Here is a 228,390-nt window from a genome sequence, read left to right on the forward strand (position 1 = left end):
AGCGGGTTCTTCGACATGTCCACCGAGTAGGGGTACCGGCGGATCGAGAAGTAGTAGTTGTCCTTGAACGTGGGCGTCAGATCCGTCCAGCCGCCGATCGGGAACGCGCCGGAGGTGAAGTCGTCACCGGACTGGGAGGTCATGGAGATCGCGAAGAAGTCGCCCCATCCCTCGCCCATCGCCCCGCCCTGGCGGTTGGCCAACCCAGCAGCGTTGCCGACGAGCCGGTTGGTGATGTAGTGCCCCATCTCGTGGAACGTGATCAGCGCTTCGAAGTTGCTGGTCCGGGACGGGAGCGGCGAGACGCTCGTGAACTCGAACATCTGCATCCGCGGGCTGGCGCCGTCCGCCGGTGTCTGCATGTTCGCGTTGTCGGTGCCGCTGAAGTCGTTGCCCTCGGCGACGATCGGATCCCCGTCAAGGCCGCCCCGCCCGAAGTTGTCCCGCTGGGCGTTGCCGGCCGCCTCGTCGAACCCCGCTTCGTACCAGCGATCGTGCAGCCAGTTCACGTGGAAGAACATCCCGGCCAGACTCGCCTGCAGGTTCTCCGGGTCGCTGGCCGGCTGCGCGTGGTCGTAGATGTGACCGAACGTGCTCGACCCGGTCACCGTCCCGCGGACGTCACCGAGGCCCAGGCCGTTGGGGGCAGACAGGTCCGCATACGCCACGCAGTTGTTGCCCTCGGTCGTCGTGGCCCCGGCGGGCAGCCACGGGTCGCTCGGGAGAAGGCTCTCGATCGTGATCGGCTGCTGCCGGATGACGGACGCCTGGAAGCCGTCCGGCGCGCCGGTCGGATGCGGGGAGCCGGGGGCGGGTCCGTCCTCGGGCCGGCACACGGCGTCGCCGGTGTTGTGCACCCAGTAGGTGAAGGCGGCGTCTGCACGGAGGTTCTTCCGGTACAGCACGTCCGGCTCCCCGACCGCATCAACCACGTAGGCGAAGGCCGGGAACCCCTTGACCCACAGCTCCAGGTAGTACGCGGGGTCGAACTGTCCCCCACCCAGCGGGAACATCACGTCCTTGAGTCGCACCGGTCGCTCGAACGGCGGCCGGGCGTCCGTGGCGGTCCCCTCGAACCGGTAGCTGCGATAGCCGGCTGTCTGGTTGCTACCTGCAGCTTCCTCCACCGGGAGGAACGATGAGGCCTCGTACGGGACGCCGGTGAGGTCGAGGGTCGCCCGGGCGATGGCCTCGTCGGCCGGGGTGTCGACCCCCCGTGCAGTACGGCTGGCAGCGGCCGCCGCTGCGGCACCGGGGAAGAACTGGCCCGCCACGGAGACGACCTCGTTGGACGGGGTGATCGCGGCCGTGACCTCGGAGTTGAAGACCTCCACGCCATCGACCCGTTGCACCAGGTGAGCGGTGCGCAACCGGGAACCGCTGACCGACGCGATCTCGATGCCCTCGACGTCCTGCGGCGACAGCCCCCACAGATCGGCGCGCTCGGCGACGAACCGTTCGACTGCGTCCTCCGCAGACCCCTCCGACGGGGTCGAGAGGCGTGCAGACGGTGACAGGCCCGCCACGCGATTAGGCAGACCGGTCGCCTCGTCGTAGTCGACTTGGAGGTCGCCGACGTCCGCGGCCAGCCGCCCGTGACCGACGGTCTCAGGCAGCTCGCTCATCGTCAGCGCAGTTCCCCGTGCGCGACGCGCGCCGGGGTCGTAGAGCGCGTGGAAGTCCTGCGGGAGGTCTCGAGTGGTCATGCGGCTCCTGTCCGTGCGCCGAAGCGCGGTGGGCGTCCCTCTGTCCCGCAGAGGACCAGCACCCGGTCGCTGATACAGGGAACGCGCCGCCCGACGCAGCCCGCCCGCATCCGCCCGTCCACAGGACCGATGCGACCGGTGCGGTCATGGCTCTCCCCCGCGCGTCCCGAGGATCCCGGACCGGCGTCACGACGCCGTCACAGCCCCTCGCGACAGGGGACGCCGACGTGCCCGCCGGAGCCGATCGGACGTCGATCGGACGTCGATCGTCGCGCGATGGGGATCGGCCCCCTCCACCGCGGTGACCGGCCCTCACCGCGGATGTATCTGCCAGGCGCGACCGCACTCCTCCAAGACGTACGGCAACGCGCCAGGGGTGGTGCAGGGCGGTCCGGCGCGCCAGCCAGCACATCCCGCCGAGGCCGCCGTGAACGACCAGCTCAGCGGGACCGGTGAGATCCGCAGCGCGCTCAGCTGCCAGGAGGAGCGCCGCCGCCTCGTGCTTGCACGGGATCGCGAACCGCACCTCCACCGCCGGGACCCCGAGCGCTCGCCCCACCGGCGGTGGCCGTCCCGACATGCCGTCCACGTCCGGTAGGAGCTGCCATGACCATCGTCCAGGACACCCTCGGGAGCGAGATCCTCCTGGACCTGTCCGGGGTCTGCGTCGAACTCGCCGATGCCCGACGCCACCTGGCGGAACGTGACTGCGGGGTGAACCGTGCTCTGGTCGCCCAGTGCCACGCGCGGATCGATGCGCTCCTCGACCTGTTCCTCGAGGCCTCGGCGAACTGCCCGGGACACGGCAGTCCCCTGGCAGCTGGTGTCCGCCCCGCCTGCCCGACCGCCTGAGACCGCGCATGGCCGCGATCGACGGCCCTAACCCGCGCCCAGGCAGATGAACGCGGCCGCGGCCGCCCACGACACGGTGTCCTCGGGGTCCAGGTCCGCCTGGGCGGCCGCCAGCGCCTCGCACGGCGCGCGTCCAGCCCGCAGGAACTCGTGGTAGGCCCGCATGAGGGGCACCGTGGCCGCGTCGGGAACGGGAACGACCGGTGCGACGAGTGTGGCCGTTCCTCCTCCGAGGAGCGCGGCCCCGAAACCGAGGACCTCCTCACCTGCGACCATGTGCGGCCGGCCGGTGTCGCACGCGGCGAGGACGACGTGGTGGGGCGCGCGGGTCAGCCGCTCGAGCTCGTAGACGGTCAACGGACCGTCCGCCAGCGTCACCGAGGAGAAGAGCGCGTTGTCCGACCGCACGTTCCCGTGAGCCGCCAGGTGCAGGAGGGCGGCGCCGTCCACGCAGGCTGTCACCGCCGAGGCGGTCGCCGCATGCCCCGACAGGAGCGTCGCGTGCGGATGGAGCTCTGCGACCGCGGCAGCCTCCGTCACCGCGCCGGGGAGGCCCGGACCGGCGACCACGACGACGGACGCCTGGGCAGAGGGCGGCGGGCGCGTGACGGCCTGATGCCAGATCGTGGCCGAAGGGCTGACCGTGGTGGGCCGTCCCCGGCATGACGGCAGCAGGGACCACGGGAGGGACTGGAGAGCTCCGGTCGGCACGACGATCAGCGGGCGGTCGCCCACCTCGCGCTGCAGCGGACGGAGGAGCAGGTCGTCGATGACGGTTGCCGCGCGGCGCAGCACGGCCGCGGCGGCCGCCTCCCGGCCGGCCCGAGCCACCCGGCGCTCGGCCAGCCGGTGCAGCGCGAACGGGACGTGCGCCAGTGTCTGCGGGACCGCATCCGCCGCTCCCAGTGCGTGGAGGCGGACTCGCCCATCGGCCACCGTCACGGCGTGGACGTGCCCGTCCACCTCGACGTACTCGACAAGTGCAGCGTCGCCCAGGGGCGCGATCAGATCGGCCACGGACTCGCCCAGCCGCCGCGGCTGGTCTCCGGCAGCCGCGTTCAACGTCCGGCAGCGGTCACGGACGCGCCGCTCCAGCAGCACCTGGCGCTGGACGAGCGCGTCAGCGGAACGGCCCTCGGAGCGGGTCTGCTCGATCTCGGCCACGGTGGAACGCAGATCCGCCAGGTCGCGCGCCAGTTCCGGGTTCTCCGGTGGCTGGGCGGGCCGGGTCTGCAGCGCGCTCGCCCGTCCCCGCTCGGCCCACCAGAGGGCACGCCGGGGATCGTGGTCCTCGAGCGCCATGCGCAGTCCCCACCGCGCCAGCGCACCGCGCAACACGCTCACGTGCGCTCTCAGTTCCGTGGCGCCGAGGGTCGCCTGGTGGTCCTGCACCACGCGCAGGCCGGCCCGCAGGGCCGAGAGGGCGGCGCTCCGTCGCCCGTCGGCCCGGCGGAGGAGCCCCTCAGCGAGCCATGCGCGAGCGCGGGCGTCGGCCGGGCCGGCGAACCGCGCTCGGCTGGCCATCGACAGGTGCTTCGCGGCCGTGGCGCGCCGGCCCTGGCCCAAGGCGATCCGTCCCGCCAGGACCCTGGCCTCCAACGCCGGGATCTTCCAGCCCACCGCCGCCAGTTCGTCGGAGACGCGCGCCGCCCGTGCCGGGTCCCCCGAGTCCGGATCGGCAGCCACCACGGCCTGGAGATGGGCATACCGGGCCAGGGCCAGCGAGTTGGTCCGGCCCAGCCGGCGGAAGCCACGAATGGCCGCAATGGCGCTGTCCCCGGCCACGACGGTGTCCCCCTGGACCAGGGCCACGGTCGACAACAGCAACTGCGCCTCGGGCAGGTGGACGTTCCGCTTCTGCCGCCGGTAGGCGTCCACGGCCGCCTCGGCGGTGGCCCGCGCCTCGTCCAGGAGACGCACCGACAGCAGCACCTCCGCGCGATCCACCAACAGCGACGCCTCGACCAGCCCGTGCCGGCGGTAGCGCTCGTCCGCCGCGTCGTAGTGCCGCAAGGAGGCCGGGACGTCTCCGCGACTGGCCTTGACCCAACCGAGGTTCTGCTCGGCGAAGGCGGCCAGCAGGTCCAGATCGTGGTCGAGGCAGAGCCGGCGGGCGTCCATGAGGTCGGCCTCGGCGGCGGCGAAGGCCCGGCGGCCGGCGTGGATCAGGCTACGGTTGGACAGCGCGCGGGCGGCCCACTCGACCTCCCCGGCCTGCCGGAGCACCGGCAGGCCGCGGCGCAGCTCGTCCAGGGCGGCGTCGTCCCGACCGAGTTCCTGCAGGATCGCAGCTCGCTGGACGCGGGCCCGGGCCGCTTGCACTCCCTCCAGGTCCGGGAGCGCCGCTTCCATCTCCCTCAATGCGTGGCCGGCCTGTCCGCGCAGGACCAGGGCCGAGGCCAGGCTCATCCGTGCCTCGCCGACCGCGTGGCGTGCGCCGGCCCGCCGGCCCGCCGCCACGGCGGCACGCAGATGGGTCAGGGCGGCCTCGATCTCGCTGAGGTTCATGGCGGCGATGCCCAGGGCACGCTCCACCATGCTGACGACCTCCCAGGCACCACTGCGCCGAGCCGGTTCCAGGACGGACTCGCCGATCGCTCGTGCGTCCGTGGGCCGTAGCCGGGCCAACTGCAGCGCCCTGACCGCCGAGGCCTGCAGGTCCGCCTCGGCAGCGGCCATGGTGCCCGTGGGGAGGTCACGCACGGAAGCCACACAGCGACGGTCCGCCCCCGGCCATCGCGAGTCAACGGGTTCCGACCCCGGCGGCTTCTCCCCACGCCCACGGACCGCGACACTTCCCGCACTCAACGAGAACCATCGGACGGGGAACCCATGGACTCGGTCGAACCAGACAGCACGCGCGACCACGAGGACGACGGGAACCTCGTCGTGGCCCTGGAGCACGTCGGCGAGGTGCGCCGGCTGCTGGACGAACTGCAGATCGGATTCGCCGATCGGGCTCACAGCGACGACCTGGGCCTCGCGCTCCTCCAAGTCCCCGATGTGAGCGGGGCCGCGAAGACGGTGGAGTCACAGCCCGGAGCAAGGGCGGACGCCGCGGGGGCCGATCCGTCGCACTCCGGGGACACCCCCGCCAGCGATCTGGACCGTTTCCTCCGGGGGCTGCGCGCCGTCTTCGCCGGGCGGTACGCGGGGTGGACGCCGACGCTTGGCAAGAACCGGCTGGTCGGGAACGTGGAGGGCGGCGGCGGACACATCTCGCACTCCGTCGACGACCCGGCGGCCGCGACGTGGCGACCGGAGCCGGAACGCCGGGGGCCGGAGCCCGGTGTGGGCGTGCGGGTCGGGGTGCTGGACACCTCGATCTCCCCCCATCCGTGGCTCGCCGGCGGCTGGGTGGGTCCGGGCACGGACCTCTTGCAGCTCCCCTCCCCGTATCCGGCTCTGGCCGGGCACGGGACCTTCGTGACGGGGCTGGTCCTGCGCCTGGCGCCCGGCTGCGTGGTGGAGTTCCGCCGGGTACTCAAGGACGACGGCACCGCGACGTCGTGGGCCGTCGCGACGAAGATCGTCGAACTCGGGCGGACCGGACTGGACGTCCTGAACCTGTCTCTGGGCTGCTTCACCGAGGACAACCAGCCGCCCTTGGCCCTGGCCACGGCGATCGACCGACTGGACCCGGACATCGTGGTCGTGGCCGCCGCCGGCAACCACGGCGACGCCGGGGAGACCCCTTCCCGAGAGGATGCGGTCCCTCCCGAGGAGAACGGGCGTCCCCGCCTGACGGCCGCCGACCGGCGCCGACCGTCCTGGCCGGCGGCACTCGACGACGTGATCGCAGTCGGCGCCGCCGACGACCAGGGAGTCCGTGCCTCCTTCACTCCGCAGGGGGTGCCGTGGATCGATGTCGTGACGCATGGAGTACGAGTGGCGAGCACCTACCTCGACGGCGAGGTGGACGTGGCCATCACCCCGGGAAGTGCGGATGTCCGGAGGTTCGAGGGCTGTGCCGAGTGGTCCGGCACCTCGTTCGCCGCTGCCCTCGTCAGCGGGGCCATCGCGGCCAGGACGAAGCCGGGGTCCGTGTCGGCGCGGCGCGCATGGCAGCAGATCCTGGAGGAGCGCGACGGGGCGACGGCTCAGCAGCTGGGGCCGGGCGCGGACCCACGGTTCATCCGGCTCCTCGACGGGCCCCGTGGAGCCGCCGCCGAGTAGACCGGGACGACCCGGGACCTGCGGTCAGAGACGCACCCAGTGGGTGACCACGACACCCGAGGAGGTCCGGCAGTGCAGCCGGACCGTGCCGTGCGGCGTCCGGTCGAAGCAGAAGCAGCCCAGCTCGTCCACGCTGGCATGCCCGAGTTCACCCTGCGGACCCTGGAGGGTCACCTCGCCGTCGGCCGGTGGGACGAGCTGACCGACCAGGCCCTCCTCCGTCTGCTCGAGTTCGACCGACATGCTGTCGCTCTCGAAGACCAGCGTCCGGGGTCCCGCCAGGCCGCCGCGGACGAGGGCCGACGTGTCGGTGAGCGAGTCGTGCGTCAAGGCGGCGAGCTCGGCGTCGACCGTGCGCCAGGAGTAGGCGGCCTGCGCAGCCGCCAACATCCCCGGTGTCGGTGCGCCGGCCGATCGGACTGCCGCACGCAGCTCCTGCAGGAGCCGCTCGTCCTCATCTGGCTCCGGGGTCGTCATCGGAGGTCCACTCCCCTGCCTCGGGTCTTGGTCTGCTGGTGCATCGTGCACCTGGGCCAGGTGAATGACCAGCAGACCCAGCGGCACTGGGGCACGCCGCAGTCCGTCGGCCGGCATCCCGATGACGACGAGCCCGGTCCCGCCTTCGCCCACCGTGCCTCGACAGGCACGGGTGGCCGCGACCTCGTGGCGCATCTCGAGAAGCCGGTGTGCGGTCGGCCCGGCCGGATGAGAACCGCCAGGAGCCGGTGCCGGCCCCCTGCACCGACGTTGCGTGGCGGCCGCGCGCGCAGACAGAGGCGTGTCGATCGATCCGGCCGCTCGCGGGAGTGCCGTCCTCATCATCCCGACGCCTCCTCCAGCCGTGAGCGAACGTGGTCGTGACGTCTGAACAGAAGAGGCCCCTGCGGGCCGTGAGATACGCGATTCCCCGACTTTCTGCGGCAGGCGCGGTGACGTGCGGACACCGGTCCCGATGACGGCGGTCGGGGCCACCCCGGTCGCGCCGGTTTGCCGGTGACCGGCCGCCGTAGGAGGCTCCGAGCAGACAGCTCAGGAACCTGCAGGGTGTGCGGCAGCGCACGGACGTGCGCGCAGGCGGGCGTGGACCTCCCGCCGGACCCGATGAACGCGCAGGAGCATCACCCCCAACGGAGAGGGACATCCATGTCGGTCGACGCACCACTCGAGCAGCTCGTGGTCGGCGACCCGCTGGACGAGGCGACCGACATGGGCGCGCTGATCAGCCAGGAGCAGTTCGACCGGGTCAGCTCCTACGTCGCCGACGGCAAGGAGCGCGCCGACGTGACCGTGGCGCTGGACGGCTCGGAGCAGGTCCCTGCCGGGTTGGACGGCCTCTACCTGGGCCCCACGGCGTTCTCGCGCGCCGACAACAGCTGGCGGCTGGCCCAGGAGGAGATCTTCGGCCCGGTCATGGTCGTCATCCCGTGGCGGGACGAGGACGAGGTGCTGGCGATGGCCAACGACAGCTCCTACGGCCTCGCCGCCTACGTCTGGTGCCACGACCTGGACCGGGCGCTCACCGCCGCCGCCCGGATCGAGTCCGGCTGGGTCCAGGTCAACCAGGGCGGCGGACAGGTGGTCGGCCAGTCCTACGGCGGGGTCAAGGGGTCGGGCATCGGTCGCGAGTTCTCCCTCGAGGGGATGCTCGAGGGCTTCACCCACATCAAGCAGATCAACGTCAAGCTCAGCCCCCGCCCGGCCAAGCCGCGGGAGGCCACCAGCGGCAAGGCCGACGTGGGCGCCCCCTGACGGTGGTCGAGCACACCGCCGACCGGTGTGCGATGGTGCAGCACCGGCGTGTCGACGCGAACTGCGTCACACCCCGGCGAGTCCCCGACGAAGCGGAGGAGTCCAGATGAACGTGGCGTGGATCGGACTGGGCAACATGGGCGGCCCGATGGCGGCCAACCTGGTCGACGCCGGAACACCGGTGCGCGGTTTCGACCTCAGCGAGCGAGCCGCCGCCGCGGCCGCCGAGCGGGGCGTCCAGGTCGTCGGCAGCGTGGCGGAGGCGGTACGGGACGCCGACGTCGTCTTCACGATGCTGCCGAAGGGCGAGCACGTCCGGGAGGTCCTCACCTCCCCGGACGGCGTCCTGGCGAACATCAAGGCGGGCGCCCTGATCGTCGACGAGTCGACGATCGACATCGACGTGGCCCGCGAGCTGCACGAGACGGTCCGCAAGGCCGGCGCCCGGTTCCTCGACGCACCCGTGTCCGGCGGGGTGTCCGGCGCGGCCGGCGGCACGCTGACGATCATGGTCGGTGGCCGGGCGGAGGACCTGGAGGAGGTCCGGACCCTGCTGGAGGTGCTGGGCGGCAAGGTGGTGCATGCCGGCGACGCCGGCAACGGCCAGGCCGCCAAGATCGTCAACAACATGATGTGCGGCGTCATCCTCGGCGTGACCTGCGAGGGCGCCGTCCTGTCGGAGCGGCTGGGCCTGGACCCCAAGGTCTTCCACTCGATCGCGTCCACGTCCTCCGGGGACTCCTGGGTGCTGCGCACCTGGTACCCGTCGCCAGGCGTCGTCGAGAGCGCCGCGGTCAATCGCGACTTCGAGGGCGGGTTCTCCGTGGCGCTGCTGCACAAGGACCTCGGGCTGGCGGTCAACGCCGGCGAGTCGACCGGGACCCCCCTGCCGTTCGTCACCCAGGCTCGCGACGCCATGGCCTCGCTGCTGGACGCCGGGCTGGCCGACAAGGACTGCAGCGTCCTGGTCACCAAGGTCGACGGCACGCTGGAGACGCCGTCGGACAGCTGACGTAACGCACGGACGCCTACCCCCCCATCACCGACGATTGGAAGAACACGATGGGCGCTGCTACCAACCACAAGGCCGACGAGGCCAGCAACAACACACAGCTCCGCAAGGTCGTCACCGCCTCCATGGCCGGCACCGTGGTCGAGTGGTACGAGTTCTTCATCTACGCCACGGCCGCGACGCTGGTCTTCCCGGCGGTCTTCTTCCCCGGCGAGACGGCCAGGACCGGCCTGATCTACGCCTTCTCCACCTACGCCGTCGGCTTTGCCGCCCGCCCGCTCGGCGGCCTGGTGTTCGGCCACTTCGGCGACAAGTTGGGCCGCAAGAAGCTGCTCCAGCTGTCGATCGTGCTGGTCGGCGTCGCGACCTTCCTCATGGGCTGCCTGCCCAGCTACGCGCAGATCGGCTTCCTGGCGCCGCTGCTGCTGGTCATCCTGCGGTTCATCCAGGGCTTCGCGGTCGGCGGTGAGTGGGGCGGCGCCGTCCTGCTGGTCGCCGAGCACTCCCCCAACAGCAAGCGCGCCTTCTGGTCGTCCTTCCCGCAGTCCGGCGTCCCGCTGGGCAACTTCATCGCCACCGTCGTCCTGCTGAGCCTGTACGCCCTGCTCGACGACGAGGCGTTCCTGTCCTGGGGCTGGCGGGTCGCCTTCTGGCTGTCCGCGGTGATCGTGTTCGTCGGCTGGTACATCCGGCGCAGCGTCGAGGACGCTCCGGTGTTCGTGCAGGCCCGGGAGCGGGCCGACACCGAGCCGCCGGAGAAGCTCGCCCTCGTCACCGTGTTCAAGGCCTACCCCCGGCAGGTGCTGACCGCGATGATGCTGCGGGCCGGCGAGAACGTCCTGTACTACATCGTGGTCACGTTCTCGATCACCTACCTGAGGCTCATCGGCGTGGACACCCTCCGGATCCTCGCCTACGTGCTCATCGGGCACTTCGTGCACATGTTCTGGATCCCGCTGGTCGGTGCCTGGGGCGACCGGTTCGGCCGCAAGCCGCTCTACCTGACCGGCGCCCTGCTCATGGTGGGGTACCCGTGGTTCGCCTTCTCGCTGTGGGACGAGAACATGGGTGGTCGCGTCAACGTCACGCTGACGGTGCTGGCGATCACCGCCGGGCTGATCGTGCACGGGCTGATGTACGCCCTGCAGCCGGCGATGTTCGCCGAGCTGTTCCCGACGTCCATCCGCTACACCGGGGTCTCCATCGGCGCCCAGCTGACCAGCATCGCCACCGGATCGGTGGCTCCGCTGATCGGTGTCGCGCTGCTGGGTACGGAGCCGGACTTCGACTGGACCAACGTCGCGATCTACATCTCTCTCATGGGTGTGATCAGCGTCATCGGTGCCCTGCTCTACCGGGAGACCAAGGGCGCGTCGCTGACCGACCTGGACACCGTGGAGCACGAGCGGGTGCTCGCCGCGCGGGGCTGAGCACCTCGCACCTCCGCACTCCCCGGGGCACCGGCAGCCGGCTCGTCCGGCCGCCGGTGCCCCGGCTCGTCTCACGGTCGCTGCCGGACCTCGATGAGTGCCTTTCCCGCGGAGCGCCGCTCGTCGACGTCCTGCAGGGCCTGACTGATGTCGGAGAGGGGGTAGCGGTTCCCCACGACCGGGGCCAACTCCCCGGCGCGCACGCGCGGCATGATCGCGTCCCACTGTGACCGGGCAAAGGCAGGTTCGACCCTCCAGAACTCCGCGACGGCGACGCCGATGACGCTGGTGTTGGTCAGCAGGAGTCGGTTGATCTTGACCGTCGGGATGCCGCCGCCCGCGAAGCCGATGACGAGCAGGCGACCTTCCGGCCTCATCGATCGGAGGGAGTCGAGGAAGCGATCCCCTCCGACCGGATCGACCACGAGGTCGACCCCACGTCCATCGGTCAGCTCCCGAACCCGTTCCAGGAAGCCGTCGGCCATGACCACGTCGTGGGCGCCCGCCTGCTCGGCCCGCTCGGCCTTCTCCGCAGTCGAGACGACCGCGATGACGCGGGCCCCCAGCGCGGCAGCCATCTGACAGCTGGCCGTGCCGACGCCGCCGCCTGCACCGTGGACGAGCACGCACTCCCCCGCCCGCAGCCCTCCGCGCCGGCGGAGCGCGAAGTCTGCGGTCAGGTAGTTCAGGGGCAGTGCGGCCGCGACGTCCAAGGAGACGTCGTCCGGGACGGGGAAGACCATGTCCGGGACGACGTTGACCGTTTCGGCGAAGCCGCCGACGACGGGCATCGCAGCGACGCGGTCACCCCGCCTGAAGGCTCCAGCGTCCTCTCGCACGACTCCAGCCACCTCCCATCCGGGTGTGAACGGGAGGTCGGGGCGCAGTTGGTACAGACCCCGTGTCTGCAGCACATCAGGAAAGGTGACGCCGGCGTACTGGACGTCGATGGTCACGGCGCCGGCAGCGGGCTCCGGGGTCGGGACGTCGTCCACCGTCACCGCTCGTGGTCCCTCGAATGCCGAGATCATGGCTGCACGCATCACTGTCATCCCATCCGTCGAGCTGGGCGGCTGGTGTCCGTCGTCGACCGGCGCCCTGGTGTCGCTCGCTCGCACTGGTCCACGCGGAGCACTCCGATCCGGAACCGCTACTGCTGGGGCGGTGGCACCCCGGATGAGTCGGGGCGGCACCGACCGGCTGCCGATCAGGGGACGAGCACGAGCTTTCCGGTGGTCCGGCGGGACTCCAGGGCGGTGAACGCCTGCACGACGTCGGACATCGGGTACCGCCCGCCGATGGTGACGGTGAGCTCGCCCTTGGCGATCCACGAGAAGACCTCGTCGGTGCGGCGCCGGAGTTCATCGGTGGAAGCGGCGTAGTGCGCGATCGACGGCCGCGTGACGTACAGGGAGCCACCCGTGTTGAGGCGGGGGATCTCCAACGGCGGGGTGGGGCCGCTGGCCGTTCCGTAGATGAGGAGGGTGCCGCGCGTGCGGAGAGCGGCAAGACTGCCGTCGAACGTCGTCGCGCCCACCCCGTCGTAGACGGCGGCGACCCCCAGTCCGTCGGTCAGCCGGCGGGCCTGCTCGGCGAAGTCGTCGTACGTGAGCACGTGCTCGGCTCCGGCAGCGCGCGCGGCTGCGGCCTTCTCCTCCGTGGACACCGTGCCGATGACCTTGCCTCCCCGGATCCGCACGATCTGGGTGAGCAACTGGCCCACGCCACCCGCGGCGGCGTGGACGAGGACGGTGTCACCCGGCTGGACCGCATAGGCGTCGGTGGCCAGGTAGTGGGCGGTGACGCCCTGCATCAGCGCCGTGACCGCGACCTCGTCACCGACGTCATCGGGGATGACCACTGCTCGGGCGGCCTCCACGACGACGGAGTCGGCGAAGGAGCCCTGCCCCCCGGAGAACCAACCGACCCGCTGACCCACGGTCAGGTCGCTCACGCCCGAGCCGACCTCGGCGACGACGCCGACGCCCTCCACGCCGGCCGCGAAGGGCGCCTTCACCGGCGTCGCGCCGTTGCGCTGGTAGACGTCCATGTAGTTGACGCCGGCGACCGACACGTCGACGAGGACCTGCCCCGGTCCAGCGGACGGGCGCTCCCGCTCGGTGACCTCGAAGACCTCAGGTCCGCCGAAGGAGCTCACAGTGATGGCACGCATGTCATTCCTTCTCTCACTTGATGGTCGGTTCGTTCTGCGAGACTGCTCCGTCGGCGGTCGGACGGCTCATCGGCTTGGTCTTCGTGGAGCCGGCGAGCATGCGTCGAGCAAGACCTCGGCCCAGCCGCTCTGCTCGTAGCCGCCGTAGGACCGGCCTACCACCGGCCCCACCCGGCGCCCTTCACGGAGGTGGCAGGTGGGCGACGTCTGACAGGGCCGGACCCCCCCTTGCGGGCTCGGCCGAGTCAGTGACTGCCCCTTCTCGGCCATGCCGCGGAACGGGCGGATCATGCCCCGAGGCAGGCGTGCCGGAACGGCACGGACGTGACCGGCCGCCGGCCCATGGCCGCTCATCGCTTTCTGCCGGAGGGATACGGCCCTCGGTCGCATCCACACGCCCAGTTAGCGGTGCAGGGTCGGAAGCGGTGGCCCGGCCGGCGTGCCAACTCCGGGACCGGCGAACGCGGTCACGGTGATGGCCTGCATGGTCAGGACCCTGTCTTGGTGGTGGCAGGCGGGGTCGTGGTTCCTCCATGTCCGAGCCGCACGTTGATCTGCTTGGTCTGGGTGAAGCCGGCGAGCATGCCCTCGAGGGACACCTCTCGGCCGATGCCACTCTGCTTGTAGCCGCCGTAGGACTGGCCGACGACCTGGCCTCCGCCCTGGTTGACCTGCACCCAGCCGGCCTCGAGGCGGTGGGCTGTGGTGATCGCCTGATCGATGTCCTGGCTCCAGACGTAGGCCGCCAGTCCGTAGGCGGAGTCGTTGGCCATGCGGACGACGTCGTCGACGTCGGTCCAGGGGATCGCGACGACCACGGGGCCGAAGATCTCCTCCCGGGCGAGGCGGAACTCGTTGTTCCCACCGGAGAAGAGCGTCGGGACGTGGAAGAAGCCCTCGGTGAGCGGGCCGTCGGAGGGCGGGAGACCGCCCTGCTCGACCTTGAGCGAGTCGTTGGCCAACCCCTCCTCCAGGTACTCCTGGATCGAGTTGAACTGGGTCTCGTTGATGACGGCGCCGATGTCGCTGGCCTCGTCCAGCGGGTCGCCGACCTTCAGCTCGCCGAGCCGGGTCGCGAGCCGGTCGAGCACCTCGTCGTGGACGTCGCGGTGGAGGAAGAGTCGAGTGCCGGCCGTGCAGCTCTGACCCTGACGGGTCACCCGCGACGACAGCAGGAGACCGTTGATCAGGTCGTCCGTCACCGCACCGGGGAAGACGATCGACGGGTTCTTGCCGCCCAGCTCCAGCGAGACGTGGACCAGCCGTTCCCCCGCCCGGCCGGCGATGCCACGCCCCACCTCGGTCGAGCCGGTGAAGGAGATCTTGTCGACCCCGGGATGCTCGACCAGCGCGTTGCCCGCGGTCCGGCCGGTACCGGTCACCACGTTCAGGACGCCGGGTGGCAGGAACTCCTCGCAGATCTCGGCCATCAGGAGGACGGACAGCGGAGCGTCCTCCGCGGCCTTCAGCACGATGGTGTTCCCCGCGGCGAGGGCGGCCGGGACCTTGAACCCGGCGATCATCAGGGGCGAGTTCCAGGGCAGGATCGCGCCGACGACGCCGAGCGGTTCCAGACGGGTGTACTGGAGCTGCGCGGCCCCGGCGGGCAGTGTGGTGCCCTTCACCTCCCCTGCGACGCCGCCGAAGTAGCGGAACAGATCGACGAGGGTGGCCACCTCCGGGCGCGCCTGGGTCCGCAGGGCGTTCCCGGTGTCCACGGCGGTCACCTCGGCGAGTTCTTCGGCGCGAGCCTCGATGGCGTCGGCGATCTTGAGCAGTACCCGCTGACGGGCCGTGAAGTGCTGGTCGCGCCAGGCGGGGAACGCCGCCCGCGCCGCGGAGACCGCCAGGTCGACGTCGGTGCCGGTGCCGCGGGGAACGCGGGCCAGGACCTTGCCCCGGTGCCCGGGGCTGACGATGTCCCGCCAGTCGCCGTCGACGGCTTCGACCCACGTGCCGCCGACGAGCATCAGCCGGGTCGGAGGGGAGGTGGTGTCGGCAGGCGGAGTCAGGGCAATCTGTTCAGTCATGATCTTCTCCTGTGAGAGCTGGGTGAGGCTGGTCAGCTGGCCGGGCGGGAGATGTCGGCCTGACCGGGAGTCGTCAGCGGGTCCCCGAGCCTGGCGTCGAGGGTGGCGTAGTCGAGCCCGCTTGTCTCCCGGGCCTTCACCAGCGCGATGCCACTGATGACGATCGCCACCAGCAGGTAGATCGTGATCGGGGTGGAGTTGCCGTAGGCCGCGAGGAGGCTGCCGGCGACGATGGGGGCGAGGGCGCCGGCGAAGACCGCGGTCACCTGGGCGCCGATCGAGATCCCGGTGTAGCGCATCCGGGTGGGGAACATCTCGGACATGAAAGCGGCCTGGGGGCCGTACATGAGGCCCTGGGCGATCAACCCCACGGTGAGGATCGCCACGATGGCGAATGTGCGGTCGGAGTCGAGCACCCGGAAGGCCACCACCGCCCACACCGCTGCCGTCGCCAGCCCGGCGGCGATCACCGGCTTGCGGCCGATGCGGTCGGAGAGGTAGCCGAAGAACGGCACGGCGAAGAGGTGGACGGCGTGCGCGATCAGCATGAGCCCGAGGATCCGGGAGGTGTCCGTCCCCACCACGACGCTGAGGTAGGTGATGGAGAAGGAGACCACCATGTAGTACTGGATGTTCTCGGCCACCCGCAGCCCCATGGCCACCAGGAGTTCGCGCTTGTGGTCACGGACGACCTCCCTGAACGGGGAGATCTCCTCGTGCCGGGCAGCGGCCTTGGCCATGGCCTCCTTGTAGATCGGTGCGTCCTCGATCTTCGTGCGGATGTAGTAGCCGAGCAGGACGAGGACAGCGGAGGCGATGAAGGCGACCCGCCAGCCCCAGGACAGGAACTGATCCTCGGTCAGGGTCACGGACAGAACAGCCAGCACCGCGGTTGCGAGGATGTTGCCGGCGGGCACCGCGGCTTGCGGGAAGCTGGACCACAGCCCCCGGCGGTCGGCACCACCGTGTTCGCTGACGAGGAGAACGGCGCCGCCCCACTCCCCGCCGAGGGCGAAACCCTGGGCGAAGCGCAGCGCCACGAGCATCGCGGGAGCCCAGATCCCGACCTGCTGGTAGGTGGGGAGCAGGCCGATGCCGACCGTCGCGAGGCCGATGATCAGGAGACTCAGCTGCAGGAGCTTCTTCCGGCCGAGCTTGTCACCGAAGTGGCCGAAGATCACCCCACCGATCGGCCGGGCAACGAAGCCGACGGCGTAGGTCCCCAGTGCGGCGATGATGCCGGTCAGTTCAGATCCGGTGTTGGGGAAGAACACAGTGCCGAAGACCAGCGCGGCGGCGGTCGCGTAGATGAAGAAGTCGTACCACTCGACCACCGTGCCGGCGGTGGAGGCCACGATGACCTTCGTCGAGGGCCGCGAGCGCTTGGTGTCGGTGGCGGTCATCAGCGGACACCTCCCACGAGCTGCGCGAACTCGACGTCCGAGGCGATCTCCATGCCGGGGGCCGTTCGGCCTGCGGCCCAGAGGTCGGTGACCGTCGGCCAGCCCAGCTGACCGAACCCGATCCAGGTGACTGGGGCCATGGCGTGCTCCTTGTGGGTCGTCCGTCGGGCCTTCGTGGTCCGACTGCTGCCTCGCAACAGTGAGCGAGGCCACGTAGGCGGACAAGCACCGAGTTGGAACAGTCCCTGTGCAGGAACGCACAGGAACTGAGCGTGGTCGCGCGTGTACGACCGGGTGTGCTGTACGGCTGTCCACGACCGCCAGGCGCCGGCCACGACACCAGCGTCCGAGTGTGCTCACCGACAGCGAGGTCCACGTCAGCCAGGTCTGCCGCGACGAACGCCGCGAAGGCCGTCACCCACTACGACCTCTTCCGCCTGGCCTTCAGCGTCCGGTCACCCGCCGGCGGGACGCCCAGGGAAGCGGTCGGCGCCGATCGACAGGGTCCACAGGTGGACCGTTCGTTCGGCGACCACGCCGTGGGCGTGGAAGGGGTCGTCGTCGGCGATCTGCTGCACCCGCTCAGCCGACTCCACGTCGAGCACGAGCAGGCCACCCGCCGGTCCGGGCTCCCCCAGGGGCCCCGCCAGGAGCAGTTGCCCGCCATCCGACAGTGACCTCAGATAGGCCCGGTGCTCGGGACGGTGCTGCGAGACGGCGTCGGGGTCGTCGATGTAGCGATAGATCAGGGCGAACAGCGCCATGGTGGGTCTCCTGAGGTGCGAACGACGAAGAGGACGCCTTTCCGTGCCGGACCGGCCGTCGCGAAGGGACACCTCCGCGACGACGGCGGTCGTGGCGGGCCGTCAGTGGGCGGCCGCCCGCCGGACGGACCGTTCAGCCGGCAGCGGGCGGGTCGACCTTCGCGCCGAGCTCGAGTGCGAGCGCGGTGAGGTCACGCGTGCCGGCGCCGGCCTCAGATGTCCGGCGGAAGAGCTCGAAGGCAGTCTGGGAGGTCGCCATCGTCACGTCGTGCTCGGTGCCGAGCTCGACGGCCAGCCGGAGGTCCTTCGCGACCAGGTCGACCATGAAGCCGGCCTCGTAGCCGTGGGAGGCCGGGGAGGTCGCGACGACGCCGGGCAGCGGAAACCAGTTGCGGAACGCCCAGTTGTCCCCCGACGAACGCAGGACCATGTCGTAGAAGACCTGCGGGTCCAGCCCGAGACGCTGTGCGAGCACCGAGGCCTCACAGGACACCGCCATCCCGACGCCCATCATCGCGTTGTTGACGACCTTCATGGCCTGCCCGCGCCCGCTCGGGCCGACATGGACGATGTACTCGCCGACCAACTTCGTGAAGCGCTCGACCGCCGTGACGTGCTCGCCATCGCCGCCGAGCATCAGTGCCAGGTCACCCTTCTCGGCTCCGATCACGCCGCCCGAGACCGGGGCGTCGACGAAACCGACGCCCTGCTCGCGTGCCTGCGCACCGAGCGCCTCGGCGGTCTCGATCCCGGTGGTGGAGAAGTCGACCGCGACCGCGCCTGCGGGCATGTGCGCGAACGCGCCGTCCGGACCGGTCAGCACCTCCGTCACCTGCTTCCCCGAGGGCAGCATCGTGCAGACGACGTCGACGTCGTGCACCGCCTCGCGGACGGAGTCCACGATCTCGACGCCGTTCTCGCGGGCTCGGGCCCGGGCGCTCTCCTCGATGTCGACGCCGCGCACCTCGTGCCCCGCGTCGACGAAGTGCTTCGACATGGGGATGCCCATGTGACCCAGCCCGATCCAGGCGACGTTGCTCATGACCCACTCCTTCGGCCGCCGGCGGTCGCCCACCGGCTGCTCCTCGATGTCAGATGCCTCATCGTGAGAGCCGCTGTTCGAGTGGCCAAGGACCAACAACACAGACCATGTGTGCAGAAGCGCAGGCCTCCGGAGCCCAGTGGCAGCAGCTGCGCAGGGATCAGTCCAGCTCGCGGCGCCGGAGCCGTACCTCCTCGTGGAGGGCCTGGCGCACCGCACGCACCGCCGGGCGCGACGTGCTGTCGCGCCGTGCTGCCAGCGTGAAGGCGAGCCGCAGGGGCGGGACTCCGACGTCGACGCGCTGCAGTTCCGGCGCACGCGAGGCGAGGAAGGTCGGCAGGATGCCGATCCCCGCTCCCACCCGCACCGCCTCGAGCTGAGCGAAGATGTTCGTCGAGGCGAACCGGGCCATGACCCCGGGCAGGTGCTGGGTGAGGTCGAGGTCGCCGACCTGGAGCAACGAGTCGACGTAGAAGACGACGGTGTGCCGACGGAGGTCCTCCACCGACGTCGGGACGTCGTGGCGCTCCAGGTACGCGGCGCTGGCAAAGAGGTGGAGCGAGTAGTCCGCCAGCTTCTCGGCGAACAGCCGACCGGTCGCGGGCTCGCCGACAGCAACCGCGAGGTCGAATCCGGATTGGTGGAGGATCAGGTTCCGGGTCGCGGTGATCAACTCGATGTTGAGGTTGGGGTGCCGCTCACGCAGTCGCTGGAGTGCCGGCACGACGAACAGGGTCCCGAACCCATCGGGCGCGGTGATCCGGAAGTTGCCGGCCACCGCGTCGTCGGAGGCGCCGGAAGCCGCGAGCGCAGCGCGCTCGACGGCCTCCTGGATCGGCCGCGCCGGCTCGGCCACGGCACGGCCGACCTCGGTCAGCTCCCAGCCGTCGGCGCCCCTCTCGAGCAGCCGCACCTTGAGCACCTTCTCGAGGACCTTGATCCGCCGCGAGACAGTGGTGTGGTCCACGCCCAGAGCGTCGGCAGCCGCCGTCAGGCGACCGGTGTTCGCAACCGCGAGCAGATAGCGCAAGTCGTCGGCCCGGAGCCGACGCATGTCCACCTCGGCACTCACCAGGCACCTCCCTGGCGCCCCCGCACACAGGAGGCCGCCGACGCCTGCAGCTTCGCACACGAGGCGAGCGATCGACGCCCATCTGCTTGTCGTGACCAGGCGGGTGCGTTCACCCAGCCGGCCGCGCCGATCAGCAAGCGGCGCGCCGTGCCCGCCGGACAATGTGTCGCCGACCGTGGCGTGGGGCTCCAAGCCGCACAGCGGTGGTGCGCATCTGCCAGCCCCGCCGCGTTGTCGACCCGGGCCATGTCCTGGACCCTGATGCGATCCTGACCGCTGCACGGAAAGCTGGCCTTCTCCGCGGTTCCCGCCAGGACCGTCGAGGTGAACCAGGTCCTACGGACCGGATCCGGCAAGATCTCACGGTTCCGGTTCCGGAAGGCCGACCACGTGCGGAGTGCGCCGCTCCCCCGTGATCCGCGCCGTGCAGCCCGCCCGCCCGATCCGGCGTCTGACCCGTTACGAGCTCGGCCGGCGGAACCGCGCTCCACAGCCACCCGCACTCTGCGTCAGCCGAACAGCCAAGGAGAGTCCGTGAAGATCCGTGGAGCAGTACTGGAGCGGATGGGTGACGACCGCCCGTTCGCCGTCAGCACCCCGCTCACCATCGATGAGCTCGACCTGGACGACCCGGGTCGCAACGAGGTGCTGGTCCGCATGGAGGCTGCGGGCATCTGTCACTCGGACCTGTCGGTGGTCGACGGGAACCGGCGCCGTCCCGTACCGATGCTGCTCGGTCACGAAGCCGCAGGCATCGTCGAGGCCGCGGGGTCGGACGTCGACGACGTGCCGGTCGGGACCAGGGTCGTCATGACCTTCCTCCCGCGCTGCGGCGTCTGCGCGGGCTGCCTCACCGATGGGATCCGGCCCTGCATAGCGGGAAGCGCGACCAACGAGAAGGGGACGCTGATGGACGGCGCCATCCGTCTGCACCGGGGCGGCGAGGCAGTTCATCACCATCTCGGCGTCTCAGGGTTCGCCACCCACGCGGTCGTCGACCGCCGTTCGGTGGTCCCTGTCGACCATGACATCCCGCCGGCCGTCGCCTCTCTGCTCGGCTGCGCCGTGCTCACCGGAGGGGGCGCGGTCATCAATGCCGGCCGACCGCAACCTGGCCAGCGTGTCGCCGTCGTGGGACTCGGCGGCGTCGGAATGGCTGCCCTCATCACCGCGCTCGCGTCAGACGACCTGCAGGTGATCGGCATCGACGGTGTCCAGGACAAGCTGGCCCAGGCCACCGGCTTGGGCGCCGCCGAGACCTATACGCCCGCCGACGCGCTCGAGGCCGGAGTGAGAGCGGACGTCGTCATCGAGGCCGCCGGGAACGCCCGCGCGTTCGAGACCGCCGTCCACATCACCGACGCCGGGGGACGGACCGTCACCGTCGGGCTCCCCCCTGCGGACGCCCGCTCGTCCATCTCCCCCCTCGCGCTGGTCGCCGGCGGGCGATCGATCATCGGCAGCTATCTCGGCTCCGCCGTTCCCAGGCGCGACATCCCCGTGTTCGCCGACCTGTGGCGCCAGGGACGTCTCCCGGTCGAGGCGCTGGTGTCCGCCACGATCCCCCTCGAGGACATCAACGTCGCCATGGACCACCTGGCAGACGGCAGCGCGCTGCGACAGATCATCGACTTCCAGAGGACCTGACACGACCACACCTTCGGCCGGCGAACCGGCGCCCTTCCTCGCAGGGTGAGCGCGGTCTCGGCTGCGATGCGGGTCAGCTTCACGGGGTTGCGGACGTGATAGAGGCCGCTGATGCGAGCGTCCCCGACCTGGTTCGCCAGGACGCCGTCGATCTCGCCGTCCACGCGGAGGACGAGCGCCGAGTTGCCGTTGACCACGGTGGGCTCCCCGGTGCGCGCGACCCGGGCCTTGCCGAGGCCGCCGATGATGAAGCGGGCCGCCTTGTCGGCGCCGGTGACCGGCCGGGGCTCGGCCTGCCTGACACCGCCGCCGTCGCTGATGAGAACGACCTCGGGCGCGAGCACGTCGAGCAGACTCTGCAGGGGTGCTCGAGCTGCTGGCCGCAGTCGGCCTGATCCTGCCGGCCGTCGTCGACATCGCACCGGTCATGGTGCCGGTGACGGCCGGCTGCTGGGTCCTGCTCATGGTCGGCGCGATGATCACTCATGCCCGCCTCGGCCAGTCCACGCTCGTGCTGCTGAACCTGGTCCATCTCGCGCTCGCGGCCTTCATCGCCCGGGCCGCTTCGGCCCTGAGTCCTTGGTGGGCTGACGAGGACCACGGGAGTGGACGGCGCCGGCCGTGGCCCGCTGGGGCTCACGCCGTCTTTTCCCGAGCTCGGTTGATCCGCGCGGGCGGCCGTGCTCACATGAGCCCGCCTGTACCAGTCCTCGAGCGACCGGAGGGTTCGTCGTCGTGACGCGTCCGAGCACCGCGGAACTGCCGTGACACGCATCCTGGTGACCGGAGTGCGGGGCAAGACGGGTGTCCCGCTGGCCGAGCTGCTCGCCGCCCGCCCCGGCGTCGAGGTGCTCGGCGGCAGCAGCCGTCCGGCCACGGTCGACGTCGCCGGCGTGCGGCCGACCGGCTTCTCGTGGGACCACCCGTCCAGCTGGTACGCGGCGGCCGACGGCATCGACGCGGTGTACGTCGTCCGGCCCGATCGCGCGGATGCGCCGGAGCTGATCAGCGGGTTCCTCGACGCGACGCCACCCCGGACCCACGTCGTCCTGCTGTCCGAGCGCGACGCCGACCAGATCGCCCCCGACGGGTGGGCGTTGCGGGTCGAGCGCGCGGTACGCGGCAGCGGCCGGACCTGGACGATCCTGCGGCCGAGCTGGTTCATGCAGGTCTTCACCGACCCGCGCTACTACCGCGACCAGCTCGTGGACACCGGCGAGCTGCCGTTCGCGAGCGGTGGCGCGAGCGTGGCCTGGATCGACGCCCGGGACATCGCCGCGGTGGCCGAGCGTGCCCTGCTCGGCGAGGGGCATCCCGGTCAGGTGTACGAGCTCTCCGGGCCGGAGAGCCTCTCGCTGCCGCGGACGGCGGAGCTGCTCTCCCGCGCCGCGGGGCGCCGTGTCGTCCACCGGGAGGTGACGATCGACGACACGGTGGCCGGTACCGAGGGCTTCGAGCGCGAGCTCTCCGCGCTCACGTTCGAGCGCGTGCAGGCCGGCGTCTTCGCGGGCGTGACTGACACGGTCGAACGGGCGACGGGACGGCCGGCCGGGACGCTGGAGGCCTTCCTCGCCGACTCCGGGCCGGCCCTCGGGGGCGCGGTCTGACCCTGGGCCCACCGCCGGTGCGCGGCTGGCTCCCGGCCGGACCGCGGCAGCTCTCGACCGGCGGCTGTGAGCCACCGATGAGTTCCGCGTCGTCGCCCGGTCCCTTGCTCATCCCGTTCCTGCGGAGAGGCAGCCGATGGTGGCCACTTCCCAGCCCGTGTACCCCACGGGGACGGCGCTGCGGCTCGGCGAGACACGATGAGCGCGCTGGTCGAGCGGCTCGGCACCGGCGACGTCCGGCGGCGGGCGGCGGCCGTGCGGCGTCGGCTGCGGCCGCTCTACGCCGCTGTCTTCCTGCAGAACCTCGCGCTGTGGGTCCCGATCGAGAAGCTGTTCATGACCAGCATCGGGTTCGACGCCGCCGGTGTGGGCCTGATGGCGGCGGTGTACGCGGCGGTGGTCCCCCTGTTCGAGCTGCCCTCCGGCCTGCTCGCCGACCGGTGGAGCCGCCGCGGGGTGCTCGTCCTGGCGTCCATCGCCGCAGCCGTGAGCGTCGCCATCGGCGGCGTGAGCCAGAACGTGCCGACGTACCTGGTCGCCGCGGTGTTCCTGGGGCTGTTCTTCGCGATGCAGTCGGGCACCGTCGACTCCGTCGTGTACGACACGGTCGTGGAGGAGACCGGCGACAGCGCGGCCTTCGAGGCGAGCATCGCACGCGTCCGGCTCATCGAGAGCGGGTCGCTCGTGGCGGGCGCGCTCGCCGGCGGCGCGATCGCCGAGGTGGCCTCGCTGCGCCTGACGTACTTCCTCACCGTGCCCCTGCTGCTCGGGGCGTGCCTGGCGCTGCTCGCGTTCCGGGAACCCCGGCTGCACGAGGCGGACGCGGCGGGCGGGTCCGGATCGCTGCGCGATCAGGTGCGCACCACCTACCGGGTGATCCTGCAGCCGGGCCGGCTGCGCCCGGTGATCGCGGCGACCGTCCTCGGTTCCCTGCTGGTACAGGGCCTGCTCGAATTCGGCCCGCTCTGGCTCGTCGCGCTCACGGTGCCCGCGATCCTCTACGGGCCGCACTGGGCCGGGCTGACCGCCGCGCTCGGTCTGGGCGCGCTGCTCGGGGCGCGCCCGTGGTGGCACCGGCGGGCGACAGTGGTGCTGCTCGCGGCGTTGATCGTGGCCAGCAGCGTGGTCCTCGCGACGAGTCGTTCCCCGTACCTGGTGATCGCCGCCCAGGTGGTGCTGACCATGCTCGTGGTCGCGGGCGGCATCCCCGTGCTGCGGCGCCTGCACGACGGTGTCCCGTCGGCCGTCCGAGCGGGGGTCGCCTCCGGTGTCAGCACCCTGACCTGGGTGGCGTTCGTGCCGTTCGCGATCGGGATGGGGTTCATCAGCGACAGGTCGGGGGTGGGCTCGGCCGGGTGGGTGCTCGTCGGCGTAGCGGGCGCTGCGGGGATCTTGCTCGTCGTCGTGCTCTCCGGCGCGCCGCCGCCCCCGGTGGCCGCGACCGGCGCGCCGACGTTCCCCGCGGAGCGCTTCCTGCCCGCCGACGACCCGGAATGGCCCGGCCACTGGGCGTCCCCGCCGCGCGAGTGGGCCGGCGATATCGTCGACGACGACGGGGCGCTCGCCGAGGTACGAGCCGCCGTCCTCGCCCTGCCGCCGGAGCTGCGGCAGGTGATCGTGCTGCGGGACGTCAGAGGCCGCTCCTCGGAGCAGGTGCGCGCCGAACTGGGCCTGGACGCGGCGGCCGAGATCGCGACCCTCCACCGGGCGCGCGGGCTCGTCCGCGAGCGGCTGGAGCGCTACGTCGACGGGAGGTCGTCATGAAGGGCGAGCAGCCGGCGGGCGCCGATCAACGCTGCATCGAGCTCGTCGAGCTCCTGACCGCGTACCTCGACGACGCCCTCGATGCGCAGAGGCGCAGGCGCGTCGACGACCACCTCCGAGGATGCGCGGGCTGCCGCGTGGCCCTCGCGCAGTGGCGGACTCTGGCCGGCCTCGCCGGCCGGCTCACCGCGGCGGACGTCGCCGACCTCGACTCCTACCTGCGGGAACGTCTGCTGGCCACGCTGACCGTCGCGCGCCGGCGGTAGCAGTCGCCTGAGTCCCGGTCCCCGTCGAGCACCGTCCGGTGCGCGGCCGGGACGTGGAGGCGAGCGGCTCGTCCGGCGCACGTCGGAGCGGTCAGGCGGCGCGTGCCTCCAGCGGGAGCTTGGTGACGGCCACCATCGTCCACGGGTTGCGGTGCTCCACCTGGTCGGTCCCGGCCACCTCGACGTCCCGGTAGCGGTCCAGCAGCAGCCGCAGCGCGACCCTGGCCTCCAGCCGGGCGAGCGGCGCGCCGAGGCAGAAGTGGATGCCGTGGCCGAAGGTCAGGTGTGGATTGGGCTTGCGGTGGATGTCGAACCGGTGGGGTTCGGCGAACACGCGCTCGTCCCGGTTGGCCGCGGTCAGCCAGGGGATCACGACCTGCCCGGCGGCGATGTGCCGGCCGTCCACCTCGGCGTCGACCGTGGCGATCCGAGCCAGCCGCGGGAACGGGGTGCGTACCCGGAGCACCTCCTCGATCGCGGCCGGGAGCAGCCCCGGGTCGCCCCGCACCTCGGCGACGGCGTCCGGGTTGTCCTGGAAGCTGACCACGCTGTTGCCCAGCGTCGCGGTGGTCGTGATGTGGCCCGCGATGAGCAGCAGCCCGACGAAACCGACGATCTCCTCGTCGGCCAGCCGCTCCCCGTCCACCTCGGCCCGGATCAGCTTGCTCGTCAGGTCGTCGCCCGGGCTGGCCCGCCGGGACCTGATGTGGTCCAGGAAGTAGGTGTTCATCTCCCGCATGGTCGGCGCGACGGCCGTCACCGCCTGCTCGCTGGCCTGGCGGAGCGCCTGGTCGGGATCGATCTCCTGGCCGAGCAGCACGTCGGCCCACGTGCGGAACAGGCTCCGGTCGGAGGTGGGGATGCCGAGCAGCTCAGCGATGACGATCACCGGCAGCGGGTAGGCCAGTGCGTCGATCAGGTCGAACCGGTCATCGACCTGGTCCAGCAACTCGGTCGTCAACTCGGCGATGCGGGGCTCGAGATCGGCCACCACCCGCGGGGTGAACGCCTGGCTGACCAGGGTCCGCAGCTTGCGGTGTTGTGGCGGGTCCATGTTGACGAAGTTGCCGCGCTGGAACAGCGCGAGATCGTCCTGGCGGGGCCGCAACGCGGAGAGGTCGGAGGAGAACACGGCCGGATCGGACAGGACCGCGGTCGCCTCCGGGTGGCCCAGCACGTGCCAGCACTGCTGCGTGTCGTCGAAGTGGACCTGCCCGTGCAGGCGGCTGTCCTCCAGCCAGGCGAGGAACTCCTCGAACGTCGGCCGGGTGGTCGTCATCTCAGCTCACTCCCCTCGGGGGATGCCTGCACCGCGTCCTCGACCACGACCGTAGGGACCCCGACCACCCTCCGGAACCCCACCGGATGCGGCCGACCGGTGGCCGTCGAGCCCTCGGCTCAGAGGCCGAGCCTGGCCGATGCCGGAGCCGCCCACCGACTGCTGGCGTCGTATCCCCGCAGGGTGGTCACCGACGCCCACCGGCCCGTCCGGGCCAGCTCGCGCTCGCTGACACCGGCCTTGTAGCCCTCGGTCGCGAACGACCGTCGCAGACTGTGCGGGCTCAGCCCCTCGAGCGGGACGCCGGCGTGCTCGGCGGCACGACGGAGGATCAGCCGGACCGACGACCTCGCCATCCGTGTCGAGCCGATCCGTGGCTGGAGGCCTCGCCCGACGCTGCGGAACAGCGGCCCGGAGACCCCCTGGAGACCGGCCGCGTCGACCCACGCCTGCAGGGCACGCACCGGGCAGGTCTGCGCCCGCGTCCCCGGTGCCAGTGCCAGCACCTCGCCGGCGCCCTCCTGGTCGGTCTTCGACCAGCGGACGGTGACGTCCAGGCCGCCGTGCCCGGCCGGGGCCAGGTCGGTCACGTCGAGCCCGCAGGCGTCCGAGGCCCGGAGCCCGAGCGCGAAGGACGTGAGGATCAGGGCCCGGTCGCGCAGGCCGGCCACCCCGACCGGGAGGTCCTCGACGAGCGCACGGATCGTCTGGGTGTCGATCGCCCGGGCCTTCTTCGGACGACGGCCGCCGCGGGCCGCCGCCCGACGGACGCCCCGGAGGACCTCACGGGTGCCGGGGTGCTCGGAGGGACTGGGGTGGCCGGCCTCCCGGTGCGCGTGCCCGATGCCGGACAGCCGCCGGGCGACGGTGCGGGGGCTCGCCCCCGCGTCGCTGAGCCCCGCGAGGTAGGCCGCCACCGCGGCGTCGGCTGCGGGCAGCGGGGTGAAGCCGCGCTGCCGGGCCCAGGCGGACCAGGCGCGGAAGTCCGCGTCGTAGGCCTTCCTCGTGGACTCGGCCTTGGCCGCGGTGAGGTAGCGCCCCACCGACTCGACGTCCCCGGGCAGCACCAGGCCACCGTCGGCGCCTCCCACCGCGGCGGACCCGGCTGAGACCACCTCCCCCGAAGGCATCGCGATCACTCCCGGCTCGGACTCCATAACAGTTGATTATGGAGTGCTCCGCCCGCCTGTGCCCGGTCACCGACTCGATCGATCGTCCGATCGTTCCACCCTTAGACGCACGAACGAGCGACACTGGCACGGTGACCGCTGACACGGCGACCTGCGCCTATCCGGACTGCGACCGCCCGGTTGCCCCTCCCCCACCTACCGGCGGCCGCTCGTCGTACTGCTCGCGCCCGGACCACAACCGCACGACCGCCTTCGCCGCCCGCCGGGCCGAGGCGGCCGGGCGCGCACCCGCGACACAGGAACCGCCCGCCGCCCCGCAGTCGGGACCGCGCACCGCGGAGACGCTGACCCAGATCGCCGACCGGCTCCGCCAGACCCTGGCCGCGATCGAGGAGCAGGTGGGCCGTGCCCGGCAGGTGCTGACCAGTGCCGCCGACGCCGAGTTGCTGGAGGTGGAGCGGGCGGCCATCCGCACCGACGCACGTCGCGAGATCGCCGAGGCCGAACAGCGGGCGTCCCTCGCCGACCGGGTGCGCGCGGTCGCCGAACGGTCGACGCGGGAGGCCCTCGGGGTGGCGACGAAGGCCGAGGCCGAGGCAGCCCGCGCCCGGGACGAGGCAGCCACGGCCCGGGAACAGGCGGCCACCGCCCGGGAACAGGCGGCCACCGCCCGGGAGGCCGCTGATGCCGCGCAGGCCGATGCGGGACGAGCGCGCGCCGACGCGGCCGCTGCCGCAGCAGCCACCGGCGAGGCCGAGGCGGCGCGACAGGACGCCGAAGGACGACGCGACGCGGCGGTGCGGAACGCCGAGTCCGCCCGGAGCGAGGCGGCCCGGGCGGCGGCGGAACGAGACCGCGCGCTCGCCGACGCCGCGTCAGCACAGGAGCGGGCGACGTCCGCGGAGGCGGCGCGGGACGGCGCACTGGAGGCCGAACGCGCAGCTCGCGCGGAGACCGACCGCGCGCGGGCCGACGAAGCGCGGGCGGTCAGCCGGGCCGAACAGGCGGAGGCGGCGGCCCGGCTCGAGACCACCGCCGCGGAGAGCCGTGTCCGGGCGGCCACGGCCCGAGCCGAGGCCGCGACGGACCAGGCGAAAGCGCAGCAGGCGCGCGCCGAGCGCGCTGAGCGCCACGCCGAGGAGAGTCGACGGGACCGCCTGCGGGCCGAGGAGGCGCGGGACCGAGCACTTGCCGACGCCGCCGCGGCACGGGCCCGGCTGGCAACGGCGCCGCACCAGCCACCAGACAGGAGCGGGGAGTCGGCACGAGCGCTGCCCCACGAAGGAGGGTCGGCCGGAGCCCCACCCGACACGTCGGGCACGGTCGGCTGAGTGCCAGGAGCGTCACCTGGGCGGGCCGGTCATCGGCGAGGTGGAACGACACAGCGGACCAGTGCTGGTCGACGGGCAGCGTGAGGGTGGAGTCCCACCAGCGCGAGGCGGGACTCCACCGGGACGGCGCCGCACGGCGGGTGGCGTCGGACGACGAGCTCAGCGCGGCGGCCCCGTCTGGGACAGCTCACCGACTCCGCCCCGTTGCTGCTCCTGCCGCTCGCGATGCAGGCGCAGCCGGTGGCGGCGGGCCTCGGTCGAGTGCACCACGGTGACGGGGCAGGTGGCGTGCAGCACGCACTGCATGCTCGTCGAGCCGAGCAGCATGGTGTGGAAGCCGCCGTGCCCGCGGCTGCCCATGACCAGCAGGTCCGCACCCTGCGACTCACGGATGAGCACGTCCGCCGGCGAGCCCTCCGCGGAGCGGACCTGCACGTCCGGCGGCGGGCCGGCCAACCCGCGGGCGACCTCGTCGGCCACGGCGCGGACCTTGTCCTCGTGCTGGCTCCGCAGCGTGCCGCGGAGACGGTCCAGCTCGTGCAGGCCGATCCCGTGGAAGTCCACCCACATCTCCGCCGGCACCCGGTAGGCGATGACCGCCTCGACCGGCACGCCCCGCCGTGCCGCGTCCTCGAGTGCGAACCTCAGCGCTGCTTTCGAGCCCGCCGAGCCGTCGACCGCCACCACGACCCGAGGCCCACGCACCACCGCCGGTTCGCTCTGAGGCACGCCGACGTCCAGGGCTTCCTCCTCGTCATGCATCACGCCACCTCCTCGGTCCAGCATCACCATGTCGGCACCTGTCGGCGGCTCCCCCGCGCGGGGCCTCCCGGGCCGGTCACCATCTCCGCGCGGGCGCGACCGTGGACGCCCGTCCTCTCGGAGATCAGCGCAGCGTCATGGTCCTCCGTCGGAGCGCGTCTCAACAGGGCCAACCGCCCTCGTTGAGGTGTCGGGTCAGCCGTGAACAGCGCGGTGCGACGGCGCCGGCTGCGCGGTCAGCAGTGCACCCGGTGCCGCGGCCGCCGGCGCCGGGCGAAGAACCGCTCGACCCGGCGCCACCGGTTCGGCGTCTTCTCCGGGTCCATCACCTCGGACTCGGCGAGCGCGCGGTCGGCCGGACCCAGCTCGGGCGGCTCGAACGGCTCGAGCGACCGGCCGGTCGGCCGGCGCAGCCGCTCGATGCCCTGCACGAGGGAGCCGGTGACGGCGATCGCTGCGGCGACGTCGTCCGGCGTGCAGCCCAGGTGCTCGGCGAGCAGGCGGTCCCGGACGCCGACGATGGTCGCGGCCAGCCGGTCCGCCCCCGGCCGCCCGTCGACCGTCTCGATCGCCAGGTCGCACTCGGTGTCCAGGCCCATCGAGCGGTTGTTCACGTTGCTCGACCCCAGGCGCAGGAGGCGGTCGTCGACCACGGTCACCTTGGCGTGCACGTAGATGTGGTCGCGCTGCTCGGTCACCGGCGTGTACAGCCGGAAGCGGTCGTGGACGTCGGCCTCGCGGACGATCTCCAGCACCCGGGCGCGCGCGGTGCCCATCGCCTTCTCCGACAGCCAGCCGTCGGCGGTCCACGGGTTGAGCACGACGACGTCGGGGCCGTCGGGCTCCCGCAGCCGCTCGGCGATCGCCTCGGCGATCCGGCGGCTGGCGAAGTACTGGCTCTCCACGTAGATCGAGCGGCGGGCCGCGGCGATCACGGCCAGCCACAGCAGCTCGATCTCGTGCACCAGCGTGGTGCCGCCGTGCTCGGGGCGGGTGCGGGCGATCGCGACGTCGACGTCGGTGAGCAGCGGCTCGACCTCCTCGGGCCAGCACTCCCGCTCCTCGGGGATCGGCTCGAGCCGCTCCCCGGTGCCGCTCTCCCACCGCTCGCGCGCGAGCTCGGCGACCGCGCGGGCGGCGGGCCCCGTCATGATGCTGGTCGCGTCGTGCCACGGCCCGGTCAGCCGGCCCTCGGCCCGTCCGGCCGCCGGACGACGTCGCAGCGGGTTGCCGTCGGCGTGCTCGGAGGTGTCCCAGCGGTCCGCGGTGATATCGATGCCACCGGTGAAGGCGAGGCAGTCGTCGATGACCACGATCTTCTGGTGGTGTGCACCGCCGACCGGGTGGTGGGTGTCGACGGCGAAGGTGAGCCGGTCGGGCGTGCGCCGGTCGAGCAGCACGATCGGTTTCAGACCCCGGCCGAGCGCGCGCACCATGCCGAGGTCCCACTGCAGGACGCCGATCTCCAGCCGCGGGTTCTCCTCCACGGCCTTCTCCAGCACGGCGCCGAGCCGGTCGTCCCTCGGCCGGCCGTCGCCGAGCGGATCGAGCCGGATGCGGGGGTCGAAGTCCCAGCCGATGAACAGCACCCGCCGCTCGGCACGCAGCACGGCACGCTTCAGGGTGGCGAAGTAGCCCGCCGCGTCCACGAAGATCGCGAAGCGGGTGGCCCGCTCGATCCGCCAGCAGGTCTCGCCGGGGATCAGCAGCGGCGCGCCCTGCTCCGGCCGGCCGTCGTTCCCGGCGTCGGGCAGCCCGCCACCGCGATCGGTGTCGGGCTCGGTCGTCGCCTCGCCGCCGTCCATCACACCGGCAGTGTGCCTGTCATCGCGGGGCGGAACCAACGCGCCACTCCCTCGGCCACCGCCGGGGCCGTGGGAGTGGAGGTCGTGCCGGTGCGGCAACGGTGCTGGACGCACACTCCTCAGGTACGCGGCTCGCGACCTGCCGGCTGCCTGGGCTCGTCGAGCAACGGGCTCGGGGCGCGGAGCGGCACATGGACGGGCGCGCCGGCCGTGACCTGCAGCGGCGCGCCGTCCACCACGACCGTCACCGGCCCCTCGCCACGGGTGAGCGTGACCGTGGTCCCCTCCCGCGTCGTCTCGACGCGCAGCACCCGGCCGCGCCAGGTGACGTGGTAGGCGGTGCGGGAGAGCGAGGACGGCAGCAGCGGGGCGATCTCCAGGTCCTCGTGGTCCTCCCGCAGCCCGCCGAGGCCGGCCACGAAGGCCAGCCAGGCCCCCGCCACCGCGGCCAGGTGCAATCCGTGGGCGGTGTCGCCCTGGACGTCGCGCAGGTCCACGAGGGCGCACTCCCGCAGGTAACGCAGGGCGAGGTCGGGGTGCTGCGCCTGTGCGCACACGACCGCCTGGACGGCCGCCGACAAGGAGGAGTCGCGGACGGTGCGCGCCTCGTAGTAGTCGAGGTCGCGCGCCACCTCCTCGTCCGTGAACTCGTCGCGGCACCACCACAGGGCCTGGACCAGGTCGGCCTGCTTGATCACCTGACGCCGGTAGAACGTCGCGTAGTGCTGGTGCTCCTGGACCGGATAGGAGTCGCGCTGGTCCTCGAACCGCCACTCCCGGTAGGTGGTGAAGTTCTCGTTCATCGGGTGGACCCGCAGGCCCTCGTCCCACGGCACGTGGCCCGCCTCCGCCGCGGACCGCCAGGCGGAGGTCTCGGCGTGGTCCACACCCAGCTCCGAGGCGCGCGCCGCCAGTCGCTGGCACTCGACGGCGGCACGCCGGAGGTTGGCCCTCGCCATAAGGTTGGTGAAGACGTTGTCGTCGACGACCCCGGTGTACTCGTCCGGCCCGGTCATACCGAAGAGGTGCCAGCCGCCGGCCGCGTCCTCGTGGCCGATGGACATCCACAGCCGCGCGGTCTCGACGAGCACCGCCAGGCCCCCGACCGAGTCGAGGTCCTTTCCCGTGACGTCCTGGTACAGCCAGAAGGCGCGGGAGACATCGGCGTTGACGTGCATCGCAGCCGTGCTCGCCGGCCAGTAGGCGGAGGTCTCGCGGCCGTTGATCGTGCGCCACGGGAAGGACGCCCCCGCCAGCCCCAGCGTCCGTGCCCGCTCCCGGGCCAGGTCGAGCGTGGCAGAGCGCCACCGCAGCAGACGTGCCGCCGCGTCCGGGCGCAGCAGCGTCAGGGCGGGGAGCACGAATCCCTCGACGTCCCAGAAGGTGTGGCCGCTGTACCCGATGCCGGTCAGTCCCTTGGCGCCGATGGGGGCATCCGAGATGCAGGCGGCGGAGCAGAACAGCTGGAACACCGTGTACCGCAGCGCCTGCTGCAGCTCGGGGTCACCGTCGACCTCGACGTCCGCCGTCGCCCACAGCTCGTCGAGCGCGGCACGCTGACGGGCGAGCAGTCCCTCCCATCCGAGGTCGAGGGCGGAGCTCACGGCGGCCGAGGCCTCGCCGACGACGGAGTCGGACCCGGCGTCGTAGGACCAGCTGTACCCCACGACCTTGATGACCGTGATGCTCTCCCCGGGCAGGAGGTCGGCGGCGACCGTGGTGACGATGTGCTGCTCGTCGACGTGTGTGCTCACCCGCCCGCCGTCGACCTCGTGGGCGACCGTGGCCGCGATCGTGATGCCTGACCGGCGCGTCCGTTCCACGAGAGCGCCACCGTTGGCGGTGCCGATCTGAGCGCGCGGATCGAAGGCGTGGTCCAGGTCTGCCGCGACGCGAGGGTCGTCGTTGTCGACGCCCGTCGGCGTCACCACACCGGCGGCCAACTCGGACCGGACCAGCACGTGCACGGGCCCGTCCAGGGCACGGACCTCGTACCGCACCGCGCAGACCGACCGCTCCGCCAGGGACACCAGCCGCCGCGAGGACACCTCCACCGACGTGCCCGACTGTGCCGTCCAGCGCACGCGGCGGTCCAGCGTGCCGGCGCGCAGGTCCAGCGTGCGCTCGTGGACCTCCGGCCGGACCTCGCGCACGTCGAGCGCGATCCCGTCGACCAGGAGGCGCAGCGGCGTGCCGTCGGCGACGGTGAGCATCGCCTGCCCCTCCTCGGGCTGCCCGTAGCCGCCCTCGGGATAGGACAACGGGTGCGTCTCGAACACCCCGGACAGGTAGGTGCCGCGCATGTCGGAGGGCTCCACCTCGTCGAGCGTCCCCCGGATGCCGAGGTAGCCGTTCGAGAGCGTGAAGACGGACTCGGTGACGGCGAGGGTCTGGAGGTCCACGTGCGGCTCGCGGACCGACCACGGGGCGGTGTCCAGTGTCGGTGCGGTCACCTGTGGCCTCGCGTCGTCGGGACAAGGGTCCGGGCGCCCGCGGCGTCCCACCGCCTGTCCTACCGGTCCGCACGCCGCGGCGCGATCTGGAGGACCGCCTCCCGCCGCAGGAGCGTGCGCGTCTCCGGTCCACCGCGCTGGCGCGGCGGCAGGTCCAGCGGTCCTCTACCCCGACCGCTGCTGAACCCGTCGCGCGCACGACGGTCGGCTGACACGCTGTACCTCTGGGAGGAGGAACCCGTGAGCAGCCTCGTCTACCTCGTGGCCACGTCGCTGGACGGCTTCATCGCCGCACCGGACGGCGACTTCACCCCGCTGGTGGTGGGTGACGAGCACCTCGCCGGACTGGCCGCGGACTACCCCGAGACCTTCCCGGCCCCGATGCGGGAGGCCCTCGGCATCGGCGCCCCGAACCGGGCCTTCGGCACCGTCCTCATGGGCGCCAGGACCTACCAGGTGCCCGGCGCCGTTCCCAGCCCCTACCCCCACCTCCGGCAGGTGGTCTTCTCCAGCCGCGCCCTCGACGTCCCCGACGAGGTGGAGGTCGTCGACGGGGACGCCGTGGCGCACGTCCGCCGGCTCAAGGCGGACGCCGACGGCGGGGACCTCTGGCTGTGCGGCGGCGCGCACCTCGCGGGGCAGCTGTGCGACGAGATCGACCGGCTGGTCCTCAAGATCAGCCCCGTCGTCCTCGGCAGCGGCCTGCCGCTCTTCGCCGGCGTCGACCCGCGGCCCCGCGGCTTCCGACCGCGGGGACAGGTCGATTACGACAACGGCGTCCGCGTCGTCACCTACGACCGGGTATGACGGCCGCCTCCAGGTGTGCCCGCCCGTCCGGCGCGGAACGTGACGGCGAGATGTCGAAGCGCGCGACGAAGGCCCGACCGAGCGACTCGGTGGGCGCCGTACGTCGACGTGGGACAGGAAGAGCCGACGCCTGCTGGCGCTCGCCCCGCGGTGACACCGCGCCGTCGGCTCCCACTCACGCCCTCCGCCGGATCCGCCGCCTGATCAGGGGGAACACCACGGCCAGGGTGATCATCGTCAGGCTCACCACCGACGCGTACTCGTCGACGATCAGCACGACGTCCACCGCCCGCTGACCCAGCCCGTAGCCGAGCCCCGCGACGAGGCCGGTCATCAGCAGGGCACCGGCGAGGTCGAGGAGGAGGAAGGTGGCCAGGCGCATCCCCGCCCAGCCGGCCACGGCGTACAGCACCGCGGTGGGAACGCCGGGCAGGACGGCGAGGACGACGGCGGCCCGGACGATCCAGGGGTCCAGCTCCCTGGCCCGGGCGGCGCAGCGCAGGGCGCGCTCACTGGCGGTGAACATCCTGATGATGCCCCCGCCCCACCGCCGTCCGGTCCACCACGTGAGCCAGTCGAGCTTCACCATGCCGGTCGCTCCGGCGACGACGACCAGCCAGAGCGGAGCCTCGCCGATCCGGGCGAACGCCGCGGCGGCGCCGATCGCCGTCAGGTCGCCGGTGAGGAACTCCAGGGCCACCGGGTGCCTGGCGAGCAGGAACGGCGTGAGCGGCCGCAACCCGAGCCCGAGCGCCACCACTGCCAGGATCGCGCCCATCAAGGCCATGTCGACCCGCGTGGCGGGTCCCTGCCAGGGAGTGAGCCGGCGCCACCGTGTGGAGGCGGGAGTCGTGGTCGGTGCGGCGCTCATGACCCGACGCTGCGCGTTCGACCGATCGAAGGGCACCCGCGATCGTCACGAGTCGGCCGTGCACTCTGCACGCCCCGGTCGACCGCGGCGGAGCCGACGATGTCCCGTATGCGGATGTCCTCGCCGCGTGGAGCAGCGGACCCGATGAGCCGGAGCCGTCCCCGCCGCTCCCCGATCAGCCCCCGGCTGGTCGTGCTCGGCACGCTGCTCCTCAGCTACGCGTGGGCACTCGTGGTCCCGTTGCGGCTCACCCGGCCGCCGTCGGCGCTGACGACGGCGGGATACGTCGTCGGGCTGGCGGTCTTCGGTGCGGCACTGGCCCTGGTCCTCCGCGCCGCGGTCAGCCCAGGTCAGTCCGAGCGCATCCGCATCCGACTGATCGGCCTGCTGGTGGTGGTGTCCCTCGCGTTGTGGCCGCCGTCGTTCGCGTGGGCCGAGCCCGGCCACGAGCCGTGGGCGTGGGTGGCGGGGTTCGTGATCGGTGCGAGTGCCCTCGCCGTCCCACGGGCAGGCGTCGTGGTGGCCGTCGGCCTCGGCGTCATGGCGGTGACCGGCGCCGTCGCGTTCGACGGTGCCGTCGCCGCGAGCCTGGGGACCGCGATCGGCTCCGGTGTGGTCGTGTGGCTGACCGGCCTCGTGCTCGTGTGGCTGCTCGGCCTGTTGTGGGCGGCGGAGAGGGGACGGGACGCCGAGGCAGGCCTCGTGATCGCCCAGGAGCGCCTGCGGGTGAGCCGCGAGCTGCACGACGTGCTCGGTTCCCGACTCGGGATCATCGCGCTCAAGGCCGAGCTGGCGGCGGATCTCGCCGCGACCGACCCCGCCCGGTCCGCGGCGGAGAGCGACGAGATCCGCGCCATCGCCGCGGCCACGCTCGCCGAGGCCCGGCGCGCGGTCCACGGCGAGACCGTCGCCGACCTGCCGACGCAGATCGCGTCCGCCGAGCTGGTCCTCCGCTCCGCCGGCATCGCGACCACCGTCGACGTCGACACCACTCGAGTGCCGGCGTCCGTCTCCCGGCTGCTGGCCGCCGTGGTCCGCGAGGCGGTCACCAACGTCCTGCGGCACAGCGACGCGCGCACGGTCTCGATCGCGTTCCCCGGGACCGGGCCGCGCCGCACACTGGTGATCGTGAACGACGGCGCGGGAGGCACGCGGTCCGGCATCGCGGCCGGCGCGCCCTCCGCGGGGACCGGACTCGCGTCCCTGGCCGCGCGCTGCGCGGCCAGCGGGGCCCGCCTGGTGGCCGGGCCGGTCGACGACGGCAGGTTCGAGGTGAGGGTGGAGCTGGCACCCCGGACCCCCGGGCCGCCGTGACGATCCGCGTGCTGCTCGCCGAGGACGAGGAGCTGATCCGCGAGGCGCTGGTCGGGCTGCTGGAGCGCGAGCCCGACATCGCGGTGGTGGCGACGGCGGCGGACGGCCGTCAGGCCATCGACCGCGCGCTGGCCCACCGCCCCGACGTCGCGGTCGTCGACCTGCAGATGCCGCTGGTGGACGGCATCGGCGTCGTCACCGAGCTCGGCCGGGCGCTCCCCACGTGTGCGGGCGTGATCCTCACCGGCCACGGTCGGCCGCACGTGCTGCGCCAGGCCCTGGCCTCCGGGGCCCGCGGCTTCCTCGCCAAGGGCGCCCCCGGCACGGCGCTGGCCGACGTCGTCCGCCGGGTCCACGCGGGTCAGCGCTACGTGGACCCGGTGCTCGCCGCCGACGCGCTCACCGCCCCGCCGTCCCCGCTGACCCCACGGGAGAGCGAGGTGCTGACCGTGGCCCGTGAGGACCGGCCGGTCCGCGAGGTCGCCCGCACGGTGTTCCTGTCGCCGGGCACGGTCCGCAACCACCTCGCGGCGATCACCGCCAAGCTGGGGGCCGGGTCCCGGGCGGAGGCCTACCGGATCGCCCGCGAGAACGGATGGATCCAGACACCGCTCTGACCAAGTGCACCAGGACCTCCCCCACCCGCGAGGCGGGGTGTTGTGCCACACCGCCGGGAGTCGGGACCCTCGGTGCCAGGACGTGAGTGCCGGGCGCGAGGAGGCATCGACATGACGATGGATGCCAGGCTGGCGAAGGCCTTCGGGCTCGAGGGCGACGGGTGGCAGCGCCACGCCAACCCGTGGAGCGTCTACACGCGCATCCCGATCCCGCCGATGCTGGCCGCGGCGATCTGGAGCCGAACCCGGTTCGGGTGGGGGTCACTGGTCCCGGTCGGACTGGTGTGCGCGTGGACGGCGATCAACCCCCGGGCGTTCCCGCCACCGCGCTCGCTGGACTCCTGGGCGTCCAAGGGGGTGCTGGGCGAGACCTACTGGGCGAAGCGGAACGAGGTCCCCCTTCCGGCGCCTCACCGGGTCGCCCCGCACGTGCTCGCCGCCGTCAGTGCACTGGGCGTGCCGTTCATCGCCAGGGGCCTGGTCGTGCGGAACGGGTGGATGGTCCTGTTCGGCCTCGCGGTCCAGATGGCCGGGAAGGTCTGGTTCATCGACCGGATGGCCATCCTCTACGACGACGTCGCGGCGGCCGGAGCGGCGGACCTCACCCCGGCGCCCCGGGAGTCGGACCCGCCGCCGCGGTGAGCGGCGGGCGCCGGCAGGGCCCTGCCACCTCCCTCTCGCGCGGGCGGCAACCGCCGGCGGGGGCGGATTACCACGGCCGTTGTCCGAGCCTCGGGGGAAGAGCAGAGTGGACCGCGCGGCGATGCCGCAGGGGTGTCGCCGTCACCAGGAAGGAGCGGTGGCATGTACGCCCGATCCACCACCATGCGGGGCCGCCCCGAGGTCGTCGACGACCTCACCGCCTTCATCCGCGACGACGTCATGCCGACGGTCACCCGACTGGACGGCTGCGTCGGTCTCTCGCTCCTGATCGACCGCGACGGTCGATGCATCGCCACGAGCGCCTGGGAGACCGAGGCGGCGATGCGCGCCAGCGCGGAGCGGGTTGCCGGGTTGCGAGAACGCGCGGCCGTGATGTTCGGCGTCACGCCCGAGGTGCAGGAGTGGGAGATCGCCGTCCTGCACCGGGCGCATCAAGACGGTGGATGTGCCCGGGTGACGTGGACCCGGACGGACCCCGCGAACATGAACCGGGTGATCGACGCCTACCGGGAGAGCCTGATGCCCTGGTGGGAGGAGACGCCGGGGTTCTGCAGCAACAGTCTCCTGGTGGACCGTACGGACGGGCGATGCGTCTCGACGGTCGTGTTCGAGAGCCACGAGGCGATGGCGCACACCCGTGACCAGTTCACGACCCTGCGCGAGGAGTTCGCCGCGAGGATGGGGATGGACCTCCTCGAGGTCGCGGAGTTCGACCTCGTCCTCGCCCATCTGCGGGTACCCGAGACCGTCTGACCAGCACGTCCCGGCCGGAGCGGGCGCCCCGTCGACCCGATGGACCCGGCTGCCGTCGGGTTCCATCGTGTCGGGCCGTCGGCGGGCAGCGGCGCTCAGCCACTCGCCGACCGACTGGACGCCCGGGCGCTGACCTCGCCAGCGCAACGGAGAGCGCCGCCAGGTCCGCCCGGTCGTCGGCGGCGATGTCACGGAGGTCCCCGAGACACCGGCCGACCACCGATTTGAGGTCGTCGCAGGGCACCTGCGGGTTGCGCTCGCGCAGCCAGTCGAGCTCCAGGTGCTGATCGAGGGCGACGTGGACCCCGGCCACCTCCGGCAGGTGGCGACGGGTCGCGGAGGTCACGTCGATGACGTCCAGCGCGGAGGAGCGCCGGCAGCGCGGCCACCCGGGGTCGTCGAGACCCTACGGTGCTCGCGGAGTCACCGTCGCGCGGTGGCGCTTCTCCTGTCGGCCGATCAGCAGGCACGCCCCGGTCGCGTTCCCGTCCCTGGGCATGGGGGGTCTGAGGTGAGGCTCCCGGCCGCAGCCGGGAAACGGCGGCACGACGACGGGTTCGCCATCCCTTCCCGCAGCAGAATGGATCTGCACAACCGACCGATGGGATCGCCATGGACTCCGTGAAGACGTGGACCGTTCACGTCGACATCGACGAGCACGAGGACCGCACCCGAGCGGTCGCCCGTCTGAGCAGGGGTGAAGACCAGTCCCTCGCCGGTACCGGGCTCGCCCGGCTCAATCCGGCAGACCGCAACGTGCCCCAGATCGGAGACGAACTGGCGGTGGCCCGGGCGCTGTCGGAGCTGAGTCATCTCCTGCTCGACGTTGCTGCCCGGGACATCGAGCAGATCAGCGGTGTGCCGGCCCATCCCGTGCTCTGACGTCGGGTCGGTCTCCGGCCGGCTGCGGCCCTGGACTCCTGGCCGGCTTCCCGCAGTTCCGGGCCCCACATCGGATCGTTCTCGTCGTCCCCACCGCATGGTGCTGGGGCGGCTCGCGGCAGCACGACGGGCGCGGCGACCGATCCCGCGATCGCCGCGCCGGCCGTGACCTGGCTCAGCTGCTCCGGCGTCCCGACCGCTCGGGGCGGTGCGCGGTGGGGGGACTCCGCCGTCGTCCCGACCACTCGTCGGCAGGTCACCCCGCTCTAACCTGGCAGCGTGCCCAGCCGGCCCCGGTCTCGCCGCAAGGCCCACGTGCGCTTCCCGGACCGGGCATGGCGCGCCATCGGTGGGAGCGCTCCGCCGACCGAGCCCATCGGGATACGCGCGCAGCCCAGCCCCATGGACGACCTCACCGCGCACGCCGCGCTGGGCCTGGCCCTGCGCATCGGGGAGTCGATGCTCGCCATCGGAGCCTCCGCGGCCGACGTGACCGCGACGGTGCTCCGAGTGGCCGCCGCGTACGGACTGACCACCTGCCAGGTCGACGTCACGTTCACGTCGCTGATGGTCAGCTACGACCGGGAGGACGCGGTCCCCCTCACGGCGATGCACACCGTGCGTACGCGCGGGATGGACTACACCCGCCTGCAGGGGGTCACGGACCTGGCACGCGTCGTCAGCGCCGGTGGCGTCGAGATCGAGGAGGCACACCACCGACTGGACCGAGTGGTCTCAGCGCCACGCACGTACCGCCGCTCCGTCCACGCGCTGGGCTGGTCCGGCGTGGCCGGGTCCACGGGGATCCTGCTCGGCGGTGGCTGGCTGGTGGCCCTCATCGCCGCACTGACCACGGCCGCGATCGAGCAGTCGATGCGGGTGCTCGATCGGAGGGGACTGCCCCTGTTCTTCCAGCAGGTGGTGGGTGCCGCGGTCGCGACAGGCGTCGCCGTCCTCCTCGTCGCCTGGCAGGTCGACGTGCGCAGTTCGCTGGTCGTCGCGGCCGGCATCGTCGTGCTGCTGGCCGGACTGTCGTTGGTCGGCGCCGCGGAGGATGCGATCAGCGGGTTCCCGGTCACCGCGGCCGCACGGGCCTTCGAGGTGGTGACGCTGACCGCCGGCATCGTCGTAGGCATCGCCGGCGTCCTGGACCTCGTCCAGCGGGCACAGGTGCCGCTGAGCGTCGTCCCCGGTTCGCCTTCGACTGCACCGTTCGTCGTGGGGCTCGCGGCGTCGGCCGGGATCGCCGGGTTCTGGGCACTGGCCTCCGAGGCGCGTCCACGCGCCACCGGCCTCGCCGCGGTGGCCGGAACACTGGCCTGGACGACGTTCTGGGCGGCCAGCGAGCTGGGCACCGGCCCCGCGGTCGCCAGCGGGATCGCGGCTGTCGCCATCGGGTTCAGCGGAGAGCTGCTGACCGAGCGGCTCCGGATCCCGCCGATGCTCGTCGCGGTCTGCGGCATCGTCCCGCTGTTGCCGGGGCTGACGATCTACCAAGGCCTCTTCGCGATCGTCGTGGACGCCGACATCGAAGGCGGACTCACCGCCCTCGTCGGAGCCGGCGCCATCGGGCTCGCGCTCGCCGCCGGCGTCACGCTGGGCGAGTACCTCGGCAGACCGATCAGGGGTGGACGCGACCGCTACGACCGGCGTGTGCGCCGTCGGGCCACGACCGCCGAGTGAGTTCCGCCGGGTGCACCGGCGAGCGCGGGCTCCGGATCGCGCAAGACCCGTGACCGCTCTCGTAGTGTGAGCCGCGCCACTCCTCAGTACAGTCGGCTTGCCGTAGCCATCTGAACGCCAGTCACCCGGAACGGGAGGCGTGATGGTCAACCGAGTACTGATGTGGGCTGCCGCGAGCCCCAAGCTGCAACGGCAGGTCACCCAGAATCCGATCGCCCGCAGGGCCGCACACCGCTTCGTCGCAGGGGCGCGGCTGGAGGAGGCGCTCGAGGCCGCAGCGGAACTCAACTCCCGTGGCATCGGCAGCATCCTCGATCTCCTCGGTGAGGGGGTCGAGGATCTGTCCGGCGTGGGCCACGCCATGGCCGAGTACGAGGAAGCGACTCAGGCGATCGCCGCCCAGGGTCTGGATTCCACGATCTCCATCAAACTGTCGCAGTTGGGGCAGACCGTGGACCGGGATGCGTGCGTGGCGAACCTGCGCCGGGTCCTCGACGGGGCCCAGGCGGTGGGTGTTCGGGTCGAGATCGACATGGAGGACAGCACCCTCGTCCCGGACACACTGGAACTGTTCCGGGGGGCGGCGACCGCGCATCCGCAGACGCGGCTCGCCATCCAGGCGATGCTGCGCCGCACGCCCGTGGACCTGGAGGCGTTGGCGCCGCTCAAGCCACGGGTCCGGTTGGTCAAGGGTGCCTACGCGGAACCCGTCCAGCTCGCACACCACGGCAAGAACGAGATCCGGGCCCAGTTCAAGTTCCTCACCGACTGGCTGTTCCGTCACGGCGCCGACCCCGCGTTCGGCACGCACGACGACGAGCTGATCGCCTATGCGCGCAAGGCTGCGGTCGAAGCCGGCAAGGGACCTCAGGAGTTCGAGTTCCAGTTCCTCTACGGCATTCGCCGCGACCTCCAGCGAGAGCTCGTGGACAACGGTCACCGCGTCCGCGTGTACGTCCCGTTCGGGTCCGCCTGGTACCCCTACCTGACGCGCCGGATGGCCGAGCGTCCCGCCAACCTGCTGTTCTTCCTGCGCGCCCTCGTGGGTCGATGAGGCACCCAACAACCGGAGCGTGATCCACCATGTTCGACGCCATCAGCCAGGTCCCTCCCCCCGTCAACGAGCCCATCCACGATTTCGCCCCCGGCAGCGCCGAGCGGACCGCACTCGAGGCGCGGTTGAAGCAGATCGCCGCGGAGAGGGTCGAGCTCACGATGACGATCGGCGGCGAGCAGCGACTCGGCGGCGGCGAACCCATCGACGTGGTGCAGCCCCACCGCAAGCGTGCCGTCCTCGGCACGCTGAACAACGCGACGTCGGACGACGTCCAGGCTGCCGTGGCGGCAGCTCGCGCAGCTGCTCCGGCGTGGCAGCGCATGTCGTACGACGATCGGGCCGCCATCTTCCTCAAGGCCGCCGAGCTGCTCGCCGGGCCGTGGCGGCACACGCTGGCCGCGGCCACGATGCTCGGCCAGAGCAAGACGTGCTACCAGGCGGAGATCGACACGCCGTGCGAGCTGGTCGACTTCTGGCGGTTCAACGTCCACTTCGGCCGCCAGATCCTCGAGGAGCAGCCGATCAGCTCGCCGGGTGTATGGAACCGCTTCGACCACAGACCCCTTGAGGGCTTCGTGCTCGCGATCACGCCGTTCAACTTCACGGCCATCGCCGGTAACCTGCCCACCGCGCCTGCCCTCATGGGGAACACGGTGCTGTGGAAGCCGTCACCGACGCAGCAGCTCGCCGCGCACTACACCATGCGGGTTCTGGAGGCAGCGGGACTTCCCCCCGGCGTCATCAACATGGTCACCGGCGACGGCCGCGCGGTCAGCGACGTCGCGCTGGTCCATCCCGACATGGCGGGCATCCACTTCACCGGCTCCAGTTCCACCTTCGGCCACCTGTGGCGGACGGTCACGGAGAACCTGACGACCTACCGCGCTTACCCACGACTGGTGGGCGAGACCGGCGGCAAGGACTTCGTCGTGGCGCACCCGTCGGCCGACGTCGACGTGCTGCGGACCGCGCTGGTGCGGGGGGCGTTCGAGTTCCAGGGGCAGAAGTGCTCAGCCGCCTCCCGGGCCTACATCCCGCGGTCGGTGTGGGATCGACTGCGCGACGGGTTCCTCGACGAGGTCGAGGGCATGTCGATGGGAGACATCACGGACTTCTCCATCTTCCTCGGCGCAGTCATCGACCAGCGGTCCTTCGACCGGCTGAGCGGTGTCCTGGAGCGGGTCAGGGGCGAGTCCGGCGTGGAGGTCCTCGCGGGCGGCACCGCCGACGACAGCGAGGGCTTCTTCATCCGTCCCACCGTGGTGCAGGCCGACAACCCGGCTCACGAGATCTTCAGCACCGAGTACTTCGGGCCGTTCCTCGGAGTGTTCGTCTACGACGACGCCGACTACGACCGCGTCATCCGGGAGGCCGCCGACATCGCACCGTACGGGCTCACCGGATCGATCATCGCGCAGGACCGCACCGCGATCGTCGAGGCCATGGAGGTGCTGCGGTTCTCGGCCGGCAACTTCTACATCAACGACAAGCCCACCGGGGCGGTCGTCGGCCAGCAGCCCTTCGGGGGTGCCCGGGCCAGCGGCACCAACGACAAGGCCGGGTCGGTCCTCAACCTGCTGCGCTGGGTCTCGCCACGGTCGATCAAGGAGAGCTTCGTGCCGCCCACCGACTACCGCTACGCGCACATGGGGATCTGATGCCGTGCCGCCTCGGAGGGCGCCGCTGAGAGCACCACCCGACCGTCTGGAGCCGGAGATGCCTCCGTCGCCCGAACCCACCGAACCCGTCCCGAGCACCGCAGACGCTGACGCCTGGTGGCGCTCCCTTCCCTCTGCGCTGCGCTCGTCGACCGCCGCCGAGCGCCTGCGCACGGACTACTTCGCCCCCCACGCGTCCGCTGACCTCGCCGACCGCTCGCTCGACGACCTGGCCGCGGCGGTGGCCTCGCACGTCACCGCCGGGATCCGACGGCCACCCGGCGAGGCCGTGGTCCGCGCCGTGGACGGCCCCGTCTCGGGCGCAGGAGAGCACGCGAGCACGGTGGAAGTGATCGCTGAGGACATGCCCTTCCTCGTCGAGAGCCTGACCGCGGCGCTGACCAGGCTGGGCCGGGGCATCCACACGGTCGTGCATCCGCGGTTCGCGGCACGTCGCGATGAGTCGGGTGGGCTGCTCGACCTGCACCCAGCCGACGACGCAACCCCCGGCGACGCGGTAGAGGCGTGGATCCGCCTCGAGGTCGACCGGGAGAGCGACCAGGCAGCGCGGGACGAGCTCGTCGGGGACCTCGTCTCAGTGCTCGCCGACGTCCGTGCCGCGGTCCGCGACTGGCAGCCGATGCGTGCCAAGGCGCTGGAGATCGCCGACGAACTGCGCACAGGCGCCTCCCGCGGAGTCCGCGACCAGGAGCTGCGCAGTGCCGCCCGATTCCTGTGCTGGCTCGCCGACGACCGCTTCACCTTCCTCGGCTACCGGGAGTACGACGAGGCTGCGGTCGACGGGGACGTCCGGTTGGTGACCAGGCCGGGAACCGGCCTGGGTGTCCTCGCCGGGGAGGGGACGCTCGGCGGCCCGGTGGCGCGACTGTGGCCCGAGCAGGTAAGGCAGCGGGTGCTCCGGATCACGAAGGCGGATGCGCGAGCGACCGTGCACCGGTCGTCGTACTACGACTCGGTGAGCGTCAGCAGACTGGACCCGGGAGGCCAGGTCACGGGCGAGCGCCGGTTCCTGGGGCTGTTCACCTCCAGCGCGTACACCGAGAGCGTCCGGCGGGTCCCCGTCGTCGACGAGAAGGTGGCGGAGGTGCTGCGCCAGGCAGGGTTCGCTCCCGGCAGCCACTCCGCGCGAGACCTGGTCAGCGTCCTGGAGTCCTTCCCCCGCGACGAGCTGATGCAGGCCGAGGTCGAGGAGATCCTGCCGACGGCGCTGGGCGTCCTCCAGCTGCAGGAACGCCGCCGCACCCGGATCTTCCTGCGCCACGACGCTGCCGGGGGGTTTCTGTCCTGCTTGGTGTTCCTGCCGCGGGACCGGTACACGACCGGAGTCGGCGCGAAGGTCCAGGACCTGCTCCGAGAGGCTTTCGACGGCGGAACGGCCGAGCTCACCGTACGGGTGTCAGAGTCGGCGCTCGCTCGGCTGCACGTGGTCGTCCGCCCCCGGTTCGGTGAGGAGCTCCGGCAGGCTGACGAGGCCGAGCTCGAAGCAGCGGTCGCACAGGCGCTCCGCTCCTGGGACGATGACGTGCTCGATGTCGCCCGGGAGCGGCTAGGCGAGGCCGAGGGCGCGTCCCTGATGCGGCGGTGGGCTCGCGGTCTACCCGAGGAGTACCGCGCGGCCGTCCCCCCGGGGCGCGCCGTCGAGGACCTTCAGTGGGTGGAGGCCCTCCTCGGCTCAGGCACTTCCGCCGCCGGAGAGCAGGCGCCAGCCGTCGAGTCCGCGCCCGTGCTCACGCTGCGCGAGGCCCTGGACGGTGAGCCTGGGACGTGGCGCCTCAACCTCTACCGACATGCGCCGGTCACACTGTCCGAGGTCCTGCCGCTCCTGGCCGATCTCGGCGTCGAGGTGACCGACGAGCGGCCGCACTTCCTGGAGCGTTTCGACGGCCGGCGGGCGTGGGTCTACGACGTCGGGCTACGGCTGCCCGCAGACCAGTGGCAGCGGGAGGCCGATGCCGGACCGGCTCGCGACCGGTTCTGCCTGGCGTTCGCGGCGGCGTGGTCCGGGCGCGCGGAGAGCGACCCCCTGAGCCGGCTGGTGCTCGCGGCGCAGTTGTCCTGGCGGCAGGTCGCCGTGGTGCGGGCACTGGTGCGCTACCTCCGCCAGACCGGCCTGCCCTACAGCCTGGACTACGTAGCTGGGATACTCCTCGGCGACGCCGCGGTCACGCGGCTCCTCGTCCGGCTGTTCGAGGCGCGCTTCGACCCGGTGCCCCATCGGGAGCCCGGGGACCGTGAACGCTCCGTGGACGCTGCGCTGCAGGAGACCCAGGACGCGCTCGACGCCGTGGAGGGCCTGGACGCCGACCGGATCCTCCGGGCGCTCCTGTCCGCCGTGCAGGCGGTGCTGCGCACCAACGCCTTCCGGCGCGACCCGGACGGGGAGGCTCCGCCATACGTCTCGTTCAAGTTCGACCCGGCCGCAGTGGCCGGGCTGCCCGAGCCGAAGCCGGCGTACGAGATCTGGGTCTACAGCCCACGAGTGGAGGGCGTACACCTGCGCTTCGGCCATGTCGCCCGCGGCGGCCTGCGTTGGTCGGACCGCCGGGAGGACTTCCGCACCGAGGTCCTCGGCCTGGTCAAGGCGCAGATCGTCAAGAACGCCGTCATCGTGCCGACAGGCGCCAAGGGCGGCTTCGTGGCCAAGCGGCTGCCCGACCCGGCGGTCGACCGGAACGCCTGGTGGGCGGAGGGGGTCGCCTGCTACCGGACCTTCATCAGCGCTCTCCTCGACGTGACGGACGACCTGCGCGCCGACGGGGAGCGCCAGATGGTGATCCCGCCCGCCGACGTGGTCCCCTACGACGGCGACGACCCCTACCTGGTCGTGGCCGCCGACAAGGGCACCGCGACTTTCTCTGACATCGCCAACGAGATCGCGCAGGAGCGCGGATTCTGGCTGGGCGACGCCTTTGCCTCCGGCGGCTCCAACGGCTACGACCACAAGGCGATGGGGATCACCGCCCGTGGTGCATGGGAGAGCGTGCGGCGGCACTTCCGGGAGCTGGGTCTCGACCCGCAGACGACCGACTTCACCGTGGTGGGCGTCGGGGACATGAGCGGGGACGTCTTCGGCAACGGCATGCTGCTCTCGGAGCACATCCGGCTGGTGGCCGCCTTCGACCATCGCCACGTCTTCCTCGACCCCGACCCGGACCCGGCGGGGTCCTTCCGCGAGCGGGCGCGCCTCTTCGCCCTCCCCCGCTCGTCCTGGGCCGACTACGACCCGACGCTCCTCAGTCCCGGCGGCGGGGTCCACTCCCGCACCGCGAAGTCGGTGCCCATCACCCCGCAGGTCGCGGCGCGGCTCGAGCTCCCGAGCGGGACCACGGCACTGAGCCCCAGCGAGCTCGTCCGCGCGATCCTGCAAGCGCCCGTCGACCTGTTCTGGAACGGCGGGATCGGCACCTACGTCAAGGCTTCGACTGAGGTACATGCTGAGGTCGGGGACAAGGGCAACGACCCCGTGCGGGTCGACGCCACCCACCTGCGCGTCCGCGTCGTCGGCGAGGGCGGCAACCTCGGCCTCACCCAGCGGGGTCGCGTCGAGGCGGCAGGGCGCGGAGTCAAGCTGAACACCGACGCGATCGACAACTCCGCCGGAGTCGACTGCAGCGACCACGAGGTCAACATAAAGATCATGCTCGACCGCCTCGTCGCCGACGGGATCCTCGGCGAGCAGGAGCGGAACAGCACCCTGCAACTGATGACGGAGGACGTCGCCCGGCTCGTCCTGCGCAACAACTATGAGCAGAACCGGGTGCTGTCGACGGAAGGGGCCTTCACAGCCGCCATGCTGCCGGCGCACCGGCGCTTCCTGGAGGCTTTGGAGAGCACCGGCGAGATCGACCGCGAACTCGAGGCCCTGCCGTCGTCTGCGGAACTCGACCGGCGTGCCCGGAACGGAGCAGGGCTGACCATGCCGGAGCTGTCGGTCCTCCTGTCCTACGCCAAGCTCTCGCTCAAGGGGGCCCTGCTCGACAGCGATCTGCCGGACGAGGCCTGGGTGCAGGACACCCTGCGGGCCTACTTCCCGGCGCGGCTCGGCGAGCGCTTCCCGGACCGGCTCGCCGAGCACCCGCTCCGGCGCGAGATCGCCACCACAGTTCTGGTCAACGACGTCGTCGGCGCGGGAGGGCTCACCTTCGCCTTCCGGGCCGCCGAGGAGACCGGCAGCGATGCTGCCGACGTCGTCCGCGCCCACGCCGTCGCCACCGGCGTCTTCGGGCTCAGGAGTCTCGTCGCAACAGTCGAGTCCCTCGACGCGCGGGTGCCCGCCCATGCGCAGGCACTCATGCTGCAGCAACACCAGCGTCTGCTCGACCGGGCCGTGCGGTGGTTCCTCCACGCCCGACCGGAGGGCATCGACGTCGGTCTCGAGATCGACCGCTTCGCGCCGACGATCCGCTCGTTGGCCGACCGCGTGCCCGACATGTTGCTCGGCCAGGACCTGGACTACGTCCGGGACCAGGCCAGCCTGCTCACCGGTGAAGGTGTCGGGGCGGCAGAGGCGCTGCAGGTGGCCAGCCTGCTCTACGTCTACCCGCTGCTCGACGTGGTGGAGATCACCGCGGACACCGGCCGTCCGGCAGCGGAGGTGGCGACGACCTGGTTCACCTTGTCCGAGCGGTACGGCTTCGACAGCCTCCTGACCGAGGTCTCGGCTCTGAGCCGAGAGGACCGCTGGGCGACCTTGGCCCGTGCGGCGCTACGGGACGACCTCTACGCCGTGCTGCGCGAGTTCACCACCGCGGTTCTGAGCCACGCCGGGACGCCGCAGCCCTCGCAACCCGATGGGGACGCCCGCTCGGCCGTGGCGGAGTGGGAGGGCAGTCATGCCCCCGCCGTTCGCCGCGCTCGCCAGACGCTCACGGACCTCCACACTGCCGGCCGCACTGACCTCGCCGCGCTGTCCGTGGCGCTGCGGACCCTGAGGACCGTCCTTCGCCGCCGTTGACGGCCGACCTGCACGTCACCGAGGTACCACCCGATGATGGGGAGAACACTCATGGGTACTCCGACAAGGCAGTCGGTGTTCCGGCGCATGCCGGTCGACCAGATGGACGAGATCGAGAAGGAGAGCGGGACCGGCGCGCTCGCCAAGACCCTCGGGCTCTGGCAGCTGACCGCGATCGGTGTCGGCGGCATCATCGGCGTCGGGATCTTCTCCCTTGCGGGGCTGGTGGCGCACGGCGACGCGGACAATCCCGGCGTCGGGCCGGCCGTGCTGTTCGCCTTCCTCATCGCCGGCCTGGCCTCCGCGGCCGCGGCGGTGTCCTACGCCGAGTTCGCCGGCATGATCCCGCGGGCCGGCTCTGCCTACACCTACGGGTACGTGGCTCTCGGCGAGATCATCGGGTGGTTCATCGGCTGGGACCTGCTCCTGGAGTACATCGCCATCGTCGCCGTCGTGGCGATCGGCATCTCCGGCTACCTCGCGGCGTTCCTCGAGGGTTTCGGTCTCGCTCTGCCGGTGTCGATCACCGCCTCCGCCGAGGAGGGCGGTGTCGTCAACGTCCCGGCCATCCTGATCTGCCTGCTGGTCACCTTCATCCTCAGCCGCGGCACGAAGGCGTTCGGCCGGTTTGAGCTCGTGGCGGTGGCGATCAAGATCGTGCTGATCCTCTTCATCATCGGGCTGGGCGTCTTCTACATCAACACCCAGAACTTCAACCCCTTCATGCCGGCCGGCTTCGGCCCGGTGCTCACCGGCGCGGCCACCGTGTTCTTCGCGGTCTTCGGCTACGACGCCATGAGCACCGCCGCGGAGGAGGCCGAGGACGGCAAGAAGCACATGCCGAAGGCGATCATCCTGTCGCTGATCATCGCGATGACCCTCTACGTGGCCGCCACGCTGGTGCTCACCGGGATGCAGAACTACCAGGAGATCGACCCGACGGCCGGCTTCGCCTCGGCCTTCAGCAGCGTGGGTCTGCCGGTGATCGCCTCGATCATCTCGGTCTTCGCCGTGCTGTCGATCCTGACCGTGATGCTGACCTTCCTCCTCGGCGTCACCAGGGTGTGGTTCTCCATGAGCCGCGATGGGCTGCTCCCGACGTGGTTCGCCAAGGTCGACCGCCACGGCACCCCGCAGCGCGTGACCTGGATCGCCGGCATCGGTTCCGCGCTGCTCGCGGGCGTCTTCCCCATCCGCGCGGTGGCGGATCTGACCAACATCGGCATCCTGTCCGCGTTCATCGTCGTGTGCGTCGCCGTCATCCTGTTCCGTTACACCCGGCCCGACACGCCCCGCAGCTTCCGCCTGCCCTTCATGCCCGTGGTTCCCGCGTTCGGGGTCCTGTCATCGCTGTTCCTGATCCTCCAGCTGCACTGGGAGACCTGGCTGCGGTTCGCCATCTGGCTGCTCATCGGGCTCGTCATCTACTTCGCCTACGGCCGGAAGCACTCGCTGCTGAACCCGGACAGCCCGCTCCACCGGCGGCAACCGACCTCGAGCCCCTGACGCACGCCCGGCGGCACCGCCCACACGGACGCTGGTGCGCGGCAGAGGTGGCGCCAGGCCCCAGCGAGCAGGTGCGGCTCGACGGCCTCCTCAGCGGAACGGACTCCGCCATGTCGGCGGACACGAGCACGCGCCCATCGTCGCCCGGAGGACACGCCACTCCCCACCGCGGCCACCCGGGCCGTCCGCGTCACCGGGGTGATCGACCCCGGGTGATCAGGCCCGGCTCGGTCCAGGTCCGCGTTCACCTGCTACCCGCGTCGGATCTCGATCAGCCCGGACGTGGCCGGCGGTCGTGACTGGCTCTGGGGCCTCGCGTAGCAGCCGCCGGTCGGAGTCGTGCAGAGCGCCGGCGGCGGCGGTCAGCGCGGCGATCACGGCTTCGATGGCCGGATGGCGGGCGGCAGGTCGGGCGAGCACCTCGACGTGTCGGTGCACGGTCACTCCGGCGAGCCGACGAGCGACCACTCCGGGATCTGGAACGTGGCCCATGGCCGGCACGAGCGCCACGCCCAGGCCGCTGCGGACGAAGCCGCGGATGACGTCGTAGTCGTTGCTCCGAAAGCTCACCCGCGGCTCGAAGCCTGCCTCGGCGCAGATCCGCTGGAGGCACGTGGCTCCCACGGAGCCCTGTCGGGTGGTGACCCACACCGCGTCCTCGAGCTGCGCGGGAGAGATGTCTGCCGCCTCGGCCAGCGGGTGTCCGGTGGGGAGGACCAGGATCAGGTCCTCGCGGAGCAGGGGGGTCACCGCCAGCGCTCGCGGACGCCGGACGGGCACCCGGGTGTAGCGGTACACCAGGGCGACGTCGAGGTCGCCGTCGTGGACCCGCGGGGTCAGCTCGTCGGGTTCGCCCTCGTCGAGCAGGATCTCCACCGACGGGTGGCTGACGGCCAGCGTGGCCAGCGCTGAGGGGAGGAGGTGCTCGCTGGCCGTCGGGAAGCTGCCGAGCCGCACCGTGCCGATCGCCCCGTCCGTGAGACCGCGGAGGTCGTCCTGCAGGGCTCCGAGCGTTGCGAGCACCTCCTGCCCGCGAGCGGAGAGGAACGCCGCCGCGGGAGTGGGACGAATGCCGCGGGCCTGCCGCTCGAACAGTGGCAGGCGGGCCGCCCGCTCCAGCGCCGCAACCTGCTGGGACACGGCAGAGGGCGTGTACCCGAGCCTTCGTGCGGCCGCCGCGAACGACCCCGTCTGCAGCACGGTGGTCAGCGTGTGCAGGTGCAGGGGGTCGAGCCTCATCGTGCCTCTCCTGAGCCGCACCGGCAGACATCCCGGCCGGACCGGCTCGGGGGCCTTCCGGCCCGAGCCGGTCCGCATGCCGCCGTCAGACCGTGAACTCCACGCCCTGGGCAAGGGGCAGCTCGCCGGAGTAGTTGATGGTGTTCGTGGCCCGGCGCATGTAGCTGCGCCACGCGTCGGAGCCCGACTCCCGTCCGCCTCCGGTCTCCTTCTCCCCGCCGAACGCGCCGCCGATCTCGGCTCCGGAGGTCCCGATGTTGACGTTGGCGATGCCGCAGTCGGAGCCGTCGGCGGCGAGGAACCGCTCGGCCTCGGCCTGGTCCGAGGTGAAGATGCTCGACGACAGGCCCTGGGGGACGTCGTTGTTCATCGCGATGGCCTCGTCGAGGGTGCGGTACGGCAGGACGTAGAGGATCGGCGCGAAGGTCTCCTGCCGCACGATCGCGCTCTGCTCGGGCATGCGGACGACGGCCGGTTCGACGTAGTAGGCGTCCGGCGCCTCCTCCTCCAGCCGGCGCCCCCCGCCCACGACGACCTCGCCGCCGTGCTGCCGCGCCTCCTGCAGGGCGTCCTGCATCGCCTTGAAGGCGGCGTCGTGGATGAGCGGACCGACCAGGGTCCCCGCCTCGATCGGCGAGCCGATGGGCAGCCGCCGGTACGCGGCGGCGACCCGGTCGGTGAGCTCGTCGATCACGTCCACGTGGGCGATGACCCGGCGCATGGTGGTGCAGCGCTGGCCGGCCGTGCCGGCCGCGGAGAAGACGATGCCGCGGGTGGTGAGGTCCAGGTCGGCCGAGGGCGTCACGATCGCGGCGTTGTTGCCGCCGAGCTCCAGCAGGGAGCGGCCGAAGCGGTCGGCCACGCGCGGTCCGACCGCCCGGCCCATGCGGGTCGACCCGGTGGCGCTCACCAGGGCGACGCCCGCGTGGTCCACCAGCGCCTCCCCGACGTCGGCACCACCGATGACCACCTGACTGAGTCCGTCGGGTGCACCCTCCTCCGCGATGGCCCGGTCGAGCAGGGCGGCGGCGGCCAGCGCGGACAACGGAGCCTGTTCCGACGGCTTCCACACCACGGGGTCGCCGCAGACGAGCGCGAGAGCGGTGTTCCACGACCAGACCGCCACCGGGAAGTTGAAGGCGCTGATCACGCCGACGACACCGAGGGGGTGCCAGGTCTCCATGAGCCGGTGGCCGGGACGCTCGGAGCTGATCGTCTTCCCGTAGAGCTGGCGGGACAGGCCGACGGCGAACTCGCAGATGTCGATCATCTCCTGGACCTCGCCGAGGGCCTCCGAGGTGATCTTGCCGACCTCCAGGCTGACCAGGGTGCCGAGATCCGCCTTGTGCTCCCGCAGCAGCTCCCCGAAGCGGCGGACCAGCCCTCCGCGGACCGGCGCCGGGACCGTCCGCCAGGTCTGGAACGCCTCCCCGGCACGGGCGACCGCACCGGCCACGTCGGCCGCGTCCTGCCACCGGACGGCGAACAGCGGCCGGCCGTTCACCGGCGACGTCACCGGCCGGCTCCCGGCGAGCGCGTCGAGGTCCACGCCGCATCGGGAGGCGGCGTCCCGGGCCTGACGGCTGAGGTCATCGGCGGTGGGCAGGGCGGTCACGTGCGGCTCCTCTGGGTCCGGTGTCGTGCTCAGACGATGTTGAGTTCGGGGCGGATGTCCCGGCCCGCGAATCGTGCGGCGCTCAGGCCGGTGATGTCGACGAAGGGCTCCTCGCCGAGGTAGAGGTCGCGCATGACCTCCCCCACGGCCGGCCCCATCAGGAAGCCGTGCCCGGAGAAGCCGGTGGCGTAGAGGAAGTTCTCCACCGTCTCGGCCCGGCCGATCAGGGCGTTGTGGTCCGGCGTCATCTCGTACAGCCCCGCCCACCCGCTCGCGATGCCGACGTCGGCCAGCGCGGGCGCACGGTGTTCGATCGCCGCCGCCAGACGCGGCAGCCAGCGGTCGGACCGGGTCAGTGTGAAGCCGGGGGTCTCGTCCGGGTCCGACATGCCGAGCAGCAGGCCGCGGCCCTCTCCGTGGAAGTAGAAGCTGGTGTCGAAGTCGATCGTGAAGGGCGTGCGGGGATCGAGGCCGGGGACCGGCTCGGTGACGAGGACCTGACGCCGCAGCGGACTGACGGGCAGGTCGACGCCGACCCACGAGCCGACTTCGGCCGACCAGGCACCGGCCGCACACACCACGGTGTCTGCACGGATCATCCCGGCCTCGGTCCGCACGCCCGCGATCCGCCCGTCGACGACGTCGATGCCCGTGGCGGCGCAGTGCGGCAGCAGCACCGCACCTGCCCGGCGGGCGGCCGAGGCATACCCCAGAACGACCGACTCGGGGGTGCAGTGGCCGTCGCTCGGCGAGTACGCCGCGGCGAGCAGCCCTCGGGTGTCGATGAGCGGCGACAGGTGACGGGCCTCATCGACGCCGATCATGCGGCTCGGGACCCCCAGGTCGTTCTGCAGGGCGACGTTGGTCTGGAAGGCCGCCACGGACTCCGGGGTGCCCAGGAGGAACAGGTACCCGACCTGGTGGAGGTCGATCTCCTGGCCGAACAGGGACGTGAAGTCGCGGAACGTCTCCAGGCTGCGCGCCCCGAGCGCGATGTTCACCGGGTCGGAGAACTGCGCCCGGACGCCGCCGGCCGCCTTCGACGTCGAGCCCGACCCGAACGCGCCCTTGTCCACCAGGACGACGTCGCGCACGCCCCGGCGGGCCAGGTGGAAGGCCGTGCTCAGTCCCATCACACCGCCACCGATGACGACGACGGAGGCGGAGGACGGGAGTTGGCGTCGGGCGGCGGTCATCACGGTCCTCAGGGAGCACGAACGCTGGGGCGTGCTGCCATCGTGCGACCCAACGGCCGTTCAGCACCATCGATGTTGTGTAGCTCGTTCCGTTTAGGTTTGCTGCATGGACGTCAACCTCGACCTGGTGAAGCTCAGGACCCTCGTCGGGGTCCGGGCGACGGGCAGCATGACCGCGGCGGCGGTGGCCCTGGGGTACACCACCGGAGCGGTCTCCCAGCAGATGGCTGCCCTCCAGCGCTCCGTGAAGGCTGAGCTGTTCATGCAGGTCGGGCGCCGCGTGCAGCTCACCGACGCCGGGCAGCTCCTCGCCGATCACGCGGTGGGCCTGCTCGCGCTGGCGCGGCAGACCGAGCAGGCCCTCGCAGCTCTGCCCGGGCGCCCGCAGGGGCGTGTCCTCGTCGGGGTCTTCGGTACCGCGACGGCGATGCTGCTGCCGCCGGCGCTGGCACGCGCGCGCGAGAGGTACCCCGGGATCCACCTGCAGTCGGTGGAGGTCGATGTGGACGACGCCACGTCCGCCGTCGCCGCCGGGCGGGTCGACCTCGCCTTCGGGGTGGACTACCCCCAGGCGCCCATCCCACGGGCGTCGGACGTCGCGCTGCTCGTGCTCGCCACAGAGCGCTTCTCGATCGCCACCCCCGCCGGGTCCGCGGCACCGCAGGGCCCGTGCTCACTCTCCGATCTCGTCGATCGATCGTGGATCCTGCCTCCGGAGCACACCTCCTACGGCCGCGCCATCCGCATGGCGTGCCGCAGGGCCGAATTCGAACCACGGGTGGACCACACCGTCACCGACACTGCCTCGACCCTGTCCCTGGTCGCGGCCGGCCTCGGCATCGCGCCGGTCACCGACCTGATGCTGGCGCTGCGGCGGGAGGACCTGGCCACGGTGCCCCTGACCGAGCGCCTCGAACGGACCCTGGTGCTGGCGCACCGCCGGGAGCCGGCGCCGCAGCCCGGAGTCCTCGCCGTCATCGACGCCATCCGGCACTCTCTGGCTGCCGGCCGCCCCGGCTGACGATCGGAGGAGTCCGTCCCCCACCCCAGCCGGTCAGGCATCAGGGTGACCCGCTGCCGGACACCGACGCCCCACCCGGCGGCTGACCGATGACGATCTCGCCGGCGGTGCCCAGCACGGTCGCGGCCCGGGCGAGCGACTCCGCCCGCTGCTCGGCGTAGACCTGCTCGGGGACGCGGATCGGACGGCCGATGGCCTCGGACAACCAGTCGGCGTCCCGGTGCGCCCCGCCCTGAGCAGCATCCATCTCCCCCCGGCCACTGAGGTTGGAGGCGAAGATGCCGGCCGCCGACCGCGGCAGGAAGTCCTCGTAGACGATCGGCTCGGCCACCAGCCAGCCCTCTGCGAGCAGGCCGGGCAGGTCGCGCGGCGGCGCGGTGCCGTCGGGCACTCGCTCCACCGGGCGGAAGGTGAAGAAGGCCAGGTCCTGGCGGGCCAGTTCGGCCTCCGAGTCAGGGAGTCCGGCGGCCCAGACGTCTGCGGCGACCTCCTGTCGCGTACGGGCGGATCCCTCGGCGAGAACCCGGTCGACCTCGCCGACGAGCTGGTCGTAGAGCTGCCGCCCGCGCGGGGTCAGGGCGATGCCGCGTGCCTCGACCTCGCCGAATCGCACCCGCAGCTCCCCGTGCCGGATGTCACCGCTGGGCTCACGGAACGTCCGGGGTTCGGCGAGGGCCCGGAAGGAGGTCTGACGCAGCAGCACGTCTGGCCCGTGCCACCGGGGTGGCCCCTGGATCTCGTCGATCATCTGGACCCCGCGGGCCTGCATGCTGGCGTAGAGGTCGTCGATGTCCAGGACTCGGGGCGTCAGGTGGTTGATGTGCGTGGTCGTCACACCGCCGATGTCCGCGGCCACGCCGGAGATCCGCTCCAACTCGGTGTACCACGTGCGGTCGACCGGGTCGGAGGACAGCGCGAACGAGGCAGCGGCGAGGTCCAGGAAGCGCGCCGCCTCCGCCTCGCTGAGCTCCCCCTCCTCCTCGGCCCGGTCCGCGAGGGCGAGCAGCTCGTCCGGGAAGAGCCGGCGCGCCGCCAGGAATCGGCTGAGCCGGTCCTCGAGCTCCTCGTCGAAGAACCGCCGGTCCTGCGGGACGAGCATCGAGGTGAAGACCCGGAAGGGGTTGCGGGCCAGTTCCTCGGTGTCGATCGGCCGGAACGCCGTCGAGACCACTGGGATGGGCTGCGGACGGGCGTCCCGGAGGTCGTAGAAACCCGTGGGGTGCATGCCGAGGGCGGCGAAGATGCGGGCCACCTGACTGAGCTCGTCGGGCGTCCCGACACGGATGGCGCCGTGCCGCTCGGCGGTCACCCGGTTGATGGAGCCGAGGCGTTCGGCCGCCTCGCCGTCCCGGTCCAGGACGCGGCGGTTCACCTCGTGCGACACCTCGGCCAGGGTGTTGTACGCCGGAACCTCCTGCCCGTAGAGCTCGGACAGCCGACGGGCGAAGCGGGCCCGCAGCTCGGCGGCGACCACGGTGGTCATGACATCAGCTCCGGGACGACGTCGATCGGCGCTTGCCCGCGCAGCCGCATCGCGGCGAGCACGCGTTCCTGGGCGAGGCGCTGGGCGGCGGTGTGCGGGGTCTGCCCGGTGCGCTTGGCCTCGCCCAGTACGGCGGTCGCGTTGGCCCGCAGCTTCGTCGAGACCATCGAGAAGACGTCATCGCGGTCCACGCGGAACGGCGAGTAGCGCATGTCCATGGAGTGTGCCGCGGCGACGATCCCACCGGCGTTCGCGATGAAGTCGGGCACGACCGGGATGCCGCGCTCGGCCAGGATCTCCCGGGCACGACCCGTGCTCGGCAGGTTGGCGCCCTCCACCACCAGCCGGGCGGTGGTGGCCAGGGCGACTCCCTCGTCGATGACGTCCTCCCGGGCCGCGGGCACCAGCACGTCGGCGGGCGCGCTGAGCGCGCGGTCCGCCGGCTGCACGTTGCCGTACTCGCGCACGCAGCCATCACCCGCCTCGGCCCGCAGACCGGACAGCCGGCTCACGTCCAGCCCGTCGGGATCGTGCACGGCCCCGACGGCGGTGGAGATGGCGACCACGGTCGCCCCCAGCTCGACGAACCGCCGCGCGGCCGCTTCGCCGACCGCACCGAACCCCTGGATCGCCACCCGTGAGCCGGCGAGCTGCCATCCTGATCCGATCGCCGCGGCGTCGGCGGCCTCCGCGACCCCGAAGCCGGTGACCCCGAGCTCGTCGTAGGGCAGGCCCCCCAGTTCCCGAGGCAGGCCGACAGCCGCGCCGCGGTCCCCGAGCTCGTACAGGAAGACGGCTGCGTCGCGCTCGGTCAGGCCCATGTCCAGTCCGAAGACGTACTCGGCCGGGACCTCGTTGCGGATGGTGCGGGCGAGCCGGGTGACCTCGCGCACGGTGAGCGTCGGGCTCATCCGGGTGCCGCCCTTGCCCATCCCCCGGGCCGTGTTGTCCAGCACGAGGACGCCACGCATGCCGGACCGACGGTCCGACACGCACACGACCTTCTCCGGACCCCACTCGTCCATCAGGGGGAAGACATCTTCCGTCACGGCGACCAGCCACCTCTCGCCTTCGATGTCGCTCAGCCGAGTCTTCGGTCCACGGCCCGTGGAGGGGAAGCCGCCGAGCACGCACATCGATCGCCCTGGCCCCAGCAACTCTTGCCCTGCCAGTGGCAGGCGGCCGGCGAACCGTTGGACTCCGGGGCGCTGCGCCTGCTGGCCGAGCGGTACGGGGGCCTGCCGGCGACCGGCGAGAACCTGCCGTCGTTCCACGAGGCCCGCAACCTCATCCGCTACGAAGGGCTGTGCTCGCGTAGCCCCCGGTCCCCTGTCGGGTCCCGCCGCGAGCCTGCGAGTGGTGAGGGCAGGGGGTCCTTCTACTCGTCCTCGAACACGACTTCGCGCTTGCGACGGACGGCCGGCAGCACGGCCAGGGCGAACGCGGCGGCCGCCAGGACGAGGAGGACCAGGGAGATCGGCCGGGTGAGGAAGACGGTCGGGTCGCCGCGGGAGATGATCAGGGCACGGCGGAGGTACTCCTCCAGCAGCGGGCCGAGGACGAACCCCAGGAGCAAGGGCGCCGGCTCGCAGCCCAGTTTGATCAGGAAATAGCCCAGGATGCCGAAGAACGCGACCGCGTAGACGTGGTAGGCGTTCAGTCCCAGCGAGTAGCAGCCGATCGAGGCGAACGCGATGATCGCGGGGAAGAGCACCCCGTAGGGAATGGTCAGCATCCTCACCCACAGGCCGATGAGCGGGAGGTTGAGCAGGACCAGGAAGAGGTTGCCGATCCACATCGACACGATGAGGCCCCAGACGAGCGCCGGTTCATCGGTGATGACGTTCGGGCCCGGGGTGATTCCCTGGATGATGAAGGCGCCGATGAGCAGCGCCATGATCGAGTTGGCCGGCAGTCCCAGCGTGAGCAGCGGGACGAAGGAGGTCTGCGCGGCGGCGTTGTTCGCTGATTCCGGTCCGGCCACACCCTCGATCGCGCCCCTGCCGAATTCCTGCGGGTGCTTCGAGACGCGCTTCTCCACCGAGTAGGACACGAACGACGCGAGCACGTGCCCCGCGCCCGGCAGCACACCCAGCACCGTGCCCAGGCCCGTGCCGCGCAGCACGGGCGCGGTGATCCTCCGGACGTCCTCCTTGGTGAGCCACAGGTTCCTGACCTTCTCGACCACCACGGTCCGCCTCGTCTCCCCCTCCAGATTGCGGAGGATCTCGGCGACGCCGAACATGCCGACGGCCAGGGACACGAAGTTCAGGCCGCCGTAGAGCTCGCGCTGACCGAAGGTGAACCGCGGCGTGCCGGAGTAGATGTCCTGGCCCACGGTCCCGAGCAGCAGCCCGAGGACGATCATCGCCAGCGCCTTCAGGGTCGAGCCGCTCGCCAGCGCGATGGAGGCGATCAGCCCCAGGACCACCAGCGAGAAGTACTCCGCCGGGCCGAACTCGAGCGCCGCCCGCGAGATCGGCGCGGCGAACAGGGCCAGGGCGATCGTCCCCACCGTGCCCGCGAAGAACGAGCCCAGCGCGGCGGTGGCGAGGGCCGGGCCGGCACGACCCCGTTTCGTCATCTCGTGACCGTCGATCGCCGTCACGGCCGCCGAGGACTCGCCGGGCAGGTTGATGAGGATGGCGGTGGTCGACCCGCCGTACTGAGCCCCGTAGTAGATGCCGGCCAGCATGATCAGCGAGGTGACCGGCTCGAGCCCGAAGGTGATCGGCAGCAGCATGGCGATCGTGGCGGTCGGCCCGATGCCGGGCAGGACGCCCACGGCGGTGCCCAGGGCGACGCCGATCAGGCAGAACAGCAGGTTCGCCGGCGTCAGTGCCGTCTCGAGGCCCAGCCCGAGACTCTCCAGCACTCCCATCGGCGCGCTACCCGAACCACGGGCCGAAGTACGGCAGCCGCAACTGCAGGGCGATCACGAAGATCAGGACGCTGAGGGCCGTGAGGGCCGCGGACGTCACGACGGCGGGGACCACGCGCGCGTGGCGGCCGGCCATCGCCGACAGGAAGACCGTCACCAGCAGCGACGGGACCAGACCCAGCCCCCGCACCGTGAAGCCGAAGAAGATCAGAGCGACGACCAGCAGTCCCGCCGCCTGCCACGGAACCGGGCCGATCTCACCCCCCTCGCCGGCGACGAACCCCGTGACGGCGATGAGGATCCCGAGGAGGACCAGCAGGGCCCCCAGCACGAGAGGGAAGTAGCCGGGACCCATGCGCAGCGCGCTACCGACCTCGTAGGTGCTCGCCGTGATGGCGAAGGCCAGCCCGAAGGCGACGAAGGTCGCACCCGCGAGCAGGTCCTTGCGTGCACCACGCCTGTCCACAGTCAGGTCCTCACGGATCGAGAAGAGAGGAGACGGTGGTGCGGCCGGCACCGCCCACCGTCGTCCGTGATCAGTCCGCCGAGACACCTGCCTGTTCGATGATCGGCCGCCAGAGCTCGATCTGCTCGCTGAGCCGTTCGGTGTGCGCTTCCGGCGTCGCTTCCTCCTCAGCGACAGGTGCGCTACCGAGATCGGCCAGCTGGTCGATCACGGCCTGGTCGGCGAGCGCGACCTTGAGGGCGTCGGAGAGCCTCTGGACGATCTCGTCCGGGGTCTCCGCCGGGACGTAGAGCCCGTGCCACACACCGACCTGGAGCTCCGGCAGGCCTGCCTCCGCGGTGGTCGGCAGATCGGGGAGACTCGCCACCCGCTCCGGCGTGGTGACGGCGTAGGCCTTGACCTCACCGCCCTGGATCTGCCCGGTGGTGTTGGTGGTCTGGTCGCACATCACGTCGACCTGGCCGGCGACGAGGTCGGTCAGGGCGGGCCCGGTGCCCTCGTAGGGCACCTCTGTCAGCGTCTGGCCGATGGCCTCCTGCAGGAGCAGCCCGCACAGGTGCGAGGCGGCGCCGATGCCTGCGTTGGCGAGCGTGACGGTGTCCGCGTTCTGCTGGAGGTAGACGACCAGCTCCTCCATGGTCTGGGGCTCGAGGTCCTTCCGCGCGACGATCGTCATGGGGACCTCGGTGACCAAACCGACCGTCTTGAAGTCCGCCAACGGGTCGTACGCGAGGTCCGGGTACAGCGACGGCGCGGTCGACATGCCGATGTGGTGCATCAGCACCGTGTAGCCGTCCGGGTTGGCCGCGGCGACCTCACCGGCCGCGACGGTGCCACCGGCGCCCTCGACGTTCTGGACGACGATGTTCCCGCCGAGCTCCTCGGCCATCGGCTCCGCGACGAGCCGGGTCACCGTGTCCGTGGGCCCGCCGGCCGAGAACGGCACGACGACGGTGATGTCGCCGTCCGGATATCCCTCGGCTGCCTCCTCCCCGCCGCCACCGCCGCCGCCCCCACCGCACGCGGCGAGCGCGAGCGTGGCAGCGGCCACTCCGATCCCCAGTCGAGATCGGCCGAGGTAGCGGGCTGCGGAGGGAGGGCGCGCACTGGCGTCGTCCACCTGGTGCTGTCGCATGAGGGACCCCTTGGAATCGCCAGCCTGCTCGGATCGAGAAAATATCAGGAAAGTGATCTTCGACACAGTGTGATCGACGCAGGCCGCAGCGCCGGTGGAGGCATCCGCGGCGCCGTCCCGGTGAGGAGTCCCGGGCGCGCTGAGCGGTACGGATCAGGCGCCGATCGGGGTCGCGGAGCGTCCGGACGGACGCCCTGTCCGCGCGTGCGCAGCAGGCCTATGTTGGCCCGGTCACAGCTCGCGCCGTACCGGGGCGATCCAGGCCGACGGAGCCATCGCGCCCGCCCCCTCGCCGGCTGGAGGTCCCGTCCCTCGGGAGGAGCCGGGTGCAGATCGAGCAGGTCGAGGCCATACCGTTCGCGATCCCCTACCGGAAGCCCCTGCGGTTCGCCAGCGGCGAGGTCCACGTCGCCGACCACGTGCTGGTCCGGGTGCGGACCGACGACGGTGTGGTGGGCGTGGCGGAGGCGCCACCGCGGCCGTACACGTACGGGGAGACGCAGCAGTCGATCGTGGCGGCCGTGGTCACGCTGTTCGCCCCGCAGCTGGTGGGGCTCACGCTGCTGGAACGCGAGGTCGCCCGCGCCCGGATGGAGCGGACCGTGGGCAACCCGGCCGCCAAGGCAGCCGTCGACATGGCGATCTGGGATGCCGTCGGCCGCACCCTGGGCCTGTCGGTCACGCAGCTGCTGGGCGGCTGGAGCGACCGGATGCGGGTGGCCCACATGGTCGGCTTCGCGCCCGACGCGGAGATGGTGGCCGAGGCCGAACGCGTCCTGCCGCTGTTCCCGTTCATGAGTATCTCGGTGACCCTATTGGCCCTGCACCCGTCGGCCCTGTCGGCGAACCCGTGACGGTGGCGGTGGCGCTCCGGAGCACTCCCCCGCTGCTCGCACCCCCGACAGACCCGGGTGGCAGCCCGCGGCGGCCCCAGTGGAACGCATGCACGACGACACCCCACCCACCGGCAGGTCCAGCGCGATACCGGCCTCGACCAGCGAGCGCGGCACCACCACGTCGCGCCGGTGGTGGACCACGTCCCAGACCGAGTGGGCGGCGAGTGCCGAGCCGGCCACCACCAGACCGACCCGACCGGATCCCGGCACCGCCACCACCGCGCACGCTCCCAAGCCGAGCACCGCCAGCGCCTCGGCCGTCAACCCGACCCAGCGGCGTCCGAGCGCCGCGGCACCCAGACACCAGAGCGCAGCCACGCTCACCGCGGTGGCGGCGGTCTCCTGGTCGACGCCGGTGGCCAGCGCGAGCACCGCGGCCCCGAGTCAGACGGCAGTGGGCCAGCGGCGCAGCACACGACGCCGGGTCGACGGTCTCGTGCCGGACCCGGGCGGTCGAGCCGGGTGCGGGGGCACCGGTCGCCCCTCGGACTCAGCCGTGTGCCGAGGACCCTGAGGTCCTGGCCGAGCGGGTCGCTGTCACCGGGGCACCGTGCGCCATGTCACGGACGGGCGGCACCGGGTCCACCCCAGCTCCGCCACACCGACCAGATCAGGGTGAGGGTGCTCCCGGTCAGCGCGACGGTGCGCAGCAGGTTCGCCCGGAGCAGGCTGTCGATGGTGGCCGGGGACCGACCGACGTCGTCCAGGCGGTTGTGCATCGGGATCGCCCGGAGCACCGTCGCCGCGAGCGAGGTCCCCCCGGCCGCGCTGACGACCACTGCCGCGGAGCGGGGCACCTCGGCCGGCCGCGTCCAGAAGAAGGCCATGCCGGCCAGGAACGACGCGAAGCCCGGCACGATCACCACGAGCGGTATCGCCTCGTTGTACTGCTGGTGGTACGCAGCGAACTCCTCGTCCCCGACGGCCCGGTAGAGCGGGTAGGAGACGACCTGCGCCTGCCAGCCCACCGCCGCCGAGTACGCCGTCAGCGCTGTGAGGCAGGCGAGGTTCAGGTGCCGCCACCCACGGCGCGGACCGGCGGAGTGCGCGAGCGCGGTGTCGGGCATGGCGACTCCTGAGGCGACGGCGCGGTCCGGAACCCTTCTGCATGTCCTCCGGCGACGGGGCCGGGCGGACGGTGCCTGATCAGCAGACCACCGCGACGCGGATGCGGTCCACCACATTCCCCACCGGGCGGAGCCGCCCCGACCCCGGTCCGCCGGCCGACGGAGGACCTGGACCCAGCGGCTTGTCCCGGTGGCCGGTGGGTAGACCACGGGTTGACCGGCACCACCAGCCCGTTCCGGCACCCGACCTCAGGTCGCCGACATCTCGGAGGACCCTGTGCGCGACCACCGCATCGGCATGATCGTGCCGAGCTCGAACCTGACCATGGAGACCGAGCTGCCGCGGATGCTCCGCGACCGCGAGCAGGTCCTGCCTGACGAGCGGTTCACCTTCCACTCGAGCCGCATGCGGATGAAGCACGTCACCCCCGAGGAGCTGGCGCGGATGAACGCGCAGACCGAGCGCGCCTCGCTGGAGCTGGCCGATGCCCGCCCCGACGTGGTCGCCTCCGCCTGCCTCGTCGCGATCATGGCCCAGGGACCGGGCCACCACTGCCACGCCGAGGGGCAGATCACCGGCGTGCTCCGAGGTGAGGGACTCGACATCCCCGTCATCTCCAGCGCCGGTGCCCTGCTCCGCGCGCTGGACGCGATGGGGGCGAAACGCATCGCGATGGTCACCCCGTACATGAAGCCGCTGACGAGGCTGGTCGCCGACTACATCGAGGACGCCGGGGTCGAGGTCTGCGACGCGTTGAGCCTGGAGGTCTCGGACAACCTCGCGGTCGCCCGGCTGGACCCAGCCGACCTGCACGAGCACTGGCGCCGGGTCGACGTGGGCTCGGCGGACGTACTGGTGCTGTCGGCGTGTGTGCAGATGCCGTCGCTGTCGGCCATCCAGCCCGTGGAGGACGCCGCCGGCCTGCCCGTCCTCTCCGCCGCGACCGCGACGGTGTTCACCATCCTCTCCGAGCTCGGCCTGGAGCCGCGCGTGCCCGACGCCGGTCGGCTGCTCAGCGGCGAGGTGCGGATGGCCCCGGCACCGCGGCCGACGCCCGAACCGGTCGACGCCGAGGGCCCCGGGACGACACCGCTCCCCGAGCCCTACCCCGCCGCCGCCCAGTAGGGGTCACCGAGAAGGCGCCGCCCGGGCGGTCCCGTCCAGGACGGCGCCGTTCGGCCACGACGTCGTCCCGGGAGGACAGGCTGCCATGACCGCGGACCGCGCGGCCCGCCTGCGCTCGCTCTACGACGCGTTCAACGCACGCGACATCGACACGGTCGTGGCGGCGATGTCGCCGGACGTCGACTGGCCCAACGGATGGCACGGCGGCCGGGTCGTCGGACACGACGCCGTCCACCGCTACTGGGACCGCCAGTGGGCAGCGATCCGCCCCACCGTCCGGCCCACGAGCATCACCGAGCGCAGCGACGGCACGGTCGAGGTCGCGGTCCACCTGGTGGTCCGTGACCCGACCGGCACCATCCTCGACGTCGCCGACGTCCGCCACGGCTACGCCTTCGACGGCGACCTGGTGCGCCGCATGGACGTCGAGAAGTGACGGCCGCTGCGACCTGAGAGGACCGTCCCGGCTCAGCGGCTGCGGTACAGCCTCGTGGTCAGCGGCAGGAACACCGCGGCCAGCGCCGTGGCCACGGCGAGGGAGACGCCGATCGCCATGCCGTCGGGCGCACCGGCCATGAGCGACCGCGACGCGGTGGCCAGGATCGAGATGGGGTTGACGTCGACGAACGCCTCGAGCGGGCCCGGCAGCGTGGCGGGGTCCACGAAGACGTTGGACAGGAACGTCAGCGGGAAGATCGCCATGAACCCGGCGTTCATCACCGCGTTCGGGGACCGCATCAGCATGCCGAGGACCGAGAAGACCCACGACAACCCGAACGAGAAGGCGACCACCAGGGCGAGCGCGGCGACCGCCCCGACGAAGCCGCCGTCGGGCCGGAATCCCAGCGCGACGCCGACGACGATGATCACGGTGCCGGCGATCACGTACCGGACGCTGTCGCCGAGCAGCGAGCCCAGCAGCGGCGCCGGCCGCCAGATCGGCAGCGAGCGGAAGCGGTCGACGACCCCCTTCGTCAGGTCGGTGTTCAGCGAGACCCCGGAGTAGACGGTCGTGAACAGCACCGACATGACCAGCAGTCCCGGGAGCGTGTAGTCCAGGTAGGCGCTGGTGGACCCGGCGATCGCACCGCCGAACAGGTACGTGAACATCAGCAGGAACATCACCGGGGTGACCGTGACGTCGAGCAGCTGCTCGGGCACGTGCTTGACCTTCAGCATGCCCCGCCAGCCGAAGGTCAGGGCGGCCGAGAGCGGCCCGGGCCGGGGAGGCCGGGGGGTGGAGGAGATGGCCCGCCGCACCGCCGCGGTGTCAGCGGAGTCGGGTGCCCGGGTCGTCGCGGTCATGACAGGTTCTCCTGGAGGGTGTCGGACGGCGCGGACGTCGCCTGGGCGGCATGGCCGGTGAGCGCGAGGAAGACCTCGTCGAGGCTGGGCTGCTGCAGCGAGAAGTGCGCCAGCGGGACGCCCGCGCGGGACAGCTCGGCGACGGCGAACGCCGCCCGGTCGGCGTCCGCCCCGGTGGCCGACAGCGCCGCCGGGTCCTGCTCGAGCACCACCGGACCCACCGTGCGTTCCAGCATCTGGGCGGCCTCGGCGCGCCGACCCGGGTCGAGCAGCCGGACGTGCAGAGCGCCCGTGCCGATCGAGGCCTTGAGGTCCCGGGGGGTGCCCTCGGCGATGACCCGGCCCCGGTCGATCACGGCGATGCCGTCCGCGAGCTGGTCGGCCTCCTCGAGGTACTGCGTGCAGAGCAGGATCGTCGTCCCCTCGGCGACCAGCGCCCGGGCGATCTCCCAGACCTGGTTGCGGGAGCGCGGGTCCAGCCCGGTCGTCGGCTCGTCGAGGAACATCAGCCGCGGGGTGACGACGATGCTCGCCGCGATGTCGAGCCGGCGGCGCATGCCGCCGGAGTAGTGCTTGACCAGCCGGCCGGCGGCGTCGGCGATGTCGAAGGCGTCGAGCAGCTCGTCCGCGCGGTCCCGGGCGCCGGCACGCGAGTAGCCGAGCAGGCGGCCGAGCAGCACGAGGTTCTCCCGGCCGGTGAGCTCCTCGTCGACCGAGGCGAGCTGGCCGGTCAGGCTGACCAGCTCCCGGACCGTGTCGGCCTCGGACACGATGTCGTGCCCCATGACCCGGGCGCTGCCCGCGTCCGGGGGGATCAACGTGGCCAGCATCCGGATGGTGGTGGTCTTGCCCGCGCCGTTGGGGCCGAGCACCCCGTAGATGGCGCCCTCCGGTACGGCGAGGTCCACCCCGGCGACGGCACGCGTCTCCCCGAAGGACTTGCCGAGCCCGCTCGCGTCGATCGCAAGTGGGATGTGTGTGGTCATCGGCTTCCTCACCTCGGGTGTGCACGAGCATCTCTTGAGGGTCTGACTGAATGTCGGCCATGGAGTCATCGCACGCCAGCGACTTTCCCGGCGCGGGACCCCCGAGGCCCGGCCGGACGCTCGCGAGCCGACCACCCCAGGCGCCGGACGTCCACCGGGCCAAGGGTCGCCCCTCGAGTGCACTTGAGGTCAAGGGCGCTCGGCGGCGCGTGCGAGTCACCTGCCCTCGGACCTGCAGCGCTGCCGTAGCTTCTCCGGTCGTGCCGAGACGGGACACCATCCAGCGGTCGCGCCGGGCCGGGCGGCAGCAGCCGACTCCTCCTCGCCACGGTCCTGGTGCCGTGGCGCCCCCGCTGCGCTGGGCCCGCCGGTTCACCCCGCTCGGCATCGGCCGCCGGGGCGTGCGGCTGGAGATGTCCGGCGGGATGCTGTCCATCGTCCGGGTCGGGCCGCTCGGGGGTGAGCGCCTCGTCGTCTCGGCGCCGGTGGCGCAGTTCCACAGCCCCGCGCCGTCCCGCAACGGCCGGGGGCTGCACCTGTGGCACGGCACGCGCGTATTCCGCTTCGTCGGGCACGCGGACTCCGACGACAGCGGCACCACCGACATTTCCGGCTCCTCCGCGGGGGACGACCCGGTCAGCGCCGTCCTCGCCGTTCTGGCGTTTCCCCTGCACCTGTTCGCCGCCCTCGCCGCCCACCGGGAGAAGGTGGCCGAGGAGCGCCGGCACGTGGCCGTCACGCTGCGCTGGCTCGAGCCGGTCGTCGGACCACCCTGGCCGGGGGTGGCCGTCCGCCCGCCGCTGCCCGGCGGCTGGCTCACCGCGGGACGGTGGACGGTGCGGCTGACCGTGCTGTCCGCCCTCGGAGTGGGCATCGCGCTCCTCTGAGCGCACTCCGCCCGGCGCGCCCACGGCCGACGGGCATCGGGCGACAGCACCGCCGGACAGGCCGGGGTCAGGGTCATCCCCCAGGACCGCGATGCCGGTTGGGGTGCCTCCCGATGGTCAGCGGGAGCGCACGTCGCGACGCTGACGAAGCCGGGCACCACGGACCCGCCGTGACCGCCTGGCCCGATCCGCTCGACTTCTGCCCGCCGGCCCTCGGCCACCACAGCGGCAGGCGACCCAGCCCCGGAAGGCAGGCAGGACGATGCCCGCACGATCACCAGGCCGCCGTGACGAACCCGCGTCCTTCGTCGCCGCCCGCCAGCTCGCCGAGGAGGCCAGGAGCCGCACCGCGCCGGCCACCTCGCACCGGCAGCTGCTGATGCTCGCCGCCCGACGTGCTCACCGGCGCCCCCACGACCGCTAGCCGTACCGGACCCGCGTAGTCCGGCAGGACCAGGGCGCCTGTCCCGTGGCCGCGCGCGGGCACGGGAGGATGCGCGCATGTGCACGGTGGTGGTGCGCCGGTCCGCCGACCGGCCGGTGGAGCTCCTCGCCGTCCGCGACGAGGTGACGACCCGCGGGTTCGACGTTCCCGACCGGTGGTGGCCGCAGTTTCCCGACGTCGTCGGCGGGCGCGACCGCGTGGCCGGGGGCACGTGGTGCGCGACCCAGGTCGGCACCGGAGTCACCGCGCTCGTGCTGAACCGCTACCACGAGCGGCCGGCCGCCCCAGGAGCCCCGAGCCGGGGAGTGCTCCCCCTGCTCGGCGCCGTCCACGGGGCCGACTGGGTCTCGCACGTCCGGCTCGCCGGGATGGCGGGGTTCCTCCTGGTCCTGGCGACCCCGGACCGGCTGACCACCTGGCTGTTCGACGGCGACCAGCTCACCGGGACCGAGCACCCCGAGGGCACGCACGTGATGACCTCCGGCGGGCCGGAGGACCGCAAGGCCGATCGCTGGCGGGGCGCGCTGGCGGAGGTGACCTTCCCCGACGGCTGGCGCGGTCTGGTCCAGGGGCGGCCACCGGCCGACGACCCCTCGGCCCTGGTCGTCCGGCACGAGCGGGACGGCCAGGTCTACGGCACGGTCTTCGCCGAACTCATCGACGCCCGGCCCGGACAGCTGAACCTCGAGTACAGCCGTCGCCCCTGGACCCGCGACCCCTGGGACACTGCCGCGTTCGGGACGGGAGGGCCTACTCCCTGACCCGGTAGCGCAGGTGCGTGACGCCCGTGCCTGCGACGACCGTGATGAGCCCCTCGAACTGCACCGGCGTGCTGCCCAGCTCGCCGACCTCGTCGAGCAGGCCGGCCTCCCGGCGGTGGGTAAGCACGACCGTGGTCACGTCCATCGGGTGCCGCCCACCCAGGCGTTCGTCATGCCGTAGGGGTACCGGCCGACGACCAGCGCGCCGGTGTCCTCCCTCTCCGGCTTGATCAGCTCGGCGCCGGCCGCGGAGATGCGGATCGGCGGCACGTCGGGGCTGGCCGACGGGATCTCGACGTCGCCGTTGCCGTACCACTCGAACAGCAGGTCGAAGCCGCTCTCCCCAGGGCCGGCGATGGAGCCGTCGAGCGACATCGTGGCGCCGGTGATGACCTTGCCCAGCTCGTTGCCTCCTTCGTTGACTGCGGCGGTCATCACCACGTGGTCCGGCGCACCGCCGTCTCGACGTCTGCCTCCCAGCAGACCACCGGGTCCACCGGCCTGGGAGATCCGCGAAGCCGCGCTCAGCGGACAGGCGTGTGCGGGCGCGGGTTGTGCTTCGATCGCGCAGCAACCATGCGACCGCCTGCCGGGCCTGACGTCGGCGCCGGTGCCGCCGGTCAGCACCGCCTCGGCCGCGGGAGGCAGCCATGTCGTTCCACCTGCTCGCCCTGGTCCACCGTTCACCGGCGATCCCGTGATGGAGCTCCACACGGTGCGCCCGATCGGCCTCTTCCACGGGAGCGACGACGACCTGCTGGCCACCCTGCTCGAGGTGGGCACCGAGGTGTCGTTCCGGTCCGGCGACGTGCTCTTCCAGGAGAACCACCCCGCCGAGCACTGGTGGGTGCTCCTCGACGGCAGCGTGGACCTCCTGCGGCACGTGGGACGCGACGAGACCCAGCTCGGCGTCATGGACGTCGCGGGTCGGTGGGCCGGTGGCTTCCGCGCCTGGGACGAGCACGGCGCCTACCTGGCCACCGGACGCGCCGCCACCGCCGGCCGCGTGCTCCGGATGGCCGCCGACGACCTCCGCCGGCTGTGGGCGGCCCGCTTCCCGCTGGGCCTGCACCTCATCGAGGGCGTCTCCCGGTCCGCGCGCAACTACGAGTCGATGGCGCGGCAGCGGGAGGCGCTCGCCGCGCTCGGCACCCTGGCGGCCGGGCTCGCGCACGAGCTCAACAACCCCGCCGCCGCGGCGACGCGGGCGGTCGACGCCCTCGGCGAGGCGTACGACGGGCTGCTGTCCTCGCTGCGGCGGCTCGTGGCGCTGCCGATCCGCGCCGAGCAGTTCGACCGCATCGACGCGCTGCGCCAGGAGCTCGGCCCCCGGCCGTCCGACCCGATCGACCTGGCGGATCGGGAGGACGCACTCGCGGACTGGCTGTCCGCCCGGTCGGTGCAGCAGGACTGGGTGCTGGCCCCGGTCCTCGCCGCAGCCGGCGCCGACGTCGACTGGTGCGAGCGGGTCGCCGAGGCCGGCGGCGGGGCCGCGCTCGAGGCGGCGCTCGACTGGGTCGCGAACACGCTGACCGCGACCGGCCTGCTGGACGAGGTGAAGGAGTCCACGCGGCGCATCTCCGACCTGGTGGCGGCCGTGAAGTCCTACTCCCAGCTCGACCGCGCCGCCATGCAGACCACCGACCTGGTCGAGGGACTGGAGAGCACCCTCGTGATGCTGGCGCACCGCATCCCGGACGACGTGGTCGTGGTGCGGGACTACGGCGCCGACGTCCCGCCCATCCACGCGCTCGCCGCCGAGCTCAACCAGGTCTGGACCAACCTCATCACCAACGCGCTGGACGCGATGGACGGCCGCGGGACGCTCCGCCTGTCCACCCGCCTCGGCCGGGGTGCGGTGATCGTGGACGTCGCCGACACCGGGCACGGGATGTCCGCGGAGACCAGGAAGCACGCCTTCGACCCCTTCTACACGACCAAGGGCGTGGGCGAGGGCACCGGCCTCGGGCTGGACATCTCCCGGCGGATCGTCGACCGGCACCGCGGCGACATCAGCATCGAGACCGAGCCGGGAGCGACCGTGCTCCGGGTACGGCTGCCCGCCACGGTCCCGGGCGCATCCGGGAAGCCGGCCGGCCCGGCCGGCTGATCCGTTCCGCGGGTCCAGGGCATCAACCCGCTCCGGGGCGACGCGGCCGCCCTCGACCGTGCGGTCCGGTCCGGGCCGGGTCCGCGGGCGACGTCGCGAGGGGGACGACGCGCTGGTTGACTCATCGCATGGTCACTCCGCTGCCCGAGCCGGGTCCCGAGATCGATCCCGACCAGCCGGTGCCCGACGATGCCGCGGAGCTGCTCCCCGACGCAGCCGAGCCGCTCCCGCCCCCGCCGATCGAGTCGACGCCGGACGACCCCGGTGGCGACCCCGGCGGCGTGCCCGAACCCGCCTGAGCAGCTCCTCGTCCGCGGCGGGCGAGGACGGCCATCGCCATCGCCCCGCTCCACCCGGCGGCGACGATCGGCGTCTCGAGCGGGTCGAACCCCCTGGGGCGCATCCGGACTCGGTTCCACCGCTCGTTCGGATACCCCAGCGTCAGCCCCGTCCCCAGCCGGTGGAGCACCCAGCACGCGCGGTCGTCCGGCCCGCGGAGCAGCCGGGCGATGGCCCAGACCTGGAGCCCGAGCAGGTAGGGAGGTGCGCTGTAGGCCGTGCCGAACCAGAGCCAGTCCCGGACGATGTGCTCCGGGCTGCCCGCCAGGAACGGGACGTCGAAGTGCCGCCGCCGTCGCAGGGCCACGGCGTGGCCGATGAACTGAGCGGCCAGCTGGATCGAGGAGACTGCCACGAGCGTCGCCCGGTGCGCCATGTCGCGCACCGTAGGCCTCCCGGACCCGCTGCGGGACCGACCGTCTACCGGGTCGGGAGCGCGCAGCTGAGCTGCCGGGCCACCGCGGGGTCGGTCAGTCGGCCCTGAGAGCGAGGTGCAGCGCCGCCAGGTCCGCCGCGGTGCCGGCCGTGGGGGTCCGCGGTCCACCGCGCCTGGACGTCGGGGGTGGGCAGCGGCAGACCTGCAACCACGCTCGTACACCCAGTGACCAGGACGGCCGCGGACGGACGACGGCGCACGAGGCCTCCAGGTGTCGGGACCTGACCCACCCTGGAACTCCGCCGTCGTGGCCTCGAAGGCGTTGCCCCGACCAGCACGGCTCGTTCCGGTGCTGCTGATCTGGTTCATCGGCCGGCCACCGTGGACGACGATCGCACCACCGCCCGTCCCCACGCGCGCACCTCGAGGAGAACGATGAGGGCCTTCGACGGCGACTGGTCGCCGGCACCGCGCGGGTCCCTCGCCGGCTCGCTCGTCGCGCTGCTGGTGGTCCTGGTCGTCGGCGCGGTGGCCCTCCTCTCGGTTCGTCCGCCCGCGCCCCTGGCGGCCGACGCGCCGACGACGGAGTTCAGCGCGGCCCGTGCCATGGAGACGGTCCTGGCGCTCGCCGGCGGGCCGCGTCCGCTCGGCAGTCCCGGCAGCGACCAGGCGCGGGACGTCCTGGTCGAACTGCTCCGTGCGCACGGGGCGACGGTGTCGGTCCAGCGCGCCGCCGCGGGCTGGACGGCCGGGGGCAGCGCGGCTGTCGCCCGGGTCGACAACGTCGTCGCGGTGCTCCCCGGGACCCGCCCGACGGGCGCGGTCGTCCTCGCCGCGCACTACGACTCGGTCGCGGCCGGCCCGGGGGCGGCCGACGACGCGGCCGGTGTCGCAGCCGTCGTGGAGACGCTGCGCGCGGTCGCCGCCGGCCCCCGGCCGCGCAACGACGTCGTCGCGCTGCTGACCGACGGCGAGGAGCCGGGCCTGCTGGGAGCAGGGGCGTTCGTCCGCGCGGACCCGCTGCGCGGCCGGCCCGCCGTCGTCCTCAACCTGGAGGCGCGCGGCGTGAGCGGCCCGTCGACGCTGGCCCGGACGTCGCCGGGCAACGAGCGGCTGATCCGGACGTTCGCCGCCGCGGCACCCCACGCGGTCGGCGACTCCGCCCTCAACGAGATCTTCCGGTTCGTCCCGAACGACACCGACGTCAGCCCGTTCCTGTCGGCCGGGCGCCCCGCGCTCGACTTCGCGCTGGTGGAGGGTGCGAGCCGCTACCACACGGCGCAGGACGACCCGGCGCACCTGAGCCGGGCGAGCCTGCAGCACCACGGTTCCAACCTGCTCGGCGTCACCCGCGCCCTCGACGACACCGACCTCGCTCCCTTCGACCCGGCGACGAGCGGGGCGCCGCCGTCCCGGGACGCCACCTACTTCCCGTTCCTCGGCCTGTTCGTCACGTACCCGGAGGGGCTGGCGCTGCCCCTCGCGGGCCTGGCCGCCCTCGCCCTGATCGCCGCCGCGGCGGTGGCGGTGCGGCGCGGGCTGGTCGCGGTCCGGCGGGTGTGGGGCGGCGTCGCCTCGGTGGCGGTGCTGGTGGTCGTCGCGGGCCTGGCGGGTCAGGCGGCCTGGGAGGTCCTGGTCCTGCTCCGGCCGGACTACGCCGAAGGAGTGCTCCCCGGGTTCCCGCTGCGCCCGCTCCCCGCGCGCCTGGCGGTCCTGCTGCTGGCCGGCACCGCGCTGGCCGCGTGGGCGGGACTGTTCCGCCGCCGGATCGGGGCGTGGGGTCTCGGGATCGGTGGGCTGGGCTGGCTGACCCTGCTCGGCGGGCTGACCGCCGTCGTCGCGCCCGGGATGTCGTTCGCGTTCGCCCTCCCGGCGCTGGGGGGTGCGCTGGGGGTGCTCGCCGCCGCGCTCCTGCCGAGCCGGGCCCGCCCGGTCGCCGTCGCGGTCGGGGCCGTGCCCTCGCTGGCACTGCTGTGGCCGTTCGTCGTCTCCACGTTCGACGCCGGGCTGTCGGCCGCGCCGATCGTGGCCGCCCTCGCCGTCCTCCTCGGGGCGACACTCGCGCCGCTGGTCGCGGGCCTGCGGGTCCCGCGCCGCGGTGCGCCCGTCCTGGTGGCCCTCCCCCTGGTCGCGGCCGTCGGCCTGGCCGGTACCGGCGTGCTGGTGCACCGGCCCGACGCGGAGCACCCCCGCCAGGCCGACCTCGCCTACGTGCTCGACGCCAGCGACGGGTCCGCCCGGTGGTTCAGCCGGGACCCGGACCCCGCCGCATGGGTGGCCGGGTACACCCCGGAGACCGTGGACGGCCCGGGCGCCGACCTGCCGCCGGCCGCCGACGGCGCCCTCCGGACCGGCCCCGCTCCCGCGGTGGACCTCGCCGCCCCGACCGTGCGGGCCGAGCGGGGCGCGGACGGCACCATCGTGCTGACCGTGCAGAGCGCCCGCGGGGCGCCCACCCTCGGCGTCAGCAGCTCCACGGGCATGACCCGCGTCGAGGCGACGTTCGACGGCCTCGACCCGGTCGACCTCGACCTGCAGGGTGCGCCGCTCGACCTGGCGGTCCACGACGTCCCGGCGAGCGGGGTCCGGCTGGTGCTGCACCCGGTCGACGCCGGACAGGCCCTGTTCGACGTCCACGACCGGTCCGTCGGCCTCGACGCGGTCCCCGGTTACACGCCACGACCTCCCGACCTCGCCCCGTCGTCCCGGCCGGCGAGCGACACCGTCTCCGTCGCCACGACGGTCGCGGTGTGACCCGGCTCCGGACCTCAGCCGCACACGAGGGCCCGCCTCACAGCTCGCTGAAGGGCTGGGCGTACTCGAAGCGTCCCCGCAGCTCCGGGCGATGGCTGGTGAGCGGCCGTGCCTGGAAGGCGGGAGCCCACTCGGGGTCCTGCGGTTCGATGCCGAGATCGGCGGCCGGCCGGAAACCGAAGCGCGGGTAGTACTCGGGATGGCCCAGCAGGACGACGAGCGGTTCGTCGAGCGCATCGGCGGCGCCGAGGACGGCGTGCATCAGGGCGCTGCCCACCCCCGAGCGCTTGTGCCGCTCCCGGACGCCGAGCGGCCCCAGGCCGAGGGCCGGGTACCCGCCCGGCAGGAGCGCACCGCGGGTGCAGCACACGTGCCCGACGACCGCGCCGTCGACGACGGCCACCAGCGACAGCCGTGGCAGCCAGGCGTCGCTGTTCCGCAGCCGGACCACGAGGCCCGGCTCCACCGGGTGCGACCCGGGGTAGAACGGCGCGAACGCCTCGGCGTGCACCTCGGTGATGCCCGCTTCGTCCTCCGGCAGTTCTCGTCGGATCAGCATGTCGTCACTGTTCCCCCCCCCGTCAGCTGCCCGGGGTGGGCATGGGGATGGCCCGTTCCGCGGCCCGGCTGACCGACTCCCAGCGCGTCCACGTCGCCACCCGCTGTTGGGCGAGGCCGACGACCAGGTCGTAGGCGACGCTGCCGAGCACCAGGCGCAGCGGCGGGTCGTCGCTGGCCACCAGCCGCAGCACCGCGTCGGCGGCCAGCCGTGGGTCGCTGTCGACCGACCCCTCGGCCCACTGCCGCTCCAGCTCGGCGCGCAGCTGCGCGTACGCAGGCAGCGGGGTCGCCGTGCGCATGCTGGTGTAGAGGTCGGTCCAGTAGCCACCCGGCTCGACGATGGTCACGCGCACGCCGAATGGCGCAGCCTCCTGGGCGAGCGCCTCGCTCATCCCCTCGAGCGCGAACTTGCTGGCGCTGTACAGGCCGGTGCTCGAATAGCCACCCAGCCCGCCCAGGCTCGACATCTGCAGCAGGTGCCCGTGCCGCTGGGCGCGCAGGTGGGGCAGCACGGCCTGGGACACCCACAGCGCGCCGAAGAAGTTGACCTCCAGCTGCGCCCGGGCCTCCGCCTCGGTCCACTCCTCGACCATCCCCAGGAAGAGCGAGCCGGCGTTGTTCACCACCACGTCGAGGCGGCCGAACGCCTCGACGGCCGCGCCGACCGCCGCGACGACGGCCGCCCGGTCGGTCACGTCCAGCGGCAGCGGCAGCACCCGGTCCCCGTGCCGCGCGGCGAGCTCGCGCAGGGGTGCCTCCGTTCGCGCGGCCACGGCCACCGAGTCACCGGCGTGGAGCGCGGCCGTGGCGATCGCGTGGCCGAGCCCCCGGCTGGCGCCGGTGATGAACCAGACCCGCGGGGACGGGCCCCGGTCGACGTGTGCGGACACGACCCACCTACCAGATCCGGACGAGACGCTGCGTCTCGCGCGAGGGCAACGGTCCTCGCGTGGTCGGGTGCCGTCAAGACGCGACGTCTCGTCTTGTCGGCCCGCGCAGGCGACGCCGACTCAGACCTCCGGCCGGTCGTCCAGGAGCCGGCGGATGGGCGCCAGCGCCCGGTCGAGGCTCAGGAACCGGGCGGCCAGGTCGCGGGCCACGGCGGCCGGCCGGGACGAGCGGAACACCATCCGGGCCAGCACGCGGGAGTTCTGCTGCGCGGCCTCCACCCGGGGTCGCTGCCGGGCCTCGTACCGGCGCAGCACCTCGGGCACGGACCCGGGGGTGGCCTGCAGCAGCAGCCGACCGAGGACCGCGGCGGACTCGATCGCCATCCCCGCGCCGATCCCAGCGGTCGGCAGGAACCCGGCCGCGGCGTCGCCCAGCAGGCCCACCCGCCCGCCGGACCAGGTCGCGGACCGGACGTCGGTCATCGGCCAGAAGCGCGTGCCGTCGCCGGCGGCGACCGCGGCCAGGGCGCGGTCCAGCCGAACGTCCTCGGCGCGGAGCTGCCCGCGCACCCGCGCGGCGAAGGCGGCCGGACCGGCCGCGGTGTCCCGCCGCGGGCCGCCCACGAAGACCCCGATCCGGTCCCGGACGGGGTAGGTGCGGAGCAGGAAGCCGGCGCCCCAGCACTCGTCGTAGCGGTCTGGGGCGTCGTCGGAGTCGGTCCAGGCGACCCAGCCACCCCAGCCGGTGTCGAGGCCGGTCACCTGTCCGTCGTCCAGGACGAGCGCGCGGGTGGCCGAGTGCATCCCGTCCGCGGCGATGGCCACGTCGAACTCGGCCGTCTCCTCGCCGATGCCGTCGGCCAGCACGGCCCGCACCCGTTCGCCGTCCTGCGCCAGTCCGGTGACCGTCGCGCCGTGGGTCACCGCTCCCCCGGCCGCGGCCAGCACGGCCAGGAGCTCGCCGCGCTCGATGCCGCGGTAGTCGCCGAAGGCCAGCAGACCGGCCAGCGGGTACTCCCGGACCGGGCGGCCGGCCCGGTCGCGCAGGGCGTAGCGGCGCACCGGCACGCTGCGCTCCCGGTAGGCGTCCTCGACCCCCAGGTGCCGCAGCGCCGGGTCGACCAGCGGCATCAACCCGAGCATGTAGCCGGGGTCCGCGCCCGCCGTCCGGCGGTCGACCAGGACCGGATGGAGGCCGGCCGTCCGCAAGAGCTGGGCGAGGGTCACGCCGGCCACCCCGGCGCCGACGACGAGGACGCGCAGCGGGTCACGGCCGACGGCGGCCAGCTGCTCCGGCAGCGGCACCGACTCGAGCACCCGCCCGCTCACCGCCGCCTCACGGGAACTGCGTGCACCTCGGCGAGGAAGGTCGCGACGCCGTCCACGACGGCCTCGAAGCGCAGCGAGCGAACCGGTCGCAGCCGGGCTGCCCGCCGGGGAGCTCGGCGTCCACGACGGGGCTCGAGGAGCAACGCCGCAGCCGCGCAGCGAACCCGCGGGCGCCCTCCACCGCGACGTCGGCGGATCCGATGGACACGACCACTCCTCTACAGCTGCAGTCCACACCCGGCTCGACCTGTTGCGCGCCATCGTGCACCGGTTGTCCGACCTCGACGTGGCGTGCCGCCCGGCGCTGTCGCACCTCAGCGGCACCGAGTTCCGCGGAGGCCTTCACCGCCGTCGTCCACGGCCTGCTGCCCGACGGTCGCGACCGGCAGCCGGCGCGGGACGAGCTGACTCTGGAGGGGAGCCGGCGGCGGAGCTGCGCCAGGCACTCCTCGCGAACACGGCACTCGTGCACGACCGCCTGACCGAGCAGCTCGCCGCCCTCGGCGTGCCCGATCCCGCGGGTCGCGCACATGATCTGCTCGTGCTCCGCGACGAACTGCTGTTCAGCCGGCCCACCGCCACGGACGGCGGATCGTCGCCGCCGTCGATGACCGCCGTGCGACGCCTGGTCGGCCGGGTGCTCGAGACGGTCGACGTCCCGCTGCGAGGCGGCGACGCCCTGACGCCGCCGCGGGGGCACGGGGGGTCGAGACTGTGCCCATGGGTGGTGCGGTCGATCGAGGCCGTGAGTCCTTCGGACGGCGGGCGTGGGCAGACGCGTGGTCGCAGCTGTCGGCCGCCGACGGCGAGGTACCGCTCGAGCCCCCGGACCTCGAGCGGCTCGCGGTCGCCGCCTTCCTGACCGGCAGGGAGGAGGAGAGCGTCGACGTCTGGGCACGCGCTCACCACACGGCCGTCGGGCGCGGTGACGTCGTCCACGCCGCCCGATGTGCGTTCTGGATGGCCTTCGTCCTGGCGAACGGGGGTCGACTCGCCCGCGCGGGCGGGTGGATCCACCGGGCGCAGCGGCTGCTCGACGCGAGCGGACTGGACTGCGTCGAGCAGGGCTACCTGCGCTACGCGGCCGGGCTCCGCCAGACGTTCGAGGGCGATCCGGCGGGCGGCAGTGCTGGACTCGCCGAGGGGGCCGCGGTCGGCGACCGCTTTCGCGATCCCCAGCTCGGGGCGCTGGCCCGGGTCGGGCGGGGCCGCTGCCTCATCCACCTCGGGGAGGTCGCGGAGGGCCTGGCCTGGATGGACGACGGCATGGTGGCGATCACGGCGCCCGAGGTGTCACCCGCCGTCGTCGGCGACCTGTACTGCACGGTGATCGAGGGGTGCCAGGAGGTCTGCGACGTGCGCCGGGCCCAGGAGTGGACCGAGGCACTCAGCCGCTGGTGCGAGAGCCAGCCGCAGCTGGTGCTCTACCGCGGTCAGTGCCTGGTGCACCGGGCCGAGCTCATGCTGCTGCACGGGGCGTGGCCGGATGCCGGGATCGAGGTGCAGCGCGCCTGCGACCGCCTCGCCCGACCGACCGGTCAGCCCGTGCTGGGTGCTGCCCACTACGTGCGGGCCGAGCTCCACCGGCTCCGGGGCGAGTTCCCCGAGGCCGAGGAGGCGTACCGGCAGGCCCATCGGTGGGGACGCCGGCCAGAACCCGGTCTCGCGCAGCTACGGTTGCGGCAGGGCCGCGTCGACGAGGCCGCCGCGGCCCTGCGCCGCGCCCTGGACGAGGCCGCGGAGCCGGTGCTGCGGGTGCGCCTGCTGGCCGGCTACGTCGAGGTCCTGCTCGCCCGTGGGAACGTCGCTGCCGCCCGCACCGCGGTCGATGAGCTGTCGACGCTCGCGTCCGGATGGAACGCACCCTGGCTGCGCGCAGGGGCGCTGCACGCGACCGGCGCGGTGCTGCTGGCCGAGGGCGACACCCGCGCCGCGCTGAGCTCCCTCCGCCGCGCGGTGGCGGCCTGGTGCGAGCTCGGGGCGCCGTACGACGCGGCGCGTGCGCGGGTGCTGATCGGCCTGGCCTGCCGGTCGCTGGGAGACGCGGACGGCGCACGGTTGGAGCTGGACGCGGCACGGTCGGTGTTCCAGGAGCTGGCGGCGGAGCCGGACCTGGCCTCGGTCGAGGCGCTGTCGCCGGGCAGGGCACCCCGCGCCGAGGGTGGGCTCACCGTCCGCGAGGCGGAGGTGCTGGCGCTGGTGGCGACGGGCAGGACCAACCAGGCGATCGCCTCCGAGCTCTTCATCAGCGAGAAGACGGTGGCAACCCACCTGAGCAGCGTCTTCTCGAAACTGGGACTGTCGTCCCGCTCGGCGGCCACGGCCTACGCCTACACGCACGACCTGGTCCAGGGGTCCTCCGCAGAACCACCGACCCCTGGTCCCCGACGATCTCCATGATCCGCCCGATGCGGGTGCCGTGCCCGGCTCCCTACCGTCGTCCCCAGCCGTCGCCCACGTCACCACGGCGGCGGTGGGCCCGACAGGGAGGACAGAGCCATGGGAACGGACGCAGGAACGGCGGCCACCCAGCACGAGGTGGCCCCACCGGAGGCCTGGGACGCGATCGCGGCGGGCTACGACGAGTTCGTCGCGCCCGGTGAGGCGCCGTTCGCGCACGCAGGTCTCGTCCTCGCGGGTCTGGAGGAGGGCGACCGGTTCCTGGACGTCGCGGCCGGAACGGGCGGCTTGAGCCTGCCCGCCGCCCGCCTCGGCGCCAGGGTGCTGGCCACGGACTGGTCCCCGGCGATGCTCGAGCGGTTCAGGGCGCGTGTCCGCGAGGAAGGGCTCGGCGACGCCGAGGCGCGCGTGATGGACGCCCACGCCCTCGACATCGAGGACGAGAGCTTCGACGTCACGGGCTCTCAGTTCGGCGTCATGCTCGTCCCGGACCAGCCAGTGGCGCTGCGCGAGATGGTCAGGGTGACCCGACCCGGAGGTCGGGTCCTGGTGATCGCGTACGGCTCCCCCGCGGAGTTCGAGGCCCTGCAGCTCTTCCTCGCGGCGCTGCGCGCCGTGCTGCCCGAGTTCGAGGGGTTGCCGGACGATCCCCCGCCGCTGGAGTTCCAGGTGGCGGATCCGGACGAGTTGCGCCAGCGCCTGGTCGACGCCGGTCTGAGCGACGTCACGGTGGACACGACCCATCGGGAGCGCATCGAGGTCCGGTCCGGACAAGCGCTGTGGGACTGGATGCTGGGCAGCAACCCGATCGCCGGAGCGATCGTCGGTGACCTCACGGCGGACCAGCAGGCAACGGTGCGCCAGATCCTCGACGGCATGGTCCGTGACCGTTCCGACGGCGAGCGGCCGGCCCTGCTGACCGCACCCCTCAACGTCGGCATCGGGACCAAGTGCGGTCGGTGACGTCCGGCAGGCGCGGCGCCGCGTCCAGCTCCCGCCTCGAGCGAGGCCGGCCACGAAGGCTGCAGCTCAGTCGCTGACGCCTGAGCGGTCATGGCCGGTCGTCGCCGGATGCCAGACGCGGCGGGAGAACCGTTCAGGACGTCGCCCCACTGCCCGCCGCCCCGGCACTAGGAAGCGGTGCGCATCGTCAGACCGGTGAGCGCGACGACGTAGTCCTTCGTCTGCTGGTCGACGTGGACGGCGTACGCGGTCGGGTAGTAACCGGTCTCCTGATAGGCGCCCGGCTGCTTGAGCGGCTGCTCGAGGCTGGGTCCGCTCAACAGCCAGTCACGCGTGATCATGGGCTCGATGAAGGTGTAGCGACCGTCCCAGACCCCGTTGATGATGATCTGCGTGAAGTCGTACTGACCCGGGACGAGGCTGGTGTCACTGGAGTCGATGAGGTGCACGCCCATGTTGGGCACCGCCTGTGCAGCGACGGGCGCACCTGGCGCCACCGCATAGTCCTGCGGCACGTAGCGCGTCTCAGGCAGGCGCTCCGCCTTGACCGCGAACTCGGGGTCGTCCGGGGTGATGGACTCGATCGTGGCCATGTCGACCATGTCGAAGTGGAAGTCGAAGTGCGGTCGGCCGAACAGCTCCGGGGGCTCATGCCCCTCGGGGTTCCAGTTCAGCATGACGTGGTCGAACGCGGTCGCCTCGGCCTGATCAGGCATGTCGATCATCAACGTGGTGCTCGACGGAGGCAGGCCCTCGAGGGCGGTCGGTGTCAACCGGATGCCCACTTCCGTCGGGTTCCCGCCTTCGTCCAGCGTGACGTAGGTCGAGACGCTCCCGTCTCCCAGCTCCTGGGAGGAACTGGAGAAGGTGCCGCTCTCGGCCGGCGTCGGGGTGCTGGACGGAGCGCTCTCGCCGCCGCAGCCGGGCAGGAGGACCGAACCTGAACAGACAGCCGCGAGGAGTACGGCGCCGCGACGGGTGCCACCAGCAGTCATCGCCCTCACCTTCCCGGAAGCCGTGCTCGGTCGGCGGGCGCCGGAGTCCCGGCCATGCCCGCAGCCATTCCGGTGGAGGCTGAAACCGTCCTGCGTTCGAGGGCGGAGGTCAATGACAGCTCGGACGGCGTCGGATCGGGCGAGCCGGCACGCTGTGCGTCGTCCGTCCCCGCTCAACGCTGATGACACTGGGTGCGCGGTCCTCGTCGCGGGTGCTGGCCGGTTCTGGCATGGACGGCGAGTCGACGAGCGCGATACCCGGGTACGGAGATCGTCCACCTCTGGGCGCAGCGTGGGAGCAGTCATCGAAGGCCCTCGTCCACTTCGGCCCCCGCGAGCCGCCATCCTTCGCCGGGGCGCGGCCGGTCAAGGCCTCGTGGTGGCGGGACGGTGCGGGGCACGCCTGCGACTCGTCGCGGCAACGCACGCGCTGCGGCCTGCTCCCAGCGGGGCCACCTGGTCCGCCGCCCTCATCTCCGGCACCGGGCCGTGGCCGCCAGTGCAGAGGCGCGGTGTCAGGGCTGTCGGTGGTGCCCCGACGCGGGCATGCTCCCGGCACATGAACGTCGACTCCGATCGCCGCTCACCGCCGTGCGTCCTCGTGATCTTCGGCGCCTCGGGTGATCTCACCGCTCGCAAGCTGCTACCCGCTCTCGCGCAGCTGGCCGGTTACGGAGCCCTCCCCGCGGAGGTCGCGCTGATCGGCGTGGCCCGCACGCCCATGACCGACGACGAGTTCGCCGAGCGCTGCCGGCGGAGCGTGGCTGGTGAGAGTTCCCCGCGGTGGAACGAACTGACGGCGGCAGCCCGCTACGTCGGTGGCGGCTACGACGACCCGGCGACGTACCAGCGGCTCGCGGAGGTCCTGGCCGACTGCGATCAACGGCACGGGACCGCCGGCAACCGGGTCTACTACCTCGCGACGCCGCCCCGCCTGTTCGGGCCGATCGCGGTGAGCCTCGGCAAGGCGGGGCTGTCCGTGCCGGCCGGCGACAGCTTCATCCGCGCGGTCGTCGAGAAGCCGTTCGGCTGGGACGAGATGAGCGCCCGGGACCTCTATGCGGAGCTCTCGTCGGCGTTCGTGGAGGAGCAGATATTCCGGATCGACCACTACCTGGCGAAGGAGACGGTGCAGAACCTCCTCGCGCTGCGGTTCGCCAACTCCATCTTCGAGCCGATCTGGAACCGGACCTGGGTCGACAACGTGCAGATCACCGTCGCGGAGACCCTGGGCGTCGGCGAGCGGGGCGGCTTCTACGAGACCACCGGGGCGATGCGCGACATCGTCCAAAACCACGTCCTGCAGGTGCTCTCGCTCTTCCTCATGGAACCGCCCACGTCCTTCCACGCGGAGGCGATCCGCGACGAGAAGGTGAAACTGCTGCGCGCGATCCAGCCGCTGGAGGAGGAAGCGGACATCGCGGCGAACGCGGTGCGCGGGCAGTACACCCGGGGCGGCACCCGCGACGACCTGATGCCCGGGTACCGCGACGAACCCGGTGTCGACCCGCTGAGCTCCACCGAGACCTTCGTGGCGATGCGGCTCGAGGTCCAGAACTGGCGCTGGACAGGCGTTCCGGTCTACGTGCGGACCGGCAAGCGCCTGCCCGCGCGGATCACCGAGGTGGCCATGGAGTTCCGCCGTCCCCCGCAGCTGCCGCTGTTCCCCGGGACGGCCGCGGGGCTGGAGCCGGACGCCCTGATCGTGCGTGTGCAACCCGACGAGGGGCTGAGCCTGCGGTTCGGCGCGAAGGTGCCCGGACACGCCTTCCGGGTCCAGAAGGCCTCCATGGACTTCTCGTACGAGAGCTTCGAGGAGCAGTCCCCCGACGCCTACGAGCGGGTCATCCTGGACGCGCTGATCGGCGACCCCACGCTGTTCATCCGCGCTGACGAGGTCGGCCGCTCCTGGCGCATCGTCGACCCCGTGATGCAGTACTGGGCCGGCGACGCGCACCCCATCCCGCTCTACCAGGCAGCCACCTGGGGGCCTCCCGAGGCGGGTTCGCTGATCGCCCGCGACGGCCGGAGCTGGCGTCACTCGACCTGAGAGCCGCGCACGCAGCAGCCGGACCACAGTGCCGGCCGGCCACTGCCCGGTGTCGCGGACCGATGGGGCTGAGCGCCTCGAGGGCAACGGTCACCTCCACCCCTCAGTCGGTGCAGGTCGCCGGCAGGATGCGCCCGCGGGCCTCGCCGAAGCCGAGCCGGGTGCCGTCGGGTCCCGGGGCCGACGCGGTGATCACGACCTCGTCGCCGTCCTCCAGGAAGGTGCGCTGCTCCCCGTTCACGGTGACCGGCTCCGCGCCGCCCCAGGTGAGCTCGATGAACGCCCCGCGGGACTCCTTCGCCGGACCGGAGATCGTCCCGGAGGCGAAGACGTCGCCGGTCCGGGACGGGGCTCCGTTGACCGTCAGGTGCGCCAGCATCTGCGCCGGCGACCAGTACATCTCCCGGTAGGGCGGGCGGCTGACCTCCTGCCCGTTCCACTGCACCGACAGGTCGACGTCCAGCCCCCAGGGGCGCTCCATCGACAGGTAGGGCAGCGGCTGCGGGTCCTGCACCGGGGTGGCCACCTTCGCCGCCTCCAGCGCGAGCAGCGGCACGACCCAGGGCGAGATGGTGGAGGCGAAGGACTTGCCGAGGTTGGGACCCAGCGGCACGTACTCCCACGCCTGGATGTCCCGCGCCGACCAGTCGTTGAAGACGACGACGCCGAAGACGTGCCGCTCGACGTCCTCGACCGGGATCCGCTCGCCCATCGCCGACCCCGCGCCGACGACGAAGCCGAGCTCCGCCTCGATGTCCAGCCGCACCGAGGGCCCGAACACCGGCGCCGGGTCGTCCGGGCCCTTGCGCTGCCCGCACGGCCGGACCACGTCGGTGCCCGAGACGACGATCGAGCTTGCCCGCCCGTGGTAGCCGACCGGCAGGTGCTTCCAGTTGGGCATCAGCGGATCGGGGTTGTCCGGCCGGAACAGCCGGCCGAGGTTGGCGGCGTGGTGCTCCGACGCGTAGAAGTCGACGTAGTCGGCCACGTCGATCGGCAGGTGCAGGGTGACGTCGGCCAGGTCGTGCAGCGCCTCGTCCGGGACGTCGCCGGTCACGCGCTCGGCGATCTCCCGGCGGACGGCGACCCACCGGTCGTGCCCCTGGGCCATGAACGGGTTCAGCGTCGGGGCGGCGAACACCTCGTCGCCCAGCAGGACGGCGAGGTCGACCACCGTGTCCCCGAGGCGGGTGGCGACCCGCGGCGCGGAGCCGGCGACGGAGTAGACGCCGTACGGCAGGTTGTGCGGGCCGAACAGGGAGCCCCCGGGAACGGTCACGGTGGTCATCGGTGATCTCCGATCGAGGCGGTGGTCGGGACGAGGGTGGGGTCGAGCAGCCCGAGCGCGACCAGCTCCTCGAGCGGTTCGGCGATGCTGCAGGTGCCGAAGGAGCGGAACTGCTCCCGCACCCGGTCGCTCCGGTCGCCCAGGGCGGAGGACCGGTCGGCCAGGACCGCGGGGTCCCGCTCGGCCAGCAGGCGCTCCACCTCGGCGGTGTCGGCGCCGGCGAGGGCGGCGTCCACCGCGGTGAGCACGTTGAGGAAGCCGTGCTGCTCGAAGCCGGTCGCCGGGTCGGTGTTGCGGATCGCGTGGTGCAGGCCCGCGGTGGCCTTGACCGGCAGACCCGCCCGCGCGGTGTCGACCAGGGCCCGGGCGAGCTCCTCCTCCCCGGGGTACAGCTCGGCCCGCACGCCGCCGGTGCGGAGCTTCGCCAGCAGTCCGGTGCCGGCGAGCGCCCGGACGAGGTCCGGGCGGCGCTCGTCGCGCGGCAGCTCGACGAAGACCGGGACGTCGGGACGCCCGGCGCGGGCCGCGTCGAGCACCGGCACCACCGCGGCGGCGCCGATGCCGGCCGGGACGGCGACCTCCACCGCGACCACCCGAACGGCCGCGATGCCGCCGGCCGCCGCCTGGGCTCCGGCCACGGCAGCGGGCTCGGGGACGGTGAGGGCGACGTCGAACGACCTCGCCGGCCGGCCGGACAGCAGCCCGGCCAGCTCGGGCAGCGCGGCGGCCGCGACCACGAACGGGCCGACCAGCCGGCGGTGCGGGCCGGCGTGGTGAGCCAGGTGGGCCGGCACGGCCTGCGCGAGCGGCAGGTTGCCGGGTGGGAACACCGCCGCGTCGTCGCACAGCCGCTCGAACAGCCGGGGCACCGTGCCGGTCATGCCGGCTGCTCCGCCCGGAGCCGCCGGCCGCCCGACCAGGAGTAGGCGTACCGGCCGTCGTCCGTGGCCCGGGCCGCCTCACCGAGCTCCAGCGGCCGGAAGGTGTCGACCATGACGGCGAGCTCGTCGAAGAACTCGGCGCCGATCGAGCGCTCCACCGCGCCCGGCTGGGGACCGTGCGGGTGCCCGCCCGGGTGCAGGCTGATCGAGCCCTGCCCGATGCCGGAGCCCTTGCGGGCCTCGTAGTCGCCGCCGCAGTAGAACATCACCTCGTCGGAGTCGACGTTCGAGTGGTAGTAGGGCACCGGGACGGCCAGCGGGTGGTAGTCGACCTTGCGGGGCACGAAGTTGCAGACCACGAAGTTGTTGCCCGCGAACACCTCGTGCGCCGGCGGGGGCTGGTGGATCCGGCCGGTGATCGGCTCGTAGTCGGCGACGTTGAAGGCGTACGGGTACAGGCAGCCGTCCCAGCCGACGACGTCGAAGGGGTGCTGGGGATAGGTGTGCACCGTGCCGGCGATGCCGCCCGGGCCGGGGCCGCGGTGCTTGATGTGCACGTCGACGTCGGTGCCCTCGACGACCCGCGGCTCGGCCGGCCCGCGCAGGTCCCGCTCGCAGTACGGCGCGTGCTCGAGGAGCTGGCCGTACCGCGACAGGTAGCGCTTGGGCGGGCCGATGTGCGAGTTGGCCTCGATCGCGTAGATCCGCACCGGCCCGCCGGTGGGCACCACGTCGTAGGTGGTGGCCCGCGGGACGATCACGTAGTCACCCTCGCCGACGGACAGGTCCCCGAACAGGGTCCGGACCTCGGCCCGGCCGGACTCGACGTAGAGGCACTCGTCGCCGATCGCGTTGCGGTACAGCGGGCTCGGGGTGTCGGCGACCACGTAGGACAGCCGCACGTCCCCGTTGCCCAGCAGCAGCCGCCGGCCGGTGACCGCGTCCACCCCGGTCGCGCCGCCGTCGAAGAGGGCGTGCGTGGCGAAGTGCCGCGGCGCCATCGGGTGGTTGGGGGTGAGCGTCTGGTCCGGCAGCTCCCAGGCGCGCACGTCCACCACCGCCGAGGGGACGTTGACGTGGTAGAGCAGCGAGGAGTCGGAGGAGAAGCCCTCCTCCCCCATCAGCTCCTCGGAGTACAGCCCCCCGTCGGGGGTGCGGTGCTGGGTGTGCCGCTTGCGGGGGACGGAACCGGCGGAACGGTAGTACGGCATGTCAGGTCTCCTCGGAGGTCAGCGGGTGGAGGCCGCGGTCGAGACGGCGGCCAGGAAGTCGTCGGCGCCGACCCGGTCGGCCAGCAGCAGGGCCAGCCGGGCCAGGACGCCCTCGCGGTCGCCGGCGGGCACGGCGTCCAGACCGGCGGACAGCGCGAGCCAGGCGGCCTCGCGCGCCGCCTCGGCGGGCGGCAGCGCGACCGCGTCCGCACCCTGCTGCGACGGGCCGGCCGCGGTGGGCCGGCCGGCGCGCAGGTGGGCCGGCAGCCCGGCGTGCCCAGCCACCGGTCCCCGCGCCAGCAGCAGCCCGTCGGGGCGGACGAGGAACACCTCACCCGGCCGGGCTCCCCACGCGGCGGCCAGCTCACCGAACGCGTCGTCCAGCTCGGCGACGAACGGCGGGGCGTCGGTCTCCGGGGCCACCAGCGCCAGGCCGACCTCCTCGGCGCCCAGCGACGCGGCCAGGTCGTCCTGCAGGCGGGCGGTGTCGGCCACCGCCGCCGGATCCAGGCCGAACCCGACCAGCAGGAAGCCGCGGCCGCGGACCTGGTCGAGGCTGGTCTCCTTGCCGTCGGCCAGCCGGACCCGGCGGTCGCCCACTGGGTCGCCGGGCAGCAGCCCCGGGGTGCCGGGAGCGGCGGCGACGGTCAGCGGTGAGCAGCGGGCGTGGGTGGCGCTGCTCTGCCGCGGGTTGATCAGGTGGCTGAACTCCGGCCGCACGGTGGCCAGGGCCAGCAGCGCGTCGCGGGTGACCCGGTGCCCGTGGCTGCCCGGGGTCATGATCAGCGTCGACTTGCCGGCGTTGGCCACGTTCTGCTCCCAGGCGTGGTGCCGCTCGGCCGAGTAGGTGTCCAGCAGCGCGGGGTCGGCGACCCCGCCGAGCACCGCGGCCAGCATCCAGGCCAGCGTCTCGGCGTCCTCCATGCCGGAGTTCAGCCCGCGGACGCCGAAGATGGGGACGAGGTGGGCCGCGTCGCCGGCGAACAGCACCCGGCCGTGGACGAAGCTGTCCAGCGCCAGGGCGTGCGCCTTGTAGAAGCCGAACCACTCCAGCGTCCACGGGCCCTCGCGCCCCAGCCAGGCCAGGTGGTCGGTGATCCGGGCGCGGATCCGCTCCTCCTGGGTCTCGGCCTCGGCGTCCTCGCCGGGGTCGAGCTGGTAGTCGATCCGCCAGATGTCGTGGGGCTGGCGGTGCATGATCACCGTCGAGCCGGGGTTGCTCGGCGGGTCGAACCAGACCGTCCGCTCGGCCGGCAGGTCCGCGGGCCAGTGGATGTCGGCGATGACGTAACGGCCCTCGTAGCTGGTGCCCTGCAGCCGGACGCCGGTGAGCTCGCGCATCCGGCTGCGCCCGCCGTCGGCGGCCACGACCCAGCGGGCCCGCAGGTGCCGGTGCCCGGCCGCGGTCTCCACCTCCAGGTCCACGCCGTCCTCGTCCTCGGTGAACCGGGCGACGGGGGCACCCCAGTGCAGGGTGACCAGCGGGTGCGCCGCGCAGGCGTCGGCCATGACCTGCTCGAGCTCGGACTGCGAGACGTTGACCATCGGCGGCCGCACGGCGTGCGGCTCGTTCGGCATGCGGAACCGCAGCACCTCGACGTCGCGGTAGAAGCTCCGGCCGCCCTCCCAGGGCATCGCCAGCCGGGTGAGCTCCTCGCCGAACCCCAGCCGGTCGGCGACCTCGAGGCTGTGCCGGGAGACGCAGATGGCCCGGCTGCCGAAGGAGACCCCGGTGGCGGCCTCCAGGACGGTGACGGGGATGCCGCGGTGGGCCAGGCCCAGCGCCACGCCCATCCCGACCGGGCCGGCGCCGACCACCACGACGGGCAGGGCCGGGCCGGTCGCCGTCATGGACGGGAAGGTCGCGGGCTCGTACTGGCGGGGGCGGTAGTAGGGGGAGGTCGTCATGTCAGGCCACCTTCTCGACGAGCGGCTGCAGCTCGGGCTGCGCCGGGGCGGGGACGAGCGCCGCAGTCGTGCGGCGGGGACGCAGGAGGACGATGGCGCAGGCCAGGCTGATCAGGCTGACGACCACGAAGTACGCGGAGATGGCCAGCGTGGTGCCGTACCGGGCGTACAGCCAGGTCGCCAGGAACGGGGCGAGACCGCCGCCGAGGATGGCGCCCACCTGGTAGGCCAGCGAGGCGCCGCTGTAGCGCAGGTGCGCGGGGAACAGCTCGGCGAACACCGCCGACTGGGGGCCGACCGTGCAGCCCAGGACGAAGGCCAGGGCCGGCATCGCCACGAGCATCACCGGCACCGCGGCCGTGTCGATCAGCGGGAAGAACACCGCCGACGTCGCGAGCAGGGCGATCGCCGAGCTCACGTAGACCCGGCGCCGGCCGAGCCGGTCGGAGAGGTGTGCGGACAGCGCCATGCCCAGCATCCAGACCGGGCAGGAGGCGATCAGCAGGGTGAGCATGGTGCCCCGGCTGAAGCCGAGCTCCGTCGTCCCGTAATTCAGGACGTAGACCATGAAGACGTAGGCGACGCCGTTGGTGGCGATGAACGTGCCGCCGGCGAGCAGCACGGTGCGCCAGCTGGTGGCGAGCACCTCCACGATCGGGATCCGGGCGATCCGGTCGTCGTCGGCGGCGGCCTGGAAGGCCGGGGTCTCCATCACGCCGAGGCGGATCCACATCGCGACGGCGATCAGCGCGACGCTGAACAGGAACGGCAGCCGCCAACCCCACGCCAGGAACTGCTGCTCGTTCATCGACTGGGTGCACACCAGGAAGACGACGTTGGCCAGGATCACGCCGGCGGGGACGCCCATCTGCGGCGCGGAGCCGTAGAGCCCGGCCTTGCCCGGCGGGGCGTGCTCGGTGGCCATCAGGACGGCGCCGCCCCACTCGCCGCCGACGCCGATGCCCTGGACGAAGCGCAGCGCGACCAGCAGGACCGGCGCCCACGCGCCGATGGAGTCGTAGGTGGGCAGCAGCCCGATGCCGACCGTCGCGGTGCCCATCAGCACCATCGAGATCACGAGCATCGACTTGCGGCCGGTCCGGTCGCCGAAGTGGCCCATCACGACCCCGCCGATGGGCCGGGCGATGAAGCCCACGGCCAGCGTGGCGAAGGCGGCGAGGGTGCCGGCGAGGTCCGAGGAGCCGGGGAAGAACTGCGGCCCGAGGACGAGCGCGGCCGCCGTCCCGTAGATGAAGAAGTCGTACCACTCGATCGCCGTGCCGACGAAGCTGCCCGCGACAGCCCGCCGCACGGTCTTCTGGTGCGGGCTCCGGTGGGGCGTGACCGTAGTCGCCATCAGCTGACCTTCCGCTCTGGGAGGACGGCCGCGTCGCCGTCTCGCACACCAGAGTGGGCGCGCTCACCTCTGCTGAAAAGCGGCCGTTTCGAACGAGCTACCTCAGCTTTTCCGGGGTAGGCCGAGGCTGCCGTCGGCGGCCATCCGGACGGCGTGGTTGATGAACGCCCGCGACGCGCGACTGAGCAGCGAGTCCGGCGGCCAGACCACCGCGACGGGGACGTGCGGCAGGGGCGGCCGGGCGACGTCCTTGACCACCACCGGCCGGCCCTCGTAGGTCACCGAGGCGCTCGGGCGCTGGAGCAGCAGCGTCCAGCCCAGTCCGCGGCCGACGAAGGCGCGCGCCGTCTCGTAGGTCCGGGCCCGGTAGACCACGTGCGGGCTGAAGCCGGCGCGGGCGCAGCACGCGAAGGCGTGCGCCGAGCTGGGTGGGGCGTCCAGCAGCACCATCGGGTCGTCCCGCAGGTCGGTGAGGTCGAGCGGGCCGGGGACCTCGGCCAGGCGGTGGTCCGCGGGCAGGACGACCCGGGGGGTCAGCTCGGCGAGGGCGGCCGACCGCCAGGTCGGGTCGAGGTCGATGTCGTAGACGATCGCGAGGTCGAGCTCCCCGCTGTCGAGGCCCTTGCTGAGCTGGTCCTGGGTGTTCTCGTGGACCTCCAGCCGCGCGTCCGGATGGGTGCGGGTGAAGTCGCTGATCAGGGCCGGCAGCACGGTGGGGGCCAGGGAGGGGTAGCAACCGAGCCGGACCAGCCCGCTGACCCCGCGCTCCTCCCCCCGGGCGTCGGCCTGGAGCTCGTCGGCCTGGTGCAGCAGTGCCCTCGCCCGGGCCAGCACCGCCTCCCCGGTGGGGGTCAGGCTCACGCCCTTGGCCTTCCGGCGGCGGAGGAGCTGGGTCTGCAGGGCGCGTTCCAGCTCGGTCACCGCCGCGGAGAGCGCGGACGGCGAGGCGTGCAGCTTCTCCGCGGCCGCCGAGATGGTCCCGGCCTCCGCCACGGCGACGAAGGCGGCGAGCTGGTTCATCGTGAACGCGGGAGCGCCCTCGGCCCTGGCCACCGCTCGACGCTACTGCCTGGACCGCCCGTTCCCGGCCGGCCAGCCACCGAGCAGCAGCCGCCGGACGGCGATCAGCGCGACGGTCGACCGATCCCGACGTGGTGACGACGTCCCCGCCGAGCCGGGCGTGCTGGCGCTCGACGCGCACGACGAGCTGGCGGAGTTCCTCGCCGGCGTCCTGGTGGCCGCCCGGTGGGTCCGCGCGCTGCATGCTGCGGGGGTGATCGGAGAGCAGCAGCTCGCCGACCTCGCCCTCCGGCTGACCGCCGTCGGCGGCGTGGTCGGCGTGGTCCTCGGCGGCAGCCGGGCCCGCGGCACCCACACGGCGACCTCCGACGTGGACCTGGGCATCTACTACCGGCTCCCGCTCGACGTCGCCGGCCTCGGCATCGTCGCCCGCGACGTCGCCGGGCCGGGAGCCGCCGTCACCGACCCGGGTGCGTGGGGGCCGTGGGTGGACGGCGGCGCCTGGCTGCACGTCGAGGACACCGCGGTCGACTGGATCTACCGGGACTTGGACCGCGTCCGCACCTGCTGGCGGGAGGCGCAGGCGGGACGCTTCGCCTTCCACGCCCAGGTGGGACACCCGCTGGGGTGGCCGGACTTCGCCTACGCCGGGGAGATCGCGCTGGGCCGCGTGCTGGCCGATCCCTCCGGCGCACTCGGGGAGCTGCACGAGGCCACCGGTCGCGTTCCGCCGGCGCTGCGGGAGACGGTGCGGACCCGGACCCTCTGGGAGGCGTCGTTCACCGTCGACATCGCCCGCAAGGCGCTCCCCCGGCGGGACACCGCCTACGTCGCCGGGTGCCTGTTCCGGGCCATCGGCCTGTGCTGCCACGCGCTGCACGCCCGGGCGGGACGGTGGCTGATCAACGAGAAGGGGGCCGTCGCCGCGGCGGGCCTGCTGGACGGCGCACCGCCGGCCTTCGCCGACCGGGCCCACGGCATCCTCGGCGAGCTGGGCACGACGGGCGAACGCCTGGCCCGGGCGGTCGACCTCGCCGCCGACCTCGTCGCGGAGACCGCGCGGAGCGGATGAGCCGCCCCCGTCAGTGCCGGCCGGGGTCGCCGTCCCGGGGGTGCCGCAGGCCGTGCAGGGCCGCCGCCACCACGCGGTCGGCGTACTCGGCGGTCAGCGGTCCGCTGTGCTGGAACCAGCGGCTGAGCAGCGGACCCCAGATCAGGTCGACGGCGAGGTCGAGGTCGAGGTCGGCGGGCAGCTGGCCGGCCCGCTGGGCGCTGCGCAGCCGGGTCTTCTTCAGGTCCGCCATCGGCCGGGCGAGCCGCTCCTCGTAGACCGCGGCGAGCCCGGGGTCGCGCAGGACCTCGGTGCTGAGCGCCCGCATCGGCTCGGCGTAGGCGGGGTCGTTGAGCTCGTCGACGGTGGCCCGCAGCACGACCTTGAGGTCGGCCTCCAGGTCGCCGGTGTCCGGGAGGGCGGACTCGCCGTCCTGCCCCTCGCTGAGCATCAGGAGGGCGTCGAAGAGGACGGCGGCCTTCGACGTCCACCAGCGGTAGATCGTCTGCTTGCCCACGCCGGCGGAGGCCGCGATGCCCTCCATGGTGAGGCGGGCGTAGCCGACCTCACCGACGAGCGCGAAGGCGGCGGTCAGGATCGCCCGCCGGGCGCTCTCGCTGCGCCGGCGCGGGTCCGGCGCCGTCCGCGGCGCGATGGTCATGGGCAGAGCGTAGCCGAACGAGACGGACCGTATCGTCTTGATGAGCTCGGGCCGCACCGCCGCTCCCCGGGCGCCCGTGCGGCCAGGACGTCGGCGGGCGACCGCGCCGTGATGGTGCCCGGCGCGGGGGCGGCGCAGGCGCTGCTCGCGGCCGACCAGCTCGACGAGCTGGAGCTGCACCTCGTCCCGGTCCGGCGCGAGCAGCGGCGGTCAGCTCCGGACCCGCAGGCCCTTGCCGATGACCACGATCCCGTTGTCGGAGACGGTGTAGAGCTCGCGGTCGCGGTCGAGGTCGACGCCGACCTTCGCGCCCTCGGGGACGACGACGTCCTTGTCGAGGATCGCGTTGCGAACCACGGCGTTCCGCCCGATCTGGACCCCCTGCATGAGCACCGAGGCGTCGACCTGGGCCCAGGAGTGCACGTGCGCTCCCGGCGAGAGGACCGACCGGCTCACGCTGGAACCGGACACCACGGACCCCGGCGAGAGCAGTGTCTCCACGGCCATCCCGACACGACCGGCCGAGCCGTGCACCGACCGGGCCGGTGGCCACGGGTCCTGACTGGTCAGGATCGGCCACTCCGGGTTGTACAGGCTGAACTGCGGGTCGACGGAGATCAGGTCCATGTGGGCGTCGTAGAAGCTGTCCAGGGTCCCGACGTCACGCCAGTACCCGCGCTCGCTGTCCCGCTGGCCGGGGACGTCGTTGTCCCGGAAGTCGTACACGCCGGCCTCACCGCGGTCGACGAGCATCGGCACGATGCTCCCACCCATGTCGTGCTTGCTGTCCGGGTCCGCTGCGTCCCGGTCCAGGACGTCGACGAGGACGCTGGTGGTGAACACGTAGTTGCCCATCGAGGCGAAGACCTCGTGGGGCGCATCCGGCAGGCCGCGGGCATCCGTGGGCTTCTCCCGGAACGCCGAGATCCGCCGGCCACCCTCGTCGACCTCGATCACCCCGAACTGGTCGGCCATGGCCAGGGGCTGGCGGATGGCGGCAACGGTGACCCCGGCGCCGGACTCGATGTGCTGGTCGACCATCTGCCGCGGGTCCATCCGGTAGATGTTGTCCGCACCGAAGACGACGACGTACTCGGGCGCCTCGTCATTGATCAGGTTCATGCTCTGGTGGATCGCGTCCGCGGACCCGGCGAACCAGCGTGGGCCCAACCGCTGTTGCGCCGGCACCGGGGTGACGTAGTTGCCCAGCAGCGTGGACAGCCGCCACGTCTTGCTGATGTGCCGGTCCAGGGAGTGGCTCTTGTACTGGGTGAGCACCACCAGCTTGAGGTAGCCGCCGTTGACCAGGTTGGACAGGACGAAGTCGATCATGCGGTACATGCCGCCGAACGGCACCGCCGGCTTCGCCCGGTCGGCGGTGAGGGGCATCAACCGCTTCCCCTCACCACCCGCGAGCACCATCGCGAGCACGTCAGTCGCCACGAACGCGGAACGTAGCCCTCGCACATGCCGTCGACCAGGGTCGTCGGCCCGGTGCGTTCACCGGGTCGGCGTGTGACGCAGGACACACCGGCCGACGTCGGTTCCCAGACCGTCGGCAACGGGCTGCGGGGCGACCTGCTGACCCGCGAGTACCCGCCGGACGTGCAGGGCCGGGGTGCACGTGGCGTAGTGATCGCCGCGGCGACGTGGGTGGCTCGTCGCGGTGATCAGCGCGGGCCGGTGCCGGTGGACTGCCGTGTCGGCGATCGAGGAACGCGGGCAGCCTCGACCTCCGGCCAGGTCGGCGGGTTGGCACCCGGACGGGAGCAGGTGATCGAGGCGATGAGGCTGGCCTCGTCCAGAACGCTGATCAGGCTCGACTCGTCGATCGCGGACAGGGCCTCGCGGCGGACACCGCCGATCAGGTCCGCACGGCGCAACCCGTCCAGCAACCCTGCGGTGAAGGAGTCACCCGCACCCACGGTGTCGACGAGGTCGATGGGGGTCGCCGGCCGGTTGAGCTCCAGGTGGGCCGTGACCGCGAAGACACCTTCACCGCCGCGGGTGACGACGACGAGGGGCGCACCCAACCCGAGCCAGTCCCTGGCCACCTCCTCGTCCCGGCGGTCGGGATAGAGCCAGTGCAGGTCCTCGTCGCTGACCTTGACCACGTCGGACAGGGCCACGAGGTGCTCGATCCCCGGCCTGGCCGCCTCCGGGGACCCAAGGAGGGCCGGGCGCACGTTGGGGTCGTAGGAGATGGTGACCCTCCCCCGCTCGCGCTCCCGTTCCAGGAGATCCGTCACCTGCGCCGCACCGGGCGCCAGGACGGTCGCCAGCGAGCCGGTGTGCAGGCACCGGGTCTCGATCGGCAGGGGCGCCAGGTCCCCGATGTCCCACTCGATGCGGAAGTCGTAGCTGGCGACCCCCGCGGCGAGGCTCGCCACGGCCAGGCTCGTCTTGGCGCCGGCATCGGACCCGCCGTCGACCCGGACGCCGCTCTCCTCCAGGTGCGCGGACACCATCTCGCCGAAGGCATCCCGTCCGAGGCGCGTCCACAGCGTCACCTCGTCCCCGAGCCGGGCAAGCCCGAGCGCGACGTTGGCCGGGCTGCCGCCCGGGTGCGCGACGAGCGTTCGGCTGCCCCGTTGCCCCACCAGGTCGACGAGTGCTTCCCCCACCACCACGAACATCCGCCTGCTCCTATCGACGAGAGCGTGTGCCGGTACCTCGGGGACCGGCGGGTGAGCACAGCCACCTGGTCAGTGCGCGGCACCCTCGGTCACGAGGGGGCCACCGTGCCGGGAGGACCGGAGGTCGAACAGCGCGTACGCCGCCACGAACGCGAGGCAGATCGCGGGGACCAGGAAGCCGATGTTCGTGTCGGCCGAGTCCATGATGAGGCCCTGGACGGGTGGCAGCAGCGCTCCCCCCAGGATGGCCATGACCAGACCTGCGGCGCCGAACTTGGTGTCCGGGCCCAGGCCCTGCAGCGCCACCCCGTAGATCGTCGGGAACATGAGCGACAGGCTCAGGGAGATGCCCACGACGGCGATCAGGCCCAGCATGTTGGGCGACACCACGGCCACCACGGAGAGCACGACGCCCAGCGCCGCCATGGCGAGGAGCAGCTTCGTCGGCCGGATGATCCCCAGCAGGTAGGTCATGACGAAGCGTGCGATGAGGAAGACGATCAGGCTGGCCTGCAGGTACCACCCCGCGGTGTCCTCGGAGACACCCACCACGTCCATGGCGTACTGGATGGTGAACGACCACGCGCAGACCTGCGCACCGACGTTGAGGAACTGGGCGGCCACCCCGAAGCGGTAGTGACGGTTGTGCCAGAGGCGGCCCGCTGCCCCGCCCGACGTCTCCTCCAGTCCGAAGTGGGCGTGTTCGTCGGGCGTGTCGATCTTCCGGAAGGCGATGAGCAGCCAGATGATCAGCAACGCGATGGCGATTCCGAGGTAGGGCCCGAGCACCAGGGACAGGTCCTGCTCCTGGGCACGTGCGAGCTCCGCCGGCGTCATGGACGCCTTCTCCTCGTCCTTCGTGATGCGGGGCAGGATGAGGACGGCCCCGAGCAGGACGCCGATGTTCGCGCCCACCGGGTTGAACGCCTGCGCGAGGTTCAACCGCTGGGTGGCGCTGATCTCGGGACCCATCGCGATCACGAACGGATTGGCCGAGGTCTCGAGGATGGAGAGCCCGGCCGCGAGCACGAACAGCGCGATGAGGAAGAACCCGTAGGCGAGCAGCTGGCTCGCCGGGATGAAGAGGAACCCACCCAGCGTGGCCAGCCCCAGACCGGCGAGCACACCGGTCTTGTACCCGAACCGCCTGTTGATCAGGGCCGCGGGGATGGCGAGCGCGAAGTAGGCCCCGTAGTACGCGAACTGCACCAGCGCGGACTGGAAGTTCGACATCGTGAAGATCTGCCGGAACACACCGACGAGGACGTCCGTGAGGTTGGCCGCCGACCCCCACGCGGCGAAGCAGGCGACCACCAGGACGAACGGGACGGTGAGCCCTGGATAGACCAACCCGGCCTTGGCTGGTCCCCCGACGTTCGGTTGTTGCTGGAGCGGGGACGGTCGGGCCATGGGATCCACCCCTCACCGACGCGGGAAGGCAAGCTGCCTGTGACTCACGTCACACCCGCGCAGCGAGAGTAGCGGGGACCCGGGGCACATTCCAGCCGGGCTGACTCGCTCCCTGCGGATCCGCAGCGGCGCTACTTCTCGTCCATCAGCCGCAGGTCCGACGGTTCACGGAGCAGGTCCTCCAGGATGCGGTTGCCCTCGGTGTTGTAGGGCTGCTGCATGTGCTCGTCCCAGGCGGCACGGGACCGGAACATCTCGAGCATCACCCAGTTGTCCGGGTCGTCCTGTGGCTGCACGAGGTGCATGAAGACGCACCCGGGCTCGGTGAGGGTCTGCCTGCGCATGGACTGCAGCTGCGCCTCGGCCTCTGCGAGCCGGTCCTTGCGCGGCTTGATGGTGACGACGAGGAACAGCGCGCGATCCGGTTCGGTCATGGGCGCGTTCCTACACCCGCGCCGGGCCCCGCAGTGGAGTGCCAGGCGTCCAGCTCGGCTCCGCATCCGTTTCCACGGGCCGGGATGAGCGGTACGGTTCCGCCGTCGATCTCCTGCTGCCGGACCCCCGGAGCACCAGGTGGGCGAAGCGCCCATCCGCCTCTCCCGCCGTGGCCCGACGTCGGTTCGAGACCGGTGGTGGGCCCGCGACGTCGCCGCGTCGCCTCGGTCCGCGCGCGTCCAACGGTTGGTCCGGAGGAAGTCATGCACCGTCACCTCGTCGTGGCGAACCAGTCGCTCGACAGCGACGAGCTCATGCAGCTCGTGCGTGAGCGCGTGGCCGCTGGTCCCGCCGAGTTCTGGTTCGTCGTGCCGGCGACGCCGGTGAAGGACCTCGCGACCAACGCCATGCCGGTCCCCATGCCCGTGATGGGCGGGACCCCGACGTTGCCGGCCCCGCCGGCGGAGGCGCGGAAGTTGGCGCAGGCCAAGCTCGACACCGTCCTGCAGAAGCTGACCACTGCGGGCGTGCGCGCGAACGGCACGGTGGGCGACCCGGACCCCGTGCGCGCGGTCGAGGAGGCCACGGCCACCGGCGAGTTCGACGAGATCATCGTGTCGACGCTCCCGGCGCGGGTGTCCCGCTGGCTGCACCAGGACCTGCCCGGTCGTCTGGAGCGCCGGTTCCACCTGCCCGTGACGCACGTGGCCGCCCGGGACGTGTGACCCTGACGGACCGGTCGGTGCCCTGCACCGGGGCCAACGGTCGTCGGCCAGGGCGGCAACGCCACGCCGTCGTGCGTGCGCGACCTCACCCTGACGACTGGAACAGTGCCCGAGCCCGCGTGGCTAGCCTTGGTGTCACTGTTCGATCACCGGAGAAAGAGGTGCCCGCATGTCTCGTTTGACCACTCAGCTCGTCGAGGTCGCCCGCCGGAACCTCGATGCGTTCCTGCCCTGGAGTCCCCTCACCGGGCTCGGCCGGGCCAGCGAACTGGCCGCGCAGCACTCGGCCTTCGCCACCGAGCGCGAGCCCGAGGGGCGTTCCGCGGTCTGATCCACCGGTCCGCCACTGGACCGGGAAGCCACACCTGCACTCGGCTCTCCGTCGGACGACGCCGTCGCGGAGAGCGGGTCGTGCACCGCCGCTCACTCACCCAGCACGTGCTGCATGAGCGCCTGGACGGCGGACTCCCGATCGCTGACGGTGGACGGCCCGATCCCCTCCGCCAGGCGCTGTGGACGTCCTCGCAGCCGGAGCGCATGGAGCGCCTCGCTGCCCGCAGAGCCCCCTGCGCCGGCCGGCGGCCTCCCCCACGCGGACAGGGGGCCCGGCGCGCAGGCCCGCGCCCGTGATCGAGGGGATCACTGCGCCCAGCCACGGCGTGTGAGAGCCTGGTGCACCAGCCCGGCAGCAGCGCGGCGTGAGCCGCCCAGGTCCTGCCGGCACCTCGGCCAGCAGCGACATGCGGAGGCGGCGTGCCGCACTCGACCTCCTCGCTGATGCGGGCGACCACCTGGGTCACGCTGGTGCTGGGGACGGTCTACGCGGTCACCCTCGTGCCGGGGGTCCGCCCCACGCCGGGCTATCACGCGGGCATCGACTGGTGGCTCAACATGACCGTCGACGGCCTGGTCATCCTCGTGCTCGTGCTCCGCTGCGCGTTCGACCGCAGGGATCGGCTGGCCTGGCTGTTCATGACCGCGGGGCTCGTCACGGCCTTCGCCGCGAGCACCGCGTACTTCGCGTACTACCGGGACCTCGACCCGATCCCGAGCCCCTCGTGGGCGGATGCGGGGTGGGTGCTGTTCTACGCACTGCTCGCCATCGGACTGGTGCTCAGGTTGCGCGCCCGAGCGCGCAGGATGCCGTTCAGCCTCTCGCTCGACGGGCTGATCGCCGGCCTGACCGCCGCGGCGCTGGCCGAGACCTTCGTCGACGGAGCGCAGGTCCCGCTCGGCGACGACGGCGTCGCAGGGGTGACGGCGGCCTACCCCATCGCCGACCTGCTCCTCCTGGCCCTGGCTGTCGCCGCGCTCGCGATCCTCGGCGTCGGCGTCGGCTGGTCCTGGTGGCTGCTGTGCGCGTCGTTCGTCACCTTCTTCGTGACGGACGCGACATACGCGGGCCTGGTGGCCAGAGACGCCTACGCGGGCGGCCAGCCGGTCGACCTGGGGTGGCTCCTGGCGCGCCTGCTGCTGGCCGGCGCGGCGCTGGCCTCCCTGCGCCGGACAGAGGCTCGGCCCGTGGACCTCGAGGGGGTCAGCGTCCTGGCCCTTCCCGGTGTCTGCGGGCTGGCCGTCCTGGGGCTGTTGTCCTACGGCATCCACGCAGAGGTCAGCCCCCTCGCCGCTCTCATGGCGCTGACTGCCGGGGTGCTCATGGTCGGGCGCACCGCGCTGACGTTCCAGGAGCTCCGCCGCCTCACCGAGGACCGCCAGCGCGCTCTCAGTGAGCGCCTCGTCGAGATCCAGGACGACGAGCGGGCCCGCATCGCCGCCGACGTCCACGACGACTCCATCCAGGCGCTCGCGGCCGTGGACCTGCGCCTGGGCGCCCTCCGGAACCGGTTGCGCCACCGTGCACCCGGGGAGGCCGCCGCCGTCGAGATCGTGATGGACGCCGTGCACGGCGCGAGCGTCCGGCTCCGCCACCTGCTCTTCGAGTTGGAGACGCCTGTTCTCGACGCGTCCTTGACCGACGGGCTGCGTGACGCGGCGGTCCAGGTCTTCGAGGACAGCGACGTGGCGTGGTCTGTCGAGGACCGGGGGGAGGCCCCGTTGCCGCAGCAGACGCGGGTGTCGGCGTACCGGATCGCCCGCGAAGCGATGGTCAACGCCCGCAAGCACGCAGAGGCGCGCCGCGTGACCGTCACCGTCGACGCGACCGAGCGTGGCGTGGAGGTGCACGTCGTGGACGACGGCCGGGGCGTGGGCCATGCGGCATCCGCGCGGTCCGGGGGCCGTCACTCCGGGGTGGTGGCGATGCGCGACCGTGCGCTGGCGTCGGGCGGCTGGTGGCGGTCGGAGCTCGGTCCGGACGGCGTCGGCACGGCGGTGTCGTTCTTCCTGCCGATGTCCAGTGCAGGAGCCGCCGACGCGTCGCGGACGGCTCCGCAGTCAGCGGGAGAGCAGGTGGCGGACGAGGTCCGGCGCGCCGGGCACGCCGATGACGAGATGGCCCTGCAGGCACGTGCGCAGCAGCGCGGGGAGGTCGCCGGCGACGGTCCCCTTGAGCAGGTAGGCAGACCCACCGGCAGCCAGCACGGCCGTCCACGTCGCAAGGTCCGCTTGCGCTGACAACCCGACGACGACCGGCCGATGCGGCAGCGCGACCAGCCGCCGGACGAGGTCCGGCCCACCTCCCGACATCCGCACGTCGGTCAGGACGAGTGCCGCACGGAGCTCGCGAGCGGCAGTCACCGCGTCGTCACCGTTGGCCGCCGTCCCGACGACTGTGAAGTCCAGCTCCTGGTCCAGCAGCGCTGCCAGGGCGGACCTGATGCGCTGGTCGTCATCCGCGATGACGATGGCGGTCTCACCGCACCCTGAGGACGCCACGGGACCACGCTCGCCCACGGCCGTCGGGGTTGTCGTGATGCGAGCGCACCGAGCGTCTAGTGCGCGCGCACCAGACACCCCCGGGCAGGTCGCATGTCAGACTCGGAACGTGAGCGGGTTCTGCACGCAGGGCGGCCCCTCGCGCGCCAGGGTCCGTGTCTTGATCGTGGACGACCACCAGATGTTCACGGCCAGCCTGGCGCAGGCCCTGCAGTCGGAGTCCGACCTCCAGGTCGTCGGGCAGGGCACGTCGATCGCCGAAGCTCGGGACTTGATGGCGTCGACGGCTCCGGACGTCGTCCTGCTGGACCACCGTCTGCCCGACGGCGACGGCGTGGGCGCCCTCGCCGACCTGCACCGCCTCCGACCCTCCGCGAACATCGTGGTGCTGACCGCCACGACCTCCGATCGCCTCCTCGTCACCGCCATGGAGGCCGGCGCTGCCGGGTTCATCGCCAAGACCCAGCAGCTGGACGACGTGCTCGACGGGGTGCGGGCTGCTGCCCAAGGCGAATCCGTGGTCAGTGCCAAGCTGCTCACCCGACTCCTCCCGCGCCTGCGCCGGCAGGGCGGCGGCGGCTCGGCCGAACTGACCGAGCGGGAGCGCGAGATACTCGACCTGCTGGCGAGGGGCCTCTCCAACGCCGACATCGCCCAGCAACTGACGATCAGCGTGCACACCGTGCGCAACCACGTGGCCAACCTGTCGGCCAAGCTCGGTGCGCATTCCAAGCTCGAGGTCCTGTCGATCGCCGTCCGGGAGGGCCTGGTCGACAGCGTCTGACCGTCGGTCGGCGCCCCGGCTCAGAGCGCCCGAGCGGGCCGGCGCCTAGTGCAAGCGCACCAGACGGTTGGCACGGGTGCATCTGGTCCGGCTCTGCCTCCTCGAACAGGCTGGAGGGCGGCCGGTGCGCAGCCGCGTGCCGACTCGCGCCAGCACAGGAGCAGCCAGGTGGCCAGGGCACAGGACGGAGCAGGTGCGCCGGTCGCGACCGGGGACCTGCACACCACGGCGTCCGCGTACGACGGGCCCACCGCTGCCTCCCCCGGTGCCGACCCGGCACCGACCGCGCTCTTCTCGTGCTCGCTGTCCGGCACGGTGCTGGCCGCGGGGGCAGCGCTCGCCCGGCTGTCCGGCCGACCCCTCGTCGACGTGGCCGGCGTCCCGGCGCACGAACTGCTGCACGCCTCCTCCCGAGAACGGCTGCAGGACATCCTGCGGGCGACCCGGGACGGCGCGCTGTCCGGGGCCACGACCCTCCGCTTTCGGCACGTCGCCGGCTCCGACCTCGAGGTGCCCACGTCCTGGGCGGTGCTGGCCGGCGGTAGCGCGGACGCCACCCAGCTCGTGTTCGTCCGCCTCGATGGCCGGCCGGCCCGGGAGCGACCGCACCAGGACGGTCCGGAGCCGCAGCCGGACCGCAGGCAGCTCCTCGCCCGACTGACCTGTGCGCTGGGCAGAGCCGACCACCCGACCGCCGTCCTGATGGTCGACCTGGACCACTTCAGGATGGTCAACGCCTCGCACGGGCACGACGTCGGCGACCGGCTGCTCGCCGGGATCGGCGCGCGTCTCAGAGCAGCGGTGTCCCGCCGGCAGATCGTCGCCCGCTGCGGTGACGACGAGTTCGCCGTGATCTGCGAGGACACGGACGAGCTCCAGGCGCACGCGCTGGCCCGCCGTCTGCTCGACGCGGTGGCCGAGCCCTTCCTCATCGGCGACGGCGCCGTGCACGTCACGGCGTCCATCGGCGTCGCGGTCGCGCCGGCGGAGCCGACGGTCTCGGCGATGGATCTGCTGCGCCGCGCCGACACGGCCGTGCATGCGGGCAAGAACGCCGGCCGCGGCCGGGTGCACGTCTTCGAGCAGGCGCTCGGCCAGGACGTGGCACACCGGTACGCGCTGGCGACCGACCTGCGTGCAGCGCTGGCGGACGCGGCGCTCCGCCTCGAGTACCAGCCCATCGTGGACCTGCCGTCAGGGGCCGTCATCGGCATGGAGGCACTGGCGCGATGGACGCACCCGGAACGCGGTCCGGTGTCGCCCAGCAGCTTCGTCACCGTCGCGGAGTTCAGCGGGCTGGCTCCCGAACTCGACCGGTGGGTCATCCAGCGAGCCGTCCAGGACATGGCCCGCCTGCGCCAGGCGGGCGTCGTGCCCGAGGACGCCTACGTCGCGGTGAACCTGTCGGCCGCCAGCCTGACCGACGCCTCGGTCCTGGACCACCTGGTCAGCTGTACCGACGACTTCGGCCTGCCGGCCACGCAACTGGTCATCGAGATCACCGAGACGGCGATCATGCGGAACACCGATCTCGCCGTCGCGCTGCCCCGACAGCTCCGCAAGCACGGCTTCCGGGTGGCGATGGACGACTTCGGCACGGGGTACAGCTCGTTGGCCTACCTCCGGGACCTCCCCATCTCGACCCTGAAGCTCGACCGCAGCTTCGTCGCCGACCTCACCGAGCAGCGGGATGCCCTGGCGATCGTCGCGTGGGTCGTCGACCTCGCCCGGACCGTGGGGGTCGCCGTCGTCGCCGAGGGCGTGGAGACCGCGGAGCACGCCGCACTCCTCCAGGAACTCGGCTGCGTCACCGCGCAGGGCTGGCTCTGGGGTCCGGCCCGCCCCATGACGGCGCTGCTGAGCGGACGCGAGTGGAGTACTCCGCTGGCCACGGGCAGCGGGCAGGGCCCGCGGGCCGGAGCGACGCGGCCCGTCGTCCGGGACGCCGGCATCGCGCACGGCCTGCAGCGACTGCTCCAGCTGCACCGGAACGGAGCGAACATCGCCACGATCACCGCCGCCTTGAACGCCGAGGGCTTCCGCACCCCCACCGGTCGGCGCTGGCGCCGATCCACCGTCGCACGGCTCATCTCCGAGCGGATCCGGCGCAGCGCCAGGCGGCCGGACGACTGCCCAAACGCGCGGCGGGTCGCCTGGCGCGTCGAGCCGGCAGCGCGTCCACCCGCGCGGTCCCCGTCGGGCACGGGCGGGTCCGACGTCCAGGCGCCGCCCGGGGCGGACGACGCCGGATGGCCATGACGGACCTCGGGTGCCGGGACGCTGGATCCCGCGCGGACCGTGCCGGTCGCGGAAGAGCCTGCGCTCCGGACAGCGGTTCCCTGGCGTCGGGTCCATCATGACGTTCCGCGTCCACCAGCTCGCAGGCCTCGACCCGGACGCCCCGCTGGACGACCTCGAGCCGTTGCGCGGGGTCATCGGCTCCGCCCGGGTGGTCGCCCTCGGCGAGAACGCGCACTTCATCAGCGAGTTCGCCCGGCTGCGGCACCGCATCCTGCGGTTCCTGGTGGAGCGGTGCGGGTTCACCGTGCTGTCCTACGAGTCCGGGTTCAGCGAGGGCCACGCCCTCGACGAGTGGCTGCAGGGCGACGGCCCGGACGACGAGCTGCCCCGGCTCGCCGAGGACTGCATCCCCGCGGGCCTGGCGCGGCCGGCCGAGGTGCGGGACATGTTCCGGTGGGTGCGTGCGCGCAACGCCGCGAGCACCCCGCCGGTCCGCTTCGCCGGCATCGACGTCCCCAGCGCGGCCGGCTCCCTGCTCCCCTCGCTGTCCCCCCTGGCCGGCTACCTGGCCGCGGTGGACCCCGCCGCCCGGCAGCTGCTGGACGCGGCCGTCGACATCGCGACCGGCATCGCCGGCACGACCCAGGCACAGGCGGCACCCGACTACCTGGCCCTGGACCCGGCCCTGGCGGACGCGCTGACCGCCGCCCTGAGCCGGCTCGCCGACCGCTTCGACGCGCTGGCACCCACCTACCTCGACGCCGCCGGCCAGGCGGCCTTCGACGTCGCCCGGTGGCGGCTGGAGGGCGCGCGGGCCGCCGACCATCAGCTCCGCGGCATCGCCGGGGCGACCGCCGGCACCGCCCTGCCCGCCGCCGCCACCTCGCGCGAGCGGTACATGGCCGCGACCGTCCGCTGGTGGCTCGACCGGCTCGACCCCGACGCCCGCCTGGTCCTCATGGCCCACAACGCCCACGTCCAGCGCACCCCGGTGGTCTACGAGGGCGAGGTGCAGGTGTTGCCGATGGGGCTGCACCTGGACCGGGCGCTCGGTGCCGACTACGCCGCCGTCGCGCTGACCAGCGGCGGCGGCCGGACGGCGGCGCTGTACCCCGACGCCGACGTGGGGCCGTACGGCTTCCGGGTCGAGGACGCGGTCCTGGAGCCCCCGGAGCCGGGCAGCGTCGAAGCGGCGCTGGCCGGGGTCGGTCTCGCCCTGGCGGACCTGCGTCCCGCGCGCGGCGACGGCACCGGCCCGGACCGCATCCGCCTGGACACCGCCTACCTCTCCGCGCCGGTGGCCGACGCCTTCGACGCCGTCGTGCACGTCCCCCGGTCCCGGATCGCGGTCGACCTCGGACTCTGAGGTCAGGCGGCGCCGGACGAGGCGATCACCAGGGCGCCGCGCTTGGTCACCCGCACCGGGGGCCGGAGTTCCTCGGCCGCCCGCGTGGCGGCGTCCGGCGGCGCCTGCCGGCCGAGGAGGTGGTCGCGAACCGCGGCCGCGTCGGGCAGCGTGACCAGCGGGGCGTCCCACCGTGCACCGCCACGTGCCCGAAGACCTCCCCCACCAGGGCTGACGCGTCCTCGGCTCGAACGACGTCCCTGGGCGCCGCCAGAACCGCGCGAGCTCCGGCGGGTCGTCCCTGCCGATCGCCGACGCCAGCAGCGTCCCGCCCGGCCGCAGCGCACCATCGCGGCCGCGGCGTCGAGCCCGACCAGCTCCGGCCCGGCCGGGAGCTCCGCCCGCAGCGGGCCGTCGCCGCCGCCGACGTCCAGGACCCGCTGGGCGCCCAGCGCGACCAGCCGGGACGCGACCTCGGCGTAGAGGCTGGCCGAGGAGTGGGCCCGCGTGACCGCCATGCCCAGCCGGTAGCGCTCCGGCGCCGAGTCGTAGTCGACGACCACGCCACCTCCGCGGTCAGCGTGGCACCGATCGGTGGACCCGGGACCGACGACTCCGCGCTCCCGAGGGAGTCATACCGGTGGGACCTCCCGACCGGCCCACCCGCAGGAGAGGAACGCGACCATGACGACCATCGACCGGATCACGCACACCCGGGACACCGCGCTCGTCAGGACCGCCCGCGACGTCGTGCTGCTCCTGGCACGGATCGGCCTCGGCGTGATCATGTTGGCGCACGCCAAGCTCGAGTACGACTTCGGTGGCAGCCTCGCCGGGGTCGGACGGATGTTCGCGGAGTCGGGCATCCCCCTGGGCACCCTCACCGGCCCGGCGAACGTCCTGTTCGAGGTCGTCGGCGGGATCGCGATGATCCTCGGCGCCGCGGTCCGGCTCGTCGGCGTCCTGATGGCGCTGAACATGGCCGGCGCCTGGATCTTCGTGCACACCAGCGGGCTGCTCGCCATGGACCACAACGGCCCCGAACTGGTCATCGCGCTCGGCCTGCTCAGCCTGGTGCTGGCGGTGACCGGGTCGGGCCGCTTCGGGCTGGACCACCTGATCGCCCGGCGCCGCGCGTCGCGGACGGCGACCTGACGACACCGCCGGTCGATGAGCACGGTCGCGGTACCGGACCGCACCCGCCGAGCCCGCCGGCTGGGCGTGAACACCCGTCGGGCGGTGCTGGTGACGCACATCACCAGCGCGGGGCCTGGCTGGGGGTCGACGTGGCGATGGCGGCGCTCATCGGCACCGCCATCGCCGCCGACGACCCCACGACCCGAACCTCTGCGCTGCTGGTGCTCCAGCGGGTCACGATCGGGCCGTTGCTGGCCTGCGGACTGATCTGCCTCGCCAGCGGCCTCGTGCTCGGCCTCGGCAGCCGCTGGGGCGTGCTCCGCCACTGGTGGGTGGCGACCAAGCTGGCGCTCAACCTCCTCCTCACGGCGCTGGTCCCGGTCGCACTGCTCCCCGAGGTGACCGCACAGGCAGCGCAGGCCCGCCGTTCCCTGGCCGGCGCGCCGGTGACCTTTGATCTCTCCGACCTCGGCTATCCGCCGATCGTCTCCCCGGTCCTGCTGCTGACCGCCATCACGCTCTCCGTGGTCAAGCCGTGGGGACGCGTCAGGAGGCGCCGGGCGACGACGGAGAGCGAGTGACCCTCCCCGGTCCACGGGTACTCGTCGGGTCGTCCTTGACCGAGCTCGCACCGGGTCAGTCAGCGAGGGAGATCCCGATGGCGTCCACCGCCGGCACCGCCCAGACCTCATCCGTCCGTCGCGTCATCGTGGCCAGTCTCGTCGGCACCTCACTCGAGTGGTACGACTTCTTCATCTACGGCACGGCCGCCGCCCTGGTGTTCAACCAGCTGTTCTTCCCCGACTTCGACCCGCTGGTCGGCACCCTGCTCGCGTTCACGACGTACGCGGTCGGCTTCGTGGCCCGGCCCCTGGGCGGGGTCGTGTTCGGCCACTACGGCGACAAGCTCGGCCGCAAGAACGTCCTCGTGGTCACGTTGCTGATCATGGGCATCGCCACCTTCCTGATCGGTCTGCTGCCCACCTACGGCTCGATCGGCGTGTGGGCTCCGGTCCTGCTCGTCGTGCTGCGCTTCCTGCAGGGCCTGGGGCTCGGCGGGGAGTGGGGCGGCGCGGTGCTGATGACGCTCGAGTCCGGCGCCGCGCACCGGCGCGGGCTGAACGCCAGCTGGCCACAGGTCGGTGTGCCGATCGGGCTGTTGCTGGCCAACGGGGTGCTGTCGCTGATGGGGGCGGTCACCTCGGAGTCCGCCTTCGTCGACTGGGGGTGGCGGGTCCCGTTCCTGCTCAGCGGTGTCCTGGTGATCGTCGGGCTGTGGATCCGGCTCACGATCACCGAGAGTCCACTGTTCCGCGAGGTCGAGGAGCACGACGCGAAGGTCAAGGCGCCGATCGTCGACGTGCTGCGCCGCTACCCGTCCCGGGTGCTGCTCGCGATCGGCGCCCGGGTCGGTGTCGACGTCGCGTTCTACACCTTCATCCTGTTCGTCACGACGTACGTCGCGACGTACCTGGGCCTGCCGAACACCTACGCGCTCAACGCGGTCCTGATCGCCGCCGCGGTGCAGGTGTTCCTGATCCCCTGGTTCGGCGTGCTGTCGGACAGGTTCGGACGCCGACCGGTCTACCTCTTCGGCGCCGTCGGCGCCGCGATCTGGGTCTTCGTGTTCTTCGCCCTGCTGGACACCGAACGCTTCGTCCTGATCGTTCTCGCGACGGTGGGCGCGCTCTTCTTCCACGCCGCGATGTACGGCCCGCAGGCCTCGTTCATCGCCGAGCTGTTCCCGACCAGGGTCCGCTACACCGGCGCTTCCATGGGCTATCAGCTGGCGGGGATCCTGGGCGGAGCCCTGGCGCCCATCATCTCGGTGGCGCTGCTCGACCGCTACGACACCTCCCTGGCCGTGTCCGCCTACGTGGTGGCGGTCCTCGTCGTCACCACGGTGTGCGTCCTCCTGGCGCCGGAGACCTCGCGGATCGACCTGCACGCCGACCCGGCCACCGAGGCCCCGACGGACCGCCGGGGCCGGTGACCCGACCGGCTCCGTCCCTGCCGTCCGGCCGCGGAGCCTGGGGAGGACCACGAAGGGACGAGGGAGCTCGCCCGGCGTCACACCTCCAGGTCGGCGAGCCGCGCCGTCCGTCCCGTCCGGCGCGTCAGGATCGTGGTCACCACGAGGGCCGAGCACGTCCCGGCGATGGTCACGATGACCCCGGCGAGCCCCACGAGTCCCGCCGCAAGCGGCAGGAGGACGACGGCGGTGGCGGCGCTCAGCATCAGGACCGGAGGGATGACCGGCCGACGCACGATCGGGGCGTGCACTCCCCAGAGGAGGACGAGGAACACGCTCACGGGGATCGCCACGGCGTAGCCGACGATGATCTCCGAGACGTCCAGGTGATGGCCGGTGTGTTCCACGGCGACCTCGAGCCCGGCACCGACGGCGGCCAGGGCGGCGAAGATGCCGTAGTGGCCGTACCCCCACACGAAGGACCGATGGCGCCGGCGGGCGAGGCCCTCCCCCGCCGGCTCCAGGAAGTACAGCCACCACAGGGCGAAGAGGAGGACCAGCCCCCCGAGGGCAACGGTCACCAACGACCGGCTCACCCCGGCCCCGGCCGCCGATGCCGCCTGCACTCCGGTCGACGCGGCCAGCACGCTCTCACCGAGCAGGATGATCGTGAACAGTCCATAGCGTTCGGCGATGTGGTGCGGATGCCAGCTGGTGCGCCGCGTCCGCTCCGCCCACCGCGGTACCGCCAGCTCGCAGGCGACCAGACCGATGAAGACGGGCAGCAGCGAGGCCTCCGGCAGCACACCGGTCTCCGCCAGCACGTGACGGGCGATCCAGCCGACCTGGACGATCGAGATCCCGAGCGCATAGCGGAAGGCGGTGCGCCGACCCGCGGGATCCTCCAGTCCCGCCCTCAGCCACTGTGCCACCAGCCCGCCTCGCATGATCAGGTAGCCGATGGTGATGGCGCCGTAGTCGGACTCCTCGAACGCGGCCGGCACTCCTGCCGCGAGCACGAGCACTCCGGCCATCTGGACCATCGTGAGGAGCCGGTAGAGGACGTCGTCCGTGTCGTAGGACGACGCGAACCAGGTGAAGTTCATCCACGCCCACCAGATCGCGAAGAAGACCTGGAGGAAGGGCGTCAGGTCGTCCAGGCCGTGGCCACCCGCGATGCCGTGGGCGAGCTGCGCCGTGATGCTCGCGACGGCCACGACGAACGTCAGATCGAACAGCAGCTCCAGCGGGCTGGCAGCGCGATGCGGTTCGTCGATCGACCGTTCCCGCATCCGGATGCGCACTCGTCTGCCCGAGGGATCAGCCTCACCGGTCACCCGGCCAGACTAGGGAGAGAACCGCCTCGAGCCGCTCCCCCGTGCTGCGCGGCGAGCTCGCGCAGGGGGTGCTGCCGTTCGCGCAGGAGATGATCGGCGGCCGCTGTCGCAGCGGACCTCAGCCGGTCCGCTGCAGCGCCTATTGGGCTGCCTCGGCCTGCGCCGCGGGCCCTGCCCCGGCCAACGACTCCTCCAGTTGCTCGTCCGCGGGCGGAGCGTGCTTCGGCATCATCGGGCCACCACCCGCCGGGTCCAGCACGTCGTGCTCGAACCACGCGTAGCGGCCGGAGAGCACCTGCTGCGCGACCGCGTACTGGGTCTCGTCGTCGTTGGCCCACAACTCGGTGAACAGCCGGTCGGCGCGCCGGCGGGCCTGACGGCAGAACAGGTCGGCCAGCTCGACGGCCTCCTGCTGCCGGCCGAGCTGCTGGCGGGCGAGGGTGTCCGCGTAGACGCACGCGCACGCCATGGCGTAGAGCTCGGCGCCGATGTCGACGATCCTGCCGAGCAGCTGACCCTTCCGCTCGAGGCGGGCCTGGTAACGGCCCATCGCGTAGAAGGTGGAACGCGCGAGCTTGCGCGCGGAGCGCTCGACGTAACGCAGGTGCCGGGCCAGGTCACCGAACTCCACGAAGGAGCCGGGACGCTGGCCGGCGCCGGTGGTCAGCGACGGGAACCACCGGGCGTAGAACGCGCCCGCCCGCGCGGCGGCCCTCGCCCGGTCGGCCAGGCCGAGGTCGTCGAGCAGCACGTCCCCCGCCACCTGCAGGTGCTGGTCGACGGCCTCACGGGCGATCAGCAGGTGCATGATCTCCGTCGAGCCCTCGAAGATGCGGTTGATGCGCATGTCGCGCAGCAGCTGCTCCGCCGGCACCGGCTTCTCCCCGCGCCGGGCGAGTGACTCGGCGGTCTCGAAGGCGCGGCCGCCGCGGATCTGGACCATGTCGTCGACGGCGGCCCAGCCGAGCTCCGACGCGTACAGCTTCGCGAGCGCCGCCTCGATGCGGATGTCGTTGCGCTTGTCGTCGGCCAGCCGACTGGACACGTCCAGCATCGCCTCGAGGCCGAAGGCCGTGCCCGCGAGCCCGGCGAGCTTCTGCGCGATCGGGTCGTGCCCGCCGATGGGCCGACCCCACTGCGTGCGCTCGGCCGACCACTCGCGGGCGATCTTGAGCGAGTACTTGGCCGTCGCCAGGCAGATCGCCGGCAGCGACAGCCGGCCGGTGTTGAGCGTGGTGAGCGCGATCCGCAGGCCCTTGCCCTCGGCGCCGATGACGTCGGTGGTGGGGACGAAGACGTCGTCGAAGCGCGTCACCGAGTTCTCGATGCCCCGGAGGCCCATGAAGGCGTTGCGGTGCACCACCGTGACGCCCTCGCGGTCGGCGGGGCAGATGAAGGCGGTGATGCCGCCCGGGTGGCCCGCGCACTCGGGCACGACCGCCATGACCACGACGACGTCGGCGATCACACCGTTGGTCGCCCACAGCTTCGTGCCGTTGATCCGGTACCCCGTGCCGTCCTCGGTCGGCACCGCGGTCGTGCTCATGCGCGCCGGGTCCGAGCCGACGTCCGGCTCGGTCAGCAGGAACGCCGAGACGTGGTCCCGGGCGAGCTTCGGGAGCCACGCCCGCTTCTGCTCCTCCGAGCCGAAGCCCCGCAACGGCTCGGGCAGGCCGATCGACTGGTGCGCGGACAGCAGCACCGAGATCGACGAGTGCCACGTGCCCGCCGTGGCGAGCGCCTTGTTGTAGTAGACCTGGCTGAGTCCGAGCCCCCCGTACTCCTCGGGGATCTTCATGCCGAGGGCGCCGAGCTCCTTGAGACCCGAGAGGACGTCGTCGGGGATCTTCGCCTCACGCTCGATCTGCTGCGAGTCGACGCGCTCGGTGAGGAAGCCGCGCAGGCGCTCGAGGAACGCCTCGCCCCTGCGCACCGCGTCGGGGTCGGGCTCGGGCTGCGGGTGGATCAGGTCGAGACGGAAGTTCCCGAGGAAGAGCTCTCGGCCGAACGACGGCCTGGTCCACTCGGTCTCGCGGCTGCCCTCGGCGACCTGCTTCGACTGCTCGTACGACGGGTTCGACGCCATGCACGAGGATCGACCCTGTCTCCGCCGTACCGCAACGGACATCGGCGCCGGTACGACCGGTCCGTCCCTCGGACCCAGGGCTCTGGCCGTGTCCCCCGGTTCACCGAGATCGCCGGCCAGGCCTACCGAGCGGCAAGCGTGTGAGTGCGGCTGCCGTCACCGGTTCCCTCCCCTGGTGGCGGCGAGCGGTGACGGCAGGCAGAACCGGGTGGCGGACGGCGGTGGGCGGTCGGCCCCTTGTCCGGCGGTCGGCGCAGGGTCACAGTGGAACGTCGGCCCTGCTGTTGGCGCGGGCCCGGCCCGGGACGCGCTGCTCGCGGCGGGGTGCCCGGTTGCCCGGAGACGACGCGTGGGCCGTGCTCGGAGTCCGGAGCAGTCGGCGAGCCGACGGACGACTGAGGAGGTCGTCATGGGACAGGCACGCGAGACCATGGACCGCATCACCGCTGCCGTCATGGCGGGCGACCGGGAAGCGCTGCGCCAGTCGTACGCGCCGGACGCCGTGGGTGAGACGCCCGATGCACCTCGACTCTCCGGCGCCGAGGCGGTGGTCGACTACCTGCTGGGGTTCACACGCGCGTTCCCCGACGCCTCCTTCGAGTCCACGGCGAAACACGAGTCCGGTGACACCGCGATCGACGAGGGCTACTTCGTCGGCACCCACACCGGGGTGCTGAGCACGCCCGAGGGGGACATCGAGCCGACCGGCCGGAACCTGCGACTTCGGCAGTGCGACGTCCTCACCGTGGCGAACGGCGTAGCAGTGGCGCACCACTTCTACTACGACCAACTCGAGTTCCTGACCCAACTGGGACTCACGGGGTCCGACGCCGCCGGCACGGTGCCTCAGCCGAGGGCCGGCGCTGATCGACCGTCGCAGGTCGGGGCCGCGGACCCACCACGGTGAACGCCACGGACGCTCCCGGAGAGGCGCGGGCAGCTGCTCCCCGGGAGCGTCCGTGCCTGCCCGGCGCTGCGGGCTCGGCCGTCGGCTGACCCGTGGGACGGCGTCGCGGTCGACGTCTGTCTGCGGGCGCCCGATGGGGCGGTGGGACACTGCAGGTCGGTCAGGCGAGCGCCTGCACGCCCTGCGCTCCGCGATGCCTGCCACGACGCCGACAGGTGGTGCTCGCCGGTCCGCCGTCCCCGCGGGGGCGGAGCCGGACCGCGATGGCACCGACCACCCAGGAGGAACCCGCACGATGGCACAGCACGAGGACATCCCGGCCGACCGGGTGCTCGAGGTCGCCGCCGACATCGCCGACCACCTGTTGGACGTGCAGCGGGAGGTGAACCGGCAGATCGACGCCACGCAGGCCGACCTGCTGCCCGGCGTCCAGCAGCGACTCGGTCTCCACGACGCGGGCGGCGCCGACCTGTCCGACCTGGTCAACGCCAGGATCGCCGCCCTCACCATCGTGGTGACCCCGGAGGCGGTGGCGAGTGTCCTGCCGCTGTCGGCGGCCTCCGTGGCCACCACCCGGGCCGGCCGCCGCGCCGTCACCGACATCGTCAGCGGCGCCGACGGCCGACTGGCCGTCATCGCCGGCCCGTGCTCGATCCACGATCCGGCCGCCACCGTCGAGTACGCCGACTTCCTCCGCCGGATGCGCGCCAGGCACAGCGCCGACCTGGAGATCGTGATGCGCACGTACACGGAGAAGCCGCGGACGGAGGTCGACTGGAAGGGCTTCGCCTACGACCCGTACCTCGACGGCTCCAACCGCATCAGCGTCGGCCTGATCGCCACCCGGATGCTCATGTGCCGGATCACCGCGATGGGCGTGCCGGTGGCCGCCGAACCGCTCAACGCGCTGACGCCGCAGTACGTGAACGGCCTGGTGACGTACAACGGCGTCGGCGCGCGCAACGTCACTGACCAGACCGCCCGCGAACGGGTGTCCGGGTTCTCCTCGGTCGTCGGCTTCAAGAACTCGCCGGAGGGCAGCATCGACGCCGCCGTCCAGGCCGTCATCGCGGCCAGGGCGCCGCACGAGTTCCTGGGCGTCGACAGCCACGGCATGACCGCGCAGCTGTCCACGACCGGCAACGAGACCGGCCACGTCATCCTGCGCGGTGACAAGCACGGCCCGAACTACTCCGCCGACCACATCGCCCGGACGACGGCCAAGCTCCGTGAGCGCGGGCTGCCGGAGGTGGTCGTGGTCGACGCCTCCCACGGCAACAGCCAGAAGGACCACCTGCGGCAGATCGACGTCGTGCGGGATCTGGCGGGCCAGATCGCGGCCGGCGAGCAGGCGATCCGCGGCGTGATGGTGGAGAGCAACCTCGTCGCCGGCCGGCAGGACCTCGACCAGCAGCGCCCCGACGCCCTGGCCTACGGGATCAGCGTGACCGACGCCTGCGTCGACCCGGACACCACCGCGGAGATGCTGGACGAGCTGGCGGGCGCCGTCCGGGCACGGCGGAGCCGCGCCGGGACGGACGGCGTCGACGTCCGGCAGGCGGGCTGACGTCGCCGCGCGGCAGCCCGGCCACGTGTCAGGCTGACCAGCCGGCCCTCCTCACGCGCGCTCCTGCGGCGGCGCGGACGTAGGGTCACCCGTGGACTTCGCCGACCTGAGCCGGCCGTTCGTCATCGCCCACCGCGGCGGGGCGCTGCAGGTGCCCGAGCACACGATGGAGGGCTACCGGGTCGCGGTGGGCCAAGGCCTGCCGGTCATCGAGCAGGACGTGTCCACGCTCGCCGACGGCGGCCTCGGCGTCATGCACGACGGCACCGTCGACCGCATGACCACCTCCAGCGGCAACGTCGCCGACCACACGTCGGTGTCCTGGAAGCAGTTGGACATCGACGCCTCCGCCACCCTCGGCGGCGGGTGGCCCGACGGGCTGCGCCCCCCGCTGTTCGACGAGGTGCTCACCGAGTTCGGCAACCGCGTCCTCCTGTGCGCGGAGGCCAAGAGCAGCGACGCGATGGGCCCGATGATCGACGCGCTCGACCGTCGCGGCGTCAGCCCGGCATCGGTCCTCCTCCAGTCCTTCGCGCTCGCCGACTGCCGACTGGCGCGCTCACGGGGATGGGACGTCATCTGGCTCGGGAGCACCGACGTCGACCGGGCCACTGTCGAAGGCATCCGCTGGATCGGCCCGATGGCGGACCGCGTCACCGCGACGGTGTGCGCACGGGCGCATGCAGTGGGAGTCGAGGTGGCGTGTCACACGGTCAACCGACGGCACCAGCGGGATGCCCTGGTCGCCGACGGCGTGGACGCGCTCTTCTCCGACGACCCGGTCTACGTCGCCGGGGACGCGGGACTCCGCACCTCGGACCTGTTCGCCCGTCAGGTGTGGCTGCCCGGGATGCTGCCGGACACCGGCCGCGGCCGGTTCCACCCGGAGGACTCCTCGTGGGGCTGCGACGCCTCCGACGCGGTCGGCTCCACCCTCATGGGCTTCCTGGCGCCGCCGGACCCGGCCGCCTTCACGCTGGACCTCGACCTACGAGTCGACGAGACCCGCGCGGAACCCGCCGGGTGCGGTGGGTCGGTGCTGCTGAGCACCGACGACCACCCGTACCGACCGCCCGGCACCTCACCCGGCGCCCACGGCTACCTCGTCCTCCTGCGAGGAGACGGCAACGTGCAGGTCCACCGGGTCACCGACGGGGTGGCCACCGTGCTGGCGTCCTCGACCGGGGGAACGACGCTGCCGAAGGGCACGTACGTGCCGCTCCGGATCACCGTGACCGGCTCGGGCCTCTCCGTCCGCGCGGGCACCGTCGGTGGGACCGTGACCGTGGCGGACGTCAGTCACCGGCCCGTGCCGGTCGTCCACCTCGGCAGCGTCCGCGCCGGGGTCCGGTTCAGGAACGTGGAGGTCGCATGACCGACCCGTACGAGTGCCCGGGGCACGGTCCAGCCGACCCGGACGGCTATCTCATCGAGCAGACCCCCGACGGCTACCGGTGGACGCGCCGCGCCGACGGCCGCGCCGCCGGGCCGTTCGACACCCGCGAGGAGGCCGTCGTCTCCGCCGAGGCGGACCGCACCGCCTGATCCACCGTGGCGTCGGAGGTCGGGAGCCCGTCCTCCCACTGTGCGTCCTGCATCGCAGCAGCCTCGAAGTCGGCGGCCGCGGCATCGGGGAGCCCGTCGGCGAGGAGCGCCGCTGCGAGGTCCGGATTGAGCGCGAAGTCGGACACCCCGCAGCCCGGCATCGGACCTCCAGATCCGCAACGACCCACCCGCGCCCTGCACTGCGCGGTGCTGGGCCGCACCGAGCTCCTGGTCAGCACGGGAGCGTTCGACGCCCAGCCCCTGCAGCAGGCCGAGCTGGCGCCGCCGACCCGGACCCGCGCACGGTGTCGAGGAGGTTCGAGCGCGGACCGGCCCCCCGCTCCCGGCTACAGCAGGGCCTCCACCAGTTCCGCCGTCTGCTCGTTCGTGGTGTGGCTCTGGTGCACCTCGTAGGCGGCCACCCCCGGCAGGTGCTCGTCGAGCAGCACGGCCAGGCGCTGCTCGAGCAGGGCGTCGTGGAGGTCGAAGAAGGTCAGCAGGAAGCCCTCGGCCTTGCTCAGCAGGCTGACGTAGCTCTTCCTGAGCACCGTGATCGCCTGGTCGGGTTCGACGCGGACCAGCCGGGACTCCTCCAGGTCCGGGTCGAAGACCGGGAGCAGGAGCAGTCCCAGCGGGGCGGTGGGCACGATGGACGTGCCGAACAGCCCGGCCAGTTCGGTGGGGAGCAGCGGGATCTTCTCCTTGCGCTCCCGCAGCTGTTCCGGCGTGTTGGTCTCGGCGATGCGCTGCACCTCGTCCAGGGAGATGTGCGGGAAGAACGGGGACTCCTCCCGGTCCAGCCAGTCCAGCAGCCGGGGCTGCACGACCACCGAGCCGACTCGGACACCGATCTTGCCGGGGACACCGCAGGCCTCGAGGCGCTGACCGTCCTCGCGCAGCAGGAACTTGTCGGGCGCGACGAGGTCGCAGCCGTTCCGGGCGAGCAGGTTGAGCATCGTGCTGGTCTTGCCCGACGCCTTCTCCCCGGCGACACAGACGGCCCGGCCGTTCTTGGCGACGCACGCGGAGTGCATGGGGATCCAGCCGCGCTCGAGCAGCAGCCACTTGCCGGCTGCCCGCAGGATCTGCATCCCCTCCTCCCGCTGGACCTCGACCTCGTCGGGGGTGACCAGCAGGATCCGGCGTTGCTCCCGGAACAGCAGGAGGTACACGCCGTCGCCCTGGGGGAACTTCCCGGCACTCTTCCCGACGAGGGTCACCGAGTCCGTGAATGGGATCTCCGCGTACTCGTACTTTCCCGCCGCGGGCCGGTTCGACGTCGAGGCGCACAGGACGGCGAGCAGCGCGGGATCCGCCGTGGCGTAGATCCCGACGTCCTCCGCCGCCGCGGCGGACGGCGTGAAGTAGCCCTCGCAGAACTGCCGGATCCACTCCGCGACCGCGGCGTCCTGGCAGCAGAAGGCGAGGACCACGCCGGCGTACGTCAGGCACATGGAGTGCCCGCGCGCCTCGAGGTCGGCGACCACCCGCTCGGCCCTGGACATGACGTCCTCGGGTTCCACAGCCCAACCTCCTCGGCGCGACCGCGTCCGGGCCAGGACGGTCGGCCTCGCCACGTTCCGGACGGCGCGAGGCGGCCTGCGAGTCAGGGGCGCGGCAGCAGTGTGGCAGGGCGCAGCGAATTACAAGCCACAGTGCCGAGCACGCTGCGTCAGGACACGCCGAGTGTGATGTTGCACCTGGTGCGCCGTGTGACACGCGCTGAACGGCGGGGCGCGCCGGGACCCCGGCACCGTCTCGGGAGGTCAGCGTCGGCGAGTCCGTTTCGCGGACGCTGTCAAGACCCGGTTCCGCTGCCGCACGAGGGCTGATCCCCGACGTTTGCAGCGCTTCAGGTCCGTCCCTACCGTCATCCCGGTCCGAGTGAGGCCGCACGTCGCCTACCCCTGGTGACACCTCCGTCGGACGCCGCCGAACCGGGTGCCGTCGCACGACGCGACCACCTGGACCGGGGACCCACCGCAGTACTGGGGTGAAGCGCGCCCTCGTCCGCATGAGGACGAGGGCGGCCGGGCGAGTTCCCCGCCCGAACCCGTCAGCTAACTCGGTAGGCGGCTGTGGAGAACAGGAGAACCCGCCGTCCATGGCGCGCACCATTCGCACGTCCACGTCCACGTCCACGTCCACGTCCGCCCGTCCCACCCGCCGACTGCAGCGCGGCGCGTTCGCCCTGCTGGCCGGCGCCGGCATCGTCCTGACCCCCGCCGTGGCCCAGGCCAGCCCCGCCGCGGCAGCCGCCCCGGCAGCCGAGGCCTCGGCGAGCTCCCCTGCCGCGCAGGCCGCCGTGAACACGGCGATGGCCCAGCTGGGCAAGCCCTACGGCACCGGCGGCGCCGGGCCGCACTCGTTCGACTGCTCGGGCCTGACCACCTTCTCCTACGGCGCGGCCGGGGTCGCCCTGCCGCGCACGACCGGCGGCCAGGCCCAGACCGGCGCGCCCGTGGCGCGGGCCCACCTGGTCCCCGGCGACCTGGTGTTCTTCTACCGGGGTGGCCACGTCGGCATCTACGTCGGCAACAACCAGGTGGTCCACTCGCCCACCTCGGGCGACGTCGTCAAGGTGACGAACATGAACTACATGCCCTACTCCTCGGCCCGCCGCGTCGGCTGACGCTCCTCGCCGGTGCCCCGGCCGCCGCGGCGGCCGGGGCACCGACGGGTGGTCGGATCGGCACGGGAGCTGCCAAGCTCCCGGAGGTGACCGGACAGCAGCCGGAGCGGCGATCGCACACGGTCCTGACCTCCGCCGACGACCAGGGGTACACCTCGCTGCGGCGCAGCGCCCCGACGCGCGCGGAGCGGTACGCGCTCGGCCGCCGGTTGCGCGAGCGGGCACCGCGCACGGTCCTCGGCAACTGGGCCCCTCTCCCGGACCGCGCCGACGCGGTCGCCACGGTGGTCCAGTCCCACGACGGGCGACTGGACTGGCTGGTCCCGGTGCGCATCGGGCGGATGATCGCCTCCCCGTACGCCTTCCTCCGCGGTGCGGCCAACGTGCACGCCGCGGACTTCGCCGACCTGCCGGCCACCGGGATCACGCCGGTCGTCTGCGGCGACGCCCATCTGGGCAACTTCGGGTTCTACGCCTCCCCGGAGCGCGAGCTGGTGTTCGACCTGAACGACTTCGACGAGGCCCACCCGGGGGCGTGGGAGTGGGACCTGCGGCGGCTCACCACCAGCGTCTGGGTGGCCGGACGGCAGAACGGGTCCCCGGAGTCCGCGTGCGCCGAGGCGGTGGAACGGTGCGTCGAGGAGTACCAGCTGCAGATCGCGGCGCTGGCCGAGCAGCCGCTGCTCGCCCGCTCCTACGACCGGCTGAACGTCGACCGGCTGCTGCGCGCCGGGCCCCGCACCGCGCTGCGGGCCGAGATCGAGGCGTCGTCCCGGCGGGCCCGCAGGCGCACCGGCGACCGGGCGCTGCCCCGGATCACCGAGCAGCAGACCGACGGGCTGCGGAAGATCGTGAACGAGCCGCCGCTGATCACCCGGCCGGAGCCGGCCGAAGCCGATCAGCTGGCCGCGTCGCTGGACGGCTACCTGGCCACGCTGCCGCCGCACTGGGCACGGGTGGTGGGCGGCTACCGCCTCGTCGACATCGCGCACAAGGTGGTCGGTGTCGGCTCCGTGGGGTTGCGCGCGTGGGTCGCCCTCTGCGAGGGGAGCAGCCCCGACGACGTGCTGTTCCTCCAGCTCAAGCAGGCCCGGCGGTCGGTGATCGCACCGTTCGTGCACGGGGACCGGGCCTGGCACGCCCACCAGGGGCAGCGGGTCGTGGAGTACCAGCAGGCGGTGCAGACGGTGAGCGATCCGCTGCTCGGCTGGACGAGCGTGGGCGACGTCCAGTACTACGTCCGCCAGTTCCGCGACATGAAGGGCGCGATCACCGTCGACGGGATCGACTCGGCCGCCCTGACCGACTACGCGGGGATCTGCGGCTACCTGCTCGCCAAGGGGCACGCCCGGACCAGCGGCGCGTCCATGATCGCCGGCTACCTGGGTGCCGGCCCCAAGGTGCGGCAGGCCTTCAGCCGGTTCGCCCGCGCCTACGCCGACCAGACCGAGCAGGACCACGCGGCCCTGGTTCGCGCCGTCCGGCGCGGCGACCTGCCGGCCGAGACCGGCATCTGACCAGGTCGGGCGGCTCCCGTCCTCGCCGGGCAAGGGACGTCGTCTCCGCGTAGCGTTGCCCGGAGCGGAGGACAGCTGTCGCTGCTCCGTCCCAGACCCGGTCGGCCCGCGCAGCGCAGCTCCCTGCGAGGAGGCGGCACCAGGTGACCGCGACAGCATGCACCCGACCCGAGTCGCCTACCTCGACTTCCACAGCCCGTCCTGCCGGGCCTTCGAGCTGTCCTCCGGCGACGCGCTGCGGACGATGGCCAGGGACGGGCTCCTGACCCTCGTCGTCCACCCGGTCGACCTCCTGGATCGGCCGGCGACGGACCACTACTCCTCGCGCGCGGCGTCGGCGTCCGGATGTGCCGCGGACGGCGGGCTGTTCATGGAGTACGCGCAGGTGCTGCTGGAGAACCAGCCTCCCGGAGGCGGGCCCGGACTGACCGACCGACAACTCGTCGAACTGGGCGCCGAGGTGGGCCTGTCCGACCGCGGCTTCGCCCAGTGCGTGGCGGACCACCGCTACCTCACCTGGGCCGGCCGGGTGACCCGGCGGGCGCTGGCCCGCGGGGTCAGCGCGACGCCCACCGTCCTGGTGCAGGGGCTGCCGGTGCCGGCCGACCGGGCGACGATCGCCGCGGCGGTGCAGGCGTCCGGCCGCTGACAGCTCGACGCGCTGCCTCTTCCCCCGGGCAGCGGAACGAGCCGGGCGGACAGGTCTGGTCGACCGGCCGGGCACCGTGTGCGATGACCCCATGCCTCCGCACCAGGTCGTCGTCGGGATCGGCCCGGTCGGGCCCGGCGACGTCGTGCGCGTCGCCCGCGAGGGGGCCGGCGTGCGGCTGGCGGACGAGGCGCTGGCCGAGATCGCGCGCGCCCGGGAGGTGGTCGACCGGCTAGCCGCGGACGACCGGCCGCACTACGGGGTGTCGACCGGCTTCGGCGCGCTGGCCACCCGGCACATCCCCGTCGAGCGGCGGGCGCAGCTGCAGCGCAGCCTGATCCGGTCCCATGCCGCCGGGGCCGGACCGGAGGTGGAGCGTGAGGTCGTGCGGGCGCTGATGCTGCTGCGGCTGTCCACGCTGGCCACCGGCCGCACCGGGGTGCGGGTGGAGACCGCGCGGACCTACGCCGAGCTGCTCGACGCCGGGCTGACGCCGGTCGTCCACGAGTACGGCTCGCTGGGCTGCTCGGGCGACCTCGCTCCGCTGTCCGCGGTGGCCCTGGCGCTCATGGGGGAAGGGCAGGTCCGCGACGGCACCGGCGCGCTCCGCCCGGCCGGGGACGCGCTGCGCGCGCACGGGATCCGGCCGGTCGTGCTGACCGAGAAGGAGGGCCTGGCCCTCGTCAACGGCACCGACGGCATGCTCGGCATGCTCGTGCTGGCGCTCGCCGACCTGGGCCGGCTGCTCACGACGGCCGACATCGCCGCGGCGATGAGCGTCGAGGCCCTGCTCGGCACGGACGCTGTCTTCGCCGCCGACCTCTCCGCGCTCCGCCCGCACCCGGGGCAGGCCGCGTCGGCCGCCAACCTGCGGAACCTGTTGAGCGGCAGCGGGATCATGGCCAGCCACCGGGGCCCGGAGTGCACCCGCGTGCAGGACGCGTACTCGTTGCGCTGCGCACCGCAGGTGCACGGCGCGGCCCGGGACACCGTCGCGCACGCCGCTGCGGTCGCCGGACGCGAGCTCGCCTCGGCCATCGACAACCCGGTGATCACCCCCGACGGGCGCGTGGAGTCCAACGGCAACTTCCACGGCGCCCCGGTCGGCTACGTGCTGGACTTCCTCGCGATCGCGGTGGCCGACGTGGCCGGCATGAGCGAACGCCGCACCGACCGGTTCCTCGACCCGGCCCGCAGCAACGGGCTGCCGCCGTTCCTGGCCGCCGACCCCGGCGTCGACTCCGGGCTGATGATCGCGCAGTACACCGCGGCCGGGATCGTCGCCGAGCTCAAGCGCCTGGCCGTGCCGGCGAGCGCCGACTCGATCCCCTCGTCAGCGATGCAGGAGGACCACGTGTCCATGGGCTGGGCGGCGGCCCGCAAGCTGCGCCGCGCCCTGAACGGCCTGACCCGCGTGCTGGCCATCGAGGTCCTCACCGCGGCACGCGCCCTGGACCTGCGCGCGCCGCTGCCACCCGCCGTCCCCACCGCGGCCGTACGGGACGCCGTCCGCGCGGCCGGGGTCGCCGGCCCCGGACCGGACCGCCACCTGGCCCCGGAGATCGAGACGGTCGTCGGCCTGGTCACCGCCGGCAGCCTGCTCACCGCGACCGGGATCGACCTGAGCTGACCCACTCCGCGAGAGGAGCCCCCCATGGACGGAGCACGACCGGTCCGGTCCCCGCGCGGCACGACGCTGACCGCCCGGAGCTGGCAGACCGAGGCGCCGCTGCGCATGCTGCAGAACAACCTCGACCCGGAGGTCGCCGAGCGTCCCGACGACCTGGTCGTCTACGGCGGGACCGGCCGTGCGGCCCGGGACTGGCGCAGCTTCGATGCGATGGTCCGCACGCTGACCACGCTGGCCGACGACGAGACGATGCTCGTGCAGTCCGGCCGGCCGGTCGGCGTGCTGCGCACCCACGAGTGGGCTCCCCGGGTGCTGATCGCCAACTCCAACCTGGTCGGCGACTGGGCCACCTGGCCGGAGTTCCGCCGCCTGGAGCACCTCGGCCTGACGATGTACGGCCAGATGACCGCGGGCTCGTGGATCTACATCGGTACCCAGGGGATCCTGCAGGGCACCTACGAGACCTTCGCCGCGGTGGCGGCGAAGCGGTTCGGCGGGTCGCTGGCCGGCACCCTGACGCTGACCGGCGGCTGCGGCGGCATGGGCGGGGCGCAGCCGCTCGCGGTGACGCTCAACGGCGGCGTCTGCCTCGTGGTCGACGTCGACGAGGCGCGGCTGCGCCGGCGCGTGGAGCACCGGTACCTCGACGAGGTGGCCGCCGACCTCGATGCGGCGGTGGAGCGGTGCACCAGCGCCCGGCGCGACCGCCGGCCGCTGAGCGTCGGGCTGGTCGGCAACGCCGCCACGGTGTTCCCCGAGCTGCTGCGCCGGGGCGTGGAGGTCGACGTCGTCACCGACCAGACCTCGGCGCACGACCCGCTGAGCTACCTGCCCGAGGGCGTGGACGTCGGCGACTGGCACGACTACGCGGCGGCCAAGCCCGAGGAGTTCACCGAGCGGGCCCGTGCCTCGATGGCCCGCCAGGTCGAGGCGATGGTCGGCTTCCTCGACGCCGGCGCCGAGGTCTTCGACTACGGCAACTCCATCCGCGACGAGGCGCGCCAGGGCGGCTTCGACCGGGCCTTCGCGTTCCCCGGCTTCGTGCCCGCCTACATCCGCCCGCTGTTCTGCGCGGGCAAGGGCCCGTTCCGCTGGGTCGCGCTCTCCGGTGACCCCGCCGACATCGCCGCCACCGACCGTGCCGTCCTGGACCTGTTCCCGGACGACCACCTGCAGCGGTGGATCCGGGCGGCGCAGGAGAAGGTCGCGTTCCAGGGGCTGCCGGCCCGGATCTGCTGGCTGGGCCACGGCGAGCGCGACGTGGCGGGCCTCCGCTTCAACGAGATGGTCGCCGCCGGGGAGCTCAGCGGGCCGGTGGTCATCGGCCGCGACCATCTCGACGCCGGCTCGGTCGCCTCGCCGTACCGGGAGACCGAGGCGATGGCCGACGGCTCCGACGCGATCGCGGACTGGCCGCTGCTCAACGCGCTGGTCAGCACCGCCTCCGGGGCCAGCTGGGTATCGATCCACCACGGCGGCGGCGTGGGCATCGGCCGCTCGCTGCACGCGGGCCAGGTGTGCGTCGCCGACGGCACGCCGCTGGCCGCGCAGAAGCTCGAGCGGGTGCTGCGCAACGACCCCGCGACCGGCGTGATCCGCCACGTGGACGCCGGCTACGACCTCGCCGCGCAGGTCGCCGAGGAGCACGGCCTGCGGATCCCGATGCAGGAGCTCCCGTGAGGGCAGAAGTGGCCACTTCTGCCCCCTGCCTGGTCCGGGAGCCGGCGTGACCGTGTACTGGTGCGAACGTGCGGACCTCGGGGCCGGACCGGTGACCGGCGTCCGGATCGCGGTGGACGGCGGGCGCATCGCCGCGGTGGCCCGCGCCCCCTCCCCCACCGCCGGCGACCACCGGCTGGACGGCGTCGTGCTCCCGGGTTTCGCGAACGCCCACTCGCACGCCTTCCACCGGGCCCTGCGGGGCCGCACCTCCGACGGCCGAGGCACCTTCTGGACTTGGCGTCAGCACATGTACCGGCTGGCCGACCGCCTCGATCCGGACACCCTCTTCGCCCTGGCCCGCGCGGTCTACGCCGAGATGGCGCTTTCGGGCACCACCTGCGTCGGCGAGTTCCACTACCTCCACCACCCGCCCGGCGGCGGACGGTACGCCGATCCCAACGCCATGGGGACGGCGCTCGCCGCCGCGGCGGCCGACGCCGGCGTACGGCTCACCCTGCTCGACGCCTGCTACCTGGCCGGGGGCCTGCAGGACGACGGGCACCTCCCGCTCGACCCGGTCCAGGTCCGCTTCTCCGACGGCGACGCCGACGCGTGGGCCGCCCGGGTCGCCGCGGTCCCCGAGCGGGCCGGGCTGCGGGTCGGCGGCGCGGTGCACTCGGTGCGGGCCGTGCCCGCCGACCAGCTGCCCGTGGTGGTGGCGGCGACCGCCGGCCGGCCGCTGCACGTGCACCTGTCCGAGCAGCCGGCCGAGAACGCGGCGTGCCGAGCCCACCACGGCGTCACCCCGGCCCGCCTGCTGCAGGACCACGGTGTCCTCGGGCCCGCCACCACCGCCGTCCACGCCACGCACCTCACCGACGCCGACGTCACCGCCCTCGGCGCGACGGGCACCACCGTCTGCGCGTGCCCGGGCACCGAGGCGGACCTGGGGGACGGGATCGGCCCCTTCCGCCGGCTGCGCGACGCCGGCTCGCCGCTGTGCCTGGGCACCGACCAGCACGCCACCACCGACCTGCTCGGCGAGGCGCGGCTGCTCGAGGCGCACGAGCGGCTGGCCAGCGGCGAGCGGGGCCGGTTCCGGCCGGCGGAGCTGCTCGACGCCCTCACCGTCGGCGGGCACCGGTCGCTGGGCTGGTCCGATGCCGGCCGGCTCGCGCCCGGGATGCGCGCCGACCTGGTCGCTGTCCGGCTGGACACCCCGGCCACCGCGGGCGTGGCGCCGGACCAGCTGGTGACGGCCGCGGGCCCGGCGGACGTGCACACCGTGGTGGTCGACGGCCGGGTGGTCGTCGACGGCGGGCGGCACGCGCTCGGCGACGTGGGCCGGCTGCTCACCGCGGCCATCGAGCCCCTCCGGGCCGGGGCATGAGCACCCTGGTCACCGGCATCGCCGAGCTGGTCACCAACGACCCCGACCGCGGCCCGGGGCCGCTGGGCGCGATCGCCGACGCCGCCCTGGTCGTGGACGGCGGCGTGGTCGCCTGGACCGGGGCGCGCACCGCGGCCCCGGACGCCGACGCCCGGATCGACGTGGGCGGCCGCGCCGTCGTCCCCGGCTTCGTGGACAGCCACGCCCACCTGGTGTTCGCCGGTGACCGGGCGGCCGAGTTCGAGGCGCGCATGTCCGGCTCGGCCTACGACGGCGGGGGCATCGCCGCGACCGTCCGGGCCACCCGGGCCGCGCCGGACGCCGCCCTCCGGGACCGGCTCGCCGCCCTGGTGGCCGAGATGCGGCGGCAGGGCACCACCACGGTGGAGGTGAAGACCGGCTACGGGCTCACCGTCGCCGACGAGGAGCGCTGCGCACGGCTCGCCGGCGAGGTCACCCCGGAGATCACCTTCCTGGGCGCGCACGTGGTGCCGGCCGAGTACGCCGGGCGCCGGGACGACTACCTCGCCCTGGTGACCGGGCCGATGCTGGCGGCCTGCGCGCCGCACGCCCGGTGGATCGACGTGTTCTGCGAGCCGGCGTCACCGCACGCCTTCGACCGGGACGAGGCTCGGGCCGTGCTGGAGGCCGGGCGTGCCGAGGGGCTGGGCATGCGCGTGCACGCCAACCAGCTCTCGGCCGGGCCGGGCGTGCGGCTGGCGGTGGAGCTGGGGGCGGCCAGCGCCGACCACTGCACCCTCCTGACCGGGGCCGACGTCGACGCGCTGGCCGGCGGCACGACGGTGGCGACCCTGCTGCCCGGGGTGGAGTTCTCCACCCGGTCCCCGTACCCCGACGCCCGCCGGTTGCTGGCGGCCGGGGTGACCGTCGCGCTGGCCACCGACTGCAACCCGGGCAGCTGCTTCACCTCGTCGATGGCGTTCTGCGTGGCCCTCGCCGTCCGCGAGATGCACATGACCCCGGCCGAGGCGTTGTGGGCCGCGACCGCCGGCGGTGCCGCGGCACTGCGGCGCACCGACGTCGGCCACCTGGGGCCGGGGGCGCGGGCGGACCTCGCCGTCCTGGACGCGCCGTCGTACCGGCACCTCGCCTACCGCCCAGGAGTGCCGCTCGCCCGCGCCCTGGAGGTGACGGCGAGCGGATGACACGCACTTTCCCGCCGGGCGGCGGCGACGGACCTGGACCGGGCACCGGCGCAGCCCCAGACTGGTCCGGCCCCCGCCGATCAGGAGGCCCACGGGTGGAACTCGGCATCGATCTGGGCACCGCGAACACCGTTCTCAGCGACGTCCGCCGCGGCATCGTCTTCGACGAACCGACCGTCATGCTGCTGCGCCGCGGAGGCGCCCGCCGGGAACGGGTCCTCGCCGTCGGGCAGGAGGCGGCCGACCTCCTCGGTCGCACCCCGTCCAGGTTCGTCGCGGTCCGGCCGCTGGAGGACGGCGTGGTCACCGATCTGGAGACGGCCCGGGTGTACCTGCGCTCGGTCCTGCAGAAGGCCGGACGCCGGGTGTGGGTCCCCGTCCGCGCCGTGATCGGCGTCCCGGTCGGCTCCACCGCGCTGGAGCACCGCGCGCTCCTCGAGGCCGCCGACGAGGCGGGTCTCCGCCCGGTGACGGCGCTGGACGAGGCGGTCGCGGGCGCGGTCGGCTGTGGCATCGACCCGCTCGAGCGGCGCGTGCACATGGTCGTCGACGTCGGGGGTGGCACGGCCGAGGCGGTGGCGTTCTGCTACGGCGGGGTCCTCGCCCACCGGACCAGCAAGCTGGGCGGTGAGGAGATGACCGTGGCCGTCGCCCGGTACCTCCGCGAGCAGCACCAGTTGTTCGTCGGCGAGCACGAGGCGGAGAGCCTCAAGATCCGCTCCGGGTCGGACGGCAACGTCCCGCTCGTCCTGCAGGGCCGCGACGCCGCCACCGGCCGGCCGCGGCTGGCGACGGTCCAGGCCGCCGAGGTGGCCGACGCCGTGCGGCCGATCGTCGAGGAGATCGTCCGGACGCTCTCCGCGTGCCTGGACGACCTCCCGCCGCAGGCCATCGCCGACGTCATGGCGGAGGGCGTGCTGGTGTTCGGCGGGGCCTCGCTGGTCAGCGGCTTCCCGCAGACGCTGGAACGGGTCCTCGGCCTGCCGGTCAAGCTCGCCGAGCAGCCCCTGACGTGCGTCGCCGAGGGCGCGGCCCGGGCGCTGCGCAACCGCCCGCTGCTCGCCGCCTACGGCCGCGGCTGAGGAGCCGACAGGGAGCGAGCGAGGAGCGGAACGACCGCGGAGGCGACCCGTGGGACCGTCAGGGCGCCTGCAGCGGGCCGGTGCCGACGACGTCCGGCTGGTGCTCGAGGTAGTGGCGCAGGCCGTCGGCCACCACGTTCCGCGCGCTGTTCCCGCCGGTACCCGGCCCCTGCACCATCGCGGTCATCACGATCTCCGGGGCGTCCATCGGGGCCACGGCCGACATCCAGTTGTCGTACTCCCCCTCGGGGAGGCCGCCGTCCTGCGCCGTGCCGGTCTTGCCGCCGACCGGCACGGGCAGGTCGGCGAACCGGACCGCCGTGCCTGCCGTCACGGCCGCGCGCATCCCCTCGCGGACCGGCCCCAGCTCGGCGGCGAACGGCAGCGGCGTCGCGGCAGGCGCGGGGAGCGCGGTGAACGCGTCCGGTCCCGTCCCGACCGCCAGGCCCAGCCGTGGGGTGACCAGGCTTCCGGTGGCGACGCCGGCCGTCCACCGGGCGTTCTGCAGCGGGGTGACCTGCAGGTCGCCCTGGCCGATGCCGAGGATGACGGTGGACCCGCCGTACCAGGCACCACCCTCCGCCCGGGCGGAGTCCGGTGTGCCGAGGTGGCCGGCGGACTCGGCGGGCAGGTCGATGCCGGTGGGCTGCCCGACCCCGAGCGTCCGGGCGGTGTCGATGATCGCGTCGGCCCCGAGCGCGACGGCGAGCTTGTAGAAGTAGACGTCGTTGGAGATGGCGATCGACTCGACCATGTCCATCGGCCCCATCGGCTTCCAGTTGCCGAACGTGTGCCCGCCGTAGGTGAAGTCCGCCCCGGTGGGGATCGCCCGGTGCGGCGCGAAGACCTGATGAGCCTGGTTGGCCGCCGCCACGACGAGCTTGAAGGTCGACCCGGGTGGCGCGACCGCCTGGGTGACGTGCTCGAGCATCGGCGAGCCCGGCGCCTCGGACCCGGCCTGCAGCGCGCCGACGTCGATCGGCGGTCCGTAGACGTTGTGGTCGAAGGACGGGGTGCTCGCGATGGCGAGGACCTGCCCCGATCTCGGGTCCATGGCGACGGCGGCGCCGATCCGGCCGGCCGGATGGGGCTGCGCGCGCACGGCCACGGCGAGGCTGGCGTCCAGCCGCTGCTGCAGCCCCAGGTCGATCGAGAGCCGCAGGTCGGCGCCGCGCACAGGGTCCACCCGCTCGCCGAGCGCGACAGGCACGCCGCGCGGGTCGACGTACAGGCACTGCCGCCCGTTGACCCCCCGCAGCGTCGCGTCGTACTGCCGTTCGAGACCGGCGCGGCCGACGACCTCGCCCGACGGCAGGCCGGGCCAGCGTTCCTCGTCCTCGGGCGTGGCCACGCCCACGAAGCCGAGCACCGGGCCGAGCAGCGCCCCGTGGGGATGGGAACGCCGCGGCTCCGGCACGACGAACACCCCGGCGATCCCGGCGGCGGTGACCGCGTCGCTGATGCTGCGGGGCACCTCGGCCACCGGCAGCGACAGCACCGGGCCCTCCGCCGCACCGATCTGGGCGTGCAGCTCCTCCCGCGGCCGACCGGTCAGCTCGGCGAGACGGTCGACGTCGGCGGGCCGGGCGCGCAGCAGGGAGGGCACCACGAGCACCCGGTCCACGCCGGTGCCGACGTCCGCGGCGTTCGCGGCGAGGGGCACGTCGTGCCGGTCGGTGATCGTGCCGCGGGGCGCGGGCAGCCGGAAACAGCGGGTCATCTGCTCCTGCCCCACCACCTGCAGCGCCTCGCCCTGGGTGCTCTGCAGCCGCCATCCGTACACCCCGAAGGAGACGAGCAGCACCGAGATCCCGAGCGCGGCCAACCGGACGAGCCGGGGCCGCGGGTTGCGCTGGCCCGGCAACGCCCACAACCGCCGCTTGGCGCCGTCCCGGCGGACGGCCAGCACGACCCCGATCGCGGCCAGGTGCACGACCAGCGCGGTGCCGCCGTAGCTGAGCAGGGGGAACGGGACCCCGGCCAGCGGAAGCAGCCCGAGGTTGGCCCCCACCGACACCACGGTCTCGGTCCCCAGGAGGATCGCCAGTCCCCCGCCGACGAGTGCGCCGTGCGGCGTGCGCGGTGCCCGGCTGGCGAGCGCGAGCCGCCACACGAGGACGATCGCGGCCAGCACCACCCCGGCGCCGGCGGCCAGGCCCCACTGCCCGACCAGGCTGGCCAGTGCCAGGTCCGTCTCCCGCTCGGGCAGGTACTGCGCGCGCAGGACCCGGAGCGGGTCGTCGGAACGCCCGAACAGCCCACCGGAGCCCACCGCGATGTGCGCCTGCCGCACGGCCCAGCCCGAGCCGGTCGGGGACTCGTGGGCACCCACCAGGAAGCTGCCCAGGCGGGTGAGCTGGTAGGGGCGCAGCAGGCCGATCAGCAGTGGCGCGATCACCGCCGCGGCGGCGGCCAGGGGCAGCAGGAACCGCGCGGGCACCCGTCCGATGACCAGCATGGTCCCGGCCAGGACGACCAGCAGCATGGCGGTGCTGAGGTCGGGCTGGAGCAGGGTGAGGCCGATGGGCACGGCCGCGAGCAGCACGGCGGTCGTGAAGCGCTGCCACGCCGGCCGGCCGGAGCCGAGGACGGCGGCGAGGGCCAGCAGCAGCCCCAGCTTGGCGAGCTCGGAGGGCTGGAAGGTGAGGGAGCCGATCGCGATCCACCGGGTGGCGCCGTTCGCGGACAGGCCGACGGTGAGGACGCCGACGAGCAGCAGGACGGCGGCTCCGTAGGCAGCCCAGCCGAGGACGCCGAGGTACCGGACCCGGACCCGCCAGAAGACCGCGAGGGCCAGCAGTCCGCCGGCGGCGATCGCGCCCTGCCGGGTGGCCAGCTCGACCTCGCCGACCAGGTACAGGTTGACCAGTCCGAGCCCGACCAGGGCCAGCGCGGCGACGACGGCGAGCAGGTCGAACGCGGCGCTGCGCCGGTCCCGGCGCTCCTGCCGGGTCCGGCGGTGCGTCCTGCGCGCATCCGTCGGCGACCCGGCCGGTCCTGCGATGGGCATGTCCACCTCGCCTCGGGTCGGTTCACCCCGCCTGTCGGTCGGACAGGCACGAGCCGATCAGCACCGGGGCGGAGGCCGCGGCCGCGGGCAGGTCGGTGACGGCGAGCACCGCCACGCCGGCCAGGGCCGGGAGCGGCACGGTGCCGACGGCCACGGCCCGCTCGCCCTGCGGTGGCACGGTGACCGTGCCACCCGGCACGGTCTCCGTAACGCCCGTGCAGCGGTCCACGATCCGGTAGGACCAGGTCACCACCTGCGGATCTGCTCCCGGCACGAGCCGCACCAGGAGGCGCACGGTGCACGGCGCGCCGGGCGCGCACGCCGCCAGCGGACGCAGGTCGACCGCGGCCACGCTCCCGGCCGCCGCGGGGGCGGGGGCAGGGACGGGCAGGCCGTCGGGCTCGGGCGCCGCGGACGGCGTCGTCCCCCCGCGCCCGGCGTCCAGGAGCAGGTCGATGTCGGTGGTGATGTCGTCCCGCAGCAGGGCCACCTCCAGCACGACGACCGTGGCGAGGACCAGCACCGACAGCAGCCAGGCGCCGGCACGCCGGCCCGCGCTCCTGGCCGCCCCGCCGCCGCGGGGCCCCGCCGGGGCGGCGCGGACCACGGGGCGCGGGCTCCCGGCCGGCCCGCTGCCGCTCGCCCGGGCCGCGACCGTGTCGACCGCTCTCACCAGGGCGGCGAGCTCGGCGCGGACGGCCTCGCGGTCGATCCCGGCGGCGGCGTCGCGCAGCATCCGCGCGGCCACGGGAACGCCGGCGACCGGCAGCGCCGTCCGGGCCCGGTCCAGCTCGTCGAGCAACCGGTCGGCGGCCGGATCCGGGCGGCGACCGCGGAGCCGGGCGGCACCTGCGACGTCGGCGAGGAGCGGTGCCAGCGCCAGTCGTGTGCCGCCGTGCCCGCCTCCCGCCGCAGGAACGAGCCCCACCTGCCCGTCGGCGCCGACGACGACCCGGTCGATCGTGACCGGATCGCTGCCGGGGGCACCGGTGTCCGGCTCTGCTCGGTCCGCCACGTCCGCCAGCAGGCTCGCGGCGATCTCCAGGGCCTGCTGCGGGGTGAGCCGGGCCAGGCCGATCAGCCGGGTCAGCTCCACGCCGGCCGCGGCGACCGACGGCGGACCGGCAGGCGGCCACTCGGCTCGGCCGGTCGGTTCGAGGAGGACGGGGAGATCGGGGCCGGGGCCGGGCTCGTCGCGGCCGGTCGCCCGTTCGGTCGTCAGGTCCGTCACCGGCCGCCACCCCCGCCCAACCGCCTCTGACTGGGCCGTGCCCTGCACGAAGCTGAGGCCGATGCTGGACCGAGCCGATCCGGATGTCACCAGGTTCGCGCACGGCTCGCAGGGACGACGGCGAGTCCACCGGCCAGGCGCCGTCCCGGGGGCCGTCGGGCGTGCTGCCCGCGGTACGGGGACCGGGTGGGGATAGCGTGCCGGAGAAACGGGAGGAGCCGCGTCATGGAGATCGAGGACGGCGTCCGTCCCCTCGAAGAGGGGGTGACCACCGACTTCAGCGCGCGGATGGACTACGCGGGCTACCTCGAGCTCGACACGCTGCTGTCGGCGCAGCGGCCGATCAGCGACCACCACGACGAGCCGCTGTTCATCATCCAGCACCAGACCACCGAGCTCTGGCTGAAGCTCGCACTGCACGAGCTGGTCGCCGTCCGGGCCTGCCTCGACGCCGACGACGTCGCCCGGGCGCGCAAGGGACTGGCCCGGGTCAAGCACGTGTTCCGCACGATCACCGACCAGTGGTCGGTCCTGGCCACCCTGACGCCGAGCGAGTACGCCGAGTTCCGCGGCGTCCTCGGCACCTCGTCGGGGTTCCAGTCCTACCAGTACCGGGCCGTCGAGTTCATCCTCGGCAACAAGGACGAGCGCATGCTCGAGGTGTTCGACTCCCGGCCCGAGGCGCACGACGTGCTGGCCGGGATGCTCGACTCACCGACGGTCTACGACGCGTTCCTGCACTTCCTCGCCCGCCGGGGGCACCCGGTCCCGCGGCACGTCCTGGACCGCGACGTGCGGAGGGCCTGGACGGAGGACGAGTCGCTGCTCCCCGTGTACAAGGCGATCTACGAGGACACCGCGGGCCACTGGGCGGAGTACGCCACCTGCGAGGACCTCGTCGACCTGGAGGACGCCGTCCAGCTCTGGCGGTTCCGGCACCTGCGCACTGTGCAGCGGACCATCGGCTTCAAGACCGGCACCGGCGGCAGCTCGGGGGTGGACTTCCTCAAGCGGGCGCTCGACCTGACCTTCTTCCCGGAGCTCTACTCCGTGCGGACGCTGGTCGGAACCTGACCCGGCCGGGTCAGCAGACCGGTCGGCCGACCGGCTGCTGACGTCCGGCGAGGGCCCGGTCCACGGCCTCGGCGGAGAGCACCTCCTCGAGGGCGAGCCGCGCCGCGCCCACCACCCCGGCCCGGTCACCGAGCCGGCTGGCCTCCACCCGCAGCCCACGCGCGGCCTGCGGCTGGGTCCGCTGGTACAGCCGCTCGCGGACGGCGCCGACGAACAGGTCCTGGACGAGCACCAGGTCGCCGCCCAACACCAGCATGCGCGGGTTGAGCAGGCTCACCGCGGTCGCCAGGACGTCCCCGATCATCAGCCCCGCCTCGCGCACCAGCCGGGTCGCCCCGGCGTGGCCGGTCAGCGCCAGCTCCACGACCGACCGGCTGTCCGGGACGTCCTCGCCCTGCTCGCGGAGCACCCGGGCCAGCGCCCGCCCGCTCGCCGACGCGGCCAGGCAGCCGCGCGCGCCGCAGACGCAGAGGGGGCCGTCGTCGGCGCTGCTGATCCGGACGTGCCCGATGTCCCCCTCGCCGCTGTCCGCACCCCGCAGCAGGCGGCCGTCGACCACCATGCCGGCGCCGATGCCGGTCGCGACCTTGACGAACAGCATCGGCGAGGAGGCCGGCCACTCGGTGTGGTACTCGCCGAAGGCCATCGCGTTGGCGTCGTTGTCGACCACGCACGCGACCCCGAACTGCCGCTCCAGGTGGTCCCGGAACGGGCAGTCCTGCCAGCCCGGCATCACCGGGGTGTGCTGCACGATCCGTCCGGTGGCCACGTCCACCGGTCCGGGCACGCACACCCCGAGACCGAGCACGTGGCCCGACGTCACGCCGGCCGCGCCGAGCATCTCCCGCCAGCGCTCCTCCACCCACCGGAGGACCGGCTGCGGGCCGTCGGCGAGCCGCAGCTCGTGGACCGCCTCCGCCAGCGGGCGCCCGAGCAGGTCGCACACCGCGATCTTCGCGTGCGCGGCGCCCAGGTCGGCCGCCAGCACGACCCCGCCCGAGCCGTCGACGCTGAGCACGTTCGACGGGCGGCCGCGGGCCGACGCCTCGCGCCCCGACTCGCAGAGGTACCCGGCGGCGACCAGGAGGTCGACGCGGGCCGCGACGGTCGAACGCGAGAGCCCGGTGAGCTCGATCAGGTCCCCGCGCGTGCGGGCCCGGCCCCGGCGGATGAGGTCGAGCAGTTGCCCGGCGCGCTCGCCCAGCACCTCACCCCTTCTCCGCTCCGGCGGTCAGGCCACCGGTGAGCAGTCGTTCGCTGGCGAAGAACAGTACGACGATCGGCAGGGTCAGGATGACCGATCCGGCCATCAACACGGTCGTCGGGATCTCGATGCTGCCGGCGAGCTGGGACAGGCCCAGCGAGACCGTCCAGCGAGGCCGGTTCTCCACCAGGAACAGCAGCGCGAACAGGAACTCGTTCCAGGCGATCATGAGGACGAACAGGCCGTTGGCCAGGATCGCCGGCATCGCCAGCGGCAGCGTGATCCGGCGCATGACCGTGAAGCGGTTCGCGCCGTCGACGGCGGCGGCCTCCTCGATGCTGGCCGGCACCGTCTGGAAGTAGTTGCGCAGCATGTAGATGGAGACGGCGACCGTCTGGGACACGTAGACCAGCAGCAGGGCGCCCAGCGAGCCGCGCAGCCCGATGCGGGTGAAGAACACGAACAGCGGCACGGCCAGCAGGATGCTCGGGAACAGGTAGACGGACAGGAACAGCACGCTGACCTTGCGCCGCCCCGGGAACTCCAGCCGGGCGACGGCGTACGCGCCCGGGATCGCGAAGGCCAGCGTGAGCGCGACCGTGCCGAGCGCGATCAGGCCGCTGTTGGCCATGAACCGCAGGAAGCCCTGACCGCCGGAGTCGGTGGAGGCGAGCACGTTGCGGTACGTGCTGGTCGTGAACTCGGCGACCACCGGCCAGAGCCGGCCCGGGTCCTGCACCAGCGAGCTGAGGTCGCGCAGGGACAGCAGGACCATGTAGTAGAACGGGAAGAGGGTGAAGAGCACCAGGCCGGCGATCACGACCCACCGCAGGACGCCGAGCACCCGGACCTCGACGGTGGTGCGCGACCAGCGCCGCTCCCCTCGCGCCCCGCGGGCCGGCGGGGGCGCGGCGGAGGAGTCGGTCGGCAGCGTCGCCACGCCGGCCATCAGGCCACCTCGTCCTTCGCCGCGAACCGGTAGTACACCGACACCAGGACCAGCAGCACCGAGGCCAGCACCAGGGCCTGCGCCGACGCCGCGCCGATGTCACCGCGGCTGACCAGGAAGTCGAACACCCGCACGCTGATCACCTCGGTGCCCGCCCCGCCGCCGGTGAGCAGGTAGATGTCGTCGAAGTTGTTGAACGTCCAGATGAAGCGCAGCAGCGCCAGCACCGCGATCGTCGGCATCAGCTGGGGCAGCGTGATGTGCCGGAACACCTGCGTGGGCGTCGCGCCGTCCACCCGGGCGGCCTCGTCCAGCGTGGCCGGCACCGCCTCCAGGCGCGCCGTGAGGAAGAGGAAGGCGAACGGGAACGACCGCCACATCTCGAAGACGATCACGGTGAGCAGCGCGGTGGGGACCGGCACGGTCAGCCCGAACAGCGACACCTCGGTGGTGCGCTGGGACAGGAAGGCGATCGGCTCTTCCCAGCCGAGCAGGCCGGTGCCCACCTCGTTGACGATGCCGAACTGCGGGTTGAGCATGACACCCCACACGAAGGTGGCCGCCACGACCGGTGCCACGTACGGGAGCAGCAGGGTCGCCCGGACGAACGTGCGGCCGCGGAAGCGGCGGCGCAGCGCGAGGGCCGCGACCAGCCCGAGGCCGATGGACGACGCCGTCCCCAGGACGGAGTAGATCAGCGTGGTGACCAGGGAGTCCCAGAAGCCGGGGGACGTGAAGACCTGCGTGAAGTTCTCGACCGTGTAGTCGCCGAGCAGCCCTGCGGTGCGCAGCCGGATGAGCCGGATGTCCTGGAACGCAAGCGCGACCGTCCAGACGATCGGCAGCACCACCAGGATCAGCACGATGACCAGGGTCGGGGAGATCAGCGCGAGGCCCGCGCGCGCCTCCCGCCACCGCAGCGTCCCGCGACCGCGGGGTCCCGGCCGGCGGCCGCCGTCCCGGCGGGGGGTGGGCAGTACCGGGGCTGCGGTCATTCCAGTGACTGGGCGATCTCCCGGAGCGCGTCGCCGGCCTGCTGCGCCGCCTCCGCCGGCTCGAGCTCACCCCCCGTCATCGCCGCGATCGCCTGCGGCACCGGGAGCTCCCCCAGCGAGGCGCCGACCAGGGCGCCCTGCCCCTGCGGGATGCCCCACGGGGAGATGGTGTCCGGGGCGCTGCGCAGGGTGTCGAGGACGTCGGTCGGATAGAAGTCGGCCAGCGGCGCCTTGGTGTCCACGCCCGCCGGGAGGGTGGACCAGGCGTCGATGAACCGCGTCGGCTCCTCCGCGGTGCCCTGCCGGGTCGGCACCTTCCCCTCGGGCGAGAAGCCGATCCACTCCTCGTACCCGTCCTCCATCATGTAGGTGACGAACTGGGTGGCGGCGTCGGTCTGCGCCTCGGCGGTCACGGCCCAGGAGACGACCTCGCCGAACTGCGCCCCCTCGTCACCGTCCGGCCCCGCGATCGCCGTCACCACGCCGCTGTTCCTGGCCAGGTACGCCGGGTCCTCCCCGCACTCCGGGCAGGTCGGCAGGGCGTCGGCCCGCAGGCCGGCCATCTCGTCCAGGATGAACGAGGACCACACGACCATGGCCGCCTGGCCCGCGAAGTAGGCGGCTCGCGTGGTGTCGACGTCCTGGGCACCGGACGTCGACCAGCCGGTGATCAGCTCGTTGTAGAACTCGAACGCGGCGACGCACTGGTCGCTGTCGAGGGTGATCTCTCCCCCGTCGTCCACCATCTCGCAGCCGTTGCCCAGCGCCAGGTGCTCGAAGGTCTGCTGCGTGAACGCGTCGTTGGGCACGGTGGCGCCGACGAAGCCCGCGACCTCGGGGCTGTCCAGGGCCTGCGCCGCCGCGAGGATGGCGTCGTAGGTCTCCGGCGCGGCCAGGCCCGCCGCGTCGAAGAGGTCCGTGCGGTACACGAGGAGCTGCGCCCACCCGTCGCTCGGGACGGCCAGTTGCGTGTCGCCGTCGCGGGTCAGCTCCAGCGCCTGCTGGGAGAACGTGTCGGCGCCCAGCTCCTCCACCACGGCTCCCGCCACCTCGGTGTCGACGAGCTCGTTGGCGGCCAGCGCCTGCACGCCGGCCAGCGACAGCGCGCCGACGACGTCGGGCAGCTCCCCCGCCGCGGCGGACGAGGTGAGCAGCTGGTTGAACTGGTCCTCGTCGATGGCGACGAGCTCGACCTCGATCCCGCTGGCCTCGGTGAACGCGGCCGCGATCTCCTCCTGGGCCGACACGCGGTCGGGCAGGTTCTCCAGGGTCCACACGACCAGCGGGCCGCCCGCCTCGCCACCGCCGTCCCCGCCACCGGACTCGTCCGAGCCGCAGGCGGCGACCAGGACCGCCACCACGCCCGTGGCCACCACTGCACGGGCTCGTCGCCTGTTGGCGCGCATCGACGTCTCCTCCGGGTCACCACCGATCGCCGGACGGTAGCCGCTCGGAGTGTGACGTGGGTCACTTGTCTTTATGTAGAATCTGGCTGCAGTAAAACCCGGTTCGTACGCATAAAGAGTGCACGGGGGAACGCCGATGACCTCCCTGGAGCAGCGGCTCGTGCGGCCGGTGGAGTCGTGCCGGACCCCCGTCCACGCGCCGTCCGGTACGCCATGGGACGACGGGCCGGGAGCCCGGTGATGAGACTCGCCGTCCAGGAGCACCTGCTCCCTGGGGACACGATGCAGGCCAAGTGGGAGACGGCGCTGGCCTGGGGTTTCGACGCCATCGAGCTGCGCGGCGGCGGCGGTCACGCGCTGCGCCGACGGCTGCCGGAGCTGCGGAGCGCGCGGCGTGACGGCGTCGAGATGCCGACGGTCTGCGTGGACATGGACCACTTCATCGGCGACTTCGACGCCGCCCGCCGGGCCGACGCGCTGGCCAACATGGCCAGCCAGCTGGCCGTCATCGGCGAGCTGGGTGGGGTGGGCGCGATGACCCCGGCGGCCTGGGGTCTGTTCTCCCGGCGGCTGCCCCCGTTCGCCCCGCCGCGCTCGGCCGAGGGCGACCGGGCGGTGCTGCTCGACGCCCTGGGACGGCTCGGTGAGATCGCACGCCGGGAGGGCGTCCTCCTCCTGCTGGAGCCGCTGAACCGCTACGAGGACCACATGGTCAACACCCTGGCGCAGGCCACCGAGCTGACGACCGCGACCGGCCTGGACAGCGTGCGGGTGGTGGCGGACACGTACCACATGAACATCGAGGAGGCGGACCCGCTGGCGGCGCTGCGCGACAACGCCGTCCGCCTCGCCCACGTGCAGCTCTCCGACAGCAACCGCCTCGAACCGGGCGCCGGCCACCTGGACTGGGGTGCTCTGCTGAGCTGCCTGGAGGCGATCGGTTACGACGGCCACCTCGCGTTCGAGTGCCGGCTGTCGGGTCCTGCCGCCCGGGTGCTGCCCCGTGCCGCGGCGATGCTGCGGTCCTCGCTGCGGGTCGCCGCGTGAGCGCCGCCAGCGACCTCCGTACCGGCCGGGCGACGGCGACAGCCTGGGCGGACGGCGTCCACGGCGCGGAGCTGGCCGCCCGCGCCGCCGACGCGCTGCGGGCGAACCGGGTCGGGTCGATGACCCGCGCGGCGCCCGACCTCTACCCCCACCAGTGGAGCTGGGACGCGGGGTTCGTCTCGGTCGGCATCGCCCACCTGGATCCCCGCCGCGCCTGCGCGGAGCTCGACCACCTGTTCAGCGGGCAGTGGCGCACGGGCATGCTGCCGCACATCGTCTTCGACCCCCACGAGCACAGCTACTTCCCCGGACCGGACCGGTGGGCATGCCGGGCGGTCACCGACGACGCACCCGCCGCCCCCCGCACCAGCGGGATCTGCCAGCCGCCCGTGCACGCGCTGGCGGTCGAGCGGATCGTCGCCCTCGCCGACTGCGCCGGACCTGCGACGTCCTCGGCCGTGCGGGCCTGGCTGCCGAGCGCCTACCGACGGCTGCTGGCCTGGCACCGGTACCTCACGCGCGAGCGCGATCCCCGGGGCACCGGCCTGATCACCGTCTACCACAGCTGGGAAGGCGGGATGGACAACTCCCCGCGCTGGGACGGGCCCTACTCCCGGGTCGCGGTCGCCCTCGACCTGCCCCCGTACCGGCGCCGGGACACCCGGCTGGTCACCGACCCCGGCCAGCGCCCGACCCGGCTGGAGTACGACCGGTACCTGACCGGGCTGGACCAGCTCCGGCGTGCCGGGTACGACGACGCCCGGCTCCGCACGACGGCCGGCTACCGCACCACCGACGTCCTGTTCTCGGCCGTGTTCGCGGCGGCCAGTGGGGCGCTGGCCCGGATCGCCCGCGACCTGGGCGCCGGCGAGGTCGCCGAGCTCGAGGAGCACGCCGCGCGGTTTCGCGCCGGCGTGGCGGCCAGCGTCGACGCCGGGCTCGGACTCGCCGTGGACACCGACCTGCGGACGTCCGCGCCGCTCCCCGCGCAGACGGTGGCCGGTTTCGCGCCGCTGCTCTGTGGCGGCCTGGACCCGGCGGCGGAGGAGGCGATGGTGGACCTGTTCCGATCCGAGCGCTGGACCGGGCATCCCGGGCTGCGCCACGCCGTCCTGCCCACCACCAGCCCCACGTCCCCCGACTTCCGTCCGCGGTCCTACTGGCGTGGCCCCAGCTGGCCGGTGGTCAACTGGCTCTTCGTCTGGTTGCTGGAGCAGCGCGGCCGCGCGGAGGTGGTCGAGCCGTTGCGCCGGGCGTCGCTGGACCAACTGGCCGAGGGCTCGCTCGCGGAGTACTACGAGCCGTTCACCGGGGAGCCGCTGGGGAGTGCACGGCAGTCGTGGACGGCGGCGGCGGCGCTGGACCTGCTGCCGGGCTGACCGCCGGGTCGACGGGTCGGACCGCCGCCCAGAACGCCTCCCGCACGCCGCCGGCTCCCCACGCGTTCGGCTCGATCAAGTTGCAGAACCACAGGTCCCGCTCGGCCGGACGAGCCTCGCGCCGGCCCGGGTCCCCGGCGAGGAGCCCGTGACCGTGGAAGTGCCGGGCGATCTCGGCTACGCCCGCGCCGTGGCCGAGAGCGACCTCCCGGAGCCGGTCGTTGAGTTCGCCGAGCACCGCGACGGCGTCCGGCCACGCGGGCAGCCCCAGCCGGACGGCGTCGCCGGTGCCGTCGCTCGGGTCGTAGACGGTGCCGACGACGACCCGGCCGAAGGGGGCGAGGTGGCCGGCGATCTCGGTCAGCGCCCGCGCCAGGCCGGCCGCGACCCGGTCGATCACCGTCCGCGCGGCCGCCGTGTCCCCGTACGCGCCCAGCAGGTCGTTGCCGCCGATGGTCACGGTGACGAGGGTGGGACGTACCCGGAGGGCCGCGAGCCGGGGCAGTTGGCCGTCCACGAGTGTGCGGGTGGTCGCGCCGTCGGTGGCCAGCAACGAGAACGTCACGTCCGTGAGGGCGGTGCGCAGGTCCCGGCCACGCCACTCCGGGAAGTCGTCGTCGCGGTTGGCCACGAGCAGGCTCGCCCCGCCCCGGCCCGGGCCGCCGGCGTAGTCGTCGATGGAGATCGAGTCGCCGAGCGCCACGTAGTGGACCGGGGGGCAGCCATCCGACCATCGTCCGCTCTGCGCCGTCGGTCGGCCCCTCAGCGCAGGGTGTGGGCGACCGCGGCGGCTCCGGTGCCCAGGGTGTTCGCGGCCAGGTGGAGCAGGGCGGGGGCCAGGAGGCTCCCGCTGCGCGCGCGGAGCCGGCCGAACAGCACGCCGGCGGCACCGGTGAACAGGCAGCCCAGCAGCACCCCGAGGGTCCGCCGGACCGGCCCGTCGGCGAGGTCGTTGGCCGCGAGCGCGTCCCAGGTCGGCCGGACGTGCCAGATCCCGAAGACGACGGCGGAGGTCGCCGTCGCCGCGCGCACCGAGCCGACCCGGGCGAGCGCGGCCGGCAGCACGCCGCGGAACGCGACCTCCTCCCACAGCACCGTGCCGAGCGGGATGCGGACGAGCACCTGGTGGGCGATCTCGCGCCCACCCAGGCCGGCGACCCGGGCGTCGGCGAGCAGCGGGCGGAGCCCGGGGACGGCGAGGGCGACCGCGTAGCCGCCGGCGACCATCCCGGCCCAGGCCCCGCCGCACCGGAGCCCGGCGGGCAGCCGGTCCCGGGACAGGCCCAGGTCCTCCCAGGACAGCCCGCTCGACCGCGCCGCCGCCAGGAGCACGGCTGTCGCCGTCCCGTTCACGGCGACGTAGCACCCGGGCCGGGGCAGGCGCGGGACCACGACGTTGTTCCAAGCGCACAGGACCGGGACGAGCGGAGCCGCGAGGGCCAGCGCCCTCCGCCTGCCGGGTGGGCGAGCATGCACGCGTGGGATCTGCCCGCTGCACCGGTCGGCTCACCGGCCTCGCCGTGGCCGTTCCCTGCGTCGCCGCCGTCGTCTGGTCGGGCGAGCTGTCCCTGGGCGCGCTGCTGGCCGTCGGTGGCAGCGGCGTGCTGGTGGCGGCCGTGGGCCTGATCGGCCACGCCGGCGAGGCCGCGCCGCCGGTCGGCCGCCGAGGACTGCCCTGGCTGGCCTGGCTGGCCGCCGTCGTGGCCTGGGAGGTCGTCAGCCTGGTCGACGACGACCTGCCGACCCTGAGCGACCTCGCCGACCCGATGCTGGCGCACCCCGCCGCGCGGGGAGCGGCCACCGTGGGCTGGCTGCTGGCCGGCTGCTGGCTGGTCGCCCGGCCCGGCCGTCCGGAGCGGTCGTGAGCGGCAGCGTGGTGGGCGTCGTCGGGCTGCTGGTGCTGCTTGCCGGTGCGGCGGCCCTCGAGGTGGCCGCGCGCCGGAGCGAGGACCGGGCGACCGCCGCGCAGGCACTCGGCGCGGCCATGCGCACCGCCCCGGGGCGGGTGCTGGTGCTGGCGGCCTGGATCTGGCTCGGCGTGCACTTCCTGGCCCGCTGACGGCTGCATGATCGGACCCGTCGATGGGGCACTCACGTCGCTCGGAGTCGGCTGCGCAGGTTTCTCGTCGAATGGCAACGGCGCTAGCCTGGAGGTCCTCGCCCCTCGACCACGAGGACCTCGACCTCGAAGGTCTTCCAGGCGCTAGCAGGCGTCGGACCTCGCTCCACCGTCGAGGCAGATCGCCCATGGACGCGACAGACGACAGGATGCCCACCCGCAGCACCGACCCCGAGCCGATGTTCCGCGTGCTCGGACCGGTCCGTGTCGTAGACAGCTCCGGCCTCCAGCTGCCACTGGGTGCCCCGCGCCAGCGAACGCTCCTCACTGCCCTGCTGATCCACCCGGGTGTCGCGGTGTCGGTCAACCAACTGACGGAGCTCGTCTGGGACGGCTCTCCCCCACCGACGGCTACGACGATGGTGCACGGCGCAGTTGCCGGACTCCGGAAAGTACTGGAGTGCGCACATGGCGGCGACGCCCCGCGCGTGCTCGTCACCCGTGACGGCGGCTACGCGCTGGACGTCCTCCCAGAACACGTCGACGTCAGTGAGTTCGAGCAACTCCTGGCACAGGGTCGCCGTCTTCTCGACGCTGCTCCTGACCGGGCGTCGCAGCTGTTCGCTGAGGCACTCGCCCTGTGGCGCGGACCGGCCCTGGCCGGCATCGAACAGGCCTTCGCCCGCGATGCCGCCAGCCGGTGGGAGGAGCTCCGCCTGGAGTGCCAGGAGTTGCGGATCGAGGCGGAGATGGCCCTCGGACACCACGCCGACGTGGTGGCCGAGTTGGAGGAACTGGTGGCCCGCCATCCCTTCCGGGAGCAATCGTGTGCGCGCCTCATCGTCGCTCTCTACCGCTGCGGCCGGCAGTCCGATGCGCTCCGGGCATCGAGGACGTTGCGTCGAACGCTGGCAACCGAGCTCGGCGTCGAGCCCGGGCCGGAGGTGCAGCGGTTGGAGTCGATGGTCCTGCGCCACAGTGAGGCGCTGGCGCGTCCGCCGAGACCTTCCCGCCGATGTTCCCTGCCCGCTTCCTTCAGCACGTTCGTCGGTCGGGTGAGCGAACGCGCGGACATCGCTGCACTTCTGGAGACGCACCGGTTGGTCACCCTCATGGGTCCGGGCGGCTCGTGCAAGACACGACTCGCCGTGGAGGTCGCCAGGCAGCTGGCCGACCAGGGCACGGCCGAGGCGTGCTTCGTGGACCTCGCCCCGCTGACGACGCCGGAATTGGTGGGTGAGGCAGTGGCGGTTGCCCTGGACGTCCGCGCCGCCCCGGGACGGGGACTCGCCCAGACGCTCGCCACCGCGCTCTCCGGACGCCATGTGACCATCGTGCTCGACAACTGCGAGCACCTCGTGGACGAATGCGCGTTGCTCGTCGAGGGTCTGCTGGCCGCCACTCCCGACGTTCGCGTACTGGCCACCACCCGTGAGGCGCTGCACGTCCCGGGTGAACAGGTCTACGTCCTGCAACCGCTGTCCACGGCCATCGCGACCGACAGCTGGGAGGACATCGCAGCATGTGAGGCCGTGCGCCTGTTCGCACAACGGGCGTCGTCCGCACGGCCGGGCTGGGCCGTGACGCCGACCAACGCCCACCTCGTGCTAAGAGTCTGCCGGCGGCTCGACGGACTGCCCCTCGCCCTGGAGCTCGCCGCAGCCCGCGCCACGGCGTTGCCGCTGCGCGACCTCGCCGAGCGGCTCGATGACCGCTTTCGGCTCCTCGACCCCGGCGGCGGCTCGAGGATTGGCCGACACCACAGCCTGGCGGCCACCATGGCCTGGAGCCACGACCTGCTCGCTCCCCGGGAACGAACGCTCTTCGCGCGGATCGCAGTGTTCCCGGCGGGCTTCGGCCTGGCCGCAGCGGAGGAGGTGGTCAGCGGAGCCGGTCTCGTCGACCGCGACGTCGGGTTGTTGCTCGCCCGGCTGGTGTCGTGCAGCACCGTGCAGGTGGAGGACGGCGTCGATGGAGAGCCGCGGTACCGCCTGCTCGAGACCACGCGACAGTACGGCCGGGCACGCCTTGACCGGCCGGAGCTCGCCCGGCTGAGGGATCGTCATGCTCACCACTACCTCCATGTGGCGCGGAACGCCGAGCCTCACCTGCTCCGCGCGGGTTCCGCACCGTGGCTCGAGCGTCTACTCGCTGAGGAGGACACCTCCGGGCTGCTCTGCAGTGGTCCTTCGGGCCGGATGGCGATCCAGTGCTGGGAGCACGACTCGTCGGGTACCTGTGGCATCCGTGGGACCTGAGCGGCGCGCGTGGGGAGGGCCTGCACTGGGTGCACGCGGGCCTCGCCGTCACAGGGCCCGACCTGCCGACGGAACGCCTACGTCTCCTCTCCGCGGGCGCGTTGTTCCACCTGGGACGCGCAGAGTTCGCAGCAGCCGCGGAGCTGACCCATGAGCAGTTGTCGCTGGCCCGTGCCGTCGGCGCGCGGGAATGGGAGGGCGACGCGTTGGCGAGTGACGCGACGATGGCCTGGGCCGGTGGCCAGTTCGACCGGGCCCAGCAGCTGTACGAGGACGCGGTGGCAGCCTCACTCGACGGCGGCGACATCTGGCGCGCCGCGCTGGAGGAAGCACAACTCGCCCGGCTGCACCGCGACCGGGGTGAGCCGGACGCCGCCAGGACCATGGCATCCCGGGCACGCGACCACGCCGGGGCCTCGGGCGAAGAAGTGGCGTGCGGGCTCGCGCTGGACGTCCTCGCGTCCGTGGAGCAACGCTGGGGTGACCCGTCGACGGCACGCCGGCTCGTCGACCAGGCCCTTACGCACTTCCGGCACGTGTGCTACCTCGAGGGTGAGGCCTCGGCAACGTGTGTGGCCGGCCGGATTGCGCTCTCGTCACACGATGTGAGGCGCGCCGGCGAGGCCTTCGAGCTGTCCCTCCGGCTGTGCCGCCGGATCGGGCACCGCAGTGGGAGCGCGACCGCCCTGGAGGGCCTCGCGGGTGTGGCAGAAGCCGCCGCCGATGCGGAGTGGGCCCTGCTCCTGCTCGGTGCCGCAGCGTCTCTGCGGGCGGACATCGGCTCTCCCCTGACCGGTGCGACGCTCTCCGAGCACCTGTACCTGCGACGACGGCTGGTCGGCCGGCTGGGCGCCGACGTGGCCGACCGGATCCTGCGGCGCGGCGCCGCCCTGCCCCTCGATGCCGTGCTCGGCGGAGCCCAAGACCCGTTTCTCGGCACTTAGCCGACCGTTAGGCAGGCCGCCGAGACTCGGTCCGACCAGATCGAGTCGCCGAGAGAGGCCCTGATGACGCTCACCTCCGCAGTCGCGCGATCCCTCGACGCCTTGGCGTCCCACCTTCAGGGCCGCTTGGTCCGGCCGGGCGACGCCGACTACGACACCGTTCGCGCAGTCTTCAACGGGATGATCGACCGACGGCCGGCGGTCATCGTCCGGTGCGGGGGCCCGGCTGACGTGGCCCGCGCGGTGGCCTTCGCCCGTGAGCACGATCTCGTCCTCTCGGTCCGCGGCGGCGGGCACGGTGTCGCGGGCAACGCCGTCTGCGACGGCGGCATTTTGCTCGACCTGTCGCCCGTCAAGGACCTGCACGTCGACCCGCTCCACCGCACCGCCCGGGCAGGCGCGGGGCTGACGCTCGGTGAACTCGACATCGGCACGCAGCGGCACGGACTGGCCACCCCGCTCGGCGTCGTGTCGGTGACCGGTATCGCCGGGCTCACCCTGGGCGGCGGCCTGGGCTGGCTGAACGGCCGGTACGGCCTGGCCTGCGACAACCTCATCGAGGCCGAGGTGGTCACCGCCGACGGCGATCTGCTACAGGTGGGACCGGAGTCGCATCCTGACCTGATCTGGGCCCTGCGTGGCGGCGGCGGCAACTTCGGGGTCGTCACCGCGTTCTCCTACCGCCTGCACCCGGTCGGCCCGGTGCTCGCCGGCGGGCTCGGCTACCCGTGGGCCAAGGTCCGCGACGTCCTGCGGTTCCACGAGGAGCTCGTGACGACATCGCCGGACGAGCTCTCCACCGCAGTCTCGATCGGCATCGACCCGAGCGGACAGCCGACCGTCGAGATCGCCGTCTGCTGGTGCGGGCCGCACGAGGACGGCGAGCGGGTGCTCGCCCCGCTCCGTGCGTTCGGTCCGCCGCTGACCGACACCATCGGGTCGACCTCGTATGTCGCGCTGCAGAGCGCCGGGGACGCGGGCTTCCCCACCGGACGCCAGCACTACTGGAAGTCCGGCTGGATGCGGACACTGACCGATTCGGCGCTTGAGACGCTCATCGAGCACGTCCCGCAGATGCCGTCGTCGATGAGCAAGATCGGGTTGCAGCGCATGCACGGCACGGCCAGCAGAGTGGCACCGGACGCGACCGCGTTCCGGCATCGGGCGGACCAGTACGACTTCCTCATGATCTCCCAGTGGGAGGATCCGCTGGACTCGGAGCGCAACATCGCCTGGACCCGCGGTCTCTTCGATGCGATGACGCCGCACCTGCAGGAAGCCGTGTACGTCAACAACCTCGGTGCCGAGGGGCCGGACCGGGTGCGCGCCGCCTACGGGGCCAACTACCCCCGGCTCGCAGAGGTGAAGAGGCGGTACGACCCCGCCAACGTGTTCCGGCTGAACCAGAACATCGCCCCGGGATCCGACCCGCCGGGATCGAGACCCTGACGATGGACGAGACCACGGCCGAGGTCGCGATCGTCGGCGGAGGCTTCGCCGGGGGTGCCCTGGCCGTGCGGCTGGCTCGCGCCGGACTGTCCGTGACCGTCCTGGAGCAGTCAGCGGAGTACCGGGATCGGGTCCGCGGCGAGTACATGCCGCCCTGGGGCTGCGCCGAGCTCAACCGATCCGGACTGCTGGACGTCGTCCTGCGGGCCGAGGGGACCATGGCTGCGCGGTCGGTCCCCTACGGGGACTCGATGGCCCCGGACGTCGCCGAGGCCGCGGCGCTGGACACGTCCGTCCTGGTGCCCGGTGCTGCGGGGATGCTGAACCTCAGTCATCCCGGCGCCTGCCGGGAGCTGATGGACGTGGCCTCCTCGGCTGGGGCCGAGGTGGTCCGCGGTGTACGCCGGGTGCAGGTGACCGCGGGTCCGCAGCCGGCGGTCAGCTACGAGCACGACCTCGGTGAGCGGATCGTCCACGCGCGGATGGTGGTCGGTGCCGACGGCCGGAACTCCACCGTCCGCCGGCAGCTCGGCATCCCATTGGCCGCCACCGGCCCGCGGACCTTCGCGGTCGGGCTCCTCGTCGACGGGCTGACCGGGTGGCCCGCGTCGACGAACTCGATCGGCACCTGCGAGGACGTCGTCTTCGCCGTCTTCCCCCGGCGGAACAGTTGCGCGCGGATCTACCTCTTCTGGGACCCGAGGGCGCCCCGCCGGTTCGCCGGGAGCGGAGCCGGTGACCGCGCGGTGCAGCGGCTGGCCACGTTGACCTGCTTCCCCGACGCCGTGACGTTCCAGCACGCCCGCCCCCGACCGGGATGGGCGAGCTTCCCGATGGAGGACACCTGGTCGGAGACGCCGTACGTGCCGGGCGCCGTGCTGATCGGCGACGCAGCCGGCTGCAGCGACCCCATCGCCGGTCAGGGCCTGACGGTCGCGATCCGCGACGCGCGGCTGGTGGGCGACGCCCTCCTCGGCGAGCGGTCGCGGGGGCCGGGCACCTTCGAGCCGTACGCCGTCGAGCGCGCCGAGCGGATGCGGCGCCTCCGCGCCACGGCGGAGGCGATCACCAGGCTCCGCGCCGACTTCACCCCGGACGGGCGACGCCGCCGGACCGCGGCGCTCGCCCGCTTCGCCGCCGACCCGCGTGCACGGTTGCCCATCGCCGCCGCACTGATCGGTCCGGACGCACTGCCGCCGGAGGCGTTCACCCGGGCGGCCGCTGACCGGATGCTGGCCCTCCCGTGACGAGGGCCCGTCCGCGGGGGCGCCGCGATCGACCACGGGCAGGACCGGCCCTCGCGGGGTAGGAACGCTCCCATGGACCCCACCGCGACGTCTCCCGCACCCTCCGGTCACACCCCGGACGGCGGTGTGCTCGTCGGCAGCGACAACGCCCGCCGCCGGCTGGTCGTCTTCGAGGACCCGCAGTGCCCCTACTGCCGGCGGTTCGAGGACGCGTCGGGAGACCTGCTGCGCCGGGAGGTGGCGGCCGGCGCGGTCGCGGTCGAGTACCGGATGCGGTCCATGCTGGGCCCGGAGTCGGTGCGCGCCGGCAACGCGCTGGCCCTCGCCGCGGAGGCCGGCCGCTTCGACCAGTTTCGCCGGGAGCTGTTCGCCGCCCAGCCGCCCGAGCACAGCGGCGGGTTCACCGTCGAGGACCTGCTCGCCCTCGGCCGCAGGGTTGACCTGCGCGATCCGGACTTCGTGACCGGCGTGCGCGAGGGCCGGTACGAGGCCTGGGTGGCCGAGGCCGAGCGGTCGTTCGAGGACCAGGACCCGCAGGGCACGCCGGCGGCCCTGCTCAACGGCGAGCCGGTCGACTCCGGCACGCTCTACGACCCGGAGGCGCTGGGAGCGCTGGTCCGCGCCTGACGGGGAACCCACCCGTGAGGGTCAGGGAACCGGGGCCGATCGCCTGGGACCGGGGCACCGTCCCGTAGCGTGCGGACGACGGGACCGCTCGGTACCCGCACCGTGGGACCGCCCGCAGGCCGAGTCCGACGCGCCCGGCACCTCGCGCCCCACCACCGCGGCGAGGCAGACGCCCCCGCACACCGACGAAGCGGAGCACCGCATGGCGGCACCCGAACTCACCTTCCTCGCTCCGCCGTCGTCGGGGGACGACCACGACGACGACGCCTCCACCACTGGGACCCACTCCTCCGTGTGGCCGACCTCCGCCGCGCGCCCCGGATCGGACCCGCAGCCGCGGACGGGGACCTCCACCGGCGGGCTGCGGATGACCCGTGGCGCCCGGGAGGCCGCCACCGGCCTGAAGGTCACCGACGGCGACATCCGGCGCTGCCTCGACGCACCCGACGACGTCTCCCCGGACCCGAACACTCCCGCGCGGACCCGGTTCCGCCGCGGCGACCTGGTCGTCCTGGCCGGCGCCGACGGCATGGTGCTGCGGGTCGCCCGCGGCAACCACTGACCGGGGCACCCGCCGCTGCGCGGTGGTGGGCGTCCCCGAGCCGGAACGGCACAACTCCCCCCGCCGGAGGACCGGCCGTCGGTGTTCCCGCCCCCGGGGACTTCTTCGGGGGACAATCGGCAGGGACGCAAGTCGCGGAGCCGCCCGGCGGTCGCGTCGGAGCAGACAGAGGAGACCCCATCGCCACACGACGTGGACGCTGCGCCGAAGCACATCTCGGCTGCCCCTGCCGGGGCGACGAGAAGATCCACGAGGAACGGTCCCGGGAGCTCACCGAGGCCCGCGCCCGTTCGCAGGAGCCCGTCGACTGCCCCGAGTGCGGCGCCCCCACGACGCCGCTCGCCCTCGTCACCTGGGGGAACTGCCGGGTCTGCCGCACGGCGCAGTCCCGGCAGATCACCCCGCTCCGCTGGTGACCGGGACGGGCCGCCCCGCTCCCACCTGACGCGCGGTCGGGCTGGTCGCCGCCAGGGGGCGGGTGCCCGACGCGCCGTCAGCCCTCGACGAGCCCGCAGGCGATGCGGCCGCCGGCGTCCCCGGTGCCCTTGGTCATGTCGTCCGGCCCGCCCGGCGCGTACCGCTCCGGGATGTTCGCGTAGTTGTCCCGGCCGGCGTGCACCATGACCGCGCTGCCGTCCTGGTCGGTGAGGTCGGCCAGGCTCAGCGCGTCGGTGACCGCGGTGAGGGACCCGGTGCCGGACGCCGAGACGAACAGGGTCGGCAGGTCGCCCTGGTGCTCGCCGTGGTCGGCCTCGCCCGCGCCGAGGTGCCCACCGGCCGAGAGGAAGTCCCCGGTCATCGCAGGGTCGGTGGGGCTCACGCTGTCCGGCTCGCAGGCGCCGATGGAGTGCACGTGGAACGCGTGGAAGCCCGGCGGGAGACCGTCCACCTCCACCGTCACCTCCGTGCCCTCGTCGGTCTCGGCGAGGCTCACCGTGCCGACCTCGGTGCCCTCGGGGTCGACCAGGGTCACCTCGAGCCCGTCGTCGGCCGCCTCCGACCCGGCGCCGGCCGCGGTGTCCTCCCCGGCGGTCGCGACCGGTTCCTCCTCGGCGCCCCCGCACGCGGCGAGCAGCACGAGGGCGCACGCGTACAGGAGCGGGGCGGCGGCCGTTCGGCGCATGAGGTCCTCCTGGTGATGGGTCCGCGGTCCGGTGTCGTCGAGCCGGCGAGGGCCCGGAGGCGGCAAGCGTCCTCCGCGAGGCGGGGCCGGGGAACTCGTCGGGGGCGTCCGGTGCCGTGACTCGTCGTCGGAGTCGGCGTGCCATCGCGGCGTCGTCACGGACGGTGGCCGCGGGACACCTGCTCCGCCAGCCCGTCGGTCATGATCCTCACCGGGCCGTCGGAAGGGGCGACGATGAGGGTGACGGTGCTGGGAGCCGGCTCGTGGGGGACGACGGTCGCCACGCTGCTGTGCCGACCCGACCACGAGGTGCTGCTCTGGGCCCGCAACCCCGCGGTTGTCGACGAGGTCAACGGCCAGCGCTCCAACGCCGACTATCTCCCCGGAGCCCGGCTGCCCGCCCGGCTGCGCGCGACGGCGGACCTCGAACAGGCGTCCCGGCACGCCGAGCTGCTGGTGGTCGGCGTCCCGACCGCCGCCGTCCGGGAGACCCTGGAACAGGTCCGGCCACACCTGGCGCCCTGGATCCCGGTGGTCAGCCTCAGCAAGGGACTCGAGCGCGGCACCCACCTGCGGATGACCGAGGTGATCACCGAGGTGCTGCCCGGCCGGCCCGCCGCGGCGCTCACCGGGCCCAACCTGGCGCGGGAGATCATGGCCGGGCAGGCGGCGGCCAGCGTCATCGCCACCGGGGACCTGACCGTGGCCGCGGCGCTGCAGCGCGAGGTGCAGCGCGGGGTCTTCCGCGTCTACACCCACCACGACGTCGTCGGCTGCGAGATCGGCGGCGCGCTCAAGAACGTCATCGCCATCGCGACCGGCATGGCGCAGGGCCTGGGCGTCGGGGACAACACGCGGGCCGCGGTGATGTCCCGCGGCCTGGCCGAGCTCACCACGCTCGCCGTGGCGATGGGCGGCGAGCCCGCCACCCTGGCCGGCCTGGCCGGCCTGGGCGACCTGGTCGCCACCTGCATGAGCCCGCAGAGCCGCAACCGCCACGTCGGCGAGCAGCTCGGCCTGGGCCGCTCGCTCGACGAGGTCCTGGCCGAGATGCGGATGGTCGCCGAGGGCGTGAAGACGGTGTCCACGGTCGTGGAGCTGGCCGACCGGCACGGTCTGGACATGCCGATCGCGCGGGCCATCCACGACGTCGTCAGCGGCCGGATCCGTGCCGCGGACGCCTACCGGGGCCTGGTCCGGGCGGTGCCGGCCGGGCACGAGTCCGAGCCCGGCTGAGTCAGAGCCGGGCCGCGGACCCGGGACCGGCTCACTCGAAGCGCACGGGCTGCCCGGTGGCCTCGAGCACCGACAACCACAGGTCCCCCAGCGGGTCGACGTGGTTGCGGCGGCTGACCGCCAGCGGCATGGGCATGTGCACGAACCGCCGCCGCCGCCGCGCGACGATCACCTCGGTGCGCCCGGCCATCGCCGCGTGCACGGCGGCGTGGGCGAGCCGGAGGCAGTAGGCGCTGTCGAACGGGTTCGCCGGCACGCTGCGGATCGCGTAGCTCGGGTCGAAGTAGCGCACGTTGTTCTCCACGCCGTGCCCGTCCAGGTGCTCGATGATCCGCTTGCGCAGCAGCCGGCCGATGTCGCCGAAACGGATGTTGCCCGAGGCGTCCCGCCCCGGCTCCTCCCCCTCGATGAACTCCTGCCCGGCTCCCTCGGCGACCACCACCACGGCGTGTCCCCGCTCCTGCACGCGGTGGCGCAGGTGCTCCAGGAACCCCCGGTCGCCGTCCAGGGCGAACGGCACCTCGGGGATGAGCACGTAGTCGGCGTCGTCCTTGGCCAGCGTCGCGTAGCAGGCGATGAAGCCGGAGTGCCGGCCCATCAGCTTCACCAGGCCGATCCCCCCGGGCGCGGAGCGCGCCTCGACGCTCGCCGCGTGGATCGACTTCGTCGCCTCCGCCATCGCGGTCTGGAAGCCGAAGCTCTGGTCGATGTAGGGGATGTCGTTGTCGATGGTCTTCGGGATCCCCACCACGGCGACCTTGAGCCCCCGCTCCTCCACCACGCGGACGAGGTCCATCGCCCCGCGGATGGTGCCGTCGCCACCGATCACGAACAGCACATTGATGTTGAGGCGCTCCAGGGCGTCGACGACCTCCTCCGGGTCCTGCTGGCCGCGGGAGGTGCCGAGGATCGTGCCGCCCTCGTCGTCGATGTGCATCACGACCTCGGGGGTCAGGTCGACGACGTCCTCCCCGTACCGCGGGATGAAGCCGCGGTAGCCGTTCCGGAACCCGACGATCCGGCGGATGCCGTAGTGCCGGAAGAGCTCGAGCACCAGCCCGCGGATCACGTCGTTCAGGCCGGGACAGAGGCCGCCGCAGGTGACGATCCCGACCCGGGTCTTGGCGGGGTCGAAGTAGATCTTCTTGCGCGGCCCGCCCGGCTCGAGGCTGGGCAGCTGGTCGACCGGCACGCCTCGGGACGTGACCATGGAGAGCGTGTCGTCGAAGAGGATCCGGTCCTCCTCGATGACCGAGTGCTGCGTCGTCGACCGCTCACCCAGCCGCGCGGCGAGCGGCGAGTCGATCCGGCAGGGGCCGAGCGTCCGTACCGCGAGATCCTCGTGTCCGACCATGCCCGAAACGCTCCCACAGCCCCGCCGGTCCCCGCGTCGGCGGGGACCGGTCGGCGTGGTGGCGGGACCGGGGCCGACCCCGGGGTCCGCTGAGGCCGTGGGCGTGGACGGCCTGCGCGACCTGGAGGAGAACGGCCACGCCGGCCCCGGGCACCAGGTCCAACCCGCACGGCAGCGGGCGCCCGGGCATCAGGTCCGGCGGACGGCCGGCGGGGCGCGCGGCTACCCGAAGGCGGTGAGGAACCGGTCCCGGAAGGCGTCCATCGGCCACACCGGCGCATCCGGGCCCGGGCGCAACCCGGGGTCCCAGCCCCACGACCCGATCCGGTCGAGCACGGCCGGATCGGCCGCGAGGAGGGTGACCGGGACGTCGTGCGTCGCGTCCGGGCCGGTGACGACCGGGGCGGGCTGGTGGTCGCCGAGCAGCAGGACCACGAGGTCGTCGTCGGAGTCGTGGAACGTCGTCACGAACGAGATCAGGGCGGTGAGCGAGTACTCGATCGACTCCCCGTACAGCGCCCGGATCCGGTCGGTGTCCCCGAGGACGTCGGCCGGCGCCGGCCCCTCGGCGGGCATGCCGTCGTAGATCGAGCCGTCCCCCAGCTCGTCCCAGTCGAGCATGCGGGGCACCGGGGTCCAGGGCTCGTGCGAGGACACCAGGTCGATCTCCGCCATCACCGGCGGATGACCGGGCGCGAGCTCCAGCCGCTCGAACGCGGCCAGCGTGTACTGGTCGGGCATCGCCGCGAAGCTGAACTTCGGCCCCGCGTACCCCACGTCGTGCCGGTCGAGGTCCTCGTCGAAGCCGTAGAAGGCCCGCCCCTCCGGCCACGGGTCGCGGTTGGACGGCACGTCGACGACGGTCCGCCAGCCGGCCCGCTGGAACGCCGCGGGCAGGGTGAACCGGTCGCTGGCCAGCAGCTGGTCGTAGCGCTGCTGGCTGTCGATCCAGAGCCCGGAGTGGAGCGTGGCGTGGGCGAGCCAGCTGATCCCGCTGAACGTCGAGGAGGTCAGGAAGGCGCTGCGCGCCTCGAACCCGGCGGCGCGCAGCGACCCGGTGCCGGCGTCCAGCACGGCCGCGATGTCGGCGGACACGGCGGACCCCTCCACCGCCACCCGCCCGTAGCTCTCGACGAACACGACCAGGACGTCCTTGCCGCGCAGGCTCGCGAGCAGCTCTGCGGCCGGCAGGGTGGCGAAGGGGTCGGGGGCCGCCAGCTCGGTGCGGAACGCGGAGAGGTCGCGCACGTTGTGGGCGACGTCGCGGACCTGGACGACGGCGAGCTCGGCCGCCGCCCGGGACGCGACCGGCACCCCCGGGGTCAGGTGGACGGCGAGGAGGGCGCAGACCAGCCAGGCCGCACCGAGCGAGCCGGCCACGCCGGCCGCCGGCCCGCGGTGGTCCGTGGCGACCCGGCAGACGCGGACCACCGACACGGTCACCGCCGCCGGCACCAGGACGACGAGGAGCACCGCGCCGACGACGGCGGCCCTCGCCCAGCCCGGCCCGAGCGAGTCCTGGAGCATGTCGACGGCGGGCCCGACCAGCTTCCAGTCGGTCACCGGGTTGAACGGCCGCAGCAGCGCCGCGCGGAACCCCAGGTCCAGCACCCGCACCACGGCGAGCAGCCCGATCGCCAGACCGAGGAGCACCGCGACGCCGCGGACCCGGTGCCGGCGCACGAGCAGGCCGACACCGACCAGGGCGAGCCCCTCCACCGGGATGCGCAGGAAGGCCTCCGGGGTCAGCCGGAAGAGCCGGTCCGGCACCACCAGCACCGCCCAGACGACGAGGACGGCAAGCGCCGTCAGCACCGCCGAGAGCACCCGGCGCCGCCGTCCTGGGGCCGGGGCTCCCGCCGGCTCAGCCATGGACGGACCCGACGGCCCGCGGCTCGACGTCGCCCGCTGTGCTGGTGCGGCGGCTGCGCCACAGCAACCACACCTCCCGGCCGAACGACTCGGCGAGCAGTCCCGCCACCGCGACGAGGGCCCCGACGGCGACGACGCGAGGCAGCACGCCCGCGGCCACGGTGACCAGCACCATGCCCTGGACGGCCGCGACGACCTTGCACCAGTGGCGGGGCGGCACCTGCCCGCGCAGCCAGGGCAGCACCCAGCGGGCGGCGACGAACACGTAGTGGACCGCCGCGACCGCGAGCACCCACGGGCCCAGCGAGCCGGCGACGTACACGCCGAGGAGCAGGACCAGGACCGAGTCGACCTCCATGTCGAAGCGCGCTCCGGTCGCCGTCACCGTCCCGGTGCGCCGCGCCACCCGGCCGTCCACCGCGTCGAGCGCAAGCGCCACGCCGGCCAGCGCGACCAGCGTGCCCACCGGGACCGGCCCGGTCACGGAGTCCGCGACCAGCGCCGCGACGCCGCCGACGAGCGCGGACCGCAGCAGCGTCACCAGGTCAGCCGGGCCGACGCCGAGCGCGCGCGAGCCCGCCAGTGCGCGCCCCAGCAGCGCGACCGTGCCGGCGCCGTAGGCGAGCGCGGCGAGCGCGCCGACCCCGCCCACCGCGCCGGCGCCGGCGAGGGCGGTGAGCACCACCAGGTGGGCGACCAGCCCGGCCAGCAGGCCCCGTTGGACCGTCAACACGACTCCTCCGTGTCGATGGGCACGCCCAAGAACACCGGAACGCGCGACGATGCGGTCCATCGCACGCGCGGGGAGGTGCTGCCGGTGACACGAGACGCGAGTGCATCCTCGCGGCGCGGGCGGTCCGGCGGTCGGATCTCCGTCGCGCCCTCGTGAGGACCGTGCACGTCGTCGTCCCCGACGGCATCGACGACCCCGCCCGGCCCAGCGGGGGCAACCGGTACGACCGGCGGACCTGCGACGGGCTGCGCGCGCTGGGGTGGGACGTGCGCGAGCTCGCCGCTGCGGGTCCCTGGCCCCGGCCGGACCCGGCGGCCCTGTCCCGGCTGGCGCGCACGGTGGGCGCCGCGCCGGACGGCGCGCTGGTCGTGGTGGACGGCCTGATCGCGTCCGCCGCGGCCGCCGTCCTGGTGCCGGAGGCCGGCCGCGTGCGGCTGGTGGTCCTGGTGCACATGCCGCTCGGCGGCGTCGCCGTCGCGGCCGAGGCCGAGGGCGCGGTCCTCGCCGCCGCCCGGGCCGTCGTCACGACCAGCGCGTGGACCCGGGACGGGCTGCTCGACCGCCACCGGCTCCCGCCCGACCGGGTGCAGGTGGCCCGTCCCGGCGTGGACCCGGACGACGAGGCGCCCGGCACCCCCGGCGGCGGCCGGCTGCTCTGCGTCGGCGCCGTGGCGCCCCACAAGGGGCACGACCTGCTGCTCGAGGCGCTGCGCGGGGTCGTCGAGCTGTCCTGGAGCTGCACCGTCGTGGGCGCGCTCGACGTGGACCCCCCGTTCGTGGAGCAGTTCCGCCGCACGGCGGACGGGTCCGGCCTCGCCGACCGGATCCGGCTCACCGGGCCCCGCCGGGGCGAGGAGCTGCGCCGCGAGTACCGGGCGGCGGACCTGCTGGTGCTGCCGTCCCGGCTGGAGTCCTACGGGATGGTGCTCACCGAGGCGCTGGCGGCCGGGGTGCCGGTCCTGGCCAGCGACGTCGGCGGTGTCCGGGAGGCCGTCGGGCGGACCGGCGCCGGCATCCCCGGGCTGCTCGTCCCCGCCGGCGACCCGGTGGCGCTCGGCGGGGCGCTCCGCCGCTGGCTGTGCGACGCCGGGCTGCGGGCGCGGCTGCGCCGGGCGGCCCGCGAGCGACGCCGGTCGCTGGAGGGCTGGGACGCGACGGCGCGGCGGGTGGCGGCCGTGCTGACCGCGGCCGGCGACGGAGCGGGCCGGTCGTGAGCGGCGGCACGCGGCGGGCGTGGGCGTGGGCCCGTCCGGTCGGCGGCCTGGCGATCCTCGCGGTGCTGCTCTGGCGGCTGGGCACCGGCCCGTTCCTGGACGGCGTGCGCCTGCTCAGCCCCGGCGCGCTGCTGGCCGCCACGGCGATCACCGCGCTGACCACCGTCTGCTCGGCCTGGCGGTGGCAGGCCGTCGCCGGCGGGCTGGGCGTCGGCCTGCCCCTGCGGACGGCGGTCGCCGCGTACTACCGGTCGCAGTTCCTCAACAGCGCACTGCCCGGTGGGGTGGTCGGCGACGTGCACCGCGGGGTGCGGCACGGCCTGGACGCCGGAGATCTCGGCCGGGGCCTGCGCGCCGTGGCGTGGGAGCGGACCGCCGGCCAGGTCGTGCTGGTGGTCCTCGGGCTGGTGCTGCTGCTCGTCCTGGACTCCCCGGTCCGCGCCGGGATGGGGTGGACGGTCGCCGCGGCGGCGCTCGGCGCGCTGGGCGTGGTGCTCGCGCTGCGGGCCCTGCCGCACCGGGGGCCGTCCCGCGGGGCACGGCTGCTGCGCGCGGTGCGCGCCGACGTCCGTGCCGGCCTCGTCGACCGGCGGGTGTGGCCCGTGGTCACGGTCACCTCGGTGCTCGTCGCGGCCGGCCACGGCAGCGTCTTCCTGGTGGCGGCGGAGACGACCGGATCGACCGCGTCCCCGGCGGTGCTGACGCCGCTGGTCGTGCTGGTGCTGCTCGCGATGGCGGTGCCGCTCAGCGTCGGCGGGTGGGGGCCGCGGGAGGGCATGGCCGCGTGGGCGTTCAGCGCCGCGGGCCTGGGCGCGGACCAGGGCGTCGCCGCCGCGGCGGCCTACGGCGTGATGGCGCTGGTCGCGGCGCTGCCCGGCGGGATCGTGCTGGGCGTCGACCGGATCCGCCGGGCCCCGCACCGCGACGCCACCGGGCGGGCCGCCGTCGGGCTACCGCTCCCGCGGGACGGCGCCGGCCACGTCGAAGACGGTCAGGACGTCGTCGCCGGCCAGGACCACCGACCGGCGGACCAGCCGGATGCCGTCGGCGACCCGGTCGACGCCGAGCGGGCCGACCGCCTCGACGCCGGCACCGATGATCGTCGGTGACAGCGACACGACCAGCCGGTCCACCACCGCCGCGCGCAGCAACGAGGTGATGACCCGGCTCCCGCCCTCGACCAGCAGCGACGCGATCCCGATCGAGCGCAGCAGGCGGAGCGCCTCGTCGATCCGCAGCCCGTCCGGTCCGGCCGGGACGTCGCGGACCGTCGCGCCCGCCGACTCCAGTGCCCGGCGCCGCGCCGGATCGGCGTCGGACCGGCACAGCACGACGGTGGCGGCGTCGTCGGACAGCACCTTCGCGGTCAGGGGCGTGCGCAGCGCCGAGTCCAGCACCACGCGCACCGGCGAGGCGCCCGGCACCATCCGGACGGTGAGCTGCGGATCGTCCTGCAGCAGCGTCCCGGCCCCGACGAGGACCGCGTCGCAGCCGGCGCGCATCGCGTGCGACAGCTGACGTTCCGCCGCGCCGCTGATCCACCGCGCGTCACCGGTCCGGGTGGCGATCCGCCCGTCGAGCGTCTGGGCGTACTTCAGGACGACGTGCGGCCGGTGCGCGTGCTCGCACAGCGGGCCGAGCAGGCCGCCGACGTCGACCGGCGCGGCGGGGAGCTCGTCGGGCTGCCGCCCGGTCGACCGCAGATGCCCGAGCCGCGCCCGCTGGGTGTCCAGGTGGGCGCGGTTGTGCCGGTTCGCCTCCGTGCCGAGCGGCTGAAGGGACTCGACCGCGACCCCGTGCTCCCGGAGGCCGGCCGCCTTCGCCGGGTTGTTCGACAGCAGCCGCACCGAACGGACCCCCAGCGACCGCAGGACAGCGGCCGGGTCGCCGTAGTCCCGCAGGTCGCCGTCCGGGCCGGGAACCGGGTCCGCGCCGACCGGATCGGCGCCGGCGCCGACGTGCACCCGCAGCTCGTCGACCAGCCCGGTTCCCCGACTCCCGTGGCCGTCGACGTACAGCACGACGCCGCGGCCCTCGGCGGCCACGGTCCGCAGCGCCGACCGCAGCTGGACCCCGCAGTCGCAGCGCAGCGAGCCGAGGGTGTCCCCGGTCAGGCACTCCGAGTGCACCCGGGTGAGCACCGACCCGCCGTCGCCGATCTCCCCGCACACCAGCGCGAGGTGCACGCGCCCGGCGGAGCTCGCGAACGCGTGGGCCAGGAACTCGCCGTAGGGGGTCGGGATCGGCGCGGTGGCCACCTCGCGCGGCGCCGACCGGTCCGGCGACGACGGTGCAGCCTCCATGCGCCGACTCCTCGCTGCCGCGTCGATCCGTCCGGCCACGCTACCGTCGCGCGAGGGGGACGAGTGGGGAACGGGACCTGGGGGTGAGCCGGCGTGCGGGCCCTCCGACTGCTGTTCGTCGCCCCTGGACGGGTCGAGCTCGCGCCGGTGGACCTGCCCGGTCCCGGCCCGGGCGAGCTGCTGGTCCGCACGCGGTACTCGGGGATCAGCACCGGCACCGAGCTGCTCGCCTACCGGGGACTGCTGGACCCGGACCTCCCGCTCGACGAGCGGATCGGCGCGCTGGGGGGCACCTTCCGCCCGCCGTTCCCGTACGGCTACAGCTGCGTGGGGGAGGTCGAGGGGCCGGCCGGCGTGCTGCCGCCGGGGACGCTGGTCTTCGCCTTCCACCCGCACCAGGACCGGCTCGTGGTCGGCGCGGGCGACGTCGTCCCGCTCCCCCGCGGCACCGACCCGCGGCTGGCCACCCTGCTGCCCTTCGTCGAGACCGCGCTGCAGCTGAGCCTGGACGCCGGCCAGGTGGCGCAGGAGACCGTCGTCGTGCTCGGGCTGGGCGTCGTCGGCGTGCTCACGACCCTGCTGCTGCAGCGGGCCGGCGCGACGGTCATCGCGGCCGATCCGTCGGCGGACCGCCGGGAGCTGGCACGCCCGCTGGGCATCCTCGCCGTGGAACCGGCGGAGCTGCCGCGGCACCTGCCGTCCGCCGGGGTGCCGCTGCTGCTCGAGCTGTCCGGCTCCCCCACCGCGCTCGCCGGGGCGCTGGACCTGCTGGCCCACGAGGGGACGGCGCTGGTCGGGTCCTGGTACGGCGTCCAGCAGGTCGGGCTCCCGCTCGGGGGCGCGTTCCACCGCCGGCGGCTCACCATCCGCGGCAGCCAGGTGTCCACCGTCCCCGCCGCGCTCGGCGCCCGGTGGGACGTCGGCCGCCGCCGGCAGGTCGCCGTCGGGCTGCTCGGCGAGCTGCCGCTGACCGCGCTGGCCACCACGGAGTTCGCGTTCGAGCAGGCGGCCGCGGCCTACCGGGCGCTGGACGCCCGCGAACCGGGTGTGGTCCACGTCGCGCTGCGCTATCAATAGCGCCGTGTACGAGACCGGGACCGCGCTCGGCGTCCGCGCCTTCCACGTGATGCCGGGCATGCCGCCCCCCGAGGGGGAGCGGCACTCCCACGACTACCGGCTCGACGTCGTCGTCCGCCGGGACGACCTGGACGACCGCGGCATGGTGGTGAACCTCGACGTGCTGGACGCGGCGCTGCGGAACGCCGCCGCCCGGGTCGACGGCGCGGACCTCGAGGTCATCCGGCCGGCGGACGCCGAGGCGGTGACGGTCGAGGTGTTCGCCCGGTGGCTGCACGACGAGCTCGCGGCCGCGCTGGGCCGGCTGCCCGGGGCGACGCTGGGCGTGCGGATCTGGGAGTCCCCGGACGCGTTCGGCGGCTACACGGCCCCGCTGTGAACCCGGCGTGATCCGCGGCGCCGACCGGCCGCTCGGCCGGCGGCTCGCCCGCGCGGTGGTCGGCCCGCTGCCGGTGCCCGTCGCCGACGCGCTGCGGCGCGCGCTGACCCGGGGCACTCCCCCGTCCCGGGTCCGCCGGGCGGTGCTGCGCGTGCTGTTCCGCGGCGGGATCCCCCGCGCAGTGTCGACCTTCCGGCTGGGCGACGACCCGGACCTGGAGTTCGTCGCCGTCGACTCGCAGGTCCTGGAGCAGCTCTACTGGTGCGGCGCGCAGGGCTGGGAGCCCGAGCTGCTGCCGTGGTGGCGCGCGTACTGCCGGAGCTCCCGGTCGGTGCTCGAGCTGGGGACGAACGTCGGGTACTTCGCGGTGCAGGGCGGCCGTGCCGCGCCCGGCGTCCGCTACGTCGCCGTGGAGCCGCACCCGGTCTCCGCCGGGGTCTGCCGGACCCACCTCGCCCTCAACGGGGTGACCAACGTGGAGGTCGTCGAGGCCGCCGCGGTCGCGGACCCCGCCGTCCCGTCGGTGCGCCTGCACGTCCCGGCCGACCAGGCGGCGACGCCGACGGTCGCGTTCCTGGCCGTGGACACCGAGCTGCCCGCCGACATGAGGCGGGACGTCCCGGTCGCGCTCGACGTGCCCGCCGTCGACGTCCGGCGGCTGCTGGACGGCGTGGACCTGGTCAAGATGGACGTCGAGGGACAGGAGCACGTCCTGCTCGCCGCGATGCGGGAGCACCTGCGGGCCACGCGGCCGACGCTGTTCGTCGAGGTGCTGCCGGGGACGGTGCAGCTGCGCGCCGTGCTGGCCGGGCTGTGCGCCACCGACGGCTACCGGTGCTACGCGCTGAGCCGGCAGGGACCCGTGGAGCTGTCCCGGCAGCGGTTGGCCACCGCCCGGCTGATGGACGAGTACGGCTGCCAGGACGTCCTCCTCACCGCCACGGACCTGCCGCTGCCGTGAGGACGGGTGGGGCCGGACCCGTTCCCCGGAGTCCGCGACCCTGCAACGCTCGGACAGGACGCACGCCGCTGGAGACCGGGTCCCGACCCTCGACGACCACCTGAACCGCACCGTGGAGGTGCCCAGAATGGTGACCACGTCGTCCCGGTTCCGCATCGACGTCCCCGACGAGACCCTGGCCGACCTCCGCGCGCGGCTGGACCACGCCCGCTGGCCCGACCACCTGCTGGTCGTCGGCCGCGAGGACGGCGACCGCCTCCGCCACGTCCACCGGCTGTGGGAACGGTGGCGGTCGGACTTCGACTGGCGCCGCCAGGAGCGGCAGCTGAACGACCTGCCCCAGCACCTCCTCGAGGTGGACGGGATGCGGCTGCACGTGGTCCATGCGCGCAGCGCGAGCGTCCCGCCCCGCCCGCTGCTGCCGGTGCACGGCTGGCCCTCGAGCTTCGTCGAGTACGCCCGGGTCGTCCCGCTGCCGACCGCCGCGCCGCCCGGTCCGGGGTTCGACGTGGTGGTGCCGACCCGTCCCGGCTACGGCTTCTCGGACGCCGGGCGGCTGAGGGACGGGTCGGAGGACGCGGACGGCGACCTCTTCACGCGGCTGATGACGGACGTCCTGGGCTACGACCGGTTCCTCGCCCACGGCGATGACTTCGGCGGATCGATCGTCAGCCGGATGGCGTGCCGTCATCCCGGCACCGTGCGGGCGATCCACGTCAGCGAGTGGCTGGAGCCGCCGGTGCCGGACGGCGCCTCCCTCGGCCCGGACGAGCGCCGGTACCTGGAGAGCCTGGCGGCGTGGCGGGAGGCCGAACGCGGCTACGGGCACATCGCCGCGACCCGCCCGCAGACCCTGGGGCTGGCGCTCGACGACTCGCCGCTGGGCCTGCTCGCCTGGATCGCGGACAAGTTCCTGAGCTGGACCGATCCCCGCCCCGACGGACGCCTGCAGTTCGACGCGGACTTCCTCCTGACCGTCACGACGCTGTACTGGGTCACCCGGAGCATGACCACGTCGATGCGGTCGTACGCCGCCGCGGACGCCGGCGGGGGGCCGGTCCCGGTACCGGCCGGAGTGGTGGCCCCGCGCGAGGAGCACCCGGCCCCGCCCCGGTCGTGGCTGGAGCGCAGCTACGCCGATCTGCGCAGCTACCGGATCCGGACCCGCGGAGGCCACTTCCTCGCCGCCGAGGACCCGGGAGCGTTCGTCGCCGAGCTCACCGGCTTCTTCGCGCAGGTCGCCCCCCGGGATCCGTGACCACAGTCAGCCGAGGAGCGGCCGGAGGTTCTCCGTCCAGACGTCCCAGCCGACCCGGACGATCAGCGCTGTCACCACCACGAGGAAGGCCGCGCGGACGAAGCCGCTCCCCCGGGCGGTCGCCATCCGGGAGCCGAGGTAGCCGCCGATCATGTTGGCCGCGCCCAGGAGCAGGCCGAGCCCCCAGAGGACCGCCCCGTGCGGCGCGAAGAAGAGCAGCGCACCGAGGTTGGTGGCGACGTTGACGATCTTGGCCTTGGCGCTCGCGGACAGGAAGTCGTAGCCGAGCGAGGAGACCATCGCGAAGACCAGGAACGACCCCGTCCCCGGGCCGAGGATCCCGTCGTAGAACCCGATCGCGGCGCCGAGCAGGCCGGCGACCCCGTGGTGCGTGCGGCCGCTGTGGCGCAGCGCCGTCACCGCGCCCAGCGTCGGCCGGAGCAGGGTGAACGCCGCGATGCACACGAGCGCCACGACGATGATCGGCTTGAACACCGTGGCCGGCAGCAGCGACGCGACGGAGGCCCCGCCGAAGCTGCCCAGCAACGCGACCCCGGCCATCGGCAGGGCGGTCCGCAGGTCGGGGTGGACCCGGCGGTAGTAGGTGACGGCACTCGTCGTCGTCCCGAAGATCGAGGCCAGCTTGTTGGTGGCCAGCGCCTGCACCGGGCTGAACCCCGGCACCAGCAGCAGCGCGGGTAGCTGCAGCAGTCCTCCGCCGCCGACGACGGCGTCGATCCAGCCCGCCGCCAGGGCGGCGAGGAGCACCAGCACGAGCGTGGTCCCGGTGAGTCCGTCCGGGAGGAACCCGGCGGGCAGGGCGTCCATCATGCGCGGGGAGACCCCGCCATCCGCTGTCCGGCAGCACCCGGCTGGCTCGACCGCACGATCGCCACTCCCGTTCCTCGCCACGACCCCGGACATGATCGAGGCTGCGGATCGCGGAGCCGCGGGCGGGGTGCCGTGCGCGGCTAGCGGGGGCGACCGGGCGACGACCGTCGCGAGACCCACCGCGGTGGCGACGCCCCACGCGAGGGAGCCCGACGCCACGCCCGCCACGGTGGCCAGGCCCAGCCGGCGGCCGCCGAGGAGCGAACTGCGCACGACGAGGACGTCGTCCGGCCCGGGACTCACCGACAACGCCACCGCGAGGGCGAGGAACGCCCGATGCCGTCCACCGTGACCTCGATGCCGCCCGGCCGCACGCCGACCTCGGGAACCGGAGTCCGGTCGCCGCGGGCTGATGCACACTCCCCGGTCCGCAGGCCCGCCGGCCGGGACCCCCGGTCTGCCAGGCTCGGGGCATGCGATCGCGTCGATGGCAGGACCTGACGCCCCGGCAGCGCGCCGGGCTCCTCGCCGTGGGCCTGCTGCAGTGGTGTCTGGCGGCCGCGGCGTGGAAGGACCTCGCCGCCCGCCCGGCCTCCGAGGTGAACGGCAGCAAGGCCCGGTGGGCGATGGTCATCGCGGTCAACTGGTTCGGTCCGCTGGCCTGGTTCCGCTGGGGCAGGCGACCGGGCGGCGGGTCCACCCGCCGCTGAAGTGCCGGGACCAAGGCCCTTTCCCCCGGCCGCAGGTCCGTGGTCGACTGCGGTCCTCACCTCCCCGGAGGCGCCAGCAGCGATCTGGAGGCAGCGATGTCGCTGGAGCAGGACGTGGCGACGGCTCGGCAGGCGCTCGACGCCCTGGAACGGGCGTGCGCATCGGTCACGAAGCACGTCGGGGAAACCGTGGACGCCCGGCGGCTGAGGGGCGACATCGGCCGGGTCCGCGACGACCTGGACCTGATGGCCGGCCAGCCGTCGTACTCGGCGTACGAGCCCTTCGCGGGCGTCTACGGTGACGGCGACGACGAGGGCTTCGGCGGGGCCGGCCGCACGGGACGGTGACCACCACCGCGCCGCGCGGGGCCGGGACCGCCGCGCCGGGACGCGGAACCGGCGACTCCGGACGGGCGGCGATCGCGGCCCGGACGCTGCGCACCGACCGCTGGTGGGTGCAGCCCCTGATCACGGCGGTCGCGCTGGTGGCGTTCGTCGTCTACGCGACCTTCCGGGCGTTCCAGAACGCGTACTACTTCGCCGAGCCCTACATCTCGCCGTTCTACTCACCGTGCCTGTCGACCCGGTGCGAGGGGGACACGTTCCCGGAGCTGTTCACCGGGCCCACCTGGATCTCCCCGGCGATCTACATCCTGGTCTTCCCGCTGGGCATCCGGCTGACCTGCTACTACTACCGCAAGGCCTACTACCGGTCCTTCTGGCTGTCCCCGCCGGCGTGTGCCGTGGCCGAGCCGCACCGGGGGTACTCCGGCGAGACGCGGTTCCCGCTGGTCTTCCAGAACGTGCACCGGTACTTCCTGTACGCGGCGCTGGTCATCAACGTGGTCCTCTTCTACGACGCGGTCCTGGCCTTCCGCGATGAGACCGGCGCGTGGGGCCACATGGGCCTCGGCACGCTGGTCCTGCTGGTCAACGCGGTGCTGCTCTTCCTGTACTCGCTGTCCTGCCACTCCTGCCGGCACATCGTCGGCGGGCGGCTCAACCACTTCTCCCGGCACCCGGTGCGCTACCGGTTCTGGACGTTCGTCTCGAGGTTGAACGCCCGGCACATGCAGTACGCCTGGGTGTCCATGTTCAGCGTCGCGCTCGCCGATCTCTACGTCTTCCTGCTGGCCGCCGACGTGATCGTGGACGTGAGGTTCTTCTGATGGTGGAGCTGGAGCGACACGACTACGACGTCGTCGTCGTCGGGGCGGGCGGCGCCGGGCTGCGGGCGGCGATCGAGGCGCACGAGGCGGGGGCACGCACCGCCGTCGTGTGCAAGTCCCTGCTCGGCAAGGCGCACACGGTCATGGCCGAGGGCGGCATCGCCGCGGCGATGGGCAACCTCTACCCCGAGGACAACTGGCGGGTGCACTTCCGCGACACGATGCGCGGCGGGAAGATGCTCAACTCCTGGCGGATGGCGCAGCTGCACGCGCAGGAGGCGCCGGAGCGGGTCAGCGAGCTGGAGGACTGGGGCGCGCTGTTCGACCGCACGGCGGACGGGCTGATCAGCCAGCGCGACTTCGGGGGTCACCGCTACGCCCGGCTCGCCCATGTCGGTGACCGGACCGGCCTGGAGCTGATCCGCACGCTGCAGCAGCGCACCGTCGCGCTCGGGGTCGACGTGTACATGGAGTGCACGGTCACCCGGCTGCTCACGGACGACGAGGGCGCGATCAGCGGCGCCTTCGGGTACTGGCGCGAGTCCGGGCGCTTCGTCCTCTGGCAGGCGCCGTCGGTCGTCCTGGCCACCGGCGGGATCGGCAAGACCTACAAGGTCACCTCGAACTCCTGGGAGTACACGGGCGACGGCCACTCGCTCGCCCTCCAGGCCGGTGCCTCGCTGGTCAACATGGAGTTCGTCCAGTTCCACCCGACCGGGATGGTGTGGCCGCCGTCGGTGCGCGGGATCCTGGTCACCGAGAGCGTCCGCGGGGACGGCGGGATCCTGACCAACTCCGCGGGCAACCGGTTCATGTTCGACTACATCCCCGACTTCTTCCGCAAGGAGACCGCGGAGACCGAGGACGAGGCCGACCGCTGGTACACCGACAAGAAGAACAACCGGCGCCCGCCCGAGCTGCTCCCCCGCGACGAGGTCGCCCGGGCGATCAACAGCGAGGTCAAGGCGGGCCGCGGCTCGCCGCACGGCGGGGTCTTCCTCGACATCGCCTCGCGACGGCCGGCGGAGTACGTCCGCAAGCGGCTGCCGTCGATGTATCACCAGTTCAAGGAGCTGGCCGACGTCGACATCACCGCCGAACCGATGGAGGTCGGGCCCACCTGCCACTACGTGATGGGTGGTGTGGAGGTCGACCCGGACACCGCGGCGTCCCGCGTGCCCGGCCTGTTCGCGGCCGGCGAGGTGGCCGGTGGCATGCACGGGTCCAACCGGCTGGGCGGCAACTCGCTGTCCGACCTGCTCGTGTTCGGCCGGCGCGCGGGGCTGGCCGCCCGCGAGCACGCCGCACGGGCGGGAGCCCGGGTCCGGGTGCCCGAGGACGCGGTCGCCGACGCGGCCCGCGCCGCGCTCGCACCGTTCGACCGGGAGGGTGGCGAGAACCCCTACGCAGTCCAGCACGACCTGCAGGAGACGATGCACGACCTCGTCGGCATCATCCGCACGCGCACGGAGATGGAACAGGCGCTGGAGCGCATCGCCGAGCTGAAGAAGCGGGTGGCGGACCTGTCCGTCGAGGGGCACCGGCAGTACAACCCCGGGTGGCACCTCGCCCTCGACCTGCCGCACATGCTCCTCGTGAGCGAGTGCATCGCCCGGTCGGCGCTCGAGCGGGAAGAGAGCCGCGGCGGGCACACGCGCGACGACTTCCCGGCCGCCGATCCCGAGTGGGCGAAGGTCAACGTCCTGTGCGCACTCGGCCCGGACGGCGTGGGCATCGCCCGCGAGCCGCTGCCGCAGATGCCGCCCGAGCTGGCCGAGATCTTCGAGGAGATCTCATGACCTACGACGCCACGTTCCGGGTCTGGCGGGGAGACGCCTCGGGCGGTGACCTGCAGACCTACACCGTGCCGGTGAACGAGGGCGAGGTGGTGCTCGACGTCATCCACCGGCTGCAGGCGACCCAGGCCGGCGACCTCGCCGTCCGCTGGAACTGCAAGGCCGGCAAGTGCGGGTCGTGCAGCGCGGAGGTCAACGGCCGTCCGCGGCTGATGTGCCTCACCCGGATGAGCACCTTCGCCGAGGACGAGACGGTCACCGTGACCCCGATGCGGACGTTCCCCGTGATCCGCGACCTGGTCACCGACGTCTCCTTCAACTACGCGAAGGCCGCGCAGGTCCCCGCCTTCGTCCCGCGGCCGCGGGACGAGGACGGCAACCACCGGATGCAGCAGGTCGACGTCGAGCGCTCGCAGGAGTTCCGCAAGTGCATCGAGTGCTTCCTGTGCCAGGACACCTGTCATGTCGTCCGGGACCACGAGGAGAACAAGCAGGTCTTCGCCGGACCCCGGTTCCTCATCCGGCTGGCCGAGCTGGACATGCACCCGCTGGACGCGCAGGACCGCCGGGCCGCGGCACAGGAGGAGTTCGGGCTCGGCTACTGCAACATCACCAAGTGCTGTACGGAGGTGTGCCCGGAGGGCATCCACCTCACCGACAACGGCATCATCCCGCTGAAGGAGCGGGTGGTGGACCGCAGGTACGACCCGCTCACCTGGCTGGGGTCGAAGATCGGACGGCGTCCGGGGCGGTGACCGCGCCCTCCATCCGGCTGGTCGTCCCCTACTTCGGTCCGCGGCCGTCGTACCTGCCCCTCGTCGTGAAGAGCATGGCCGCGAACCCGGACGTCCACTGGCTGCTCCTCACCGATGCACCGGTGCCGGACGCACCGCCCAACGTCAGCGTGCGCCGGTGGGAGTTCACCGACCTGGCCGCGCGCATCCAGGGCCACTTCGACTTCCCGATCTCCCTCGAGCGCCCCTACAAGCTGTGCGACTTCCGTCCCGCGTTCGGGGAGGTGTTCGCCGACGAGCTGCGGGGCTGGGACTTCTGGGGGCACAGCGACCTCGACGTGCTCTTCGGCCGGGTCCGTGACCACCTCCCGGCGGAGGCGTTCGAGGCCGACAAGGTCCTCATCCAGGGCAACTTCGCCCTGTACCGGAACACCGCCGAGGCGGCCGGGTGGTTCCGCCACGAGGTGGCCGGCGTCAGTTACCGGGAGGTGATGTCGAACCCCGCGGCCATGTACTTCGACGAGATGGCGGGCATCCACCACGTCCTGCGCGACCTCGGCGTCCGGGTCTGGGACGAGCACACCATCTTCGACCTCTCCTTCCGGAGATACCGCACCCGGGCCGAGCACCCGGCCGGACGCGATCCGCGTCGCTACGCCTGGGAGGACGGCGAGATCTGCGAGTACCGGCTCCAGGACGGGGTCGTCGTGCGCCGGAGCGCTCTCCTCGCCCATCTCCAGAAGCGGACCATGCGACCACCCTCGCCGGCCGTGCTCGCGGCGGACCGGTACTGGATCCTCGCGAACGGCTTCGCCGTCCAGGAGCGGGTGTCGAAGGCTGCGGTCCGCTCGGCCAGGATCCCGGTCGGTCGGGAGCTCCTGCCCTTCTACGTGCGGCGGGTCCGGCGCAGCGTGCGACGCCGCGCGGCCCGGCGGGCGGCCGGCCGACGGTCCCGCTGACCGGCCCGGTCTGCGGCGGGCGGTCCGGAGCCTCCGGTCACGACGTGGTCCACGACGCCAGGTGTGTCCACGCGTTCCCGGGCGCGGAGGGCCGGACGTCCGGCCCTCCGCGCGCGACGTGGGTCAGAAGGCGGGGATGACCGCGCCCTGGTACTCGTCCTCGATGAACTGGCGGACCTCGTCGGAGTGCAGCAGCTCCTCCAGCTGGATGATCCGCTCGTCGCCCTCGTCGCCGGCGCGCACCACCAGCAGGTTGGCGTTGGGGTTGCCCTCGGCCTCCTCCAGCGCCAGGGCGTCCTCGGCCGGGACGAGGTCGGCCTCGATGGCGTAGTTGCCGTTGATCACCGCGATGTCCACGTCGGCCAGCGACCGGGGCACCTGCGCGGCCTCCACCTCGGAGATCTGCAGGTCCTTCGGGTTGAACTCGATGTCCAGCGACGTCGGCGCCGCGTCCCCGGTGTCGGCGAGGGTGATCAGCTCGTTGTCCTCCAGCAGCCGCAGCGCCCGCGCGGCGTTGGTGGGGTCGTTGGGGATCGCCACGGTCCCGCCGTCGGGGAGGGCGGCGAGGTCGGTCAGCGTGCTGGAGTAGATGCCCAGGGGCTCGATGTGCACCGGCTCCAGCGGAGTGAAGTCGTACCCGGCGCTGGTCTCCTGCTCCGTCAGGTACGGCACGGTCTGGAAATAGTTGGCGTCCAGCGAGCCGTCGTCGAGGGCCACGTTGGGCTGCACGTAGTCGGTGAACTCGACGATCTCCAGCTCCAGGCCGGCGTCGGCGGCCAGGTTCTCGTCGATGAAGCGCAGGATCTCGGCGTGCGGGACCGGGGACGCACCGACTCGCAGCGGCTCGTCGGCCCCGGACAGCTCGGCGTCCCCGCCGCCGCAGGCGGCGAGGAGGGCCGTCGCCGCGGACGCGGCCAGGATCAGGGGGAGGCGGGAGCGCATGGTGGTGGTTCTCCTTCACGGGTGGTGCGACGGAACGGTGACCGGACGGCCATCGGGGTCGGTGCGGGCGGTCAGGCGCGCGCCACGTGGCGCGCCCAGCGGTCGCCGGCCCACTGCAGGGCCTGGACGACGGCGAGCAGCAGCACGACGGTCAGCAGGGTGACGTCGGTGCGGAACTGCTGGTAGCCGAAGCGGATCGCGAAGTCCCCGAGCCCGCCGCCGCCGACGGCTCCGGCCATCGCCGAGTAGCTGATCAGGGCCACCACCGTGACGGTGATCCCGGCGATCAGCGAGGGCCGCGCCTCCGGCAGCAGCACGGTGCGGACGACGTCGCGGCGGCGGGCCCCCATGGACAGCGCCGCCTCGACCTTGCCGGGGGTCACCTCGCGGAGGCTGGACTCGACCAGCCGGGCGAGGAAGGGGACGGCGCCGATCGTCAGCGGCACGATGGCCGCGGTCGAGCCGATCGTGGTCCCGACGACGCCCCGGGTCACGGGCGCGACCAGGAATAGCAGGATGATGAACGGCAGGGACCGGCCGAGGTTCACCACCAAGCCCAGCAGCCGGTACAGCGCGGGCCGCGGCGCGAGCGCCCCGGGGGCGGTGACGGTGAGCAGCACCCCGAGCGGGACGCCGAACAGCACGGTGAGCAGGGCCGAGACCCCCACCATGTACAGCGTCTCGCCGGTGGCCTCGACCAGCTGCGGATAGATGCGGCCCCAGTCGCTCATCGACCCGCCCCCGCCGCTGCGACGGCACCGGAGTCGCCGGGGACCCGCTCGATGAGGACGCCGTCGTCGCGCAGCCGGCGCACCGCGCCGTCCAGCCGCTCCAGGTCCCCCGCGGCGCGCAGCAGGAGCCGCCCGTACCTCCCACCCGTGACGGTCTCCACCGAGCCGCCGGCGACCTCCACCGCGAGGCCGAGCTGACCGACGAGGGTCTGCAGGACGAGGGTCTCGGGCGTGCGGTCGGTGACCGTCACCCGCAGGAGCACCCCGTCGTGGCCGGCCCCGGCGTCGGCGAGCGGTGCGGGCAGCAGGGCGTCACCGAGCGGCGAGTGCTCGCGGGTCAGGACCTCCGACAGCCGGCCGCTGTCGAGGACCCGGCCCTTCTCGAGCAGCACGGCGCTGTCGCACACGGCCTTGACCACGGCCATCTCGTGGGTGATGAGCAGCACGGTGAGGCCGAACTCGGCCCGGACCCGGCGCAGCAGCTCCAGCACGCTGGTCGTGCTGGCCTGGTCCAGGGCGGAGGTCGCCTCGTCGCAGAGCAGCACCGTGGGGCGGCCGGCCAGCGCGCGGGCGATAGCCACCCGCTGCTTCTGCCCGCCGGACAGCTGCCCCGGATGGGCGTCCGCCCGCTCCCCCAGCCCCACCAGGTCCAGCAGCTCGGCAGCCCGGCGGCGGCGCTCGGCCCGGCCGACGCCGGCCAGCTCGAGCGGGTGCTCGACGTTGCCCGCGGCGGTCCGCGAGTCCAGCAGCTCGAAGTGCTGGAAGACCATCCCGATGGACCGGCGGGCCGCGCGGACCTGGTCGTCGGGCAGCGCGCTGAGCACCCGGCCGTCCACGGTCACCGACCCCGAGGTCGGCCGCTCCAGCATGTTCACCAGCCGCACCAGCGTGCTCTTGCCCGATCCGCTGGGACCGACCACGCCGGCGAACTCGCCGGCCTCCACCCGCAGGCTCACCCCGTCGACCGCGACCACCTCCCCGGCGCGTCTCCGGGCAGGGAAGACCTTGCGGACGTCGTTCAGTTCGATCACGGGGTTCGTTGTCCTCGAGGTGAGCGGTTCCGGGGTTGGGTCGGGGCAGCGCAGGTCGTTCCGGCCGGCCGGCTGACCTGCACGTCGGCCACCCGGGCGGGCCGGCTCCGGCACCGGCGACGGGGTCGAACGCGCCGGACCCGCGGCAGGTGGGTGCCCCGCGGGGCGGGGCGGCTACCGGGATGCCGGCGTCGGGATCAGCGACACAGGGCGGTGGCGGTGCGGCACAGGTCGATGTGCCGGCGAGCCCAGGTCAGCCCGGCGTGCCTCATGACGTTCCTCCATCGGTCCTGGCAGTAGCACCCTCGTCCGCCGGGGCGGGGGGTTGCTGCGGCGTCGTCGAGCCAGGTCTCTCGGCCGCTCCGGATGGCATGCCCGGCCAACTCTACTCAACTGGTAGGAAAGGGGATTCGCTGGGCCCAGGAGGGTCGCTCACCCCGTGCCGCCCGGGCCCGGATGGTGATGGGCGGCAGTCCCGACCTCCCGCAGATCGGTGACCGCCAGGATGCGGCCGGTCGGGTAGAGCTCGATCTCGGCGTCCTCGGCGAGCTCCGCGACCACGGTCAGCCACCCGGCGGGGCCGAACCGGACGACCCTCCCCAGCAGCTCGATCTGACCGGACGGGTGCGCCGGGTCCTCGACCACGACCCGGGCCTGGTAGAGGTGCCGGTCGTTGACGGTGGTGATGTCCATCAGAACAGCCTCCTTCGAGGGGTACACGGTGACACTGATCCCCGTCTTCCCCACATCGGGCGTCGACCCCGTACAGTCGGACGCGGTCGCTGTTGTGCCTCTGCTTCGTTCTCGAACGTCCGCAGTCGTCTCTGCCTGACGTTCCTCTCGGTCCTGCCGGTCGGTACGGCGACCCAGGACCGATGTCCATCGGTGCTGACGCGACAGCACGGAAGTGAGAACGACATGGCTCAGGGCACTGTGAAGTGGTTCAACGCGGAGAAGGGCTTCGGCTTCATCGAGCAGGACGGCGGCGGCGCCGACGTCTTCTGCCACTTCTCGGCGATCTCCGGCAACGGCTACCGCTCGCTGGACGAGGCGCAGCGCGTCGAGTTCGACATCACGCAGGGCCAGAAGGGCCCGCAGGCGGAGAACGTCCGCGCGATCTGATCGCGCTACGGAGCCCCCACGGTCGCTGACCGTGGGGGCTCCGTCGTCCCCGGCGCCGGTGCCGCTACGCCCCGGGCTCCGCGACGGTGACGATCCCGGCCGTGCCGTCCACGGTGACCAGCTGCCCCGTGGTGATCCGGGTGGTGGCACCGGGCAGGCCGACGACCGCCGGGATGCCGTACTCGCGGGCGACCACCGCCCCGTGGGAGTTGGCCCCGCCCATCTCCATGACCAGCCCGCCGGCGGTCAGGAACAGCGGCGTCCAGCCCGGATCGGTGGACGGCGTCACCAGGACCTCCCCCGGCGCCACGTGCGCCCCCGTGGGGTCCAGCACGACGCGGGCCGGAGCGGTCACCCTCCCCGCCGACGCGCCCGTGCCGACCAGCGCGCCGTCTCCGGCCGGCGGCCGGGCCACCCGGTCCTCCGGCTCGGTGCCGTCGCTGAGCAGCACGCGCGGGACCCGCCGGCGGCCCAGCTCCCGGTCGTGGGCCGCCCGGCGTTCCCGGACGACGTCGCGCAGGTCCCGGCCGCCCAGCCCGTCCCTGACCTCGCGGAGGTCGAGGAAGGACACGTCCTCCGGCCGGTCGAGCACACCGCTGCCGGCCAGCTCCGCGCCGAGGACCCGCAGCTGCCCCCGCGCCCGGGCGAGCACCAGGACGATGCAGTACTTCGGCAGCTCCCGCAACCCGCCGAGCCGCCGGGCCCGGTCCAGGGCGAAGCGGACGACGGCGCCCCGCACCCGGCCGCGCCCCCGCGCCCGGCCGGTCAGCGTCGCGACCATGGCCTCGGCCTCGGCGACGGCCCGGGCGAACACCGCGTCCGGGGCCCGGTCCGGCTCCGCCACCCTCAGGTAGTTGCCCAGCACGCCGAGGACGTGGGCCGGGTCCTCGGCCCAGCGGGGCAGCCCGAGGTCGATCTCGGCGACGGCCCGGTGGCCGTACCGGTCCAGGAAGTCGGCCAGCCCGCGCTGCAGAACCGGCGGGAGCGCGCCGACCCGGTACCGCCCGGCGAGGTCCGCGACCGGCTCCTGGCGCAGCGCCTCCGCCGCGGCCTCGTCGGCGCGGACCGTCGTGGCGAGCCGCCACAGGTCGAGGTCCATCTCGGTGGTCACGTTGGCCGGCAGGCCCCGCAGGACGGTCGGGACGTCACCCGGCCGCGCGTCGGGCCCGAGGAGCTTCGCGGCCAGCCCGAGCATCGCGAACCCGGCCGCGGCCGGTGGCGCCACCCGCGGGAGCAGCGGAGCGGCGGCGAGCAGGGTGGCCACGACGTCGTCCCACCGCTGTTCCGGGGTGGCGACCTGCGGTGCCCGCGCGCGGCTCCGCAGCTCCGCGACGAGACGGTCGAGGCGACGGTGCGCGGCCGCCGGGCTGACCAGCGCCTGCGCCGCCCGCAGCACGATGCCGTAGCGGGCGGCGACGGAGGCCACCCGGCGCACCAACGGCACCCACGACGGCTGGACGACGGTCAGCCGGGGGTCGTCGAACAGGCTGCGCAGCACCACCGCCGAGCGCGCCTCCATGACGTCGAGCACGCGCGGGACGATGGCCCGCCCCGGCGTGCTCCGCAGCATCGGGGTGACGTCGAAGAACAGCCGGCCGGCGGCGGCCCGGACCGCCGGCGGCCCGGCCACCGGATCGGCCGGCGGGTACCCGTACAGCCGCCCGGCCCCGGACGCGACGACCCGGATGGCCGCGATGCCCAGCGGGGTCAACGGGCGGGTCAGCCCCTGGGCGAGGCTGAAGCAGAAGAACACCCGGAGCCCGTCCGGCGGCGGCGCACCGTCGGGGAGCGGGAAGAGGGTGGTCACCGGCCGGGCCTGGGTGAGCCAGCACCCGCCGTCCCGGTCGAAGGCCCACTCGATGTCCTGCGGTGCCCCGAAGTGCTGCTGCACCCGTCCGCCGAGCCGGACCAGCTCGGCGACCTGCTCGTCGGTCAGGCAGGCGGGCCGGCCGGTCCCGTCCCCGATCCGCCGCTCGACGACCGCGCCGGTCCCGGTCCGCACCACGAAGTGGTCGGGGTCCACCGCCCCGCTGACCACGGCCTCGCCGAGCCCGGGGCTCGCGTCGACCACGCTCTCGCCGCGGTGCCCGGTCACCGGGTTCGCGGTGAAGAGCACGCCGGCCACCGCGGCGTCCACCATCTCCTGCACGACGACCGCCAGCCAGGTCTGGGCGGAGTCGACCCCGTTGCGGGCCCGGTACAGGACGGCCCGGTCGGTCCAGAGGGACGCCCAGCACCGGTGGACGGCGTCGAGCACGGCGTCCACCCCGGTGATCTCCAGGTAGGTGTCCTGCTGCCCGGCGAAGCTGGCCGCCGGGAGGTCCTCCGCCGTGGCCGAGGAGCGGACCGCCACGCTCGGCTCGCCGAGTGCCCGGTAGGCGGCGGCGACCGCGTCGGCGGTGCGCCGGGGCATCGGGGTGGCCAAGATCCGCTCGCGCGCCTGCCGGGCCAGGTCCGCCGAGCGATCGACGTCGTCCGGGGCGAGCGCGGCGAGCCGGTCGAGGACGTCGGTCAGGCCGGCGGCCGTGGCCAGCTCCCGGTACGCCGCGGTGGTCAGGCAGATGCCGTCCGGCACCGGGAAACCGGCCCGGAGCAGCTCCCCCAGGTTGGCGGCCTTGCCCCCCGCGACGGGCACCGAGCCCGCGTCGAGGTCCCGGAGCGGGACGACGACCGCGGCGGCATCGGTGCGGAGAGTCTGCTGCGGTGCCCGGGTCATCGGAGGACCTCCCGCCGTCTCGGCAGCGCGGGGCGGACGCTACTCGCCGCGGGGGCGCCGAAGGTCCTCCCGGCCCGTGACCGGAGCTTCTGGCCGCTGGGGACGGCGCAGCGGACGGTCGTCGGAACGACGGACCGGCAGGAGGAACACACCATGACCACCACCCGGCGACCGGACCGGTGGCGTCCGGCCGCCCTCGTGCGACCTCGCCGCACCTCACTCCCCGGCCGTCCCCACGGGCTCGCGCTGATCCGGGCCGTGCACACCGCCGCCTGGGCGTCGGTCGAGTCCGGCGTCGGGTACCTGCTGTGGTCCGGCGCCCGTGGCCGCTCCGACCGGCGGGCCGGCGTCGCCGCGGCCGTCGTGGTCGGTGAGTGCCTGGTCTTCGCGGCGAACGGGTGCCGCTGCCCGCTGACCGACCTCGCCGAGCGGGCCGGGGCGGCCAGTGGCTCGGTCACCGACATCTACCTGCCGAGGTGGTTCGCCCGGAACCTGCCGGTGATCCACGTGCCGCTGCTGGTGCTCATCGGCGCGTTGCACCACCGCGCCCGGCGGGTCACCCGATGGCCGGGCCCGGAGCCGGTACCCGCTGCCCACCGACCCACAGCTCCCCCACCCGCAGGTCGGTGATCTCCGCACGGCGCACCGTGAGGCGGCCGATCCGCACCATCCCGATCGCGACTGCACCCATCGCCAGGGCGCCGACGGCGAACGAGCCGAACGCCGTCGCCCCGATCGCCGTCCGTCCGATGGCCACCGCCGGGGCGGCGACCGGCCGCCGCAGCAGCACCGCCCGCCGTACCTCCACCGGTCCGCGCACGCTCCGCCGTCCCATGTCGGTTCCTCCCGCCGTGCCGTCCGGCCGGTCCCCCGCCGTGGGGTCCCGGCATCACCCGGTCGAGCCTGCTCCCGTCGGCTCCATCTGGACACCCCCTCGGGTGCCTCAGTCGGGCCGGGCGGTGGCGCTCGACGCTCCGGTCGGGCGCCGGTCCGCGAGCACCCGGCGGGGCACGGCCAGTGCCAGCAGGGGCACGAGGAGCGCCACCGCCGCGAGGGTCAGGGAGGACGTCGGCTGCGCCTCCGCCGGGACGTCGACCAGCTTGAAGCTGTCGATGGCGGTGTGCACGAGCGCGGGTGCCCACACCGTGGTGCGGCCGGTCTCGTAGAGGTAGGCCAGGGGGACCGTGGTGGCCGCGGCGACGACCGCCGGTCCCCCGCCGTCGAGGACCTGCTCGACGAGCACCGCCGTCACCAGCACCCCGGCCAGGACCGCCGGGCCGAGCCGGGCCGTGGCGTCGAGGCCGGCCAGCCCGGCCAGGACGGCGTACACCACCGCGAACCCGGTGAGGAACCTGAGCCACCACCGCAGTCCCACGGCCGCCGCCCTCCCGGTGTCGGGTGAGGCGCGCGTCGCCGGCGGCGGGCGCTCAGCCGCCGCTGCCCGCCATGGCCGGCTGCTCGGCGTGCCGGTGGGCGCGCCGCGGTGGGTGGACCACGAGCACCGGGCAGGGCGCGTGGACGACGCCGTGCAGCGCGACCGAGCCGAGCATCATGCCGGGCAACCGGTTGCGGCTCCGGCTGCCGACCACCAGGAGCGCCGCGCCGGCCGCGCGGTGCACGAGCAGCCCACCGGCGGGGCCCTCCTCGGTCACCACCCGCACCCGCACCGGCGGCTGCGCCCCCAGCACCTCGGCGACCTGTCGCCGGGCCAGGCGCTCGGCGGAGTCGCGGATCTCGGCGAGCGCCTGGTCGAGCGCGACGTACAGGTCGCTCCAGTAGTGCGGCAGGTGGTAGGCCGCGACCACCTCCAACTCGGCGCCGAGCTCCTCGGCCGCCGCGCCGGCGTGGGCGAGGACCACCCGGGACGCCTCCGAGGAGTCCAGCCCGACGACCACCCGCCGGCCCGTGGCCGTCGACGCGGCCGTGCCGGGGTGGACGACGACCACCGGGCAGGGCGCATGGGTGGCGCAGTGCAGCGCCACCGACCCCAGCAGGGTGCTGCGCACCAGGCCCCGGCCCCGGCTGCCGACCACCAGCAGCGCGGCCCTCTCGGCCATCTGCACGAGCTGCTCGGCCGGTGCCCCGGGGACGACGCGCACCGCGCAGGGCACGTCGTCGACACCGGCGACCGCAGACACCGCGGGGTCCGTCCGGACGGTGGCCACCAGGTCCCGCGCCCGGATCTCCGTGCCGGTCCGAAGGGCCTCGATGCGCTGGGGGTCGACCAGGGACGGCGCGGTCCACGAGAGGTCCGACGGGAACGCGGAGACGACGTCGAGCGCCGCGCCGCGCCGGGCCGCGGCGGCGAACGCCCAGGCCAGCGCCTCCCGTGCACCCGGTGACCCGTCCACCCCGACGACCACGCGGGGCTGAGCCACCGCCGTGTCCTGCTGCTCGTCCTTCCTGTCCATGGGGGCCTCCTCACGCCGTGCCCGCGGACCGCAGCGGGTCCGTCGTCCATTCTCGTCCCCGGGGGGACGGGGTGGAGCGGGCGTCGTCGCGGCCGTCGGGGGGCGCTCGCGTGCACCGGGCCGTCGTCCGGGGACACCGGCAGCGCGGCCGGGCGTAGCGTGGAGGTGTCGGTCCGCTCCTGCGGACCCGTGGACGGCTCGTTCGTCCGACGTCTCCCTACACCGCCACCTCCCGGCGGAGTCAGGCGGCTGCCGCCGTGACATCTCCCGCCCTCCCCGCGACCACCGAGCGCTCCAGCAGCGCCGTGGCGACCTGCGCCGTGTGTCCGCATCCCGTGGCCAGCCACGACGCGATCGGGCTCCGGTTCTGCCAGGCCACCCTCAACGGCGCCATGAGCCGGGGCTGCGTCTGCCCGTCCTCGTGACGCCCGGCCCGCGCCGGGACGAGGGCTCCCCCGGGGCGCGTACCGTCGGCAGTGGCGCCAGTTCGGCGCTCAGCCCCTCCGCTGGCGGAGGGAGATCGGCGGTCCCTGCCATGGGACTCCCCAGCCCCCGGACGGCCTCCACCCGCACCGCGGTCTCGTCATGACCACCATCCGGGTCACGCGCCGGCGCACGGGGCCCGCGACGGACGTCGACGAGACCGCGGTGGTACCCCCCGACGACGGCTCCGTCCGGCTGGCGCTGATCGACCCACCGTCGGCCCGGACCACGCTGGACGGGGCGTGGTGGCCGCGGACGTCGGACCTGGCCGAGGAGCTCCCCCCGCTCGTCGAGGAGCTGCACCGCCGGGGGATCCGGGTCACCCGGGTCAACTACAACCCGGGGACGTGGACGTCGGCGACGCGACGACTCGAGGCGGACGGCCGCACCATCCGGCTCGGCTGGTTCCGCAGCCTCGACCGGCACCTGCTCAACCTGACCGGTGACGTGACCCGCGGCCGGCTGGACCTGCTCGTCGTGCCCCCCGGCGCGACGCGGTCCGACGCCGGGCGGGCCTTCTCCGCGGCCACCGATCGGGCCAACCGCGACGCTCCGACGGCGCTCCTGGACGGGCTCGACATGGCGGCCGACTGAGCCACTGACCGGGCTCAGTGGCCGCGGAAGGCCTCCTCGAGCCACCACGACGGCTCCCGCCGGGTCACCTTGGCGTCGATGAGCAGCGGCCGCGTGCGCGGTCCGGCCAGCCAGTCGGACAGGCCGGTCAGGTCCGCGACGTCCCGGACCGTGACGGCCGCGAAGCCGTGGCCGCGGGCGATGGCGGCGAAGTCGGTCTCGGGGAACCGGACGGTGTCCAGCGGGTGGCCGGCCGGGCCGAAGTGGTGCACCTCCGCGCCGTAGGCCGCGTCGTCGTAGACCACCACGACCAGGGGCAGCCCCAGCCGGACGACGGTCTCCAGCTCCGCGGCGCCCATCAGCGCGCCGCCGTCCCCGAGGGCGGCGACGGGCAGCCGGTCGGGCCGGGCCAGGGCGGCGCCGATCGCCGTCGCCAGGCCCAGGCCCACCGACTGGAAGGCCTGGGTGAAGCAGAAGCCGTGCTCGTCGGGGACGTCGAGGAACATGCTCGGGTAGCCCATGAAGTTGCCCGAGTCGACCGCGACCACCCGCTCGGCGGGCAGCAGGTCGTCCAGGGCGATCGTCAGCGCGCGGGGGTCGACCTGCCCCGCTCCCCCGGTATCGGGGAACGGCTCGTCGCGCCACCGCCGCCGCTCGACCAGCGCCCGGCGGACCTCCGCCGTCCGGTACCCGGCCGCCTCGCGGGGCTGGGCGGCGGTCGCCGCCTCGGCGACCGCGCGGACGTCCCCGACGACGCCGAACGCGAGGTCCCGCTGCCGGCCGAGCGCCGCGCGCTCCAGGTCCACCTGCACCACGACGGCGTCGTCGGCGATCAGCCGGCCGTGCCGCATCGTCCACATGTTGAGCGCGCAGCCCCACCCGACGACCAGGTCGGCACCGCTGATCAGCTCGGCGGCCAGCGGGGTGGCGAACCCCCCGGCGACGTCGAGGTCCCACGGGCTGCCGCGGAACAGCCCCTTGGCGACGGCGGACGTCGCCAGCAGCGCCCCGCAGCGGTCGGCCAGCCGCTCCAGCGCCGCCCGGGCACCCGGGCCGCGTGCCCCCCGGCCGGCCACGAACACCGGGCGGCGCGCCTGCCGCAGGGCGTCCGCGAGCCGGGCCAGCTCGGCCGGGTCGGGAGCCACCTCCGGGCGGGTCTCCGGGACCGGCACCGCCACGTCCGGCGCCGGGAGCCCCTGCACGTCCAGCGGCAGGTTCAGCACGACCACCCGCCGCTCGTGGCGGGCCGTCGCGACCGCCGCGACGGCCTGGGCGACGGCGTCCCCGGGTGAGGTGACCCGCACCGACACCGCCCCGACGGCGGCGGCGAGGGCGGGCTGGTCGACGAAGAAGTTCGACCGGGGGGAGGTGGCCTCCGCCGTCACCACCAGCATCGGTGTGCGGCTCTTCGCCGCCTCGGTGACGCCGGTCAGCGCGTTGGTGAACCCGCAGCCCTGGTGCACGCTCAGCGCGGTCACTCCCCCGGTCATCCGGGCGTGCGCGTCGGCCATCGTGGCCGCGCCGCCCTCGTGGCGGGCGGCCACGAACCGGGCGCCGGCGGCGACCATCGCGTTGGTCACCACGAAGTTGCCCGACCCCACGACCCCGAAGACCGTGCCGATCCCGCTCCGGGCGAGCGCGCCGCCGACCGCGGCGGCGACGTTCATCCGCGGTCGACCAGCGCCAGCACCCGCGACGGCGAACCGGACCCGGAGACGATCGGCAGCGGCGCGGCGACCACCAGCGCACCGGTCGGCGGTAGCTGGGCGAGGTTCTGCAGCTGGGTGAGCCCGTACTTCCCGCTGCCCATGAGCAAGGTGTGGCACGGGAACGGCGGGTCGAACGAGTGCGCGGCGCCGGCGTCGGTGCCCACCGTCTCCACACCCAGCCCGATCACCGGCGCCTCCTCGGCCAGCCACCGCGCGCACGCGGGGGACAGCCCCGGGGTGTGCGGGCCGGTGTCGTCGGCGTTGACGAAGTCCCGCTGGGAGGACGACCGGGCGTCCCAGCCGGTGCGGTAGAGCAGCCAGCCGCCCTCGGGCAGCGGGCCGTGCTCCGCCTGCCACTGCTCGACGTGCTCCACCTCGAGCAGGAAGTCGGGGTCCTCGGCGGCCTGGGCGGAGAAGTCCAGGACGGCGGCCGGCGCGACCAGCCGCCGCACCGGCACCGACGCCACGTCGTCGCCGTCCCGGCCGGTCACCCAGTGGTTGGGTGCGTCGAAGTGCGTGCCGGTGTGCTCGCCGGTGCGGAAGTTGTTCCAGTACCAGGCGGGGCCGCGGTCGTCGTACCGGCTCAGCTCCTCCAGCTCGAAGGGCGCGGTCTGGGCGAACGGGGGCGGCAGCTGGATGACCGGCGTCCCGGACGACAGCGGCGCGGTGAGGTCGACGACCTCGACCCGGCCGGTGACCAGTGCCTCGGCGAAGCTGGCGAGGATCGACATCGCAGTCCCTTCTCGGCGGAGGGCGCTCAGCCAACCACGGTCAGGCGCTGACCTCCTCGTGCGTGTTCACGCCGGGTATCCGCCGGACCGACCCCCATCCGAAGCGGGCCCACGCCACGAGCAGCCCGGCGCCCACCACCGAGCCGAGCGTGTCGCGGACCAGGTCGCCGTTCGTGTCGTCGTTGCCCTCCGACAGCGCGGTGTCCAGCCACGCGTCGGACCGCCACTCGTAGATCTCCCACAGCGCGCCGATGGAGATGCCCAGCGCCAGCGTGACGACGCCGATGCCGACGTAGTGCCGCAGGTGGGTCTCGTCGCGCGGGTCGGGGACGACGTCGAGGCGGGCCAGGGCGATGTACACGACCGGGGCGGTGAGCATCGGCAGCGTGAAGTGCACCAGGTCGTCGAAGCGCACGAACTGGTCGTAGAGCCCGAACGTCTCGCCGAACCCCTGCAGCGCCATCCCCAGGGTCAGCGACAGGTCGTACACCCGCGGCAGGTTCACCAGCCGGGCCAGGAGCGTGACCGCCCCGAGCCCGGCCAGCAGCGAGGCTGCACCCGGGCGGCCAGCGAACGCGTAGAGCACCGCCCCGCCCAGGATGACCAGCCGCAGGACGTCGATGCCGTCCCTGATCAGCCGGGACCAGTCCCCCAACACGAGCCGCCGCACGTCCACGGGGGTCCCTTACCCGCCGTCCGCGTCCACGCCCGCCGGCCGAGGTCAGCCCGGCTGCCGGACGGTCGGCCGGAACACCACCGGCAGCGCCCGCAGCCCGCGCAGCCCACCGGCCGACCAGCGCAGCTCCTCGACCGGGACGGCCAGGGCCAGGTCGGGCAGCCGGGACACGATCGCGGTGAACGCGATCTGGCCCTCCAGGCGGGCCAGCGGCGCGCCCAGGCAGTAGTGGATCCCGTGCCCGAACCCCAGGTGCCCGCGGTGGCCGGCGGTGACGTCGAGCCGGTCGGGATCGGCGTGGCGGTCCGGGTCGCGGTCGGCGGCCGCGGTCGCCAGCATGACGACGTCCCCGCGGGAGATCGGCACCCCGGCGATCTCGAGGTCCTCGGCGGCGTACCGGGTGATGCCGAGGTTGACCGGCCCGTCGAAGCGCAGGAACTCCTCCACGGCGTCCGGGACCAGCGACGGGTCCGCGCGCAACCGGTCCAGCTGCTCGGGCGCGCGCAGCAGCGCCAGGGTGCCGTTGCCGATCAGGTTGACGGTGGTCACGTACCCGGCGACGAGCAGCAGGAAGGTCATCGACAGCAGCTCCTGCTCGTCCAGCCGCCCGTCGTCCTCGTCGCTCGCCTCGATCAGGCCGGTGAGCAGGTCGTCGGCCGGCTGCCGGCGCTTGTCGGCGATGAGGTCCCCGACGTAGCTCCGCAGCCGCGCGGCGGCGGCCGCCAGGTGCTCGGGGTCCATCCGCCGGTCCAGCGGCGTCTCGAGCATCTCGTCGGTCCAGGCCCGGAACCGCTCGCGGTCGTCCACGGGCACGCCCAGCAGCTCGCCGATCACCGTGATCGGCAGCGGCAGCGCGAACTCGGAGATCAGCTCGGCCTCTCCCCGGGGCGCGATCCGGTCCAGCAACTCGCCGGTGATCTCCTCGATCCGGGGGCGCAGCGCCTCGACCCGCCGGGCGGTGAACGCCTTGGAGACCAGCCGGCGCAGCCGGGTGTGCTCGGGGGGGTCGGAGATCAGCATGCTGCGGCTGAGGACGTCCTCGCCCATCAGCTCGGTCATCGCGGAGGACGTGTGCGGATCGCTGCTCAGCCGGGGGTCGGAGAGGGCGGCGAGCACGTCGTCGGGGCGGGTCACCACCCACACCGGAACGGCGTGGTTCATCGTCATCCGGCTCACCGGGCCGGCCTCGCGGAGCGCCGCGAGGGCGGGGAACGGATCGGCCAGCCCGGCGAGATCGGTGACGTCGGTGAGCGTGTCCGGTGCTGCCATGGCGCCTCTTCCTGGGTCGACGGCCCGTGCGACGCCTCCAGGCTGGCACTGCCCGGCCGTGGGCGACAGGTCATTTCCCGGCGCGGGGCCGGCGCCCGGGGGGACGGGGTCAGCGCCCCCGGGGGTAGCCGAAGAACCCGCGCTTCTTGATCACCGCGCAGACCTCGGGCGGCACCTGGGCCTCCCAGGTCCCGTCGTCCGCGGGGATCCGACGCAGCACGTCCCGGCTCAGGATCGGCAGGTAGTCCGGCTTGTAGTTGTCCAGCGCGACGAAGCTCCCGCGCCGGTTGAGGTAGTCGTAGAGCGGCTGCAGCTCCTCCCCGACCGTCACGGTGTCGGCGGTGACCACCTCGCCGTCCCGCAGCATCGGGTAGACGAACAGCCGGAGGTCGTTCTTCAACAGCCGGCCGAACCCCTCCAGGATGCCGCCGGGCAGGTCCGCGTGGCCGGCCTCGTCGAACAGCGAGAGCAGACTCGGGACGCCCATGACCATGCCGATCCGGCCGTCGGTGCGCCAGGCCAGGTAGGCGGCCAGCCGGTGGTAGGCGAGGAAGTCGGAGATGAGCACGGTCATTCCGCAGGCCGACAGCAGGTCGGCACGGGCGAGGAAGTCCTTGCGGTCGACCACGTCTCCCCCGGCGCGCAGGTTGGCCATGGTCAGCTCGGTCAGCATCAGCACGTCGCGCCCGGCGACGGCGGGGTCGCCCTCGAACTTCTCCCGGGCGGCCTCGAGCATGTCGATGTTCACCACGGTCGGCGGGCGGAAGCTCCCCCGCTCCACCAGGATCGCCTTCTTCCGGAGCACCTCGCTGGGTTGCAGCACCTGGCGGTCGGCCCCGAACATCGCCGCGCCGCTGAGCCCGACCTGCACGAGCTTGAGGGCCATCAGCCGGTTGTCGACCGCGCGGAACTCGATGCCCTTCAGCTCGATCATGTCGATCTCGATGCGGCCCGTGGTGAGCTGGTCGAGCAGCCGCTCGATCACCCGGTCCGGCTCGTGGTGCTGGAAGAACGCGGCGTGCAGCAGGTTCACCCCGACCACCCCGAGCGCCTCCTGCTGCTGAGGGGCCTCGTTGTCCAGCATCCGGACGTGCAGCACGATCTGGCTGGGCTCGTCCCGCGGGTGCGCCTGGAACTTCACGCCCATCCAGCCGTGGCACTCGTTGCCGCCCCGGTAGCTGCGGGCCACCACCGTGTCGGCGAAGGCGAAGAACGCCGTCTCGTCGCCCCGCTCCTCGCTGAGCCGGTCGAGGTTGAGCTGGAACTCGCGGTCGAGCATCGCCTGCAGGCGGCCCTTGCTGACGTACCGGTCGGACTTGCCGTAGACCGCGTCGCTGACGGCCATGTCGTAGGCCGACATCGACTTCGCGACCGTGCCGGCCGCCCCGCCGGCGCGGAAGAACCAGCGCGCGACCTCCTGGCCCGCGCCGATCTCGGCGATGGTGCCGTACCAGCGCAGATCGAGGTTGATCTGCAGCGCTTTCTGCAGGGTGTCGACGTGGATCTCCATGCCCGCTCCCCTTCGGTCGCCGGCCAGGGACGGCGGCAGGCTAGCGAGCCGGTGCCCCCGGTCGCGGCGCGCCGCGTGCCGCGGTCCGTCGACGGCGCGGGTCGGTCGAACGGGTGATCGGTCGGTCTCCCAGCGTACGGACGGGCCCGGGGGCGGGACCTGCCGGACGGCGACCGGCGCCGTCCGGCAGGGCGGGTGAGTGGGCGGACGGGGGTCAGGCGGACGGCGGGCAGAACAGCTCGAGCGGCAGCCCGTCGGGGTCCTTGAACGACAGCCCCGATCCGTAGTGCGCGTCGACGATGCCGCCGTGCTCGATGCCGATCTCGTCCAGCCGTCGCTCCCAGGCCACCAGCTCGCTGCGGTCCGCGCAGCCGAAGGACACGTGGTCCAGCCCTCGCCGGCGGGGGGTGTGCGCGACGTCCTCGATGCCCTCCGGGAAGACGTGCAGGCCCAGCAGGGTGTCCCCCATGGCGAAGACCACGTGCCGGAACGGCCCGGTGTCCTCGTCCAGCACCGGGTCCGCGCCGACCAGCTCCCGGTAGAAGGGCACGCTGACGTCCAGGTCCCGGACGGTCAGCGCCACGTGGGTGATCGCGCCGAGCGTCGGGGTGGTGGGCCGGCCGGCGGCCGCGTCGGTCATGGTCATGGCGATCTCTCCTCCATCGTGGGCGCCGGCTGCTCCGGCCCCCGCTGCCGTGTCCCCCGCTGCTCGACCTCCCGGCGCACCACCGGGTCCCGCCAGACGACGGCCGTGCCGTCCACGACGACGACGCCCTCGGCGGTGCGGACGGTGGTGGCGAGCGTGCAGATCGGCTTGTCCGCCCGGACGTCGAGCACCCGCGCCTCGGCGGTCAGCACGTCCCCCGGCCGGACCGGCGCCGGGAAACGCCAGTCGACGTGCAGGAAGACGCTGCCCGGACCGGGCAGGTCCTCGGCCACGAGCGCGTTCAGCAGCCCGGTGGTGACACCGCCCTGGACGACGATGCCGCCGAACCGGCTGCGGGTGGCGAGGTCGGCGTCGTAGTGCACCGGGTTGCGGTCCCCGGTCAGCTCCGTGAAGAGCTCGATGTCCCGCGCCCGTACCGTGCGCGTGCGCCGGGCGACGTCGCCAGGGCGGAGGGCTGTCGGGTCAGTCATGGCCGGGAGCGTCCCGCCGCGGTCTTCCACGGACCTTCCCGCGTCCGCCGGCGAGCGCGGGGCACCGGAAGCCGTCGGTCCGGCCCTCCCCCGCCGTGGTTCCCCCTTCTCGGCCTCCGGCCGCGGTCCTACGCTGGCCCGCGGTACCGAAGTCACGGGGACCGACGCCACAGGGAACGGACCCACTCGTGGACGTGCAGATCAGCCTGCTCGGCGGCTTCTCGGTCAGCGTGGACGGCCGGGAAGTCCCGGGCAGCGGGTGGACGCGGCGCTCGGCGTCCTCACTGGTCAAGCTGCTCGCCCTGGCGCCCGGCCGGCGGCTGCACCGGGAACAGGTCCTCGACGCCCTGTGGCCGGACCTGGCGCCCGAGGACGCCTCCCCCCGGCTGCACACCGCCGCCCACTACGCCCGGCGGGCGCTGGGCGAGCGGTCCGGCCTGGTGCTGCGCGGCGAGGTGCTCACCCTGCTCCCGGACGCCGACGTGCAGGTCGACGTGGAGCGCTTCCTGGCCCTCGCCCGGGTGGCGCTGGCCGGCGGCACGGCCGCCGACGTGGACGCCGCCCTGGCCGCCCATCCCGGGCCGCTGCTCCCCGACGACCTGTTCGAGGCCTGGACCGGGGCGGAGCGGGACCGGGTCCGGCAGGTGCACCTGGACCTGCTGCGGGCCGGACGGCGCTGGGAGGACCTGCTGCGCGAGGAGCCGGCCGACGAGCAGGCGCACCTGGCGCTGATGCGGGAGCTCGCCGACCGCGGGGACCGGCGGGGTGCGCTGCGGCAGTTCGAGCGGCTGGACCGGGCGCTGCGCGCCGAGCTGGGCGTGGGCCCGTCCGCGGAGGCCGTCGCCCTCCGCGACCGGCTCACCCCGGCGGCCGAGAGCCCTCCGCCGGCAGCCCGCCCGCCCCGGCTGGTGGGACGGCGGCCGGTGCTGGAACGGCTGGACCGGGCGCTGCAGGAGATCCGGACCGGGCGGGGCACCACCGCCCTGGTGCACGGTCTCGGCGGTGCCGGCACGTCGGCCGTCCTCGCCTGGGTACGCGCCCGCGCGGCCGCGGGCGGGGCGCGGACCGGGGCCGGCGGGACGTCGGCGGCCGAGGGCGGCTGGCCCTACGCGCCGGTCCTGGAGGCGCTCTCGGACCTCTGCCGGGCACACCCGACGCTGCTCGACGGCCTGGACGACGCCTACCGGGACGAGATCGAGCGTGCCCTGCGCGGCGGCGAGCTGACCTGGTCCGGCGAGGGCGCCCACCAGCGCCTGTTCGTCTCGGTCGCGGAGCTGCTGCGGCTGGCCGCGGCGGGCGCCGGGGCGGTGCTCACCGTCGACGACCTGCACGACGCCGACGAGGGCAGCCTGCGCCTGCTGCACTACCTCGCCCGGGTGGCCGCCACCGAACGGGTCGTGCTGGTCGCCGGGCACCACGACGTCCCCGAGGACACCCGGCTCGGCCGGATGCGCGCCAGCCTGGTGCGCCAGCCGAGCGTGGCCGACCTGCCGATCCCGCCGCTCTCGCCCACCGGGACGGCTGCGCTGCTCGCCGACCACCTCGGCACGCCCGTCGACGACCGGCTCGTCGAGGAGGTGTACGCCTGGTCGGGCGGGCTCCCGCAGCGGGTACTGCAGGTGCACGCCGGCGTCGGCCGGGGCGACACGGTGCCGCTGCCGATCGAGCGGCTGCTGTCGGCCTGCCCCCCGGGCACCGAGGACGTGCTGCGCCGCGTCGCCGTCGCCGGGACGGCGGTGACCACGGACGAGTTCGTCGCGCTGGCCGGCACCGGCGAGGACGAGGCGTTCGCCGTCCTGGACGCCGCCCTCACCACGGGCCTGGTGCAGCCGGCCGAGATCGGCTTCCGCTTCCGGAGCAGCCGGCTCCGCCAGCGGCTGATCGCCGGGCTGCCGCCGCACCGGTTGCAGCGGCTGCACCGGGACGCCGCCGCCGCGCTGGAGACGCTGGGCGCCGCGCCGGCGCGGATCGGCTCGCACCTGCTGCACGCCGGCGCCGCGGCCGCCGCCGTCCCCCACCTGCTGACCGCGGCGGAGAGCGCGGCGGCCGTGGGCGCCTACCGGGACGCGCTCGACCTGGTCGAGCAGGTCCGGGACGTGGCGACGGGCGCCGACCGGGCGCGGCTGCTGGCCCTGCGCGCCGACCTGCTGCTGGCCGTCGGGGACCCCGCCGCCGTGGCCGCCTACCGGGAGGCGGCCGTCGTCTGCGTCGGGGACGCCCGCCGGATCGTGCTGGCGCGGCTGGCGCAGGCGTGCAGCATGGCCGGCGACCAGGAGACCGCCGCGGACGCGCTGTCCGGGCTGGAGACCGACGGGGGCCCGGCCGACGGCATGATCCTGCTCGCGCGCGGCCACGTCGCCTACTTCACCGGCGACATCGCCGCGGCCCGGGCGGCCGCGGACGAGGCGCGGGCCCGGCTCGGCGACGCGACGGACTGGCGGCTGCTGGACCTCATCGCGCTGCAGGGGCTGATCGCGCACAACGACGGGCAGTGGTTCCGCCGGCTGCGCCACGAGCTGCAGCGCACCCGGGAGGCGCCGACGGTGGCCACCGCCGTCTTCGACGCGCACCTGTGCGTCGCCGAGTACCTCCTGTACGGGCCCACCCCCTACACCGAGGTCATGGAGCTCGGCCGCGCGCTGCGGGAGACCGCACAGCGCGCCGGCGCGGTGCGCGCGGTCGCGTTCGCCTCGGCGCTCACCGGCGAGGCCGCCCTGCTCTCCGGCGACCTGCCCACCGCCGAGCACGACCTGCTGGAGGCGGTGGACCAGCACGCCGAGATCGGCGCCGCCGCCGGGGAGGCCCACTCCCTCCAGCGGCTGGCCGAGCTGCGCGTCCTGCAGGGCGACCGGGCCGAGGCGCGCCGGCTGCTGCAGCGGGCCCTGCCGCTGGCCCGCTGGTCACCGATCGCGATGCACCTGATGCAGCGGATCGACGGCACGACCGTCCTCGCCGCCGACACCCCCGAGGACGCCTACGCCGCGGCGCGCCGGGCCGAGGCGACGGTCGGGCCCGAGGACGAGTGCCACTTCTGCCAGGTGATGGTGTCCGTGCCGTGCGCGATCGCCTGCGCCGACGTGGGCGACGTCGACCGGGCGCAGCGGCACCTGGCGACCGCCGAGGAGTCGGCGGCCCTGTGGCACGGCACCGCCTGGCAGGGGGCGGTGCTGGAGGCGCGCGCCCACCTGGTGCGCGCGCAGGGCGACGAGGCCGGGTGGCGGAGCCTGCTCCTGCGGGCCGCCGAGTGCTTCGACACCGCCGGCCAGCCGCTCGACGCGGACCGGTGCCGCACCGCGCAGACCCCGACCGGGTCGGCGACCGCCCGGGCCGGGCAGCGGCTGCCCACCTGACCCCTTCCCGACCGCCGTCCCCGGCACGGTGCGACGGGAAGGTCCGTGGAAGGAGCTCCTCCTAGCGTCCCGGCAACCGTCGAGGAGCGTCGAGGAGGAACCGTGGACAAGACCCTGGCGATCCGCCACCTGGGCACCGTGCTGGGCGTGTGGGCCCACCCGGACGACGAGGCCTACCTGTCCGCCGGGCTCATGGCCCTCGCCTGCAGCGCCGGTCAGCGGGTGGTCGTGGCGACCGCGACCGAGGGCGAGCTGGGCGGCGCCGAGGCGGTGGCGGAGGTGCGGCGGCAGGAGCTGGCGCACAGCCTGGCCTCGGTCGGCGTCACCGACCACCGGTGGCTGGGGTTCCGGGACGGGCGGTGCGCTCAGGTGGACCCGGCCGTCGGCGCGGCGGCGGTCCGGGCGCTGATCGACGAGGTCCGCCCGGACACCCTGCTGACCTTCGGGCCGGACGGGCTGACCGGGCATCCCGACCACATCGCCGTCGGGCGCTGGGTGGAGGACGCCTGGCGCGCGGACGGCTGCCGGGCCCGGCTGCTGCAGGCCACGCTCACCGAGCGGTTCCACCGGCGGTGGGGTGCGCTGTGCGCGCAGACCGGGGTGTGGATGCCCGGCGCGGAGCCACCCGCCGTCCCGGAGCACGCGGTGGCGCTGCGGGTCTCCGTCCACGGGCACACCGGGCACCGGAAGCTCGCGGCGCTGCAGGCGCACACCTCGCAGACGGCGGGGCTGCGCGCGGCGGTCGGCGACGAGACGCTGCTGCGCTGGTGGGCCGAGGAGACGTTCGTCCAGGTGAGCTCCTCGCCCGCGGCGCTGGCCGCCGAGCTCCAGGCGCGCCTCGCCGCCGGTGAACAGTCGCGACATCTCGTCCAGCTGCTCGGGTGAGGCATGGAAGCCGTGCACCGTCTCGCCGCCGTCGGGTCGCATCAGGGTGTAGTCGTCCGCGTGCCGGACCAGCCCGACGTACCGGCGCACGTCCCCCCGCACGAACGCCGAGGCGGCTTCCGCGGCGCGGGCGACGAGCCCGGCGACCTCCCCGCCGGTCCCGTTCCCCTCGGCCATGCCCGCTCGTCCGGCGGACCGGGTCAGAAGCCGTGCGCCTCGTCGTAGCTCAGGTCGTTGGCCGACCCCGGTTCCGCGCCGGCCGGCGGGCCGCTGGGATGCGGCGCGTCGGCGTGTCGGGCGCTGGGCTGGCCGCCCGCGCCGCGCTGAGCGACCTCCTCGTGCACCAGGTCGTAGCCGTAGTCCCCCGCGCTTTCCTGGTCCCGCTCCGACATCCGCACTCCTCGTGTTGCCGGCCCCTGCCCTGGCGGCGACCTGCCGGGCCGATGTCCGTCCGAGGTTCCTCCGCGGCCCCCGCGCGCCGCAAGGCCCTCCGCGGACGGCGGGTCACCGCTGCCCGGGCACCTCCGGCCGGGTCGGCTCCACCGGGGGGTCGGGCTGCGGCTCGGCCGGCGCACCGGTCTTCCCGCCGCGATCGGAGAAGTGGACGTGCACGCGCTGGAAGCCCTTCGCGCTCTGGGCGCGCGCGGCGTCCGCGTACACCCGCTCGTCCCCGCGGGTCAGCTCGACGTCGTCGGTGAAGGGCGCCAGCAGGGAACGGGGGTGCAGGTGGTCCACCCGGACGGCGTTGATCTCCACGCACAGCACGAGGACGACGGCGGCCAGGTAGATGAAGGCCATCAGTCCCAGGACCAGGGCGAACACGGCGTTCACCGCGCTGGCGCTCTGCACCACGCGGGCCACGTAGAGGCCGCCGAAGGACTGCAGCAACTGCCAGGCGACCGCGGCCGCGAGGGCGCCGGGGGCCACCTGCCGGACGGTCAGCCGGCGGGCGGTCGTGAGGCGGAACCCCAGCACGAACACGCCTGCGTTCACCACCACCGAGGCCGCGATCAGCAGCACGTCGACCCCGCCGCTGAACACCGTGTTCCCCGTGGCGGCGACGCTGCCGACCACCGACAGCACGGTGCTGCCCACCACGAGCAGGCCGAGGCTGCACAGCAGCAGGAGGCTGCGGCCGCGGGCCCGGATGGGGTCGGGCCGGCGGTGCCGGGGCACGGACCAGGCGGTGTTCATCGTGTGCTGCAGCGCCTGGCCCAGCCCGGTTCCGCCGTAGAGGGCCACCAGGGTCCCCAGGACCAGCCCGGTGACGCCGCCCCCGAGCTCCTCGGGCCGGCCCAGCTGCGGCCCGATGACCGGCAGCTCCCGCAGCGCCGAGTCGAGGACCTGCTGCTGCAGGTCCGGGTTCCCGCGCAGCAGCAGGCCGAGCACCGTGGACAGCAGGAGCAGCAGCGGGAAGAGCGCCAGGAAGCCGTAGTAGGTGATCAGGGCGGCCAGGAAGTGCCCGTCGTCGTCGAGGAACTTGTAGAGCACCGCGATGGGGAAGCCCGCGCCGGGATGCCGCCGCTGGTACCGGTCCAGCCGCTCGGTCAGCGTCACGTGTCACCTCGGTCCTCTGGGCGTCGGGAGGGCATACCCCGCCGGACGGTGTCCTAGCGGCGGTCGGTCGGATCCGGCTGGCGCCGCTGCTCAGGAGGCCTGCCCGGCTGGGCCGGAAAGGCGGACGGCGCCGACGGCCGCGAGGGTGGAGAGCCAGTCCGCCACCATCCAGACGGCGCTGATCCGGCCGCCGGTGAGGGTGAGGACGTCGATGATCCGGACGTCGATCCGCTGCCCGGTCGGCTGCAGCCGGCCGATGGGGACGTCGAGGGGACCGACGTGCTGCCCGGCCAGCCGGAACGCGACCGCGACGGAGTCCCCGGCGTCGGCCACCGCCAGCACCTCGCGCTCGGGCCGGTCGAGCGCCGCCTGCATCGTCCGCGCCCGCGCCACCAGGTCCGCGGCGGTCAGCGGGACCCCGTTGACGGAGACCGGATCGGTGTAGAGCTCCCGGAAGGCGGCACCGGCGGTCCCGTCGTCCTCGGGGAGCGGGTCGGTCCACAGCCGCAGCAGGTGCTCGACGTCGAAGGCCATCGCGTCCTCCTCGGATCCGTCCGGCGGCTCAGCCGGCCGGGCCGGCGGTCGTGTCGAGCACCCGCACCGTGCCGTCCCAGTTGCGGTCCGGGAGTGCATCGTCGAGTGGCCGAAGGCCGGTGGCAATGGGTTGGACGCCGGGCCGGGACCCCGGCGGCCGCCGTCCCGGCCGCCGGCGGGCCGTGTGAGAGTGGCCCCATGTACCTGGTCCTGGAGTACGCGCTGGTCGACGACTACCTGCAGCGCCGGGCGGCGCTGCGCGAGGACCACCTCGCGCTGGCCCGGGCGGCGCACGAACGCGGCGAGCTGGTGCTCGCCGGGGCGCTGCCCGATCCCTACGACCGGGCGCTGCTGGTGTGGAAGGCGTCCCGCGGGGTCGTCGAGCGCTTCGCGCAGCAGGACCCGTACGTGACGAACGGGCTGGTGACCGGCTGGAAGGTCCGGGAGTGGAACGTCGTCATCGGCGACTGAGTCGGCCGGGGCCCGGGTAGGACGCCGGGGTCGAGCACCACACGGTGACGCCAGCCGAGGGAAGGCCGACGAGATGACCACGAACACCGGCGACCACGACGTCGTCGACATCCTGACCGCCGACCACCACGAGGTCCTGGACCTCCTGGGGCAGATCCCGCGCGCCGACGCCGAGCGCCGCCGCGACATGATCGAGACCGTCATCGCCGAGCTGATGCGGCACTCCGTGGCCGAGGAGATGTACGTCTACCCGGCGATGCGCGAGCACCTGCCCGACGGTGAGCGCGAGGTCCAGCACGACATCGAGGAGCACCAGCAACTCGTCGAGGTGATGAAGGAGCTCGAGGACGTCGACGCCGCGGACCCCGCGTTCCTGGAGCGGCTCAGCCGGCTGGAGGCGGTGCTGCGCGACCACATCACCGACGAGGAGACCGACCAGTTCCCCCAGCTGCGCGCCCGGCTGTCCCGGGAGCAGCTGGTCGAGATCGGCCGGAAGGTCCACGCCGCGAAGAAGGCGGCCCCGACCCGGCCGCACCCGAACGCGCCGCACAGCGCGCTGTTCCACAAGACGGTCGGGCCCGGCGTCGGCCTGGTAGACCGGCTGCGGGACAAGCTGACCGGCCGCCCCAACCAGGCCTGACCGGCAGCTGCAGGGGTTCAGCCGCAACCAGCTCAGGCGTGTGCCCGGACCGTTGCGGGGACTCGACGCCGTCGCGTTCCGCGACGGTGCGGTGGCCATCGGGGAACGCCACGCCTGAGGTCGGGGAGGCGCTCCGGGCACTGCGGAGGCTGGGAGCGGAACGCCGTATCTGCGGGGCTCGTCGACGCTCTTCTCCACATGAGACCGTGGGGAGGCGCCGTCCGGCGGGATCAGGTTGCGAGACCGTCGGCCGGACGGGATGTCCGTGGCCCTCGCAGCCGCCACGCCGCACGACACGTCTGCATCCGGGCGGTCGATGACGTCAGCACGACGGTCCCGGTGGGCGTCCATGCCCTGTGCCTCCCCGCCGTCCGCACCGACCGGGCGTCCACGCGTCATCGGGACGCCGGGTAGGCCGGGACGACGCGGCCTCGCCGCCTGCCCCACCGCAGAGGGAACTCCAACCGCAGAGGGAACTCCATGGAAGCTGAAGGCGCCGGTCAGCCCTGCAGCGGGCCGGAACGGCCCGGTTCAGGAACTCTGGCCGTTAAGCTGGCCCCGCCGTTGCGAGCCCACACGGGAGGGACCTGGCGGGTGGACCCTGACGACGAGGGCTCGGTCTCCGAGGTGGTCGCCGCAGCCCTCGACGGGGACCAGGCGTCGTGGAACCGCCTGGTCGACCGGTACACGCCGCTCGTGCTGTCCATCGTCCGACGGCACCGGCTGCAGGGCAGCGACGCCGAGGACGTCGTCCAGACGGTGTGGCTGCGGCTGGTCGAGCACCTCGGCGGGATCCGGCAGCCCGCGGCGCTGCCCGGCTGGATCGTCACGACCGCACGCAACGAGTGCCTGCACGTGCTCCGGGGTCAGAAGCTGGTCTCCCCGACGGACCTGGGCGAGCACGGCTGGCCGGAGGGCGCCGGCAACCCGGCGATCGACCGGGACCTGCTGGAGGCCGAGCGCCACGAGGCGCTGCTCATCGCCCTCGCGGAGCTCCCCGACCGCCCGCGGGCCCTGCTCCAGCTCCTGATCGAGGACCCCCCGCTGTCCTACGAGGAGATCAGCCGCCGCCTCGGGTTGCCGGTCGGCAGCATCGGCCCCACGCGGGCGCGCGCACTGGCGCGGATCCGGTCCCACTCGAGCGTGCAGGCGTTGCTGGACGTCTGACCGGTCTTCCCGGGCGCGTGACCGGCATCAGCCCGGCGATGCCGCCCCTCCTCGATGAGGGGCGGTGTGGTGGGGGCTCCCCGCACCGGCGAGGCGGTCCCGGCCGTCGGTGCGGTGGCCGAGGTCCGCGGTCAGACGCGGAACCAGTCGGTCACCAGCTCCCCCGACGACGTCCGGCACCGGAGCCTGACGAGTCCGCTGCGGGGAACCGGCACGTCGAAGCACCCCAGCTCGTCCGCGGTCGCCGCGGCCAGCTCGCCACCCGGGCTCCAGAGGCCGATCTCCCCGGAGGTCGGCGGGACCAGTTGGCCGACGAGCCCGGTGCCGGTCAGCCCGAGCTCGACGGACACCTCCGCGCCGGAGAAGACGAGGGTGCGAGGCGGTGCGGCGTTCCCGCGCACCCCGGGCAGCCCGTCCCGGAGCGAGTCGTGCGTCAGGGCGGCCAGTTCGGCGTCGATGCTCTCCCAGGAGAAGGCGGCCCGGCCTGCGGCGACCATCGACGGCGTCGGAGGACCCGCCGCACGCAGCGCCGCGTGCAGCTCGTCGAGGAGACGCTCGTCATCGTCCCACCCCGGTGCGGTCACCGACCGTCAACCCCTCCCACGCCCTCCCACGTCAGCGGGCCGATATCCCACCTCTCGGAACGCAGCTGCCAGCGAGGCAGGTTCCGCAGGCCCGGCCGGGGGCCTCCGGAACGTCCCTGCCGTTCACCTCGACGGTCCCCCCTCTCGGGTCCAGCGCAGGGCAGCGTCATGGGACAGAGGCCGCGGAGGTTGCTGGGATACCTCCGGCCGGGGAGTTCTTCCTCCCGGTGGCCGGTCCCGGTGACCTCCGTACCCTCGAGAGGTGAGCCTCGCACCGGCACCGACCGTCCTCCTCGGCGACCGCTTCGCCCGCGAGCTGCCGGAGATGGCGGTTCCGTGGCAGGCCGAGGAGGCGCCCCATCCGCAGCTGCTCGTGCTGAACGAGCCGCTGGCCACGGAGCTCGGGTTCGCCCCCGACCGGCTGCGCAGCGCCGAGGGGGTGCGCCTGCTGGTCGGCACCGCCGTGCCCCCGGGCGCCACACCGGTGGCCCAGGCCTACGCCGGGCACCAGTTCGGTGGCTTCGTCCCGCGGCTCGGGGACGGGCGGGCGCTGCTGCTCGGCGAGGTCACCGACGCCGCCGGCCGGCTCCGCGACCTGCACCTGAAGGGCTCCGGACGCACGCCGTTCGCCCGCGGTGGGGACGGGCTGGCCGCGGTCGGACCGATGCTGCGCGAGTACGTGGTCAGCGAGGCGATGCACGCCCTCGGCATCCCGACGACGCGCTCACTCGCCGTGGTGGCCACGGGACGCGCCGTGCGCCGGGAGACCCTGCTGCCCGGTGCCGTGCTCGCCCGGGTCGCGAGCAGCCACCTGCGGGTGGGCAGCTTCCAGTTCGCCCGGCTCACCGGCGACGCCGACCTCCTGCGACGGCTCGCCGACCACGCGATCGGCCGGCACCACCCCGCCGCCGCGGAGGCCGAGCACCCGCACCTGGCCCTGTTCGAGGCCGTCGTGACCGCGCAGGCGGACCTGGTCGCCCGGTGGATGCTCGTCGGCTTCGTCCACGGGGTCATGAACACCGACAACATGACGATCTCGGGCGAGACCATCGACTACGGGCCGTGCGCCTTCCTGGACGCCTACGACCCGGCCACGGTCTACAGCTCGATCGACTCCGGCGGGCGCTACCGGTACGGCAACCAGCCGCTGGCGGCCGAGTGGGACCTCGCCCGGCTGGCGGAGGCCCTCCTCCCGCTCTTCTCCGACGACGAGGAGCAGGCGATCGCCCTCGCGGTGGAGGCCCTCGGCGCGTTCCGGCCGCAGTACGAGGCGGCCTGGTCGGCCGGCATGCGGCGCAAGCTCGGCCTGCCCGGGCCCCTCGACGAGGCCGTCGTCCGGCCGCTGGTCGACGAGCTGCTCGCCCTGCTCGAGGCCGGTCACGTCGACCTCACGTCGTTCTTCCGCTCGCTGGCCGGCGCCGCCCGCGGGGACGCCGAGCCCACGCGCCGTCTGGTCCTCGACCTCGCGGCGATCGACGGCTGGCTGGCGCGCTGGCGCGCCCTCGGCCCGGACGCCGACGCGATGGACCGGGCCAACCCGGTCTACGTCCCCCGCAACCACCTCGTCGAGGAGGCCCTCACCGCGGCGACCGAGGGGGACCTCGCGCCGCTCGGCCGGCTGCTGGAGGCGGTGACCGCGCCGTACGACGAGCGGCCCGGCCTCGAGCGCCACGCCCTGCCGGCCCCGGCGGGATCCGCCGCCTACCGGACCTTCTGCGGGACCTGACCGCTCACGCGGCCCGGCCCAGGTCGCGGCCGAGCCGGTGGGACCTGCTGCGGGGCATGCCCGAGGGCTCGGTGTAGGTGACCGCGGCTCCGTCCGGGCGGACCCGGATGACCAGCACCGAGGCGGGGTCGTAGCCCAGCTCGGTGCAGAGCAGACGGAAGAGATCGGTCGTCACGGGGAGCCTCCAGGCGCCACTGGCACGGGGCCGCCGGTTCGACTCCCGCAGAGGCCCGGAAGAGCGCCGGAGATGCTCGCGCTGACACCCGCGAGTGGGGCCCCGCGGTGCTCTACCCGGCGGCCGCCCCCGGTACTCGCGGGATCCCCCGGACGTCGCCAGAACTGTCGTACCTGCCTGGCAACCTCAGGGCCCTCCAGAGGACACCGGACGCACCGACGTCCGCCACTCCACGACCGAGGACCGACCATGAGGGACCAGCAGACCGACCGCTACACCTCGTTCGCGCACCTGGACCTGCGGGAGAAGCGCGAGTACCTCGACGTGCTCTGCGATGTCGTCTGGGACATCGAGACGGAGCTGGCCCAGGCCAAGGCCGAGCGCGCGGCGCTGATGAGCAGCCTGCAGGCGGAGCTGCAGGACGCCGTCCACTGACGGCCACCCGGGGCCCGCTGCACCGCCGGCCACGGAGGAAGCGGACCGGGCTACGTGCGGGAGGCCCACACGGAGGCACCGTGCCAGTCGATGGACACGACCGGTTCGTCGCCGACGACCCACGCGTCGTGGCCCGGCGGCAACGAGGTCACCTCACCCGGCCCCACGTCGAGCTCGGTCCCGTCGGCCATGGTCACGTGCAGCCGGCCGGAGACCTGGTACTGCTGGTGCGGCGCCTGGCACAGCTCGGTCCCGGCCACGGGCTTGACGTCCTCGGACCACCGCCAACCGGGCTGGACGGTGATCCGCCCGACCTGCGCGCCCCCGGCCAGGTTGATCAGTTCGAGTCGCCAGTTGTCCCCTTCCCGGACCTCGTCCGGCTCGTCGAACGTCAGGTGCTCGAGCGGCTGGGTCATGACTCCCCCTCCCGGCGATGTGTGGCGGAACTCGTTGTCCTCCCCGCCGCCCCGCTCGTCAATGGGCACCGAGTGCGCATCGCGCCACGTCGCGCACCGCTGCTCCGCCTCCCCGTCGGGGTGCCGTCCGTGAGAGCCTGCGCGGGTGACGCAACAGGAGCGGCAGACCATCCAGCGGACGGCGAGCACCCGGTTCTACAAGGGGCACTCCGTCCATGCCGCGCCCGGCGTGCACGAGTACGCGGTCACCCTGGTGCGGGCCGCGCTCCCGCAGGGCGGGCGGGTGCTTGAGGTCGGCGCCGGCTGCGGCGCACTCGCCGTGCGGCTGCAGGAGGCCGGCTTCGACGTCGTCCCCACCGACCTCGAGCCGCCGCACGACTGGATCCACCGGCTGGACCTGGACAACCCCGAGTGGACCGACGACACCCGTGGCCCGTTCGACATGGTCGTGTGCGTCGAGACGCTGGAGCACGTGGAGAACCCGCGGCAGGTGCTGCGGTCGATCCGGGCGATGCTCCGGCCCGGCGACCGCCTGGTGGTCAGCACCCCGAACGTCACGCACCCGCACTCGCTGCTGAAGACGGTGCTGCGCGGTGCGCCGGTGTTCTTCGGCCCCACGCACTACTACCAGCCCGGGCACATCACGATGCTCCCGGACTGGATGCTGACCGAGCACGTCCGCCAGGCCGGGTTCGGCCAGATCGAGGTCCGTTCCGGCGGCACGATGGACTACTCCGGCCTTCGTCTCCGGGTCCACCGGATCGAGTTGGCCCTGCTGCGGATCCTCGGGCTGCGCACCCGCGCCGACGACGGCGAGGGCATCTGCACCTTCGTCACCGCCGTCGCGGTGTGACCGCCGCTCCGCACGCCCGCCAGCCGCTCTGCACGCACAGCAGCGCGTGCACTGCAGCAGGACGGCGTGCGGTACTGGTGCTCCGGGCGGGGCAGGACCACACCGTGGTGCGGTGATGACGGTGCACACCGACGAGGACCTGCCGGCCCGGGTGGGCGGGCTGAGCCTGGAGCAGAAGGTGCGGCTGCTGACCGGCGCGGACTCCTGGTCGCTGCACCCCGAGCCGGCCGCCGGGCTGCGCCGCCTGGTGGTCTCGGACGGGCCGGCGGGTGTGCGCGGGGAGACCTGGGACGAGCGGGACACCTCCGCCAACGTCCCCTCCCCCACCGCACTGGCCGCCACCTGGGACGAGGCGCGCATCGAGCGGCTCGGCGGGCTGCTGGCCGCGGAGTGCCGGCGCAAGGGCGTCGACGTCCTGCTCGCCCCCACGGTGAACCTGCACCGCACCCCGTACGGCGGCCGGCACTTCGAGTGCCTCAGCGAGGACCCGCTGCTCACCGGCCGGATCGGGGTCGCCTACGTGCGCGGCCTGCAGGACCACGGCGTGGGCGCCACCGTCAAGCACCTGGTCGCCAACGACCAGGAGACCGACCGGTTCACCGCGGACGTCCGCGTCGACGAGCGGGTGCTCCGCGAGCTGTACCTGGCGCCGTTCGAGGCCATCGTGCGCGACGGGCGGGTCTGGGCGGTGATGGCCGCCTACAACGGCGTGAACGGCACGACCATGACCGAGCACCCGCTGGTGCGCGACGTCCTCAAGCAGGAGTGGGGCTTCGACGGCGTGGTCGTGTCCGACTGGTTCGCCGCGCGGTCCCTCGCCGCCGCCGGGGACGGGCTGCTCGACCTGGTCATGCCCGGCCCGACCGGTCCCTGGGGCGAGGCGCTGGTCGCCGCCGTGCGCGCCGGGGAGGTCCCGGAGACCGCGGTCGACGACAAGGTGCTGCGCGTGCTGCGGCTGGCCGCCCGGGTCGGCGCCCTCGAGGGCCGGCCGGGGACGGCGGAGGCCCGCGCGTGGCCCGCCGACGAGGTCGCCGCGGAGCTGCGCGCCACGGCGGCGGCCGGGTTCGTGCTGGCCCGCAACGAACCGACCGGGGGCGGCGACGTGCCCCTGCTCCCGCTGGACCGGGCAGCGCTGCGCCGGGTCGCCGTCCTCGGGCCCAACGCCGTCGTCGCCCGCACCCTCGGCGGCGGCAGCGCCACCGTGTTCCCGCCGTACACCGTCTCCCCGCTCGCCGGGCTGCGCGACGCCCTCGCGCCGGACGTCGCCGTGGAGCACGCCCGCGGTGGCCGCAGCAGTTCCCGCGTCCCCGTCGTCCCGCGCGAGCTGCTCCGCCGCGGCGACGGCGGCCAGGGCGTGCAGGTCCGGTACCTGGCCGCGGACGGGACCGTGCTCGGCACCGAGGAGCGCGCCGCCGCCGCGTTCACCTGGATGACCACCGTCGGCGACGGCATCCCGATTGAGCGGGTGGCCGCCGTCGAGGTGCGCACCCGGCTGCGGGCCGACCGGGACGGTACCCACCAGGTCGGCGCCTCCGGCGTGGGCCGGTTCCGCGTCACCGTCGGCGGGGAGGTCCGCCTCGACACCCGCCTCACCCTGCCGCGGGGAGCCGACGTCGTGGAGGGCATCGCGCGCCCGCCACAGGAGACGGCGCCGGTGCTGCTGGCGGCCGGCGAGGAGGTCGATCTGGTCGTCCGGCACGAGCCGGCGGCGGCCGGCACCCTCGGCGACGCGCCGGCACCGCTGCTCTCGTTCCAGGTCAACGCCGAGCTCGAGGCCGACGACGACGCCGAGCTGGTGGAGGCGGTGGCGCTGGCCCGGACGGCCGACGTGGCCGTGGTCGTCGTCGGCACCACCGAGGAGGTGGAGAGCGAGGGCTTCGACCGGAACTCGCTCGCGCTGCCCGGCCGGCAGGACGAGCTCGTCCGCCGGGTGGTGGCGGCCAATCCGCGGACCGTCGTGGTGGTCAACGCCGGTGCACCGGTCCTGCTGCCGTGGGCGGACGACGTCCCGGCGGTGCTGCTGGTCTGGTTCCCCGGGCAGGAGTTCGGCAACGCGCTGTCCGACGTGCTGCTGGGGGTCACCGAGCCGGGCGGGCGGACGCCGGTCACCTGGCCGGCCGACGAGGAGGGGCTCCCCTCGCCCCGCCCGGTCGACGGCCGGCTGTCCTACGACGAGGGCCTGTTCGTCGGCTACCGCTGGTACGACGCGGAGGGGCAGCGGGCCCGGTACCGGTTCGGCCACGGCCTCGGCTACACCACCTGGGAGTACGTGTCCGCCGAGGTCGCCGGGCCCGGGGACGACGCGGTGGTCACCGTGCGGGTGCGCAACACCGGCGCCCGGCCCGGCCGCGAGGTCGTGCGGGTCTACGCGAGCGGGCCCGACGGCGCCGTCGAGCGGCCGGAGCGGTGGCTGGTCGGCTGGGCGGCCGTGGACGCCGCGCCGGGCGCGGAGGTGGCCGCGACGGTCGCCGTGCCCGCCCGGGCCCTGCAGTACTGGGATCCATCGGCGCACCGCTGGGCCGACGAGCCGGGCCACTTCCGGCTGCACGCCGGGCCGTCGTCCACCTTCCTTCCGGTCGACTGCGGACTCGACGTCCGGAACCCAACCTGACCCTCCGCAGCGGGGTCAGGCGACCGCCGCCGGACGGTGGTCGAGCGCGAGCAGCGCCTCGATCTCGTCGACCATGGCGGCGCTGAGCTCCCGCAGCAGGTGGCGCAGCCGGTCCTCCCCCACGGTGTGCCCGGCGACCTGCTCGGTGACCTCGAACAGGGCCGCCGACAGCCGGTCGCGCTGCTGCTGGAACGCGGCCAGCGCCGTCGCCTCCGGCACCGCCCCGCCGAGCGCGTCGGTCAGGGCCCGGGCGAGCAGCTCGGCGTCGCGCAGGGCGTCGCTCATGCCGTGCGTGCTCAGCGGGTCCTTGAAGTAGCCGGCATCGCCGACCAGCGCCCAGCCCGGGCCGCCGGCGCGCCGCAGCCGGCCGGGGACGCCGCCGAAACCGCGCAGGCCCTCGACCTGCCGCCCGGCCGCGACCCGCACGGCGGCCGCCGGGGACGCCTCGGCCATCAGCTGGGCGAAGCGGTCGGCGCCGCTGCCGGGCAGGCCGCGGAACCGGGGAGCTCCGGTGGCGGCGAAGACACAGGTCAGCCCGTCCTCCGTGGGGATGAAGCCGGCGGACGCCCGGTGGCCGTAGAACCACTCGTAGCCCTCGGCGGGGAGGTCGGCGAGGTAGGTGTAGAGCACGCCCGAGGCGGCGCTGCCCTGCCGGTCGGTCGGGGCGGCGACCTCCTGGGCCACCGTCGAGCGGACCCCGTCGGCGCCCACGGTGATCCGAGCCGGGACCTCGAAGGCCGATCCGGCCCGGTCCTCCGCGTGCACCCCCACCACCCGGCCACCCGCGCCGCGCAGCAGGCCGGTGACCCGCACACCGTGCCGCACCTCGGCACCGGCCTCGACCGCGGCGTCCACGAGCAGGGCGTCCAGCGTCGTCCGGCGGGGGGCGTACAGCGCGTCCACGCCGGCCGCCGGCCGCAGCGAGATGTGCGTGTCCCCGCTCACGTGGTGGAAGACGGTGCTGCGTACCGGTGGGACGCCCGCGGCGACCAGCCGGTCCAGCAGCCCCCACCGGTGCAGCTGGACGACGCCGGTGCGCATCAGCGCGTGGGTGGACAGCGTGTCGCTGCCGGCGGAGCCGCGGTCCAGGACGAGCACCCGGACGCCGCGGCGGACCAGGTGGAGGGCCGTCGCCGCGCCCGCGACGCGCCCGCCGACCACCACGACGTCGTACCCGGCGGTCACGACCGGCCCCGCAGCGCGACCTCGGTCCGGGAACGACCCGGACGGACGACGTCGAGGTGCGCGGCGACCAGGGCCGCGTCGTGCCGCGAGCCGCCGATGAAGGTGCTGTTCCGGCGGGTCTGGAAGCGCTGGCCGACGGTGAACAGGCCCGGGACGGGGGTCATGCCGTACCGGTGCCGGAGCTCGCCGTGCGCGTCCAGCGCCTCGGCCGGCAGCCAGCGGTGGTCGCGGCGGTAGCCGGTGGCCCAGATGACGGTGCGCACCCCGGCCGCGGCCAGGTCCAGCCGGTCGACCGCCTCGGGCAGCGCCACCGCCGGCGGCGCGTCCGGCTCACCGACCTCACGCTCCAGCCCGTGCGCGGTCACGTACTCGTCGATCCGCTGCAGCAGGCGGCGCAGCCGCTCGTCGGCGGTGCGGACGGCGTCGGCCAGGTCGCGGTCGAAGCTCGCCACCGCGCCGTCCACGCCGGTGAGCCGGCCGGTGACCCGCACGCCGGCGGCGCTGACGGTGCCGAGGTCCAGGCGGGCGCGGTCCGACCGGCCCACCAGCTGCAGCGAGGGCTCGCGCCGGGCCCGGTCGACGTCGCCGACGTCGTCCACGCTGCGGTCCAGCGAGCCGAGGGCCTCCAGCCACCACATGACGTCCATGCCGCGGTAGCGGCGGGGCAGCCGGGTGTGGCTGCCGGCGGCCAGGACGACCTCGCGTCCGGCCCGCCGCAGCTCGTCGGCGATCTGCAGGCCGGAGGCCGACGCGCCCACGACCAGGACCCCGCCGTCCGGCAGCCGGCCGGGGTTGCGGTAGGTCGAGGAGGTCAGCTGGGTGATCGCCGGGTCCAGCCCGGCGCCGGCGCGGGGCACGAGGGGGACGTCGCAGGCGCCGGTCGCGACGACCACGTTCGCCGCCCACCACGTGTCGTCCGGGGTGGTGACGACGAACCCGTCGTCGGCGCGGACCACGGACTGCACCGGCGTGTTCTCCAGGACGGGCAGTCCGAGGGCCAACGAGTAGCGGTCGAGCAGCTCTGCGAGCTCACCGGCGGTCATGTAGCCCTCCGGGTCGGGGCCGCCGTAGTCGTAGCCGGGCAGCCGGACCATCCAGTTGGGGGTGAGGAGCCGCAGGGAGTCCCAACGCTCGCTCCGCCAGCGCTCGGCGGTGCGGCCGCGGTCGAGGACGACGTGGTCACGGCCGCCGGCGGTCAGGTGTGCGCTGATCGCCAGGCCGGCGTGGCCGGCTCCGACGACGACGGTGTCGACGGCGTTCATGGCGGTGGTCCTTCCTCGGCCGCGACCGGCCGATCGGTGTCCGGAGGTCAGGTGGTGGCCACGTCGACGTGGACCGGGACGCCGTTGGTGAGGACGTCGTAGACGGCCGACCGACGGCGGGACTGCTCGACGACCGCCCGCAGCTGCTCGTCGCTGGCGTCGCCGGCCACGTCGAGGTGCACGCGGATCGCGGAGTAGCCGTTGCGGACCTCACCGGACAGGCCGAGGACCCCGCGCAGGTCGATGTCGCCCTCGACGGTGGAGGTGACCTCGTGCAGCGTGATCCCGCGGGCCGCGGCGATGTTCGCGACGCCGGCGGTGAGGCAGGCGGCGATGGCGTGCAGCAGGAACTCGACCGGGGTGGGTCCGTGGCCGGTGCCGACGAGCACCACCGGGTGGTCGGCGTCGTAGACGAAGTCCTTGGTGCGGCTGGTGTCCTCCTGCAGCGCGCCGGAGAAGCCGCGGATGGTGCTGATGCTGTGCGTGCCGCTCACCCACCGGTTGCGGGCGCGGAACTGGAAGGCGGCGATCTCCGGGGTCTCCTTGACCGCGTCCAGCGTCGCGAACAGGGTCGGGACGTCGACGCCGTTGCGGGCCTCGCGCGGGGTGGTCGTGGTGGTCATGTCGTGCTCCTCCGTGTCGTCGGGGGCCGGGGCGGCCCCTCGACGGAGAAGTTAGGAACGGCGTCTTCCGGCGTCCTTCCACCCGGCCGGCGGGGCTCGAGGGGCGGTGGAAGGCGGCGGCCGGCCGGAGCCGGCCGCCGCCGCTGGTCACGGGCGGATCTCGTAGACCACGTTGAACGGGGTCTGCGCCACCCGCTGGAACCGCGTGAACCCGGCCTCCTCGGCCAGCCGGCGGACCGGGCCCTCCCCGGCCTGGGCGCCCAGCGCGTAGCCACCCTCCTGGGAGAGGGCGTTGGGCGTGCACAGGAACAGCGAGCCGGCGTAGTAGAGGCGGCCCACGGGGTTGAGGGTGTCCTCCACCCGGTCCGCGGCGTAGGGCTCGACGAGCAGCCAGGTGCCGTCGGGGGCCAGCGCCTCCCGCACGTGGTGGGCGGCACCCAGCGGGTCGCCCATGTCGTGCAGGCAGTCGAACATCGTCACCAGGTCGTAGTCCCGGCCGCTGAAGGTCTGCGCCGTGGCGACCTCGAAGTCGACCCGGTCGGCCACTCCCGCCTCCGCGGCCTGCTTGCGGGCCAGCCCGATCGACTCGGCGTGGTAGTCCGACGCGACGACGGTGCTCCGCGGGAACGCCTGGGCCATGAGCAGCGAGGTCGTGGCGAGGCCGGCACCGACGTCGGCGACCCGAGCCCCCGCGGTCAGCTTCTCCTCCACGCCGTCGAGCGCCGGGATCCAGGAGGGCACCAGCTCGGCCACGTAGCCGGGACGGTAGAAGGCGTCGCACCCGACGAACACGTCGTCGTCGTGCTCGTGCCAGGCGACGCCGTCCCCGGTCCGGAACGCCTCGGTGAGCTTCGACTCGGCCTTCAGGTAGCCCACCCCGATGAGGAACGCGGCCGGCAGGTTCGGCCCGTTCGGGTCGGCCAGGCAGAAAGCCTGCTCCTCGGTGAGGGAGAAGGCCCCCGTGGCCGGGTCGTAGCTGACGTAGCCCCCGGCCGCCTGGTTGCGCAGCCACTCGGTGAGGTAGCGCGGAACGCAGCCGGTCCGCTCGGCGAACTCCTCGGGCGTCGCCGGGCCCTCGGCGAGGGCCTGGTACAGGCCCAGCCGGTGGCCGATCACGACCGCGCCGGCCGAGCCGACCGCTCCCGCGTCCGCGACGAACTGTCCGAGGAACTCCGCGACCTTGCCGTGGTCCATGTCGATCTCCTTGGTCGTCGTGTCCCGGCCGCTGCCGGGACGTGCGGAACGGTGCGGGTCGGCGCTGTCACGGCTCTCGCACCCGCTGTCTCCGCGCTGCCGACGGGCTCCCGGCCCGGACGGCAGCGCGGGATGCTCTCCCCCGGGAGGTGGAGGATGGCCGCGAGGCAGGTGTCCCCGCTGCGCATCGAGGTGCTCGGGTCGTTGCGGCTGACCGTGTCCGGGACACCCGTGGACGTGCCCGGCACCAAGCGGCGGGCGGTCCTCGGGCTGCTGGCCCTGGCGGAAGGCCGGATGGTGACCGTCGACTCCCTCGTCGACGCGCTGTGGCCGTCGGAGGTGCCGGACTCGGGCCGGCAGGCGCTGCACAGCCACGTGTCCCGGCTGCGGGGGCACCTCGGCCCGGCGGCCGCCCGGCTGGAGACCGGCGCCGACGGCTACCGGCTCGCGGTCGACGGCGAGGACCTGGACCTGGCGCAGGCGCGGTCGCTGCTGGCTGCGGCGCGCACGCGCGCGCCGGCCGATCCGGCTGCTGCGATGGAACTGCTGCGGCAGGCGCACGGGCTGTGGCGGGGGCCCGTGCTCGCGGACCTGGTGCACGTCGCGCCGATCGCCGCGGCGGTCGAGGAGTGCGGGCAGCTGCACCGCGAGGTCACCGATGCCCTGGTCGCGACCGCGATCGCGGCGGGGCAGGCGGCCGACGTCCTCGGCCTGGCCGCGGCCGCCCAGGCCGAGGACCCACTGCGCGAGCCCGCCGTCCTGCTGCTGATGCGGGCGCTGGCGGCGGCCGGGCAGGCGCCGGACGCGCTGCGGGCCGGGCGGGAGTACCGCCGCCGGCTCACCGACGAGGTCGGCCTCGACCCGTCGCCGGCACTGGACGAGCTCGAGCGGGAGATCGCCGGCGGGGCGCTGGGGGCGGCACCGGTCCGGTCCGGGTCGCCCGCGCGGCCGGCGACGGCGTTGATCGGCCGGGAGACGCAGGTGGCGGCCCTCCACCGGGTGCTCACGTCCGAGCGGCTGGTCACCGTCGTCGGGCCGGGCGGGGTGGGCAAGACCCGGGTCGCCCTTGAAGTGGCGCGGGCGAGTGGGCCGGCGACGGTGCTGCTGCTCGGACCGGTCACCGACCCCGCCGCCGTGCCGCACGCCCTGGCGGCGGCCCTCGACCTGCGGGTGGTCCAGGGCGACGTCCTGGCGGCGTGCCTCGCCGTCCTCGGTGACCGTCCCTGCCTGCTGGTGGTCGACAACTGCGAGCACCTGCTCGACCCGGTCCGGGACACGGTCGCGGACGTGCTGGCCGCCTGCCCCCGGGTGTCCGTGCTGGCCACCAGCCGGGAGCGGCTCGGGCTGGCGGCCGAGCACACCTTCCGGCTCGCGCCGCTGCCGGTGCCCCGCCCCGGCCAGGACCCGCTGCGGGCGGCCTCGGTGACGCTGTTCCTCGACCGTGCCCGGCGGGTGCGTCCCGGTCCGCCGATCGCGCCGGCCGAGCTGCCCACGGTCGCCGAGATCGTGCACCGGCTGGACGGGATGCCGCTGGCCATCGAGCTCGCCGCCGGGCGGCTGTCCAGCTTCTCCCCCGGCGACCTGCGCGACCGGCTGGACCGCTCGCTGGACCTGCTCGGCGGCGGGTCCGGGCCGAGCGGGGACGCCCGGCACCGCACGCTCCGCGCGACCGTGGCATGGTCCTACGACCTGCTCGCCGAGGACGAGCAGAGGTTGTTCCGCCAGCTGTCGGTCTTCACCGACGGCGTCGACCTGGACACCGCGGAACGCCTCGCCGCCGATCTGGGGGTCGACGGCGACCCGGGGCGGCTGCTGGCCCACCTGGTCGACGCGTCGATGCTCGACGCCGACCTCAGCGCCGGCACCCGGTACCGGATGCTGGAGACGCTGCGGGCGTTCGGCATGGACCGGCTGGCCGCGGCCGGTGAGGAGGCCGACGCCGTCGACCGCCTGATCCGGTGGGCCGTCGACCTCGCCGGGTGGATCGACGCCACGATCGACACGGACCGTGAGCCGGCGGCCGACCGGGTCCTGCGGCGGGAGCTGGCCAACCTGCGCACGGCCTGGCGGCTGGCCCGCGAGCGCGGTCGCCTGGACGCCACCACGGCGATCATCGGCGGGCTGTTCGACGCCATCGCCTACCGGGACATGGTCGAGCTCCGGGGATGGGCCGAGGAGCTCGCCGGGGAGCCGGAGCTCCTCTCCCACCCCCGGGCGGCCGTCGTCCTCGGCACCGCCGGCGAGGCCGCCTACCACCGCGGCGACCGCGCCGTCGCCGAGCGGCTGGTTCGAACGGGATTGGACCTCGTCACCGACGACCGGGGGGCCTGGGTGTGCCTGATGGTGCTGTCGGTCGTCGACCTGGCGCGGGGCGCACACGCCGACGCCACTGCCCACGCGCTCGCCGCGTCCCGGCTCACGGCCCGGCCCCGCGAGAACCTCGGGGTGGCCGCGCTGGCCATGGCCTACGCCGGCGACCTGGACGGAGCGCGGGCGCTCAACGAGCGGGGGCTCGACCGGGCGAGGTCACCCTCGATGCGGTCATGGGCGACGTACGTCCGCGGGGAGATTGACAGCCTCGCCGGCCGCAGTGAGTCCGCCGAGTCGGCGTACGTACGCGCGATCGAGCTGGCCCGGGCGTCGGGCGGCACCTTCCTGGAGGGCGTGGCGACGGTGGGGCTGCTCGCGGAGCGCGCGCGGAGCGGCCGCACGCGCGAGGCGTTGAGCGGCTATCGCGAGGTGATCGACTACTTCGCCCGGACCGGCGACTGGACGCACCTGTGGGCGACGCTGCGCAACCTCGCCGACCTGCTGCGCGGGCTGGGCGACGGGGAGACGGCAGCCCAGCTCGACGCCGCGGCCGACGCGGCGCCGGACGCCCCGGCGGACGACCGGCGGCCGCGGGTGCCGCTGCCGGGGCCGGCGCCCGGTCGCGGCGCCGTCCTGCAGCTGGCCCGGGAGGCGGTCGCCCGCAACCTCACCCGGTCGTGACCGGGCCCCGCAGGTGTGGAGGGTCGACCCGCAGGTGGGGGCTGCCGCCACCCAGGGTGGCTACTGACGGGGTCGGCGGTGCCCGACTGTTGAGGCAGGCCACCGCAGGGTCGTCCGGCGGGGGCAGCCAGACCAGGAGGTCGTCCCATGTTGCGTCACTCGCCGAGGTTGAGGGCAGTTCCGGCGTCACGCGGTTCGCGCTCGGAGCGCGAGGCGGCCGCGCGGAACGGCTGGCTCCGTGACCACCTGATCCGCGAGCACGGCCGGACCGAGCGGGAGCTCCAGGGCATGGACCTCGAGGACCTGCACCGCTTCGAGCACGTGGAGCAGGAACTGGGCCTGATCGAGCTCAGCCACCGGCACGCGGACGCCTTCGCCGAGGTGGACGAGCTGCCGATCCCCGCCTGACGCGGACGACCCGTGCCGCCGTCGAGCACGTGCCCCCCGCCCCCGCCGGTTCCCGGTCGGGCGTGCCCGGTCGCGTGCTCCCGCCGGCCGAAGCCTCGGGGGCCGCGTCGACGTCTGGGGCCGGCACATCCGCAGCACCGACGTCCTCCGTCAGCCTGCCCCCCTCTGTGGTCGCCAGCAGTCGGGCGCAGCTCATGTCACCCCATCGATGAAGGAGACCGGCGATGACCGACACGAACAGGACCCCGATGACCCGGCTGGGACGGGGGGTCGACCCCGCAGTTGCCCCTCCGGCCGGGAGGACCAGCGGCACGGCACTGCACCGGCCGCCTCCCGACCGCCTCGGGCCCTCGGCTTCCTACACTTCCCCGCAGGCGTGGGCCGGGTCGTACGCGACAGGTCCGGGAGTTCCGCCCCCTCCACCGGCCGGCTCGCAAGCGCCGCCTCCGCGACGGGGGCGACGACGTCTCCTCCTGTCGCTGCTGGCCGTGCTGGCGATCGTGATCACCGGGTACGCCCTCAGCGATGGCAGCGCGGCTCCAGCACCGCCACGCGAACAGGGGATCGAGGTCCCCGAGCCGACGGCGCTGTCGCCGCTCGACCTGCAGCCCGGCGACTGCTACAACGCGGCGGCTCTTCCCGCCGACGGCTCCGAGGCCCCCATCAGCTCCGTCGAGGCGGTGCCGTGCACGGACCCGCACACCGCCCAGGTCATCACGAAGCTCGGGTACGCGGGACAGGACTACACCGACGTCGTCGACACGAGGGCACCCGAGGACTGCGCGGGCGAGACCCAGGCGCTGCTCCGTCCAGAGGTGCTCGTGGACCCGGCCTACTCGTTCGGCCAGATCCACCCGACCCTCCTGTCCTGGCCGCGGATCTCGACCGTCGCCTGCATCGTCGTCACGGAGACCCCCACGACCGGGTCGACGCTGATCTGACTCGTCCACCGGACGACCAGCGCTCGAGGCGGGCGCGACGTACCGGCCCACCGCACCTGTCGGATGCGCTGGTGTGCGGCCGGCCCGTCTCCTCCGACACCGACGCCCACAGAGCCCCACGGTCAGTGACCGTGGGGCTCTGTCGTGCGGCGAAGGGGACCTGCCTCGCCCACTCCGCTACCCGGCCGGGCTCGGCCAGCCCTTGGTGCCGATGTACCAGGCGGACGAGGTCAGCACGGCCAGGACGAGCAGGGTGAAGAGCAGTCCACCGGCAACCGGTAAGAACCATCCGGGAGCGCGCCGCGACCGGACCGCGGTCACCTTCACGACCAGCGCGCCGACGACGGCGCAGCCGAGCAGGCCGTGCACGAACGAGCGCGTGGAGACCGGCGTGCCGTCCGGCAGCGTCCCGACCTCCAGGCCCAACGACCACAGGCAGTGGTACGCGACGAACACCGACAGCAGGACGGCGATGACCCCGGTGGTCCGGTGCGCCGTGCCCACCCAGGACGGCGCCTTGACCCCGAGCTTGCCGTACATCCAGAGCGCTCCCAGGAGCTGGACGACGGCGAGCACCCCGATCCCCGTCGAGACCACGGTCTTCATGGCCAGGACGGTCGGGTAGCCGAGCGTCGTCGTGCCGTCGAGGGTCGGGTCGTGCAGCCGCCCGAACACCCCGACGAGCACCGCCACGACGGCGCCCGCGGCGAAGGCCGCCAGCGGGATGGTCTTGCCCTTCTGTGCCGTGATGTCCGCCATCGGACCAGGATTCTCCGGGCGCTGCCGGTTGGGAATGGCCCGACCGCGCGTCGCCGTCCGGCTGCGGCGGCTCAGCCGGTCATGGAGCGGGCGACCCGCTGCTGCTCAGCGGCCACCGGCTGCCGCGGACGCTCGACGAACCCCTCCTCGCCGACCCAGGCCGTGTAGCGGTCCAGCCCGAGCGCCGCGATCAGCCCGGCAGTCTGGGTCTCCTGGGCGGCCAGCGCCCGGACCTTGCGCGCCGCCAGGTCGGGCGGCAGTTCGAGGTCGACGACCAGCCGCTCGGCGGGGACGACGACCGGGTAGCCGGGCAGGTACACCCCGAGGTCCGAGTCGAGATCGCGCCACCGGGCCACCCGCTGCTCGGGGAAGGCGGCCTGCAGCAGCCGCGCGCCGGCGGGGGCCACCCGGTCGAAGGCGGCCGCCGTCCACGCCGAGACCGCCTGGTGGTCGGGATGACCGGTGATGCCGTCCGGGCCGAAGGTCAGCACCGTGTCCGGCGCGACCTCCTCGATCACCGCGCACAGCCGCGCGACCGCCTCCGCGGGTGGCACCGACGCGCAGGTGCCGTCCCGGTACGGGAGCCAGTGGTGCTCGGTCACCCCGAGCACCGCCAGGCAGCGCGCCAGCTCCCGGGTCCGCTCCTCGGCCAGCCGCTCCGGCGGCCAGGTCTCCGGGTCCGGGGTGCCGTGCTCGCCACGCGTCGCGGTGACGCACACGACCCGGGACCCGTGGTCGCGGGCCGCGGCCATGAGGGCGGCGGACAGGTACGCCTCGTCGTCGGGATGGGCCCAGACGCCCAGGATCGTGCCCAGCTCGCCGACGTCGGACGGTGTGGTGATCATGGTCGCGCCTCCTGGCTGCCGCTGACGGCGTCCATCCTGGCGGGCGGCGCTGGCAGGGCGCTGTCACGCCGCTGACGCCGGGGCCGGCGCCCGGCGGCGGCTCGGGCACCGGAGACCCCCGGCACCCGAGCCCGCCAGTTCAGGGCCCGGCGGCGTCGCTCATCCGCTTGGTGAAGTGGTCGGCGATCATGTCCGCCACCCGCTGCACGCACACCTCGCCGATGGCGCTGGAGAACCCGTGGGCATCACCCAGCACGCCGTTGTCCGACAGCGCGGTCATCCCGTCGTTGAAGAGGCGTTGCAGCATCTCGTCGTTCACCGGCCCGACGTAGCCCCGGACGACCTGCTCGGTCCGCACCTCGCCGGGACGGATGAACGAGTAGACCGAGGACTCGGCGACGTCCGCGTGCCCGCCGACGTGGTCGGGGTCCACACCCGCGTGCTCGACGGCCGACCGCCACACCGCGACCAGGCCTTGCAGGTCGGCGAAGACGATCACCCGGCAGTCCGGCCCCACCAGGTCGTTCAGCCGCTGCTCCATGTCCGCCAGCGGCGCGAAGTTCCCGCCGTGCCCGGAGAAGCACAGGATGGTGCGGAAGCCGTGCGCGGCGAGGCTCCGGCAGTAGTCGGAGTAGACCGCCTCGAAGGTCTCCGGCCGGAGGCTGATCGTCCCGGGGAAGGCCATGTGGTGCGGCGAGACACCGACCCGGATGGTCGGGGCCACCAGCGCCGTCCCGAGTCGCTCGGCGACCTCCCGGCCGAGCCGCTCGGCGTGGACGGCGTCCACGTCGAGCGGCAGGTGGGGGCCGTGCTGCTCCACCGCTCCGCACGGGACGATGACGTCGCGCCGCCCCTCGGCGAGCGCCGTCCGGATCTCCTCGTAGGTCATCTCCTCCAGCAGCACGTGGTCGCCCCGCTGGTCGGAGCCGGCGGTGTGGTCGGGCGTCACGACACCACCCGCACCACGGCCTCGATCTCGACGGAGATGTCGAAGGGCAGCTCGGCCATGCCGACAGCGGACCGGGCGCCCCGGCCGGCGTCCCCGAGCACCTCGGCGAGCAGGTCGGAGCACCCGTCGATGACGGCGGGTGTGCGGTTGAACCCCGGTCGGCAGTTCACCATCCCGAACAGCTTCACCACCTGCTGGACCCGGCCGAGGTCGCCCAGCTCGGCCCGCAGCGCGGCCAGCAGCTGCAGCCCGGTGAGCCGCGCGGCCTCCCGCGCGGTGTCCAGGTCGAGCCCGCCGTCCCCCACCTTGCCGGTCACCAGGCTGCCGTCGGGCCCGACCGGCCCCATCCCGGACAGGAACACCAGGTCGCCGGCCGCCATGGCCGGGACGTAGTTGCCCCCCGGCGCCATCGGTTCCGGCAGCTCGATCCCGAGCTCTCGCAGTCGCGCGTCGACGTCCATGGCCTGATCGTGGCCTGTCCCGGGCGAGTCGTGCACACCGTGCTCGTCGGGCGGCGGGGCACTACGGTCGTCGGTCGTGCACCGGCCCGGGGCGACGACCGCGGTCCCGGCGGAGAGCTGCGAGGTGACCGCGTGAAGCCCGTCCCGATCGGCGCCGCGGCGGACCTGGACGTCGTGGTGACGGCGGAGATGACCGTCCGGTTCGACGAGCTCGGCCCGGTGCACCCGGTGTACGCGACCTACTCGATGGCCAAGCACTTCGAGGAGGCCGGGCGCAAGCTGCTCCTCCGCCACCTCGAGGACGGCGAGGCCGGCATCGGACGGGCGGTGTCCGTGGAGCACCTGGCACCGAGCTGGGTGGGCGACACGATCCGGGTGACGGCCCGGTGCGCCCAGCTGCAGGGCACCCGGCTGACGTGCGAGTGCTCCGCCGTGGACGCCGGCGGCCGGCTGCTCGGCCGGGGTACGACGGTCCAGGTGGTGCTGCCCTGGGACGTCCTGGAGGCCCGCCTCGGCACGGGGGCGGAAGGCATGGTCAGCCGCTCGCCGGCGGTGGAGACTTCACCCGGCCGGGGGCGGGGGCCCGAACCGGACCCAGCGGCAGCGGACGGCCGGACGGGAGACCCGCCATGAGCGAGCACAGCACCTGCGTGGTCGTCGGCGGCGGACCCGCCGGGATGGTGGCGGGGTTGCTGCTCGCCCGCGCAGGCGTCGAGGTGACCGTGCTGGAGAAGCACGCCGACTTCCTGCGCGACTTCCGCGGCGACACCGTGCACCCCTCGACGCTCCAGCTGCTCGACGAGCTCGGCCTCGCCGACGAGTTCTCGAAGCTGCCCTACAGCAAGCTCGAGCAGGTCGTCTTCCCGGTCGGGGGCGACCGGAACGTGACCGTCGCCGACTTCCGCCGGCTGCGCGTCCGGTACCCCTACATCGCGATGGTGCCGCAGTGGGACCTGCTCAACCTGCTCGCCGAGGCGGGGCGGGAGGAGGCGTCCTTCACCCTGCGGATGCAGACCGAGGTCACCGACCTGATCCGCGAGGGGGACCACGTCCGGGGCGTGCGCTACCGCACGGAGGACGGCGGGACCGGCGAGATCCGCGCGGAGCTGACGATCGCCTGCGACGGCCGCTGGTCGATCGCCCGCCGGCTCGCCGGGCTGCGGCCCAAGGAGTTCCCCGTCCCGATCGACGTCTGGTGGTTCCGGCTCCCCCGCACCCCGGACGACCGCCCCACCTCGCTGACCCCGCGGGCGGCGAAGGGCCGGTTCGCGCTGGTGATCCCCCGCGACACGTTCCTGCAGCTGGCCTACGTCGGCCGCAAGGGAGCCGACCCGGAGATCCGGGCCCGGGGCATCGAGCGGTTCCGGCAGGACGTCGCGGAGCTGATGCCCGACCTCCGGGACCGGATCGACGCGCTGGCGACGATGGACGACGTCAAGCACCTCGACGTGCGGGTCAACCGGCTCGACCACTGGCACGTGGACGGGCTGCTGTGCATCGGCGACGCGGCCCACGCGATGTCCCCGGTCGGCGGGGTCGGCATCAACCTCGCCGTCCAGGACGCCGTGGCCGCGGCGACCCTGCTGGCGGCACCGCTGCGGCGCGGCGCGGTGCGCCCGGAGGAGCTGGCCGCCGTCCGCCGCCGCCGCATCCTGCCGACGGTCCTCGTCCAGGCCCTGCAACGGGTGATGCACCGCGGCCTGGTGGCACCCATCGTCGAGGGACGGCGGATGGGGCCACCGGGGCCGGTGCTCGCGCTGCTGCGCCGGCTCCCCCAGGTCTCGATCGTCCCCGCGTTCCTGATCGGCGTCGGCCTGCGGCCCGAGCACGCGCCACCGTTCGCCCGGCGCCCCTCCATGCGCGTCGAGAACGGGGATCCCGGGCGCTGACGGTGCTCAGCCCGCCCGGTTCCCCCGATCTCGCTGGGCTGTGGACGGCGAACGCGCGGGAGCGCGCGCGTGCGGCAGGGTCACCGGGTGCCGCCGCGCCCTCGCCCGACTGCCCTCGCCGGCCGGGTGTTCCGCGGGAGCACCGCCGTCGCGGCCGACCTGGTCACATCGGACGAGCTGCGCGGTCACCGGTGGCGACGGTTGTTCCGCGACGTGTACGCCGATGCGGACCTGCCCGACGGGCACCGGCTGCGCATCGACGGGGCTGCGCTCCTCGTGCCCCCGCTCCGCGGTCTTCTCCGGTCGGACGGCTGCTCATCTGCTGGGCGTCCGGGAGCCCTGGACCAGCTGCTGGCGCGGGCGGTGGTCGAGGAGGCAGCGCTGCGGGCCGGCGCGGCCGGGCTGCCGACCGGACGCGGCTGCCGGTCGCCCGCCGCGCGGTGGCGCTGGCCGACGGTCGCGCGGAATCGCCACCGGAGTCCCGGCTGCGGGTCCTGCTCACGATGGCCGGCCTCCCGCCCGTTCCGCAGTGGTCGGTGCGCCGGGCCGACGGTGTGTTCATCGCCCGAGTCGACCTGGCCTACCCGGCGGTGCGGCTGGCCGTCGAGTACGACGGGGCCTGGCACGGCGAGCCGGGGCAGCTGGGCCGCGATCGGCGACGGCTCAACGCGCTGGTGGCGGCCGGGTGACGGTCCTGCACGTGACGGTGGCTGACCTGCACCGGCCGGACGCGGTGGTCGCCCGGGTCCGGGGCCTGCTCGACGCCGAGATCGGGGGAATCGGGCGCTGAGCGCGCTCCGGCAGCCCGGCATCCCCTCCCCCGGCGCCGGCGTGCGACGGCGGGAGGTGCGCACCCCCGCACGGGGGTACCGGTGGGCGCATGGGAGCACGCAACGCCGCGGTCGCGGCCGCCGACACGTGGACCGACCCCGACGGCATCCGCCGGCCCGCCGGTGAGATCCACGCCTGGGAGCCGGGGCGCAACGAGACGGTCTGCGGGCTGTCGCTGAGCAGGTCGCGGCTGACCCGCTTCCCGCACGTCAGCTGGGCCGACGCCCAGCCGGAGTCGGGCCGGCACGCCGACGAGGTGCAGGTGGTGTGCCGGCGCTGCCGGGCCGGCATGGGTGCCCGCCGGGACGAGCGCGGCTGGACGCGGACCAACCCGCGGCCCTGACCGCCGCCCGCGGGGCTCAGCCCAGGTAGTTCACGTGGACGTGGTCCATGTGGTTCGCCGTCGCGCTGCCCCGGTTGGCCATCGCCTTCCAGGCGGCGCCCGGCGAGCTGAGCATCCGCTGCTGGTAGATCAGGTAGTCGACGCCGAGCTCGTCCCAGTGGGCGACGTGGTAGGCGACGATCGCGTCACCCATGGTCTCGTTGCTGAGGACCATGTAGTCCAGCGCCAGCCCGGACGGGTGGCCTTCCGGGTCGGCCGCGCTGGCGCGCGTGCCGCCGAGGGTGATGCCGCCCGCGCCGGCCACGCCGGAGACGACGGCGTCCGCGGCCGCCTGGACCTGCGGCTTGACCCTGCCCGTGCTGTTGGTGATGCGCGCGACCGCGTTCCCCGCCGCGACGGTCGGGGCCGCGGCGCTCGACGGCGCGGGCGCAGCCCCCTGCTCCTCGGCCGCCTCCTCGGCCTCCGCCTCGGCCCGGGCCTTCACCTCCGCGGCCGCGGACACCTCGGCGGCGGCGCGCGCGGCGGCCTCCGCCTCGGCCTGCTGCCGCTCGGCCTCGGCCTGGACGGCGGCGGCCTGCTCCTGCTGCGCCGCCGTCTGGGCGGACTCGCGGGCGCTGCGGCTGGCCGCCAGCTGCTCCAGCGGCTCCAGGTCCGGCGTCGCATCGGCCGGGACCCCCTGGGAGGTCATGTCGAGCTGGGCGGCCACGCTGACCGGGTCGGCCGCGGTGGCCTCGGCCTCGGCGTCCGGACCGGCGCCGATCACGACGTTCACCAGCAGGGCGCCGGCCGCCGCGACACCCAGGTAGAGCTTGGGGCGCAGACGGGGCGCCGGCGGGCGGCGGTGCCGGCCGGGAGTCCGGGCGGGGCGGTCGGCGGCGCGGCCGGACACGGTGGTGCGGAGGTGCATGGGTGCGGGTGCTCCGAGTGTGCGAGCGCAGCAGCGACCCCCGGTGCGGCGGGCTGCGGCGGATGTGTGGCCGCGTGGTCCGCGGCCCGTCCGGGTCGTGCCGGCGCACCGACGAGGGTGACCAGCCAGGCGACGATCGGTCTCCCCGGATGGGGCCCGGGAGACCGACCGGACCCCGCCACCGTACCCACCGTTATCGCAACGTGACAATCGGGAGTCCCCGATTCGTCGAGTGATACGTGTCGCGCGACCGGGGCGCGCCGCCGTGGCGGCGCCCCCGCTGGCTTTGGGGTCAGGAGGAGAGTTCGAACACCGTGGTGCTGTCGTACACCTCGCCCGGACGCAACTCGGTCGACGGGAAGTCGGGCTGGTTCGGCGAGTCGGGGAAGTGCTGGGTCTCCAGCGCCAGGCCGTCACCCTGCCGGTACACGTTCCCGCCGGTGCCCACGAGCGTGCCATTCAGGAAGTTGCCGGAGTAGAACTGCAGCCCGGGCTCGGTGGTGGAGACGGTCAGCGTCCGGCCGCTGTCCGGGTCGTGCAGCACGGCCGCCTCCTCCAGGGCGTCCTCGTCGTCCGAGCCCTCGCGCGCTCCGTCGTCCTCACGGTCGAGCGCCCAGTTGTGGTCGTAACCCTGCCCGTGCAGCAACTGCTGGTCGTCCTCGCGGATGCGCTCACCGATGGGCGTCGGCTCCCGGAAGTCGAACGGCGTGTCCGCGACCGGCGCGATCTCCCCGGTCGGGATGAGCGTCTCGTCGACCGGGGTGTAGCCGTCGGCGTCGATCTGCAGCTCGTGGTCGTAGATGCTCCCCGACCCCTCACCGGCCAGGTTCCAGTAGGTGTGCTGGGTCAGGTTGACGACGGTCGGCGCGTCGGTGGTGGCCTCGTAGTGCACCTCCAGGCGGCTGTCCGCGTCGAGGGTGTACGTGACCGTCGTGCTCAGGGTCCCGGGGAAGCCCTGGTCCCCGTCGGAGCTGACCAGCGCGAGCTCCAGGGCGGCGACCTCGTCGTCGGAGACGTCGGTCGCCTCCCACACCCGGTCGTCGAAGCCGGTCGGGCCGCCGTGCAGGGTGTTCGGGCCGTTGTTGAGCGGCAGCTGGTAGCTCGTGCCGTCGAGGGTGAAGCTGCCGCCGGCGATGCGGTTGCCGTAGCGGCCGATGAGCGACCCGAAGTACGGGTCGTCGTCCCCGACGTAGTCGTCCAGCTCGGCGAAGCCGAGGACGACGTTGTCCACCTCCCCGTCGGCGTCGGGCACCTCCAGCGTCTGGATCACCCCGCCCCAGGTGAGCACCTGCATGGTGATGTCACCGTTGCTCAGCGTCCAGCGGTCGACCGCGGTGCCGTCGGGTGCGGTGCCGAAGGACTCCACGGAGGTGCTGGGGCCGTCGCCCCCGTCGTCCTCGGCCGCGCCGGCCGGGGTGGTCCCGGCGGGGACGAGCAGCCCGACGCCGAGCGCGGCCGCGAGGGGCCAGCGTCGCCGGGCCCGCGCGCCGGTCGAGCCGAGGGGTGGGATGGCGGAGGGGGGTTCGCGCATGGGGTGCTCCGGTGTCCGTGGCGGTCCACCGGCGTCGTCGCACGGTGGCAGGGGGCCACCGAACCCGGAGCAGGAACGGCGAACGGGGTCGTGCCCCAGGTGCGGTCCCTAACGCGGCGACGGTAGGAACGGGGCCGGAGGGGTGTCAATGGCCGGTCGACCGTGCGTCGGCGCGCCGCTGCCGGACGTCGGGGAACCGGCACGAGAACGGCCCCGGGCCGGTGTGCAGCTCGTTGTCGCAGGGTGCGGGCGGGTCTACCTGTCCGAGGTGCACGACCTGAAGGCCAAGGGCGTGGTCTTCGAGGTCTACGAGGACATGCCCGGCGTCACCTGGGACGGCGAGGTCGCCACGATCGAGGGCATGGGCCGCGCGGCCTGGTTCAAGGACAGCGAGGGCAACGTCCTGTGCGTCGACCAGGAGACGACGGCCGGCTGAGGCCCCGGCGGACGCCAGGTCAGGGCCTGGTCGCGACCAGGGCCGTCCAGCAGCCCGCAAGCCGCGTCTCCTGCGCGAGCACGGTCAGTCCGGCGGCCGCACATGCGGCGGCCAGGCCGGCGGGGTCGGGACGGTCGCCGTCGGCCGGATGGCGGGAGACCGCCCGCAGCGGACGGCTGTCGACGATCCGCGCGGTCATCTCGCAGGAGTAGAAGCGCCCACCCGGGCGCAGCACCCGCGCTGCCTCGGTCACGGCCGCCCGCCAGTGCACGGCGTGGTGCAGCACGTGGTAGCCGAAGACCGCGTCGTAGGTCGCCGTGGGTGCAGTCAGGTGGGTGGCGTCGCCGTGCGCCACCTCGACCCGCCCTTCCAGGTCGCGGACCGCGGCCCGGCAGGCGATGACGCTCGCCGGGTACCGCTCGACCCCCTCGACCCGGGCCGCCCCGAAGACCTCGAGGGCCAGCCGCAAGCCGGTGCCGCGGCGCCCCGGGCCCAGCTCGAGGACCCGGCCGCCGTCTACGCGACCGCCCAGCCGCAGCAGGACGGGGGCCTCCACGCGGCGTTGCACGAGGGCCCGGACGCGCGAGTCCACCCACAGCCGGTTGGCGTCCACGTACGTGGGTGGGACGGCACGCGCCGGACGGCGGTCGGTGGGACTCGGAACAGGGGCTTCCCCGCCCGTCCCCTGCTGGGCGGACTCGTCGCTCACGACGCGGTTGTTCCCTGTCCGGATGGGAACAACCGCCCGGTGACCGATATCCGCGGCCGTGTCGTCCTCGTCACCGGCGGCAGCGCCGGCATCGGCAGGTCCGTCGTCTCCCGGCTGGCCGCGTCCGGCGCGCGGGTGGTGACCTGCGCCCGGCACGGAGCCCGGCTGACCGAGGCGCTCGCCGGCGTCCCCGGCGTGACGGGGATGGTGGCCGACGTGGCCTCCGGGGCGGATCGCGTCGCGCTGGTGCAGCGCGTCGTCGAGGAGCACGGGCGACTTGACGCCGTCGTCCTCAACGCGGCCATCGGTTACGCCGGTCTGGTCGAGGACACGCCGGCCGACGCCGTGACGACGATGGTGGACACCAACCTCACCGGTGTGGTCGACCTCGCCCGGCTGACGCTGCCCCACCTGCTCGCCTCCGCCGCCGACCGTGGCCGTGGTGACCTCCTGGTGGTCGCGTCGGCCGCCGCGTTGTCCCAGGTCCCCCCGCTGACCATCTACTCCGCGACCAAGGCCGGCGCCCACGGCTTCGTGAAGGGGCTGCGCCGGGAGGTCACCGCCCGTGGGGTCCGCGTGCACTCGATCATGCCGGGTCCGGTGGCCACCGAGTGGCTGGTGCGCGGACGCGGCGCGGCCCCGGGCTCCGACGACGACGCCGAGGGCAGGCTCTCCCGCGGCATCCGCAGCGAGCGGGTCGCCGAGCAGGTCGTGCGCAGCCTGACGTCGTACTGGTCGCGGACGGTGTCCGTCCCGCGGTGGATGGGGCTGGCCCGGCTCGGTGAGGTCCCGCCGATCGACCGGTTGCTGGACATGACGCTCTCGCGGCAGACCGACCGGATCCGGCGGACCACCGAGCGGAGCGTCGCCGACCGCCTCGGCTGACCCGGGGTCGACCGCCGCACTCGACCGGACCGGCCGTTCCCGGAGACCGGACGGTCAGAGCCGGAGGCCGGTCATCCCGCCGTCCACGCGCAGCACCGTCCCCGTGGTCGAGCCGGCGGCGGGCGAGGCCAGCGAGGCGATCGCGTGCGCGACCTCGTCGGCGGTGACCAGCCGGCCCAGCGGCTGCCGCTTCCGCAGCGCCTCGGCCGCCGCTGCGGGGTCCTCGGCGGCGGCCAGCAGCCGGGCGACCCACGGGGTGTCGGTGGTGCCGGGCGCCACCGCGTTGACCCGGATCCCCTCGGCCGCGTGGTCGGCGGCCATGGCCAGGGTCAGCCCGAGCACCGCCCCCTTGCTCGCGCTGTACAGCGCCCGCTGGCGCACGCCGACGAACGCGACGGCCGAGCAGGTGTTCACCACCGCCCCGGCCGGTGAGCGCCGCAGGTGCGGCAGCGCCGCGCGGCTGACCCGCGCCATGCCGGTCACGTTGACGTCGAGCACCCGCGCCCACTCGGCGTCGTCGTTCTGCCCGACCTCGCCGACCGCGCCGATGCCGGCGTTGTTCACCAGGACGTCGAGCCCGCCGAGCCGGTCGACCACCGTCGCCACGGCCGCGTCGACCGCCGCGGTGTCGGTGACGTCGCCCGGCACGGCCAGCGTGCCCTCCGGCACCCCGCCGGTGCTGCGGTCCAGCACGGCGACACGGGCCCCCCGCTGCCGCAGCAGCCGGGCCGTGGCCGCGCCGATCCCGCTGGCCCCGCCGGTGACCACGGCCACCAGCCCCTCGAAGTCGGTCATCGCGCGGCTCCTCAGCGCAGGTGGGGGTCGACCAGGACCTTCGGTCCGGGACCGGCCCCTGCGGGCGGTCGCCCGGCGAGCACCGCCCCGACCTGGTCGAGCCCGACGGTGGCCGCGACCAGCGGGCGCGGGTCGACCGCGCCGGTGGCGTAGGCGGTGATGGCGCCCGCGAGCCCCGGGGAGGCGGACAGCACGCCCACCGCGGTGACGTCCTTGAGCACCAGCGTCCGGGTGTCGACCGTGCTGGCCCGGCCGGCCAGCCCGATGTAGACCACCCGTCCGGCCGGCTCCACCAGGTCGAGCGCCAGGGCGGGCAGGTGCTCGGCGGTGGAGGCGTCGACCACCGCGTCGAACGGCAGGTCCGGGAGGGTGTCCGCGGTCCAGGCGTGCTCGAACCCGAGGCCCCGGGCGAAGGCGAGCGACTCCGGGGTGCGGCCCATCAGGTGCACCTCGGCGCCCGCCGCACGCAGGAACATCGCCACCAGCAGGCCGATCGTGCCCGGGCCCAGGACCAGCGCCCGGTCACCGGGCCCGGCGCCGGTGGCCTGGGCCGCGCGCAGCGCATTGCCGCCGGGCTCGACCAGGGCGCCCAGGACGGGGTCGACGGCGTCCGGCAGCGCGTGCAGCGACCAGGCCGGGACGGCGACCTGCTCGGCGAGCGCGCCGTGCCGCCCGCCGCGGACCCCGACCTCCTGCCGGTGCGCGCAGACGTGCTGGTGCCCGCGCCGGCAGCGGCGGCAGGTCCGGTCGCCGAGCATGGTGCCGCCCATGACCCGCCGGCCGAGCCAGGACCGGTCCACGCCGTCCCCCACCGCGGCGACGATGCCCGCCCACTCGTGTCCCAGCCGGATCGGATAGGTCGAGTCGCCCTCGACCAGGGTGGCCATCTCGCCGGTGAAGAACTCGACGTCGGTGCCGCAGACGCCGACCCGCTCGACGTCGACCACCACCTCGCCGGGGACCGCCACCGGCACGGGCACCTCCCGCACCGAGCTCCTCCCCGGCGCGTCGAGCACGAACGCCCGCATCGTCGGCGCGCTCACCGGAGCGGGAGCACGTGCTCGTCGGGGCGGGCAACCGGCTCCTCGGCGCCGGGCGCGCCGATGCGGATGAGGTACACGGGTGGGTGCTCCAGGGATCGGGCGGGTGCGCGGACCTCCGCGACGACGGGGACCGGACCGCCCGCCCCGCGTGCTGCCGGGTCGCGAACCGCCTGCGTACGCTCCAGGTCGTTCCGGAAACTAGACCATCGTGTCGACAGTCGGAAGGTGCTCGACGTGGAGCTCCGCAGCGCACACTGGTACGCCGGGCAGAGCCGCAACGGCTACATCCACCGGGCGTGGATGCGCCGCGGTGTGCCCGACGACGCCTTCACCGGACGGCCGCAGATCGCCATCGCGAACACCGCCTCCGACCTGACCCCGTGCAACGCCCACCTCACCGAGGTCGCCGCGTCGGTGCGGAACGGCGTCTACGAGGCCGGCGGCATCCCGCTGGAGCTGCCGGTCGTGTCCCTGGGTGAGACCCAGGTCCGGCCGACGGCGATGCTCTGGCGGAACATGGCCGCGATGGCCACCGAAGAGATGCTGCGCGCCAACCCGATCGACGGCGTCGTCCTGCTCGGTGGCTGCGACAAGACCATCCCCTCGCTGCTGATGGCCGCGGGCTCGGTCGACCTGCCCGCCGTCGTCGTCCCCGGCGGGCCGATGCTCACCGGCACCTTCCGCGGCGTGCCGCTGGGCTGCGGCACCGACGTCTGGCGGCTCTCGGAGGAGGTCCGGGCCGGCACCCTGTCCGCCGACCAGTTCACCCGCTCGGAGTCGGCGATGATCCGCAGCCGCGGGCACTGCAACACGATGGGCACCGCCTCGACGATGGCGCTGGTGGCCGAGGCGCTGGGCACCGTCGTCCCGGGGGTCGCCGGCACCCCGGCACCGGACAGCCGCCTGCTGGAGGCCGCCCACGGCACCGGCCGGCTGGCCGTGGAGATGGTCGCCGCCGACCGGCGGCCGAGCACCTTCCTGACCAAGGGGTCGTTCGCCAACGCGATCGTGGCGCTGGCCGCGATCGGCGGCTCGACCAACGCGGTGGTCCACCTGCTGGCCATCGCCGGCCGGCTCGGCATCGACCTGACCATCGACGACTTCGACCGGATCGGCTCCCGGGTCCCGGTGCTGGTCGACCTGCTGCCGGCCGGCCGTTTCCTGATGGACGACCTCCACCGCGCCGGCGGCCTGCTCGCCGTCCTCCGGGAGGTCCGCGACCTCCTCGACCCGACCGCGCTGACCGTGACCGGCAAGCCGCTGGTCGAGTACCTCGACGACGCCCCGATCTGGGACGCCGAGGTGATCCGCCCCCGGGCGGCCCCGCTGGTCGCCGAGGGCGGGATCGCCGTGCTGCGCGGCAACCTGGCCCCCGGCGGTGCGCTGGTCAAGCCCGCCGCCGCCTCACCGCACCTCCTGCGACACCGCGGGCGGGCGGTCGTCTTCGACTCGATCGAGGACTTCACCGCCCGGATCGACGACCCCGACCTCGACGTCGACGCCGACTCGGTGCTCGTGCTGCGCGGCTGCGGCCCGAAGGGCTACCCCGGCATGCCGGAGGTGTCGAACATGCCGCTGCCCACCAAGCTGCTCGAGCAGGGCGTCCGTGACATGGTCCGGATCTGTGACGGCCGGATGAGCGGCACCGCCTACGGCACCGTCGTCCTGCACGTCACCCCCGAGGCCGCCGCCGGCGGCCCCCTCGCGCTGGTGCACACCGGCGACGTCATCCGCCTCGACGTGCCCGCGCGTCGGATCGACCTGGAGGTCCCCATGGAAGAACTGGCCCGGCGCAGACCGAACGAGGCCACCGTGGCCGGCTTCGCCGACCCGCGGCGCGGCTGGGAGCGGCTGTACGTCGACCACGTGCTGCAGGCCGACACCGGCGCGGACCTGGACTTCCTCGTCGGCTCGAGCGGTTCGGAGGTCAGCCGTGAGTCTCACTGACCGGCGCACGCGGCACGCCCTGGAGCAGGACCGGGACGACGACCTGCTGCACCCGGCCGGCCCGCTGGTGGCCCTGCTGGAGGAGGCCGCACCGGGTGCCGTCGCCGCCCGGGCCTCCGACCGGCTGTCCTTCGCCCACGACGCGTCCCACTACCTGCTCGTCCCGCAGGCGGTCGTCACGCCACGGGACGCCGGGCAGGTCGGCGCGCTGCTGCGGGTCAGCGCCGAGCAGGGCGTGCCGCTCACCTTCCGCTCCGGCGGCACCAGCCTGTCCGGGCAGGCCACCAACGACGGCGTGCTCGTGGACACCCGCCGGAACTTCCGCGGCATCGAGGTGCTTGACGACGGCGCCCGGGTCCGGGTGCAGCCCGGCGCGACCGTGCGCGCGGTCAACACCCGGCTGGCCCGGTACGGCCGCAAGCTCGGGCCCGACCCGGCCAGCGAGAGCGCGTGCACGATCGGCGGCGTCGTCGCCAACAACTCCAGCGGCATGGCCTGCGGCACGGAGCTGAACACCTACCGGACGCTGGAGTCCGCCGTCCTGGTGCTGCCCAGCGGCACGGTCGTCGACACCGGCGCCCCGGACGCCGACGACCGGCTGCGGGCACTGGAGCCGGAGGTGTACGAGGGGCTGGCCCGGCTGCGCGACCGGGTGCGCAACAACCCGGTCTCGGTCGACCGGATCCACAGCCTCTTCTCCATCAAGAACACGATGGGCTACGGGGTGAACTCCTTCGTCGACCACACCCGGCCGGTCGACGTCCTGCTCCACCTGGTGGTCGGCAGCGAGGGCACGCTGGCCTTCGTCGCCGAGGCGACGTTCCGCACCGTGCCGGCCCACCCCTTCGCCGCTACCGGCCTGCTGCTGTTCCCCGACCTCGCCTCGGCCACCGGCTCGCTGCCGGCCCTGGTCGACGCCGGCTTCGCGACCATCGAGCTGCTCGACGCGACCAGCCTGCGGGTCGCCCAGGGCGACCCGGAGGCGACCGCCGAGCTGCGGGCGCTGACCGTCGTCGACCACACCGCGCTGCTGGTGGAGCACCAGCAGCCGACCGGCGAGGAGCTCGCCGACCGGGTCGCCGCGGCCACCGGGGTCCTCGGCGGGCTGCCGCTGGCCTCCCCCGCCGGCCTGAGCAGCGACGCCGTGACCCGGGCCGCGCTGTGGCACATCCGCAAGGGCCTGTACACCGCGGTGGCCGGGGCCCGGCCGTCCGGCACCACCGCGCTGCTGGAGGACATCGCCGTCCCGGTGGCGCAGCTGCTGCCCACCTGCGAGCACCTCACCGAGCTGTTCGAGCGGCACGGGTACGCGGGCAGCGTCATCTTCGGGCACGCGAAGGACGGCAACGTCCACTTCATGCTCAACGAGGACTTCGACCGCCCCGACATGATCGAGCGGTACCTGCGCTTCACCGACGACATGGTCGACCTCGTGCTCGGCAACGACGGCACGCTCAAGGCCGAGCACGGCACCGGCCGGATCATGGCCCCGTTCGTGCGCCGCCAGTACGGCGACGAGCTGTACGAGGTGATGCAGGAGGTCAAGCGGCTGCTCGACCCGAGGGGCCTGCTCAACCCCGGCGTCCTGCTCGACGAGGACCCGTCGGCGCACATCAGCCACCTCAAGTCCACGCCGACCGTCGAGGTGGAGGTCGACCGCTGCGTGGAGTGCGGCTACTGCGAGCCGGTCTGCCCGAGCAAGGACCTCACCACCACGCCGCGGCGGCGGATCGTGCTGCGCCGGGAGATGATCCGCGCCCGGGACGCCGGCGACGCCGCCCTGTTCCAGCGGCTGGAGGACGAGTACCAGTACGACGCGATCGACACCTGCGCCGTCGACGGCATGTGCCAGACCGCCTGCCCGGTGCTCATCGACACCGGCGACCTGACCCGCCGGCTGCGCGGTGAGCAGACCGGCCTGGTCGAGCAGAAGGTGTGGAAGACCGCCGCCAAGCACTGGGACGGCACGACGCGGGCGGCCGCGGCCGCGCTCACCGTCGCCCGGGCCGTGCCGGCGCCCCTGCCCCGCGGCGCGACCGCGGCCGGCCGGGCGCTGCTCGGCGCGGACACGGTGCCGGCCTGGTCGGCCGAGCTCCCCGGCGGCGGCAAGCGGCGCCGGCCCCGCCCGGCGGGCGACGCGCAGGCGGTGTACTTCCCGGCCTGCATCTCCACGATGTTCGGGGCTCCCGAGGGTCCCGGCGTGCAGGACGCCTTCCTGGCGCTGTGCGACCGGGCCGGCGTCCCGGTGCGGGTCCCCGACGCCATCGCCGGGCTGTGCTGCGGAACGCCGTGGAAGTCCAAGGGCCTGACCGAGGGCTGGGAGGCCATGCGCGAGCAGGTGGTCCCGGCGCTGCGGGAGGCCACCGACGGCGGCGCGCTGCCGGTGGTCGTGGACGCGGCCTCCTGCACCGAGGGGCTGATCCGGCTGCTCGCCGAGGAGGAGGGTATCCGGGTCGTGGACGCCGTCGCGTTCGTCGACTCCGCCGTCCTGCCGCAGCTGCCCGCGGCGCGGCGGGTGCCGTCGCTCGTCGTCCACCCGACCTGCTCCTCCACCCAGCTCGGCATCAACCCGGCGCTGCTGCGGGTGGCCGCGGCCGCCGCGGAGGAGGTCGTGCAACCCGAGGACTGGAGCTGCTGCGCCTTCGCCGGGGACCGCGGGCTGCTGCACCCGGAGCTGACCGCCTCCGCGACCGCACCGGAGGCCAAGGCCGTCGGCCGGCACCCGGCCACGGCCTACGCGTCGGTCAACCGCACCTGTGAGCTGGGGATGACCCGGGCGACCGGCCACCCCTACCGGCACCTGCTCGAGGTGCTCGACGACGTGACCCGCCCGGCCTGAACCGCCGACGGGAGGGATGTCCCCGGCGCGGCGACCCCCGCGCCGGGGATCAGTCGACGGTGCGCAGGACCTCCGCGACCGGGCGGCGGCCGGTCCGCGTCGGCTGCGCGGAGCTCCAGCCGATCCGCATGATCATCTGCGGGTGCCCGACCAGGGACAGGTCCACCCGCATGCGGGTCCGGGTCGCCGGCCAGTCCAGCGCCTGGGTCAGCGGGGAGGCCGCCATCCCCGCCGCGGTGAGGACGAGCAGCACGCGCCCCAGCGCCCGGCCGGCCTGCACCCAGGCGGGCCGGTCGTCACCGGCGGTGCCCAGGAGGACGACGGCCGGCCGCTCCACCGGGGGCGGCGGGTCGTCGTCGGCCACCGGAGCGGCGGGCTGCCGGGTGCGCCGGCCCACCAGGAAGTCACGGACCGTCCAGTTCGTCGGCCGGGCCGCCGGATCATCCGCGGGGACCGCCGTCACCGGGACGCCGTCGGGGGCGTCCGGGTCGGTGCGCAGCCAGCTCTCCAGCTCCGCCCGGTAGGCGGGGTCGGACTGCTCGGCCCGCTCGGCCCGGTCGAGCAGGTGGGCCAGGACCAGCTCGGCGTCGGTCTCGCTGACCTGCTGCACCCACACGCCGTAGGGGCCGGCCGCCTCCTGCAGCTGCCCGAGGAGCTCGTCGGGGACGGCGTGGGGCAGGAACGGCGCCCGCCGGGTGTGCCGCTCCACGATCGCGGTGGCCAGCGCCTGGTCGGCGCCGGTGGGCTCGTGGGGGCCGGTGACGCGGACCGTGGCCAGGTGGTCGTCGTCCCCCGCCCCGCCCACCTCGGCCCCACCCACCTCGACTTCGGCCTCGTGCCCGGCGGACCGCAGCGCCACCAGGGCGAACTCCACCGCGACGCCGCAGCTGATCACCTGCTGGCGGTGCGTGGGGTCCAGCGTGGGCAGCCCCCTGCTCGTGTCGAGGAAGACCTCCAGCCGGTCCGGCGCGGCGGTGAACCGCCACGGCTGCGTGTTGTGGATCGACGGCGCCCGCGTGGCCGCCTCCACCACCGGAACCCAGTTCTGCACCCGCGCCACGGTCCTCACCTCCGGCTCAGGGCGTCCGCCGACGCCGTCCACCGCCCGCCCGTCCTGCGCCCACCTTGCCCCTCCGGCGGCCGCTACGGCAGCAGCAGGAGCTTGCCGGTGCTGCGGCGGGCCTCGAGGTCCTCGTGCGCCTCCCGCGCCTGCGCCAGCGGCCGGCGTCCGCCGATCCGGACGTCGAGCCGGCCGGCGGCGACGAGGTCCAGGACCGCGCCGGCCAGGCCGCGGAACAGCTCCGGCGTGCGGATGTAGGTGGCCAGCGTCGGGCGCTGCACGTAGAGCGAGCCATGACCCGCCAGCGAGTGCAGCTCCAGCGGCTCGGGTTGTCCGCTGGCGGCGCCGAACAGGATCATCCGCCCGGTGGGTCGCAGCGC

Annotated in this window: 208 protein-coding genes, 2 pseudogenes and 2 riboswitches (2 of these 212 running past the window's edge); of the genes and pseudogenes, 105 read left to right on the forward strand and 105 right to left on the reverse strand. The window is 73.8% G+C overall.

The features are described 5' to 3' along the window. Nucleotides 1-1,706: the 5' portion of a M36 family metallopeptidase gene (locus HK417_RS02200; RefSeq protein WP_222262860.1), read on the reverse strand. The gene continues 421 nt to the left of window position 1, outside the view; only the first 1,706 of its 2,127 coding nucleotides appear in the window; its start codon is at nt 1,704-1,706; the stop codon falls past the left edge of the window. A gap of 606 nt (nt 1,707-2,312) precedes the next feature. Between HK417_RS02200 and HK417_RS02205 the strand changes: the two genes are divergently transcribed. Then, nucleotides 2,313-2,558 (forward strand): hypothetical protein, encoded by a 246-nt coding sequence (locus HK417_RS02205; protein WP_222262862.1) that lies wholly within the window; start codon nt 2,313-2,315, stop codon nt 2,556-2,558. Nucleotides 2,559-2,585: 27 nt separating this feature from the next. On the opposite strand, the gene HK417_RS26050 is transcribed toward HK417_RS02205, so the two are convergent. Further along, complete coding sequence (locus HK417_RS26050) at nt 2,586-5,270, reverse strand: CHAT domain-containing protein (RefSeq protein WP_222262864.1); 2,685 nt, start codon at nt 5,268-5,270, stop codon at nt 2,586-2,588. A 120-nt stretch (nt 5,271-5,390) separates the two neighbouring features. Here HK417_RS26050 and HK417_RS02215 point away from each other — a divergent pair, with 120 nt between their 5' ends. Continuing rightward, nucleotides 5,391-6,734: a S8 family peptidase gene (locus HK417_RS02215; RefSeq protein WP_222262866.1), complete on the forward strand. Its 1,344-nt coding sequence runs from the start codon at nt 5,391-5,393 to the stop codon at nt 6,732-6,734. 24 nt (nt 6,735-6,758) lie between these two features. Here HK417_RS02215 and HK417_RS02220 read toward each other — a convergent pair whose 3' ends face one another. Continuing rightward, nucleotides 6,759-7,211, reverse strand: a complete 453-nt coding sequence (locus tag HK417_RS02220; protein WP_222262868.1) for a hypothetical protein — start codon at nt 7,209-7,211, stop codon at nt 6,759-6,761. Between the two features lie 666 nt (nt 7,212-7,877). Here HK417_RS02220 and HK417_RS02225 point away from each other — a divergent pair. The 3 genes from HK417_RS02225 to HK417_RS02235 all read left to right on the forward strand — a co-directional run bounded on the left by HK417_RS02225 (nt 7,878) and on the right by HK417_RS02235 (nt 10,925). Beyond that, nucleotides 7,878-8,483, forward strand: coding sequence for an aldehyde dehydrogenase family protein (locus HK417_RS02225; protein ID WP_222262870.1), 606 nt, complete (start codon nt 7,878-7,880; stop codon nt 8,481-8,483). 106 nt (nt 8,484-8,589) lie between these two features. Continuing rightward, complete coding sequence (gene mmsB / locus HK417_RS02230; protein WP_222262872.1) at nt 8,590-9,495, forward strand: 3-hydroxyisobutyrate dehydrogenase; 906 nt, start codon at nt 8,590-8,592, stop codon at nt 9,493-9,495. Nucleotides 9,496-9,545: 50 nt separating this feature from the next. Continuing rightward, nucleotides 9,546-10,925, forward strand: a complete 1,380-nt coding sequence (locus tag HK417_RS02235) for an MFS transporter (protein WP_222262875.1) — start codon at nt 9,546-9,548, stop codon at nt 10,923-10,925. Nucleotides 10,926-10,996: 71 nt separating this feature from the next. Here HK417_RS02235 and HK417_RS02240 read toward each other — a convergent pair whose 3' ends face one another. The 8 genes from HK417_RS02240 to HK417_RS02275 all read right to left on the reverse strand — a co-directional run bounded on the left by HK417_RS02240 (nt 10,997) and on the right by HK417_RS02275 (nt 19,409). Next, nucleotides 10,997-11,881, reverse strand: a complete 885-nt coding sequence (locus tag HK417_RS02240) for an NADPH:quinone oxidoreductase family protein (protein ID WP_308123327.1) — start codon at nt 11,879-11,881, stop codon at nt 10,997-10,999. Between the two features lie 251 nt (nt 11,882-12,132). Beyond that, on the reverse strand, nt 12,133-13,098 hold the full coding sequence (locus tag HK417_RS02245) for a quinone oxidoreductase family protein (protein WP_222262878.1): 966 nt from the start codon (nt 13,096-13,098) through the stop codon (nt 12,133-12,135). Nucleotides 13,099-13,586: 488 nt separating this feature from the next. Next, the gene (locus tag HK417_RS02250; RefSeq protein ID WP_222262880.1) at nt 13,587-15,128 is read right to left on the reverse strand and encodes an aldehyde dehydrogenase family protein; all 1,542 of its coding nucleotides are present in this window, start codon (nt 15,126-15,128) and stop codon (nt 13,587-13,589) included. Nucleotides 15,129-15,160: 32 nt separating this feature from the next. Beyond that, nucleotides 15,161-16,531 (reverse strand): MFS transporter, encoded by a 1,371-nt coding sequence (locus HK417_RS02255; RefSeq protein WP_222262882.1) that lies wholly within the window; start codon nt 16,529-16,531, stop codon nt 15,161-15,163. Then, a complete protein-coding gene (locus HK417_RS02260) occupies nt 16,531-16,671 on the reverse strand; it encodes a hypothetical protein (RefSeq protein ID WP_222262883.1) in 141 nt (46 codons plus the stop codon). Before HK417_RS02260 ends, HK417_RS02255 begins: the two co-directional genes overlap by 1 nt. Nucleotides 16,672-16,986: 315 nt before the next feature. Beyond that, complete coding sequence (locus HK417_RS02265) at nt 16,987-17,295, reverse strand: YciI family protein (protein ID WP_222262886.1); 309 nt, start codon at nt 17,293-17,295, stop codon at nt 16,987-16,989. Nucleotides 17,296-17,428: 133 nt separating this feature from the next. After that, a complete protein-coding gene (locus tag HK417_RS02270; protein ID WP_308123328.1) occupies nt 17,429-18,556 on the reverse strand; it encodes an NAD(P)-dependent oxidoreductase in 1,128 nt (375 codons plus the stop codon). Next, a complete protein-coding gene (locus HK417_RS02275) occupies nt 18,498-19,409 on the reverse strand; it encodes a LysR family transcriptional regulator (protein WP_222262890.1) in 912 nt (303 codons plus the stop codon). Before HK417_RS02275 ends, HK417_RS02270 begins: the two co-directional genes overlap by 59 nt. A 534-nt stretch (nt 19,410-19,943) precedes the next feature. Between HK417_RS02275 and HK417_RS02280 the strand changes: the two genes are divergently transcribed. From HK417_RS02280 to HK417_RS02305, 6 genes are all read left to right on the forward strand, one after another. Further along, complete coding sequence (locus HK417_RS02280; protein ID WP_222262892.1) at nt 19,944-21,056, forward strand: alcohol dehydrogenase catalytic domain-containing protein; 1,113 nt, start codon at nt 19,944-19,946, stop codon at nt 21,054-21,056. Between the two features lie 95 nt (nt 21,057-21,151). Beyond that, a complete protein-coding gene (locus tag HK417_RS02285; RefSeq protein WP_222262894.1) occupies nt 21,152-21,451 on the forward strand; it encodes a hypothetical protein in 300 nt (99 codons plus the stop codon). Beyond that, nucleotides 21,421-21,795 carry a DoxX family protein gene (locus tag HK417_RS02290; RefSeq protein WP_222262896.1) on the forward strand — a complete coding sequence of 125 codons (375 nt, stop codon included), beginning with the start codon at nt 21,421-21,423 and terminating at the stop codon, nt 21,793-21,795. The genes HK417_RS02285 and HK417_RS02290 overlap by 31 nt, the downstream gene beginning before the upstream one ends. 25 nt (nt 21,796-21,820) lie before the next feature. Continuing rightward, nucleotides 21,821-22,663 carry an NmrA family NAD(P)-binding protein gene (locus HK417_RS02295; protein ID WP_222262897.1) on the forward strand — a complete coding sequence of 281 codons (843 nt, stop codon included), beginning with the start codon at nt 21,821-21,823 and terminating at the stop codon, nt 22,661-22,663. Nucleotides 22,664-22,861: 198 nt separating this feature from the next. Then, complete coding sequence (locus tag HK417_RS02300; protein ID WP_222262899.1) at nt 22,862-24,427, forward strand: MFS transporter; 1,566 nt, start codon at nt 22,862-22,864, stop codon at nt 24,425-24,427. Beyond that, on the forward strand, nt 24,424-24,693 hold the full coding sequence (locus HK417_RS02305; protein ID WP_222262901.1) for an anti-sigma factor family protein: 270 nt from the start codon (nt 24,424-24,426) through the stop codon (nt 24,691-24,693). Before HK417_RS02300 ends, HK417_RS02305 begins: the two co-directional genes overlap by 4 nt. A gap of 91 nt (nt 24,694-24,784) precedes the next feature. Here HK417_RS02305 and HK417_RS02310 read toward each other — a convergent pair whose 3' ends face one another. Next, the gene (locus tag HK417_RS02310) at nt 24,785-25,972 is read right to left on the reverse strand and encodes a cytochrome P450 (protein WP_222262903.1); all 1,188 of its coding nucleotides are present in this window, start codon (nt 25,970-25,972) and stop codon (nt 24,785-24,787) included. Nucleotides 25,973-26,091: 119 nt separating this feature from the next. After that, nucleotides 26,092-27,102, reverse strand: coding sequence for a site-specific integrase (locus HK417_RS02315; protein ID WP_261325727.1), 1,011 nt, complete (start codon nt 27,100-27,102; stop codon nt 26,092-26,094). 131 nt (nt 27,103-27,233) lie between these two features. On the opposite strand from HK417_RS02315, the gene HK417_RS02320 reads away from it, so the two are divergent. Then, the gene (locus tag HK417_RS02320) at nt 27,234-28,433 is read left to right on the forward strand and encodes a hypothetical protein (protein ID WP_222262905.1); all 1,200 of its coding nucleotides are present in this window, start codon (nt 27,234-27,236) and stop codon (nt 28,431-28,433) included. Between the two features lie 159 nt (nt 28,434-28,592). Here the strand turns inward: HK417_RS02320 and HK417_RS02325 are convergent, their stop codons facing one another. The 3 genes from HK417_RS02325 to HK417_RS02335 all read right to left on the reverse strand — a co-directional run bounded on the left by HK417_RS02325 (nt 28,593) and on the right by HK417_RS02335 (nt 33,453). Continuing rightward, nucleotides 28,593-29,195 (reverse strand): universal stress protein, encoded by a 603-nt coding sequence (locus tag HK417_RS02325; RefSeq protein ID WP_261325763.1) that lies wholly within the window; start codon nt 29,193-29,195, stop codon nt 28,593-28,595. Between the two features lie 236 nt (nt 29,196-29,431). After that, complete coding sequence (locus HK417_RS02330; RefSeq protein ID WP_222262909.1) at nt 29,432-31,000, reverse strand: phospholipase D-like domain-containing protein; 1,569 nt, start codon at nt 30,998-31,000, stop codon at nt 29,432-29,434. Nucleotides 31,001-31,119: 119 nt separating this feature from the next. Beyond that, nucleotides 31,120-33,453: a glycoside hydrolase family 65 protein gene (locus tag HK417_RS02335; RefSeq protein ID WP_222262911.1), complete on the reverse strand. Its 2,334-nt coding sequence runs from the start codon at nt 33,451-33,453 to the stop codon at nt 31,120-31,122. A 240-nt stretch (nt 33,454-33,693) separates the two neighbouring features. On the opposite strand from HK417_RS02335, the gene HK417_RS02340 reads away from it, so the two are divergent. After that, a complete protein-coding gene (locus HK417_RS02340; RefSeq protein ID WP_222262913.1) occupies nt 33,694-34,260 on the forward strand; it encodes a dihydrofolate reductase family protein in 567 nt (188 codons plus the stop codon). A gap of 175 nt (nt 34,261-34,435) precedes the next feature. On the opposite strand, the gene HK417_RS02345 is transcribed toward HK417_RS02340, so the two are convergent. Next, nucleotides 34,436-35,131: a VTT domain-containing protein gene (locus tag HK417_RS02345; protein ID WP_222262915.1), complete on the reverse strand. Its 696-nt coding sequence runs from the start codon at nt 35,129-35,131 to the stop codon at nt 34,436-34,438. A gap of 144 nt (nt 35,132-35,275) precedes the next feature. Between HK417_RS02345 and HK417_RS02350 the strand changes: the two genes are divergently transcribed. The 4 genes from HK417_RS02350 (at nt 35,276) to HK417_RS02365 (ending at nt 38,478) form a co-directional block, all read left to right on the forward strand. Beyond that, nucleotides 35,276-36,445 (forward strand): sensor histidine kinase, encoded by a 1,170-nt coding sequence (locus tag HK417_RS02350; RefSeq protein WP_222262917.1) that lies wholly within the window; start codon nt 35,276-35,278, stop codon nt 36,443-36,445. Further along, on the forward strand, nt 36,442-37,062 hold the full coding sequence (locus tag HK417_RS02355; RefSeq protein ID WP_308123329.1) for a response regulator transcription factor: 621 nt from the start codon (nt 36,442-36,444) through the stop codon (nt 37,060-37,062). The genes HK417_RS02350 and HK417_RS02355 overlap by 4 nt, the downstream gene beginning before the upstream one ends. A 111-nt stretch (nt 37,063-37,173) precedes the next feature. Continuing rightward, nucleotides 37,174-37,704 (forward strand): DUF6653 family protein, encoded by a 531-nt coding sequence (locus HK417_RS02360; RefSeq protein ID WP_222262919.1) that lies wholly within the window; start codon nt 37,174-37,176, stop codon nt 37,702-37,704. A 162-nt stretch (nt 37,705-37,866) separates the two neighbouring features. Beyond that, on the forward strand, nt 37,867-38,478 hold the full coding sequence (locus HK417_RS02365; protein ID WP_222262920.1) for a hypothetical protein: 612 nt from the start codon (nt 37,867-37,869) through the stop codon (nt 38,476-38,478). Here HK417_RS02365 and HK417_RS26860 read toward each other — a convergent pair. After that, nucleotides 38,372-38,839: a hypothetical protein gene (locus HK417_RS26860; protein WP_368858511.1), complete on the reverse strand. Its 468-nt coding sequence runs from the start codon at nt 38,837-38,839 to the stop codon at nt 38,372-38,374. The genes HK417_RS02365 and HK417_RS26860 overlap by 107 nt on opposite strands. A gap of 260 nt (nt 38,840-39,099) precedes the next feature. Between HK417_RS26860 and HK417_RS02370 the strand changes: the two genes are divergently transcribed. The 6 genes from HK417_RS02370 (at nt 39,100) to HK417_RS02395 (ending at nt 50,239) form a co-directional block, all read left to right on the forward strand. Continuing rightward, on the forward strand, nt 39,100-39,360 hold the full coding sequence (locus HK417_RS02370; protein WP_222262922.1) for a DUF1876 domain-containing protein: 261 nt from the start codon (nt 39,100-39,102) through the stop codon (nt 39,358-39,360). Between the two features lie 279 nt (nt 39,361-39,639). After that, nucleotides 39,640-41,043: a threonine/serine ThrE exporter family protein gene (locus HK417_RS02375; protein WP_308123330.1), complete on the forward strand. Its 1,404-nt coding sequence runs from the start codon at nt 39,640-39,642 to the stop codon at nt 41,041-41,043. Between the two features lie 142 nt (nt 41,044-41,185). Continuing rightward, on the forward strand, nt 41,186-42,097 hold the full coding sequence (locus tag HK417_RS02380; protein WP_261325767.1) for a proline dehydrogenase family protein: 912 nt from the start codon (nt 41,186-41,188) through the stop codon (nt 42,095-42,097). A 29-nt stretch (nt 42,098-42,126) separates the two neighbouring features. Further along, nucleotides 42,127-43,758 (forward strand): L-glutamate gamma-semialdehyde dehydrogenase, encoded by a 1,632-nt coding sequence (gene pruA / locus HK417_RS02385; protein ID WP_222262926.1) that lies wholly within the window; start codon nt 42,127-42,129, stop codon nt 43,756-43,758. A gap of 58 nt (nt 43,759-43,816) precedes the next feature. Then, complete coding sequence (locus HK417_RS02390; RefSeq protein WP_222262928.1) at nt 43,817-48,733, forward strand: NAD-glutamate dehydrogenase; 4,917 nt, start codon at nt 43,817-43,819, stop codon at nt 48,731-48,733. A 51-nt stretch (nt 48,734-48,784) separates the two neighbouring features. Then, nucleotides 48,785-50,239, forward strand: coding sequence for an amino acid permease (locus tag HK417_RS02395; RefSeq protein WP_222262930.1), 1,455 nt, complete (start codon nt 48,785-48,787; stop codon nt 50,237-50,239). A 216-nt stretch (nt 50,240-50,455) separates the two neighbouring features. Here HK417_RS02395 and HK417_RS02400 read toward each other — a convergent pair whose 3' ends face one another. From HK417_RS02400 to HK417_RS02410, 3 genes are all read right to left on the reverse strand, one after another. Beyond that, entirely contained in the window at nt 50,456-51,478 is a 1,023-nt protein-coding gene (locus tag HK417_RS02400) for a LysR family transcriptional regulator (RefSeq protein ID WP_222262932.1), read from the reverse strand. An 85-nt stretch (nt 51,479-51,563) separates the two neighbouring features. Beyond that, the gene (amaB, locus tag HK417_RS02405) at nt 51,564-53,093 is read right to left on the reverse strand and encodes an L-piperidine-6-carboxylate dehydrogenase (protein WP_222262934.1); all 1,530 of its coding nucleotides are present in this window, start codon (nt 53,091-53,093) and stop codon (nt 51,564-51,566) included. A 29-nt stretch (nt 53,094-53,122) separates the two neighbouring features. Continuing rightward, complete coding sequence (locus HK417_RS02410) at nt 53,123-54,289, reverse strand: NAD(P)/FAD-dependent oxidoreductase (protein ID WP_222262936.1); 1,167 nt, start codon at nt 54,287-54,289, stop codon at nt 53,123-53,125. Nucleotides 54,290-54,395: 106 nt separating this feature from the next. Here HK417_RS02410 and HK417_RS02415 point away from each other — a divergent pair, with 106 nt between their 5' ends. Beyond that, a complete protein-coding gene (locus HK417_RS02415) occupies nt 54,396-55,310 on the forward strand; it encodes a LysR substrate-binding domain-containing protein (RefSeq protein WP_222262939.1) in 915 nt (304 codons plus the stop codon). Between the two features lie 40 nt (nt 55,311-55,350). Here the strand turns inward: HK417_RS02415 and hglS are convergent, their stop codons facing one another. The 5 genes from hglS to HK417_RS02440 all read right to left on the reverse strand — a co-directional run bounded on the left by hglS (nt 55,351) and on the right by HK417_RS02440 (nt 61,275). After that, nucleotides 55,351-56,793 (reverse strand): 2-oxoadipate dioxygenase/decarboxylase, encoded by a 1,443-nt coding sequence (gene hglS / locus HK417_RS02420; protein WP_222262940.1) that lies wholly within the window; start codon nt 56,791-56,793, stop codon nt 55,351-55,353. Further along, complete coding sequence (locus tag HK417_RS02425) at nt 56,790-57,842, reverse strand: hypothetical protein (protein WP_222262942.1); 1,053 nt, start codon at nt 57,840-57,842, stop codon at nt 56,790-56,792. Before HK417_RS02425 ends, hglS begins: the two co-directional genes overlap by 4 nt. Before the next feature lie 329 nt (nt 57,843-58,171). Next, the gene (locus HK417_RS02430) at nt 58,172-59,674 is read right to left on the reverse strand and encodes a tripartite tricarboxylate transporter permease (protein WP_222262944.1); all 1,503 of its coding nucleotides are present in this window, start codon (nt 59,672-59,674) and stop codon (nt 58,172-58,174) included. A gap of 7 nt (nt 59,675-59,681) precedes the next feature. Continuing rightward, a complete protein-coding gene (locus HK417_RS02435; RefSeq protein WP_222262946.1) occupies nt 59,682-60,140 on the reverse strand; it encodes a tripartite tricarboxylate transporter TctB family protein in 459 nt (152 codons plus the stop codon). 70 nt (nt 60,141-60,210) lie between these two features. Continuing rightward, a complete protein-coding gene (locus tag HK417_RS02440; protein WP_222262948.1) occupies nt 60,211-61,275 on the reverse strand; it encodes a tripartite tricarboxylate transporter substrate-binding protein in 1,065 nt (354 codons plus the stop codon). Nucleotides 61,276-61,601: 326 nt separating this feature from the next. Here HK417_RS02440 and HK417_RS02445 point away from each other — a divergent pair, with 326 nt between their 5' ends. Continuing rightward, nucleotides 61,602-62,129, forward strand: a complete 528-nt coding sequence (locus tag HK417_RS02445) for a hypothetical protein (RefSeq protein WP_308123331.1) — start codon at nt 61,602-61,604, stop codon at nt 62,127-62,129. Here HK417_RS02445 and HK417_RS02450 read toward each other — a convergent pair. Next, nucleotides 62,088-62,543, reverse strand: coding sequence for a hypothetical protein (locus tag HK417_RS02450; protein ID WP_222262950.1), 456 nt, complete (start codon nt 62,541-62,543; stop codon nt 62,088-62,090). The genes HK417_RS02445 and HK417_RS02450 overlap by 42 nt on opposite strands. 188 nt (nt 62,544-62,731) lie before the next feature. Next, nucleotides 62,732-63,238, reverse strand: coding sequence for a hypothetical protein (locus HK417_RS02455; RefSeq protein ID WP_222262952.1), 507 nt, complete (start codon nt 63,236-63,238; stop codon nt 62,732-62,734). 298 nt (nt 63,239-63,536) lie between these two features. Between HK417_RS02455 and HK417_RS02460 the strand changes: the two genes are divergently transcribed. Both HK417_RS02460 and HK417_RS02465 read left to right on the forward strand, forming a co-directional pair. Further along, nucleotides 63,537-64,364 carry a maleate cis-trans isomerase family protein gene (locus tag HK417_RS02460; RefSeq protein WP_306433738.1) on the forward strand — a complete coding sequence of 276 codons (828 nt, stop codon included), beginning with the start codon at nt 63,537-63,539 and terminating at the stop codon, nt 64,362-64,364. A gap of 85 nt (nt 64,365-64,449) precedes the next feature. Next, nucleotides 64,450-64,800 carry a nuclear transport factor 2 family protein gene (locus HK417_RS02465; RefSeq protein WP_222262954.1) on the forward strand — a complete coding sequence of 117 codons (351 nt, stop codon included), beginning with the start codon at nt 64,450-64,452 and terminating at the stop codon, nt 64,798-64,800. 32 nt (nt 64,801-64,832) lie between these two features. Here HK417_RS02465 and HK417_RS02470 read toward each other — a convergent pair whose 3' ends face one another. After that, nucleotides 64,833-65,669, reverse strand: a complete 837-nt coding sequence (locus HK417_RS02470) for an ABC transporter permease (protein ID WP_222262956.1) — start codon at nt 65,667-65,669, stop codon at nt 64,833-64,835. Further along, nucleotides 65,666-66,655, reverse strand: coding sequence for an ATP-binding cassette domain-containing protein (locus HK417_RS02475; protein ID WP_222262958.1), 990 nt, complete (start codon nt 66,653-66,655; stop codon nt 65,666-65,668). Before HK417_RS02475 ends, HK417_RS02470 begins: the two co-directional genes overlap by 4 nt. A gap of 341 nt (nt 66,656-66,996) precedes the next feature. On the opposite strand from HK417_RS02475, the gene HK417_RS02480 reads away from it, so the two are divergent. The 3 genes from HK417_RS02480 (at nt 66,997) to HK417_RS02490 (ending at nt 68,748) form a co-directional block, all read left to right on the forward strand. Beyond that, nucleotides 66,997-67,542 carry a hypothetical protein gene (locus HK417_RS02480; protein WP_222262960.1) on the forward strand — a complete coding sequence of 182 codons (546 nt, stop codon included), beginning with the start codon at nt 66,997-66,999 and terminating at the stop codon, nt 67,540-67,542. Nucleotides 67,543-67,804: 262 nt separating this feature from the next. After that, nucleotides 67,805-67,966: a hypothetical protein gene (locus HK417_RS02485; protein ID WP_222262962.1), complete on the forward strand. Its 162-nt coding sequence runs from the start codon at nt 67,805-67,807 to the stop codon at nt 67,964-67,966. A 77-nt stretch (nt 67,967-68,043) separates the two neighbouring features. Then, entirely contained in the window at nt 68,044-68,748 is a 705-nt protein-coding gene (locus HK417_RS02490) for an NRDE family protein (protein ID WP_261325729.1), read from the forward strand. Here HK417_RS02490 and HK417_RS02495 read toward each other — a convergent pair. Continuing rightward, on the reverse strand, nt 68,738-68,887 hold the full coding sequence (locus tag HK417_RS02495) for a hypothetical protein (protein ID WP_222262964.1): 150 nt from the start codon (nt 68,885-68,887) through the stop codon (nt 68,738-68,740). The two genes, HK417_RS02490 and HK417_RS02495, sit on opposite strands and share 11 nt — an antisense overlap. Continuing rightward, the gene (locus HK417_RS02500; RefSeq protein ID WP_222262966.1) at nt 68,884-69,183 is read right to left on the reverse strand and encodes a hypothetical protein; all 300 of its coding nucleotides are present in this window, start codon (nt 69,181-69,183) and stop codon (nt 68,884-68,886) included. Before HK417_RS02500 ends, HK417_RS02495 begins: the two co-directional genes overlap by 4 nt. Before the next feature lie 265 nt (nt 69,184-69,448). Between HK417_RS02500 and HK417_RS02505 the strand changes: the two genes are divergently transcribed. After that, entirely contained in the window at nt 69,449-70,858 is a 1,410-nt protein-coding gene (locus HK417_RS02505) for an ATP-binding protein (RefSeq protein WP_222263343.1), read from the forward strand. A 121-nt stretch (nt 70,859-70,979) separates the two neighbouring features. Here HK417_RS02505 and HK417_RS02510 read toward each other — a convergent pair whose 3' ends face one another. Next, a complete protein-coding gene (locus HK417_RS02510) occupies nt 70,980-71,573 on the reverse strand; it encodes a hypothetical protein (protein ID WP_222262967.1) in 594 nt (197 codons plus the stop codon). A gap of 435 nt (nt 71,574-72,008) precedes the next feature. Here HK417_RS02510 and HK417_RS02515 point away from each other — a divergent pair, with 435 nt between their 5' ends. Continuing rightward, on the forward strand, nt 72,009-74,327 hold the full coding sequence (locus HK417_RS02515) for a M28 family peptidase (protein WP_222262969.1): 2,319 nt from the start codon (nt 72,009-72,011) through the stop codon (nt 74,325-74,327). A 37-nt stretch (nt 74,328-74,364) separates the two neighbouring features. Here HK417_RS02515 and HK417_RS02520 read toward each other — a convergent pair whose 3' ends face one another. The 4 genes from HK417_RS02520 to HK417_RS26300 form a co-directional block, all read right to left on the reverse strand. Next, nucleotides 74,365-74,886, reverse strand: a complete 522-nt coding sequence (locus HK417_RS02520; protein ID WP_222262970.1) for a GNAT family N-acetyltransferase — start codon at nt 74,884-74,886, stop codon at nt 74,365-74,367. A gap of 22 nt (nt 74,887-74,908) precedes the next feature. Beyond that, on the reverse strand, nt 74,909-75,778 hold the full coding sequence (locus tag HK417_RS02525; protein WP_222262972.1) for an SDR family NAD(P)-dependent oxidoreductase: 870 nt from the start codon (nt 75,776-75,778) through the stop codon (nt 74,909-74,911). A gap of 120 nt (nt 75,779-75,898) precedes the next feature. After that, nucleotides 75,899-77,107: an FAD-dependent oxidoreductase gene (locus tag HK417_RS02530; RefSeq protein ID WP_222262974.1), complete on the reverse strand. Its 1,209-nt coding sequence runs from the start codon at nt 77,105-77,107 to the stop codon at nt 75,899-75,901. Nucleotides 77,108-77,114: 7 nt separating this feature from the next. Next, a complete protein-coding gene (locus tag HK417_RS26300) occupies nt 77,115-77,807 on the reverse strand; it encodes a hypothetical protein (RefSeq protein ID WP_222262976.1) in 693 nt (230 codons plus the stop codon). Between the two features lie 20 nt (nt 77,808-77,827). On the opposite strand from HK417_RS26300, the gene HK417_RS02540 reads away from it, so the two are divergent. Both HK417_RS02540 and HK417_RS02545 read left to right on the forward strand, forming a co-directional pair. Next, nucleotides 77,828-79,507, forward strand: coding sequence for a helix-turn-helix transcriptional regulator (locus tag HK417_RS02540; RefSeq protein WP_222262978.1), 1,680 nt, complete (start codon nt 77,828-77,830; stop codon nt 79,505-79,507). A 99-nt stretch (nt 79,508-79,606) separates the two neighbouring features. Further along, nucleotides 79,607-80,470, forward strand: a complete 864-nt coding sequence (locus HK417_RS02545) for a class I SAM-dependent methyltransferase (RefSeq protein WP_222262980.1) — start codon at nt 79,607-79,609, stop codon at nt 80,468-80,470. 167 nt (nt 80,471-80,637) lie between these two features. Here the strand turns inward: HK417_RS02545 and HK417_RS02550 are convergent, their stop codons facing one another. Next, nucleotides 80,638-81,465: a DUF5602 domain-containing protein gene (locus tag HK417_RS02550; RefSeq protein WP_222262982.1), complete on the reverse strand. Its 828-nt coding sequence runs from the start codon at nt 81,463-81,465 to the stop codon at nt 80,638-80,640. 559 nt (nt 81,466-82,024) lie between these two features. On the opposite strand from HK417_RS02550, the gene zwf reads away from it, so the two are divergent. Further along, complete coding sequence (gene zwf, locus HK417_RS02555; protein ID WP_222262985.1) at nt 82,025-83,515, forward strand: glucose-6-phosphate dehydrogenase; 1,491 nt, start codon at nt 82,025-82,027, stop codon at nt 83,513-83,515. A 103-nt stretch (nt 83,516-83,618) separates the two neighbouring features. Here zwf and fahA read toward each other — a convergent pair whose 3' ends face one another. From fahA to HK417_RS02585, 6 genes are all read right to left on the reverse strand, one after another. Further along, the gene (fahA, locus tag HK417_RS02560; protein ID WP_222262987.1) at nt 83,619-84,803 is read right to left on the reverse strand and encodes a fumarylacetoacetase; all 1,185 of its coding nucleotides are present in this window, start codon (nt 84,801-84,803) and stop codon (nt 83,619-83,621) included. Next, nucleotides 84,800-85,684 carry a hypothetical protein gene (locus HK417_RS02565; protein WP_261325731.1) on the reverse strand — a complete coding sequence of 295 codons (885 nt, stop codon included), beginning with the start codon at nt 85,682-85,684 and terminating at the stop codon, nt 84,800-84,802. The genes fahA and HK417_RS02565 overlap by 4 nt, the downstream gene beginning before the upstream one ends. After that, complete coding sequence (locus tag HK417_RS02570) at nt 85,681-86,895, reverse strand: homogentisate 1,2-dioxygenase (protein ID WP_222262989.1); 1,215 nt, start codon at nt 86,893-86,895, stop codon at nt 85,681-85,683. Before HK417_RS02570 ends, HK417_RS02565 begins: the two co-directional genes overlap by 4 nt. A gap of 18 nt (nt 86,896-86,913) precedes the next feature. Continuing rightward, nucleotides 86,914-88,803 carry an FAD-dependent monooxygenase gene (locus tag HK417_RS02575; protein WP_222262991.1) on the reverse strand — a complete coding sequence of 630 codons (1,890 nt, stop codon included), beginning with the start codon at nt 88,801-88,803 and terminating at the stop codon, nt 86,914-86,916. A gap of 1 nt (nt 88,804) precedes the next feature. Next, entirely contained in the window at nt 88,805-90,160 is a 1,356-nt protein-coding gene (locus tag HK417_RS02580) for an MFS transporter (RefSeq protein ID WP_222262993.1), read from the reverse strand. Between the two features lie 102 nt (nt 90,161-90,262). Further along, complete coding sequence (locus HK417_RS02585; RefSeq protein WP_222262995.1) at nt 90,263-91,213, reverse strand: LysR family transcriptional regulator; 951 nt, start codon at nt 91,211-91,213, stop codon at nt 90,263-90,265. Between HK417_RS02585 and HK417_RS02590 the strand changes: the two genes are divergently transcribed. Continuing rightward, the gene (locus HK417_RS02590; protein WP_308123332.1) at nt 91,182-92,252 is read left to right on the forward strand and encodes a nucleotidyltransferase domain-containing protein; all 1,071 of its coding nucleotides are present in this window, start codon (nt 91,182-91,184) and stop codon (nt 92,250-92,252) included. The genes HK417_RS02585 and HK417_RS02590 overlap by 32 nt on opposite strands. A 10-nt stretch (nt 92,253-92,262) precedes the next feature. On the opposite strand, the gene HK417_RS02595 is transcribed toward HK417_RS02590, so the two are convergent. The 5 genes from HK417_RS02595 to HK417_RS02615 all read right to left on the reverse strand — a co-directional run bounded on the left by HK417_RS02595 (nt 92,263) and on the right by HK417_RS02615 (nt 97,372). Continuing rightward, nucleotides 92,263-93,072, reverse strand: a complete 810-nt coding sequence (locus HK417_RS02595; protein WP_222262997.1) for a TetR/AcrR family transcriptional regulator — start codon at nt 93,070-93,072, stop codon at nt 92,263-92,265. A gap of 30 nt (nt 93,073-93,102) precedes the next feature. Continuing rightward, a complete protein-coding gene (gene glgC / locus HK417_RS02600) occupies nt 93,103-94,335 on the reverse strand; it encodes a glucose-1-phosphate adenylyltransferase (RefSeq protein ID WP_222263000.1) in 1,233 nt (410 codons plus the stop codon). 227 nt (nt 94,336-94,562) lie between these two features. Beyond that, nucleotides 94,563-95,528, reverse strand: coding sequence for a carbohydrate kinase family protein (locus tag HK417_RS02605; RefSeq protein ID WP_222263002.1), 966 nt, complete (start codon nt 95,526-95,528; stop codon nt 94,563-94,565). A gap of 69 nt (nt 95,529-95,597) precedes the next feature. After that, a complete protein-coding gene (fucP, locus tag HK417_RS02610) occupies nt 95,598-96,938 on the reverse strand; it encodes an L-fucose:H+ symporter permease (protein ID WP_222263004.1) in 1,341 nt (446 codons plus the stop codon). Nucleotides 96,939-97,069: 131 nt separating this feature from the next. Beyond that, nucleotides 97,070-97,372: a putative quinol monooxygenase gene (locus HK417_RS02615; protein WP_222263005.1), complete on the reverse strand. Its 303-nt coding sequence runs from the start codon at nt 97,370-97,372 to the stop codon at nt 97,070-97,072. Between the two features lie 264 nt (nt 97,373-97,636). On the opposite strand from HK417_RS02615, the gene HK417_RS02620 reads away from it, so the two are divergent. The 3 genes from HK417_RS02620 to HK417_RS26865 all read left to right on the forward strand — a co-directional run bounded on the left by HK417_RS02620 (nt 97,637) and on the right by HK417_RS26865 (nt 100,672). Then, nucleotides 97,637-98,098, forward strand: coding sequence for a hypothetical protein (locus HK417_RS02620; protein WP_222263007.1), 462 nt, complete (start codon nt 97,637-97,639; stop codon nt 98,096-98,098). A gap of 169 nt (nt 98,099-98,267) precedes the next feature. Next, nucleotides 98,268-98,429, forward strand: a complete 162-nt coding sequence (locus HK417_RS02625; protein WP_222263009.1) for a hypothetical protein — start codon at nt 98,268-98,270, stop codon at nt 98,427-98,429. A gap of 1,325 nt (nt 98,430-99,754) precedes the next feature. Next, nucleotides 99,755-100,672, forward strand: a complete 918-nt coding sequence (locus tag HK417_RS26865; RefSeq protein WP_261325774.1) for a sensor histidine kinase — start codon at nt 99,755-99,757, stop codon at nt 100,670-100,672. Here the strand turns inward: HK417_RS26865 and HK417_RS26870 are convergent. Further along, nucleotides 100,637-101,011 (reverse strand): annotated as a pseudogene (locus tag HK417_RS26870) (response regulator transcription factor); the annotation flags it as partial. The gene HK417_RS26865 and the pseudogene HK417_RS26870 overlap by 36 nt on opposite strands. A gap of 31 nt (nt 101,012-101,042) precedes the next feature. Between HK417_RS26870 and HK417_RS02640 the strand changes: the two are divergent. The 3 genes from HK417_RS02640 (at nt 101,043) to HK417_RS02650 (ending at nt 105,324) form a co-directional block, all read left to right on the forward strand. Next, entirely contained in the window at nt 101,043-101,717 is a 675-nt protein-coding gene (locus tag HK417_RS02640) for a response regulator (protein WP_222263013.1), read from the forward strand. Between the two features lie 168 nt (nt 101,718-101,885). Then, nucleotides 101,886-103,976, forward strand: coding sequence for an EAL domain-containing protein (locus HK417_RS02645; RefSeq protein WP_222263015.1), 2,091 nt, complete (start codon nt 101,886-101,888; stop codon nt 103,974-103,976). A 97-nt stretch (nt 103,977-104,073) separates the two neighbouring features. Continuing rightward, a complete protein-coding gene (locus HK417_RS02650) occupies nt 104,074-105,324 on the forward strand; it encodes an erythromycin esterase family protein (protein ID WP_222263017.1) in 1,251 nt (416 codons plus the stop codon). Between the two features lie 2 nt (nt 105,325-105,326). Here HK417_RS02650 and HK417_RS02655 read toward each other — a convergent pair whose 3' ends face one another. Beyond that, nucleotides 105,327-105,866, reverse strand: a complete 540-nt coding sequence (locus HK417_RS02655; protein ID WP_222263019.1) for a hypothetical protein — start codon at nt 105,864-105,866, stop codon at nt 105,327-105,329. 121 nt (nt 105,867-105,987) lie between these two features. Here HK417_RS02655 and HK417_RS02660 point away from each other — a divergent pair, with 121 nt between their 5' ends. The 3 genes from HK417_RS02660 to HK417_RS02670 all read left to right on the forward strand — a co-directional run bounded on the left by HK417_RS02660 (nt 105,988) and on the right by HK417_RS02670 (nt 108,433). Next, complete coding sequence (locus HK417_RS02660) at nt 105,988-106,458, forward strand: DoxX family protein (protein ID WP_222263021.1); 471 nt, start codon at nt 105,988-105,990, stop codon at nt 106,456-106,458. Between the two features lie 137 nt (nt 106,459-106,595). Beyond that, a complete protein-coding gene (locus HK417_RS02665) occupies nt 106,596-107,021 on the forward strand; it encodes a hypothetical protein (RefSeq protein WP_222263023.1) in 426 nt (141 codons plus the stop codon). A gap of 77 nt (nt 107,022-107,098) precedes the next feature. Then, on the forward strand, nt 107,099-108,433 hold the full coding sequence (locus HK417_RS02670; protein WP_222263025.1) for an MFS transporter: 1,335 nt from the start codon (nt 107,099-107,101) through the stop codon (nt 108,431-108,433). A 77-nt stretch (nt 108,434-108,510) separates the two neighbouring features. Here the strand turns inward: HK417_RS02670 and HK417_RS02675 are convergent, their stop codons facing one another. Continuing rightward, complete coding sequence (locus tag HK417_RS02675; protein WP_222263027.1) at nt 108,511-109,749, reverse strand: low temperature requirement protein A; 1,239 nt, start codon at nt 109,747-109,749, stop codon at nt 108,511-108,513. Nucleotides 109,750-109,888: 139 nt separating this feature from the next. Further along, a complete protein-coding gene (locus HK417_RS02680; protein ID WP_222263029.1) occupies nt 109,889-111,835 on the reverse strand; it encodes an acyl-CoA dehydrogenase family protein in 1,947 nt (648 codons plus the stop codon). 409 nt (nt 111,836-112,244) lie between these two features. Between HK417_RS02680 and HK417_RS02685 the strand changes: the two genes are divergently transcribed. The 4 genes from HK417_RS02685 (at nt 112,245) to HK417_RS02700 (ending at nt 115,854) form a co-directional block, all read left to right on the forward strand. Further along, nucleotides 112,245-112,742, forward strand: coding sequence for an ester cyclase (locus HK417_RS02685; RefSeq protein ID WP_222263031.1), 498 nt, complete (start codon nt 112,245-112,247; stop codon nt 112,740-112,742). A 295-nt stretch (nt 112,743-113,037) separates the two neighbouring features. Beyond that, entirely contained in the window at nt 113,038-114,309 is a 1,272-nt protein-coding gene (locus HK417_RS02690; RefSeq protein WP_222263033.1) for a 3-deoxy-7-phosphoheptulonate synthase, read from the forward strand. A 91-nt stretch (nt 114,310-114,400) separates the two neighbouring features. Next, the gene (locus HK417_RS02695) at nt 114,401-115,684 is read left to right on the forward strand and encodes a glycerophosphodiester phosphodiesterase (RefSeq protein WP_222263035.1); all 1,284 of its coding nucleotides are present in this window, start codon (nt 114,401-114,403) and stop codon (nt 115,682-115,684) included. Then, nucleotides 115,681-115,854, forward strand: a complete 174-nt coding sequence (locus HK417_RS02700) for a hypothetical protein (protein ID WP_222263037.1) — start codon at nt 115,681-115,683, stop codon at nt 115,852-115,854. Before HK417_RS02695 ends, HK417_RS02700 begins: the two co-directional genes overlap by 4 nt. Before the next feature lie 347 nt (nt 115,855-116,201). Here the strand turns inward: HK417_RS02700 and HK417_RS02705 are convergent, their stop codons facing one another. After that, complete coding sequence (locus HK417_RS02705) at nt 116,202-117,377, reverse strand: hypothetical protein (RefSeq protein ID WP_222263039.1); 1,176 nt, start codon at nt 117,375-117,377, stop codon at nt 116,202-116,204. 397 nt (nt 117,378-117,774) lie between these two features. Further along, a riboswitch (cyclic di-AMP (ydaO/yuaA leader) is annotated at nt 117,775-117,945 on the forward strand. Nucleotides 117,946-117,958: 13 nt separating this feature from the next. Between HK417_RS02705 and HK417_RS02710 the strand changes: the two genes are divergently transcribed. The 8 genes from HK417_RS02710 to HK417_RS02745 all read left to right on the forward strand — a co-directional run bounded on the left by HK417_RS02710 (nt 117,959) and on the right by HK417_RS02745 (nt 127,582). After that, nucleotides 117,959-118,486, forward strand: coding sequence for a C40 family peptidase (locus tag HK417_RS02710; RefSeq protein ID WP_222263041.1), 528 nt, complete (start codon nt 117,959-117,961; stop codon nt 118,484-118,486). Between the two features lie 86 nt (nt 118,487-118,572). Beyond that, nucleotides 118,573-120,003 (forward strand): DUF2252 domain-containing protein, encoded by a 1,431-nt coding sequence (locus tag HK417_RS02715; RefSeq protein ID WP_222263043.1) that lies wholly within the window; start codon nt 118,573-118,575, stop codon nt 120,001-120,003. Nucleotides 120,004-120,160: 157 nt separating this feature from the next. After that, entirely contained in the window at nt 120,161-120,652 is a 492-nt protein-coding gene (locus tag HK417_RS02720; protein WP_222263045.1) for a DsbA family protein, read from the forward strand. Nucleotides 120,653-120,743: 91 nt separating this feature from the next. Further along, on the forward strand, nt 120,744-122,282 hold the full coding sequence (gene hutH, locus HK417_RS02725; RefSeq protein ID WP_222263047.1) for a histidine ammonia-lyase: 1,539 nt from the start codon (nt 120,744-120,746) through the stop codon (nt 122,280-122,282). A gap of 24 nt (nt 122,283-122,306) precedes the next feature. After that, the gene (gene hutU, locus HK417_RS02730) at nt 122,307-123,962 is read left to right on the forward strand and encodes a urocanate hydratase (RefSeq protein ID WP_222263049.1); all 1,656 of its coding nucleotides are present in this window, start codon (nt 122,307-122,309) and stop codon (nt 123,960-123,962) included. Between the two features lie 46 nt (nt 123,963-124,008). Next, the gene (locus tag HK417_RS02735) at nt 124,009-125,334 is read left to right on the forward strand and encodes a formimidoylglutamate deiminase (protein ID WP_222263051.1); all 1,326 of its coding nucleotides are present in this window, start codon (nt 124,009-124,011) and stop codon (nt 125,332-125,334) included. After that, nucleotides 125,331-126,500, forward strand: a complete 1,170-nt coding sequence (gene hutI / locus HK417_RS02740; protein WP_222263053.1) for an imidazolonepropionase — start codon at nt 125,331-125,333, stop codon at nt 126,498-126,500. The genes HK417_RS02735 and hutI overlap by 4 nt, the downstream gene beginning before the upstream one ends. 95 nt (nt 126,501-126,595) lie before the next feature. Next, entirely contained in the window at nt 126,596-127,582 is a 987-nt protein-coding gene (locus HK417_RS02745; RefSeq protein WP_222263055.1) for a rod shape-determining protein, read from the forward strand. Between the two features lie 58 nt (nt 127,583-127,640). Here the strand turns inward: HK417_RS02745 and HK417_RS02750 are convergent, their stop codons facing one another. Both HK417_RS02750 and HK417_RS02755 read right to left on the reverse strand, forming a co-directional pair. Next, entirely contained in the window at nt 127,641-130,592 is a 2,952-nt protein-coding gene (locus tag HK417_RS02750; RefSeq protein WP_222263056.1) for an FtsW/RodA/SpoVE family cell cycle protein, read from the reverse strand. A 22-nt stretch (nt 130,593-130,614) separates the two neighbouring features. Then, entirely contained in the window at nt 130,615-131,823 is a 1,209-nt protein-coding gene (locus tag HK417_RS02755) for a hypothetical protein (RefSeq protein ID WP_222263059.1), read from the reverse strand. 225 nt (nt 131,824-132,048) lie between these two features. On the opposite strand from HK417_RS02755, the gene HK417_RS02760 reads away from it, so the two are divergent. Next, nucleotides 132,049-132,897, forward strand: a complete 849-nt coding sequence (locus HK417_RS02760; RefSeq protein ID WP_222263060.1) for a tryptophan 2,3-dioxygenase — start codon at nt 132,049-132,051, stop codon at nt 132,895-132,897. A 10-nt stretch (nt 132,898-132,907) separates the two neighbouring features. Here the strand turns inward: HK417_RS02760 and HK417_RS02765 are convergent, their stop codons facing one another. The 4 genes from HK417_RS02765 to HK417_RS02780 are packed head-to-tail and all read right to left on the reverse strand — an operon-like array spanning nt 132,908 to nt 137,451. Further along, the gene (locus tag HK417_RS02765; protein WP_222263062.1) at nt 132,908-134,104 is read right to left on the reverse strand and encodes an ROK family transcriptional regulator; all 1,197 of its coding nucleotides are present in this window, start codon (nt 134,102-134,104) and stop codon (nt 132,908-132,910) included. Between the two features lies 1 nt (nt 134,105). After that, nucleotides 134,106-135,050 (reverse strand): carbohydrate ABC transporter permease, encoded by a 945-nt coding sequence (locus HK417_RS02770; RefSeq protein WP_222263064.1) that lies wholly within the window; start codon nt 135,048-135,050, stop codon nt 134,106-134,108. After that, nucleotides 135,050-136,045: a carbohydrate ABC transporter permease gene (locus HK417_RS02775; protein WP_222263066.1), complete on the reverse strand. Its 996-nt coding sequence runs from the start codon at nt 136,043-136,045 to the stop codon at nt 135,050-135,052. The genes HK417_RS02770 and HK417_RS02775 overlap by 1 nt, the downstream gene beginning before the upstream one ends. Beyond that, nucleotides 136,042-137,451, reverse strand: a complete 1,410-nt coding sequence (locus HK417_RS02780; RefSeq protein ID WP_222263068.1) for an ABC transporter substrate-binding protein — start codon at nt 137,449-137,451, stop codon at nt 136,042-136,044. Before HK417_RS02780 ends, HK417_RS02775 begins: the two co-directional genes overlap by 4 nt. A gap of 240 nt (nt 137,452-137,691) precedes the next feature. Between HK417_RS02780 and HK417_RS02785 the strand changes: the two genes are divergently transcribed. Then, the gene (locus tag HK417_RS02785) at nt 137,692-138,498 is read left to right on the forward strand and encodes a sugar phosphate isomerase/epimerase family protein (protein WP_222263070.1); all 807 of its coding nucleotides are present in this window, start codon (nt 137,692-137,694) and stop codon (nt 138,496-138,498) included. Further along, a complete protein-coding gene (gene ggh / locus HK417_RS26310) occupies nt 138,495-139,877 on the forward strand; it encodes a glucosylglycerate hydrolase (RefSeq protein ID WP_222263072.1) in 1,383 nt (460 codons plus the stop codon). The genes HK417_RS02785 and ggh overlap by 4 nt, the downstream gene beginning before the upstream one ends. Here the strand turns inward: ggh and HK417_RS02795 are convergent. Beyond that, a complete protein-coding gene (locus HK417_RS02795; RefSeq protein WP_222263074.1) occupies nt 139,804-140,580 on the reverse strand; it encodes an SGNH/GDSL hydrolase family protein in 777 nt (258 codons plus the stop codon). The two genes, ggh and HK417_RS02795, sit on opposite strands and share 74 nt — an antisense overlap. 59 nt (nt 140,581-140,639) lie before the next feature. Beyond that, nucleotides 140,640-141,269 (reverse strand): CPBP family intramembrane glutamic endopeptidase, encoded by a 630-nt coding sequence (locus tag HK417_RS02800; protein WP_308123333.1) that lies wholly within the window; start codon nt 141,267-141,269, stop codon nt 140,640-140,642. A gap of 86 nt (nt 141,270-141,355) precedes the next feature. Here HK417_RS02800 and HK417_RS02805 point away from each other — a divergent pair, with 86 nt between their 5' ends. From HK417_RS02805 to HK417_RS02840, 8 genes are all read left to right on the forward strand, one after another. Then, the gene (locus tag HK417_RS02805; RefSeq protein WP_222263076.1) at nt 141,356-141,742 is read left to right on the forward strand and encodes a hypothetical protein; all 387 of its coding nucleotides are present in this window, start codon (nt 141,356-141,358) and stop codon (nt 141,740-141,742) included. Further along, nucleotides 141,739-141,936, forward strand: coding sequence for a DUF6186 family protein (locus HK417_RS02810; RefSeq protein WP_308123334.1), 198 nt, complete (start codon nt 141,739-141,741; stop codon nt 141,934-141,936). The genes HK417_RS02805 and HK417_RS02810 overlap by 4 nt, the downstream gene beginning before the upstream one ends. Before the next feature lie 239 nt (nt 141,937-142,175). Next, nucleotides 142,176-144,194 (forward strand): BTAD domain-containing putative transcriptional regulator, encoded by a 2,019-nt coding sequence (locus tag HK417_RS02815; protein WP_222263078.1) that lies wholly within the window; start codon nt 142,176-142,178, stop codon nt 144,192-144,194. Beyond that, a complete protein-coding gene (locus HK417_RS02820; protein WP_222263080.1) occupies nt 144,146-145,138 on the forward strand; it encodes a hypothetical protein in 993 nt (330 codons plus the stop codon). Before HK417_RS02815 ends, HK417_RS02820 begins: the two co-directional genes overlap by 49 nt. Before the next feature lie 180 nt (nt 145,139-145,318). Then, nucleotides 145,319-146,587 carry an FAD-binding oxidoreductase gene (locus HK417_RS02825; protein WP_261325735.1) on the forward strand — a complete coding sequence of 423 codons (1,269 nt, stop codon included), beginning with the start codon at nt 145,319-145,321 and terminating at the stop codon, nt 146,585-146,587. A gap of 2 nt (nt 146,588-146,589) precedes the next feature. Then, nucleotides 146,590-147,834 (forward strand): NAD(P)/FAD-dependent oxidoreductase, encoded by a 1,245-nt coding sequence (locus tag HK417_RS02830; RefSeq protein WP_222263084.1) that lies wholly within the window; start codon nt 146,590-146,592, stop codon nt 147,832-147,834. A gap of 72 nt (nt 147,835-147,906) precedes the next feature. Then, nucleotides 147,907-148,461, forward strand: a complete 555-nt coding sequence (locus HK417_RS02835; protein ID WP_222263086.1) for a DsbA family protein — start codon at nt 147,907-147,909, stop codon at nt 148,459-148,461. A gap of 202 nt (nt 148,462-148,663) precedes the next feature. After that, nucleotides 148,664-149,023, forward strand: a complete 360-nt coding sequence (locus HK417_RS02840; RefSeq protein ID WP_222263088.1) for a hypothetical protein — start codon at nt 148,664-148,666, stop codon at nt 149,021-149,023. A gap of 493 nt (nt 149,024-149,516) precedes the next feature. Here HK417_RS02840 and HK417_RS02845 read toward each other — a convergent pair whose 3' ends face one another. Next, nucleotides 149,517-150,146, reverse strand: a complete 630-nt coding sequence (locus HK417_RS02845; RefSeq protein WP_222263089.1) for a superoxide dismutase family protein — start codon at nt 150,144-150,146, stop codon at nt 149,517-149,519. A 234-nt stretch (nt 150,147-150,380) separates the two neighbouring features. On the opposite strand from HK417_RS02845, the gene HK417_RS02850 reads away from it, so the two are divergent. Continuing rightward, entirely contained in the window at nt 150,381-151,382 is a 1,002-nt protein-coding gene (locus tag HK417_RS02850) for an NAD(P)H-dependent glycerol-3-phosphate dehydrogenase (protein WP_222263091.1), read from the forward strand. A 31-nt stretch (nt 151,383-151,413) separates the two neighbouring features. On the opposite strand, the gene HK417_RS02855 is transcribed toward HK417_RS02850, so the two are convergent. From HK417_RS02855 to HK417_RS02865, 3 genes are all read right to left on the reverse strand, one after another. Next, the gene (locus HK417_RS02855; protein WP_222263093.1) at nt 151,414-152,736 is read right to left on the reverse strand and encodes an ATP-dependent 6-phosphofructokinase; all 1,323 of its coding nucleotides are present in this window, start codon (nt 152,734-152,736) and stop codon (nt 151,414-151,416) included. A gap of 222 nt (nt 152,737-152,958) precedes the next feature. Next, a complete protein-coding gene (locus HK417_RS02860) occupies nt 152,959-154,608 on the reverse strand; it encodes a hypothetical protein (RefSeq protein ID WP_222263095.1) in 1,650 nt (549 codons plus the stop codon). Next, nucleotides 154,601-155,338 (reverse strand): CDP-alcohol phosphatidyltransferase family protein, encoded by a 738-nt coding sequence (locus HK417_RS02865; RefSeq protein ID WP_222263097.1) that lies wholly within the window; start codon nt 155,336-155,338, stop codon nt 154,601-154,603. The genes HK417_RS02860 and HK417_RS02865 overlap by 8 nt, the downstream gene beginning before the upstream one ends. 107 nt (nt 155,339-155,445) lie before the next feature. On the opposite strand from HK417_RS02865, the gene HK417_RS26315 reads away from it, so the two are divergent. Beyond that, a complete protein-coding gene (locus HK417_RS26315) occupies nt 155,446-156,555 on the forward strand; it encodes a glycosyltransferase family 4 protein (protein WP_308123338.1) in 1,110 nt (369 codons plus the stop codon). After that, a pseudogene (locus HK417_RS24915) lies at nt 156,552-157,418 on the forward strand (lysylphosphatidylglycerol synthase transmembrane domain-containing protein); the annotation flags it as partial. The gene HK417_RS26315 and the pseudogene HK417_RS24915, both read left to right, overlap by 4 nt. Before the next feature lie 87 nt (nt 157,419-157,505). Here the strand turns inward: HK417_RS24915 and ribA are convergent. Then, on the reverse strand, nt 157,506-158,858 hold the full coding sequence (gene ribA, locus HK417_RS02875) for a GTP cyclohydrolase II RibA (RefSeq protein WP_222263101.1): 1,353 nt from the start codon (nt 158,856-158,858) through the stop codon (nt 157,506-157,508). A 93-nt stretch (nt 158,859-158,951) separates the two neighbouring features. Between ribA and HK417_RS26320 the strand changes: the two genes are divergently transcribed. The 4 genes from HK417_RS26320 (at nt 158,952) to HK417_RS02895 (ending at nt 162,533) form a co-directional block, all read left to right on the forward strand. Beyond that, nucleotides 158,952-159,935, forward strand: coding sequence for a zinc-binding dehydrogenase (locus tag HK417_RS26320; RefSeq protein WP_222263103.1), 984 nt, complete (start codon nt 158,952-158,954; stop codon nt 159,933-159,935). A 4-nt stretch (nt 159,936-159,939) separates the two neighbouring features. Then, nucleotides 159,940-160,314, forward strand: a complete 375-nt coding sequence (locus HK417_RS02885) for a 6-pyruvoyl trahydropterin synthase family protein (RefSeq protein ID WP_222263105.1) — start codon at nt 159,940-159,942, stop codon at nt 160,312-160,314. 7 nt (nt 160,315-160,321) lie between these two features. Next, nucleotides 160,322-161,275, forward strand: coding sequence for an FkbM family methyltransferase (locus HK417_RS02890; protein ID WP_222263107.1), 954 nt, complete (start codon nt 160,322-160,324; stop codon nt 161,273-161,275). Nucleotides 161,276-161,402: 127 nt separating this feature from the next. Next, entirely contained in the window at nt 161,403-162,533 is a 1,131-nt protein-coding gene (locus HK417_RS02895) for an epoxide hydrolase family protein (RefSeq protein ID WP_222263109.1), read from the forward strand. Between the two features lie 6 nt (nt 162,534-162,539). Here HK417_RS02895 and HK417_RS02900 read toward each other — a convergent pair whose 3' ends face one another. Next, on the reverse strand, nt 162,540-163,667 hold the full coding sequence (locus tag HK417_RS02900; RefSeq protein WP_222263111.1) for a TSUP family transporter: 1,128 nt from the start codon (nt 163,665-163,667) through the stop codon (nt 162,540-162,542). Nucleotides 163,668-163,837: 170 nt separating this feature from the next. On the opposite strand from HK417_RS02900, the gene HK417_RS02905 reads away from it, so the two are divergent. The 6 genes from HK417_RS02905 (at nt 163,838) to HK417_RS02930 (ending at nt 168,732) form a co-directional block, all read left to right on the forward strand. Beyond that, the gene (locus HK417_RS02905) at nt 163,838-164,074 is read left to right on the forward strand and encodes a PLDc N-terminal domain-containing protein (RefSeq protein WP_222263113.1); all 237 of its coding nucleotides are present in this window, start codon (nt 163,838-163,840) and stop codon (nt 164,072-164,074) included. 96 nt (nt 164,075-164,170) lie between these two features. Beyond that, complete coding sequence (locus HK417_RS02910; protein ID WP_222263115.1) at nt 164,171-164,422, forward strand: hypothetical protein; 252 nt, start codon at nt 164,171-164,173, stop codon at nt 164,420-164,422. Further along, a complete protein-coding gene (locus HK417_RS02915; protein ID WP_222263117.1) occupies nt 164,419-165,243 on the forward strand; it encodes a hypothetical protein in 825 nt (274 codons plus the stop codon). The genes HK417_RS02910 and HK417_RS02915 overlap by 4 nt, the downstream gene beginning before the upstream one ends. Beyond that, nucleotides 165,243-167,042: a fumarate reductase/succinate dehydrogenase flavoprotein subunit gene (locus HK417_RS02920; RefSeq protein ID WP_261325736.1), complete on the forward strand. Its 1,800-nt coding sequence runs from the start codon at nt 165,243-165,245 to the stop codon at nt 167,040-167,042. Before HK417_RS02915 ends, HK417_RS02920 begins: the two co-directional genes overlap by 1 nt. Further along, nucleotides 167,039-167,794: a succinate dehydrogenase/fumarate reductase iron-sulfur subunit gene (locus HK417_RS02925; protein ID WP_222263119.1), complete on the forward strand. Its 756-nt coding sequence runs from the start codon at nt 167,039-167,041 to the stop codon at nt 167,792-167,794. Before HK417_RS02920 ends, HK417_RS02925 begins: the two co-directional genes overlap by 4 nt. Continuing rightward, on the forward strand, nt 167,791-168,732 hold the full coding sequence (locus HK417_RS02930) for a DUF6625 family protein (RefSeq protein ID WP_222263121.1): 942 nt from the start codon (nt 167,791-167,793) through the stop codon (nt 168,730-168,732). The genes HK417_RS02925 and HK417_RS02930 overlap by 4 nt, the downstream gene beginning before the upstream one ends. Nucleotides 168,733-168,855: 123 nt before the next feature. Here HK417_RS02930 and HK417_RS02935 read toward each other — a convergent pair whose 3' ends face one another. From HK417_RS02935 to HK417_RS02950, 5 genes are all read right to left on the reverse strand, one after another. Beyond that, on the reverse strand, nt 168,856-169,674 hold the full coding sequence (locus tag HK417_RS02935; protein ID WP_222263123.1) for a MetQ/NlpA family ABC transporter substrate-binding protein: 819 nt from the start codon (nt 169,672-169,674) through the stop codon (nt 168,856-168,858). A 71-nt stretch (nt 169,675-169,745) separates the two neighbouring features. After that, the gene (locus tag HK417_RS02940; RefSeq protein WP_222263125.1) at nt 169,746-170,405 is read right to left on the reverse strand and encodes a methionine ABC transporter permease; all 660 of its coding nucleotides are present in this window, start codon (nt 170,403-170,405) and stop codon (nt 169,746-169,748) included. Next, on the reverse strand, nt 170,402-171,436 hold the full coding sequence (locus HK417_RS02945; protein ID WP_222263127.1) for a methionine ABC transporter ATP-binding protein: 1,035 nt from the start codon (nt 171,434-171,436) through the stop codon (nt 170,402-170,404). The genes HK417_RS02940 and HK417_RS02945 overlap by 4 nt, the downstream gene beginning before the upstream one ends. A 197-nt stretch (nt 171,437-171,633) precedes the next feature. Continuing rightward, nucleotides 171,634-171,708 (reverse strand): putative leader peptide, encoded by a 75-nt coding sequence (locus tag HK417_RS26875; RefSeq protein ID WP_368858512.1) that lies wholly within the window; start codon nt 171,706-171,708, stop codon nt 171,634-171,636. A 6-nt stretch (nt 171,709-171,714) separates the two neighbouring features. Next, a riboswitch (SAM riboswitch) is annotated at nt 171,715-171,809 on the reverse strand. Nucleotides 171,810-171,868: 59 nt separating this feature from the next. Beyond that, a complete protein-coding gene (locus tag HK417_RS02950) occupies nt 171,869-172,129 on the reverse strand; it encodes a hypothetical protein (RefSeq protein WP_222263129.1) in 261 nt (86 codons plus the stop codon). Between the two features lie 225 nt (nt 172,130-172,354). On the opposite strand from HK417_RS02950, the gene HK417_RS02955 reads away from it, so the two are divergent. Next, on the forward strand, nt 172,355-172,558 hold the full coding sequence (locus HK417_RS02955) for a cold-shock protein (protein ID WP_222263130.1): 204 nt from the start codon (nt 172,355-172,357) through the stop codon (nt 172,556-172,558). A gap of 64 nt (nt 172,559-172,622) precedes the next feature. Here HK417_RS02955 and HK417_RS02960 read toward each other — a convergent pair whose 3' ends face one another. Continuing rightward, a complete protein-coding gene (locus HK417_RS02960) occupies nt 172,623-175,274 on the reverse strand; it encodes a PEP/pyruvate-binding domain-containing protein (RefSeq protein WP_222263131.1) in 2,652 nt (883 codons plus the stop codon). A gap of 153 nt (nt 175,275-175,427) precedes the next feature. On the opposite strand from HK417_RS02960, the gene HK417_RS02965 reads away from it, so the two are divergent. Beyond that, complete coding sequence (locus HK417_RS02965; protein ID WP_222263134.1) at nt 175,428-175,904, forward strand: hypothetical protein; 477 nt, start codon at nt 175,428-175,430, stop codon at nt 175,902-175,904. Here the strand turns inward: HK417_RS02965 and HK417_RS02970 are convergent. The 3 genes from HK417_RS02970 to HK417_RS02980 form a co-directional block, all read right to left on the reverse strand. Next, the gene (locus HK417_RS02970; RefSeq protein WP_222263135.1) at nt 175,831-176,109 is read right to left on the reverse strand and encodes a hypothetical protein; all 279 of its coding nucleotides are present in this window, start codon (nt 176,107-176,109) and stop codon (nt 175,831-175,833) included. The genes HK417_RS02965 and HK417_RS02970 overlap by 74 nt on opposite strands. Nucleotides 176,110-176,217: 108 nt before the next feature. Beyond that, nucleotides 176,218-176,649 (reverse strand): hypothetical protein, encoded by a 432-nt coding sequence (locus HK417_RS02975; protein ID WP_222263137.1) that lies wholly within the window; start codon nt 176,647-176,649, stop codon nt 176,218-176,220. Nucleotides 176,650-176,701: 52 nt separating this feature from the next. Then, nucleotides 176,702-177,685, reverse strand: coding sequence for a universal stress protein (locus HK417_RS02980; RefSeq protein ID WP_222263139.1), 984 nt, complete (start codon nt 177,683-177,685; stop codon nt 176,702-176,704). Between the two features lie 257 nt (nt 177,686-177,942). Between HK417_RS02980 and HK417_RS02985 the strand changes: the two genes are divergently transcribed. Together HK417_RS02985 and HK417_RS02990 are read left to right on the forward strand one after the other, a co-directional pair. Beyond that, entirely contained in the window at nt 177,943-178,110 is a 168-nt protein-coding gene (locus tag HK417_RS02985) for an RGCVC family protein (RefSeq protein WP_222263141.1), read from the forward strand. 160 nt (nt 178,111-178,270) lie between these two features. Beyond that, nucleotides 178,271-178,762 carry a DUF5994 family protein gene (locus tag HK417_RS02990; protein ID WP_222263143.1) on the forward strand — a complete coding sequence of 164 codons (492 nt, stop codon included), beginning with the start codon at nt 178,271-178,273 and terminating at the stop codon, nt 178,760-178,762. Nucleotides 178,763-178,776: 14 nt separating this feature from the next. Here HK417_RS02990 and HK417_RS02995 read toward each other — a convergent pair whose 3' ends face one another. The 7 genes from HK417_RS02995 to HK417_RS03025 all read right to left on the reverse strand — a co-directional run bounded on the left by HK417_RS02995 (nt 178,777) and on the right by HK417_RS03025 (nt 185,773). Beyond that, nucleotides 178,777-180,408: a thiamine pyrophosphate-binding protein gene (locus HK417_RS02995; RefSeq protein WP_222263145.1), complete on the reverse strand. Its 1,632-nt coding sequence runs from the start codon at nt 180,406-180,408 to the stop codon at nt 178,777-178,779. Continuing rightward, complete coding sequence (locus tag HK417_RS03000) at nt 180,405-181,181, reverse strand: cyclase family protein (RefSeq protein ID WP_222263147.1); 777 nt, start codon at nt 181,179-181,181, stop codon at nt 180,405-180,407. The genes HK417_RS02995 and HK417_RS03000 overlap by 4 nt, the downstream gene beginning before the upstream one ends. A gap of 40 nt (nt 181,182-181,221) precedes the next feature. Continuing rightward, entirely contained in the window at nt 181,222-181,857 is a 636-nt protein-coding gene (locus tag HK417_RS03005) for a hypothetical protein (protein ID WP_222263149.1), read from the reverse strand. A gap of 45 nt (nt 181,858-181,902) precedes the next feature. Continuing rightward, nucleotides 181,903-183,126, reverse strand: coding sequence for a cytochrome P450 family protein (locus HK417_RS03010; RefSeq protein ID WP_222263152.1), 1,224 nt, complete (start codon nt 183,124-183,126; stop codon nt 181,903-181,905). A gap of 109 nt (nt 183,127-183,235) precedes the next feature. Further along, nucleotides 183,236-184,636, reverse strand: a complete 1,401-nt coding sequence (locus HK417_RS03015) for a TonB-dependent receptor (RefSeq protein WP_222263154.1) — start codon at nt 184,634-184,636, stop codon at nt 183,236-183,238. A gap of 214 nt (nt 184,637-184,850) precedes the next feature. Next, on the reverse strand, nt 184,851-185,282 hold the full coding sequence (locus HK417_RS03020; RefSeq protein WP_222263156.1) for a VOC family protein: 432 nt from the start codon (nt 185,280-185,282) through the stop codon (nt 184,851-184,853). Further along, nucleotides 185,279-185,773 (reverse strand): MaoC family dehydratase, encoded by a 495-nt coding sequence (locus tag HK417_RS03025; protein ID WP_222263158.1) that lies wholly within the window; start codon nt 185,771-185,773, stop codon nt 185,279-185,281. The genes HK417_RS03020 and HK417_RS03025 overlap by 4 nt, the downstream gene beginning before the upstream one ends. 188 nt (nt 185,774-185,961) lie before the next feature. On the opposite strand from HK417_RS03025, the gene HK417_RS03030 reads away from it, so the two are divergent. Both HK417_RS03030 and HK417_RS03035 read left to right on the forward strand, forming a co-directional pair. Further along, nucleotides 185,962-189,123 (forward strand): AAA family ATPase, encoded by a 3,162-nt coding sequence (locus tag HK417_RS03030; RefSeq protein ID WP_222263160.1) that lies wholly within the window; start codon nt 185,962-185,964, stop codon nt 189,121-189,123. 102 nt (nt 189,124-189,225) lie between these two features. Further along, nucleotides 189,226-190,008, forward strand: a complete 783-nt coding sequence (locus HK417_RS03035; RefSeq protein ID WP_222263163.1) for a PIG-L deacetylase family protein — start codon at nt 189,226-189,228, stop codon at nt 190,006-190,008. Between the two features lie 200 nt (nt 190,009-190,208). On the opposite strand, the gene HK417_RS03040 is transcribed toward HK417_RS03035, so the two are convergent. The 3 genes from HK417_RS03040 to HK417_RS03050 all read right to left on the reverse strand — a co-directional run bounded on the left by HK417_RS03040 (nt 190,209) and on the right by HK417_RS03050 (nt 192,099). Next, on the reverse strand, nt 190,209-190,400 hold the full coding sequence (locus tag HK417_RS03040; RefSeq protein WP_222263165.1) for a hypothetical protein: 192 nt from the start codon (nt 190,398-190,400) through the stop codon (nt 190,209-190,211). Nucleotides 190,401-190,512: 112 nt separating this feature from the next. Then, nucleotides 190,513-191,565, reverse strand: coding sequence for a YihY/virulence factor BrkB family protein (locus HK417_RS03045; protein ID WP_222263167.1), 1,053 nt, complete (start codon nt 191,563-191,565; stop codon nt 190,513-190,515). 90 nt (nt 191,566-191,655) lie between these two features. Then, nucleotides 191,656-192,099 (reverse strand): ester cyclase, encoded by a 444-nt coding sequence (locus tag HK417_RS03050; RefSeq protein ID WP_222263169.1) that lies wholly within the window; start codon nt 192,097-192,099, stop codon nt 191,656-191,658. 198 nt (nt 192,100-192,297) lie between these two features. Between HK417_RS03050 and HK417_RS03055 the strand changes: the two genes are divergently transcribed. From HK417_RS03055 to HK417_RS03065, 3 genes are all read left to right on the forward strand, one after another. Continuing rightward, nucleotides 192,298-192,570: a YciI-like protein gene (locus tag HK417_RS03055; protein ID WP_222263171.1), complete on the forward strand. Its 273-nt coding sequence runs from the start codon at nt 192,298-192,300 to the stop codon at nt 192,568-192,570. 73 nt (nt 192,571-192,643) lie between these two features. Beyond that, nucleotides 192,644-193,210, forward strand: coding sequence for a hemerythrin domain-containing protein (locus HK417_RS03060; protein WP_222263174.1), 567 nt, complete (start codon nt 192,644-192,646; stop codon nt 193,208-193,210). A 594-nt stretch (nt 193,211-193,804) separates the two neighbouring features. After that, the gene (locus HK417_RS03065; RefSeq protein WP_222263176.1) at nt 193,805-194,377 is read left to right on the forward strand and encodes an RNA polymerase sigma factor; all 573 of its coding nucleotides are present in this window, start codon (nt 193,805-193,807) and stop codon (nt 194,375-194,377) included. A 131-nt stretch (nt 194,378-194,508) separates the two neighbouring features. Here HK417_RS03065 and HK417_RS03070 read toward each other — a convergent pair whose 3' ends face one another. Next, complete coding sequence (locus tag HK417_RS03070) at nt 194,509-194,961, reverse strand: hypothetical protein (RefSeq protein ID WP_222263178.1); 453 nt, start codon at nt 194,959-194,961, stop codon at nt 194,509-194,511. A 262-nt stretch (nt 194,962-195,223) separates the two neighbouring features. Between HK417_RS03070 and HK417_RS03075 the strand changes: the two genes are divergently transcribed. Further along, on the forward strand, nt 195,224-196,687 hold the full coding sequence (locus HK417_RS03075) for a protein adenylyltransferase SelO (protein ID WP_222263179.1): 1,464 nt from the start codon (nt 195,224-195,226) through the stop codon (nt 196,685-196,687). Between the two features lie 4 nt (nt 196,688-196,691). Here the strand turns inward: HK417_RS03075 and HK417_RS03080 are convergent, their stop codons facing one another. After that, nucleotides 196,692-196,862, reverse strand: a complete 171-nt coding sequence (locus tag HK417_RS03080) for a hypothetical protein (RefSeq protein ID WP_222263181.1) — start codon at nt 196,860-196,862, stop codon at nt 196,692-196,694. Between the two features lie 249 nt (nt 196,863-197,111). Here HK417_RS03080 and HK417_RS03085 point away from each other — a divergent pair, with 249 nt between their 5' ends. Next, nucleotides 197,112-197,297: a hypothetical protein gene (locus tag HK417_RS03085; RefSeq protein ID WP_222263184.1), complete on the forward strand. Its 186-nt coding sequence runs from the start codon at nt 197,112-197,114 to the stop codon at nt 197,295-197,297. 50 nt (nt 197,298-197,347) lie between these two features. Here HK417_RS03085 and HK417_RS03090 read toward each other — a convergent pair whose 3' ends face one another. Further along, a complete protein-coding gene (locus HK417_RS03090) occupies nt 197,348-197,713 on the reverse strand; it encodes a cupin domain-containing protein (RefSeq protein ID WP_222263186.1) in 366 nt (121 codons plus the stop codon). A 145-nt stretch (nt 197,714-197,858) separates the two neighbouring features. Here HK417_RS03090 and HK417_RS03095 point away from each other — a divergent pair, with 145 nt between their 5' ends. After that, complete coding sequence (locus HK417_RS03095) at nt 197,859-198,566, forward strand: class I SAM-dependent methyltransferase (RefSeq protein ID WP_222263188.1); 708 nt, start codon at nt 197,859-197,861, stop codon at nt 198,564-198,566. A 115-nt stretch (nt 198,567-198,681) separates the two neighbouring features. Continuing rightward, nucleotides 198,682-201,177 (forward strand): beta-glucosidase family protein, encoded by a 2,496-nt coding sequence (locus HK417_RS03100; protein ID WP_222263191.1) that lies wholly within the window; start codon nt 198,682-198,684, stop codon nt 201,175-201,177. A 15-nt stretch (nt 201,178-201,192) separates the two neighbouring features. On the opposite strand, the gene HK417_RS03105 is transcribed toward HK417_RS03100, so the two are convergent. From HK417_RS03105 to HK417_RS03120, 4 genes are all read right to left on the reverse strand, one after another. Continuing rightward, nucleotides 201,193-202,362: an NAD(P)/FAD-dependent oxidoreductase gene (locus HK417_RS03105; protein ID WP_222263193.1), complete on the reverse strand. Its 1,170-nt coding sequence runs from the start codon at nt 202,360-202,362 to the stop codon at nt 201,193-201,195. Then, complete coding sequence (locus HK417_RS03110; protein ID WP_222263195.1) at nt 202,359-203,624, reverse strand: NAD(P)-binding domain-containing protein; 1,266 nt, start codon at nt 203,622-203,624, stop codon at nt 202,359-202,361. Before HK417_RS03110 ends, HK417_RS03105 begins: the two co-directional genes overlap by 4 nt. A 47-nt stretch (nt 203,625-203,671) precedes the next feature. After that, complete coding sequence (locus HK417_RS03115; RefSeq protein ID WP_222263197.1) at nt 203,672-204,247, reverse strand: OsmC family protein; 576 nt, start codon at nt 204,245-204,247, stop codon at nt 203,672-203,674. 147 nt (nt 204,248-204,394) lie between these two features. Then, nucleotides 204,395-205,441 (reverse strand): class I SAM-dependent methyltransferase, encoded by a 1,047-nt coding sequence (locus HK417_RS03120; RefSeq protein ID WP_261325738.1) that lies wholly within the window; start codon nt 205,439-205,441, stop codon nt 204,395-204,397. Between the two features lie 156 nt (nt 205,442-205,597). On the opposite strand from HK417_RS03120, the gene HK417_RS03125 reads away from it, so the two are divergent. The 3 genes from HK417_RS03125 to HK417_RS03135 all read left to right on the forward strand — a co-directional run bounded on the left by HK417_RS03125 (nt 205,598) and on the right by HK417_RS03135 (nt 209,781). Further along, the gene (locus tag HK417_RS03125; protein WP_261325739.1) at nt 205,598-208,432 is read left to right on the forward strand and encodes a BTAD domain-containing putative transcriptional regulator; all 2,835 of its coding nucleotides are present in this window, start codon (nt 205,598-205,600) and stop codon (nt 208,430-208,432) included. Between the two features lie 147 nt (nt 208,433-208,579). Further along, nucleotides 208,580-208,840 carry a hypothetical protein gene (locus HK417_RS03130; RefSeq protein ID WP_222263202.1) on the forward strand — a complete coding sequence of 87 codons (261 nt, stop codon included), beginning with the start codon at nt 208,580-208,582 and terminating at the stop codon, nt 208,838-208,840. A gap of 488 nt (nt 208,841-209,328) precedes the next feature. After that, nucleotides 209,329-209,781, forward strand: a complete 453-nt coding sequence (locus HK417_RS03135; RefSeq protein WP_222263203.1) for a hypothetical protein — start codon at nt 209,329-209,331, stop codon at nt 209,779-209,781. A 177-nt stretch (nt 209,782-209,958) separates the two neighbouring features. On the opposite strand, the gene HK417_RS03140 is transcribed toward HK417_RS03135, so the two are convergent. From HK417_RS03140 to HK417_RS03155, 4 genes are all read right to left on the reverse strand, one after another. Next, the gene (locus tag HK417_RS03140; protein WP_222263205.1) at nt 209,959-210,540 is read right to left on the reverse strand and encodes a DUF6529 family protein; all 582 of its coding nucleotides are present in this window, start codon (nt 210,538-210,540) and stop codon (nt 209,959-209,961) included. Nucleotides 210,541-210,611: 71 nt separating this feature from the next. After that, complete coding sequence (locus tag HK417_RS03145; RefSeq protein ID WP_222263206.1) at nt 210,612-211,385, reverse strand: PIG-L deacetylase family protein; 774 nt, start codon at nt 211,383-211,385, stop codon at nt 210,612-210,614. Nucleotides 211,386-211,524: 139 nt separating this feature from the next. Continuing rightward, nucleotides 211,525-212,334 carry a creatininase family protein gene (locus HK417_RS03150; protein ID WP_222263208.1) on the reverse strand — a complete coding sequence of 270 codons (810 nt, stop codon included), beginning with the start codon at nt 212,332-212,334 and terminating at the stop codon, nt 211,525-211,527. Continuing rightward, nucleotides 212,331-212,795, reverse strand: coding sequence for a RidA family protein (locus HK417_RS03155; RefSeq protein ID WP_222263210.1), 465 nt, complete (start codon nt 212,793-212,795; stop codon nt 212,331-212,333). Before HK417_RS03155 ends, HK417_RS03150 begins: the two co-directional genes overlap by 4 nt. 132 nt (nt 212,796-212,927) lie before the next feature. Here HK417_RS03155 and HK417_RS03160 point away from each other — a divergent pair, with 132 nt between their 5' ends. The 4 genes from HK417_RS03160 to HK417_RS03175 all read left to right on the forward strand — a co-directional run bounded on the left by HK417_RS03160 (nt 212,928) and on the right by HK417_RS03175 (nt 215,858). Next, a complete protein-coding gene (locus HK417_RS03160; RefSeq protein ID WP_222263212.1) occupies nt 212,928-213,428 on the forward strand; it encodes a thioesterase family protein in 501 nt (166 codons plus the stop codon). Continuing rightward, nucleotides 213,425-214,684 (forward strand): FAD-dependent oxidoreductase, encoded by a 1,260-nt coding sequence (locus tag HK417_RS03165; RefSeq protein WP_222263214.1) that lies wholly within the window; start codon nt 213,425-213,427, stop codon nt 214,682-214,684. The genes HK417_RS03160 and HK417_RS03165 overlap by 4 nt, the downstream gene beginning before the upstream one ends. A gap of 440 nt (nt 214,685-215,124) precedes the next feature. After that, the gene (locus HK417_RS03170) at nt 215,125-215,373 is read left to right on the forward strand and encodes an endonuclease domain-containing protein (RefSeq protein WP_222263215.1); all 249 of its coding nucleotides are present in this window, start codon (nt 215,125-215,127) and stop codon (nt 215,371-215,373) included. Nucleotides 215,374-215,564: 191 nt separating this feature from the next. Continuing rightward, nucleotides 215,565-215,858 carry a hypothetical protein gene (locus HK417_RS03175; RefSeq protein ID WP_222263217.1) on the forward strand — a complete coding sequence of 98 codons (294 nt, stop codon included), beginning with the start codon at nt 215,565-215,567 and terminating at the stop codon, nt 215,856-215,858. A gap of 16 nt (nt 215,859-215,874) precedes the next feature. On the opposite strand, the gene HK417_RS03180 is transcribed toward HK417_RS03175, so the two are convergent. Then, nucleotides 215,875-216,765: a hypothetical protein gene (locus tag HK417_RS03180; RefSeq protein ID WP_261325740.1), complete on the reverse strand. Its 891-nt coding sequence runs from the start codon at nt 216,763-216,765 to the stop codon at nt 215,875-215,877. A gap of 292 nt (nt 216,766-217,057) precedes the next feature. Then, nucleotides 217,058-218,296 carry an aldose epimerase family protein gene (locus tag HK417_RS03185; RefSeq protein WP_222263219.1) on the reverse strand — a complete coding sequence of 413 codons (1,239 nt, stop codon included), beginning with the start codon at nt 218,294-218,296 and terminating at the stop codon, nt 217,058-217,060. A gap of 148 nt (nt 218,297-218,444) precedes the next feature. Between HK417_RS03185 and HK417_RS03190 the strand changes: the two genes are divergently transcribed. Continuing rightward, nucleotides 218,445-218,732, forward strand: coding sequence for a VOC family protein (locus HK417_RS03190; protein ID WP_222263220.1), 288 nt, complete (start codon nt 218,445-218,447; stop codon nt 218,730-218,732). A 19-nt stretch (nt 218,733-218,751) separates the two neighbouring features. On the opposite strand, the gene HK417_RS03195 is transcribed toward HK417_RS03190, so the two are convergent. Next, nucleotides 218,752-219,441, reverse strand: coding sequence for a class I SAM-dependent methyltransferase (locus HK417_RS03195; protein WP_222263223.1), 690 nt, complete (start codon nt 219,439-219,441; stop codon nt 218,752-218,754). A gap of 39 nt (nt 219,442-219,480) precedes the next feature. Between HK417_RS03195 and HK417_RS03200 the strand changes: the two genes are divergently transcribed. Further along, complete coding sequence (locus tag HK417_RS03200) at nt 219,481-220,326, forward strand: SDR family oxidoreductase (RefSeq protein WP_222263225.1); 846 nt, start codon at nt 219,481-219,483, stop codon at nt 220,324-220,326. Nucleotides 220,327-220,380: 54 nt separating this feature from the next. Here HK417_RS03200 and HK417_RS03205 read toward each other — a convergent pair whose 3' ends face one another. Then, nucleotides 220,381-221,121 (reverse strand): SDR family NAD(P)-dependent oxidoreductase, encoded by a 741-nt coding sequence (locus HK417_RS03205; RefSeq protein WP_222263227.1) that lies wholly within the window; start codon nt 221,119-221,121, stop codon nt 220,381-220,383. Nucleotides 221,122-221,132: 11 nt separating this feature from the next. Continuing rightward, nucleotides 221,133-222,164 (reverse strand): zinc-dependent alcohol dehydrogenase, encoded by a 1,032-nt coding sequence (locus HK417_RS03210; RefSeq protein ID WP_222263228.1) that lies wholly within the window; start codon nt 222,162-222,164, stop codon nt 221,133-221,135. A gap of 225 nt (nt 222,165-222,389) precedes the next feature. On the opposite strand from HK417_RS03210, the gene HK417_RS03215 reads away from it, so the two are divergent. Further along, complete coding sequence (locus HK417_RS03215; RefSeq protein ID WP_222263230.1) at nt 222,390-224,111, forward strand: IlvD/Edd family dehydratase; 1,722 nt, start codon at nt 222,390-222,392, stop codon at nt 224,109-224,111. After that, on the forward strand, nt 224,098-226,950 hold the full coding sequence (locus tag HK417_RS03220; protein WP_222263232.1) for an FAD-binding and (Fe-S)-binding domain-containing protein: 2,853 nt from the start codon (nt 224,098-224,100) through the stop codon (nt 226,948-226,950). The genes HK417_RS03215 and HK417_RS03220 overlap by 14 nt, the downstream gene beginning before the upstream one ends. Before the next feature lie 49 nt (nt 226,951-226,999). On the opposite strand, the gene HK417_RS03225 is transcribed toward HK417_RS03220, so the two are convergent. Both HK417_RS03225 and HK417_RS03230 read right to left on the reverse strand, forming a co-directional pair. Beyond that, nucleotides 227,000-228,010: an Acg family FMN-binding oxidoreductase gene (locus HK417_RS03225; RefSeq protein WP_222263234.1), complete on the reverse strand. Its 1,011-nt coding sequence runs from the start codon at nt 228,008-228,010 to the stop codon at nt 227,000-227,002. A gap of 83 nt (nt 228,011-228,093) precedes the next feature. Next, nucleotides 228,094-228,390, reverse strand: partial view of a quinone oxidoreductase family protein gene (locus tag HK417_RS03230; RefSeq protein ID WP_222263235.1) — the 3' end only. It continues 648 nt past the right edge of the window; the window shows 297 of its 945 coding nt (coding positions 649-945); its start codon lies off the right edge, out of view; the stop codon is at nt 228,094-228,096.

This window comes from Modestobacter marinus (assembly GCF_019799945.1).
Taxonomy (GTDB): Bacteria; Actinomycetota; Actinomycetes; order Mycobacteriales; family Geodermatophilaceae; genus Modestobacter; species Modestobacter marinus_B.

Excerpts from the sequence above, each read along its gene's own strand:
- HK417_RS02855 (WP_222263093.1), bottom strand. The coding sequence starts at position 152,736 with ATGGTCGGACACGAGGATCTCGCGGTACGGACGCTCGGCCCCTGCCGG.
- HK417_RS02785 (WP_222263070.1), top strand. The coding sequence starts at position 137,692 with ATGAGACTCGCCGTCCAGGAGCACCTGCTCCCTGGGGACACGATGCAG.
- HK417_RS02360 (WP_222262919.1), top strand. The coding sequence starts at position 37,174 with ATGACGATGGATGCCAGGCTGGCGAAGGCCTTCGGGCTCGAGGGCGAC.
- HK417_RS02465 (WP_222262954.1), top strand. The coding sequence starts at position 64,450 with ATGACCGCGGACCGCGCGGCCCGCCTGCGCTCGCTCTACGACGCGTTC.
- HK417_RS02850 (WP_222263091.1), top strand. The coding sequence starts at position 150,381 with ATGAGGGTGACGGTGCTGGGAGCCGGCTCGTGGGGGACGACGGTCGCC.
- HK417_RS02315 (WP_261325727.1), bottom strand. The coding sequence starts at position 27,102 with ATGCCTTCGGGGGAGGTGGTCTCAGCCGGGTCCGCCGCGGTGGGAGGC.
- HK417_RS02565 (WP_261325731.1), bottom strand. The coding sequence starts at position 85,684 with ATGACCGGCACGGTGCCCCGGCTGTTCGAGCGGCTGTGCGACGACGCG.
- HK417_RS02440 (WP_222262948.1), bottom strand. The coding sequence starts at position 61,275 with ATGCGACAGCACCAGGTGGACGACGCCAGTGCGCGCCCTCCCTCCGCA.
- HK417_RS02225 (WP_222262870.1), top strand. The coding sequence starts at position 7,878 with ATGTCGGTCGACGCACCACTCGAGCAGCTCGTGGTCGGCGACCCGCTG.
- HK417_RS02540 (WP_222262978.1), top strand. The coding sequence starts at position 77,828 with ATGGGTGGTGCGGTCGATCGAGGCCGTGAGTCCTTCGGACGGCGGGCG.
- hutH (WP_222263047.1), top strand. The coding sequence starts at position 120,744 with ATGCCTCCGCACCAGGTCGTCGTCGGGATCGGCCCGGTCGGGCCCGGC.
- HK417_RS02960 (WP_222263131.1), bottom strand. The coding sequence starts at position 175,274 with ATGACCCGGGCACCGCAGCAGACTCTCCGCACCGATGCCGCCGCGGTC.
- HK417_RS02770 (WP_222263064.1), bottom strand. The coding sequence starts at position 135,050 with ATGGCCGGCGTGGCGACGCTGCCGACCGACTCCTCCGCCGCGCCCCCG.
- HK417_RS02325 (WP_261325763.1), bottom strand. The coding sequence starts at position 29,195 with ATGCATGACGAGGAGGAAGCCCTGGACGTCGGCGTGCCTCAGAGCGAA.
- fucP (WP_222263004.1), bottom strand. The coding sequence starts at position 96,938 with ATGGCCCGACCGTCCCCGCTCCAGCAACAACCGAACGTCGGGGGACCA.
- HK417_RS02395 (WP_222262930.1), top strand. The coding sequence starts at position 48,785 with ATGGGTACTCCGACAAGGCAGTCGGTGTTCCGGCGCATGCCGGTCGAC.
- HK417_RS02255 (WP_222262882.1), bottom strand. The coding sequence starts at position 16,531 with ATGACCGCCACCGACACCAAGCGCTCGCGGCCCTCGACGAAGGTCATC.
- HK417_RS02265 (WP_222262886.1), bottom strand. The coding sequence starts at position 17,295 with ATGGCGCTGTTCGCCCTGATCTATCGCTACATCGACGACCCCGACGCC.
- HK417_RS02550 (WP_222262982.1), bottom strand. The coding sequence starts at position 81,465 with ATGACTGCTGGTGGCACCCGTCGCGGCGCCGTACTCCTCGCGGCTGTC.
- HK417_RS02700 (WP_222263037.1), top strand. The coding sequence starts at position 115,681 with ATGACCGACCCGTACGAGTGCCCGGGGCACGGTCCAGCCGACCCGGAC.
- HK417_RS03140 (WP_222263205.1), bottom strand. The coding sequence starts at position 210,540 with ATGGCGGACATCACGGCACAGAAGGGCAAGACCATCCCGCTGGCGGCC.
- HK417_RS03060 (WP_222263174.1), top strand. The coding sequence starts at position 192,644 with ATGACCACGAACACCGGCGACCACGACGTCGTCGACATCCTGACCGCC.
- HK417_RS02310 (WP_222262903.1), bottom strand. The coding sequence starts at position 25,972 with ATGACGACCACCCGGCCGACGTTCGAGGAGTTCCTCGCCTGGCTGGAG.
- HK417_RS03050 (WP_222263169.1), bottom strand. The coding sequence starts at position 192,099 with ATGGCCTTCGACGTCGAGCACCTGCTGCGGCTGTGGACCGACCCGCTC.
- HK417_RS03090 (WP_222263186.1), bottom strand. The coding sequence starts at position 197,713 with ATGACCCAGCCGCTCGAGCACCTGACGTTCGACGAGCCGGACGAGGTC.
- HK417_RS02470 (WP_222262956.1), bottom strand. The coding sequence starts at position 65,669 with ATGACCGCGACGACCCGGGCACCCGACTCCGCTGACACCGCGGCGGTG.
- hglS (WP_222262940.1), bottom strand. The coding sequence starts at position 56,793 with ATGACCACCGTGGTCGCCGCCGAGCTGCGGGCCCGCTTCGCCCGTCGG.
- HK417_RS02720 (WP_222263045.1), top strand. The coding sequence starts at position 120,161 with ATGCACCCGACCCGAGTCGCCTACCTCGACTTCCACAGCCCGTCCTGC.
- HK417_RS02685 (WP_222263031.1), top strand. The coding sequence starts at position 112,245 with ATGGGACAGGCACGCGAGACCATGGACCGCATCACCGCTGCCGTCATG.
- HK417_RS02920 (WP_261325736.1), top strand. The coding sequence starts at position 165,243 with ATGGTGGAGCTGGAGCGACACGACTACGACGTCGTCGTCGTCGGGGCG.
- HK417_RS03055 (WP_222263171.1), top strand. The coding sequence starts at position 192,298 with ATGTACCTGGTCCTGGAGTACGCGCTGGTCGACGACTACCTGCAGCGC.
- HK417_RS02970 (WP_222263135.1), bottom strand. The coding sequence starts at position 176,109 with ATGGGACGGCGGAGCGTGCGCGGACCGGTGGAGGTACGGCGGGCGGTG.
- pruA (WP_222262926.1), top strand. The coding sequence starts at position 42,127 with ATGTTCGACGCCATCAGCCAGGTCCCTCCCCCCGTCAACGAGCCCATC.
- HK417_RS02205 (WP_222262862.1), top strand. The coding sequence starts at position 2,313 with ATGACCATCGTCCAGGACACCCTCGGGAGCGAGATCCTCCTGGACCTG.
- HK417_RS02300 (WP_222262899.1), top strand. The coding sequence starts at position 22,862 with ATGAGCGCGCTGGTCGAGCGGCTCGGCACCGGCGACGTCCGGCGGCGG.
- HK417_RS02965 (WP_222263134.1), top strand. The coding sequence starts at position 175,428 with ATGACCACCACCCGGCGACCGGACCGGTGGCGTCCGGCCGCCCTCGTG.
- HK417_RS03100 (WP_222263191.1), top strand. The coding sequence starts at position 198,682 with ATGACGGTGCACACCGACGAGGACCTGCCGGCCCGGGTGGGCGGGCTG.
- HK417_RS02615 (WP_222263005.1), bottom strand. The coding sequence starts at position 97,372 with ATGACCGAACCGGATCGCGCGCTGTTCCTCGTCGTCACCATCAAGCCG.
- HK417_RS03125 (WP_261325739.1), top strand. The coding sequence starts at position 205,598 with ATGGCCGCGAGGCAGGTGTCCCCGCTGCGCATCGAGGTGCTCGGGTCG.
- HK417_RS02250 (WP_222262880.1), bottom strand. The coding sequence starts at position 15,128 with ATGACTGAACAGATTGCCCTGACTCCGCCTGCCGACACCACCTCCCCT.
- HK417_RS02220 (WP_222262868.1), bottom strand. The coding sequence starts at position 7,211 with ATGACGACCCCGGAGCCAGATGAGGACGAGCGGCTCCTGCAGGAGCTG.
- HK417_RS02840 (WP_222263088.1), top strand. The coding sequence starts at position 148,664 with ATGGCGGCACCCGAACTCACCTTCCTCGCTCCGCCGTCGTCGGGGGAC.
- HK417_RS02775 (WP_222263066.1), bottom strand. The coding sequence starts at position 136,045 with ATGACCGCAGCCCCGGTACTGCCCACCCCCCGCCGGGACGGCGGCCGC.
- HK417_RS03190 (WP_222263220.1), top strand. The coding sequence starts at position 218,445 with ATGGCCGGTCGACCGTGCGTCGGCGCGCCGCTGCCGGACGTCGGGGAA.
- HK417_RS02515 (WP_222262969.1), top strand. The coding sequence starts at position 72,009 with ATGAGGGCCTTCGACGGCGACTGGTCGCCGGCACCGCGCGGGTCCCTC.
- zwf (WP_222262985.1), top strand. The coding sequence starts at position 82,025 with ATGAACGTCGACTCCGATCGCCGCTCACCGCCGTGCGTCCTCGTGATC.
- HK417_RS02990 (WP_222263143.1), top strand. The coding sequence starts at position 178,271 with ATGACCACCATCCGGGTCACGCGCCGGCGCACGGGGCCCGCGACGGAC.
- HK417_RS02905 (WP_222263113.1), top strand. The coding sequence starts at position 163,838 with ATGCGATCGCGTCGATGGCAGGACCTGACGCCCCGGCAGCGCGCCGGG.
- HK417_RS02950 (WP_222263129.1), bottom strand. The coding sequence starts at position 172,129 with ATGGACATCACCACCGTCAACGACCGGCACCTCTACCAGGCCCGGGTC.
- HK417_RS02215 (WP_222262866.1), top strand. The coding sequence starts at position 5,391 with ATGGACTCGGTCGAACCAGACAGCACGCGCGACCACGAGGACGACGGG.
- HK417_RS02650 (WP_222263017.1), top strand. The coding sequence starts at position 104,074 with ATGACGTTCCGCGTCCACCAGCTCGCAGGCCTCGACCCGGACGCCCCG.
- HK417_RS02980 (WP_222263139.1), bottom strand. The coding sequence starts at position 177,685 with ATGGACAGGAAGGACGAGCAGCAGGACACGGCGGTGGCTCAGCCCCGC.
- HK417_RS02690 (WP_222263033.1), top strand. The coding sequence starts at position 113,038 with ATGGCACAGCACGAGGACATCCCGGCCGACCGGGTGCTCGAGGTCGCC.
- HK417_RS02410 (WP_222262936.1), bottom strand. The coding sequence starts at position 54,289 with ATGACCGCCGCCCGACGCCAACTCCCGTCCTCCGCCTCCGTCGTCGTC.
- HK417_RS02860 (WP_222263095.1), bottom strand. The coding sequence starts at position 154,608 with ATGGCTGAGCCGGCGGGAGCCCCGGCCCCAGGACGGCGGCGCCGGGTG.
- HK417_RS02430 (WP_222262944.1), bottom strand. The coding sequence starts at position 59,674 with ATGGGAGTGCTGGAGAGTCTCGGGCTGGGCCTCGAGACGGCACTGACG.
- HK417_RS26865 (WP_261325774.1), top strand. The coding sequence starts at position 99,755 with ATGGTCGGGCGCACCGCGCTGACGTTCCAGGAGCTCCGCCGCCTCACC.
- HK417_RS03155 (WP_222263210.1), bottom strand. The coding sequence starts at position 212,795 with ATGGACGTCGACGCGCGACTGCGAGAGCTCGGGATCGAGCTGCCGGAA.
- mmsB (WP_222262872.1), top strand. The coding sequence starts at position 8,590 with ATGAACGTGGCGTGGATCGGACTGGGCAACATGGGCGGCCCGATGGCG.
- HK417_RS03175 (WP_222263217.1), top strand. The coding sequence starts at position 215,565 with ATGGGAGCACGCAACGCCGCGGTCGCGGCCGCCGACACGTGGACCGAC.
- HK417_RS02400 (WP_222262932.1), bottom strand. The coding sequence starts at position 51,478 with ATGAGGCTCGACCCCCTGCACCTGCACACGCTGACCACCGTGCTGCAG.
- HK417_RS03205 (WP_222263227.1), bottom strand. The coding sequence starts at position 221,121 with ATGACCGACTTCGAGGGGCTGGTGGCCGTGGTCACCGGCGGGGCCAGC.
- HK417_RS02625 (WP_222263009.1), top strand. The coding sequence starts at position 98,268 with ATGTCTCGTTTGACCACTCAGCTCGTCGAGGTCGCCCGCCGGAACCTC.
- HK417_RS02345 (WP_222262915.1), bottom strand. The coding sequence starts at position 35,131 with ATGAGCGCCGCACCGACCACGACTCCCGCCTCCACACGGTGGCGCCGG.
- HK417_RS03145 (WP_222263206.1), bottom strand. The coding sequence starts at position 211,385 with ATGATCACCACACCGTCCGACGTCGGCGAGCTGGGCACGATCCTGGGC.
- HK417_RS02665 (WP_222263023.1), top strand. The coding sequence starts at position 106,596 with ATGGCGGCGCTCATCGGCACCGCCATCGCCGCCGACGACCCCACGACC.
- HK417_RS02670 (WP_222263025.1), top strand. The coding sequence starts at position 107,099 with ATGGCGTCCACCGCCGGCACCGCCCAGACCTCATCCGTCCGTCGCGTC.
- HK417_RS02545 (WP_222262980.1), top strand. The coding sequence starts at position 79,607 with ATGGGAACGGACGCAGGAACGGCGGCCACCCAGCACGAGGTGGCCCCA.
- HK417_RS03120 (WP_261325738.1), bottom strand. The coding sequence starts at position 205,441 with ATGGACCACGGCAAGGTCGCGGAGTTCCTCGGACAGTTCGTCGCGGAC.
- HK417_RS02750 (WP_222263056.1), bottom strand. The coding sequence starts at position 130,592 with ATGCCCATCGCAGGACCGGCCGGGTCGCCGACGGATGCGCGCAGGACG.
- HK417_RS03000 (WP_222263147.1), bottom strand. The coding sequence starts at position 181,181 with ATGTCGATCCTCGCCAGCTTCGCCGAGGCACTGGTCACCGGCCGGGTC.
- HK417_RS02580 (WP_222262993.1), bottom strand. The coding sequence starts at position 90,160 with ATGGCGACTACGGTCACGCCCCACCGGAGCCCGCACCAGAAGACCGTG.
- HK417_RS03110 (WP_222263195.1), bottom strand. The coding sequence starts at position 203,624 with ATGAACGCCGTCGACACCGTCGTCGTCGGAGCCGGCCACGCCGGCCTG.
- HK417_RS02680 (WP_222263029.1), bottom strand. The coding sequence starts at position 111,835 with ATGGCGTCGAACCCGTCGTACGAGCAGTCGAAGCAGGTCGCCGAGGGC.
- HK417_RS02845 (WP_222263089.1), bottom strand. The coding sequence starts at position 150,146 with ATGCGCCGAACGGCCGCCGCCCCGCTCCTGTACGCGTGCGCCCTCGTG.
- HK417_RS03025 (WP_222263158.1), bottom strand. The coding sequence starts at position 185,773 with ATGACTGACCCGACAGCCCTCCGCCCTGGCGACGTCGCCCGGCGCACG.
- hutU (WP_222263049.1), top strand. The coding sequence starts at position 122,307 with ATGGACGGAGCACGACCGGTCCGGTCCCCGCGCGGCACGACGCTGACC.
- HK417_RS03165 (WP_222263214.1), top strand. The coding sequence starts at position 213,425 with ATGAGCGAGCACAGCACCTGCGTGGTCGTCGGCGGCGGACCCGCCGGG.
- HK417_RS02660 (WP_222263021.1), top strand. The coding sequence starts at position 105,988 with ATGACGACCATCGACCGGATCACGCACACCCGGGACACCGCGCTCGTC.
- HK417_RS02925 (WP_222263119.1), top strand. The coding sequence starts at position 167,039 with ATGACCTACGACGCCACGTTCCGGGTCTGGCGGGGAGACGCCTCGGGC.
- HK417_RS02570 (WP_222262989.1), bottom strand. The coding sequence starts at position 86,895 with ATGCCGTACTACCGTTCCGCCGGTTCCGTCCCCCGCAAGCGGCACACC.
- HK417_RS02350 (WP_222262917.1), top strand. The coding sequence starts at position 35,276 with ATGAGCCGGAGCCGTCCCCGCCGCTCCCCGATCAGCCCCCGGCTGGTC.
- HK417_RS03040 (WP_222263165.1), bottom strand. The coding sequence starts at position 190,400 with ATGTCGGAGCGGGACCAGGAAAGCGCGGGGGACTACGGCTACGACCTG.
- HK417_RS02940 (WP_222263125.1), bottom strand. The coding sequence starts at position 170,405 with ATGAGCGACTGGGGCCGCATCTATCCGCAGCTGGTCGAGGCCACCGGC.
- HK417_RS02365 (WP_222262920.1), top strand. The coding sequence starts at position 37,867 with ATGTACGCCCGATCCACCACCATGCGGGGCCGCCCCGAGGTCGTCGAC.
- HK417_RS02815 (WP_222263078.1), top strand. The coding sequence starts at position 142,176 with ATGTTCCGCGTGCTCGGACCGGTCCGTGTCGTAGACAGCTCCGGCCTC.
- HK417_RS02935 (WP_222263123.1), bottom strand. The coding sequence starts at position 169,674 with ATGCGCTCCCGCCTCCCCCTGATCCTGGCCGCGTCCGCGGCGACGGCC.
- HK417_RS02490 (WP_261325729.1), top strand. The coding sequence starts at position 68,044 with ATGTGCACGGTGGTGGTGCGCCGGTCCGCCGACCGGCCGGTGGAGCTC.
- HK417_RS02475 (WP_222262958.1), bottom strand. The coding sequence starts at position 66,655 with ATGACCACACACATCCCACTTGCGATCGACGCGAGCGGGCTCGGCAAG.
- HK417_RS02380 (WP_261325767.1), top strand. The coding sequence starts at position 41,186 with ATGGTCAACCGAGTACTGATGTGGGCTGCCGCGAGCCCCAAGCTGCAA.
- HK417_RS02780 (WP_222263068.1), bottom strand. The coding sequence starts at position 137,451 with ATGCGCGCCAACAGGCGACGAGCCCGTGCAGTGGTGGCCACGGGCGTG.
- HK417_RS02605 (WP_222263002.1), bottom strand. The coding sequence starts at position 95,528 with ATGTTCGTGGTGGTGGGGGAAGCACTCGTCGACCTGGTGGGGCAACGG.
- HK417_RS02415 (WP_222262939.1), top strand. The coding sequence starts at position 54,396 with ATGGACGTCAACCTCGACCTGGTGAAGCTCAGGACCCTCGTCGGGGTC.
- HK417_RS02455 (WP_222262952.1), bottom strand. The coding sequence starts at position 63,238 with ATGCCCGACACCGCGCTCGCGCACTCCGCCGGTCCGCGCCGTGGGTGG.
- HK417_RS02245 (WP_222262878.1), bottom strand. The coding sequence starts at position 13,098 with ATGCGTGCCATCACTGTGAGCTCCTTCGGCGGACCTGAGGTCTTCGAG.
- HK417_RS02500 (WP_222262966.1), bottom strand. The coding sequence starts at position 69,183 with ATGACCGCCGCAGTCAACGAAGGAGGCAACGAGCTGGGCAAGGTCATC.
- HK417_RS03015 (WP_222263154.1), bottom strand. The coding sequence starts at position 184,636 with ATGGAGATCCACGTCGACACCCTGCAGAAAGCGCTGCAGATCAACCTC.
- HK417_RS02830 (WP_222263084.1), top strand. The coding sequence starts at position 146,590 with ATGGACGAGACCACGGCCGAGGTCGCGATCGTCGGCGGAGGCTTCGCC.
- fahA (WP_222262987.1), bottom strand. The coding sequence starts at position 84,803 with ATGACCACCGTGACCGTTCCCGGGGGCTCCCTGTTCGGCCCGCACAAC.
- HK417_RS03185 (WP_222263219.1), bottom strand. The coding sequence starts at position 218,296 with ATGCGCGAACCCCCCTCCGCCATCCCACCCCTCGGCTCGACCGGCGCG.
- HK417_RS02510 (WP_222262967.1), bottom strand. The coding sequence starts at position 71,573 with ATGGCGCACCGGGCGACGCTCGTGGCAGTCTCCTCGATCCAGCTGGCC.
- HK417_RS03010 (WP_222263152.1), bottom strand. The coding sequence starts at position 183,126 with ATGGCAGCACCGGACACGCTCACCGACGTCACCGATCTCGCCGGGCTG.
- HK417_RS03130 (WP_222263202.1), top strand. The coding sequence starts at position 208,580 with ATGTTGCGTCACTCGCCGAGGTTGAGGGCAGTTCCGGCGTCACGCGGT.
- HK417_RS02520 (WP_222262970.1), bottom strand. The coding sequence starts at position 74,886 with ATGCTGATCCGACGAGAACTGCCGGAGGACGAAGCGGGCATCACCGAG.
- HK417_RS02760 (WP_222263060.1), top strand. The coding sequence starts at position 132,049 with ATGGAGATCGAGGACGGCGTCCGTCCCCTCGAAGAGGGGGTGACCACC.
- HK417_RS02955 (WP_222263130.1), top strand. The coding sequence starts at position 172,355 with ATGGCTCAGGGCACTGTGAAGTGGTTCAACGCGGAGAAGGGCTTCGGC.
- HK417_RS02620 (WP_222263007.1), top strand. The coding sequence starts at position 97,637 with ATGCACCGTCACCTCGTCGTGGCGAACCAGTCGCTCGACAGCGACGAG.
- HK417_RS02825 (WP_261325735.1), top strand. The coding sequence starts at position 145,319 with ATGATCGACCGACGGCCGGCGGTCATCGTCCGGTGCGGGGGCCCGGCT.
- HK417_RS03020 (WP_222263156.1), bottom strand. The coding sequence starts at position 185,282 with ATGACCATGACCGACGCGGCCGCCGGCCGGCCCACCACCCCGACGCTC.
- ribA (WP_222263101.1), bottom strand. The coding sequence starts at position 158,858 with ATGGAGGCTGCACCGTCGTCGCCGGACCGGTCGGCGCCGCGCGAGGTG.
- HK417_RS02710 (WP_222263041.1), top strand. The coding sequence starts at position 117,959 with ATGGCGCGCACCATTCGCACGTCCACGTCCACGTCCACGTCCACGTCC.
- HK417_RS02305 (WP_222262901.1), top strand. The coding sequence starts at position 24,424 with ATGAAGGGCGAGCAGCCGGCGGGCGCCGATCAACGCTGCATCGAGCTC.
- HK417_RS02485 (WP_222262962.1), top strand. The coding sequence starts at position 67,805 with ATGCCCGCACGATCACCAGGCCGCCGTGACGAACCCGCGTCCTTCGTC.
- HK417_RS03085 (WP_222263184.1), top strand. The coding sequence starts at position 197,112 with ATGAGGGACCAGCAGACCGACCGCTACACCTCGTTCGCGCACCTGGAC.
- HK417_RS03180 (WP_261325740.1), bottom strand. The coding sequence starts at position 216,765 with ATGCACCTCCGCACCACCGTGTCCGGCCGCGCCGCCGACCGCCCCGCC.
- HK417_RS02995 (WP_222263145.1), bottom strand. The coding sequence starts at position 180,408 with ATGAACGTCGCCGCCGCGGTCGGCGGCGCGCTCGCCCGGAGCGGGATC.
- HK417_RS02910 (WP_222263115.1), top strand. The coding sequence starts at position 164,171 with ATGTCGCTGGAGCAGGACGTGGCGACGGCTCGGCAGGCGCTCGACGCC.
- HK417_RS02235 (WP_222262875.1), top strand. The coding sequence starts at position 9,546 with ATGGGCGCTGCTACCAACCACAAGGCCGACGAGGCCAGCAACAACACA.
- HK417_RS02895 (WP_222263109.1), top strand. The coding sequence starts at position 161,403 with ATGGTGACCACGTCGTCCCGGTTCCGCATCGACGTCCCCGACGAGACC.
- hutI (WP_222263053.1), top strand. The coding sequence starts at position 125,331 with ATGAGCACCCTGGTCACCGGCATCGCCGAGCTGGTCACCAACGACCCC.
- HK417_RS03115 (WP_222263197.1), bottom strand. The coding sequence starts at position 204,247 with ATGACCACCACGACCACCCCGCGCGAGGCCCGCAACGGCGTCGACGTC.
- HK417_RS02390 (WP_222262928.1), top strand. The coding sequence starts at position 43,817 with ATGCCTCCGTCGCCCGAACCCACCGAACCCGTCCCGAGCACCGCAGAC.
- HK417_RS02330 (WP_222262909.1), bottom strand. The coding sequence starts at position 31,000 with ATGGACGGCGGCGAGGCGACGACCGAGCCCGACACCGATCGCGGTGGC.
- HK417_RS02835 (WP_222263086.1), top strand. The coding sequence starts at position 147,907 with ATGGACCCCACCGCGACGTCTCCCGCACCCTCCGGTCACACCCCGGAC.
- HK417_RS02260 (WP_222262883.1), bottom strand. The coding sequence starts at position 16,671 with ATGGCCCCAGTCACCTGGATCGGGTTCGGTCAGCTGGGCTGGCCGACG.
- HK417_RS02460 (WP_306433738.1), top strand. The coding sequence starts at position 63,537 with ATGATCGTGCCGAGCTCGAACCTGACCATGGAGACCGAGCTGCCGCGG.
- HK417_RS02575 (WP_222262991.1), bottom strand. The coding sequence starts at position 88,803 with ATGACGACCTCCCCCTACTACCGCCCCCGCCAGTACGAGCCCGCGACC.
- HK417_RS02505 (WP_222263343.1), top strand. The coding sequence starts at position 69,449 with ATGGAGCTCCACACGGTGCGCCCGATCGGCCTCTTCCACGGGAGCGAC.